At 67.7% G+C, this 225,147-nt stretch carries 205 protein-coding genes, 1 tRNA gene and 8 pseudogenes (1 of these 214 only partly in view); 95 read left to right on the top strand and 119 right to left on the bottom strand.

Features of this window, described 5'->3' with window-relative positions:
* The 9 genes and pseudogenes from B7D75_RS01880 to ftsY all read right to left on the bottom strand — a co-directional run.
* Positions 1-537, bottom strand: partial view of a helix-turn-helix domain-containing protein gene (locus B7D75_RS01880; RefSeq protein WP_107113688.1) — the 5' portion only. Its footprint begins 447 nt before the window's first position; the window shows 537 of its 984 coding nt (coding positions 1-537); the start codon lies at positions 535-537; its stop codon lies beyond the left edge, outside the window.
* A gap of 2 nt (positions 538-539) precedes the next feature.
* Positions 540-1,763 (bottom strand): serine hydrolase domain-containing protein, encoded by a 1,224-nt coding sequence (locus B7D75_RS01875; protein WP_071549151.1) that lies wholly within the window; start codon positions 1,761-1,763, stop codon positions 540-542.
* Between the two features lie 473 nt (positions 1,764-2,236).
* Positions 2,237-2,414: pseudogene (locus B7D75_RS01870) on the bottom strand (nucleoid-associated protein); the annotation flags it as partial.
* 7 nt (positions 2,415-2,421) lie between these two features.
* A pseudogene (locus B7D75_RS01865) lies at positions 2,422-3,581 on the bottom strand (IS3 family transposase).
* An 89-nt stretch (positions 3,582-3,670) separates the two neighbouring features.
* Positions 3,671-4,276 carry a hypothetical protein gene (locus B7D75_RS01860; protein WP_107113687.1) on the bottom strand — a complete coding sequence of 202 codons (606 nt, stop codon included), beginning with the start codon at positions 4,274-4,276 and terminating at the stop codon, positions 3,671-3,673.
* Positions 4,277-4,340: 64 nt separating this feature from the next.
* Positions 4,341-5,195 (bottom strand): RNA polymerase sigma factor RpoH, encoded by an 855-nt coding sequence (gene rpoH / locus B7D75_RS01855; RefSeq protein WP_003084510.1) that lies wholly within the window; start codon positions 5,193-5,195, stop codon positions 4,341-4,343.
* Between the two features lie 110 nt (positions 5,196-5,305).
* Complete coding sequence (ftsX, locus tag B7D75_RS01850; protein WP_043103790.1) at positions 5,306-6,313, bottom strand: permease-like cell division protein FtsX; 1,008 nt, start codon at positions 6,311-6,313, stop codon at positions 5,306-5,308.
* Positions 6,313-6,984: a cell division ATP-binding protein FtsE gene (gene ftsE / locus B7D75_RS01845; protein ID WP_033997950.1), complete on the bottom strand. Its 672-nt coding sequence runs from the start codon at positions 6,982-6,984 to the stop codon at positions 6,313-6,315. Before ftsE ends, ftsX begins: the two co-directional genes overlap by 1 nt.
* Positions 6,981-8,330, bottom strand: coding sequence for a signal recognition particle-docking protein FtsY (gene ftsY / locus B7D75_RS01840; protein ID WP_058136544.1), 1,350 nt, complete (start codon positions 8,328-8,330; stop codon positions 6,981-6,983). The genes ftsE and ftsY overlap by 4 nt, the downstream gene beginning before the upstream one ends.
* A 120-nt stretch (positions 8,331-8,450) precedes the next feature.
* On the opposite strand from ftsY, the gene B7D75_RS01835 reads away from it, so the two are divergent.
* From B7D75_RS01835 to B7D75_RS01810, 6 genes are all read left to right on the top strand, one after another.
* The gene (locus B7D75_RS01835; protein WP_079385082.1) at positions 8,451-9,848 is read left to right on the top strand and encodes a M16 family metallopeptidase; all 1,398 of its coding nucleotides are present in this window, start codon (positions 8,451-8,453) and stop codon (positions 9,846-9,848) included.
* Positions 9,841-11,328, top strand: coding sequence for a M16 family metallopeptidase (locus tag B7D75_RS01830; RefSeq protein WP_012073980.1), 1,488 nt, complete (start codon positions 9,841-9,843; stop codon positions 11,326-11,328). The genes B7D75_RS01835 and B7D75_RS01830 overlap by 8 nt, the downstream gene beginning before the upstream one ends.
* A complete protein-coding gene (rsmD, locus tag B7D75_RS01825; RefSeq protein ID WP_033997953.1) occupies positions 11,328-11,930 on the top strand; it encodes a 16S rRNA (guanine(966)-N(2))-methyltransferase RsmD in 603 nt (200 codons plus the stop codon). Before B7D75_RS01830 ends, rsmD begins: the two co-directional genes overlap by 1 nt.
* Positions 11,927-12,493 carry a hypothetical protein gene (locus tag B7D75_RS01820; protein WP_034079243.1) on the top strand — a complete coding sequence of 189 codons (567 nt, stop codon included), beginning with the start codon at positions 11,927-11,929 and terminating at the stop codon, positions 12,491-12,493. Before rsmD ends, B7D75_RS01820 begins: the two co-directional genes overlap by 4 nt.
* Before the next feature lie 34 nt (positions 12,494-12,527).
* On the top strand, positions 12,528-13,526 hold the full coding sequence (locus B7D75_RS01815; RefSeq protein WP_034079244.1) for a hydrolase: 999 nt from the start codon (positions 12,528-12,530) through the stop codon (positions 13,524-13,526).
* Positions 13,527-13,588: 62 nt separating this feature from the next.
* Positions 13,589-13,999 (top strand): GNAT family N-acetyltransferase, encoded by a 411-nt coding sequence (locus B7D75_RS01810; protein ID WP_053813237.1) that lies wholly within the window; start codon positions 13,589-13,591, stop codon positions 13,997-13,999.
* Here the strand turns inward: B7D75_RS01810 and B7D75_RS01805 are convergent.
* Positions 13,984-14,630, bottom strand: a pseudogene (locus tag B7D75_RS01805) (TetR/AcrR family transcriptional regulator). The gene B7D75_RS01810 and the pseudogene B7D75_RS01805 sit on opposite strands and share 16 nt — an antisense overlap.
* A 288-nt stretch (positions 14,631-14,918) precedes the next feature.
* Here B7D75_RS01805 and B7D75_RS01800 point away from each other — a divergent pair.
* The 6 genes from B7D75_RS01800 to ggt all read left to right on the top strand — a co-directional run bounded on the left by B7D75_RS01800 (position 14,919) and on the right by ggt (position 21,440).
* Positions 14,919-16,349, top strand: coding sequence for a coniferyl aldehyde dehydrogenase (locus B7D75_RS01800; protein ID WP_043103775.1), 1,431 nt, complete (start codon positions 14,919-14,921; stop codon positions 16,347-16,349).
* Positions 16,350-16,403: 54 nt separating this feature from the next.
* On the top strand, positions 16,404-16,952 hold the full coding sequence (locus tag B7D75_RS01795) for a hypothetical protein (protein ID WP_003154456.1): 549 nt from the start codon (positions 16,404-16,406) through the stop codon (positions 16,950-16,952).
* A gap of 54 nt (positions 16,953-17,006) precedes the next feature.
* Positions 17,007-18,599, top strand: coding sequence for a GMC family oxidoreductase (locus B7D75_RS01790; RefSeq protein ID WP_003154458.1), 1,593 nt, complete (start codon positions 17,007-17,009; stop codon positions 18,597-18,599).
* A 129-nt stretch (positions 18,600-18,728) separates the two neighbouring features.
* Complete coding sequence (gene coaD / locus B7D75_RS01785; RefSeq protein WP_003084466.1) at positions 18,729-19,208, top strand: pantetheine-phosphate adenylyltransferase; 480 nt, start codon at positions 18,729-18,731, stop codon at positions 19,206-19,208.
* 119 nt (positions 19,209-19,327) lie between these two features.
* Positions 19,328-19,579: a YfhL family 4Fe-4S dicluster ferredoxin gene (locus B7D75_RS01780; RefSeq protein ID WP_012073972.1), complete on the top strand. Its 252-nt coding sequence runs from the start codon at positions 19,328-19,330 to the stop codon at positions 19,577-19,579.
* Between the two features lie 127 nt (positions 19,580-19,706).
* Entirely contained in the window at positions 19,707-21,440 is a 1,734-nt protein-coding gene (gene ggt / locus B7D75_RS01775) for a gamma-glutamyltransferase (protein ID WP_107113686.1), read from the top strand.
* Between the two features lie 103 nt (positions 21,441-21,543).
* Here ggt and B7D75_RS01770 read toward each other — a convergent pair whose 3' ends face one another.
* The 5 genes from B7D75_RS01770 to B7D75_RS01750 all read right to left on the bottom strand — a co-directional run bounded on the left by B7D75_RS01770 (position 21,544) and on the right by B7D75_RS01750 (position 25,611).
* Positions 21,544-22,533: a tetratricopeptide repeat protein gene (locus tag B7D75_RS01770; RefSeq protein ID WP_107113685.1), complete on the bottom strand. Its 990-nt coding sequence runs from the start codon at positions 22,531-22,533 to the stop codon at positions 21,544-21,546.
* A 299-nt stretch (positions 22,534-22,832) separates the two neighbouring features.
* On the bottom strand, positions 22,833-23,177 hold the full coding sequence (locus B7D75_RS01765; RefSeq protein WP_012073969.1) for a hypothetical protein: 345 nt from the start codon (positions 23,175-23,177) through the stop codon (positions 22,833-22,835).
* Between the two features lie 83 nt (positions 23,178-23,260).
* Positions 23,261-23,839, bottom strand: coding sequence for a lysophospholipid acyltransferase family protein (locus B7D75_RS01760; RefSeq protein WP_012073968.1), 579 nt, complete (start codon positions 23,837-23,839; stop codon positions 23,261-23,263).
* Positions 23,840-23,915: 76 nt separating this feature from the next.
* The gene (gene mutM, locus B7D75_RS01755; protein WP_004368457.1) at positions 23,916-24,728 is read right to left on the bottom strand and encodes a bifunctional DNA-formamidopyrimidine glycosylase/DNA-(apurinic or apyrimidinic site) lyase; all 813 of its coding nucleotides are present in this window, start codon (positions 24,726-24,728) and stop codon (positions 23,916-23,918) included.
* A 58-nt stretch (positions 24,729-24,786) separates the two neighbouring features.
* Positions 24,787-25,611: an HDOD domain-containing protein gene (locus B7D75_RS01750; protein ID WP_074197250.1), complete on the bottom strand. Its 825-nt coding sequence runs from the start codon at positions 25,609-25,611 to the stop codon at positions 24,787-24,789.
* Between the two features lie 216 nt (positions 25,612-25,827).
* On the opposite strand from B7D75_RS01750, the gene pfpI reads away from it, so the two are divergent.
* The 5 genes from pfpI (at position 25,828) to B7D75_RS01725 (ending at position 32,029) form a co-directional block, all read left to right on the top strand.
* Complete coding sequence (gene pfpI / locus B7D75_RS01745; protein WP_033997959.1) at positions 25,828-26,367, top strand: protease PfpI; 540 nt, start codon at positions 25,828-25,830, stop codon at positions 26,365-26,367.
* Positions 26,368-26,439: 72 nt separating this feature from the next.
* Positions 26,440-27,636, top strand: coding sequence for a class I SAM-dependent rRNA methyltransferase (locus B7D75_RS01740; RefSeq protein ID WP_043103766.1), 1,197 nt, complete (start codon positions 26,440-26,442; stop codon positions 27,634-27,636).
* Between the two features lie 327 nt (positions 27,637-27,963).
* The gene (ilvD, locus tag B7D75_RS01735) at positions 27,964-29,802 is read left to right on the top strand and encodes a dihydroxy-acid dehydratase (RefSeq protein ID WP_107113684.1); all 1,839 of its coding nucleotides are present in this window, start codon (positions 27,964-27,966) and stop codon (positions 29,800-29,802) included.
* Between the two features lie 230 nt (positions 29,803-30,032).
* Complete coding sequence (locus B7D75_RS01730) at positions 30,033-31,418, top strand: nucleobase:cation symporter-2 family protein (protein WP_058130044.1); 1,386 nt, start codon at positions 30,033-30,035, stop codon at positions 31,416-31,418.
* A 137-nt stretch (positions 31,419-31,555) separates the two neighbouring features.
* On the top strand, positions 31,556-32,029 hold the full coding sequence (locus B7D75_RS01725; RefSeq protein WP_004368471.1) for a metallophosphoesterase family protein: 474 nt from the start codon (positions 31,556-31,558) through the stop codon (positions 32,027-32,029).
* A gap of 15 nt (positions 32,030-32,044) precedes the next feature.
* Here the strand turns inward: B7D75_RS01725 and B7D75_RS01720 are convergent, their stop codons facing one another.
* From B7D75_RS01720 to B7D75_RS01710, 3 genes are all read right to left on the bottom strand, one after another.
* Positions 32,045-32,551, bottom strand: coding sequence for a dihydrofolate reductase (locus tag B7D75_RS01720; protein ID WP_043103761.1), 507 nt, complete (start codon positions 32,549-32,551; stop codon positions 32,045-32,047).
* Positions 32,552-32,651: 100 nt separating this feature from the next.
* Entirely contained in the window at positions 32,652-33,695 is a 1,044-nt protein-coding gene (locus B7D75_RS01715) for a hypothetical protein (protein ID WP_107113683.1), read from the bottom strand.
* A complete protein-coding gene (locus B7D75_RS01710) occupies positions 33,692-34,786 on the bottom strand; it encodes a hypothetical protein (protein ID WP_107113682.1) in 1,095 nt (364 codons plus the stop codon). Before B7D75_RS01710 ends, B7D75_RS01715 begins: the two co-directional genes overlap by 4 nt.
* Before the next feature lie 210 nt (positions 34,787-34,996).
* On the opposite strand from B7D75_RS01710, the gene B7D75_RS01705 reads away from it, so the two are divergent.
* On the top strand, positions 34,997-36,154 hold the full coding sequence (locus B7D75_RS01705) for a glycerophosphodiester phosphodiesterase (RefSeq protein WP_053806525.1): 1,158 nt from the start codon (positions 34,997-34,999) through the stop codon (positions 36,152-36,154).
* Between the two features lie 36 nt (positions 36,155-36,190).
* Here B7D75_RS01705 and B7D75_RS01700 read toward each other — a convergent pair whose 3' ends face one another.
* The gene (locus tag B7D75_RS01700; RefSeq protein ID WP_053816530.1) at positions 36,191-36,553 is read right to left on the bottom strand and encodes a hypothetical protein; all 363 of its coding nucleotides are present in this window, start codon (positions 36,551-36,553) and stop codon (positions 36,191-36,193) included.
* Between the two features lie 187 nt (positions 36,554-36,740).
* On the opposite strand from B7D75_RS01700, the gene B7D75_RS01695 reads away from it, so the two are divergent.
* Together B7D75_RS01695 and B7D75_RS01690 are read left to right on the top strand one after the other, a co-directional pair.
* Entirely contained in the window at positions 36,741-38,126 is a 1,386-nt protein-coding gene (locus B7D75_RS01695) for a DUF2868 domain-containing protein (RefSeq protein ID WP_058130042.1), read from the top strand.
* Positions 38,119-39,495 (top strand): GTPase/DUF3482 domain-containing protein, encoded by a 1,377-nt coding sequence (locus B7D75_RS01690; RefSeq protein WP_058130041.1) that lies wholly within the window; start codon positions 38,119-38,121, stop codon positions 39,493-39,495. The genes B7D75_RS01695 and B7D75_RS01690 overlap by 8 nt, the downstream gene beginning before the upstream one ends.
* Positions 39,496-39,531: 36 nt before the next feature.
* Here the strand turns inward: B7D75_RS01690 and B7D75_RS01685 are convergent, their stop codons facing one another.
* From B7D75_RS01685 to B7D75_RS01675, 3 genes are all read right to left on the bottom strand, one after another.
* The gene (locus tag B7D75_RS01685; RefSeq protein WP_107113681.1) at positions 39,532-40,326 is read right to left on the bottom strand and encodes a thymidylate synthase; all 795 of its coding nucleotides are present in this window, start codon (positions 40,324-40,326) and stop codon (positions 39,532-39,534) included.
* 208 nt (positions 40,327-40,534) lie between these two features.
* Complete coding sequence (gene lgt, locus B7D75_RS01680) at positions 40,535-41,335, bottom strand: prolipoprotein diacylglyceryl transferase (protein ID WP_107113680.1); 801 nt, start codon at positions 41,333-41,335, stop codon at positions 40,535-40,537.
* A 23-nt stretch (positions 41,336-41,358) separates the two neighbouring features.
* Positions 41,359-42,141, bottom strand: a complete 783-nt coding sequence (locus B7D75_RS01675) for a sulfite exporter TauE/SafE family protein (RefSeq protein WP_107113679.1) — start codon at positions 42,139-42,141, stop codon at positions 41,359-41,361.
* A 121-nt stretch (positions 42,142-42,262) separates the two neighbouring features.
* Here B7D75_RS01675 and B7D75_RS01670 point away from each other — a divergent pair, with 121 nt between their 5' ends.
* A complete protein-coding gene (locus B7D75_RS01670) occupies positions 42,263-43,018 on the top strand; it encodes an NRDE family protein (protein WP_012073952.1) in 756 nt (251 codons plus the stop codon).
* Between the two features lie 4 nt (positions 43,019-43,022).
* Here the strand turns inward: B7D75_RS01670 and B7D75_RS01665 are convergent, their stop codons facing one another.
* The 3 genes from B7D75_RS01665 to B7D75_RS01655 all read right to left on the bottom strand — a co-directional run bounded on the left by B7D75_RS01665 (position 43,023) and on the right by B7D75_RS01655 (position 46,960).
* The gene (locus B7D75_RS01665) at positions 43,023-44,060 is read right to left on the bottom strand and encodes a sensor domain-containing diguanylate cyclase (RefSeq protein WP_012073951.1); all 1,038 of its coding nucleotides are present in this window, start codon (positions 44,058-44,060) and stop codon (positions 43,023-43,025) included.
* 117 nt (positions 44,061-44,177) lie between these two features.
* On the bottom strand, positions 44,178-46,457 hold the full coding sequence (gene ptsP, locus B7D75_RS01660) for a phosphoenolpyruvate--protein phosphotransferase (protein ID WP_012073950.1): 2,280 nt from the start codon (positions 46,455-46,457) through the stop codon (positions 44,178-44,180).
* 23 nt (positions 46,458-46,480) lie between these two features.
* Positions 46,481-46,960 (bottom strand): RNA pyrophosphohydrolase, encoded by a 480-nt coding sequence (locus B7D75_RS01655; protein ID WP_003084400.1) that lies wholly within the window; start codon positions 46,958-46,960, stop codon positions 46,481-46,483.
* Positions 46,961-47,163: 203 nt separating this feature from the next.
* Between B7D75_RS01655 and B7D75_RS01650 the strand changes: the two genes are divergently transcribed.
* A complete protein-coding gene (locus B7D75_RS01650; RefSeq protein ID WP_043103745.1) occupies positions 47,164-47,817 on the top strand; it encodes a histidinol-phosphatase in 654 nt (217 codons plus the stop codon).
* Between the two features lie 49 nt (positions 47,818-47,866).
* Positions 47,867-49,108 carry an MFS transporter gene (locus tag B7D75_RS01645; protein ID WP_107113678.1) on the top strand — a complete coding sequence of 414 codons (1,242 nt, stop codon included), beginning with the start codon at positions 47,867-47,869 and terminating at the stop codon, positions 49,106-49,108.
* Here B7D75_RS01645 and B7D75_RS01640 read toward each other — a convergent pair.
* The 4 genes from B7D75_RS01640 to ilvA form a co-directional block, all read right to left on the bottom strand.
* Complete coding sequence (locus B7D75_RS01640) at positions 49,081-49,548, bottom strand: DUF2269 family protein (protein ID WP_034079264.1); 468 nt, start codon at positions 49,546-49,548, stop codon at positions 49,081-49,083. The genes B7D75_RS01645 and B7D75_RS01640 overlap by 28 nt on opposite strands.
* Positions 49,545-50,816 carry an SDR family oxidoreductase gene (locus tag B7D75_RS01635; protein WP_043103739.1) on the bottom strand — a complete coding sequence of 424 codons (1,272 nt, stop codon included), beginning with the start codon at positions 50,814-50,816 and terminating at the stop codon, positions 49,545-49,547. Before B7D75_RS01635 ends, B7D75_RS01640 begins: the two co-directional genes overlap by 4 nt.
* Before the next feature lie 50 nt (positions 50,817-50,866).
* Positions 50,867-51,334 (bottom strand): DUF2269 domain-containing protein, encoded by a 468-nt coding sequence (locus B7D75_RS01630; protein WP_043103737.1) that lies wholly within the window; start codon positions 51,332-51,334, stop codon positions 50,867-50,869.
* A gap of 117 nt (positions 51,335-51,451) precedes the next feature.
* On the bottom strand, positions 51,452-52,966 hold the full coding sequence (gene ilvA, locus B7D75_RS01625) for a threonine ammonia-lyase, biosynthetic (RefSeq protein WP_234599961.1): 1,515 nt from the start codon (positions 52,964-52,966) through the stop codon (positions 51,452-51,454).
* A 258-nt stretch (positions 52,967-53,224) separates the two neighbouring features.
* Here ilvA and rpiA point away from each other — a divergent pair, with 258 nt between their 5' ends.
* A complete protein-coding gene (rpiA, locus tag B7D75_RS01620) occupies positions 53,225-53,896 on the top strand; it encodes a ribose-5-phosphate isomerase RpiA (protein ID WP_003148607.1) in 672 nt (223 codons plus the stop codon).
* Between the two features lie 123 nt (positions 53,897-54,019).
* Entirely contained in the window at positions 54,020-54,352 is a 333-nt protein-coding gene (locus B7D75_RS01615) for a YegP family protein (RefSeq protein ID WP_012073944.1), read from the top strand.
* 36 nt (positions 54,353-54,388) lie between these two features.
* Here B7D75_RS01615 and B7D75_RS01610 read toward each other — a convergent pair whose 3' ends face one another.
* On the bottom strand, positions 54,389-55,114 hold the full coding sequence (locus B7D75_RS01610) for a CatB-related O-acetyltransferase (protein WP_107113676.1): 726 nt from the start codon (positions 55,112-55,114) through the stop codon (positions 54,389-54,391).
* A gap of 290 nt (positions 55,115-55,404) precedes the next feature.
* On the opposite strand from B7D75_RS01610, the gene B7D75_RS01605 reads away from it, so the two are divergent.
* Positions 55,405-57,348, top strand: a complete 1,944-nt coding sequence (locus tag B7D75_RS01605) for an autotransporter outer membrane beta-barrel domain-containing protein (protein WP_107113675.1) — start codon at positions 55,405-55,407, stop codon at positions 57,346-57,348.
* A 43-nt stretch (positions 57,349-57,391) separates the two neighbouring features.
* Here B7D75_RS01605 and B7D75_RS01600 read toward each other — a convergent pair whose 3' ends face one another.
* Positions 57,392-58,357, bottom strand: a complete 966-nt coding sequence (locus B7D75_RS01600; protein ID WP_012073941.1) for an SdiA-regulated domain-containing protein — start codon at positions 58,355-58,357, stop codon at positions 57,392-57,394.
* Between the two features lie 314 nt (positions 58,358-58,671).
* Between B7D75_RS01600 and B7D75_RS29305 the strand changes: the two genes are divergently transcribed.
* The 3 genes from B7D75_RS29305 to aphB all read left to right on the top strand — a co-directional run bounded on the left by B7D75_RS29305 (position 58,672) and on the right by aphB (position 61,605).
* Positions 58,672-59,079, top strand: coding sequence for a hypothetical protein (locus B7D75_RS29305; protein ID WP_124082771.1), 408 nt, complete (start codon positions 58,672-58,674; stop codon positions 59,077-59,079).
* 81 nt (positions 59,080-59,160) lie between these two features.
* Positions 59,161-60,555: an APC family permease gene (locus tag B7D75_RS01590; protein WP_053813229.1), complete on the top strand. Its 1,395-nt coding sequence runs from the start codon at positions 59,161-59,163 to the stop codon at positions 60,553-60,555.
* Positions 60,556-60,570: 15 nt separating this feature from the next.
* The gene (aphB, locus tag B7D75_RS01585; RefSeq protein WP_033997977.1) at positions 60,571-61,605 is read left to right on the top strand and encodes an acetylpolyamine amidohydrolase AphB; all 1,035 of its coding nucleotides are present in this window, start codon (positions 60,571-60,573) and stop codon (positions 61,603-61,605) included.
* A 67-nt stretch (positions 61,606-61,672) separates the two neighbouring features.
* Here the strand turns inward: aphB and B7D75_RS01580 are convergent, their stop codons facing one another.
* From B7D75_RS01580 to B7D75_RS01565, 4 genes are all read right to left on the bottom strand, one after another.
* A complete protein-coding gene (locus B7D75_RS01580) occupies positions 61,673-62,023 on the bottom strand; it encodes a NirD/YgiW/YdeI family stress tolerance protein (protein ID WP_003148621.1) in 351 nt (116 codons plus the stop codon).
* An 83-nt stretch (positions 62,024-62,106) separates the two neighbouring features.
* Positions 62,107-63,096 (bottom strand): SdiA-regulated domain-containing protein, encoded by a 990-nt coding sequence (locus B7D75_RS01575; RefSeq protein ID WP_079383447.1) that lies wholly within the window; start codon positions 63,094-63,096, stop codon positions 62,107-62,109.
* A 98-nt stretch (positions 63,097-63,194) separates the two neighbouring features.
* Complete coding sequence (locus B7D75_RS01570) at positions 63,195-63,860, bottom strand: fumarylacetoacetate hydrolase family protein (RefSeq protein ID WP_034079277.1); 666 nt, start codon at positions 63,858-63,860, stop codon at positions 63,195-63,197.
* Positions 63,861-63,951: 91 nt separating this feature from the next.
* Positions 63,952-65,346: an FAD-binding oxidoreductase gene (locus B7D75_RS01565; RefSeq protein ID WP_107113674.1), complete on the bottom strand. Its 1,395-nt coding sequence runs from the start codon at positions 65,344-65,346 to the stop codon at positions 63,952-63,954.
* Between the two features lie 203 nt (positions 65,347-65,549).
* On the opposite strand from B7D75_RS01565, the gene serA reads away from it, so the two are divergent.
* Positions 65,550-66,779, top strand: a complete 1,230-nt coding sequence (gene serA / locus B7D75_RS01560) for a phosphoglycerate dehydrogenase (protein WP_003112947.1) — start codon at positions 65,550-65,552, stop codon at positions 66,777-66,779.
* Between the two features lie 57 nt (positions 66,780-66,836).
* On the opposite strand, the gene B7D75_RS01555 is transcribed toward serA, so the two are convergent.
* Positions 66,837-67,274 (bottom strand): DUF4399 domain-containing protein, encoded by a 438-nt coding sequence (locus B7D75_RS01555; protein ID WP_003148627.1) that lies wholly within the window; start codon positions 67,272-67,274, stop codon positions 66,837-66,839.
* A 291-nt stretch (positions 67,275-67,565) separates the two neighbouring features.
* Here B7D75_RS01555 and B7D75_RS01550 point away from each other — a divergent pair, with 291 nt between their 5' ends.
* Together B7D75_RS01550 and B7D75_RS01545 are read left to right on the top strand one after the other, a co-directional pair.
* Positions 67,566-68,336, top strand: coding sequence for a cystine ABC transporter substrate-binding protein (locus B7D75_RS01550; RefSeq protein WP_012073933.1), 771 nt, complete (start codon positions 67,566-67,568; stop codon positions 68,334-68,336).
* A gap of 73 nt (positions 68,337-68,409) precedes the next feature.
* On the top strand, positions 68,410-69,102 hold the full coding sequence (locus tag B7D75_RS01545; protein ID WP_003148631.1) for an amino acid ABC transporter permease: 693 nt from the start codon (positions 68,410-68,412) through the stop codon (positions 69,100-69,102).
* A 4-nt stretch (positions 69,103-69,106) separates the two neighbouring features.
* Here the strand turns inward: B7D75_RS01545 and B7D75_RS01540 are convergent, their stop codons facing one another.
* Positions 69,107-69,601 (bottom strand): DUF523 domain-containing protein, encoded by a 495-nt coding sequence (locus tag B7D75_RS01540; RefSeq protein ID WP_034079279.1) that lies wholly within the window; start codon positions 69,599-69,601, stop codon positions 69,107-69,109.
* Between the two features lie 264 nt (positions 69,602-69,865).
* Here B7D75_RS01540 and B7D75_RS01535 point away from each other — a divergent pair, with 264 nt between their 5' ends.
* Complete coding sequence (locus B7D75_RS01535; protein WP_107113673.1) at positions 69,866-70,420, top strand: DUF6160 family protein; 555 nt, start codon at positions 69,866-69,868, stop codon at positions 70,418-70,420.
* 14 nt (positions 70,421-70,434) lie between these two features.
* Here the strand turns inward: B7D75_RS01535 and B7D75_RS01530 are convergent, their stop codons facing one another.
* Complete coding sequence (locus tag B7D75_RS01530; RefSeq protein WP_074197245.1) at positions 70,435-71,133, bottom strand: 2OG-Fe(II) oxygenase; 699 nt, start codon at positions 71,131-71,133, stop codon at positions 70,435-70,437.
* A 48-nt stretch (positions 71,134-71,181) separates the two neighbouring features.
* Here B7D75_RS01530 and B7D75_RS01525 point away from each other — a divergent pair, with 48 nt between their 5' ends.
* Positions 71,182-71,934, top strand: coding sequence for a hypothetical protein (locus B7D75_RS01525; protein WP_107113672.1), 753 nt, complete (start codon positions 71,182-71,184; stop codon positions 71,932-71,934).
* 19 nt (positions 71,935-71,953) lie between these two features.
* Here B7D75_RS01525 and B7D75_RS01520 read toward each other — a convergent pair whose 3' ends face one another.
* A complete protein-coding gene (locus B7D75_RS01520) occupies positions 71,954-72,895 on the bottom strand; it encodes a phospholipase BipL (protein WP_012073930.1) in 942 nt (313 codons plus the stop codon).
* Positions 72,896-72,971: 76 nt separating this feature from the next.
* Between B7D75_RS01520 and B7D75_RS01515 the strand changes: the two genes are divergently transcribed.
* Together B7D75_RS01515 and B7D75_RS01510 are read left to right on the top strand one after the other, a co-directional pair.
* Positions 72,972-73,583 carry a DUF6436 domain-containing protein gene (locus B7D75_RS01515; protein WP_049791992.1) on the top strand — a complete coding sequence of 204 codons (612 nt, stop codon included), beginning with the start codon at positions 72,972-72,974 and terminating at the stop codon, positions 73,581-73,583.
* 104 nt (positions 73,584-73,687) lie between these two features.
* Positions 73,688-74,194 (top strand): hypothetical protein, encoded by a 507-nt coding sequence (locus B7D75_RS01510; protein WP_012073929.1) that lies wholly within the window; start codon positions 73,688-73,690, stop codon positions 74,192-74,194.
* Here the strand turns inward: B7D75_RS01510 and B7D75_RS01505 are convergent.
* Positions 74,173-75,225, bottom strand: a complete 1,053-nt coding sequence (locus B7D75_RS01505; protein ID WP_107113671.1) for an AraC family transcriptional regulator — start codon at positions 75,223-75,225, stop codon at positions 74,173-74,175. The two genes, B7D75_RS01510 and B7D75_RS01505, sit on opposite strands and share 22 nt — an antisense overlap.
* 110 nt (positions 75,226-75,335) lie before the next feature.
* On the opposite strand from B7D75_RS01505, the gene hacB reads away from it, so the two are divergent.
* A complete protein-coding gene (gene hacB / locus B7D75_RS01495) occupies positions 75,336-77,723 on the top strand; it encodes an N-acylhomoserine lactone acylase HacB (RefSeq protein ID WP_107113670.1) in 2,388 nt (795 codons plus the stop codon).
* Between the two features lie 182 nt (positions 77,724-77,905).
* On the opposite strand, the gene B7D75_RS01490 is transcribed toward hacB, so the two are convergent.
* The 8 genes from B7D75_RS01490 to B7D75_RS01455 all read right to left on the bottom strand — a co-directional run bounded on the left by B7D75_RS01490 (position 77,906) and on the right by B7D75_RS01455 (position 87,386).
* On the bottom strand, positions 77,906-78,775 hold the full coding sequence (locus B7D75_RS01490) for an ABC transporter permease subunit (RefSeq protein WP_003153279.1): 870 nt from the start codon (positions 78,773-78,775) through the stop codon (positions 77,906-77,908).
* 168 nt (positions 78,776-78,943) lie between these two features.
* Positions 78,944-79,825: an ABC transporter permease subunit gene (locus tag B7D75_RS01485; RefSeq protein ID WP_079383449.1), complete on the bottom strand. Its 882-nt coding sequence runs from the start codon at positions 79,823-79,825 to the stop codon at positions 78,944-78,946.
* Positions 79,826-79,851: 26 nt separating this feature from the next.
* The gene (gene potA / locus B7D75_RS01480) at positions 79,852-81,006 is read right to left on the bottom strand and encodes a polyamine ABC transporter ATP-binding protein (protein WP_012073925.1); all 1,155 of its coding nucleotides are present in this window, start codon (positions 81,004-81,006) and stop codon (positions 79,852-79,854) included.
* 56 nt (positions 81,007-81,062) lie between these two features.
* Positions 81,063-82,160, bottom strand: coding sequence for a spermidine-binding protein SpuE (gene spuE / locus B7D75_RS01475; protein ID WP_052151043.1), 1,098 nt, complete (start codon positions 82,158-82,160; stop codon positions 81,063-81,065).
* A gap of 419 nt (positions 82,161-82,579) precedes the next feature.
* The gene (spuD, locus tag B7D75_RS01470; protein WP_012073924.1) at positions 82,580-83,683 is read right to left on the bottom strand and encodes a putrescine-binding protein SpuD; all 1,104 of its coding nucleotides are present in this window, start codon (positions 83,681-83,683) and stop codon (positions 82,580-82,582) included.
* Between the two features lie 115 nt (positions 83,684-83,798).
* Entirely contained in the window at positions 83,799-85,169 is a 1,371-nt protein-coding gene (gene spuC / locus B7D75_RS01465; RefSeq protein ID WP_003084297.1) for a putrescine--pyruvate aminotransferase, read from the bottom strand.
* Between the two features lie 65 nt (positions 85,170-85,234).
* Complete coding sequence (locus B7D75_RS01460; protein WP_107113669.1) at positions 85,235-86,593, bottom strand: glutamine synthetase family protein; 1,359 nt, start codon at positions 86,591-86,593, stop codon at positions 85,235-85,237.
* A gap of 40 nt (positions 86,594-86,633) precedes the next feature.
* Positions 86,634-87,386 (bottom strand): gamma-glutamyl-gamma-aminobutyrate hydrolase family protein, encoded by a 753-nt coding sequence (locus B7D75_RS01455; RefSeq protein WP_034079289.1) that lies wholly within the window; start codon positions 87,384-87,386, stop codon positions 86,634-86,636.
* 279 nt (positions 87,387-87,665) lie between these two features.
* On the opposite strand from B7D75_RS01455, the gene B7D75_RS01450 reads away from it, so the two are divergent.
* The 5 genes from B7D75_RS01450 to aguA all read left to right on the top strand — a co-directional run bounded on the left by B7D75_RS01450 (position 87,666) and on the right by aguA (position 93,294).
* A complete protein-coding gene (locus tag B7D75_RS01450; RefSeq protein WP_012073921.1) occupies positions 87,666-89,042 on the top strand; it encodes a glutamine synthetase family protein in 1,377 nt (458 codons plus the stop codon).
* A gap of 256 nt (positions 89,043-89,298) precedes the next feature.
* A complete protein-coding gene (locus tag B7D75_RS01445; protein WP_003154592.1) occupies positions 89,299-90,360 on the top strand; it encodes a polyamine ABC transporter substrate-binding protein in 1,062 nt (353 codons plus the stop codon).
* Positions 90,361-90,420: 60 nt separating this feature from the next.
* On the top strand, positions 90,421-91,056 hold the full coding sequence (locus B7D75_RS01440) for a TetR/AcrR family transcriptional regulator (RefSeq protein WP_043102615.1): 636 nt from the start codon (positions 90,421-90,423) through the stop codon (positions 91,054-91,056).
* Between the two features lie 191 nt (positions 91,057-91,247).
* On the top strand, positions 91,248-92,126 hold the full coding sequence (gene aguB, locus B7D75_RS01435; RefSeq protein ID WP_003154588.1) for an N-carbamoylputrescine amidase: 879 nt from the start codon (positions 91,248-91,250) through the stop codon (positions 92,124-92,126).
* Positions 92,127-92,187: 61 nt separating this feature from the next.
* Entirely contained in the window at positions 92,188-93,294 is a 1,107-nt protein-coding gene (aguA, locus tag B7D75_RS01430) for an agmatine deiminase (RefSeq protein WP_034079296.1), read from the top strand.
* 91 nt (positions 93,295-93,385) lie between these two features.
* Here the strand turns inward: aguA and B7D75_RS01425 are convergent, their stop codons facing one another.
* The 6 genes from B7D75_RS01425 to desA all read right to left on the bottom strand — a co-directional run bounded on the left by B7D75_RS01425 (position 93,386) and on the right by desA (position 101,287).
* Entirely contained in the window at positions 93,386-94,768 is a 1,383-nt protein-coding gene (locus B7D75_RS01425) for an OprD family porin (protein ID WP_043102612.1), read from the bottom strand.
* 614 nt (positions 94,769-95,382) lie between these two features.
* Positions 95,383-96,354, bottom strand: a complete 972-nt coding sequence (locus tag B7D75_RS01420) for a GGDEF domain-containing protein (RefSeq protein ID WP_034079301.1) — start codon at positions 96,352-96,354, stop codon at positions 95,383-95,385.
* Between the two features lie 112 nt (positions 96,355-96,466).
* On the bottom strand, positions 96,467-97,417 hold the full coding sequence (locus B7D75_RS01415) for a LysR family transcriptional regulator (RefSeq protein ID WP_034079305.1): 951 nt from the start codon (positions 97,415-97,417) through the stop codon (positions 96,467-96,469).
* A gap of 66 nt (positions 97,418-97,483) precedes the next feature.
* Complete coding sequence (gene speB, locus B7D75_RS01410; protein ID WP_043102610.1) at positions 97,484-98,440, bottom strand: agmatinase; 957 nt, start codon at positions 98,438-98,440, stop codon at positions 97,484-97,486.
* A 54-nt stretch (positions 98,441-98,494) separates the two neighbouring features.
* Positions 98,495-99,880 carry a sodium:solute symporter gene (locus B7D75_RS01405; protein WP_107113668.1) on the bottom strand — a complete coding sequence of 462 codons (1,386 nt, stop codon included), beginning with the start codon at positions 99,878-99,880 and terminating at the stop codon, positions 98,495-98,497.
* Between the two features lie 228 nt (positions 99,881-100,108).
* On the bottom strand, positions 100,109-101,287 hold the full coding sequence (gene desA / locus B7D75_RS01400) for a delta-9 fatty acid desaturase DesA (RefSeq protein WP_003151768.1): 1,179 nt from the start codon (positions 101,285-101,287) through the stop codon (positions 100,109-100,111).
* A 169-nt stretch (positions 101,288-101,456) separates the two neighbouring features.
* Here desA and B7D75_RS01395 point away from each other — a divergent pair, with 169 nt between their 5' ends.
* From B7D75_RS01395 to B7D75_RS01370, 6 genes are all read left to right on the top strand, one after another.
* On the top strand, positions 101,457-103,739 hold the full coding sequence (locus B7D75_RS01395) for a putative bifunctional diguanylate cyclase/phosphodiesterase (RefSeq protein WP_034079308.1): 2,283 nt from the start codon (positions 101,457-101,459) through the stop codon (positions 103,737-103,739).
* Positions 103,740-103,895: 156 nt separating this feature from the next.
* On the top strand, positions 103,896-104,078 hold the full coding sequence (gene oscA / locus B7D75_RS01390) for a sulfur starvation response protein OscA (protein WP_034079309.1): 183 nt from the start codon (positions 103,896-103,898) through the stop codon (positions 104,076-104,078).
* 174 nt (positions 104,079-104,252) lie between these two features.
* Positions 104,253-105,251 (top strand): sulfate ABC transporter substrate-binding protein, encoded by a 999-nt coding sequence (locus B7D75_RS01385; protein ID WP_043102604.1) that lies wholly within the window; start codon positions 104,253-104,255, stop codon positions 105,249-105,251.
* Positions 105,252-105,391: 140 nt separating this feature from the next.
* Complete coding sequence (cysT, locus tag B7D75_RS01380; protein ID WP_003151763.1) at positions 105,392-106,210, top strand: sulfate ABC transporter permease subunit CysT; 819 nt, start codon at positions 105,392-105,394, stop codon at positions 106,208-106,210.
* Positions 106,211-106,220: 10 nt separating this feature from the next.
* Positions 106,221-107,087, top strand: a complete 867-nt coding sequence (gene cysW, locus B7D75_RS01375) for a sulfate ABC transporter permease subunit CysW (protein WP_012073915.1) — start codon at positions 106,221-106,223, stop codon at positions 107,085-107,087.
* Between the two features lie 3 nt (positions 107,088-107,090).
* The gene (locus tag B7D75_RS01370; RefSeq protein ID WP_034079311.1) at positions 107,091-108,080 is read left to right on the top strand and encodes a sulfate/molybdate ABC transporter ATP-binding protein; all 990 of its coding nucleotides are present in this window, start codon (positions 107,091-107,093) and stop codon (positions 108,078-108,080) included.
* 13 nt (positions 108,081-108,093) lie between these two features.
* On the opposite strand, the gene B7D75_RS01365 is transcribed toward B7D75_RS01370, so the two are convergent.
* Positions 108,094-108,792 (bottom strand): ArsR/SmtB family transcription factor, encoded by a 699-nt coding sequence (locus tag B7D75_RS01365; protein ID WP_034079313.1) that lies wholly within the window; start codon positions 108,790-108,792, stop codon positions 108,094-108,096.
* A 94-nt stretch (positions 108,793-108,886) separates the two neighbouring features.
* On the opposite strand from B7D75_RS01365, the gene B7D75_RS01360 reads away from it, so the two are divergent.
* Together B7D75_RS01360 and loiP are read left to right on the top strand one after the other, a co-directional pair.
* Positions 108,887-109,639 (top strand): sulfite exporter TauE/SafE family protein, encoded by a 753-nt coding sequence (locus B7D75_RS01360; RefSeq protein WP_034079314.1) that lies wholly within the window; start codon positions 108,887-108,889, stop codon positions 109,637-109,639.
* Positions 109,640-109,799: 160 nt separating this feature from the next.
* A complete protein-coding gene (gene loiP, locus B7D75_RS01355) occupies positions 109,800-110,558 on the top strand; it encodes a metalloprotease LoiP (protein WP_053813217.1) in 759 nt (252 codons plus the stop codon).
* A 39-nt stretch (positions 110,559-110,597) separates the two neighbouring features.
* Here loiP and B7D75_RS01350 read toward each other — a convergent pair whose 3' ends face one another.
* A complete protein-coding gene (locus B7D75_RS01350; protein ID WP_058146384.1) occupies positions 110,598-111,113 on the bottom strand; it encodes an Mpo1 family 2-hydroxy fatty acid dioxygenase in 516 nt (171 codons plus the stop codon).
* Between the two features lie 75 nt (positions 111,114-111,188).
* Between B7D75_RS01350 and B7D75_RS01345 the strand changes: the two genes are divergently transcribed.
* Both B7D75_RS01345 and B7D75_RS01340 read left to right on the top strand, forming a co-directional pair.
* Positions 111,189-111,875, top strand: coding sequence for a Crp/Fnr family transcriptional regulator (locus tag B7D75_RS01345; protein ID WP_107113667.1), 687 nt, complete (start codon positions 111,189-111,191; stop codon positions 111,873-111,875).
* A gap of 110 nt (positions 111,876-111,985) precedes the next feature.
* Positions 111,986-112,756, top strand: a complete 771-nt coding sequence (locus B7D75_RS01340; RefSeq protein ID WP_043100401.1) for a hypothetical protein — start codon at positions 111,986-111,988, stop codon at positions 112,754-112,756.
* Between the two features lie 118 nt (positions 112,757-112,874).
* On the opposite strand, the gene B7D75_RS01335 is transcribed toward B7D75_RS01340, so the two are convergent.
* The 3 genes from B7D75_RS01335 to B7D75_RS01325 are packed head-to-tail and all read right to left on the bottom strand — an operon-like array spanning position 112,875 to position 114,044.
* Positions 112,875-113,159: an antibiotic biosynthesis monooxygenase family protein gene (locus B7D75_RS01335; RefSeq protein ID WP_107113666.1), complete on the bottom strand. Its 285-nt coding sequence runs from the start codon at positions 113,157-113,159 to the stop codon at positions 112,875-112,877.
* A gap of 28 nt (positions 113,160-113,187) precedes the next feature.
* The gene (locus tag B7D75_RS01330; RefSeq protein WP_003154789.1) at positions 113,188-113,595 is read right to left on the bottom strand and encodes a cupin domain-containing protein; all 408 of its coding nucleotides are present in this window, start codon (positions 113,593-113,595) and stop codon (positions 113,188-113,190) included.
* An 11-nt stretch (positions 113,596-113,606) separates the two neighbouring features.
* Positions 113,607-114,044, bottom strand: coding sequence for a carboxymuconolactone decarboxylase family protein (locus B7D75_RS01325; protein ID WP_012073890.1), 438 nt, complete (start codon positions 114,042-114,044; stop codon positions 113,607-113,609).
* Positions 114,045-114,170: 126 nt separating this feature from the next.
* Here B7D75_RS01325 and pdxR point away from each other — a divergent pair, with 126 nt between their 5' ends.
* Positions 114,171-115,601, top strand: a complete 1,431-nt coding sequence (gene pdxR, locus B7D75_RS01320; RefSeq protein ID WP_107113665.1) for a MocR-like pyridoxine biosynthesis transcription factor PdxR — start codon at positions 114,171-114,173, stop codon at positions 115,599-115,601.
* 245 nt (positions 115,602-115,846) lie between these two features.
* Here pdxR and B7D75_RS01315 read toward each other — a convergent pair whose 3' ends face one another.
* The 3 genes from B7D75_RS01315 to gabD form a co-directional block, all read right to left on the bottom strand.
* Positions 115,847-117,046: an HDOD domain-containing protein gene (locus B7D75_RS01315; RefSeq protein WP_034079322.1), complete on the bottom strand. Its 1,200-nt coding sequence runs from the start codon at positions 117,044-117,046 to the stop codon at positions 115,847-115,849.
* Positions 117,047-117,359: 313 nt separating this feature from the next.
* The gene (gene gabT / locus B7D75_RS01310) at positions 117,360-118,640 is read right to left on the bottom strand and encodes a 4-aminobutyrate--2-oxoglutarate transaminase (protein WP_043100395.1); all 1,281 of its coding nucleotides are present in this window, start codon (positions 118,638-118,640) and stop codon (positions 117,360-117,362) included.
* 244 nt (positions 118,641-118,884) lie between these two features.
* Positions 118,885-120,336, bottom strand: coding sequence for an NADP-dependent succinate-semialdehyde dehydrogenase (gene gabD / locus B7D75_RS01300; RefSeq protein WP_012073886.1), 1,452 nt, complete (start codon positions 120,334-120,336; stop codon positions 118,885-118,887).
* A gap of 628 nt (positions 120,337-120,964) precedes the next feature.
* Between gabD and B7D75_RS01290 the strand changes: the two genes are divergently transcribed.
* The 7 genes from B7D75_RS01290 (at position 120,965) to B7D75_RS01260 (ending at position 126,463) form a co-directional block, all read left to right on the top strand.
* A tRNA-Arg gene (locus tag B7D75_RS01290) sits at positions 120,965-121,041 on the top strand.
* 379 nt (positions 121,042-121,420) lie between these two features.
* On the top strand, positions 121,421-122,107 hold the full coding sequence (locus B7D75_RS01285) for a YoaK family protein (protein ID WP_079262224.1): 687 nt from the start codon (positions 121,421-121,423) through the stop codon (positions 122,105-122,107).
* Between the two features lie 131 nt (positions 122,108-122,238).
* Complete coding sequence (locus B7D75_RS01280; RefSeq protein ID WP_107113664.1) at positions 122,239-123,729, top strand: UbiD family decarboxylase; 1,491 nt, start codon at positions 122,239-122,241, stop codon at positions 123,727-123,729.
* Positions 123,730-123,781: 52 nt separating this feature from the next.
* Complete coding sequence (locus B7D75_RS01275; RefSeq protein WP_043100122.1) at positions 123,782-124,231, top strand: MarR family transcriptional regulator; 450 nt, start codon at positions 123,782-123,784, stop codon at positions 124,229-124,231.
* Positions 124,232-124,707: 476 nt separating this feature from the next.
* Complete coding sequence (locus tag B7D75_RS01270) at positions 124,708-125,349, top strand: suppressor of fused domain protein (protein ID WP_003152134.1); 642 nt, start codon at positions 124,708-124,710, stop codon at positions 125,347-125,349.
* A gap of 141 nt (positions 125,350-125,490) precedes the next feature.
* Positions 125,491-125,925 (top strand): CBS domain-containing protein, encoded by a 435-nt coding sequence (locus tag B7D75_RS01265; protein ID WP_003152136.1) that lies wholly within the window; start codon positions 125,491-125,493, stop codon positions 125,923-125,925.
* Positions 125,926-126,016: 91 nt separating this feature from the next.
* On the top strand, positions 126,017-126,463 hold the full coding sequence (locus B7D75_RS01260; protein ID WP_003152138.1) for a GNAT family N-acetyltransferase: 447 nt from the start codon (positions 126,017-126,019) through the stop codon (positions 126,461-126,463).
* Here the strand turns inward: B7D75_RS01260 and B7D75_RS01255 are convergent.
* Complete coding sequence (locus B7D75_RS01255) at positions 126,460-127,326, bottom strand: helix-turn-helix domain-containing protein (RefSeq protein ID WP_012073881.1); 867 nt, start codon at positions 127,324-127,326, stop codon at positions 126,460-126,462. The two genes, B7D75_RS01260 and B7D75_RS01255, sit on opposite strands and share 4 nt — an antisense overlap.
* 177 nt (positions 127,327-127,503) lie before the next feature.
* Here B7D75_RS01255 and pobA point away from each other — a divergent pair, with 177 nt between their 5' ends.
* The 4 genes from pobA to B7D75_RS01235 all read left to right on the top strand — a co-directional run bounded on the left by pobA (position 127,504) and on the right by B7D75_RS01235 (position 131,767).
* On the top strand, positions 127,504-128,688 hold the full coding sequence (gene pobA, locus B7D75_RS01250; RefSeq protein WP_053813213.1) for a 4-hydroxybenzoate 3-monooxygenase: 1,185 nt from the start codon (positions 127,504-127,506) through the stop codon (positions 128,686-128,688).
* A 159-nt stretch (positions 128,689-128,847) separates the two neighbouring features.
* Positions 128,848-130,353, top strand: a complete 1,506-nt coding sequence (locus B7D75_RS01245) for an MDR family MFS transporter (protein WP_034079327.1) — start codon at positions 128,848-128,850, stop codon at positions 130,351-130,353.
* 116 nt (positions 130,354-130,469) lie between these two features.
* Positions 130,470-130,916, top strand: a complete 447-nt coding sequence (gene aroQ / locus B7D75_RS01240) for a type II 3-dehydroquinate dehydratase (protein ID WP_034079328.1) — start codon at positions 130,470-130,472, stop codon at positions 130,914-130,916.
* On the top strand, positions 130,913-131,767 hold the full coding sequence (locus B7D75_RS01235) for a shikimate dehydrogenase (protein WP_034079330.1): 855 nt from the start codon (positions 130,913-130,915) through the stop codon (positions 131,765-131,767). The genes aroQ and B7D75_RS01235 overlap by 4 nt, the downstream gene beginning before the upstream one ends.
* A gap of 65 nt (positions 131,768-131,832) precedes the next feature.
* Here the strand turns inward: B7D75_RS01235 and B7D75_RS01230 are convergent, their stop codons facing one another.
* Both B7D75_RS01230 and quiC read right to left on the bottom strand, forming a co-directional pair.
* A complete protein-coding gene (locus B7D75_RS01230; RefSeq protein WP_003157798.1) occupies positions 131,833-132,501 on the bottom strand; it encodes a TetR/AcrR family transcriptional regulator in 669 nt (222 codons plus the stop codon).
* A 92-nt stretch (positions 132,502-132,593) separates the two neighbouring features.
* Positions 132,594-134,498, bottom strand: a complete 1,905-nt coding sequence (gene quiC, locus B7D75_RS01225) for a 3-dehydroshikimate dehydratase QuiC (RefSeq protein ID WP_034079331.1) — start codon at positions 134,496-134,498, stop codon at positions 132,594-132,596.
* Between the two features lie 527 nt (positions 134,499-135,025).
* Here quiC and B7D75_RS01215 point away from each other — a divergent pair.
* The gene (locus tag B7D75_RS01215) at positions 135,026-136,354 is read left to right on the top strand and encodes an MFS transporter (RefSeq protein ID WP_107113662.1); all 1,329 of its coding nucleotides are present in this window, start codon (positions 135,026-135,028) and stop codon (positions 136,352-136,354) included.
* A 66-nt stretch (positions 136,355-136,420) separates the two neighbouring features.
* Positions 136,421-137,671, top strand: a complete 1,251-nt coding sequence (locus tag B7D75_RS01210; protein WP_058174740.1) for an OprD family porin — start codon at positions 136,421-136,423, stop codon at positions 137,669-137,671.
* Positions 137,672-137,698: 27 nt separating this feature from the next.
* Here the strand turns inward: B7D75_RS01210 and B7D75_RS01205 are convergent, their stop codons facing one another.
* Positions 137,699-138,577 (bottom strand): DMT family transporter, encoded by an 879-nt coding sequence (locus B7D75_RS01205; protein ID WP_043100113.1) that lies wholly within the window; start codon positions 138,575-138,577, stop codon positions 137,699-137,701.
* A gap of 288 nt (positions 138,578-138,865) precedes the next feature.
* Between B7D75_RS01205 and B7D75_RS01200 the strand changes: the two genes are divergently transcribed.
* A complete protein-coding gene (locus B7D75_RS01200) occupies positions 138,866-140,212 on the top strand; it encodes an MFS transporter (protein ID WP_034079335.1) in 1,347 nt (448 codons plus the stop codon).
* A gap of 119 nt (positions 140,213-140,331) precedes the next feature.
* On the opposite strand, the gene B7D75_RS01195 is transcribed toward B7D75_RS01200, so the two are convergent.
* The 10 genes and pseudogenes from B7D75_RS01195 to B7D75_RS01150 all read right to left on the bottom strand — a co-directional run bounded on the left by B7D75_RS01195 (position 140,332) and on the right by B7D75_RS01150 (position 150,089).
* Positions 140,332-141,165, bottom strand: coding sequence for a hypothetical protein (locus B7D75_RS01195; RefSeq protein WP_003151092.1), 834 nt, complete (start codon positions 141,163-141,165; stop codon positions 140,332-140,334).
* Positions 141,166-141,344: 179 nt separating this feature from the next.
* The gene (locus B7D75_RS01190; protein ID WP_003151090.1) at positions 141,345-142,286 is read right to left on the bottom strand and encodes a LysR family transcriptional regulator; all 942 of its coding nucleotides are present in this window, start codon (positions 142,284-142,286) and stop codon (positions 141,345-141,347) included.
* A 129-nt stretch (positions 142,287-142,415) separates the two neighbouring features.
* On the bottom strand, positions 142,416-142,817 hold the full coding sequence (gene pcaC / locus B7D75_RS01185; RefSeq protein WP_003151089.1) for a 4-carboxymuconolactone decarboxylase: 402 nt from the start codon (positions 142,815-142,817) through the stop codon (positions 142,416-142,418).
* Positions 142,818-142,827: 10 nt separating this feature from the next.
* Positions 142,828-143,619 (bottom strand): 3-oxoadipate enol-lactonase, encoded by a 792-nt coding sequence (pcaD, locus tag B7D75_RS01180; RefSeq protein WP_043100109.1) that lies wholly within the window; start codon positions 143,617-143,619, stop codon positions 142,828-142,830.
* Between the two features lie 14 nt (positions 143,620-143,633).
* The gene (locus B7D75_RS01175; RefSeq protein ID WP_053816499.1) at positions 143,634-145,013 is read right to left on the bottom strand and encodes a 3-carboxy-cis,cis-muconate cycloisomerase; all 1,380 of its coding nucleotides are present in this window, start codon (positions 145,011-145,013) and stop codon (positions 143,634-143,636) included.
* Between the two features lie 23 nt (positions 145,014-145,036).
* Positions 145,037-146,337: pseudogene (locus tag B7D75_RS01170) on the bottom strand (MFS family transporter).
* Between the two features lie 152 nt (positions 146,338-146,489).
* Positions 146,490-147,695, bottom strand: a complete 1,206-nt coding sequence (gene pcaF, locus B7D75_RS01165) for a 3-oxoadipyl-CoA thiolase (protein WP_034079341.1) — start codon at positions 147,693-147,695, stop codon at positions 146,490-146,492.
* Positions 147,692-148,474, bottom strand: coding sequence for a CoA-transferase subunit beta (locus tag B7D75_RS01160; protein WP_003156144.1), 783 nt, complete (start codon positions 148,472-148,474; stop codon positions 147,692-147,694). Before B7D75_RS01160 ends, pcaF begins: the two co-directional genes overlap by 4 nt.
* Entirely contained in the window at positions 148,471-149,322 is an 852-nt protein-coding gene (locus B7D75_RS01155) for a CoA transferase subunit A (protein ID WP_003156146.1), read from the bottom strand. The genes B7D75_RS01160 and B7D75_RS01155 overlap by 4 nt, the downstream gene beginning before the upstream one ends.
* Before the next feature lie 227 nt (positions 149,323-149,549).
* Positions 149,550-150,089 (bottom strand): helix-turn-helix domain-containing protein, encoded by a 540-nt coding sequence (locus B7D75_RS01150; RefSeq protein ID WP_003156148.1) that lies wholly within the window; start codon positions 150,087-150,089, stop codon positions 149,550-149,552.
* Positions 150,090-150,242: 153 nt separating this feature from the next.
* Here B7D75_RS01150 and B7D75_RS01145 point away from each other — a divergent pair, with 153 nt between their 5' ends.
* On the top strand, positions 150,243-151,025 hold the full coding sequence (locus B7D75_RS01145; protein WP_012073866.1) for an aldolase: 783 nt from the start codon (positions 150,243-150,245) through the stop codon (positions 151,023-151,025).
* 59 nt (positions 151,026-151,084) lie between these two features.
* Positions 151,085-151,966 carry a dihydrodipicolinate synthase family protein gene (locus B7D75_RS01140; protein ID WP_012073865.1) on the top strand — a complete coding sequence of 294 codons (882 nt, stop codon included), beginning with the start codon at positions 151,085-151,087 and terminating at the stop codon, positions 151,964-151,966.
* A gap of 77 nt (positions 151,967-152,043) precedes the next feature.
* Here the strand turns inward: B7D75_RS01140 and B7D75_RS01135 are convergent, their stop codons facing one another.
* The 4 genes from B7D75_RS01135 to B7D75_RS01120 all read right to left on the bottom strand — a co-directional run bounded on the left by B7D75_RS01135 (position 152,044) and on the right by B7D75_RS01120 (position 157,660).
* The gene (locus B7D75_RS01135; RefSeq protein WP_079976450.1) at positions 152,044-153,102 is read right to left on the bottom strand and encodes an ABC transporter substrate-binding protein; all 1,059 of its coding nucleotides are present in this window, start codon (positions 153,100-153,102) and stop codon (positions 152,044-152,046) included.
* Positions 153,103-153,265: 163 nt separating this feature from the next.
* Positions 153,266-154,648 carry an aspartate aminotransferase family protein gene (locus B7D75_RS01130; protein ID WP_107113661.1) on the bottom strand — a complete coding sequence of 461 codons (1,383 nt, stop codon included), beginning with the start codon at positions 154,646-154,648 and terminating at the stop codon, positions 153,266-153,268.
* 30 nt (positions 154,649-154,678) lie between these two features.
* On the bottom strand, positions 154,679-156,112 hold the full coding sequence (locus tag B7D75_RS01125; protein WP_043100102.1) for an APC family permease: 1,434 nt from the start codon (positions 156,110-156,112) through the stop codon (positions 154,679-154,681).
* A gap of 57 nt (positions 156,113-156,169) precedes the next feature.
* On the bottom strand, positions 156,170-157,660 hold the full coding sequence (locus B7D75_RS01120) for an aldehyde dehydrogenase (RefSeq protein WP_033998542.1): 1,491 nt from the start codon (positions 157,658-157,660) through the stop codon (positions 156,170-156,172).
* Positions 157,661-158,010: 350 nt separating this feature from the next.
* Between B7D75_RS01120 and B7D75_RS01110 the strand changes: the two genes are divergently transcribed.
* From B7D75_RS01110 to B7D75_RS01100, 3 genes are all read left to right on the top strand, one after another.
* A complete protein-coding gene (locus B7D75_RS01110; RefSeq protein ID WP_012073859.1) occupies positions 158,011-158,931 on the top strand; it encodes a LysR substrate-binding domain-containing protein in 921 nt (306 codons plus the stop codon).
* 191 nt (positions 158,932-159,122) lie between these two features.
* Positions 159,123-159,554 carry a hypothetical protein gene (locus B7D75_RS01105; RefSeq protein WP_034079348.1) on the top strand — a complete coding sequence of 144 codons (432 nt, stop codon included), beginning with the start codon at positions 159,123-159,125 and terminating at the stop codon, positions 159,552-159,554.
* 185 nt (positions 159,555-159,739) lie between these two features.
* Entirely contained in the window at positions 159,740-160,669 is a 930-nt protein-coding gene (locus B7D75_RS01100; protein WP_058130021.1) for a LysR family transcriptional regulator, read from the top strand.
* Between the two features lie 110 nt (positions 160,670-160,779).
* Here the strand turns inward: B7D75_RS01100 and madM are convergent, their stop codons facing one another.
* From madM to B7D75_RS01050, 10 genes are all read right to left on the bottom strand, one after another.
* Complete coding sequence (gene madM, locus B7D75_RS01095; protein WP_003156934.1) at positions 160,780-161,544, bottom strand: malonate transporter subunit MadM; 765 nt, start codon at positions 161,542-161,544, stop codon at positions 160,780-160,782.
* 5 nt (positions 161,545-161,549) lie between these two features.
* Positions 161,550-161,954, bottom strand: coding sequence for a malonate transporter subunit MadL (gene madL, locus B7D75_RS01090; protein WP_012073857.1), 405 nt, complete (start codon positions 161,952-161,954; stop codon positions 161,550-161,552).
* 55 nt (positions 161,955-162,009) lie between these two features.
* Positions 162,010-162,942, bottom strand: a complete 933-nt coding sequence (mdcH, locus tag B7D75_RS01085; RefSeq protein WP_107113660.1) for a malonate decarboxylase subunit epsilon — start codon at positions 162,940-162,942, stop codon at positions 162,010-162,012.
* Entirely contained in the window at positions 162,939-163,631 is a 693-nt protein-coding gene (locus B7D75_RS01080) for a malonate decarboxylase holo-ACP synthase (protein WP_079383448.1), read from the bottom strand. Before B7D75_RS01080 ends, mdcH begins: the two co-directional genes overlap by 4 nt.
* 15 nt (positions 163,632-163,646) lie before the next feature.
* Positions 163,647-164,453, bottom strand: coding sequence for a biotin-independent malonate decarboxylase subunit gamma (gene mdcE, locus B7D75_RS01075; protein ID WP_034079356.1), 807 nt, complete (start codon positions 164,451-164,453; stop codon positions 163,647-163,649).
* Positions 164,450-165,313 (bottom strand): biotin-independent malonate decarboxylase subunit beta, encoded by an 864-nt coding sequence (locus B7D75_RS01070; RefSeq protein WP_034079357.1) that lies wholly within the window; start codon positions 165,311-165,313, stop codon positions 164,450-164,452. Before B7D75_RS01070 ends, mdcE begins: the two co-directional genes overlap by 4 nt.
* Positions 165,306-165,605: a malonate decarboxylase subunit delta gene (locus B7D75_RS01065; protein WP_012073852.1), complete on the bottom strand. Its 300-nt coding sequence runs from the start codon at positions 165,603-165,605 to the stop codon at positions 165,306-165,308. Before B7D75_RS01065 ends, B7D75_RS01070 begins: the two co-directional genes overlap by 8 nt.
* 1 nt (position 165,606) lies before the next feature.
* Positions 165,607-166,488, bottom strand: a complete 882-nt coding sequence (locus tag B7D75_RS01060; RefSeq protein ID WP_034079358.1) for a triphosphoribosyl-dephospho-CoA synthase — start codon at positions 166,486-166,488, stop codon at positions 165,607-165,609.
* Positions 166,488-168,152 carry a malonate decarboxylase subunit alpha gene (gene mdcA / locus B7D75_RS01055; protein ID WP_033998532.1) on the bottom strand — a complete coding sequence of 555 codons (1,665 nt, stop codon included), beginning with the start codon at positions 168,150-168,152 and terminating at the stop codon, positions 166,488-166,490. Before mdcA ends, B7D75_RS01060 begins: the two co-directional genes overlap by 1 nt.
* 119 nt (positions 168,153-168,271) lie before the next feature.
* Complete coding sequence (locus B7D75_RS01050) at positions 168,272-169,165, bottom strand: LysR substrate-binding domain-containing protein (protein ID WP_012073849.1); 894 nt, start codon at positions 169,163-169,165, stop codon at positions 168,272-168,274.
* Between the two features lie 229 nt (positions 169,166-169,394).
* Here B7D75_RS01050 and B7D75_RS01045 point away from each other — a divergent pair, with 229 nt between their 5' ends.
* The 5 genes from B7D75_RS01045 to B7D75_RS01025 all read left to right on the top strand — a co-directional run bounded on the left by B7D75_RS01045 (position 169,395) and on the right by B7D75_RS01025 (position 174,838).
* Positions 169,395-170,507: an ABC transporter ATP-binding protein gene (locus B7D75_RS01045; protein WP_034079360.1), complete on the top strand. Its 1,113-nt coding sequence runs from the start codon at positions 169,395-169,397 to the stop codon at positions 170,505-170,507.
* A 24-nt stretch (positions 170,508-170,531) separates the two neighbouring features.
* Positions 170,532-171,452 (top strand): ABC transporter permease, encoded by a 921-nt coding sequence (locus B7D75_RS01040; RefSeq protein WP_003158003.1) that lies wholly within the window; start codon positions 170,532-170,534, stop codon positions 171,450-171,452.
* A complete protein-coding gene (locus B7D75_RS01035) occupies positions 171,449-172,258 on the top strand; it encodes an ABC transporter permease (RefSeq protein WP_003158002.1) in 810 nt (269 codons plus the stop codon). Before B7D75_RS01040 ends, B7D75_RS01035 begins: the two co-directional genes overlap by 4 nt.
* A gap of 21 nt (positions 172,259-172,279) precedes the next feature.
* On the top strand, positions 172,280-173,314 hold the full coding sequence (locus B7D75_RS01030; protein ID WP_107113659.1) for an ABC transporter substrate-binding protein: 1,035 nt from the start codon (positions 172,280-172,282) through the stop codon (positions 173,312-173,314).
* A gap of 66 nt (positions 173,315-173,380) precedes the next feature.
* Positions 173,381-174,838: an amidase gene (locus tag B7D75_RS01025; RefSeq protein ID WP_043100082.1), complete on the top strand. Its 1,458-nt coding sequence runs from the start codon at positions 173,381-173,383 to the stop codon at positions 174,836-174,838.
* A gap of 7 nt (positions 174,839-174,845) precedes the next feature.
* Here B7D75_RS01025 and B7D75_RS01020 read toward each other — a convergent pair whose 3' ends face one another.
* A complete protein-coding gene (locus tag B7D75_RS01020) occupies positions 174,846-175,427 on the bottom strand; it encodes an alpha/beta hydrolase (RefSeq protein ID WP_053816496.1) in 582 nt (193 codons plus the stop codon).
* A 212-nt stretch (positions 175,428-175,639) separates the two neighbouring features.
* Here B7D75_RS01020 and B7D75_RS01015 point away from each other — a divergent pair, with 212 nt between their 5' ends.
* Positions 175,640-175,855, top strand: coding sequence for a DUF3079 domain-containing protein (locus tag B7D75_RS01015; RefSeq protein WP_058130016.1), 216 nt, complete (start codon positions 175,640-175,642; stop codon positions 175,853-175,855).
* Positions 175,856-175,959: 104 nt separating this feature from the next.
* On the opposite strand, the pseudogene B7D75_RS01010 reads toward B7D75_RS01015, so the two are convergent.
* The 6 genes and pseudogenes from B7D75_RS01010 to B7D75_RS00980 form a co-directional block, all read right to left on the bottom strand.
* Positions 175,960-176,120: pseudogene (locus B7D75_RS01010) on the bottom strand (ExbD/TolR family protein); the annotation flags it as partial.
* A gap of 8 nt (positions 176,121-176,128) precedes the next feature.
* Positions 176,129-176,241 (bottom strand): annotated as a pseudogene (locus B7D75_RS01005) (MotA/TolQ/ExbB proton channel family protein); the annotation flags it as partial.
* A gap of 74 nt (positions 176,242-176,315) precedes the next feature.
* Complete coding sequence (locus B7D75_RS01000) at positions 176,316-177,752, bottom strand: NAD(P)(+) transhydrogenase (Re/Si-specific) subunit beta (RefSeq protein WP_012073840.1); 1,437 nt, start codon at positions 177,750-177,752, stop codon at positions 176,316-176,318.
* Between the two features lie 7 nt (positions 177,753-177,759).
* Positions 177,760-178,059, bottom strand: a pseudogene (locus B7D75_RS00995) (NAD(P) transhydrogenase subunit alpha); the annotation flags it as partial.
* A 75-nt stretch (positions 178,060-178,134) separates the two neighbouring features.
* Complete coding sequence (locus B7D75_RS00990; protein WP_034079370.1) at positions 178,135-179,253, bottom strand: Re/Si-specific NAD(P)(+) transhydrogenase subunit alpha; 1,119 nt, start codon at positions 179,251-179,253, stop codon at positions 178,135-178,137.
* Between the two features lie 816 nt (positions 179,254-180,069).
* On the bottom strand, positions 180,070-180,795 hold the full coding sequence (locus B7D75_RS00980) for an acid phosphatase (RefSeq protein WP_034079371.1): 726 nt from the start codon (positions 180,793-180,795) through the stop codon (positions 180,070-180,072).
* 249 nt (positions 180,796-181,044) lie between these two features.
* Between B7D75_RS00980 and B7D75_RS00975 the strand changes: the two genes are divergently transcribed.
* Positions 181,045-182,400, top strand: coding sequence for an OprD family porin (locus tag B7D75_RS00975; protein ID WP_107113658.1), 1,356 nt, complete (start codon positions 181,045-181,047; stop codon positions 182,398-182,400).
* Positions 182,390-182,604, top strand: a pseudogene (locus tag B7D75_RS00970) (arylsulfatase); the annotation flags it as partial. The gene B7D75_RS00975 and the pseudogene B7D75_RS00970, both read left to right, overlap by 11 nt.
* 44 nt (positions 182,605-182,648) lie before the next feature.
* Here the strand turns inward: B7D75_RS00970 and B7D75_RS00965 are convergent.
* Complete coding sequence (locus B7D75_RS00965; RefSeq protein ID WP_034079373.1) at positions 182,649-183,401, bottom strand: 3-oxoacyl-ACP reductase family protein; 753 nt, start codon at positions 183,399-183,401, stop codon at positions 182,649-182,651.
* A 120-nt stretch (positions 183,402-183,521) separates the two neighbouring features.
* Between B7D75_RS00965 and B7D75_RS00960 the strand changes: the two genes are divergently transcribed.
* The 13 genes from B7D75_RS00960 (at position 183,522) to siaD (ending at position 197,481) form a co-directional block, all read left to right on the top strand.
* On the top strand, positions 183,522-184,454 hold the full coding sequence (locus B7D75_RS00960) for a LysR family transcriptional regulator (RefSeq protein ID WP_107113657.1): 933 nt from the start codon (positions 183,522-183,524) through the stop codon (positions 184,452-184,454).
* Between the two features lie 180 nt (positions 184,455-184,634).
* Positions 184,635-185,822, top strand: coding sequence for a methyl-accepting chemotaxis protein (locus B7D75_RS00955; RefSeq protein WP_394435454.1), 1,188 nt, complete (start codon positions 184,635-184,637; stop codon positions 185,820-185,822).
* A gap of 195 nt (positions 185,823-186,017) precedes the next feature.
* On the top strand, positions 186,018-186,383 hold the full coding sequence (locus tag B7D75_RS00950) for a response regulator (protein ID WP_011979214.1): 366 nt from the start codon (positions 186,018-186,020) through the stop codon (positions 186,381-186,383).
* Between the two features lie 27 nt (positions 186,384-186,410).
* The gene (locus B7D75_RS00945; RefSeq protein WP_107113655.1) at positions 186,411-188,288 is read left to right on the top strand and encodes a chemotaxis protein CheA; all 1,878 of its coding nucleotides are present in this window, start codon (positions 186,411-186,413) and stop codon (positions 188,286-188,288) included.
* Positions 188,275-188,760, top strand: coding sequence for a chemotaxis protein CheW (locus tag B7D75_RS00940; RefSeq protein WP_034079379.1), 486 nt, complete (start codon positions 188,275-188,277; stop codon positions 188,758-188,760). Before B7D75_RS00945 ends, B7D75_RS00940 begins: the two co-directional genes overlap by 14 nt.
* A 35-nt stretch (positions 188,761-188,795) precedes the next feature.
* Positions 188,796-190,835: an aerotaxis transducer Aer2 gene (aer2, locus tag B7D75_RS00935; RefSeq protein ID WP_034079380.1), complete on the top strand. Its 2,040-nt coding sequence runs from the start codon at positions 188,796-188,798 to the stop codon at positions 190,833-190,835.
* Between the two features lie 69 nt (positions 190,836-190,904).
* Complete coding sequence (locus B7D75_RS00930) at positions 190,905-191,756, top strand: CheR family methyltransferase (RefSeq protein ID WP_107113654.1); 852 nt, start codon at positions 190,905-190,907, stop codon at positions 191,754-191,756.
* Positions 191,753-192,355 (top strand): chemoreceptor glutamine deamidase CheD, encoded by a 603-nt coding sequence (cheD, locus tag B7D75_RS00925; protein ID WP_011979209.1) that lies wholly within the window; start codon positions 191,753-191,755, stop codon positions 192,353-192,355. The genes B7D75_RS00930 and cheD overlap by 4 nt, the downstream gene beginning before the upstream one ends.
* Before the next feature lie 19 nt (positions 192,356-192,374).
* Positions 192,375-193,424 carry a protein-glutamate methylesterase/protein-glutamine glutaminase gene (locus B7D75_RS00920; RefSeq protein WP_107113653.1) on the top strand — a complete coding sequence of 350 codons (1,050 nt, stop codon included), beginning with the start codon at positions 192,375-192,377 and terminating at the stop codon, positions 193,422-193,424.
* Between the two features lie 273 nt (positions 193,425-193,697).
* Positions 193,698-195,689 carry a biofilm regulation protein phosphatase SiaA gene (gene siaA / locus B7D75_RS00915; RefSeq protein WP_052151045.1) on the top strand — a complete coding sequence of 664 codons (1,992 nt, stop codon included), beginning with the start codon at positions 193,698-193,700 and terminating at the stop codon, positions 195,687-195,689.
* An 8-nt stretch (positions 195,690-195,697) separates the two neighbouring features.
* Entirely contained in the window at positions 195,698-196,240 is a 543-nt protein-coding gene (siaB, locus tag B7D75_RS00910) for a biofilm formation regulator kinase SiaB (protein WP_011979206.1), read from the top strand.
* 26 nt (positions 196,241-196,266) lie between these two features.
* Positions 196,267-196,647 (top strand): biofilm formation regulator SiaD modulator protein SiaC, encoded by a 381-nt coding sequence (gene siaC, locus B7D75_RS00905; RefSeq protein ID WP_003150848.1) that lies wholly within the window; start codon positions 196,267-196,269, stop codon positions 196,645-196,647.
* Between the two features lie 6 nt (positions 196,648-196,653).
* Positions 196,654-197,481: a biofilm formation regulator diguanylate cyclase SiaD gene (siaD, locus tag B7D75_RS00900; protein WP_011979205.1), complete on the top strand. Its 828-nt coding sequence runs from the start codon at positions 196,654-196,656 to the stop codon at positions 197,479-197,481.
* 4 nt (positions 197,482-197,485) lie between these two features.
* Here the strand turns inward: siaD and B7D75_RS00895 are convergent, their stop codons facing one another.
* The 5 genes from B7D75_RS00895 to B7D75_RS00875 form a co-directional block, all read right to left on the bottom strand.
* Entirely contained in the window at positions 197,486-198,076 is a 591-nt protein-coding gene (locus B7D75_RS00895; RefSeq protein WP_011979204.1) for an IMPACT family protein, read from the bottom strand.
* A 4-nt stretch (positions 198,077-198,080) separates the two neighbouring features.
* On the bottom strand, positions 198,081-198,746 hold the full coding sequence (locus B7D75_RS00890) for a TetR/AcrR family transcriptional regulator (protein WP_011979203.1): 666 nt from the start codon (positions 198,744-198,746) through the stop codon (positions 198,081-198,083).
* 92 nt (positions 198,747-198,838) lie between these two features.
* Entirely contained in the window at positions 198,839-200,245 is a 1,407-nt protein-coding gene (locus tag B7D75_RS00885; RefSeq protein WP_011979202.1) for a uracil-xanthine permease family protein, read from the bottom strand.
* Positions 200,246-200,488: 243 nt separating this feature from the next.
* Positions 200,489-201,325 (bottom strand): outer membrane protein OmpK, encoded by an 837-nt coding sequence (locus B7D75_RS00880; protein WP_003102209.1) that lies wholly within the window; start codon positions 201,323-201,325, stop codon positions 200,489-200,491.
* 662 nt (positions 201,326-201,987) lie between these two features.
* On the bottom strand, positions 201,988-203,604 hold the full coding sequence (locus B7D75_RS00875; RefSeq protein ID WP_107113652.1) for a gamma-glutamyltransferase family protein: 1,617 nt from the start codon (positions 203,602-203,604) through the stop codon (positions 201,988-201,990).
* Between the two features lie 77 nt (positions 203,605-203,681).
* On the opposite strand from B7D75_RS00875, the gene B7D75_RS00870 reads away from it, so the two are divergent.
* Complete coding sequence (locus B7D75_RS00870; RefSeq protein WP_003155775.1) at positions 203,682-204,479, top strand: AraC family transcriptional regulator; 798 nt, start codon at positions 203,682-203,684, stop codon at positions 204,477-204,479.
* A 28-nt stretch (positions 204,480-204,507) separates the two neighbouring features.
* Here the strand turns inward: B7D75_RS00870 and B7D75_RS00865 are convergent, their stop codons facing one another.
* The 16 genes from B7D75_RS00865 to B7D75_RS00785 all read right to left on the bottom strand — a co-directional run bounded on the left by B7D75_RS00865 (position 204,508) and on the right by B7D75_RS00785 (position 224,346).
* A complete protein-coding gene (locus B7D75_RS00865) occupies positions 204,508-205,842 on the bottom strand; it encodes an OprD family porin (protein ID WP_107113651.1) in 1,335 nt (444 codons plus the stop codon).
* A gap of 585 nt (positions 205,843-206,427) precedes the next feature.
* On the bottom strand, positions 206,428-206,613 hold the full coding sequence (locus B7D75_RS00860) for a hypothetical protein (protein WP_011979196.1): 186 nt from the start codon (positions 206,611-206,613) through the stop codon (positions 206,428-206,430).
* Positions 206,614-206,728: 115 nt separating this feature from the next.
* The gene (locus B7D75_RS00855; RefSeq protein ID WP_041025268.1) at positions 206,729-207,667 is read right to left on the bottom strand and encodes a LysR family transcriptional regulator; all 939 of its coding nucleotides are present in this window, start codon (positions 207,665-207,667) and stop codon (positions 206,729-206,731) included.
* 198 nt (positions 207,668-207,865) lie between these two features.
* Positions 207,866-210,913 (bottom strand): triclosan efflux RND transporter permease subunit TriC, encoded by a 3,048-nt coding sequence (triC, locus tag B7D75_RS00850; RefSeq protein WP_107113650.1) that lies wholly within the window; start codon positions 210,911-210,913, stop codon positions 207,866-207,868.
* Positions 210,910-211,980 carry a triclosan efflux RND transporter adaptor protein TriB gene (triB, locus tag B7D75_RS00845; protein ID WP_043104195.1) on the bottom strand — a complete coding sequence of 357 codons (1,071 nt, stop codon included), beginning with the start codon at positions 211,978-211,980 and terminating at the stop codon, positions 210,910-210,912. Before triB ends, triC begins: the two co-directional genes overlap by 4 nt.
* Positions 211,977-213,128, bottom strand: coding sequence for an efflux RND transporter periplasmic adaptor subunit (locus B7D75_RS00840; RefSeq protein WP_079262223.1), 1,152 nt, complete (start codon positions 213,126-213,128; stop codon positions 211,977-211,979). The genes triB and B7D75_RS00840 overlap by 4 nt, the downstream gene beginning before the upstream one ends.
* A 152-nt stretch (positions 213,129-213,280) precedes the next feature.
* The gene (locus B7D75_RS00835; protein ID WP_003155598.1) at positions 213,281-214,120 is read right to left on the bottom strand and encodes an IclR family transcriptional regulator domain-containing protein; all 840 of its coding nucleotides are present in this window, start codon (positions 214,118-214,120) and stop codon (positions 213,281-213,283) included.
* A gap of 218 nt (positions 214,121-214,338) precedes the next feature.
* The gene (gene pcaG, locus B7D75_RS00825) at positions 214,339-214,944 is read right to left on the bottom strand and encodes a protocatechuate 3,4-dioxygenase subunit alpha (RefSeq protein WP_058130010.1); all 606 of its coding nucleotides are present in this window, start codon (positions 214,942-214,944) and stop codon (positions 214,339-214,341) included.
* A 10-nt stretch (positions 214,945-214,954) separates the two neighbouring features.
* Positions 214,955-215,674, bottom strand: coding sequence for a protocatechuate 3,4-dioxygenase subunit beta (gene pcaH / locus B7D75_RS00820; RefSeq protein ID WP_003155602.1), 720 nt, complete (start codon positions 215,672-215,674; stop codon positions 214,955-214,957).
* Between the two features lie 134 nt (positions 215,675-215,808).
* Positions 215,809-216,726, bottom strand: coding sequence for a pca operon transcription factor PcaQ (gene pcaQ, locus B7D75_RS00815; protein ID WP_003155604.1), 918 nt, complete (start codon positions 216,724-216,726; stop codon positions 215,809-215,811).
* Between the two features lie 181 nt (positions 216,727-216,907).
* Positions 216,908-219,295: a TonB-dependent siderophore receptor gene (locus tag B7D75_RS00810; protein ID WP_107113649.1), complete on the bottom strand. Its 2,388-nt coding sequence runs from the start codon at positions 219,293-219,295 to the stop codon at positions 216,908-216,910.
* 146 nt (positions 219,296-219,441) lie between these two features.
* Complete coding sequence (locus tag B7D75_RS00805; RefSeq protein WP_107113648.1) at positions 219,442-220,437, bottom strand: FecR family protein; 996 nt, start codon at positions 220,435-220,437, stop codon at positions 219,442-219,444.
* Complete coding sequence (locus B7D75_RS00800) at positions 220,434-220,979, bottom strand: RNA polymerase sigma factor (protein WP_074197231.1); 546 nt, start codon at positions 220,977-220,979, stop codon at positions 220,434-220,436. The genes B7D75_RS00805 and B7D75_RS00800 overlap by 4 nt, the downstream gene beginning before the upstream one ends.
* A 179-nt stretch (positions 220,980-221,158) precedes the next feature.
* Positions 221,159-222,109 carry an adenosine deaminase gene (locus B7D75_RS00795; RefSeq protein WP_107113647.1) on the bottom strand — a complete coding sequence of 317 codons (951 nt, stop codon included), beginning with the start codon at positions 222,107-222,109 and terminating at the stop codon, positions 221,159-221,161.
* A gap of 104 nt (positions 222,110-222,213) precedes the next feature.
* Complete coding sequence (locus B7D75_RS00790) at positions 222,214-223,176, bottom strand: isopenicillin N synthase family dioxygenase (protein WP_053816486.1); 963 nt, start codon at positions 223,174-223,176, stop codon at positions 222,214-222,216.
* A gap of 72 nt (positions 223,177-223,248) precedes the next feature.
* The gene (locus B7D75_RS00785; RefSeq protein ID WP_058130006.1) at positions 223,249-224,346 is read right to left on the bottom strand and encodes a BMP family ABC transporter substrate-binding protein; all 1,098 of its coding nucleotides are present in this window, start codon (positions 224,344-224,346) and stop codon (positions 223,249-223,251) included.
* 237 nt (positions 224,347-224,583) lie between these two features.
* Between B7D75_RS00785 and B7D75_RS00780 the strand changes: the two genes are divergently transcribed.
* The gene (locus tag B7D75_RS00780; protein WP_053816485.1) at positions 224,584-225,102 is read left to right on the top strand and encodes a nucleoside 2-deoxyribosyltransferase; all 519 of its coding nucleotides are present in this window, start codon (positions 224,584-224,586) and stop codon (positions 225,100-225,102) included.
* Positions 225,103-225,147: the final 45 nt, after the last annotated feature.

The raw sequence follows: 225,147 nt of genomic DNA, 5'->3' as shown, positions 1-225,147 counted from the left end.
TTCATGACTTACAGGTAAAGAAAAAAAGTGTTCATAGTTTGTTTTATCTGAGCTGTACACCGGCACTGTCAAAGCGCTGATGGGGAAGTCCGTCCCCAACAAGTCCATCATAAGTTTGTAGGACGCTGAAGCTATAACGTTTACGTGGAATTGACGCGATGCGGCAGTCCACTCGGGTTTAAAGTTAACCAAAATATGGACTTCTACCTCGTAATGCTCTCCAGCATTGACACGAACATCAGCTATATCACGGTTGAACAACTTTACATATGCCCTAATGACCTTCAAAAGATCCACTACATTCTCAGCACACTGCAACGCCAAACCAATAACACCGTAATCAGATATATGATAGTAGGTGCCTAGATTCAGACCTTCCTCGCCTGAATACCCCTTGCTAACTATCCAGTTATAAAGTCTATCACTTCTTAGTTGCTGGCTTGTTTCTATGGGTGGTGCCGGTATACCCCGGTCACGAAGATAATTCTGTAGTGGTCTCCATTCAAAATCGAGTATGTGTTCGGTTGTTAGGTCCATGCTCACTTTACTCCAACAGTCCTAGATATGGCTCGAAATGCAGCAATGGCTTCATGTTCCATGCTTATTCCGTCAACATTATAGTTGCTATAGGCGGAGGTCTTTGCAATGACCACGCCTCTTTTGGGATTGACGTATATGAATTGCCCGTATACTCCGATAGCCAAGAACTCCCCTTCCATTCCTTCGGGAATCCACCATTGGTACCCATAGCCAAGATTTGGCTCGCCGCTTTCTTTGAAACGCCCAGGACGCAAATGATCACTTCGAGGCTTGGTTGATGCTGTTACCCACGCGGAGCTTACGATCTGATTTCCGTTCAAGCTTTTTCCGTTCCGAAGATAAAGTAGACCAATACGTGCAAAGTCCCTTAGGCAAAGATTTACACCGCCGAAAGCCAGCTCTGTCCCTTTATCATCAGTTAACCATTCTCCTTTACACTCAGCCCCCAGTTTAGACCACAGTCTTTTACTCATGAACTTTGATGGCCCCATACCAGTCGAACCTAGCAGAACCATGCCAAGTACCTGAGTATCCGCGCTAACATAGTGGTGTACTCTACCTGGTGCATCTCCTCTTCTCAATGAGCTGACTGTTTCGTTTACTGATCCACCAAGTGCGATGGTCCTCCCCAGTTGGTTAATATCTGAGTCCGGATCTCCGTAGTCCTCATTGAAAGCTATTCCTGAAGACATCTCGAGCACATCTCTCAAAGAAACACCCGCGTATCCGCTAGTGGATAGCTGTGGAGCGTAGAGGTTTACAGGGTCTAGCAAGCTATGTATTGACCCATCATCAACTGCCATTCCTATTAAAAGTGACATTATGGACTTGCTTAATGACCATCCTATAGCAAGACTTTGAGAGCTATTTCCTTGAAAGTATCTCTCATAGGCTATACGGTCGTTACTGAATACTATTATGCCTGTGGTATTGCTACTCTTTATCCAGTCGTCAAATAAAATTTGCCTACCTTGAAAGCTAAATGACACAGGCATATTGGCTAACTCAGTCTGAAATTGGTTTGTCTCGCTGCCCTTTATGACTGGCAAGGATTCGAACATGTCCGGCATGGATCGGAAGTTTTCGTTAATCTTATTCGAGTCAAACAAAGTATGCAGTTTCCAAAACCTCACGCCTTTGCTGCCAATGTAGGTAGCCGTCAGAATTACTAGAGCCGCCGAAAGAACAATGACAATTTTCTTATTTGTATATTTTTTTATCATTCGATTTAGTCCTTTTTTTCTAGGCTTGCTGGTAGCGTGGAGATTTCTAGTACCTGGGTTAAGTTAAATTCTCTGCAGCCTCTCTCCAGGCTAGTAAATCCGAGTGCTATTTTTATCTTTTTCAAGTTTGCCACTGGTTAACAAACTGGTCAGTTAATAAGCTATCTTTGTTTCGATAACACCTAGAGCTTGTTAAATGTTTTGAACTAACTTAAACGATACTTTTTAGTATAAATGTTTATAGAACCAGTATGCCCCTTGCCTGGCTAGAGTACGTTCGGACAAATACAGGATATTTTCGGACATTCTATTCGATTGAGTGCGCTGTCCATTCAATACATACTTGCCTTGGTTTATTTCCTCATAAAATTGATGAACTGACGGCATGTGTGGGATGTAGTTAAATGATTGAACCAACGTAGAAGAGTCGCCCCGTCCTGACATGGACGGGGCATTTTCTAGCTGCGCTCGAGTTAATCACTCAACTGTGTGGGCAGACTGCGAATAGTAAGCGTGCCAGCATTCTCGTCGAAGTCGATCGTGGAGCCCCAGCAGGTGAGCCTCGAAGCTGATCGACAGTTCTTCGGCGCGGCCGGTGATGCGGCGGAACTGGTTGAGGGTGCGTTTATCCGCCGGGATCTCAGGCGATAGTCGGGTTCTACCCCGTTTCCACGGACGGTTTGAAAAGGGGTGAAAACTTCAGATCTTGCCGGACGACTCTACGACGCATTCGTGGGTTATGAAACCGCTCGATGTAATCGAATAGATCCCCCGTGCTTCATCACGGGTCCGATACGATTGATGGGCAACCCGCTCTCGCTTAAGCAGACCGAAGAAGCCTTCACAGGCCGCGTTATCACCGCAATGACCGACTGCACTCATGCTGCAAACCAGCGTGTTGCTATTCAGAAAGCGTTGGTAATCCGCACTGGTGAACTGACTGCCTCTATCGGAATGCAGAATTACCGACCAGTCCCTCGGCGTTGCCAGATCGCCATCTCCACCGCTCGGATCACCATCTGCCGATCCTGGCGATGATGCATCGACCAACCGATCACCAACTTGCTGTACAGGTCGAGCACCACGCACAGGAACAGCTTGCCTTCCAAGGTGGCAATCTCCGTGATGTCCGTGACCCATTTGCGCTCCGGCTCAAGGGCGGTGAAGACTCACTCTAACAAGTTGCTCACGCCGGCTGGAGGCTGGAGGCTGGAGGCTGATCGACCAAAGCACACTTCTTCCGGCGCGGCCAGCCTTGAATGCGCTCTGCTGCCATCAGGCGGGCAACGCGGTTCAGGGCTGACGGTTTCACCTTCGTCGAGCAGATCCTCGTGCATACGTGGCGCTCCGATCATGCCACGGCTGTGCTCGTGGATCTCACGAATACGCTTCACCAGACGCGCATTCGCGCGGGCACGCGGGCTTGGCGCGCGATCCTGCCAAGCGTAATAACCATTGGCGGACACTTTCAGACATCGGCACATCAATCGCACAGGGTACTTCATTGCGGCAGCGCTGGATCACCGTGTGCCGCTCGATGACTCCTTGGCAAAGTACGCTGCCGCGTCTCTTAAAAAATCACGCTCCTTGGCACTCGGGCCAATTCACGCTTGAGACGAGCAAGTTCCTCATCTCGCGGGCTTCCCGTGCCGAGAAAGGCCTTTTCTACACCTGATTGAGCCTCTCGAACCCAGCGCGTGAGCAGGTTCGGAGCAACGCCAATCTCCAGGGCCACCTGTCGGCAGCTCGCCCCTGAACGGCGAACCAGTTCGATGGCTTCCCGCTTGAACTCGGGCTGTATCTCTTGCGCTTGGACATGAACACTCCTTCAGCTCAGCGTGAGCTTACTCGAAAATGTCCGTGGTAACGGGGTAGAACCCTCTTGCGTTTTGGAGGCTGAGCTTCCGTTATCTGAGAGGCTTTTCCAGGGCCTGGCGCGGCACCGCGAGCATCAACCGCAAGTCGTCGTCCGGCAGGTGCGCGGTCAGGCCCAGTTGCGGATAGACCCAGGCCTCGCCCTGGGCCAGTTGCAGGCGCAGGCGCGGCTGGCCGAGGCTGGCCAGCAGTCGCTCGGCGCCGACCCGACCTTCTGGAATCATGCTCAGGGCCACGATCGGCTTGTCGCCCAACTGTCCTTCCAGCCCCGCGCTCAATGGCTGCGGCGCGCTGCCAGGCTTCAACGCGGATGCCCGCTGCAGGCTCAGTTGCTCCTCGGCGCTCAGTCCCAGCTCGCCCTCCACCTGCCAGGGGCCGCCATCGCCCAGCAGGCGGCCGCGGAAGGCCAGGCGCACGCCATCCAGGCGCGGGTCCACCCACAGCTCGCCATCCACCGCGTCATGCAGCTCGCGCAGGGTCAGGGCGTTGTCCGCCAACGGCGCCAGTACCTGCTCCCGCCAGTCGGCCAGCCACGGCAACGGCCGCGCCGGTTCCGGCGTACGGACCAGCCAGGCGCCGACGACGAAGGTCAGGACCGCCAGCGACAGGTAGAACAGCCAGCGGGTATTGCGCGGCATGGGATTCCTCCGGGCAGAAAAAAACCGCACCCTTGCGGGGTGCGGTTTTCGCGAGGCGCGGCGATCAGGCGAGAATCCGCCCTTTCAGCTTGCTCATGGCGTTCTTTTCCAGTTGCCGGATACGCTCGGCGGAAACGTTGTACTTTTCCGCCAGGTCATGCAGCGTGGCCTTCTCCTCGGACAGCCATCGCTGCTGGAGAATGTCGCGGCTGCGCTCGTCGAGGCCTTCCAGCGCCTCGTGCAGGTTGGCGCTGGAGCTGTCGCTCCAGTCGGCGTCTTCCAACTGGCGCGCCGGGTCGTAGCGGTGGTCTTCGAGGTAGTGCGCCGGCGACTGGTAGGCGCTCTCGTCGTCCGCGTCGGCGGCCGGGTCGAACGCCATGTCCTGGCCGGTCAGGCGGCTTTCCATCTCGCGCACTTCGCGGGGCTCGACACCCAGGCTCTCGGCGACGCGATGGACTTCCTCGTTGTTCAACCAGGCCAGGCGCTTCTTCTGGCTGCGCAGGTTGAAGAACAGCTTGCGCTGCGCCTTGGTGGTGGCGACCTTGACGATCCGCCAGTTGCGCAGGATGAACTCGTGGATCTCCGCCTTGATCCAGTGCACGGCGAAAGACACCAGGCGAACGCCCATTTCCGGGTTGAAACGCTTCACGGCCTTCATCAGGCCGACGTTGCCTTCCTGGATCAGGTCGGCCTGGGCCAGGCCGTACCCCGAATAACTCTTGGCGATATGAACAACGAAGCGCAGGTGCGCCAACACCATCTGCCGCGCCGCTTCCAGGTCTTGCTGATAGAAGAGGCGTTCGGCCAGTTCGCGCTCCTGTTCCGGCGACAACAGCGGGATGCTGTTCACCGAATGCACGTAGGCTTCCAGGTTTGCGCCTGGAACCAAGGCATGTACAGGTTGCAGAGAAGTGGTCATGCGAATCCTCCGATTCACGAAACTCGCGCAGTGTAGCACTCGGATATCTGACTGCAAGCGGGTGTATAAGTTCCTTTACAGCGCCTGCTCACGGTCGTCTCCCCACCGCCTCAGCGCGGCGCCAGTTCGCGCAGGTGGCGGGCCACGGCCAGCCAGGCGCCTACCCAGCCGAGCAGCACCGCGCCGACGGTGAGCGACAGGCCGTCATCCAGCGGCACGCCCTGAAGGCCGAAATCGCTGCCGTACAACCCAGAAAGGTTGACCACCGAACCGTTCAGCCAGTTCAGCGAATAGGCCAGCAGCGCCCAGGACAGGATGCCCGCGCCGAGGCCGTACAGCGCGCCCATGTACAGGAATGGCCGGCGCACGTAGCCGTCCGTCCCGCCGACCAGCTTGATCACCTCGATTTCGTTACGGCGATTTTCGATGTGCAGGCGGATGGTATTGCCCACCACCAGCAAGAGGGTCAGCACCAGCAGGATGGTCAGGCCGAAGACGAAGCGTTCGCCGAGCTTGAGGATCGCGCTCAGGCGCTCGACCCATACCAGGTCGAGCTGCGCCTGCTGCACATGAGGCAGCTCCGCGAGTTGCTGGCGCAGCGCCTCCAGGCCGGCCCGGTCGATCTGCTTGGGCGTGACCGAGATCACCGGTGGCAGCGGGTTCTCCGGCAGTTCCTTGAGCGCTTCGCCCAGGCCGGACTGCTCCTGCAGTTCGCTGAGCGCCTGCTCGCGGCTGATCAGCTGGGCCTCGATCACGTCCGGCAGGCGTTCGATCCGCTCGCGCAGGTCCTGGCCCTGGTTTTCGCTGGTCTTCAGGTCGAGGAACAGGGAAATCTGCGCCGCGCGCTGCCAGGAGCCGCCGAGCCGCTCGACATTGTTCAGCAGCAGCGAGAGGCCCATCGGCAGGCTCAGGGTGATACCCATCACCAGGCAGGTGAAGAAGCTGCCGAACGGATGGCCGAACAACCGGCGCAGGCTGTCCACCAGGCTGGCGCGATGGCTTTCCAGGTAGGCGCCGAACGAGCCGCTCCAGTCGGTCTGTTCCTGGCTCGGCTTCTCGCGGGTCTTGCGTTCCGGGGCGCCCTCCTCGGGGCCGCGGGGGAGATCGTTGGCGCTCATCAGGCCTCGTCCTCACGGTCAGCGATGATCCGGCCACGCTGCAGGGTCAGCATGCGATGGCGCATACGGGCGATCAGGGCCAGGTCGTGGCTGGCGATCAGTACGGTGGTGCCCAGGCGGTTGATGTCCTCGAACACGCCCATGATTTCCGAAGCGAGTCGCGGGTCGAGGTTGCCGGTGGGTTCGTCCGCCAGCAGCAGGGCCGGCTGGTGGACGATGGCGCGGGCGATGCCGACCCGCTGCTGCTGGCCGGTGGAAAGGTCGGAAGGCAGCGCCTCGCCCTTTTCCTTCAGGTTCACCCGCTCCAGGGCCGAGGCCACGCGCTTGGCGATTTCCGGCTTGGGCATGCCGAGGATCTGCAGCGGCAGGGCGATGTTCTCCGCCACCGTGCGATCGGTGAGCAACTGGTGGTTCTGGAACACCACGCCGATCTGCCGGCGCAGGAAAGGGATCTGCGCGGTGGTGATGCGCCCCAGGTCCTGGCCGCCGAGCAGCAGCTTGCCGCTGGTCGGTCGCTCCATCGCCAGGATGAGGCGCAGCAGGGTGCTCTTGCCGGCGCCGGAGTGGCCGGTGACGAAGAGGATCTCGCCACGGTGCACGCGGAAGGACACCTCGTGCAGGCCTACGTGGCCGTTGGGATAGCGTTTGCCGACCTGCTCGAAGCGGATCATGCGTTCTCCCGCTCTGCGAAGAGTGCCTGGACGAAGGCATCGGCCTCGAAGGTACGGAGATCGTCGATCCCCTCGCCGACACCGATATAGCGGATCGGCAGGCCGAACTGCTTGGCCAGGGCGAAGATCACCCCGCCCTTGGCGGTGCCGTCCAGTTTGGTCAGGGCCAGGCCGGTCAGCTCCACGGCGAGGTTGAACTGCCTGGCCTGGTTGATGGCGTTCTGCCCGGTGCCGGCGTCGAGCACCAGGAGGACCTCGTGGGGCGCCGTCTCGTCCAGCTTGCCGATCACCCGGCGCACCTTCTTCAGCTCCTCCATCAGGTTGTCCTTGGTATGCAGGCGTCCGGCGGTATCGGCGATCAGCACGTCGATGCCGCGGGCCTTGGCCGCCTGCACCGCGTCGAAGATCACCGAGGCGGAGTCGGCGCCGGTGTGCTGGGCGATCACCGGGATGCGGTTGCGCTCGCCCCAGACCTGCAACTGCTCCACGGCGGCGGCGCGGAAGGTGTCGCCGGCGGCCAGCATGACCTTCTTGCCCTCGAGTTGCAGCTTCTTCGCCAGCTTGCCGATGGTGGTGGTCTTGCCCACGCCGTTCACCCCGACCACCAGGATCACATAGGGCTCGCGCGCGACGTCGACCTGCAACGGCTGCTCCACCGGACGCAGCAGGCTGGCCAGCTCTTCCTGCAATGCCTTGTACAGCGCGCCGCTGTCGGCCAGCTCCTTGCGCGCCACGCGCTTGGTCAGGTTCTGCACGATCAGGGTGGTGGCCTCGACGCCGACGTCGGCGGTCAGCAGGCGGGTCTCGATGTCGTCGAGCAGGTCGTCGTCGATTTCCTTGCGGCCGAGGAACAGGCTGGCCATGCCTTCGCCGATGCTGGCGCTGGTCTTGGACAGGCCCTGGCGGAGGCGGGCGAAGAAGCCCGGCCTGGCAGCCGGCTCGCTGGCGGCCGGGGCGGCGGCCACCGGCGCAGCGGGCTCGGGCTCGGGCTCGGGCTCGGGCTCGGGCTCGGGCTCGGGCTCGGCGGCCAGGATAGGCTCGGGCTGGGCGACGGGCGCCTCGACCGGCGTCGCGGGCTCGCCATGGGCGAGCGGCGCTTCGGCAACCGGCGCCGGCGGCATGGCCGGCACGGCAGCGGGCGGCTCCTGCCGCACTGGCTGTTCTGTCAGGGCCGGCGCCGCGTCGTCGGCAGGCGTGCGCTGCTCGGCGGCCGATGTCTCGGAAACCGGCTCGACAGGCTGATCGGCAGGCTGCTCGCCGGCTTGCGGCTTTTTCCGCCACCAGCCGAACAGGCCTTTCTTTTCCCCGCCCTGCGGGGCCTTCTTGTCGTCGTTGGAACCAAACATGAATGCTTGTATCTCAAGGGAGCGGCACGGGACGTGGCCGCCCGGAAAACGGATGGGTATCCTAGCATCTCCTCGCCCGACGGGGCTAAGGGTCCTGCCCCGCAGTGACCTGAGACCCCGGTGGCGGCACGAAAGGTCCAGATCACCATGAAAACCCCAGCTCGCCGCCGCGTCGGCCTGCTCCTAGCCAGCCTTTGTCTCCCGCTTTTCGCCCAGGCGGCGGAAACCCAGCCCACCCACGAGTTCAGCCTCGACAACGGCCTGAAGGTCATCGTGCGAGAAGACCATCGCGCCCCGGTGGTGGTTTCCCAGCTCTGGTACAGGATCGGCTCCAGCTACGAGACACCCGGGCTCACCGGCCTGTCCCACGCCCTCGAACACATGATGTTCAAGGGCAGCCGCAAGCTCGGCCCGGGCGAAGCCTCGCGGGTGTTGCGCGACCTGGGTGCGGAAGAGAACGCCTTCACCACCGACGACTACACCGCCTACTACCAGGTCCTGGCCCGCGACCGCCTGCCGGTGGCGCTGGAGATGGAGGCCGACCGCATGGCCCACCTGAGCCTGCCGGCCGACCAGTTCAAGAGCGAGATCGAGGTGATCAAGGAGGAACGCCGCCTGCGCACCGACGACAATCCCAACGCCCTCGCCTTCGAGCGTTTCAAGGCCGCCGCCTACCCGGCCAGCGGCTACCACACCCCGACCATCGGCTGGATGGCCGACCTGCAGCGCATGACCATCGACGACCTGCGCCACTGGTACGAATCCTGGTACGCGCCGAACAATGCCACCCTGGTAGTGGTCGGCGACGTCACCGCCGACGAGGTCAAGACCCTCGCCAAGCGCTACTTCGGCGAGATCCCCTGGCGCCAGCTGCCGCCGGCGCGCAAGCCGCTGGAGCTGGCCGAGCCCGGCGAGCGCCGGCTCAAGCTGTACGTACGCACCCAGCTGCCGAACCTGATCATGGGCTTCAACGTGCCCAGCCTGGGCAGCAGCGAGAACCCTCGCGAAGTCAACGCCCTGCGCCTGATCGGCGCGCTGCTCGATGGCGGCTACAGCGCCCGCCTGGCATCGCGCCTGGAGCGCGGCGAGGAACTGGTCGCCGGCGCCTCCACCTACTACGACGCGTTCAACCGCGGCGACAGCCTGTTCGTCCTTTCGGCCACGCCGAACGTGCAGAAGGGCAAGACTCTCGAGCAGGTCGAGGCCGGCCTGTGGAAGCAGCTCGACGACCTCAAGCAGAACCCGCCCAGCACCGCTGAGATCGAGCGCGTGCGCGCACAGATGATCGCCGGGATGGTCTACGAGAAGGACTCCATCGCCGCCCAGGCCAGCAGCATCGGCCAGCTGGAAAGCGTCGGCCTGTCCTGGAAGCTGATCGACCAGGACCTGGAGGCCCTCAAGGCAGTGACTCCGGACGATATCCAGAAAGCCGCCCGCACCTATTTCACCCCGTCGCGCCTGACCCTGGCGCAAGTGCTGCCTGTGAAGGCCGAGGAAAAGGAGGCCCGTCATGAGTGAGCGCACAGGGCTGCGTTATGGCCTGCTCGGCCTGATCGTCATCGCGTTGCTGGCCGCGCTGGCCTATTTCGTCGCGCGTCCCACCCAGACCCCGGCGGCGGCCCATGCCGCGGCGGTCGCGGAAAACCAGTTGCAGTCGCTGAAGGACGTCGCCAAGCAGGCGCCGGTCCATCGCAAGCTGGACATCCAGGAATGGAAGACCGCCGAAGGCGCCAAGGTGCTGTTCGTCGAAGCCCATGAACTGCCGATGTTCGACCTGCGCCTGACCTTCGCCGCCGGCAGCAGCCAGGACGCCGGCAGCCCCGGCCTGTCGATGCTGACCAACGCCATGCTCAACGAAGGCGTGCCGGGCAAGGACACCACCGCCATCGCCGCCGGCTTCGAGGACCTCGGCGCCTCGTTCAGCAACGGTTCCTACCGCGACATGGCGGTGGCCGGCCTGCGCAGCCTGTCCGACGCCGACAAGCGGACCCAGGCGCTGAAGCTGTTCGAACAGGTGATCGGCCAGCCGACCTTCCCGGAGGAGGCCCTGGCGCGGATCAAGAACCAGGTCCTGGCCGGTTTCGAGTACCAGAAGCAGAACCCCGGCAAGCTGGCCGGCCTGGAACTGTTCAAGCGCCTCTATGGCGAACATCCCTACGCGCACTCCAGCGACGGTGACGAGAAATCCATTCCGCCGATCACCCGCGAGCAGTTGCAAGCCTTCCACAAGAAGGCCTACGCCGCCGGCAACGTGGTCATCGCGCTGGTCGGCGACCTGTCGCGACAGGACGCAGAGGCGATCGCCGCGGAAGTCTCCAAGGCCTTGCCCCAGGGCCCGGCGCTGGCCAAGACCGCCCAGCCGGAAGCACCCAAGCCCGGCCTGACGCACATCGAGTTTCCCTCCGAGCAGACCCACCTGATGCTCGCCCAGCTTGGCATCGACCGCCAGGACCCTGACTACGCGGCGCTCTACCTGGGCAACCAGATCCTCGGCGGCGGCGGCTTCGGCACCCGCCTGATGGACCAGGTACGGGAGAAGCGCGGCCTGACCTACGGCATCTATTCCGGCTTCACCGCCATGCAGGCACGCGGTCCGTTCATGATCAACTTCCAGACCCGCGCCGAACTCAGCGAAGGTGCGTTGAAGCTGGTCCAGGACATCGTCCGCGACTACCTGGCCAACGGCCCGACCCAGAAGGAGCTGGACGACGCCAAGCGCGAACTGGCCGGCAGCTTCCCGCTGTCCACTGCGAGCAATGCCGACATCGTCGGCCAGCTCGGCGCCATCGGTTTCTACGGCCTGCCGCTGGACTACCTGGAAAGCTTCCTCAAGCAGGTCGAGGGACTCAGCGTCGAACAGGTCAGGACCGCCATGGCCAGGCACCTGGACGCCGACGCCTTCGTCATCGTCAGCGCCGGCCCGAGCGTGCCGCAGAAACCCCTGCCGCCGCCCACCGCCAAGCCGGCCCAGCAACCCAGCGGCGTTCCGGAGCATTGATGCGCAAACCTACTGCGAAAGTCCCCGGCCGCCATGGCGGCCAGGGCCAGTTGCGGATCATCGGCGGCGAATGGCGCAGCCGGCGCTTCGCCTTTCCCGATGGCCCCGGCCTGCGACCGACCCCGGACCGGGTCCGCGAGACCCTGTTCAACTGGCTCGCGCCCCATATCGAAGGTGCGCGGGTGCTCGATCCGTTCGCCGGCAGCGGCGCGCTGTTCCTCGAGGCGCTGTCGCGCGGCGCCCGCGAGGGCCTGGCCCTGGACACCAACGGCGAGGCGGTGGCGGCCCTGCGCAGCCATCTCGACGTCCTCAAGTGCGGCACCGCGCAACTCATTCTCGGCGACGCCCTGCGCTACCTGGAAAACCAGGTAGCGAGTGCCTTCGACCTGGTGTTCCTCGACCCACCGTTCCACCAGAACCTGTTGCAGGACGCCTGTCGCCTGCTGGAGACGCGCGGCTGGCTGAACGCCGAAGCCTGGGTCTACACCGAGAGCGAAAGCCCGCCCTCTTCCCTCGGCCTGCCCGGCAACTGGCGGCTGCACCGGGAGAAGAAGGCCGGCAACGTGCACTACGCGCTGTGGCAGCGCAGCGACCGGCCATGAACCCGGCCTCGCATGCGATACGCCAGCGCCTGCTGGCGCTCGGCGAGCGCAGCGTCGCGCAACCCGCCAGCGACTGGCAGGGCGACATCGCCCTGCCCGCCGAGCTGGAGCGTTTCTACCGCGAGGTCGGGCCGCTCGACTGCACCCTGGAGACTGCCGGCAATCCATTTTTCCTGCCGTCGCTGGCCCGCCTCTGGCAGCGCCAGGCCGGCTACCGCTGGCACGGCCTCAGCGGCGAGCGGCTGGCGGGCTGGCAGGACGACTGGCTGGTGGTGGCCGACCAGGGCGCCGATCCGTTCATCCTCGAGACCGGTAGCGGGCGCGTGCTGTTCGACCTGCACGGCGGCGGCGGCTGGGACCCCGCGCCATGCTTCGACGACCTGTGGCAGATGGCGGCCAGCCTGGCCTGCTTCGGCCAGGTATGGAGCGACGCCGGCGAGGACATCCTGCTGGAAGATTGCAGCGTGGCGCCATGCTACCGCCATCAACTCATCGACGAGTTGCTGCCGATCCTCGGCTCGCGCCAGCGCGCCGAGGATCTCGCCGACGAATTCGGCTGGTAAGCTGGGTATCCCACCCCCGTTTCGTGACCGCCGCATGTCCGCGCTTCCGACCTTCCAACCCGCCTGGTGGCTGCCCAATCCGCACCTGCAGACCCTCTGGAGCCCGTTCTTCCGCCGCGGCCCGGCGCTGGAGCGACAGCGCGAGCGCCTGTGGCTGGCCGACGGCGATTTCATCGACCTCGACTGGGCCGGCCCGCACGAGGCCGAGACCCCGCTGGTGCTGGCGCTGCACGGTCTTACCGGTTCCTCCTCCTCGCACTACATCCTCGGCCTCCAGCGCGCCCTGCTGGAACGCGGCTGGGCCAGCGTGGCGCTGAACTGGCGCGGTTGCTCGGGAGAGCCGAACCGCCTGCCGCGCGGCTACCATTCCGGGGTCAGCGACGACCTCGCCGAGGTGGTCGCGCACCTGCGCGCCAGGCGCCCACAGGCGCCGCTGTACGCAGTCGGCTACTCGCTGGGCGGCAACGTGCTGCTCAAGTACCTGGGCGAAACCGCTGGGGACTGCCCGCTGCTCGGCGGCGTCGCGGTGTCGGTGCCGTTCCGCCTGGACGAGTGCGCCGACCGCATCGGCCTGGGCTTTTCCCGGGTCTACCAGGCGCACTTCATGAAGGCCATGCTGGCCTACGTGCAGGACAAGCAGCGGCTGTTCGGCGAACAGGGCCAGGCGGAAGGCCTGGCCGCCCTGCAACGCCTCGGTCCGCTGGAGGGCATGCGCACCTTCTGGGACTTCGACGGCCGGGTCACCGCGCCGCTGCACGGCTTCGCCGACGCCAGGGATTACTATCGGCGCGCTTCCAGCCGCTACTACCTGCCGGAAATCCGCACGCCGAGCCTGATCATCCATTCCAGCGACGATCCCTTCGTGTTCGCCCGCAGCCTGCCCGAACGCAGCGAGCTGGCGCCCTGTACCGAACTGGAGCTGCATGCCCGCGGTGGCCATGTCGGCTTCGTCGGCGGCTCGCCGCGGCAGCCCAGCTACTACCTGGAACGGCGCATCCCCGACTGGCTGGAGGCACGCCTGCGGCAGCGCTGAGCTGGCCTGCGCCAGTCGATGGACGGCAGAATGGCCGCTGGCTGGAGGACAACGAGGGGCGAATGGATCTGAAGCTGCGCCACAACCCGGTACTCGACGACGCCGACTGCGAGGCGATCCTGGCGATCCACGCGGCGGTCGGCTGGGACCGGCGCATGCCGGCCGCCGAGCTGCGCACGCTCTACCAGCATTCCAGCTACTACCTGCTGGCCGAACACGACGGCCGCCTGGTCGGCCTGCTGCGTGCCGAGGAAGAAACCCCGATCCGCGTCTGGCTGGCGGAAATCGCCGTGCTGCCCGGCGCACAGAGCAGCGGCGTCGGCGCTGCCCTGCTGCGGCGCTTCGCCGAGGATCACCGCGGCGCCTTCCTGTTCACCGACGCCACCCTCGGCACCGAGGCCTTCTTCCGCCGCCATGGCATCCACATCCAGCAGGTGCTGGAGAAAACCCCGCGCGATCAGAGCGGTACGTAGAGCCGCTCGGAAATCCCGTCCACCGCCTCCTGGGCCTGCGCCTCGATGTGCCCGCTCTCCAGCGCCAGCACCTGGTAGATGCCACGGCGCAGCTGCGCCTCGCTGAGGTCGCCGTCGAGATCGAGGGTGGTGCAGAGGAAGCGCACCCAGGAGGTGAGGATGATCCAGGCGTTGAGGGTCAGGGCCTCCAGCTGGGTCTCGTTCATCCGCAGGATGCCGGCCTCGGTGAAGCCCCGGTAGATCGCCTTGGCGTTGACCAGGCAGCGCTGGGCGAAGGCGCGGTAGCGCGCCGCCAGCTCCGGGTCGCTTTCCAGCAGGTGCTCGAGGTCGCGGTGGAGGAAGCGGTAGCGCCACATCGCGGCCAGTAGCGCTTCCAGATAGAAGGTCTTGTCGTCCACCGTCACCCCCGCCCTTCGGGCAGGCGCAGGAAGCTCTCGACGTGGCTTTCGTACTCGGCGAACAGCTCGGCGATGATCGCCTGCTTGTTCGGGTAGTGGTAGTAGAGGTTCCCAGGCGATATACCCAGGTGGGTGGCGATATGGTTGGTGGTGACGCTGCGCTCGCCCTGGGCGTTGAACAGTTCCAGGCTGGCCTGGGCGATGCGGTCGCGGGTCTTGATGCGTGGGGCCATGGGGACGACGGGCTCGTTCGGGTAACAGTGCGGGGCGCGGCCCGCCGTGACAGCGTAGAAGGTACACAAAGCCGACGGCCCGGGTCAGCCCCCGGGGCGGCAGCCGACGACCGGCCCGCCTTTCGTTGGGTACGCAAGCGCCGGGCCGGCAGGCATGCTGTTTGACACTTTAGAGTATTTACTCTAGAAATCCAGCGACGCAGCGAAATTCATCGGACCGAGCCAGGTCCGCCATAACGACAGACGCGCGGCCACGCAGCCGCCCACGCTTCGCCGAGGAGCCAGCCCATGGTCGCCGATATCGCCTACCTGCAGCAGAGCCAGCAGGAAATCAACCAGCTCGAAGCCCTCTTCGTCCGCCAGCGCGCCGCCTACCTGGCGCAGCCGATGCCTGACGCCACGCAGCGCGTGGAATGGCTGAAGGCCCTGCGCGACCTGCTGTTCAAGGAGCAGAAGGCACTGATCGAAGCCATCGACCGGGACTTCAGCGCGCGCTCCGCCGACGAGACCCTGCTCGCCGAGATCATGCCCAGCCTGCACGGCATCCACTACGCCGCCAAGCGCGTGAAGAAATGGATGAAGCCGGCGCGCCGCGCGGTCGGCCTGCAATTCCAGCCGGCCTCGGCCCAGGTGGTGTACCAGCCGCTGGGCGTGGTCGGGGTGATCGTGCCGTGGAACTATCCGCTGTTCCTCTCCATCGGCCCGCTGACCGGCGCCCTCGCCGCCGGCAATCGGGTGATGATCAAGATGAGCGAATCGACCCCGGCCACCGGGCGCCTGCTCAAGGACCTGCTGGCGCGAATCTTCCCCGAGGACCAGGTCGCCGTGGTGCTCGGCGAGGTGGACGTCGGCGTGGCCTTCTCCAAGCTGCCGTTCGACCACCTGCTGTTCACCGGCGCCACCAGCGTCGGCAAGCACGTGATGCGCGCCGCCGCCGAGAACCTGACCCCGGTGACCCTGGAGCTGGGCGGCAAGTCGCCGGCGATCGTCTCCGACAGCGTGCCGATGAAGGACGCCGCCGAGCGTATCGCCTTCGGCAAGAGCCTCAACGCCGGGCAGACCTGCGTCGCGCCCGACTACGTGCTGGTACCGAGCCGGCGCGTCGAGGAATTCGTCAGCCGGTACAAGGAGGTGGTCCAGGGCTTCTTCCCGCGTCTTTCGGACAACCCCGACTACACCGCGATCATCAACGAGCGCCAGCTCGGCCGTCTCCAGGGCTACCTCGACGACGCCCGCGAGAAGGGCGCGACCCTCGTCCCGCTGTTCGCCGAAGGCCAGCAACGGCGCCTGCCGCAGACGCTGCTGCTGAACGTCAGCGACGACATGAAAGTGATGCAGGAGGAAATCTTCGGCCCGCTGCTGCCGGTGATCCCCTACGAGCGCCTGGAAGACGCCCTGGCCTACGTCAACCAGCGCCCGCGGCCGCTGGCCCTGTACTACTTCGGCTACGACAAGGCACAGCAGCGGCGCGTGCTGCACGAGACCCACTCGGGCGGCGTGTGCCTGAACGACACCCTGCTGCACGTCGCCCAGGACGACATCCCGTTCGGTGGCGTCGGCCCCTCCGGCATGGGCCACTACCATGGCCACGAAGGCTTCCTCACCTTCAGCAAGGCCAAGGGCGTGTTCAGCAAGCCGCGCTTCAACGCCGCGCGGATGATCTACCCCCCCTACGGCAAGTCGATCCAGAAGCTCGTCTACAAGCTGTTCGTGCGCTGAACCGGGGCGCGTGCGGCGCCCCCTCATTCCTACGCTGCAGGTGACATAACAACAATGAGCGACACCACTCTCGAAAGCGCCGGCCTGTCCCGACGCAGCCTGATGAAGGTCGGCCTGATCGGCGGCGCTTTCCTCGCCACCGCGGGCGTCACCGCCAGCCTCACCGGCTGTTCGGCGGAGAAACCGGCGAACGGCCTGGAAAAGGTCCGCGAATCCGACCTGCCGTTCCTCCGTGCGCTGCTGCCGGTGATGCTGCTCGGCGCGGTTTCCGCCGAGCAGATGCCGAAAGCCGTGGAGGGCGCGATCCAGAGCCTCGACCACAACCTGGCGCGACTCTCCCCGGAGATGTTCAAGCTCACCCGGCAACTCTTCGACGTGCTGGCCCTGCCGCTCACCCGCGGCCCGCTGACCGGTATCTGGGGCAGTTGGGAGAGTGCCAGCGGCGACGACGTGCGGGCGTTCCTCTCGCGCTGGGAAAACAGCTTCATCGGCCTGTTGCGAATGGGCCACAGCTCGCTGATGCAACTGGCGATGATGGCCTGGTACGCCCGCCCCGAGGCGTGGGCCCACTGCGGCTATCCCGGACCGCCGAAGATCGCTTGAGCCGCCCCGGAACAATACGAAAAGCCCGAAGCCGCCTAGCCTGAGAGTGCATTCATGCCTGTACCCGATCTGTTCGCCGAGGGCCTCGCCCGCGGCTGGAAAACCTACAACGGTTCGCGCCTGGACCACGACCTGGAACTGGAGGCCGACGTGGTCGTGGTCGGCACCGGCGCCGGCGGCGGCACCACCGCGGAAATCCTCAGCGCCGCCGGCCTGAAGGTGCTGCTGGTGGAAGAGGGCCCGCTGAAGACCAGCAGCGATTTCAGGATGCAGGAGGCCGACGCCTACCCCGAGCTGTACCAGGAAGGCATCGGCCGGATGAGCAAGGACGGCGCCATCACCATCCTCCAGGGGCGCGCCGTGGGCGGCACCACCCTGATCAACTGGACCAGCAGCTTCCGCACCCCGGAACCGACCCTGCAACATTGGGCCCAGGTCTACGGGGTCAAGGGCCACAGCGCGGAGGACATGGCGCCCTGGTTCGAGAAAATGGAGCAGCGCCTGCACGTGGCACCCTGGGCGCTGCCGCCGAATGCCAACAACGACGTGATCCGCCTGGGCTGCGAGAAGCTCGGCTATCACTGGAAGGTCATCCCGCGCAACGTCCTCGGCTGCTGGAACCTCGGCTACTGCGGCATGGGCTGCCCGGTCAACGCCAAGCAGTCGATGCTGGTCACCACCATCCCGGCGACTCTCGACAAGGGCGGCGAGCTGCTCTACCTGGCGCGCGCCAACCGCCTGCTGCTGGAGGGCGACAAGGTGACGGGCCTCGAATGCCTGGGCATGGACGAGCGCTGCGTGGCGCCCAACGGCCGCAAGGTCAAGGTCCGGGCCAGGCACTACGTGCTCTCCGGTGGTGGCATCAACACCCCGGCGATTCTCCTCCGCTCGAAGGCGCCTGACCCGAGCCAACGGGTCGGCAAGCGTACCTTCCTGCACACGGTGAATTTCAGCGCGGCGCTGTTCGACCGGGTGATCAATCCCTTCTACGGCGCACCGCAGTCGATCTACTCCGACCATTTCCAATGGGACGACGGCGTCACCGGACGCATGTCCTACAAACTGGAGGTGCCGCCGCTGCAACCGTCGCTGGCCTCGGTGCTGCTCGGCGGCTTCGGCAGCGACAACGCCCTGCGCATGGAACAGCTACCGCATACCAACATGATGCTCGCCCTGCTCCGCGACGGCTTCCACCCCGACAGCGCGGAGGGCTCGGTAGGCCTGCGCGGCGACGACACCCCGGTGCTCGACTACCGGATGACCGACTACACCTGGGACGGTATCCGCCGTGCCTTCCATACCATGGCGGAGATCCAGTTCGCCGCCGGCGCCCGGGAAGTGCGACCGGTGCACAGCGACGCGCACAACGCGAAGAACCTGCAGGAAGCGCGGGAGATCATCGACGGCCTGCGCCTGGAGATCTACCGCACGCGCCTGGGCAGCGCCCACGTCATGGGCGGCTGCGCCATGGGCGAAGACCCGGCCGTGGCGGTGGCCGACAGCCTCGGCCGCCACCACCACCTGCAGAACCTGTCGATCCACGACGGCTCGCTGTTCCCCACCAGCATCGGCGCCAACCCGCAGCTCTCGGTCTACGGCCTCACCGCGCAACTGGCCAGCGCGCTGGCCGAACGCCTGAAGGCCTGAGCCGGCGGCGCTACCGGCGCGGCGCCATCAGACCTATGGGCTAAAGGCTGATGGCCCGTGCGTCTTGGCCGCACGGGCATCCCTGCGCTACCATCCGATTCCCTTACGAAACCCTGCCAGGACGTAGCGATGAACCGAGTGCTGTACCCAGGCACCTTCGATCCCATCACCAAGGGTCACGGCGATCTGATCGAACGTGCTTCACGGCTTTTCGACCATGTGATCATCGCGGTCGCCGCCAGCCCGAAGAAGAATCCCCTGTTCAGCCTGGAACAGCGGGTGGCGCTGGCCCAGGAGGTCACCAAGCACCTGCCGAACGTCGAGGTGGTGGGCTTCTCCACCCTGCTGGCGCACTTCGTCAAGGAACAGAAGGCGAATGTCTTCCTCCGCGGCCTGCGCGCGGTTTCCGACTTCGAGTACGAGTTCCAGCTGGCCAACATGAACCGCCAGCTGGCCCCCGACGTGGAAAGCATGTTCCTCACCCCGTCGGAGAAGTATTCCTTCATTTCCTCGACCCTGGTCCGGGAAATCGCCGCCCTCGGCGGGGATATCAGCAAGTTCGTGCATCCGGCCGTGGCAGACGCCCTGGCGGAACGCTTCAAGCGCTGATCCGTCCCTCTCGCCGGCCTCCCGTCGGCGCTCCGCGTGCACTGCGGGCGCCGATGCGGCACAATTCCGCCATTCCCGTTACCGATGCCGTGGCTGTCCGTCGCGGTTGGAGTTGTTAGATGTCCCTGAAAATCACTGACGATTGCATCAACTGCGACGTCTGCGAACCCGAATGCCCGAACGGCGCGATCTCGCAGGGCGAAGAAATCTATGTGATCGATCCCAATCTCTGCACCGAGTGCGTCGGCCACTACGACGAGCCGCAGTGCCAGCAGGTCTGTCCGGTGGACTGCATTCCCCTCGACGAGGCCAATGTCGAGAGCAAGGACCAGTTGATGGAGAAGTACCGCAAGATCACCGGCAAGGCCTGATCCCCGCCGGCGCCTGTCCTCCAGGGACGGTTCGCGCCCGGTCCGACGCGCTTTTGGCTATCCTTGGCAATCCAGTCTGAGGCGTTCGCGGTCCCGTCCCGCGAACGCCGCTGAACAGTGAGCCGCCATGTCCTTCCTGAACCTGCCCGTCCGTACCCTGGTCGCCGCCTGCGGCCTGACCCTGCTCAGCCTCGCGGCGCAAGCCGACAGCCTTCGTGGCGACGCCCGGCCGCCACAGCAGGCGGCCGTCGCCACGCCGCACCCGGCCGCCACCGTCGCCGGCCTGGAAACCCTGGCCAATGGCGGCAACGCCTTCGACGCCGCGGTGGCCATCGCCGCCGCTCTGGCGGTGGCCGAGCCCTATGGATCGGGCCTCGGCGGCGGTGGATTCTTCCTCCTGCGCCAGGCCGGCGCGCAGCCGACCTACCGTTTCCTCGACGCCCGCGAGCGCGCGCCGAAGGCCGCCTACGCCGACATGTACCGGCGCAACGGCAAGGTCGACCCCAGGCTGTCCGTCAACGGCCCGCTGGCGGCGGCGATTCCCGGCCTGCCGGCGGCACTGGTCGAGCTGACCGGCCGCTACGGACGCCAGCCACTGGCCGACAACCTGGTACCGGCGATCCGCCTGGCGGTGGACGGCGTGTCCGTCGACCGGATCTACCGCGACCGCGCCAGCATGCGCCTGGAAGCGATGCGCAAGGACCCGGAGACCGCGCGAATCTTCCTCGACAAGGGCGGGATTCCCGACGAATGGAACCTGCTGCGCCAACCGCAGCTGGCACGCACCCTGGAACGCCTCGGGCGCTACGGGCGGATCGGCTTCTACGAAGGCGAGACAGCGGACAAGCTGCTCGCCGGGGTGCGCGCCGGCGGCGGCGTCTGGAGCGCCGCCGACCTCCGCGACTACCGGGTGATCGAACGCCGCCCGCTGGAGGTGAAGCTGGCCAACGGCCGCGAACTGATCAGCGCACCGCCGCCCTCGGCCGGCGGCGTCGCCCTGGCGCAGAGCCTGCAGATGCTTGAACAGCTGCCGTGGCAGAAGGCCGAGCCGGTGCAGCGCGCCCATTACGTGCTGGAAGTGCTGCGGCGCGCCTACCGCGACCGCGGCCTGCTCGGCGACCCGGATTTCGTCGCCAATCCGCTGCCCCGGCTGCTGGCGCCGGACTACCTGAAGCGCCTCGCCGCCGGCATCGACCCGCGCCGCGCCACGCCCAGCGCGGCGCTGCCGGAGGCGCCGGCCTGGCGCGAAGGCGACCACACCACCCACTTCGCGGTGATCGACGCCCAGGGCAACGCGGTGGCCGCCACTCTCTCGGTGAACCTGCCGTTCGGCGCCGCCTTCACCGTTCCCGGCACCGGCGTGGTGCTAAACAACGAGATGGATGACTTCGCCGCCGACACCCAGGGCGCCAACAGCTACGGCCTGGCCGGCAGCCAGGCGAACGCGGTGGCGGCCGGCAAGCGGCCGCTGTCGAGCATGAGCCCGAGCTTCCTGGAAAGCCCCACGGACTTCGCCGCCTTCGGCACGCCGGGCGGCAGCCGCATCCCGAGCATGGTGCTGATCTCGATGCTGCAGTACTTCGACGGCCGCCCGGTCGGGCAGTGGGTCGCCGCGCCGCGCTATCACCACCAGTACAAGCCGGACGTCGTCGAGTACGAACCGCGCGCCTTCAGCGATGCCGAGGCCGCCGAGCTGCGTCGGCGCGGCTATCAGCTCAAGCGTCTGGAGCGCAGCTACGGCAACCAGCAGGTGCTCTATTGGGACAAGCGTAGCGGCCGCGTAGACGCCGCCAGCGACCCACGCGGGATCGGCTACTCGTCTCTGTCCCTGGAGGCGCAAGCGCAGCCTCGGCCGCACTGAACAAACGAGAGACGGCGCTGAAAAATGTTCGACGATCTCACCCAGTTAGGCGCCGCGTAGGGATTTCGCCGACGAGTCCGGCGGGCAATCCAGGCGGCGGGCCTCACTGGCTCGCCGCTTCGGCCGCCTGTATCGCATCCTCCGCACCGATTTCCACCGCCTCCGGCTCGGACGGTGCACTCTCCACCCCACGGCCGGAGTGCCGGCGATCGGCGGCACCGGAGCAGTCGGCGATGCCGGACAGCTCTCCATCCAGCGCAGCGTGAACCCAGTTTTCCAGGCGGGTATACCAGGCAGCCTGGTCGGCGCTCTCCAGCCAGGCGATGGCATCCGCATCCTGCTGCTGCGCGGCCTTTTCCAGCCAGAGCCGCGCTTGCAGCTTGTTCATCCCGGCACCGGAACCGTTCCAGTAGGCCTCGCCCACCTTGAACTGGGCGCGGGCATCCCCTTGGCTCGCTGCCTTGCAGAACCACTGGAAGGCCTTTTCCCGGCTGGCGGCATAGCGGTCCAGCAGGGCGGCTTCCTCGTCGGAGGAAGGGACGGCAGAATCGCTCTGCAAGTCGTCCAGGTAGAACCATCCCAGATTGGTTTCGGCGTCTTCGCTACCGCTGGCCGCCGCACGTTCGAACCAGCTCCCGGCCTTGACCCGGTCCTGGTCGACCCCCTCGCCTCTCCAGTAGAGAACGCCCATTTCATTCTGGGCGCCGGCATCCCCCTGCTCCGCGGCCTTCCGGAACCAGCGTGCCGCCTCGGTCTTGTCCTCGCGACCGCCGTCACCATCGCGATAGAGCATGGCCAGCTGGATCTGCGCGCGGGCCATCCCCGCGCCGGCAGCCTTGCCCCACCATTCGCGCGCGCTGACGTAGTTCTGCTGCTGGTAGAAGTAGGCGCCGAAATCGAACAGGGCCTGCGGCTCGCCCGTCTCGGCGGCCTGGCGGAGGCGGGTGAATTCGGCGAGCGGCTCATCGCCGCGCCGGTCGTCCAGCCCGGCCTCGGACCGCTCGCTAGCGAAGTCGGACGTTGCGTCCTCAGCCCAGGCGAATGAAGGTACGGCAAGAGCGAGGAGGAAGAAGAATACCCACTGGCTGAACATACGCGAAAATCCTTATCGTGGTTGAGTCGGTCGACCAGCCCTGGTCGACCTTGTGACCTTTGCTCTGCAGGACACTGTCACCATCGGAGAGTCCGATCAAGTGCAGGGTATGGTCCAAGCGGAACCCCTGTCATCGCAGATGCGCCGCCATAGCTGCCGCATCAGTACAGGCATGGCCTGCCACCTGCCGTGGTGGAAGAAAAAGCTTGACCCGATCTCCGGGGCGGGTTGGCCCCTGCAATGCATCGAGAAAACAAAAAGCCGGTCGATGACCGGCTTTTTTTCATCCCGCTGAAAACTCAGCTTTCGTCGTGGTTGTAGCCGCTGGTGGTGCAGCCCAGGCAACGGACGAAGGCTTCCTTGCCCGGATCGACCACCAGCGCCTGCCCGGCCTTGCCAACGCTGCCGCTGGCCGCGGTGAACGGCAGGCTGACCACGAAGGCCACGGCGCCGATGGCCGTGGCGGCGATCAGGAACGGACGGGCGATGAGCAGGTCGCCGATCATGGCGTACGCGGGTGGCGCGTCGGCGGTGTACATCGGGTCGCCGCTGGCGTTTTCCTGTACGGCATCCGCCAGCGCGGGCATCGACGACAGCCCGGTGGTCAGCGCCAGCACGAGCGCGGTGGTGCGAAACAGGTTCATGGAGGCGGTCCTTTCTGGTTTTTTGGTTGGGCAGATATCGCCTAACTATAACAGCGCTGCGGGTAGTGCCAGCGTGACCGCCTTCAATCGCCGAGGAATGCGTAGTGCGGCTTTTTCGGGATGAACGGCCGGTAGAAGCCGATCAGGCCGCGCAGGTCGGCGTCCTCGTTGCCGGTCGGCCAGAAGGGTTCGCCGATGACGATCCGCCGGTTCTCGTAGTCCAGAGCCGCCGGCACCACCGGCACGCCGGCGCCGCGGGCGATGTGGTAGAAGCCCATGCGCCAGCGGTCGACCTTCTTGCGCGTGCCTTCCGGGGCGATGATCAGCATGAACTCGCGGTGCTCGCCGAAGGCCTGGATCGCCTGGTCTACGGTATTCAGCTTCAGATGGCGCTGGATCGGGATGCCGCCCCAGCGCCGCATCAGTCCGCCCAGCGGGCCGTTGAACAGGGTGTGCTTGCCGAACCAGCGGGCGTTCAGGCGCAGGACGAACTTGGCGGCGAGGAAGGCCACGAAGTCCCAGTTCGAGGTGTGGTGGGCGCCGATCACCACGAACTTGTCGAGCGCGGGCAATTGGCCCTCGATCTTCCAGCCGGAGAGTTTCAGCATGGCATGGCCGAGCGACTCGACCAGGGTATTGCGAGGCAGGTAGTTGCCGGACATCGTGCACCTTTCTTATGGCAGGCCGCTCACCGTGGCGGCCCTTCTTCTGGCGGTAGAGTACGCGCTGCGCGGCGTTTCAGCGTTGGCAGCGCGGGCAGTACACGCTGGCGCGCTGGCCTAGGCGGATCTCGCGCAGGGTGCTGCCGCAGACCTTGCAGAACTCCCCGCCACGACCGTAGACGAACAATTCCTGCTGGAAGTAACCGGGCTGGCCGTCGCCGCCGACGAAATCGCGCAGGGTGGTGCCGCCGCGCTCGATGGCGATCGCCAGGATCCGCTTGATCTCCTCGGCCAGGCGCAGGTAGCGCGCCTTGGAGATGCTCCCGGCGGGCTTGCGCGGGTCGATGCCGGCGGCGAACAGCGCTTCGCTGGCGTAGATATTGCCGACCCCGACCACCACCGCGTTGTCCATGATGAACGGTTTGACCGCCATGCTCCGCCCACGCGACAGCTCGAACAGACGCTGGCCGGCGAAGGCATCGGTCAAGGGTTCCGGACCGAGGTTGCGCAGCAGTTCGTGCTCCAGCGGAGCCAGGCTCCAGAGCATCGCGCCGAAGCGCCGCGGGTCGGTGTAGCGCAGGGACATCCCGGAGGCCAGCTCGATGTCGACGTGCTCGTGGCGGCTGGCCGGGGTGCCGCTCTCGACCAGCCGCAGGCTGCCGGACATGCCGAGGTGGCTGATCAGGGTGCCGGCCTCGGCGCCCAGCAGCAGGTACTTGGCGCGCCGCTCGACGCTGACGATGCGTTGTCCGGACAGGCGCACGTCCAGGTCTTCGGGGATCGGCCAGCGCAGGCGCCGCTCGCGCACGATGACGCGCTCGACGCGCTGGCCTTCGAGGTAGGGGGCGATGCCCCGGCGGGTGGTTTCGACTTCGGGTAGTTCAGGCATGGCGGCAGCAATCCGGTTGACCGCCGCACCTTAGCAGGAAGCGCCGCGGCGCGACCAGTCAGTAGCTGCCCTGGCCGACGCCCAGCTCGAGGATCGAGCTTTTGAGGTTCTCGAAGTCATAGTCGGTGAGACCGACGTAGTCCAGCACCAGCGCGCCGATGCTGTTCCACTCGTGGTCTTCCGGCTGGTTGCCGAGAATCCGGTGCGAGCCGCAGATGTGCTCGGCCATCTTCAGGATCGCCAGCAGGTTCTTCAGCTGGGTGTCGCGTGCCGACTCGTCGCCGAAGATCGACAACGCGTTGTGGTGGTTGGCGATCGCCTCGCAGACGTGCTCCGGCAGGCGCCAGGAGCGCGCCGTGTAGTAGCCGACCACCGCGTGGTTGGTGTTCAGCACGCGGTTCTCGGTGTCCACCACCCGGCGTTCGTCGCTGGCCGCGGCGTAGGCCTCTTCCAGCACCGCCATGTAGTGCGGGAAGCGCTTGAGCATCAGCGGGATGCCGCAGTTGTGGAACAGGCCGAGGGCGTAGGCCTCGTCCACCGATTCGTAGCCGATCCGCTTGGCCAGGCTCAGGCAGCTCATGGCCACGTCCTGGGCGGTGTCCCAGAAACGGTTGAGGGTGACGATGGTGTCGTCGCTCATCTCGCCCTTGATCGACTGGGCGTTGATCAGGTTGATCACCGAGCGGCTGCCCAGCAGGTTCACCGCGCGCTGGATCGAAGTGATGCGGTTGGCCAGGCCGAAGAACGGCGAGTTCACCAGCTTCAGCAGGGCGCCGGAAAGGCCCGGGTCCTGGCTGATCAGCCTGGCGATGTTCTTCAGGTCCGGATTGGGCATGACCTGCTCCATCTGCAGGTCGACCATGATCTGGGGTTGCGGCGGCACGCTGATGCCTTGCAGGGCCTGGCGGATCTGCTCGGCGGTGAGTTCTTGGACCATGAGGGGCGAAGGCGAAAGTTGACGGTGCGCGCAGTTTACCCGGAGAACCCCGCCATGGGGCGGGCTTCTGCCGGAAAAGCGGCGCCAGGCAACGGACATGGAACTTTTCCCGCAGCCGCCAGGGTCGGAATGAATACCCCTTCTGATATCGGGAGACACGCCATGACCCAATCCCTGCACGGCAAGGTCGTCGCCGCCCTGGTGACCGACGGTTTCGAACAGGTCGAACTGACCGGTCCGAAAAAGGCCCTGGAAGACGCCGGCGCCACGGTAAGGATTCTTTCCGACAAGAGCGGCGAAGTGCGCGGCTGGAACCATCACCAGCCAGCCGACGCCTTCCGCGTCGACGGCACCTTCGAAGACGCCAGCCTGGACGACTACGACGCCCTGCTGCTGCCCGGAGGGGTGGTCAATTCCGACCAGATCCGCAGCCTGGCCAAGGCCCAGGAACTGGTGATCCGCGCCGAGCAGGCGAGCAAGCCGGTGGCGGTGATCTGCCACGGCGCCTGGCTGCTGATCTCCGCCGGCCTGGTGCAGGGCCGTACTCTGACCAGTTGGCCGTCGCTCAAGGACGACATCAACAATGCCGGCGGCCACTGGGTGGACCAGGAAGTCGCGGTGGACGGCAAGCTGGTCAGCAGCCGCAAACCCGACGACATCCCCGCCTTCAGCCGTCGCTTCATCGACATCCTCGCCGGCTGAACGGCTCGCGTTCGCGCAGCGGCGAACCCCGTCGCTGCGCTATAATCGCGCTCTTTTGCCGGAGCCTTTCCCATGACCCTGCCCAGCTTGCGTCTCAAAGCCAACGCCGAGCGCCGCCTGCGCGCCGGTCACCTGTGGGTCTACAGCAACGAGGTGGATGTCGCCGCGACGCCACTGAACGCCTTCGCCGCCGGCGACCAGGCCGTGCTGGAAATGGCCAACGGCAAGCCGCTGGGAATCGTCGCGCTGAGCCCGAACAATCTCATCTGCGGCCGCCTCATTTCCCGCGATACCAAGCACATTCTCGACAAATCGCTGCTGGTTCATCGCATCAACATCGCCCTCAGCCTGCGCGAGCGGCTTTTCGACAAGCCGTTCTACCGGCTGGTCTACGGTGATTCCGACCTGCTGCCCGGCCTGGTGGTCGACCGCTTCGGCGACGTGCTGGTGGTGCAACTGGCTTCCGCCGCCATGGAACTGCGCAAGGACGAGGTGCTCGCCGCCCTGCTGCAGGTGCTCAAGCCTGCCGCCGTGCTCTGGAAGAACGACTCCAGCGCGCGCGACGCCGAGGGCCTGGAGCGCTACGTGGCCAACGCCTACGGCGAGGTGCCGGAGTGGGTCGCCCTGGAAGAGAACGGCGTGAGGTTCGAGGCGCCGGTGCTGGCCGGGCAGAAGACCGGCTGGTTCTACGACCACCGCATGAACCGCGCGCGCCTGGCGCCCTACGTACAGGGCAAGCGGGTCCTCGACCTGTTCAGCTATATCGGTGGCTGGGGCATCCAGGCCGCCGCCTTCGGCGCCAGCGAAGTGATGTGCGTGGACGCGTCCGCCTTCGCCCTCGACGGCGTCGAGCGCAACGCGGCGCTGAACGGCGTGGCGGAGAAGGTCGCCTGCGTCGAGGGCGACGTGTTCGAGGCGCTGCGTGAGCTGAAGGCCGCCGACGAGCGCTTCGACGTGGTGATCGCCGACCCGCCGGCCTTCATCAAGCGCAAGAAGGACCTGAAGAACGGCGAGGCCGCCTACCGCCGTCTCAACGAACAGGCCATGCGCCTGCTGAGCAAGGACGGCATCCTGGTCAGCGCCTCCTGCTCGATGCACCTGCCCGAGAACGACCTGCAGGACATCCTGATCGGCAGCGCCCGCCATCTCGACCGCAACATCCAGCTGCTCGAGCGCGGCGGCCAGGGCCCCGATCACCCGGTGCACCTGGCGATCCCGGAAACCCGCTACATCAAGAGCCTGACCTGCCGCTTGCTGCCCAACGGCTGAACCCGTCCCGGCGGATGAGCGCCTGCGCTCATCCGCCCTACAGCCAGCGCAGCTCATGGCGCGACGGGCGGCGCAAGACGCCAGCCCGGTCGCGACGCGCCGTTCCGCCGACCGCCAGCCTTCCCCATTCGCCCGCTCTGGGCTTAGAATCCGGGCATTCCTCGCCAATCATCCCCCGGCGGGCAGTGAGCCCAGGCCGTCGCCAATGGTGACCCCATTCAGACCCCGGCCAACTCCGTACACTCGGCTATTCCCCGTTTGCATCCGGTTCCCTCGACGCTCACGATACAGTCATAACCCGAACCTGATTAGCCGCAGGAAATCGTCATGCCCGATTACCGTTCGAAAACCTCCACCCACGGCCGCAACATGGCCGGCGCCCGCGCCCTCTGGCGCGCCACCGGGATGAAGGACGAAGACTTCAAGAAGCCGATCATCGCCATCGCCAACTCCTTCACCCAGTTCGTGCCCGGCCACGTGCACCTGAAGGACCTCGGCCAGCTGGTCGCCCGCGAGATCGAGAAGGCCGGCGGCGTGGCCAAGGAATTCAACACCATCGCCGTCGACGACGGCATCGCCATGGGCCACGACGGCATGCTCTATTCGCTGCCGAGCCGGGAGATCATCGCCGACTCCGTGGAATACATGGTCAACGCCCACTGCGCCGACGCCATCGTCTGCATCTCCAACTGCGACAAGATCACCCCCGGCATGCTGATGGCCGCGCTGCGCCTGAACATCCCGGTAGTGTTCGTCTCCGGCGGGCCGATGGAGGCCGGCAAGACCAAGCTGGCCAGCCACGGCCTGGACCTGGTCGACGCCATGGTGGTGGCCGCCGACGACTCCTGCTCCGACGAGAAGGTCGCCGAGTACGAGCGCAGCGCCTGCCCGACCTGCGGCTCCTGCTCCGGCATGTTCACCGCCAACTCGATGAACTGCCTGACCGAGGCCCTCGGCCTGTCGCTGCCGGGCAACGGCTCGACCCTGGCCACCCACGCAGACCGCGAGCAGTTGTTCCTGCGCGCCGGGCGCCTGGCCGTGGAACTCTGCCAGCGCTACTACGGCGAAGGCGACGACAGCGTGCTGCCGCGCAACATCGCCAACTTCAAGGCCTTCGAGAACGCCATGACCCTGGACATCGCCATGGGCGGCTCGACCAATACCATCCTGCACCTGCTGGCCGCCGCCCAGGAGGCCGAGGTGCCGTTCGACCTGCGCGACATCGACCGCCTGTCGCGCAAGGTGCCGCAACTGTGCAAGGTGGCGCCGAACATCCAGAAGTACCACATGGAAGACGTGCATCGCGCCGGCGGCATCTTCTCCATCCTCGGCGAACTGGCCCGTGGCGGACTGCTGCATACCGACGTCGCCACCGTGCACAGCCCGAGCATGGCCGACGCCATCGCCCGGTGGGACATCACCCAGACCCGCGACGAAGCCGTGCACGCCTTCTTCAAGGCCGGTCCGGCGGGCATCCCGACCCAGACCGCGTTCAGCCAGAACACCCGCTGGCCGAGCCTGGACGACGACCGCGCCGAGGGCTGCATCCGCAGCGTCGAGCATGCCTATTCCAAGGAAGGCGGGCTGGCCGTGCTCTACGGCAACATCGCTCTCGACGGCTGCGTGGTGAAGACCGCCGGGGTCGACGAGTCGATCCACGTGTTCGAAGGCAGCGCGAAGATCTTCGAAAGCCAGGACGCCGCGGTGAAAGGCATCCTCGGCGACGAGGTGAAGGCCGGCGACATCGTGATCGTCCGCTACGAAGGGCCGAAGGGCGGGCCGGGCATGCAGGAAATGCTCTATCCGACCAGCTACCTGAAGTCCAAGGGCCTGGGCAAGCAGTGCGCCCTGCTCACCGACGGGCGCTTCTCCGGCGGCACCTCGGGCCTGTCCATCGGCCATGCCTCCCCGGAAGCCGCCGCCGGCGGCGCCATCGGCCTGGTGCAGGACGGCGACAAGGTGCTGATCGACATTCCCAATCGCTCGATCAACCTGCTGGTCAGCGACGAAGAACTCGCCGCCCGCCGCGTCGAACAGGACAAGAAGGGCTGGAAGCCGGCCGCGCCGCGCGCCCGTCGCGTCAGCACCGCGCTCAAGGCCTACGCCCTGCTCGCCACCAGCGCCGACAAGGGCGCGGTACGCAACAAGGCGCTGCTGGACGGCTGAATCGTCCCGCGACGAAAAAAGCCCGGTCCCGCGCCGGGCTTTTTCATTCGCGCGTGCGCACGCCGAATGGCGGATAACCGCAAGCGGTTATTCGCCCTACCGCTCACCCACGTTCCAACCGTAGGGCGCATGACGCCACCGGCGTTATCCACCGACATGCGGCGCAGCCAGGCCTGGGCGAGACCGCGTTCGCCCAGTAAAATCGCGCTCTTTTTCCCCGGACCGCCACCATGAGTTCCCTGCAAAGCCCGTCGGACGCCAGCCCCCGCAACGACCTGGTCTACGGCCTGGACGACCGTCCCAGCGCTCCCATCGCCCTGCTCGCCGCCCTCCAGCATCTGCTGGCGATCATCGTGCCGATCGTCACCCCCGGCCTGCTGATCTGCCAGGCGCTGGGCGTATCGCCGCGCGACACCAACCTGATCGTGTCGATGTCGCTGGTGATCTCCGGCATCGCCACCTTCGTCCAGTGCAAGCGCTTCGGCCCGTTCGGCGCCGGACTGCTGATCGTCCAGGGCACCAGCTTCAACTTCGTCGGCCCGCTGATCGCCGGCGGGGCGCTGATGGTCAAGCAGGGCACGCCGGTGGAAAGCGTGATGGCGGCGATCTTCGGCGTGGTCATCGCCGGCTCCTTCGTCGAGATGGGCATCTCGCGCATACTGCCGTTCGTCAAGCGGTTGATCACCCCGCTGGTGACCGGCATCGTCGTGCTGATGATCGGCCTGACCCTGATCAAGGTCGGCCTGATCAGCATGGGCGGCGGCTTCTCGGCGATGTCCGACGGTACCTTCGCCAACGGCGAGAACCTGCTGCTGTCCGGCGTGGTGCTGGGCATCATCGTGGTGCTCAACCGCATCCCGGTGGTATGGATGCGCAGCTGCGCCATCGTCATCGCCCTGGCCGTCGGCTACGCGCTGGCCGGCTACCTCGGTCGCCTGGACTTCACCGGCATGCACCAGGCCGAGCTGTTCCAGGTACCGACCCCGCTGCACTTCGGCCTGGACTTCTCCTGGCCGCTGTTCATCCCGATGCTGGTGATCTACCTGGTCACCTCCCTGGAAGCCATCGGCGACGTCACCGCCACCAGCAAGGTGTCGAAGCAGCCGGTGGAAGGCCCGCTGTGGATGCAGCGGATCAAGGGCGGCGTGCTGGTGAACGGCGCCAACTCGTTCCTTGCCGGTATCTTCAATACCTTCCCCAGCTCGGTGTTCGCCCAGAACAACGGAGTGATCCAGCTCACCGGCGTGGCCAGCCGCTACGTCGGCCTGTGGATCGCCGCCATGCTGGTCCTGCTCGGCCTGTTCCCGAGCGTCGCCGGGGTCATCCAGGCGGTGCCGGAGCCGGTGCTGGGCGGCGCGGCGATGGTGATGTTCGGCGCGGTGGCCGCTTCGGGCATCAACATCCTCGCCGGCATCCAGCTGGACCGCCGCGCCCTGCTGATCATCGCCGTGTCCCTGGCCCTCGGCCTGGGCGTTTCGCAGGTGCCGGAGTTCCTCGCGCACATGCCCGCGGCGCTGCGCAACGTGCTGGAATCCGGGGTCGCCACCGGCGGCATCTGCGCCCTGCTGCTGAACTGGTTCCTGCCGGAAAGCCCGGCCCAGAAGGCCGCACACTGATACGCGCGGCGCCACCTCCGGGTGGCGTCGCGGTTTTCGCCGACAGGGTTTTCTTACCCGGCCAATGGTTGGGTATGATCGACGGCAGGGCCATGTCCATCGGCCCCTCTTCCGTCCCGCAACCCGGACCCGCGCCCATGCCCCAGTCCCGCCGCCCGTTGCGCATCGGCCTGATCGCCGACACCCATGGCCTGCTCCGGCCCGAGGCGCTGGAACGGCTGCGCGGCTGCGACCAGCTGATCCACGCCGGCGACATCGGCAAGCCGGAAATCCTCGCCGAGCTGGAGCGCCTGGCGCCGCTCTCGGTGGTCCGTGGCAACAACGACACCCAGGACTGGGCGGCGGACATTCCCGAGCGCCTGCTGCTGAAGATCGGCCGGTTGACCCTGTACGTGCTGCACGATCTCAAGCGACTCGACCTCGACCCGGCCGCCGAAGGCATCGACGTGGTGGTCGCCGGCCACTCGCACAAACCGTTGAAGGAAGAGCGCGACGGCGTGCTCTACCTCAACCCGGGCAGCGCCGGGCCGCGGCGCTTCAGCTTGCCGATCGGGATCGGCGTGCTGGAAGTGGCGGGGAAGAAGGTCGAGGCGCAGCTGATCACCCTCTGACCCCGCCTGGCACCGTCAGCGGCGCTCCCACACCTCGAAGGCGTAGGCCGGCGCATCGTCAGCCGCGGCGTGCTCGATGCTCGACGCCAGGCGCCAGCCCGCGTCATCGATCTCGGGGAAAAAGGCGTCGCCTTCCGGCGCCAGGCCCACCCGGGTCAGGTACAGACGCTCGGCGCGCGGCAAGGCCTCGGCATAGAGCTGGGCACCGCCGATCAGCATCAGCTCGTCGGCGTCCTCCGCCTGCGCCCACGCCTCGGCGCGCACCAGCGCGGCGTCCAGGCTGGCGAACACTTCCGCGCCCTCCAGCGCCAGGCCGGCCTGGCGGCTGACCACCAGGTTGAGCCGGCCCGGCAGCGGCCGGCCCAGCGAGTCCCAGGTCTTGCGCCCCATGATCACCGGTTTGCCGAGGGTCATCGCCTTGAAATGCCTGAGGTCGGCCGGCAGGCGCCAGGGCAGGCGGTTGTCGATGCCGATCGCGCGGTTCTCGCCAAGGGCGGCGATCATCGCCAGCGGTCGTGCCATGGGGTTACCTCATCGTGGAAGGACAAAGGCGCGAGGATAAACACTCGCGCCGGCGGACTCCAGACCAACCGCGCGGCGCTCCCCAGCGGCCCGCCATCAGTTACAAGGGATTGGCATAGGGCGGCACCCGCATGAAGAAGGTGCCATCCTCGTTGACCTGGGTGGTGCCGGTCGCCAGGACCTTGCGGTAGTCCCGCAGGTTGAAGGTCAGCACCTGCTCCGGCTTCTCGGTCTTCAGCAGCACCTGGGCGTAGGTGATGAGGATTTCGAAGATCTTCAGGTCGCCGGACTGTAGCCAGAGGAAGGACGGGCCCGCCACGGCCGGCGGGCTGAACACCGGCGACGGCCGGCCGGGCGCCTGGGAGAAACGCAGGTGCAGGCCCTGGTCGTCGAGCCATGCCTCCTGTACGTGGCCGTCGATGCCCAGCAGCGGGAAGACCTTGCGGTAGTCCAGGCGCATGGCGCTGCCGACCAGGCTCGCCCCCGGCCGATCGAGGCTGACCAGCGCCGACATCGGCAGGCCGACCAGGCTCATCGCCCCGTACAGCGGCAGGCCGATCACCTTCAACTGGTCGGGACGATAGACCAGCGCGCCGCTGCCCGCGTCCACCTCCACGCCGCCGCCCAGCCGCAACGGCAGCCACGGCCCTACCCCAAACGGACGCACCCGCCCCTCCACCTCCAGGCGTCCCGCCGCGCTGTTCATGCGAAAGTCCTTCAGCATGGTCCCGTCATAGGCGAGGATGTGCTCGTTGAACAGGTTGGCCAGTTGCCGCGGGCTGAGCAGCACCTCGCCTTCCATCACCTGGAAATGCATGTCCTGCGGGCGGTCGAAGTCCACCGGCTGGCCGGCCCGGTTCGGCACCAGCCAGCCCTTCACCTCGGGCACGTGGAAACCGATGTTGCCGCGCAGGTACATGTCCACGTTGCGCAGCAGTATGCCGACGCCATCCTGGCCGGAATCCGCCGGCCCGGCCGCACGCATGGGCAGCGGCAGCGGCGCCGGCGGGACCTGCCGGTACCAGCCCTCGCGCAGCAGGGCCAGTTCGCGCTGCTGCCTGTCGATGGCGCTTTCGGCCTGGGCCGCGCCGGCCGCCAACAGGCAGCAGCCGAGCAGCGGCACGCCCCACGGACGCCGGCTCACAGCCGTGCCTCCAGCGGCGCCGGCGCCTTCACCGGCGACACGGCGATCTGCACCATGCCGTCCTCGCGCAGGCGGATCACGCCATTCTGCAGTTGCCGCCGGTAGTCGTAGAGGTTGAACAGCAGCGGCCGCTCGGGGCTGAGGCTGGTGAACAGGGCGTAGGCCTTGACCAGCACGGTGCGCGCCATCTTGATGTCGCCGCCCTCGATGAACATGTAGCTGTCCGGCGCCCGCAGCGCCGGCCATTGCAGGCTGTCCAGGGGATCGCCGAGGGCCAGTTGCAGGCCGCCGTCGGCCAGGGCCAGGCGGCTGACGCGGAAGTCCAGGCGCGGCGGCGGGAACAAACCGTCGAGGTCGACGCGGATGCGGTTGCCGACCAGTTCCATGTGCCGGGTCTTCAGCTTCAGCACCTCGGACATCTCGATCGAGGCGGCCGCCAGCGACGAAGTGACCTCGACCCCGTCGACGAAGATCCGCCGCGGTATCAGGGTCACCTCCAGCGGACCGCTCGGCTCGATCTCGGTGAGCATCCGCAACGGCCGCCAGCGGCCCTTGCGCAACAACTCGCCACGCACTTCCTGACCGTCCTTGCGGGTGCTCATCCTGAGGTTGCGCACGGCGGCGCGGGACGCGGCGAGGTCCTGATTGAGCAGGGTCGCCAGGGTGGCGTCGCTGACGAAGATCTCGCCGGCCTGGATCCGCGCCACCATCGCCGTCGGATCGTCGAGCAACAAGGGCGTGCCGGGACGAGACGGTTCCATGCGGATCAGCATGCGCCGGATGAAGAAACCGATGTCGTCGTGCAGGCGGAAGTCGGTATCGGCGATCCACAGCCGCGAACTCGCCGACCCCGAGCCGCGAGCTCCGACGCTCGCCTCCAGCGCGCGCGGCGGCACGCCGCTCATCAGGCTGTCCGGCTGGCGCCCCCAGTCATCGGTAGCGGCCGTCGGCACACGCGCTTCGACGCGGGCCGGCGGCGCCACGGCCTGGCCGCCACCATGGGCATCGAAGGCCAGCCAGGCACCCAGCAACAGGCAGGCCAGTTGCAGCGACAGGCAGGGAAACGCGGAGGCAGGTTGCGGGGAGGCCATGGCCGGTCCTCTCATTGTTATGCGAGCGCCCGTCACCCTATACCCTGCCCCGGCCGGCCGCCCCTTTCGTTGGATTGGCCGGGAAAACGCCGACGTCGACACGCTGGCAGCGATTGTCACGGGAATGTCGCGAAACGGGCAAAGAAGTATCACCTGGCTGCGTCACTCTGCTGGACTGGAACACTCCCGAACCGCCGACGAGGACCCGTCATGCAATCAGCCTTCCTGCGCCGCCAGCTCGGCGCCGCCTGCCTGCTGCTCGCCGCTGGCCTGGCCAGCGCCGCCTCCGCCTCCGCCGACACCGGCAATGTGCAACGCGCCATCGACTGGGCCCAGGGCCAGGCCTCCGCCCGCCACCCGGCCGGCCAGGAGCGCTCGCCGCTGGTCATCGCCCACCGGGGCGCCAGTGGTTACGTACCGGAACACACCCTGGGCGCCTACGCCCTGGCGGTGATGATGGGCGCCGACTACATCGAGCCGGACCTGGTGATGACCCGCGACGGCAAGATGGTCGCGCGCCACGACAACGAGCTGGGCCTGACCACCGATGTCGCCCGGCACCCCGAATTCGCCGACCGCAAGCGCACGCAGAAAGTCGACGGAGTGGAACTCACCGGCTGGTTCAGCGAAGACTTCACCCTCGCCGAACTGAAGACCCTGCGCGCCATCGAGCGCATCCCCACGATCCGCCCGGGCAATGCGCGCCTGGACGGCACCTTCGAGATTCCCACCCTGCAGGAGATCATCGATCTGGTGAAAAGCCTGCAAATCAGCCAGCAGCGCAGCATCGGCCTGTACCCGGAGATCAAGCACGGCACCCACTTCCAGCGCCTCGGCCTGGCCATGGAGCGTCCGCTGGTGAAGACCCTGCACCGCAACGGCTACCTCGGTCCGCGCGCGCCGGTATTCATCCAGTCCTTCGAGGTGAACAACCTGAAGGAACTCAAGCGCCTCACCGGCATCCGCCTGATCCAGCTCTACGGCAGCGGCCAGCCCTATGACCAGCAGGCCACCGGCGGCAGCCTGACCTACGCCGAGATGGCCACCGCCAAGGGCCTGCGCCAAGTGGCGCGCTACGCCTACGGGGTCGGTCCGGACAAGAGCTACGTGATTCCCCGCGATGCCAACGACAACCTCGGCCAGCCGACCCGCTTCGTCGGCGACGCCCACGCCGCCGGGCTGAAGGTGCATCCCTACACCTTCCGCGCGGAAAACAGCTTCCTTCCGGCGGAATTCCGCAGCGCCGACGGCAACCCGCAGTCACGCGGCGACCTGGCCGGCGAGATCAGGGCCTACCTCGACGCCGGCATCGACGGTCTGTTCAGCGACCAGCCGGACGTCGCCGTGCGCCTGCGCGAACAGCGCTGACGGTGTCGCGGACGGCGCCCGGGCACGGCGCCGTCCTCACGGGCAGCCGATATAGCTGTCGAACGGCGGCGCCTTGCCCTTTTCCAACGCTTCCTGCCTGATCCTCCGGCAAAGCCGCCGATCACGCTCATGCATGGCGTCGATGGACGGATTGCCGGTGGGCTCCGCGTCCTGTGGCTCCTTGACGCCAAAGGTCACCAACGGTTGTTCCGGCGCCAGGCGGAAGCGCGCCGGCGCTTCCACCTTCTCCTTGCGCGGCTGCGGCTCCGCCGTCAGCGCCGGCAACTGGTCGGCCGCCACGCCGTAGCGTTGCAGCAACGAACCGTCGGGCAACTCGTCGGCCAGCGTGCCGGTCATTGCCAGCCACAGCGCCAGAGGCCATCGGCGTACCACCTTCATCTCGCGCTCCTCTTGCCCCGGCGCCGAACGCTTTCGCCACGGCGCCAGTCGAAATACCACGCCCATCGCCCGCCGTCGCGAAGGCCGGCATGAGCCGCATGGGTGCTTTTTGCTATGTTTGCGCTGATCAGACGCCTTTGTCCGACCGGGATTCACACCCGGCAGGGAAATCGACACAGGAGGTGACTTGAGTCACACCACGCATCCCGGCCTCGACGCCCTCTGGCTGACCGAGGCCGTTCGCCTGCGCGAGGAGCAGGCCGGCCCGCTGGAAGACAGCGAGGCGGTTCGTCAGGCACTGGCCCAGGGCGGTTCCCTGCCGCGCCGCATTCTCACCCGTGCCCACTGGCTCGGCCGCCGCGAAGGCCTGCTGGAGGCCCAGCGCACCTGGCGCCAAGGATCGAGGCTGGCGCTGGCCCTGCTGCTGGTGCTGGCCCTGGCCAGCGGCGCCGGACTGGCCTTCGCCGCGCTCGGCGACGGCCAGCGTCCGGTCAACGTGTTCTGGGCGCTGGCCAGCCTGCTCGGCCTGCACCTGCTGACCCTGCTCGGCTGGGCCATCGGCCTGCTCGCCGGCGGTGAGGCCGCGGGCGCGCTCGGCCGGCTCTGGCTGTGGCTCAGCGGCAAGCTGGCGCGCGACGCCCGCGCCGCGCACCTGGCGCCGGCGCTACTGGTCCTGCTCGGCCGGCGCCGGCTGGCGCGCTGGGGCCTCGGCGCGCTGGTCCACGGGCTCTGGCTGCTCGGCCTGCTGACCGCGCTGGCCATGCTCCTCGGCCTGCTGGCGACCCGCCGCTACGGTTTCGTCTGGGAAACCACCATTCTCGGCAGCGATACCTTCATCGCCCTCACCCAGGCGCTCGGCGCCCTGCCGGCGTTGCTTGGCTTCCCGTTGCCGGACGCCGAGCTGATCCGCGCCAGCGGCGACGCCGCCCTGGCCAACGAAGCCGCACGGCACGCCTGGGCCGGCTGGCTGGTAGGCGTACTGCTGGTCTATGGGGTCCTGCCGCGCGCGCTGCTCGGTCTGCTCTGCCTGTGGCGCTGGAAACGCGGCCTGGCCCACCTCGACCTGGACCTCGACGACCCAGGCTACAGCCTGCTGCGCGAACGCTTGATGCCGGCCAGCGAACGCCTCGGCGTCAGCGACGCGGCACCGGACTGGCTGCCGGAGCCGCAGGGCGGCCAGTCCGGCCAGGAAGCCGCCGGAGCGGTGCTGGTGGCGGTGGAGCTGGACGATCGCCGGCCCTGGCCGCCGAAGCTCGCCGAAGGCGTCGCCGACGCCGGCATCCTCGACGACGGCCAGCAGCGCCGTCGCCTGCTCGAACAACTGACCCGCTACCCGCCGGCGCGCCTGGCCATCGCCTGCGACCCGCGTCGCTCGCCGGACCGCGGCACCCTGGCGCTGCTCGGCGAACTCGCCCGCTGCGCCGCCAGCACCCGCATCTGGCTGCTCCAGGCTCCGCCCGGCGAAGCGCTCGACAGCGACCGCCTGGGTGACTGGCACACCGCCCTGGAACGCCTGCAACTGCCGCACGGCGAGACCTCGCCGCTGGCCTGGCTGGAGACCGGCCATGACTGAGCCGCTGATCCTGGCCGTGGTCGGCCACACCAATACCGGCAAGACCTCGCTGCTGCGCACCCTGACCCGCGACCGCGGATTCGGCGAAGTCTCCCATCGCCCCAGCACCACCCGCCACGTCGAGGGCGCCAGGCTGTCGGTGGACGGCGAAGCGCTGCTGGAACTCTACGACACGCCCGGCCTGGAAGACGCCATCGCCCTGCTCGACTACCTGGACGCCCTGGAGCGCCCCGGCGAGCGTCTCGATGGCCCGGAACGCATGGCGCGGTTGCTGGACAGCAACGAAGCGCGCGGGCGTTTCGAACAGGAAGCCAAGGTGGTCCGCCAGTTGCTCGCCTCCGACGCCGGGCTCTACGTGATCGACGCCCGCGAACCGGTGCTGGCCAAGTATCGCGACGAACTGGCGGTGCTCGCCGGCTGCGGCCGGCCGCTGCTGCCGGTGCTGAACTTCGTCGCCAGCCCACAGCATCGCGAGGAGGAGTGGCGCGCCGCCCTCGCCCGCCTCGGCCTGCACGCCCTGGTGCGTTTCGACAGCGTGGCCCCGCCGCTGGACGGCGAACGGCGCCTCTACGAGAGCCTGGCGCTGCTGCTGGAGCGCGCCCGGCCGCAGCTCGACCGGCTGATCGCCGACCACGAGGCACAGGCCGCCGCGCGCCTGCGCGCCGGGCAACGGCTGATCGCCGAACTGCTGGTCGACGTCGCCGCCTGCCGGCGCCTGGTGGCCAGCGCCGAAAGCGCGGTGCAGGAAGCCACCCGCGATCTGCACCAGCAGGTGCGCAAGCGCGAACAGGCCTGCGTGGAAGCGTTGCTGCGGCTCTACGCCTTCGCCAGGGACGACGCCCGCGCCGCCGACCTGCCGCTGCTCGACGGCCGCTGGGGCGACGATCTGTTCAATCCGGAGACCCTGCGCCAGCTCGGTATCCGCCTCGGCGGCGGGGTTGCGGCCGGCGCCGCGGCCGGCGCCGGCATCGACCTGCTGGTGGGCGGCGTCACCCTTGGCGCCGCCGCCGCCCTCGGCGCCCTCGCCGGCGGCGCCTGGCAGACCGTCGGCCACTACGGTTCGCGCCTGCTCGGCAAGCTCAAGGGCGCCCGCGAGCTGACCGTCAACGACGCCGTGCTGCGCCTGCTCGCGCTGCGCCAACGGCAACTCCTGGCGGCCCTGCAGACACGCGGCCACGCGGCGCTCGAGGCGATCCGCCTGGAGACCCCGGAAGACAGGCAGTGGCGCGAAGGCAAACTGCCGGAAGCGCTGCGCAAGGCGCGCGCGCATCCGGAGTGGTCGTCGCTCAACGGCAGGCGTGCGGGCGGTGGCGACCGCCAGGAACAGATCGACGCGCTGGCCGAACACCTGGCCGACAGCGGTGAATGAGAGGAACAGGCGGAGCCCGGAGGCTCCGCCGGCCGGTCAGACCGCGACCGGCGCCTTGATGTGCGGATGGGCCTGGTAGCCGACCAGTTCGAAGTCCTCGAAGCGGAAGTCGAACAGATCCTTCACCTCGGGATTCAGCTTCATGCTCGGCAACGGCAGCGGTTCGCGGGTCAGCTGCAGGTCGGCCTGCTCCAGGTGGTTGGCGTACAGGTGGCAATCGCCGCCGGTCCAGATGAACTCGCCCGGCCGCAGGCCGGCGATCTGCGCCACCATCAGGGTCAGCAGGGCGTAGCTGGCGATGTTGAAGGGTACGCCGAGGAAGATATCCGCCGAACGCTGGTAGAGCTGGCAGCTGAGCTTGCCGTCGGCGACGTAGAACTGGAACAGCGCGTGGCACGGCGGCAGGGCCATCTCGTCGATCAGCGCCGGGTTCCAGGCGGAGACGATCAGCCGGCGCGAGTCCGGATTCTTCTTCAGCATCGTCATCAGGTTGGCGATCTGATCGATGTGCCGGCCGTCCGGCGCCGGCCAGGAGCGCCACTGGTAGCCGTACACCGGACCGAGGTCGCCGTTCTCGTCGGCCCACTCGTCCCAGATCGAGACGCCGTGTTCCTTGAGGTAGGCGATATTGGTGGAGCCCTGGAGGAACCACAGCAGCTCGTGGACGATCGACTTGAGGTGGCACTTCTTGGTGGTCACCAGGGGGAAGCCCGCGGCCAGGTCGAAGCGCATCTGGTAGCCGAACACGCTATAGGTGCCGGTGCCGGTGCGGTCGCTCTTGAAGGTGCCGTGCTCGCGCACATGGCGCATCAGGTCGAGGTACTGTTTCATCGGAGGCCCGGATCGATATCGGTGCGGCGCCGGCGTCGCGGCTCCCACCGAGGGATGAAAGAAAGATGGCCAAGTCTACGGTGGCGGCGGCTGCATCGCCAGTTCGCCGCGACCGGCGCAAGCCATGCGCGCCCAGGCGGGGAAGGCCGGCCGCCCGGAGCGGATGACGCCTGCGATGTTATCCGCCCCGACCATCGGAAGCGGCCCCTCAGGCCGCCTTCGGCTGCGCTGCGTCGCGGCGGTAGGCCCAGACCATCAGGGCAATGCCGGCCAGCACCATCGGTACGCAGAGCACCTGCCCCATGGTCAGCCAGCCCCAGGCGAGGTAGCCGAGCTGGGCATCCGGCACGCGGACGAACTCGACGACGAAGCGGAAGATCCCGTAGCACAGCACGAACAGGCCGGAGACCGAGGCGGCCGGCCGTGGCTTGCGGGTGAACAGCCAGAGAATGACGAACAGCGCCACGCCTTCCAGGGCGAACTGGTACAGCTGCGACGGATGCCGCGGCAGCGGGCCGCCGTTGGGGAAGACCATGGCCCAGGGCACGTCGCTGACCTTGCCCCACAGCTCCGAGTTGATGAAGTTGCCGATGCGCCCGGCGCCCAGGCCGATCGGCACCAGCGGGGCGATGAAGTCCATCAGCTGGAAGAAGCTCTTGCCATGGCGCTTGCCGAACCACCAGACCGCCAGCATCACGCCGAGCAGCCCGCCATGGAAGGACATGCCGCCTTTCCAGACCTCGAAGATCAGCGTCGGATTGGCGATGTACTCGTCCAGGTTGTAGAACAGCACGTAGCCCAGGCGACCGCCGAGGATCACGCCGCAGGCGACCCAGAACACCAGGTCGGACAGGCGCTCCTTGGTCCAGCTCGGGTCGAAGCGTTTCATCCGGCGCGACGCCAGCAGCCAGGCGCCGCCGATCCCGATCAGGTACATCAGCCCGTACCAGTGGATCTTCAACGGGCCGATGGCCAGCGCAACCGGATCGATCTGGGGATACGTCAGCATCGATAACTCCTAGGGCAAGAAAGCTAGATCAGGAAACTCACGCCCACGCTGAACAACAGCAGGGCGAACAGGCGCTTGAGCACGCGCGGCGACAGGCGGTGGGCCAGGCGCGCGCCGAAACGGGCGAACAGCATACTGGTGGCGGCGATGCCGACCAACGCCGGCAGATAGACGTAGCCCAGGCTCCACTCCGGCAACTGCGGGTTATGCCAGCCGACCGCGATGAACGACAGCGCGCCGGAGATGGCGATGGGCAGGCCGCAGGCCGAGGAGGTCGCCACCGCCTGCTGCATCGGCACGCCGCGCCAGCTGAGGAAAGGCACGGTCAGCGAACCGCCGCCGATGCCGAAGATCGCCGAGGCCCAGCCGATCACCGCGCCGGCGACGGTCAGCCCGCCCTTGCCGGGCACCTCGTGTCGGCCCCTGGGCTTGAGGTCGAGGGTCATCTGCAGGGCGACCAGGATGGCGAACACACCGATGATCTTCTGCAGCAGCGGTCCCTTGATCTGCGCCGCGGTCAGCGCGCCGAGGGCGCTGCCGATGAGGATGCCGAGGGTCATCCAGGCGAATACCGGCCAGCACACCGCACCGCGCCGGTGATGTTCGAGAATGGAGTTGATCGAGGTGAAGACGATGGTCGCCAGCGAAGTGCCGACCGCCATCTGGGTCAGGACATCGCCGCCGAAACCGTGCGCGGTGAAGCTGAACACCAGCGCCGGGACGATGATCAGGCCGCCGCCGACGCCGAACAGTCCGGCCAGCACGCCGGCGCAGGCGCCCAGCACGATATAGAGGAGAAACTCCATGCACGCCCCCGTTGGAAAGCCGGCATGGTAACGGAATTGCGCGCGGCGCGGCAGGCGTCGTGCTTGAACGGCGATGGCCGATGCCTTTAGCCTGACGGCCTGCCCACTCCAAGGATCGCGCATGTGCCTGATCGTCTTCGCCTGGCAACCGGGACACGCCCTGCCGCTGCTGGTCGCCGCCAACCGTGACGAGTTCTACGCCCGTCCGAGCCTGCCGCTGGCGGCCTGGGAGGACGCCGAGGGGGTATTCGCCGGGCGCGACCTGGAGGCCGGCGGCACCTGGCTGGGGCTCGGCCCGGCCGGCCGCTTCGCCGCCCTGACCAATGTCCGCGATCCGTCACAGCCGCTCGGCAAGCGCTCGCGCGGCGAACTGGTGGCGGACTTCCTGCGCGACGGCGGCAACCCGGCCGACTACCTGGCCCGGGTCGCCGAGCGCGCCGCGGACTATTCCGGCTTCAACCTGCTGGTCGGCGACCGCCACCAGCTCTGGCACTACAACCCCCGCGTCGGCCCGCCACTACTGCTGCCAGCGGGCGTCTACGGGTTGTCCAACGCCGCGCTCGACAGTCCCTGGCCGAAACTCCTCAAGGCCCGCGCGGCGCTTGCCGAACGCCTCGCCGAGCCGCATCCGCACGCCCTGCTGGAGCTGCTGGCCGACCCACAGCCGGCCACCGACGGCCAGTTGCCGGACACCGGCGTCGGCCTGGCCACCGAGCGCCTGCTCTCCAGCGTGTTCATCGCCAGCCCCAGCTACGGCACCCGGGCCAGCACCGCGCTGCGGGTGCACGCCGACGGCTCGCGGGAGATCGTCGAGCGCAGCTTCGGCCCCTCCGGCGCCCGCCTCGGCGAAGTCAGCCTGGTGCTGCCGCCGGACTGAAGACTCAGCAACAGGTCACGCAGTCGCGCCGTTGCTTGGCCCGGTAGAGCGCGTCGTCGACCCGGCAGAGCAGCAGGTCGAGGGTTTCGCCGTCGTCCAGCACGCCGACGCCGAAGCTCGCGGTCAAGCGCCCGCAGACCTCGAACGGCTGGCCACGGACCCGCTGGCGCAGCCGCTCAGCCAGCGCCGCGGCGGCCTCCAAGGCGGTTTCCGGGAGCAGCAGGATGAACTCCTCGCCCCCCCAGCGCGCCAGAACATCGACTTCGCGCAGCTCGCCGGCGATCAGGTGGCCGAAGTCCACCAGCACGCTGTCGCCGATGGAATGGCCGAACAGGTCGTTGATCCGCTTGAAGTGGTCGATATCGATCATCACCAGCGCCGTGGAGCGTCCGTGGCGCTGCCGGCGCATCCACTCCTGGTGCAGGCACTGTTCGAACTTGCGCCGGTTGTACAGCCCGGTGAGCGGGTCGATCTCGCTCAGGCGCTGGGCCTCGGCCATCTTCAGGGCCAACGCCTGGTTGACCCGATGCAGCGCCTCGGTGCGCTCGGCCACCAGTTCCTCGAGGCGCAGGTTCCAGTCGAACAGCTCCTCGTTGCGCTGTTGCAGCTCCAGCTCGACCAGCTTGCGCTGGTGGATCTCATGGTGCGCGCCGATCATCCGCCGCGGCTCGCCACGTTCGTCGAACTCGACGAAGCGTCCGCGATCGCTGATCCACAGGTAGTCGCCGCTGTAGGTCCGGCAGCGGTATTCCTCGCAGTATTCCGGGCTTTCGCCATCGAGATAGGCCTGGAAGCTGGCCATCACCCCAGGGTAGTCCTCGGGATGGATGATGCCCTTCCAGGTGTCCACGCTCTCCGGCAGGCTGTTCGGCGGATAGCCGAGCATCAGGTACCAGCCGGCGCTGCGGCTCACCTGGTTGGTGGCGATATTCCAGTCCCAGATCCCGTCGCTGACGATCTCCAGGGCATAACGCAGGGTCTTCTCAAGGTCTTCGCGTGACAGCGGAAGAAGACCCGGCGGTTTCGACGCCCGTTCATCCATTTGCGGCAATCCCTCGCACGTTCGACTGGCCAGTGGCCTCTACCGAATGGCAGGCAGTCTATACGCTTGCGCGCAAAGCGTAAGCGCCGGACGACGAAGCGACCGGCGCGCGGGGAGTCAGGACTGGACGGTGGCCGCCGGGTTGATCACCCGGCCCAGCCCGAGGTTGCGCAACGCCAGGTGCAACGAGCTGTGGATGACTTGCGGGTTGTCGAAGGTGAGCAACTGGCCGAGCAGGTCGCGGGCCTTGTCCAGGGAGATCTGGCGCAGCAGCCACTTCACCTTGGGCAGGTTGGTGGCGTTCATCGACAGGCTGTCGAAGCCCATCGCCATCAGCAGCACGGCGGCGGCGGGGTCGCCGGCCATCTCGCCGCAGATGCTCACCGGCTTGCCTTCCAGGTGGGCGTCGTCGACCACCTTCTTCAGCGCGTGGAGGACGGCGGGGTGCAGGTAGTCGTAGAGGTCGGCGACACGGGGATTGTTGCGGTCGACGGCGAGCAGGTACTGGGTCAGGTCGTTGGAGCCGACCGAGAGGAAATCGACCTGGCGCGCCAACTCGCGGGTCTGGTACACCGCCGCGGGAATCTCGACCATCATCCCGATCGGCGGCATGGCGATGTCAACGCCCTCGTCGCGGACCTCGCCCCAGGCGCGGTGGATCAGGTGCAGCGCCTCCTCCAGCTCGTGGGTGCCGGAGATCATCGGCAGCAGGATGCGCAGGTTGTCCAGGCCCTCGCTGGCCTTGAGCATGGCGCGCGTCTGGACCAGGAAGATCTCCGGGTGGTCGAGGGTAACGCGGATGCCGCGCCAGCCGAGGAACGGGTTGTCTTCCTTGATCGGGAAGTAGGACAGCGCCTTGTCGCCACCGATGTCCAGGGTGCGCATGGTCACCGGCAACGGGTGGAAGGCGCTGAGCTGCTCGCGGTAGATCGCCAGCTGTTCCTTCTCGCTGGGGAAGCGGTCGTTGATCATGAACGGCACTTCGGTGCGGTACAGGCCGACGCCCTCGGCGCCGCGCTCCTGGGCGCGGGCGACATCGGCGAGCAGGCCGGTGTTGACCCAGAGCGGCATGCGGTGGCCGTCGAGGGTCTCGCAGGGCAGTTCGCGCAGGGCCGCCAGGCCCTTGCTCAGCTCGCGCTCCTCGGCGACCACGTCGCTGTACTGGCGCACCAGTTCGGCGGAGGGGTTGGTGTAGACCTCGCCGTGGTAGCCGTCGACGATCAGGTCGATGCCGTCGACCTTGGAATACGGCAGGTCGACCGCCCCCATCACCGTGGGGATGCCCATGGCGCGGGCGAGGATCGCCACGTGCGAGTTGCCCGAGCCGAGCACCGAGACCAGGCCGACCAGGCGCCCTTCCGGCACCTCGCCGAGCATCGCCGGGGAGAGTTCCTCGCTGACGATGATGGTCTGTTCCGGGTAGGTCAGGTTCTGCTTGCGCTCTTCCTGCAGGTAGGCGAGCAGGCGCCGGCCGATGTCCTTGACGTCGGAGGCGCGCTCGCGGAGGTAGGCGTCATCCATCAGTTCGAAGCGCTGCACGTGTTCCATCACCACCTGGCGCAGGGCGCCCTGGGCCCACTGGCCGGTGCGGATGATGCGCTTGACCTCGTTGCCGATGGAGGCATCGTCGAGCATCATCAGGTAGACGTCGAACAGCGCGCGTTCTTCCTTGCGCAACTGGCTGGCGAGCTTGCTCGACAGCGCGCGCATGTCGGCGCGGACGCCCTCCAGCGCCTGCTTGAACAGGGCGATCTCGGCGTCGATGTCGTCGACCTGCTTGTCCGGCACCACTTCCAGGTCGGCCGGCGGCAATACCACCACCGCCTTGCCCACGCCGACCCCGGGGGCGCCGGGCACGCCAACGAACTTGGCCTCCTGGATGCCCTTGCCGAGCTTGCCCAGGCCACGGATGGAGCCGGTCGCCTCGGCATGCGCGATGACCCCGGCGAGCTGCGCGCTCATGGTGACCAGGAAGGCCTCCTCGCCTTCGTCGAACTGGCGGCGCTCCTTCTGTTGCACCACGAGCACCCCCATCACCCGCCGATGGTGGATGATCGGCGCGCCGAGGAACGACGCGTAGCGCTCCTCGCCGGTCTCGGCGAAATAGCGGTAGCGCGGGTGGGCGGCGGCGTTCTCCAGGTTGAGCGGTTCCTCGCGGGTACCGACCAGGCCGACCAGGCCTTCGCTGGGGGCCATGCTGACCTTGCCGATGGAACGCTTGTTGAGGCCTTCGGTGGCCATCAGGACGAAACGCTGGGTCTCGGTGTCGAGCAGGTAGACCGAGCAGACCTGGGTACCCATGGCCTCCTTGACCCGCTGCACGATGATGCCCAGCGCCGCCTTCAGATCCTTGGCGGAGTTCACTTCCTGGACGATCTTGCGCAGCGTGTTGAGCATGCTCGGGGGCCTTGTCTCCGTGTTCAGTCCCGCGCCAGCAGGCGCGGGGCCAGTTCCTTCAGGGCGCGGCGGTAGACCTCGCGCTTGAAGGTCACCACCTGTCCCAGGGGGTACCAGTAACTCACCCAGCGCCAGCCATCGAACTCGGGCTTGCTGGTGATATCCATGCGCACGCGCGCCTCGTCGGACATCAGCCGCAGCAGGAACCACTTCTGCTTCTGGCCGATGCACAGCGGCTGGCTATGGGTCCGCACCAGGCGCTGCGGCAAGCGGTAGCGCAGCCAGCCACGGGTGCAGGCCAGGATGCGCACGTCGCCGGCCTCCAGGCCGACTTCTTCGTTCAGTTCGCGATACAGCGCCTCTTCCGGCGTTTCGCGATCATTGATGCCTCCCTGCGGGAACTGCCAGGCTTCCTGATTGATACGCCGCGCCCACAGCACCTGCCCCGCCTCGTTGGCGAGAATGATGCCGACATTCGGGCGAAAACCATCGGAATCGATCACGCTGGGACATCCTCGAAATCGCATGTGCCCGCATTGTTCCATAAAGCTTGTGATAGCGGCAACGCGCGGCTTTGCGACTCGCGCGGGGAGGATACAGGGCCGGCAAAAGCCGGTAGGCTAGGGGTTTTCCCAAGGCCCGGCGGGAACCTTCGCAAAAGGCTCTCGCGGCCCCTCCGCCACCCGCCAACCGATGGAGTCACCCCGTGCGTCTGGCCCTTTTCGATCTCGACAACACCCTGCTCGCCGGCGACAGCGACCATAGCTGGGGCGAATGGCTGTGCCAGCGCGGCCTGGTCGACGCCGCCGAATACCAGGCGCGCAACGACGCCTTCTATGCCGACTACGTGGCCGGCAAGCTCGACGTCCTTGCCTACCAGGCCTTCACCCAGGCGATTCTCGGTCGCACCGAGATGGCCCAGCTGGAAACCTGGCACCGCCAGTTCATGCAGGAAGTCATCGAGCCGATCGTGTTGGCCAAGGGCGAGGCGCTGCTCGCCGAGCACCGCGCCGCCGGCGACCGGCTGGTGATCATCACCGCCACCAATCGCTTCGTCACCGGCCCGATCGCCGAACGGCTCGGGGTGGATACCCTGATCGCCACCGAGTGCGAGATGCGCGACGGCCGCTACACCGGGCAGACCTTCGACGTACCCTGCTTCCAGGGCGGCAAGGTGGTACGCCTGCAACGCTGGCTCGACGAGAACGGCCTGGACCTGGAAGGCGCCAGCTTCTACAGCGACTCGCTGAACGACCTGCCATTGCTGGAGAAGGTCAGCCGGCCGGTGGCCGTCGACCCCGATCCTCGCCTGCGCGCCGAGGCGGAAAAACGCGGCTGGCCGATCATTTCCCTGCGTTGACCCACTGACAACCGCGCCGTCCGACGGGCGGCGCCACGGCGGACCCAGGATGCCCCACACCGCCCCCGCTCCCGGCTCGCTGCGGCCGGTCGTGATCGTCGCCCTGGTCACCGCGCTATGCCTGGCCGGCGATTCGATGCTCTACATCGCCCTGCCGATCTACTGGCGCGAGGTCGGCCTGGAGGCGCTCTGGCAGGTCGGCGTGCTGCTGTCGATCAACCGCCTGATCCGCCTGCCCTTCAATCCGCTGATCGGCCGCCTGTACAAGCATCTGGCGCTGAAGACCGGGCTGCTCCTGGCGGTCGTCATCGGCGTGCTGAGCACCGCCGGCTACGGCCTGGCCAGCGGATTCCTGGCCTGGGTACTGCTGCGCGGGCTATGGGGGATCGGCTGGTCGTTCTTCCGCATCGGCGGGCTCTCGGCGGTGGTCTACTGCGCCGCCGACCACCAGCGCGGCCGTGCCATGGGCCTGTACAACGGCCTCTACCGCCTGGGCAGCCTGGTCGGCATGCTGCTCGGCGGACTGCTGGTGCCGGTCCTCGGCCTGCCGGCGCTGGCGCTGTCCTTCGCGATCCTGGCGCTGCTCGGCCTGCCGCTGCTGGCGAAGGGTTTCGTCCTGCCGGAGAATCCCGCCGGACATGCGCGGCCCCCCGCCGCAACGGCATCCACCAGCGTCGCCAGGCTCCCGCCGCCGCGCGGCCTGGTGATCCTCAGCGGCTTCGGTACCGCGCTCCTGATCCAGGGCGTGCTCGCCGCCACCCTGAGCGCGCTGATCGCCCGCAGCTTCGGCACGGAGGTCAGCCTGCTCGGCCTGGCGCTCAGCGCCGCCGGTCTCTCCGGGATCATCCAGGCCCTGCGCTGGTCCTGGGAGCCCTGGCTGGCCGGGCGCTTCGGTGCCTGGTCGGACGGCCCGCGCGGGCGCCAGGGCTACTACGTGGCCGCGCTGCTGGCCGGAGCGCTGGGCTTCGGCCTGCTCTCCACCGCGCTGCCGATCCTCGCCTGGCTGGCCCTCGCGCTGCTGGTGATGCTGGTCGCCACCGCCCTCACCACCCTGACCGACGCCCTGGCCGCCGACGTCGCCCGTGCCGGCGACGTGGTCGACTTCATGACCCGCTACTCCATCGTCCAGGACCTCGGCGCCGCGCTCGGCCCGGCGCTGGCCTTCCTCCTGCTGGAGCGGCCCGGCGGCTTCGCCTGGCTGTACTGGGGCGGCTCGCTGGCGTTCCTGCTGCTGGCGCTGCTCTGGCTGCGTCGAACGAATCCTCAGACCGGCTTGTTGACCATCAGGTAGAAGATCACCATGAAGGCGATGAAGGCCGGCCAGCCGAGGATGAACCAGGCGCGCATGTAGCGATGCGCCAGCGGCTCGATCGGTCGCGCCTCGCGCAGGGCCGACTCGGCCATGTCGCGCACGCGGATCTGCAACCACACCACCGGCAGCCAGCAGAGCCCGGCGAATACGTAGAGGCCCAGACTCCACAGCAACCAGCCCTGGGTCAGCGGCCAGCCGGCGACATGCACCATGGCCAGGCCGCTGAGCGGCTGGAACACGGCGGTGGTGGCGATGAACAGCCAGTCGGCGGTGACCAGGTGGCGGAAGGTCACCGCGATCACCGGCAACTGCCCGCTGCGCCAGGCACGCAGGGCGTAGTAGGCCGAGCCGAGGCCGGTGCCGAAGAGGATGGTCGAGGAAAGGATATGCAGGGTCTTCAGCAGCAGGTAGAGGTTCATCCGCGGGCCTCCTTGGCTCGAGGTTCGCCGCCCAGCAGCCAGAGCGTGGCCACCATCAGCACGAGGTTCTTGCCGACCGCCATGTAGGGGTCGTACCAGTAGTGCGGCAGGATCAGGCTGATCACCAGGCTGTAGCCGAGCATCAGCCAGAACTGCGCCAGCAGCGCGCGCCGGCGCCAGCGACGGAGCAGCAGGCCGACGCCGAGCGCGCCATCGAGCAGGGCCCCGGCGATCACCGCCAGGCTCGCCGGCCAGCCCTGGATACCGGCTTCGCCGAGGATGCGCAGGCCCCAGGCATACCCCGGGCCGAGACAGGCGACCAGGGTGCCCAGCCAGATCAGCACCAGCGCCGCCAGCATCAGAGGTCGCAGCAGGCTCGCCAGGGCGTTCTGCGCCTGCGGCCAGCCGAGCAGGCGGCTGGACAGCGGCGCGCAGCGGTAGCCGCAGGCGGCCTGGAGAATCGCCGGGTCGGCCAGGTTGTCCTGGCGCACCAGCTTCAGCATCGGCGGGCTCAGGACCCGCCAGCCGAGGCGCCGGCCGAGCCCGCCGAGCGCATCCAGCAGCGCCGCGGGCGGCACCAGGTAGCGTCCGCGCGGCCAGCCCTGGGCCCGGCGCAGCCGGTCGAGCAGCTCGCCCTGGGTCAATGCCTGCGGCCCCACCAGCGGAATCACCTGTGCGCGCTCCGGCCAGTCGCGCAACAGCGCCAGCACCGCGCCGACCAGGTCATCGACATGCAGCGGCTGCAGCCGGGCGCGATTATCCAGCAAGGGAATCAGCGGCAGCGGCGACAGGCGCTCCAGCCAGGCGCTGCTGGCGCCGCCCGGTCCCAGCAACAGGGACGGGCGCAGCACCAGCGCCGCAATGCCCAGCCCCAGCAGGTGGCGGTCGGCCGCGGCCTTGCTGGCGAGGAAGGGCACATCCGGGTGCTCGCCGGCACCCAGCGCGGAAATCTGCAGGACCTTGGCCCCATGGCCGGCGGCGAGATCGAAGAGCGCCCGCGTGCCACTATCCTGGACCCGCGCCATGCTCGCCTCGTCCAGGCTCATGGCGCCGGCGGCGTTGACCAGCAGGTCGACCCCGGCGGGCCAGGCGAAGCTGTCCGGGCTCTGCGCAAGCCGCTCCAGGTCGAGGGCCAGCCAGCGACAGCCAGGGGGCGCGGCGTCCGGCGGGCGGCGCGCGGTGAGGATCAGTTCGTGCCCGGCGGCGAGCAGCGCCGGCAGCAGGTGCCGACCGACGAAGCCACTCGCGCCCACCAGCAGAATGCGCATGTGTTCCTACAGAACCGGCGAAAACCGGTGAAGTCCGTTTCGTTGGGGTTTCAGAGCGGCTTGCTGACCATCAGCACCGCCACGGCGACGAAGCTGGCCGTGCCGAGCAGGGCCATGACCAGGCCGATCCTGATATCGCGCACAGTCTGCTCGCCCAGCGTGGCGCCCGCCGTCTCGGCGGCGCCGGCCTGGTGCTGGACCCGCGCCAGGCGGCCGGCGAGGAGCAGCCAGAAGATGCAGCCGAGCAGATAGAGGCAGGCGCCGAACAGCAGCCAGCTCTGGCCCAGCGGCCATCCGGCCAGGTGCGCCAGCCACCAGCCGCTGACCGGCAGGGCCAGCAGGCTGAGACCCAGCAGCGGCCAGCCGATCAGGCGGATCCGCCGGAAGCCGCGGGCGATCCGCGCCGCGTCGGCCGAGCGCCAGCTGCGCCAGGCGTAGAACGCCAGGCCGAGCAGGCCGCCGAACAGCAGCACGGTGGCGACCCCGTGGAGAATCTTGATCTGGAGAAAATGTTCCATCAGCGCATCCTTGTCCGTGTGCCCGGCCTGTTTGAGAGGCCGGGGCGGGCTCAGTTCCCGAAGAGGGAAACACCTGCCGGTGAAGCTTAGCAGCCCGCGTCGGCGAGCCGCCGCGGGTCAGCCGAGGAACAGCTGGTAGGCCGGGTTGTCGGTCTCGTCCCAGTAGGGATAGCCGATCGCTTCGAGGGTCTGCGGGATCAACTGGCGCTCATCCTCCGGCACTTGCAGCCCGGCCACCACCCGGCCGTCGGCAGCGCCGTGGTTGCGGTAGTGGAACATCGAGATGTTCCAGCGCCCACCGAGCTTGGTGAGGAAGTTGAACAGCGCGCCGGGCCGCTCGGGGAATTCGAAGCGGAACACCATCTCGTCGCTGACCTTCACCGCGTGGCCGCCGACCATGTGGCGGATGTGCAGCTTGGCCAGCTCGTTGTCGGTCAGGTCGAGGACCGGGAAACCTTTCTCGCGCAGGTAGGCCACCAGCGCCTCGCGCGGGTCGTTTTCCGGGTGGGTCTGCACGCCGACGAAGATGTGCGCCTCGCTGCCGCTGTGATAGCGGTAGTTGAACTCGGTGATCTGGCGCTTGCCGACCGCCTCGCAGAAGGCCTTGAAGCTGCCCGGCCGCTCGGGAATGGTCACCGCGATGATCGCCTCGCGGCGCTCGCCCAGCTCGGCGCGCTCGGCGACGTGGCGCAGGCGGTCGAAATTGACGTTGGCGCCGGAGTCGATCGCCACCAGGGTCTGGCCCTCGGCGCGCTCGCGCTCGACGTACTTCTTGATCCCGGCCACCGCCAGCGCGCCGGCCGGTTCGGTGATCGAGCGGGTGTCGTCGTAGATGTCCTTGATCGCCGCACAGATCTCGTCGGTACTGACGGTGATCACCTCGTCGACGTGGTCCTTGCAGATGTCGAAGGTGTGCTGGCCGATCTGCGCCACCGCCACCCCGTCGGCGAACAGCCCGACCTGACCCAGCACCACCCGCTCGCCGGCGGCCATGGCCGCCTGCAGGCAGTTCGACTCGTCCGGCTCGACGCCGATCACCTTGATCTCCGGACGCAGGTACTTTACGTAGGCGGCGATGCCGGCGACCAGCCCGCCACCGCCGACCGGGACGAAGATCGCGTCGAGGCGGCCGGGCTGCTGGCGGAGGATCTCCATGGCCACGGTGCCCTGGCCGGCGATGGTGTCCGGATCGTCGTAGGGATGGACGAAGGTGTAGCCCTTTTCATCGACCAGCTTCAACGCGTGGGCCAGCGCCTCGGGGAAGGCGTCGCCGTGCAGCACCGCCTTGGCGCCCTGGGCGCGCACCGCCTGGACCTTGATCTCCGGGGTGGTCTTGGGCATCACGATGACCGCCCTGATCCCCTGGCGCCTGGCCGCCAGGGCCAGCCCCTGGGCGTGGTTGCCGGCCGAGGCGGCGATCACCCCGCGGGCCTTCTCTTCCTCGGTAAGCTGCGCGACCTTGTTGTAGGCGCCACGGATCTTGAAGGAGAACACCGGCTGCAGGTCCTCGCGCTTGAGCAGGACCTGGTTGCCGAGGCGTTCGGACAACTGGCGGGCGGGTTGCAGGGGCGTTTCCACCGCGACGTCGTAGACGCGCGAGGTGAGGATCTTCTTGACGTATTGTTCGAGCATCGGAGGCGGTTCGGCGGACTTCACGGAAGCCCGGAGTCTACTCCAGGCCCGCCGGGCGGACTACCGGCGCGCCGCAGGAAAACGCCGCGACTGCCGGTCATCCGGAGCAAGACCGGAGGCCGCCAGGCCGCTATAATTCGTCCCTTCGTATCGCAGCGGCACAGGACGTGCCGGAAACCCGCCGGGCCGCCCCGGCCGCGCGCACCCTCCGCCTGCGCCGCCGGGACGGCCGGCCAGGCAACCAGACAGGCACCCGGGATGAACCAGGATCAGCTCAAGCAGGCAGTGGCACAGGCCGCCGTCGACCACATTCTTCCGCACCTCGACAGCAAGAGCATCGTCGGCGTCGGCACAGGCTCCACCGCGAACTTCTTCATCGATGCCCTGGCCCGTCACAAGGCCGAGTTCGACGGCGCCGTGGCCAGCTCGGAGGCCACCGCCAAACGCCTGAAGGAGCATGGCATCCCGGTCTACGAACTGAACACCGTCAGCGAGCTGGAGTTCTACGTCGATGGCGCCGACGAGAGCAACGAGCGCCTGGAGCTGATCAAGGGCGGCGGCGCCGCGCTGACCCGCGAGAAGATCGTCGCCGCGGTGGCCAGGACCTTCATCTGCATCGCCGACGCCAGCAAGCTGGTGCCCATCCTCGGCCAGTTCCCGCTGCCGGTGGAAGTCATCCCGATGGCCCGCAGCCACGTCGCCCGCCAACTGGTGAAGCTCGGCGGCGACCCGGTCTACCGCGAAGGCGTGCTGACCGACAACGGCAATATCATCCTCGACGTGCACAACCTGCGCATCGACAGCCCGGTGGAACTGGAAGAGAAGATCAACGCCATCGTCGGCGTGGTCACCAACGGCCTGTTCGCCGCCCGCCCGGCCGACCTGCTGCTGCTCGGCACCGCCGACGGCGTGCAGACCCTCAAGGCCTGAGTCCCTCGTGCCCCGCGCCGATCACCGGCTCGGGGCGACACTGCAACAAAAGCGGCTACGCTGTGTCTCAGCAGACGGCTGGTCCGTTGCGATCCGCCTCATTCCGTGAACAAGGAGCTAGACATGGCAGCCAAATTCCACCTGAAGAAAGCGAAAGACGGCCAGTTCCACTTCAACCTGCATGCCGCCAACGGCGAGATCATCCTCACCAGCGAGCTGTACAAGGCCAAGGACTCGGCGCTCAACGGCATCGACTCGGTGCGCAAGAACGCCCAGCGCGACGGCGCCTTCGAGGTCAAGCCGGCCAGCAACGGCAAGTTCCATTTCGTGCTCAAGGCCACCAACGGCCAGGTCGTCGGCCAGAGCCAGCTGTATGCCAGCCAGGCCAACGCCGAAGCCGGCGTGCAGTCGGTCAAGCGCGCGGCGCCGGAAGCCGGCCTCAGCGACGAGAGCTGATTCTCCGGCCGCCGTCGGCGACGGCGGCGGCTGGCCTCAGTCCAGCCATTCGATGGCGAACGGCTTGTGCCGGATGCGCAGGTGCCGGGTCTCCTGCCGCGCCTTCGGCGGCAGGCGCTCCAGCGCCTCGACGCAGGCCCGCGGATCGTCCAGCGGCAATTCGCCGAGCAGGTCCAGCGGCAATTCCCACCAGCGGCTGGCCAGCAGCCGTTCGATCAGCTCCGGCTCGAATCGATAGCGGATCACCCGCGCCGGCGACCCGGCCACCACCGCGTAGGGTGGCACGTCGCGGTTGACCAGCGATTGCGCGCCGACCACCGCCCCGGTGCCGATCTCCACCCCATCGAGGATCAGCGCATCGCGACCGATCCACACATCGTGCCCGATGCGCGCCGGGGTCGCTTCGCGCTCGGGCTGCAACGGCTTGCGCAACAGCTTCGGGTTGGCGGTGAAGGCATGGGTGCTCAGCCAGTGCATCGGATGCGACCGGCGCGGCTGGCCGATCACCACCCCGGCGGCGATCGAGCAGAAGCGGCCGATGCTGGCCACCTCCATGAATTCGCAGCCGCTGACCACATCGGTGTAGGCGCCGATCTCCAGCGCCGGCGAGTAGATCTTCGCCTTGCCCAGCTTCACGTTCGGCTCCAGCGTCACCAGCGTGCCGTCGCGCAGCGTCTCGACCCCGCTGGCCATGCGGCAGCCGTGCCGGGCCAGGGCCTTTCTCAGGCGGCGGTTGAGCAGGGCTTCGCGGAAAATGTTCATCGGACGGGTTCCAGGGCGGCACGACAGGGCAAGCACTGTAAATCGCCCTCTCGCGGTTACCAAGCCCCGAAACGGGAAGTCACGCCCCATCTCGCACCTCGCGCGGGTAACACTGCAGACGACGCGGAGCGTTGCCGCGCGTCCGATGGGAGGGCTTCTTACAACCTGGCGACACCGCAGGTCGACCAGGCGTCAATTCAGCCATGCGGGACATGAAACGGTCCGCATCCTGCTTTGCGCGGCGCGAGCATCATTCGATGCACCATCGTACCGACACAGAGGAAAGTGCCGTGTTCAAACCATTAGCTGTCGCTGTAAGCCTGGGATGTGCTGCGCTGTCATCGGGCGCCAACGCCTACCAGTACGGGGAGTATGCCGGGGAGACCCTGGAGCGCCTGATCACCGACTATCCCGGCCGCTACCGCGGCACCGCCAGCTTCGCCGGCGCCACCGAGCTGATGCAGTCGCGCCTGGGCTTCGGCTACCAGACCAGCCGCCAGGACTTCACCTGGGCCGGCAACCGCAGTTCGCAGAACGTCATCGCCTCGGCGCCCGGCAGCAGCGGCAAGGTCCTGGTGCTCGGCGCGCACTACGACACCTACTACGGCCGCCCGACCCTGCAGGGCCTGGACGATAACGCCTCGGGCGCCGCGGTGCTCACCGAGATCGCCCGCAACCTCGGCGGCATCGCCCTGGAGAACGGCCTGGAGGTGGTCGGTTTCGGCGCCGAGGAGGAAGGCCTGCGTGGCTCGCGCGCCTACGTCGAGTCCCTCGACGCCAGCCAGCGCGCCAACCTGCTGGGGATGATCAACCTCGACAGCCTGGTCACCGGCGACAGGATGTACGCCCATGCCGGCTCCAACAGCGTGGCCAACCCGGCCCTCGGCGCCTACCGCGAACAGATCCTGCGCATCGCCCGCGAACTGGACATCCCGCTGTCCACCAACCCCGGCCTGAACGCCGAATACCCGGCGGGCACCGGCTGCTGTAGCGACGGAGAAAGCTTCAACGGGATGGACATCCCGGTGCTGTTCATCGAGGCGACCAACTGGGAGCTGGGCGACCTGGACGGCTACGAGCAGACCGACAACCCGGCGATTCCCGGCGGCTCCACCTGGCACGATCCGGCCGAGGACAACAAGGAAGTGCTGACCGGCGCCTTCGGCCAGGAACGCATCGACCAGCGCATGCGCGACTTCTCCCGCCTGCTGACACGCCTGGTGCTGGAGCTGACCAACGCCGACCTGCTCGCCTCCACCGCCTCCGGCGGCGCCCTGGCACGGCAGATGGAAGACCAGCTGCAACGCCAGCACCAGGCGCTGACCCGCCTGCACGACCGGCGCTGGCTGACGCTGCTCGGCAGCAGCCGACCGGTGGGCAGCTTCGACGGCGAAGTGGGCGCGGAGGGCGAGGTCTCGCCGGACAGCGGCTTCGACATGCCCGGCGATCCCGAGTCCAGGCGCGCCGGCGTGCACCTGCTCGGCGACTACCGCTACAGCGAGGCCCTGACCCTCGGCGCCAGCCTGGCCTTCCAGCGCAGCCGCGACAAGCTGGACCATGGCGGGCGCATCGAGGGCGACACCTGGCAGCTCGGCCTGTTCGGCCTGTACCACGACGGCGGTCCGCAATGGCTGGCCGGCGAGCTGAACCTCGGGCATACCCGCTACGACAGCAAGCGCCCGGTCTACCTGCAGGCCGCCGGGGGCCCGGTGCTACTCGACCAGCGCCTCTCCGGCGACACCTCGGCCTGGTCCTGGGGCGCGCGGCTGGAAGGCGGCTATGACTTCAGCTTCGGCGAACTGCGGAACGGGCCGCTGGCCGGCCTCGACTACATGCGCTACCGCATCGACGACTTCCGCGAGGACGAGGCCCTGCGCACCGCGCTCGGCTATGAGAAGCAGGACTACGACTCGCTGGAGGCCAGCCTCGGCTGGCGCCTGCGCGGCGAGCTGGCGCTGGGCGCGAGGATGCGCCTGCAACCCTACGCCAGCCTGCGCTGGATACGCGAGCTGGCCGACGGTCGGCTGGACGATATCGATCTGACCAGCCGCGGCGACGGGCGGATCCGGGTCGCCGACATGGGCGACGTGGACAAGGACTTCGGCCGCGTCCAGCTCGGCGCGCAGCTGGCGGTCACCGAGCAGCTCGGGATCTTCGCCGAAGCCAACAGCCGCTTCGCCCACAGCGAGGGCAACCAGGCGGGCTATTCGCTCGGGGTGAACTGGCAGTTCTGAGCAGGCCGGCGGGACGGTCGCCGGCCGTCCCACGCCGGCCGCCTCAGGGCTGCGCCGGCTCGTCCTTGCTGAACACGTAGAACAGGTTCGGCTCGCTGACCAGGTAGAGCACGCCGCGGTCGTCCATCGCCACGCCCTCGGCCTGCGGCACGCTGCGCTTCAGGCCGTGCATGCCGCGCAGCAGCGACAGGGTGCTGACCGGCTCGCCGTCGGTGTCCAGCTCGACCACCAGACGCGACTCGTCGGACAGCGCCAGCAGGTGCCCGGTGCCCTCGTCGAACTGCAGGCTGGACAGGTCGCGGACGAACAGGCGCCGGTCGCGCCCGGGGTCGTCCACCACGTGTACGGCGAACGGCTTGTCCGCCTGGGTGTGGGGGAAACCGTGGATCTCGTAGATGCGCACCGGGTCGCGTTCCTTGGCGACGAACAGGCGCTTGCCCTCGGCGTCGTAGGCCAGCCCCTCGAAACCCTTGTTGCCGTTGAGGCCGATCCCCAGCGAAAGCTGCTGGGCGTCGGCAGCGTCGATGAAACGGGTGTCGTCCTCCAGGCGTACCTTGACCAGGCGCTGCTCGCGCTCGTCGGTGATCACGTAGACGCCGCGGCTGATGTACTCGATGGCCTCGGCGTCGCCGAAGCCGGTCAGCGGGATGGTCCGCAGCACCTTGCCCTGCAGGGACAGCTCGATGATCTGCGCCGGCTGGTTGGTCACGGTGAACAGGGTGCGCCGGTCGGGATCGAAGGTCAGCGCGGACACGTCGTCGCTCAGGCCCTCGATGGGCTGCGCCTCGACCCGCACGCGGTAGTCCGGCAGCCAGATCGACCGCTCCTTCCAGGCATCGGCGTGACGCCATTCCTGGACGGCGAACCAGGCCCGGTCGAAGACCCGGAAGTTCTGGCCGAGAAGTGCCAGCGCGGCCAGCGCGACCAGCAGGACGGCCAGCAGCAGACGGCGAGGCGTGAAGGCTCGGGACATGGAGAACGGCTCGGGAGTTCGGGCGTGGATATTCATAGCATAGAGCCTGGGGCTGTATGGAAACGGGCTGCGCCCGACCTTTCGTACGCAAACTACGGTTCCAGGCTGAAGCCAAGCTTAAAGTCCGCCAGCCGACCGGATCACTCGGACGGGTCCGAGTTTCCTGTCTGAAAGAGACGATGAGAAAGGCCGCCACCGTCTTCCTCACCGCCAGCAGACTGGCCTGTTCGATTCTTTATTGGCCACTTCCATCGTTCTGCAGCCGCGGCGTCCCGGTCATTATCGAACCGCAGCAGGTGAAGCGGGCCGCAGAAACCGCAAATCCCCGGCAATGACAACTGCCTGACTGCATGGAATCCGCTGCTCCTGGCCAAGGCCTGAAAGCCCTGGCGCTGCGGCAAGGTCTGGACCAGGCTGAAGAGATGCTCGATGCGGCGCTTTCCCGTCAGCGCTGGCCGGCCATCCAGCTTGGCCACTTCGATCCCTTTTTGACCGTCTACAGGGTTCTCACCGGCGAAACCGGATTGCTAGAGTCGAACCGCGTCCTTCCTCGAACGACGCTCGGCGCTGCGGAAATGGTGCCGACAGTGCCCAAGGGAACCTCGCCAGCGCGAGCGATAAATCCAACAAGAACGCTTCCTGAGACCGCCATGAACACGATCACACCCCGAACGGCCGTGCCCATGCACGCCGCGCCCCGGCTCTTCACCACTGCCCTTTCCAGCGACCCGACGGAAACCCCGGCGGTTCTTCCCTAGCGCGTCCCCAACTGGCGCAGGAGCGGCCCGCCCGCGCGGCCGCCTGCGGGATCGATACGGCATTTTCGCGAGGAGCGGAGCATGGCCAGCGAACGCAACAACGGCATCCTCATCGGTGGCAAGCGCCCCGAGTACGTCCACAGCGCCCAGGGCACCGGCCTGCGGCGCATCCTCGGGCTGCCCGCCCTGGTGTTCTTCGGGCTGGTCTACATGGTCCCGCTGACCATGTTCACCACCTATGGAGTGGTCACCGAGATGACCGGCGGGCGCACCGCCGGCGCCTACCTGATCACCCTGGCGGCGATGCTCTTCACCGCCTTTTCCTACAGTTTCATGGTGAGGAAGTACCCCATAGCCGGCTCAGCCTATTCCTATACCAGCCTCAGCTTCGGCCCTTGCGTCGGCTTCCTCGCCGGCTGGTCGCTACTGCTCGACTACCTGTTCCTGCCAATGATCAACTACCTGCTCATCGGCCTGTTCCTCAATATCGCCTTCCCGATGGTGCCGGCCTGGGTCTTCATGCTCGCGGCGATCGCCCTGGTCACCCTGCTCAACGTGATCGGCATCAGCTCGGTGGCCGGGATGAGCAACGTGATCGTCGGCGCCCAGTTCGTCTTCGCACTGGTGTTCATCGCCATGGCGATCAAGCACCTGGCCGGCATTCCCTCGCTGGACTTCTCCCTGCCCTTCGTCGGCGACGGCAGCCAGCCGGGCTTCACCCCGCTGATGGCCGGCGCGGCGGTGCTGTGCCTGTCGTTCCTCGGCTTCGACGCGGTTTCCACCCTGGCCGAGGAGACCCGCGACCCGCAGCGCGACATTCCGCGCGCCATCGTCATCACCACGGTCGGCGCCGGCCTGCTGTTCACCGTGCTGGCCGTCTTCAGCCAAATGGTGTTCCCCGGCAGCGTATTCCAGGACGCCGAATCGGCGGCCAACGAGGTGATGCTGGCGGCCGGCGGCCAGTTCCTCGCCAGCTTCTTCACCGCCGCCTACGTCGCCGGCGCCGCCGGCTCGGCGCTGGCCTCGCAGGCCTCGGTGTCGCGCATCCTCTACAGCATGGGCCGCGACGGCATCCTGCCGCGACGGGTGTTCGGCGGTCTTTCGGAGCGTTTCCAGACACCGGTGATCGCGATCCTGGTGGTTTCGCTGATTTCCCTGCTGGCGGTGGTGATCGACCTCACCACCCTGGCCTCGATGATCAGCTTCGGCGCGCTGGTAGCGTTCTCGGCGGTGAACCTGGCGGTGATCCGCAGCTACCTGCTGCTCGACGGCCGCCGCGCCCCGCGCGACCTGCTGCGCTACGGGCTGGTGCCGGCCATCGGCCTGGGCCTGACCCTGTGGCTGTGGACCAGCCTCTCGGCGCTGACCCTGGTGATCGGCCTGGCCTGGTTCGCCGCCGGCCTCGCCTACCTGGCGTTCCATACCGGCGGCTTCCGCCGCAAGGCGCCGAGCGTGACCTTCTCCGAACAGAACTGAGCCCGGGATCCCGACATGCTGACGATCTACAGCGACGACCATCGCCTGCATCACGGCCGCCACGAACTGATCGGCGGCCAGTTCACCCCCTGCTTCGAAAAGCCCAGCCGCGCCGACATGGTCCTCGACCGGATCAGGGCGGTCGGTCTCGGCGATGTCCGCGCGCCACGCGACTTCGGCCTGGAGCCGATCCGCCGGGTGCACAGCGAAGGTTTCGTGCGCTTCCTGCAGAACGCCTGGCAGGACTGGCTGGCCAGCGGCCGCAGCCACGACATGCTGCCGATCGCCTGGCCGACCCGGCGCCTGCGGCAGACGGAGCCGGACAACATCGACGGTCGCCTCGGCTACTACTCCTTCGACGCCGGCGCGCCGATCACCGCCGGCACCTGGCAGGCGATCACCAGTTCGGCCAACGTCGCCCTCAGCGGCCAGTCCGAACTCGCCGGCGGCGCTCGCTCGGTATTTTCGCTCTGCCGCCCGCCAGGCCATCACGCCGCCGCCGACTACATGGGCGGCTACTGCTTCCTCAACAACGCCGCCATCGCCGCCCAGGCCTTCCTCGACCGGGGCGCCGGGCGGGTGGCGATCCTCGACGTCGACTATCACCACGGCAACGGCACCCAGGACATCTTCTACGACCGCGCCGATGTGCTGTTCACTTCGATCCACGGCGACCCGCGCTTCGAGTACCCCTACTTCCTCGGCTACGCCGACGAGAAGGGCAAGGGTGTCGGCGAGGGCTACAACTGCAACTACCCGCTGGCGTCCGGCAGCGACTGGACGACCTGGAGCCTGGCGTTGCAGGCGGCGATCCGCCAGATCCAGGCGTACGCACCGGACGTGCTGGTGGTTTCCCTGGGGGTGGATACCTTCAAGGAGGACCCGATCTCCCAGTTCAGGCTGGACAGCCCGGACTACCTGCGGATGGGCGAGGCGATCGGCAAGCTCGGCCTGGCCACGCTGTTCGTGATGGAAGGTGGCTACGCGGTGGAAGAGATCGGCATCAACGCGGTGAACGTCCTGCAGGGCTTCGAGAACGTGCATCGCTAGGCATTGCAGGTGAACGCAGAACGGCCCGCCGTTCGCAAGGAAGGGCGGGCCGTTTCGGCTGGGCTGGTTACTTCACCACTTCGACGAACTCGACGTCGATCTCGCGGCCGACCAGGTCGCGGTCGACTTCGCCGGTCAGCTTGACCTGGGTCTTGTCGTTGATTTCCATCGGCGGGAAGTCTTCGTCGTCGATCTCGACCTTCATGCTGCCGGTGGCATCGCGGAACTCGTAGATGTCGCCCTTGATGCGCTTGACGATGGTGCCCTGCAGAACCACCGGGGTGTCGTCGGCGGCTTCCAGCGCGGCTTTCACCGTGGTGGTGGTCGGCGTGGCGCCCGGGCCGGTGTAGCCGGCGGCCAGGGTGACGGTGGAGAACAGGCCGATGGCGGCGATCAGGGGCAAGTGACGAAGTTTCATGGGTAACGCCTCGTGTTTGGTTTCGATGGGTCCAGGCTACGAGGCCTTGCTGAAACCAGGCTTAATCGGCGCTTAAGCGAAGCTTAATCGGCATCGCTGGTGGCCAGGCGCTCGCCGCTCTTCTTGCGGAACACGTAGAACAGGTTCGGCTCGCTGACCATGTAGATGGTGCCCTCGTCGTCGATGGCCACCCCTTCGGCGCGCGGGATCCTGCTGTCCAGGCCGTTGAAGCCGCCAAGCAGGCTGATGAAGCTGACCGGCTCGCCCTTCTCGTCCAACTCCAGCAGCAGGTGCGACTCTGCCGACAGCACCAGGGTGTGCCCGGTGCGCGGGTCGACGCTGAGCGCCGAGACATTGCGCATGTACAGGTCGTCGCTCGGCAGCGCGGTCATCGCCCCGCTCAGGCGCGGGCCACCGTCGCTCTTCCAGCTGAACAGGGTCATCGGATCGCGCTCCTTGCTCAGCAGCAGGCGCTGCTGGCGCCGATCCCAGGCGACGCCCTCGAAGCCCTTGTTCTTCTTGCCGAGGTTGCCCAGCGGGAATTCGGCCAGGCTCTTGGTGCTCAGCTCGGCGGTCTGCGGGTCGACGTGGAAGATGGTCAGGGTATTGCGGCGCTCGTCGGTCACCGCGACGTTGCCGTTCTCCAGCACCGCCACGCCTTCGGGATTGCTCAGGCCGAGCAGCGGGATGGTGCGCAGCACGTCGCCGGTGAGCGACAGTTCCACCAGCAGAGGACGCTTGCCGGTGACGGTGAACAGGGTTCTGGTCGCCGGGTTGTAGGCCAGGTCCGAGGTTTCTTCCTCTTCCAGGCCCTGCAACGGCTTGGCGTCGATCACCACCCGGTAGCCCGGCAACCAGATGCTCTCGTCGCGCTGCTGCTGGCTGGCCTGGCTCTCCTTCCACCACAGGCCGGCGCGATCGTCCCAATGCATGATGACGGTCAGTACCACGCCGACGAGCGCGACGAACGCCAGCAGCAGCCAGCGGAAACGGGGAAGCTTGGAGGCAAGGGACATGGGCGAGGCTCGACTTTTTGGCCAGGTGTTTTCATGAGCGTCGCCATGAAAGGGCATTGGCCCCGCCCTGTCAATCGGAGTCCCGGCCAGCCGACCGACAGTCGCTTCCGATGCCGCCCGGGAACAGCCGGCCGCCCATCGGCGGCCGGTTCGTCTCAGAGCACGCGGGTCTCGAAGCGGCTGGCGCCCGGCAACTCGAGGACCAGTTCGTCGCCGCTGTGCAGCGGCCCGACCCCGGACGGCGTGCCGGTCAGCACCACGTCGCCGGCCTGCAGCGAGAAATGCCCGGCGATATGCTGGATCAGCGGCACGATCGGATTGAGCATGTCGCGGCTGTTGCCGTCCTGGCGCACCTCGCCGTTGATGGTCAGGCGGATGCCGATGTCGGTCGGGTCGGGGAACTGGTCGGCATTGACGAACGGCGCCAGCACGCCAGCCCCATCGAAGCTCTTCGCCAGCTCCCAGGGCAGGCCCTTCTCCTTCAGCTTCGCCTGGACCTCGCGCAGGGTCAGGTCCAGCGCCGGCGCATAGCCGGAGATCGCGTCCAGGACCTCTTCGCGATTCGGCTTGCGCGACAGCGGCTTGCCGATCAGCACGGCGATTTCCGCCTCGTAGTGCACCGAACCACGCTCCTGCGGCAGGCTCAACCCGCCGCCCACCGGCACCACGCAGGAGCCGGGCTTGATGAACAGCAGCGGCTCGCTGGGCACCGGGTTGTTCAGCTCCCTGGCATGTTCGGCGTAGTTGCGCCCGACGCAGACCAGCTTGCCCAGGGAAAAGTGGATGGGGGTACCGTCGATATAGTGATGCTGGTAACTCATGTACCGACTCCTGAACGGATGGGAAGGCGTCCGTGACATCCGCCACAGACGAGAAGGGCCGGATGACCGGCCCTCTGCGTTGCGAAACCTGTTACTCGGCGAAGAGCTTGCCGGGGTTCATGATCCCGTTGGGGTCGAACACCGCCTTGAGCGCCTTCATGTAGGCAATTTCGGTTTCCGAGCGGGTGTAGGTCAAGTAGTCGCGCTTGGTCATGCCCACGCCGTGCTCGGCGGAAATCGAGCCGTTGTACTTCTCGACGGTCTCGAACACCCATTTGTTGACGGTCGCGCACTTGGCGAAGAACTCGTCCTTGCCGAGGTTTTCCGGCTTGAGGATGTTCAGGTGCAGGTTGCCGTCGCCGATGTGGCCGAACCACACCACCTCGAAGTCCGGGTAGTTGGCCTCGACGATGGCGTCGATGTCCTTGAGGAAGGCCGGCACCCGGGAAACCGTGACCGAGATATCGTTCTTGTACGGTGTCCAGTGGGAGATGGTCTCCGAGATGTATTCGCGCAGCTTCCACAGGTTCTGCAACTGCTGCTCGCTCTGGCTCATCACCCCGTCCAGCACCCAGCCCTGCTCGACGCAGTGCTCGAAGGTGGCCAGCGCCTCGTTGGCGACCTCCTCGGTGGCCGCCTCGAACTCCAGCAGGGCGTAGAACGGACAGTCGGTCTCGAACGCGCGCGGTACGTCGCCACGGGCCAGGACCTTGGCCAGGGCCTTGTCGGAGAAGAATTCGAAGGCGGTCAGGTCGAGCTTGCTCTGGAAGGCATGCAGCACCGGCATGATCGAGTCGAAGTCGGGCGCGCCGAGGACCATCGCGGTGAGGTTCTTCGGCGTGCGCTCCAGGCGCATGGTCGCCTCGACCACGAAGCCCAGGGTGCCTTCGGCGCCGATGAACAGCTGGCGCATGTCGTAGCCGGTGGCATTCTTGATCAGGTCCTTGTTCAGCTCCAGCAGGTCGCCCTTGCCGGTCACGACCTTCAGGCCGGCCACCCAGTTGCGGGTCATGCCGTAGCGAATGACCTTGATCCCGCCGGCATTGGTGCCGATATTGCCGCCGATCTGGCTGGAGCCGGAGGAAGCGAAGTCAACCGGGTAGTACAGGCCGTTTTCCTCGGCGAAGGTCTGCAACTGCTTGGTCACCACCCCCGGCTGGCAGACCACGGTGCGGTCGAAGGCGTTGAAGTCGAGGATCCGGTTCATGTAGTCGAAGGCCACCACGACCTCGCCGTTGGCCGCCACCGCCGCGGCGGAGAGCCCGGTACGCCCGCCCGACGGGACCAGACCGACCTTGTGCTGGTTGGCCCAGCGGACGATCGCCTGGACCTGCTCGACGCTCTTGGGGAACACGATGGCCAGCGGCGCCGGGGCGAAATGCTTGGTCCAGTCCTTGCCGTAGGAGTCCAGGGAGGCGGCGTCGTCGAGCAGCTTGCCAGGCTCGACCAGGGGCTTGAGCGATTCGATCAGGGCTTCGCGGGTCATTCGGGAACTCTCAAATGGTTCATGGTCGTCCTGAGAACAACTCAGGTCGCAACCGGGCAAGGAAAAGGGAGAACATGCTAGCATACGCCCCCCGCGCTTAGTGCCTCCGGGCGCCGACTCGCGGGAGCCGGCCAGCGCCGGCCGGACCCGCTTCGCGCAGTTCGCTTTCCAGCCACTTCCTCCGGGACAACAGGTTTACGCAGATGAGCAAGACCTCTCTCGACAAGAGCAAGATCAAGTTCCTTCTTCTCGAAGGTGTCCACCAGAACGCCGTGGACACGCTGAAGGCCGCCGGCTACACCAACATCGAGTACCTCAAGACCGCGCTTTCCGGCGACGAGCTGAAGGAAAGGATCGCCGACGCGCACTTCATCGGCATTCGCTCCCGCACTCAGCTGACCGAAGAGGTCTTCGACTGCGCGAAGAAACTGATCGCGGTCGGCTGCTTCTGCATCGGCACCAACCAGGTCGACCTCAACGCCGCCCGCGAACGCGGCATCGCCGTGTTCAACGCGCCCTACTCGAACACCCGCTCTGTGGCTGAGCTGGTGCTGGCCGAAGCGATCCTGCTGCTGCGCGGCATCCCGGAAAAGAACGCCTCCTGCCATCGCGGCGGCTGGATCAAGAGCGCGGCGAACTCTTTCGAGATTCGCGGCAAGAAGCTCGGTATCGTCGGCTACGGCTCGATCGGCACCCAACTCTCGGTGCTCGCCGAGGCCCTGGGCATGCAGGTGTTCTTCTACGACACGGTGACCAAGCTGCCGCTGGGCAACGCCGTGCAGATCGGCAGCCTGCACGAACTGCTGGGCATGTCCGACATCGTCTCGCTGCACGTCCCCGAGCTGCCTTCCACCCAGTGGATGATCGGCGAGAAGGAAATCCGCGCGATGAAGAAGGGCGGCATCCTGATCAACGCCGCGCGCGGCACCGTGGTCGAGCTGGACCACCTGGCCGCCGCGATCAAGGACGAGCACCTGATCGGCGCCGCCATCGACGTGTTCCCGGTCGAGCCGAAATCCAACGACGAGGAATTCGCCAGCCCGCTGCGCGGCCTGGACCGGGTGATCCTGACCCCGCACATCGGCGGCTCCACCGCCGAGGCACAGGCCAACATCGGCCTGGAAGTGGCGGAGAAGCTGGTCAAGTACAGCGACAACGGCACCTCGGTGTCCTCGGTCAACTTCCCCGAAGTGGCCCTGCCGTCGCACCCGGGCAAGCACCGCCTGCTGCACATCCATGCCAACATCCCCGGCGTGATGAGCGAGATCAACAAGGTCTTCGCCGACAACGGCATCAACGTTTCCGGCCAGTACCTGCAGACCAACGAGAAGGTCGGCTACGTGGTGATCGACGTCGACGCCGAATATTCCGACCTGGCCCTGGAGAAGCTCCAGCAGGTCAACGGCACCATCCGCAGCCGCGTGCTGTTCTGAAGGCAGCGGCAAGCGGAAAGGAAAAAGGAGGCCAGCGGCCTCCTTTTTTCGTTTCCGTCACTTGACGGTAACGGTGATCTTCTCCGACTCCACGGTCGGATCCAGCGGCACGTGGTTCTTGTCGCCCACCAGCAGCTGCAGGGTGTGCTTGCCCGGCGGCAGGGTGATCTCGGTTTCGGTCTGGCCCTTGCCGAAATGACGGATGTTGTCGGTCATCGGCAGCGGCAGGTTCATCGCCGGCTGCTCCTTGAGGTCCACCAGCAGGTGGTGGTGTCCGGTATCCGGCATGTCGACGCCGGCCGGCGCCACGCCCATGCCCTTCAGGCCGAACTTCACGGTGAAGGTCTTGTCGACGGTTGCACCATCGGCCGGCGTGATGAAATACACTTTCGCCCCTTCGGGTGCCTTCGTGCGGGGCAGGTCGGCAGCCATCAGGCTGGCGGATGCGCCGAACATCAGGGCGGCTAGACCGAGGCAAGGCAATGTCACTCTCATGGGAGTCTCCTGTTTTCACTTCCGTTAGCACCGGGAAACGCCACTGGACGGAATTTCCCCGGCACTTTCCGTGCCTTTCGCATCAGGGAAAGGCATCGCTGGCACAGCGATTTTCGTTGCGAAGCCCGTCGTAGAGCGGCGCTTGCGCACATAATCCAGGCCAAAGCCCGCAACCTCTGGAAAGACCGCATGCAACCCAGTAGGTTCGCGATTGTCCAGGACGCGGGCCCGGCTAAGCTGAACGAACAGCATAGGCCCGACCGACGTTCATTCCCACCCGAGGAGTACTACATGCGATTTCTGCCCCGCCTGCTGATGCTGGTTTCCCTGGCCGCTCCGCTGGCCCACGCCGAACTGCTCGACGATGTCCACCAGCGCGGCGCCCTGCGCATCGCCCTGGAAGGCACCTATCCACCGTTCAACTTCAAGCAGGGTGGCAAGCTCACCGGCTTCGAGACCGAACTGGGCGAACTGCTGGCGGCCGAGCTGAAGGTCAGGCCGGAATTCGTCACCACCGAATGGAGCGGCATCCTCGCCGGCCTGCAGAGCGGCAAGTACGACATCGCCCTGAACCAGGTCTCGGTCAACGAGCAGCGGCGCAAGGTCTTCGACTTCAGCGCGCCGTACACCATCTCCAGCGCCCAACTGATCGTGCGCGCCGACGAGACCCGCCAGTTCAAGTCGCTGGAAGACCTCAAGGGCCTCAAGCTCGGCGTCGGCCAGGGCACCAACTACGCTGATCTGGCGAAGTCGGTGGCCGGGGTCAACGTGCGCACCTATCCGGGCGCCCCGGAGTACCTGCAGGACCTGGCCAGCAAGCGCATCGACGCGGCGCTCAACGACCGCCTGCTGATCCCCTTCGCCATCCGCGAGGCCAGGCTGCCGGTCAAGCCCGGCGCGGCGGTGGGACCGGTGGCGAACATGGCGATTCCCTACCGGAAGAACAATCCGAAGTTCGGCGAAGCGCTGGACGCGGCGCTGGAAAAACTCAAGGCCGACGGCCGCTTCGCCAGGCTGTCGGAAAAATGGTTCGGTCTGGACGTCAGCCAGCCGCCGAAGTGAATCCCCGCCCGAACGGGCGGGAAGCGGCCGCGCTTCCGGGGCGCGGTCGTCGTGTTTGTCGATGGAGTGTTGAATGAATTCGCTGCAGAAACTGCTCGAATGGCTGGCCAACCTGGTCGAGCTGCTCGGGATGGCCTGGCCCTTCCTGCTCCAGGGTGCGATGTATACCGTGCTGTTCGCCGCGGTATCGATGGTGCTGGGGCTGGTACTCGGCTTCAGCGTCGCCGTGGTCCGGGTTACCAAGGTACCGCTGGTGTCGCAGATCGCCGCGGTGTACGTCAGCGCCTTCCGCGGTACGCCGCTGCTGGTGCAGATCTTCGTCCTGTACTACGGCCTGCCGAGCGTCGGCATCGAGTTCACCCCGGTCACCGCGGGCATCCTGGCGCTGACCCTGAACGTCGCAGCCTACCTCTCCGAATCCATGCGCGGAGCGATCCTCGGCATCGACAAGGGGCAGTGGGAAGCCGGGCTGTCGGTCGGCCTCACCTGGGGCCAGACCCTGTGGAACATCATCACCCCGCAGGCCCTGCGCCTGGCGGTGCCGAGCCTGTCGAACAGCCTGATCAGCCTGATCAAGGACACCTCGCTGATCTCGGTGATCACGGTGACCGAGCTGATGCTGGCGACCAAGGAGGTCATCGCCGAGACCTTCCAGCCACTGCCGCTGTACCTGGCCGCCGCCGGGATCTACTGGCTGCTCTCGGCACTCTTCGAGCGCGTGCAGAAGGCCCTGGAAAACCGCCTGACCGCGCCGCTGCGGCGCTGAGCGCTCAGCCGCCGGCGTCGAGACCGGCCAGGCAGACCGCCGCGCGATCCAGTTCGTCCTCGTTGAAGACCAGCACGCCCATGCGCTTGAGGGCGGCGGCGGTGACGCCCTCGCCGGCGACCCGGCTGCCGTTGAAGCGGCCGTCGTAGTTCTCCAGGTTGCCGCAGGAAGGGCTGCGCGCCTTGAGCACGGCCATGCGGATGTCGTGACGGCGGACCAGTTGCACGGCGACCTCGGCGCCGAGCAGGAATGCCTCGCTGACATCCTCGCCGTCGACGGTGAGCACCTGGTTCAGCCGGTCCAGCACTTCGCCGCCCTGGCCGCCGGGGATTTCCGCCGGCGGGCGGGGCGTCGGCAGGCCACCGGCGACTTCCGGGCAAAGCGCGACGATCCGCCCCTGCGCCTGCCAGCGCGAGAGCAGGTCGAACGGGCCGTGGCTGCCACCGTCGTAGCGCACCAGGTGGCCCAGCAGGCAACGGCTGACCAGAACCTTCTGCATGAATGCTCCACCCCCTTTGACAGGCACACAGAGTAGCCCGGCGCCCAGCGATGGTCACGCCCGGTAACAGTCCCTGGGAGAACCCGGGGAGACGCTCCCTCGAGCGAACCGGAGCCAGACTCCCGGGTAACGTTCCAGGGCACGGCTGGCGGGGCCTGGCGGTTTTTTGCCGATCCTTAGGATAGAACTGCCGGCGGCCCATGGCGAACCGCCGCGGGCCCGCGCAGACTGGCCTCCCGCGCAACCGCGAAGGATCCGCCGACCATGTTCCCCACCCGCTCGCTCCTGCCGTACCTCCTGGCCTCCGCCCTGCTGGCCAGCGGCGCCAGCCAGGCCGCCATGGAGGCCCTGGACAACCACAGCCTCAGCCAGGTCACCGGCCAGGCCGGGATCAACCTGCGCCTGGACCTGCGCGCCGGCGCGGCCAGGGTCGCCTGGGTGGACGACGGCGGCAGCCTGTCGCTGCGCAACCTGGTGATCGACAACGGCTGCGCGAAAGCCGGCGACTGCCCGGACGGGCGCGGCGGCAACATCCCGCTGGGCGCCGCCCAGCTCGGCCTGAGCCTGCCGATCTTCGGCGTCGAGCAGCCGACCCTGGCACTGGACGTGACCACCGGCAGCGGCGGCAGGCAGCAACTGGCGATCAGCCTGCCGGACCTCGCCACCATCAACGACCAGCTGATCGCCAGCGGCCTGCCGGCACAGCGCATCCGCCTGCGGATAGCCAGCGACCTGTACATCGGCGAGAACTCGATCGGCCGCCTCGAACTGCGCGACATCACCGACCTGCGCGGCACGCTCAAGGTCTGGGGGCACTGAGGCGCCGCCCAGGCTCAGGGCAACAGCAGGGGCGACTCGTCGCGCCGGCGGAACCAGCCGGTCAGGGACAACCGGTCACGGCTGGCCGGCAGGACTTCGTGCTCGGTGCCGGCGGACATGAACACCACCAGGCTACCGCCCGTCGGCTGGATATCCAGCTGCCGCCCCGGCAGGTGCAGGCGTAGCGCGCCGCCATGCTCGGGCAGCCAGGCGTCGTTGAGGTAGAGGACGGCGGAAACGGTGCGCGCGTCATCGTCGCGGAAGCGGTCGACATGTTTCTGGTAGTAGGCGCCCGGCGGGTACAGCGCGAAATGGCACTCGAAGTCCTCGAGGCCGAGGAACAGCGAGGCGTTGAGTGCCTGCCGGAGACTGTCCATCACCCCCAGGTACTCGTCGCAGGCCGCGGATTCACCGGGCTCCAGCCATTGCGTGAGGTCGCCGCGGATACCTTCGCGGATCACCTGGCCGTCGCCGCGGCCGATCGCCGCCGGGGTCAGTTCGCCGGCGCAGGCGCGGCTGCGGCACTCTTCGGCCAGTCTGGTGGTCAGACGCTCAGGCATGAAGACGCTCTGGTGCGACCAGCCCTGGTCGACCAGTTCATCGACGATGCGCTGCAGGAGTGGATGATCGACGTTGATGTGCATCGTCCATTCTAGCGTGCCGCCCGGGTGTCTCGACAAGCGGTCCGCTGCATGTCGACAATAGCGCCCCATGGACGGCACCACCCGAACGACGAGGCTTTCGCCGCCAAAGGAGTATCAATGCGCGCCCTGCTCGCCTTCGCTTTACTGCTGGTTGGTCTGCCCGCCCTGGCCGACCCCTATCAACGCCTGTACCAGGCCGCTGGCTGGCCCGACCAGCGCGCGCATTTCAGCGATGCCCTGGACGCGGCGCAGAAGCGCTACCAGGACAAGCTGCCGCCGGCGCTCTACCAGACCCTGGTGGACAACAGCAATCGTCGCTTCGCCCCGGCCGAGGTCGACCGGCGCGCGCTCAACGGCCTGCGCGAGAACCTGCCGGACAGCGCCAATCCACTGAACTTCTTCGAGTCGCCGCTGGGGCGCAAGGTGGTCGCCGCCGAGGTCCTCGCCACCCGCCGCGACCAGTTGCTACAGCACAGCAACGGCCTGCCGCGGCAGACCGCCAGCGAGCCGCGCCGCGCCCTGGTCAAGCGCCTGGCCCAGGTCCTCCCGGCGCGCGAGGCCGGCGCGGAAGTCAGCCTGGCCCTGGCCGGGGTCGCCGCCGACAGCCTCAGCCAGATGCTTCCGGGGCTGCCCGGCCTGCTTGGCGGCGGACAGACCGGCCAGTTGCTGGAGGGCCAGCGCCAGCGTCTGGTGCAGCAGATCGGCGCGGACCTGGAGAACACCCTGCTGTATGTCTACCGCGGCCTCTCCGACACGGAGCTCACCCAGTACGTGAGCTTCGCCGAATCGCCCGCCGGGCGCAGCTACTACCAGGCGGCCCTGGCCGCGCTGAAAGCCGGCCTGGCGGTGGACCAGTCGGTCGCCCAGTGATCGACGCGGGGCCTGCGGGTCAGGCCCCCAGCGCGTCGCTCAGGAAATCGAAATAGCGCCGCCGCAACCCCTCGCTTTCGTTCGCCAGGTGATGGCGCGCCTCATCCAGCAACAGTATCCGCGGCTCGTCGAATTTCTCCCGCAGCACCTTCAGGCCATGGCGCCAGTCCACCGTCTCGTCGGCCTCGCCCTGCACCACCAGGGGACTCAGGGCGCGCCGAGGCGCCCGCTCGATGCGCGGCACCCAGCGGGTCAGCGCACCGACCCAGGCGGTCGGCAGGGTGCGCGGCTGCAACGGATCGTGCTCGCGGAGGAAGTCGAGGAAGCGCGGGTCGCTGGAGTTCTCCGAGAAGCGCCGCGGGATCGAGTCGACGAACGGGCTCAGCAGGCGGTAGCTGAGCTTCGACCAGCCCCAGGCGCGCGGACGCACCAGCGGCGCCATAAGGATGGTCTCGCCCAGTTCGGGACGCTCGCCGCCATGCAGCAGGTAGTCCAGCAGGATCGCCCCGCCGGTGCTTTGTCCGCACAGGTGCCAGGGCTGCGGCAGGGCGAGTTCGGCGGCCTGGCCCAGGAGGCCCTTGAACACCGCCTGGTATTCGGCGAAGTCGCGGATGCTGGCGCGCTCGCCTTCGGACAGGCCATGCCCAGGCAGGTCGCAGGCGAGCACCGAGAAGCCCATGCCCAGCGCCCAGTCGACCACGTGCCGGTACAGCCCCATGTGGTCGTAATAGCCATGCATCAGCAGCAGGCTACCGCGCGCCTCCGGCAGCAGCCAGGCCTGTACCGCCAGGCGGCGCCCGTCGACCAGCATGCTGCCGAGCCGCGCTCGCAGGTCCGGATGGCGGGCGCGCAGGTCCAGGCCGTAGTAGGCCTGGTAGGCGAGGACAGCGGCATCCGCCTCGGCCGCGGCCAAGGGTCGCAGGTGCTGGCGCAGGTAATCGGGGTTGAAGGCTTCTGACATCGGCGATTCCGGGCTGGGGACTATAGGTGGCCGGGCCACGGGCGAAACCCTGGGATATTCAGCTGCGCGCGAACACATGGCAAGCTTGGCACCCGTTTTCCGTGTGAACGCCATGACTCCCCGCCGCAAGACGCTCCTCGTCAGCCTCGTCGGCCTGCTCTGGGCCGGCGGCCTGCTCACCGCCTACTGGTGGTTCGAGATCCGCTACATCCGCCCGTTCAGCGAGCAGACCACCCTGTTCTCCGGCGACAGCCTGCGCCTGCCTGCCGGGCTGGCCGGGCCGGGCCCGATCCGCCTGGTGCATTTCTGGGACCCGGCCTGTCCCTGCAACGTCGGCAACCAGCAGCATCTCGGCGAGCTGATCGAGCGCTTCGCCGGCCAGGGCGTGGAGTTCCACGTCCTGCAGAAGCCCGGCAGCCAGGGCCGCCTGCCGGACAACCTGGCCGCCCTGCGTCCCCTCGCCGGCCTGCCCGGTTCCGAGCAACTGCCGGCCAGCCCGGCCGTGGCGATCTGGGACCGCGACGGCCGCCTGGCCTACTTCGGCCCCTATAGCGAAGGCGCGGTATGCACCTCCAGCAACAGCTTCATCGAGCCGATCCTCGAGGCGCTGCTGCAAGGCCGCCCGGTGAACGCCACCCATACCCTCGCCGTGGGCTGCTATTGCCCCTGGGCCGGGGAAAAAGACTGACCTGGCTCAAGGCCAGGCTTTCGGCAGAGGGCACGGGCCGGCGCAGCGGCTACACTGCCCGGGTCGGTCCACGAAGGGCCGTTTCCGAACCAAGGAGTCGCTGCATGTCCCTACGCCCCACCCTCGCCCTGCTCGCCGCCCTCGTCAGCCTGCCGCTGATGGCCGCCCAGAACGATCCGCAGCCCAGCAGCAAGGAACTGATGAAGGAACACCAGGCGCAGATCCAGAACGACCTGGCCGACGTCGACTACAAGCGCAAGCGCATCGTCGAAGCCAACATGAACCTCACCGACCAGGAAGGCGAGAAATTCTGGCCGATCTACAACACCTACCGCACCGAGTCGGACAAGCTCAGCAAGGAAACCCTCAAGCTGCTGCTGGACTACGCGCAGGCCTACAACAGCGGCAACGTCACCGACGACCAGGCGAGCAAGCTGATCGACCGCGTCGAGGAGCTCCAGGAAGACCGCCTGGAACTGCGCGACAAGTACGTCAAGCGCATCGCCAAGAACGTCTCGCCCAAGCGCGCCATGCGCTTCCTGCAGATCGAGATCCAGCTCGACGCCATCGCCACCCTGGAGATCGGCCGTCAGGTGCCGCTGGTCGAATAATCCTTCTCCTCCCTCGCCAGCCGCGCCCTGTACTGTTCAGGGGGCGCGGCGTACCAGCGGCGGAAGGCCCGGTAGAACGGCGACAGCTCGGCGAAGCCACAGGCCTTGGCCACTTCGCGGATCGCGCTGCCGGCCCGCAGCATTTCGCCGGCGCGCTGCCGGCGGACCTCCTCGCGCACCTGGCGGAAGCTCGCCCCGCCGGCGGCCAGCGCGCGTTGCAGCGCGCCGGCGCCCAGACCCAGCTCGGCCGCGCACTGGCGCATGCCGTAGCCCTCGCCCAGGCGCAGTTCGACCAGGTAGCGCACGCGATTGAGCAGGCGGTTCTCGCTGAGCTCGCGGCTCTGCTCTTCCGCGTGACGGGTAAGCAGCGCATGCATGTCCGGATTGGCGTTGCGCGACGGTCGCCGGAGCAGCGCGGCGGGGAACAGCAGCGCGTCGTGCTCGCGGGAAAACAGCGGCAACCGGCCGAACAGCCGGCGGTGCTCGCCGAGGCGGGCCGGCGCCGGATGGCGGAACTCGATGCGTTCGGCGACGAACTCGTCGTCGCTGATCAGCGCCAGCAGCTTGAGGAACAGCAGCATCAGGCATTCGATCTGCTGGCGCAGCGAGGCATGGCCCAGGTAGTTGATGTCGAGGATCAGCCTGGCCGAATCCCCTAAGACCTCGAGGCGCGCGGCGAAACCACCGGAGAGTATGTGCTGGAAACGCACGAAGCTGCGCAGAGCCTCCTCCAGATCGCGCGCGGACAGCAGCAGGTAGCCGACCACATCGAGCAGGCGCGGCTTCATCGCCTCGCCCAGGTGCAGGCCGATGTCGGCATCGCCGGTCACCGCCGCCAGTTCGGTCCAGAACAACGGGGCGTTGTCGTGCACCAGGCGGCCACCCAGGACCGGTGGCGGCAGCGGCGTGCGCCGGTAGACGCTGCGATAGACCCGGGTCGGGTCCAGGCCGAGGGCGTCGAAGGCTTCGTACAACAGGCGCCGCAACGTGGCGGAATGGGTCAGGGGACTGGTGGACGGGTCGTCCTGCATGGCGGCTCCTCGTGATTGACCAAAGACTTCCAGGCTCCGAGCATTCGGTCAATGCCGCGCGTCGATGGCATCCGCAGAATGCTCGCCACTACAACAAGGAGAAAGGTCCGATGAAACGCACCCTGACCGTGATCGCCGTGGCGGTAGCCGCCGCGGCCGCCGGCGCCGCCTGGTATCTCCATGCCAAGCAGCCGGTGCGCAGCGGCTCGCTGGCCCTGGCCCACCTGCAGGCGCCGGTCGACGTGCGCTACGACGAGCGCGGCGTGCCGCACCTGTACGCGCAGAACCAGACCGACCTCTACCGCGCCCTCGGCTACGTGCACGCCCAGGACCGCCTGTTCCAGATGGAAATGCTGCGGCGCCTGTCGCGCGGCGAACTGGCCGAGGTACTCGGCCCCAGGCTGGTGGACACCGACCGGCTGTTCCGCACCTTGCGCATCCGCGACCACGCCGCCGCGTACAGCGCGCGCCAGGACAAGCAGTCGCAGCCGTGGAAGGTGCTGGAGGCCTACCTCGACGGGGTCAACCAGTTCCAGGAAAACAACCCCGCTCCGCTCGAATTCGACCTGCTGGGCATACCCAGGCGTCCCTTCACCCCCGAGGACACCCTGAGCATCGCCGGCTACATGGCCTACAGCTTCGCCGCCGCGTTCCGCACCGAGCCGGCGCTGACCTATGTGCGCGACGAACTGGGCGGTGACTACCTGCGCATCTTCGACCTCGACTGGCATCCGCAGGGCGTGCTGACGCCCTCCAGCGCACTGGGCGCCGGCGACTGGCAGGACCTCGGCGCCCTCGCCCGTCTCAGCCAGCAGGCCCTGGAGGACGCCGGCCTGCCGCAGTTCGAAGGCAGCAACGCCTGGGTCGTCGCCGGCAGCCGCAGCGCCAGCGGCAAGCCGTTGCTGGCCGGCGACCCGCACATCCGCTTCGCCGCGCCAGCGGTGTGGTACGAGGCCCAGCTGAGCGCGCCCGGCTTCGAGCTCTACGGCCATCACCAGGCGCTCAACCCCTTCGCCTCGCTGGGCCACAACCGCGCGTTCGGCTGGAGCCTGACCATGTTCCAGAACGACGACCTCGACCTGATCGCCGAGAAGGTCAACCCGGACAACCCCAACCAGGTCTGGTACCAGGGCAAGTGGGTCGACCTGCAGAGCGAGGAGCAGGAAATCGCGGTCAAGGGCGCCGCGCCGGTGAAGCTCACCCTGCGCCGCTCGCCCCACGGTCCGATCGTCAACGACGCGCTCGGCGCCAGCTCCGGCAAGACCCCGATCGCCATGTGGTGGGCCTTCCTCGAGAGCGAGAACCCGGTGCTCGACGCCTTCTACGAGCTGAACCGCGCCGACACCCTGGCCAAGGCCCGCGCGGCGGCCTCGAAGATCCATTCGCCGGGGCTCAACCTGGTCTGGGCCAACGCCGCCGGCGACATCGGCTGGTGGGCCTCGGCGGCACTGCCGAAGCGGCCGGAGGGAGTGAATCCGAGTTTCATCCTCGATGGCAGCCAGGGCGAGGCGGACAAATCCGGCTTCTATCCCTTCGCCGACAATCCACAGGAAGAAAACCCGGCGCGCGGCTACATCGTCTCCGCCAACTTCCAGCCGGTGCCGGCCAACGGCCGGCCGATCCCCGGCTACTACAACCTGGCCGACCGCGGCCAGTGGCTGGATGCGCAACTGGCCGATCGCAGCGTGAAGTGGAACCTGGACAACAGCCGCGCGTTGCAGCTCGGCAACCGCACCGGCTACGCGCCGCGCCTGCTCGCACCGTTGCTGCCGGTGCTGCGCGAGGCGGTCGACGACGCCGAAGGCAAGCGTCTGGTCGAGCAACTGGCGGCCTGGAAGGGCGACTACCCGGTCGACTCGACCGCCGCCACGCTGTTCAACCAGTTGCTGTTCCAGATCGCCGAGGGCGCCTTGCACGACGAATTGGGCGATGCCTTCTTCGACAACCTGATCGCCACCCGCGCCATCGACAGCGCGCTGCCACGACTGGCCGCCGACGCCGACTCCCCCTGGTGGGACGACCGCCGCACAGAGCGCCGGGAAAGCCGCGCGGATATCGTCAAGGCCGCCTGGGCCGCCTCCCTCGCGCACCTGCGCGGCACCCTCGGCAACGACCCGTCCGGCTGGCTGTGGGGCAAGGCGCACACCCTGACCCACGAGCACGCGCTGGGCCAGCAGCCGCTGCTCAGGCGCCTCCTCAACGTCGGCCCGTTCGCCGCCCCCGGCACCCACGAAGTGCCGAACAACCTGTCGGCGAAGATCGGTCCGGCCCCCTGGCCGGTCACCTACGGCCCCTCGACCCGGCGCCTGATGGACTTCGCCGACCCGGCCCACAGCCTCGGCATCAACCCGGTCGGGCAGAGCGGCGTGCCCTTCGATGGCCACTACGACGACCAGGCCGAAGCCTACATCGAGGGCCACTACCTGCCGCAGCACTATGAGGAAAACGAGGTGAAGGCGAACAGCAAGGGCGTGCTGGTGCTGGAGCCGAAGCGCTGAGCCGGCCGGCGTGGAGTAGGGCGAGTAACCGCATGGTGGTTGTCCGCCGGATACAACGGGGTATCGGCGGATAACGCCTCGGGCGTTATTCGCCCTACGGAGCGTAGCCAGGCATTTCCCGCCACCGACGCCACAATGAAAAAGGCCACCCGAAGGTGGCCTTTTCTTTTCCGGCGGCAGGCTCAGGCCGGGGTCGGCGAGCCTTTCTGCCAGTCGCTGGCGGTCTCTTCCATCGCCTGCTGGATCGCCCGGCGACGCCGCTCCTCGGCCTGGCGGGTGAAGTACCAGGCAAGGAAGGTGAACAACGAGACGCTCAGCAGGATCAGGCTGGCCACCGCGTTGATCTCCGGCTTCACGCCCAGGCGCACGGCGGAGAAGACTTCCATCGGCAGGGTGGTCGAGCCGGGGCCGGAGACGAAGCTGGCCAGCACCAGGTCGTCCAGCGACAGGGCGAAGGACATCATGCCGCCGGCCGCCAGCGAGGGCGCGATCATCGGGATGGTGATCAGCAGGAACACCTTCCACGGCTTGGCGCCCAGGTCCATCGCCGCCTCCTCGATCGACAGGTCGAGTTCACGCAGGCGCGCCGACACCACCACCGCCACGTAGGACGAGCAGAAGCTGGTGTGGGCGATCCAGATGGTGACGATACCCCGCTCCTGCGGCCAGCCAATCAGTTGCGCCATGGCCACGAACAGCAGCAGCAACGACAGGCCGGTGATCACTTCCGGCATCACCAGCGGTGCGGTGACCATGCCACCGAACAGCGTGCGGCCGCGGAAGCGCGGGATGCGGGTGAGGACGAAGGCCGCCAGGGTCCCGAGGATCACCGAGGAGAACGCCGTGTAGAAGGCGATCTCCAGGGAGCGGCCGACCGAACTGACCAGCTGGGTGTTGTCCAGCAGACCGACGTACCACTTCACCGACCAGCCGCCCCACACCGTCACCAGCTTGGAGGCGTTGAACGAGTAGATCACCAGGATCAGCATCGGCAGGTAGATGAAGAGCAGGCCGACGATCAGCATGACGTTGGAGAAATTCCAGCGCTTCATACCTTGCCCTCCAGTTCTTTAGCCACGCTTCTGGATGGAGAGCCTGTTGAACGGGATACGGAGCGGGATACGCTGTACTGGCTCATACCTTGCCCTCCAGTTCTTTAGCCATGCTTCTGGATGGAGAGCCTGTTGAACAGGATGAAGAGCAGAATACGTGGTGCTGGCTCATACCTTGCCCTCCAGTTCTTTAGCCTGGTTCTTGTTGAACAGGATGATCGGGATGATCAGGATCGCCAGCATCACCACCGCCAGGGCGGACGCTACCGGCCAGTCGCGGTTGTTGAAGAACTCCTGCCAGAGCACCTTGCCGATCATCAGGGTCTCGGGGCCGCCGAGCAGTTCCGGGATGACGAACTCGCCCACCGCGGGGATGAACACCAGCATGCAGCCGGCGATGATGCCGTTCTTCGACAGCGGCACGGTGATCTTCCAGAAGCTGGTGAAGTTGCGCGCGCCCAGGTCGGATGCGGCTTCCAGCAGGCTCGGGTCGTGCTTCACCAGGTTGGCGTAGAGCGGCAGGATCATGAACGGCAGATAGGAATAGACGATGCCGATGTACACCGCGACGTTGGTGTTGAGGATGGTCAGCGGCTCGCTGATGATCCCCAGCCCCATCAGCACGCTGTTGAGCAGGCCGTTGTTGGAAAGGATGCCCATCCAGGCATAGACCCGGATCAGGATCGCCGTCCAGGTCGGCATCATGATCAACAGCAGCAGGACCGTCTGCGTCGACTGGCTGGAGCGGGCGATGGCGTAGGCCATCGGGTAGCCCACCAGCAGGCAGATCAGGGTGCTGATGAAGGCCATCTTCAGCGAGCCGAGGTAGGCGTCGATGTAGAGCGGGTCGTCGGTCAGCATCAGGTAGTTGCCGAGGTTCAGCAGCACCTGCAGCTGCTGGTCGGCGTAGGCGAAGATCTCGGTGTAGGGCGGGATGGCCACGTCCGCTTCCGCCAGGCTGATCTTCAGCACGATGGCGAAGGGCAGCAGGAAGAACAGGAAGAGCCACAGGAACGGCACCCCGATGACCGCATGCCGCCCACCGGGCATGCGCTTTTTCAGGCTGTTGGCGAATTTCATGACTGCAGTACCACGCCGCTGTCGTCGTACCAGCTGATGTACACCGACTGGTCCCAGGTCGGCCGTGCGACGTGGCGCTCGGCGTTGGCCATGAAGGCCTGGACGATCATCCCCGAAGCCAGCTTGATGTAGTACACCGAGTGGCCGCCGAGGTAGGCGATGTCATAGACGGTGCCCTGCGCCCAGTTGTGCCCGGGGTGTTCCAGGTTGTCCGGCTTCTGCGCGCTGATCATCACTTTCTCCGGCCGCAGCGCGTAGGTGATGCGCTTGTCCTCGGCGCGGGTGCTGATGCCGTGGCCGATGTAGATCGGGTTCTCCAGTTGCGGGCAGGCGATCACCGCATGGTCCTGCACGTCCTCCACCAGCACGCCGTCGAACAGGTTGACGTTGCCGATGAACTCGCAGACCAGGCGGCTCGCCGGGGTTTCGTAGATGTCCATCGGGCTGCCGATCTGCTCGATGCAGCCCAGGTGCATGATGGCGATGCGCTGGGCCATGGTCATGGCCTCTTCCTGGTCGTGGGTCACCATCACGCAGGTCACGCCGACGCGCTCGATGATCTCCACCAGTTCCAGTTGCATCTGCGAGCGCAGCTTCTTGTCCAGCGCGCCCATCGGCTCGTCGAGCAGCAGCAGCTTCGGCCGCTTGGCCAGCGAGCGCGCCAGGGCCACCCGCTGGCGCTGGCCGCCGGAGAGCTGGTGCGGCTTGCGCTTGGCGTACTGGGTCATGTGCACCAGCTTGAGCATCTCCGCCACGCGCTCGTCGATCTCGGCCTTCGGCAGGCCGTCCTGCTTGAGGCCGAAGGCGATGTTCTGCGCCACGCTCATGTGCGGGAACAGCGCATAGGACTGGAACATCATGTTGATCGGCCGCTCGTAGGGCGGCAGGTCGGTGATGTCCTGGCCATCGAGGAAGATCCGCCCCTCGGTGGGTCGCTCGAAGCCGGCGAGCATGCGCAACAGGGTGGATTTACCCGAGCCGGAGCCGCCGAGCAGGGCGAAGATCTCGCCCTTGTTGATGGTCAGGGACACGGTGTCCACCGCCAGCGTCTCGTCGAACTGCTTGGTTACCCGGTCGATCTTTACCAGCACCTCTTTCGGCTGCTGGCTGCCCTCTAGGGCTTTCTTGTAGGCACCGGAGGCTATCGCCATTACCACAACTCCCAAGTCGTTGATGCCCGGTTCACGCTACCGGGCGGAATTTGAACTTATTTGCCGGTCTTGATCCGGGTCCAGGTGCGGGTCTGCAGGCGCAGCACCTTGGCCGGCAGCACAGCGGAAACGTAGGCCTTGTCGAGCACGGCCTGCGGCGGATACACCTCCTCGTTGTCGCTGACGCTCTTGTCCATCAGCGGGCGAGCCCCCGGTACCGCGTTGGCGTAGCCGACGTAGTCGCTGACCTTGGCGATCACTTCCGGACGCAGCAGGTAGTCGATGAACGCATAGGCGTTGTCGGCGGCCTTGGCGTCGGCGGGAATCGCCATCAGGTCGAACCACAGGTTGGCGCCTTCCTTGGGAATCACGTACTGGATGTCGATGCCCTTGCCGGCCTCCTCGGCGCGGGCGGCCGCCTGGAAGACGTCCCCGGAATAGCCGAAGGCGACGCAGATGTTGCCGTTGGCCAGGTCGGAAATGTACTTGGAGGAGTGGAAGTAGCTGACGTAGGGACGCACCTTCGTCAGTACCTCCTCGGCCTTCTTGTACTCCTTCGGGTCGTGCGTGTTGGGATCCAGCCCCAGGTAGTTGAGGGCGGCGGGCAGCATCTCGTCGCCGCTGTCCATGAAGGCCACGCCGCACTTGGCGAGCTTCTTCATGTTCTCCGGCTCGAAGAGGATCGCCCAGGAGTCGATCGGCTGGTCGCCGAGCACTTCCTTGACCTTGGCCACGTTGTAGCCGATGCCGTTGGTGCCCCACAGGTAGGGCACCGCGTACTGGTTGCCCGGATCGCTGACTTCCAGCTGCTTGAGCAGCGCCGGGTCGAGGTTCTTCCAGTTCGGCAGCTTGCTCTTGTCCAGCTTCTGGAAGGCGCCGGCCTGGATCTGCTTGCCGAGGAAGTTGTTCGATGGCACCACGATGTCGTAGCCGGAATGCCCGGATACCAGCTTGCCCTCCAGGGTCTCGTTGGAGTCGAAGACGTCGTAGCTGACGTCGATCCCGCTCTCCTTGGTGAAGTCCTTGAGGGTGGTCGGAGCGATGTAATCGGTCCAGTTGTAGATGTGCAGGCTCTTCTTCTCCGCCTGTACGGGGCCCGCGATCGCCGCGGCCAGCGTGGCCACCAGCAGTGTCTTTCCAATGGAATGTTGCATGTCCGACTCCTGTTCCGGGCCTTTTCACGGCAGCACCCTGCCTGTTCGACCCGTGTTCTTCAAGTGCCGATGTAAGCCCAGATCACTCGGGTTTCATGACAACCCGGCGATTGCGCCGGGAAACATGAGTGAGCTGGGTTCCCCACCGACGTGTTGGTTTCAGGTTTTCCGGGCCCCGGGGCCCCGTGCGAACGGCGTGAACGGCCCCGGCGCGGCAGATTGGCGCAGCGCCCATGGCAGCGTCTTCGTCGTCGATACTGCGTCCGGTCGTCGGGCCCCCAGGAGGAAGCGTCTGGACGAACGGGCAAAAGAGTCGAACCTCTTCGCAGGGGGAGCGCAACCGGAGGAAACCCGGCCGCGTTCCGGTTCACTCGTGGCGGAGCGCCGGCGGGCTCAGGCGCCGCCGGCGTCCACGCGGATCACTTGCCGGACTTGATCTTGGTCCAGCTGCGGGTCATCGCCCGCTGGGTCTTGGCCGGCAGGTCGGGGAAGGTGTACAGCTTCTTCATGACCTCTTCGCTCGGGTAGATGCCCGGGTCGTTACGGATCGCCTCGGACACCAGCGGGGTGGCCGCCGCGTTGCCGTTGGGGAACTGCACCACGTCGGTGATCTCGGCCATGATTTCCGGCTTCATCAGGAAGTTGACGAACGCCAGGGCGCCTTCGGTGTTCTCGGCGTCCTTGGGGATGGCGACCATGTCGAAGAAGCTGCCGGCGCCTTCCTTGGGAATGTTGTACTTGACGGTGACCTTGTTCTTCGCCTCTTCGGCGCGCGACTTGGCCTGGTAGATATCACCGGAGTAGCCGATGGCGACGCAGATGTTGCCGTTGGCCAGGTCGGAAATGTACTTCGACGAGTGGAAGTAGGTGACGTAGGGACGGATCTTCAGGAACAGCTCCTCGGCCGCCTTGAGTTCCTTGGGATTGTCGGTGTCCGGCTTGTAGCCGAGATAGTGCAGGGCCGCCGGAAGGATCTCGGTCGGCGAGTCGAGGAAGCTCACGCCGCACTGCTTCAGCTTCTGGATGTTCTCCGGCTTGAACACCAGGTCCCAGGAATCCACCGGCGCGTTGTCGCCGAAAGCCGCCTTGACCTTGTCCGGGTTGTAGCCGATGCCGATGGTGCCCCACATGTAGGGAATCGCGTGCTCGTTGCCCGGGTCGCTGACTTCCAGGGTGTGCATCAGGTCCTTGTTCAGGTTCTTCCAGTTCGGCAGCTTGGACTTGTCGAGCTTCTGGTAGACCCCGGCCTTGATCTGCTTGGCGAGGAAGGAGTTGGAAGGCACCACCACGTCGTACCCGGACTTGCCCGCCAGCAACTTGGCTTCCAGCACCTCGTTGCTGTCGTAGACGTCGTAGACGACCTTGATCCCGGTTTCCTTGGTGAACTTCTCCAGGGTGTCCGGCGCGATGTAGTCGGACCAGTTGTAGACGTGCAGCACCTTGTTGTCCGCAGCCTGCGCCATACCGGCCACAGTGCCCGCCAAGGTCAGGGCGAGCAGGGTCTTACCGAAACGTTTCATCATGCGGGGTAGCTCCATTTTTGTTGAAGTATCCGGGCGGTGGCGCAACCGATCGCGTCACCACCCGGTGAGCCTGGCCAACGCACTGGCGCAGTCTGGCAAAAGTCCGCTCAGGGACTCAAGCCAGGACGGCGGCGGCGGTCTGATCGAGGCACTTGCGCGCCAGGGTGATCAACTCATCGATCTGCGACGGATCGATCACCAGCGGCGGCGAGATAATCATAGTGTCGCCCACCGCGCGCATGATCAAACCGTTGCGGAAACAATGCTCCCGGCACAGCATCCCGACACCCTTGTCGGTGAAACGCTCGCGGGTCTTCTTGTTCTTGACCAGTTCCAGGGCGGCGACCATGCCGACCCCACGCGCTTCGCCCACCAACGGGTGGTCGGCCAGCTCCTGCCAGCGTTTCTGCAAATACGGTGCCGTTTCCGCCTTCACCTTCTCGATGATTTTCTCCTCGCGTAGGATGCGGATGTTCTCCAGGGCCACGGCGGCCGCCACCGGGTGACCGGAATAGGTGAAGCCGTGGTAGAACTCGCCGCCCTGGTTGAGCACTTCGACGATCTCGTCGCGCACCACCACGCCGCCCATGGGGATGTAGCCGGAGGTGAGGCCCTTGGCGATCGGCATCAGGTCCGGGGCGTTGCCGTAGTACTGGCTGCCGAACCATTCGCCGGTACGGCCGAAGCCGCAGATCACTTCGTCGGCGATGAACAGGATGTCGTACTTGGCGAGGATCTCGCGGATCTTCGGCCAGTAGGTGTCCGGCGGGACGATCACGCCGCCGGCGCCCTGGATCGGCTCGGCGATGAAGGCGGCGACGTTTTCCTCGCCCACTTCGAGAATCTTCTTCTCCAGCTGCTCGGCGGCCCAGACGCCGAACTCGTCCGGCGACATATCGCCGCCCTCGCCGTACCAGTAGGGCTGGGCGATGTGGACGATGCCCGGGATGGGGAAATCGCCCTGTTCATGCAGCGCCTTCATGCCGCCCAGGCTGACGCCGGCGACGGTGGAGCCGTGGTAGCCGTTCCAGCGGCCGATCACCACTTTCTTCTGCGGCTGGCCCTTGGTCGCCCAATAGTGGCGGACCATGCGCAGCACGGTGTCGTTGGCCTCGGAGCCGGAGCCGGTGAAGAACACATGGTTCATGCCTTCCGGGGCGACGTCGGCGATCGCCTTGGCCAGCTCGACCACCGGCGGGTGGGCGGTCTGGAAGAACAGGTTGTAGAACGGCAGCTCGCGCATCTGCCGGGTAGCGGCCTGGACCAGCTCCTCGCGGCCGTAGCCGACGTTGACGCACCAGAGGCCGGCCATCGCATCGAGGATCTTGTTGCCCTCGCTGTCCCAGATGTAGACGCCTTCGGCCTTGGTGATGATCCGCGCGCCCTTCTCGTTCAACTGCTTGTAGTCGGTGAACGGCGGCAGATGGTGGTCGCGGCTCAACGCCTGCCACTCACGGGTCTTGGCGTTGGTGATTTGGCTGTTCATGTCACACCTCTTCTATTCAAGACTGTCCGGGAGCGGCGGTCCACGCCGGCCGCCCCCGGCCAGGATCAAACGGAAAGCAGGAGGAATTCCCGCTCCCAGGAGCTGATTACCCGCTTGAAATTCTCGTGCTCCGCACGTTTCACCGCGACGTAGCCGCTGATGAACTTGCTGCCGAGATACTGCTCGAGGGGCTTGCAGTTCTCCATGCGCTCCAGCGCCGCTTCGATCGTCAGCGGCAGGCGCAGGTTGCGGCGCTCATAGCCGCGACCTTTGACCTGGGCGCTCGGCTTGATGCCTTCGACCATGCCGATGTAGCCGCACAGCAGGCTGGCAGCCAGCGCCAGGTAAGGGTTGGCGTCGGCGCCGGCGAGGCGGTTCTCGACCCGGCGGTTCTCCGGGCTGGAATCCGGCACGCGCAGGCCGACGGTACGGTTCTCTTCGCCCCACTCGACGTTCACCGGCGCCGAGGTATCGGGCAGGAAGCGGCGGAACGAGTTCACGTTGGGCGCGAACAGCGGCAGCACTTCCGGGATGAACTTCTGCAGGCCGCCGATATGGTGCAGGAACAGGTCGCTCATGGTGCCGTCGGCATTGGAGAAGATGTTCCTGCCGGTCTTCACGTCGACGATGCTCTGGTGCAGGTGCATCGCGCTGCCCGGCTCGCCGGTCATCGGCTTGGCCATGAAGGTGGCGGCGACGTTGTGCTTGAGCGCGGCCTCGCGCATGGTGCGCTTGAACACCAGGATCTGGTCGGCCAGGTCGAGGGCGTCGCCGTGACGGAAGTTGATCTCCATCTGCGCGGTGCCCTCCTCGTGGATCAGCGTATCCAGGTCAAGGCCCTGGGCCTCGCACCAGTCGTACATGTCCTCGAACAGCGGGTCGAACTCGTTGGCGGCGTCGATGGAGAACGACTGGCGCCCGGTTTCCTGGCGGCCGGAGCGACCCACCGGGGCCTGCAACGGGTAGTCGGGGTCATCGCTGCGCTTGGTCAGGTAGAACTCCATCTCCGGCGCCACGATCGGCCGCCAGCCCTTGTCGGCGTACATCTTCAGCACGCGCTTGAGGATGTTGCGCGGCGACAGTTCGATGGGGTTGCCGAGCTTGTCGAAGGTATCGTGGATCACCATCGCGGTGGGCTCGATGGCCCAGGGGACGAGGAACACGGCATTCTCGTCCGGGCGGCAGACCATATCGATGTCGGCCGGGTCGAGCAGGTCGTAGTAAATGTCGTCTTCCACGTAGTCGCCGGTGACGGTCTGCAGCAGAACGCTCTCCGGCAGGCGCATGCCCTTTTCCGCGATGAACTTGTTGGTCGGCGAGATCTTGCCGCGGGCGATGCCTGTCAGGTCGGAAATCAGGCATTCCACTTCGGTGATCTTGCGTTCCTTCAGCCAGCTGGTCAGCTGGTCTAACTTGGTAGTCATAAAGACCTCAGGGTTGAGAGTCCGGCCCCAACAGCCGGACTCAACGTTGCCCCGCCCTCTTGCCGCAGGCCTTACCGAAAGCCTGGAAGATAGCGAGATAGTTGGGGTTCGTCAGAACCTGCCACTCCGGGTGCCATTGCACACCAAGAGCGAAGGCTTTTGCACCTTCTACGGAGATGGCTTCGACCAACCCGTCAGGCGCCAGTGCTTCTACTCGAAGGCCCGGCGCCAGACGATCAACGCCCTGGCCATGGATGGAATTGACCTGGAACTCGCTCGGCAAGCCGATGCCGGCGAGCACTCCGCCCGACTGCACATGCATGGCATGGCGCGGCGCGTACTGAACCTCGAGCGGCTGGTCGGCCGGCTCGCGGTGGTCCATGAAGGTTCCGACCTCGTGCACCTTCTGGTGCAGGCTGCCGCCGAAAGCCACGTTCATTTCCTGGAAACCACGGCAGATGCCGAGGACCGGAATGCCGGCGTCGATGGCGGCGCGGACCAGCGGCAGCGTGGTGGCGTCGCGGTCGGGATCGTGAAGAGTGCCAGGCTCGCTCGCCGCCCCACTATAATGACGGGGCTCGACGTTCGACGGCGAGCCGGTGAAGAGCAAGCCGTCGATGCTGTCCAGCAGGGTTGCCTGGTCGAGCAGTTCGCCCAGCGCAGGAATGATCAGCGGGAGGCCGCCAGCGCCGTTGACCACGGCACGCAGGTATTTGTCGCCGGCAATGTGGTAGGGATGAAGACCGATCTGCTTGGTGCAGGCGGTGACGCCGATTAACGGCAGGCGAGACATGAGACACCCGTTGTTTGTAGATGTTATGGGGTTTGGCCGAGCTTAGCGTTGTTCATTTTTTTACACAATAGGCCTGTAAAAAATTGAACACGCGTTCCTGAACACCCTTCGACGCGAGGTTTTTTTTTGGCTTTTCGCCTGGCGAAAATGCCCTGAAAACGGCCTCAACGCCCCACAAGAGGGCGTTTTTGGCGGCTATTGACATCCCACAGGCTTTCGGATTGACTCATAGCCTACCCCCCGCATGATTGAAATTTTTAACAAAAAAGGTGTTGCATCATGTCGGTACCCCAGCGTGCCGTTCAGCTCACTGAACCGAGCGAGTTCCTCAAGGAACATCCCGAGGTCCAGTTCGTCGACCTTCTTATTGCAGACATGAATGGCGTGGTTCGCGGCAAGCGGATCGAACGCAACAGTCTGAACAAAGTCTTCGAGAAAGGTATCAATCTCCCCGCTTCCCTGTTCGCCCTCGACATCACCGGCTCCACCGTGGAGAGCACCGGCCTGGGTCTCGACATCGGCGACGCCGACCGGATCTGCTATCCGATCCCCGGCACCCTCTCCATGGAGCCCTGGCAGAAGCGCCCCACCGCGCAACTGCTGATGACCATGCATGAGCTGGAAGGCGAGCCCTTCTTCGCCGACCCCCGCGAAGTCCTGCGCCAGGTGGTGGAGAAATTCACCGAGATGGAACTGACCATCGTCGCCGCCTTCGAACTGGAGTTCTACCTGATCGACCAGGAGAACGTGAACGGCCGGCCGCAGCCGCCGCGCTCGCCGATCTCCGGCAAGCGCCCGCAGTCGGTTCAGGTGTATTCCATCGATGACCTCGACGAATACGTCGAGTGCCTCCAGGACATCATCGACGGCGCCCGCGCCCAGGGCATCCCGGCCGACGCCATCGTCGCCGAATCCGCTCCGGCGCAGTTCGAGGTCAACCTCAACCACGTCAACGATGCCCTCAAGGCCTGCGACCACGCGGTGCTGCTCAAGCGCCTGGTCAAGAACATCGCCTACGACCACGAGATGGACACCACCTTCATGGCCAAGCCCTATCCGGGCCAGGCCGGGAACGGACTGCACGTGCACATCTCGCTGCTCGACAAGCACGGCAACAACATCTTCACCAGCGAGGATCCCGAGCAGAACGCCGCATTGCGCCATGCGATCGGCGGTGTGCTCGAGACCCTGCCGGCCTCCATGGCCTTCCTCTGCCCCAACGTCAACTCCTACCGCCGCTTCGGTTCGCAGTTCTACGTGCCGAACGCGCCGAGCTGGGGCCTGGACAACCGCACCGTGGCCCTGCGCGTGCCCACCGGCAGCCCGGATGCGGTGCGCCTGGAGCACCGCGTGGCCGGCGCCGACGCCAACCCCTACCTGCTACTGGCAGCGGTGCTGGCCGGGGTCCACCACGGGCTGAGCAACAAGGTCGAGCCGGGCGCGCCGATCGAAGGCAACTCCTACGAGCAGATGGAGCCGAGCCTGCCGAACAACCTGCGCGACGCCCTGCGCGAGCTGGACGAAAGCGAGATCATGGCGAAGTACATCGACCCGAAGTACATCGACATCTTCGTCGCCTGCAAGGAAAGCGAGCTGGAGGAGTTCGAGCACTCGATCTCCGACCTCGAGTACAACTGGTACCTGCATACCGTCTGAGGTAGCGGTATCGGCGCGCCGGCCCCCGGGCCGGCGCCGTACGCAGCGAAATCCGGGGCGGTTTCGCAGACACTCAACGCGGGGGCGTCTGTGTCTGGGAAACCGCCCCGGTCCTTTTCTCGCAACCGGGAAATGTGCGCCACGGCACAGCCTGCCGCCACGCCTCCCGCCAGACTCGAGGCTGGCCTGCATCAATGCCGCGACCTTCCGGCTGCGGCACCATCGTCCGCTCCGTTCCGTCCAGCGAGAAGACCCCATGCCCCGCCTTTCCGTCCTGCTGTTCCTCGCTTTCGCGCCCTGGCTGGCCCAGGCCGAGGAAACCCTGCGCGTCTACAACTGGAACGACTACATCGACCCGCAGGTGCTCGAGGCCTTCCAGAAGGACACCGGCATCCGCGTCGAGTACCACACCTTCGCCACCGCCGAGGAACTGGACAGGGCGTTGCGCAGCGGCGAGCCGATCGACGTCGCCGTGCCCTCCCACGACACCCTGCCGGCCCTGCTGAAGGACAACCTGCTGCGACCGCTGGACTTCGCCCGGCTGCCCAACCGCAGCCACCTCGACCGCCAGTTGCTGAGCAAGCTGGCCGCGGTCGACCCCGACAACCGCCACGCCATCCCCTATCTATGGGGTGCCGTCGGCCTGGCGATCAATACCCCGCAGGCCGAAGCCGCCTATGGCGGGCCGCTGCCCGACAGCTGGAGCCTGCTGTTCGACGCCAGCCAGAGCCAGCGCCTGAAGAGCTGCGGCATCAGCCTGCTGGACGCCCCGGACGAAACCCTGGCGATCCTCCTCAACTACCAGGGGCGCAACCTCGGTCGCACCGCGCCGAGCCAGGTACGCCGCGCCGCCGATGCGCTGCACGGGCTGCGGCCGAACCTGCGCTACGTCGACAGCGAACGCTACATCGCCGATCTCGAGGGCGGCAGGCTCTGCGTGGCGATGGCCTGGGTCGGCGATGCCCTGCGCGCGGCCAAGGCCGGTCAGCCGGTGAGCTTCACGGTGCCGCAGGAGGGCTCGGTGCTGTTCATCGACAACCTGGTGATCCCCGCCAGCGCCCAGCATCCGCAGCAGGCGCTGCGCTTCATCGACTACCTGATGCAGCCGCAGGTCGCCGCGCAGATCACCGCCGCCACCCTCTATCCCAGCGGCAACGCCGACGCCGCCGGCTTCCTCGATCCCGCCCTGCGCCAGCAACCGGGCCTGTACCCGGACCGCGACACCAGCCGCCGCCTGTTCGCCCTGGAAACGCCGCCGGAGAAGCTCCAGCCGGTGCTCGGAGAAATCTGGCAGGCATTCCGCGACGCCGCCCACTGAGCGGCTTGCCCCGGCCGCGTGAGCTGGCGTCCAATAGCCGCTCACGCCCGGAGACCCGCCATGCAGCCCACCTCGCCCACCCGCAAGCCCCGCGCCAGCAGCCAGGCCCGGATCGCCGCGATCCTCGACGCCGCCCGCGGCCTGCTCGCCGACGAAGGCATCGGCGGCCTGTCCATCTACAGCGTGGCCGAACGCGCGGAAATGCCACCATCGTCGGTCTACCACTTCTTCCCCAGCGTGCCGGCCCTGCTCCAGGGGCTGACCGGCGAGGTCCACGCCGCCTTCCGCGCCTGCCTCGAACGGCCGGTGGATCACGCCGGCCTGCGCTGCTGGCGCGACCTGTCGCGGATCGTCGAGGAGCGCATGCTGGCGGTCTATGCCCACGACGCGGCGGCCCGCCAGCTGATTCTCGCCAGCCACGGCCTGGCCGAAGTCACCCAGGCCGATCGCCAGCACGACGTGCAACTCGGCCAGGCCATGCGCGCCCTGTTCGAACGGCATTTCCTGCTGCCACCGCTGCCGACCGATATCGAGATCTTCAGCCTGGCCATGGAACTCGGCGATCGCGTCTATGCGTTGTCGGTACAGCGTCACGGGACCATCGACGCGCGCCTGGCGGAAGAAGGCATGCGGGTTTTCGACGCCTACCTGGGCCTGTACCTGCCGCCTTTCCTGGAAAAACGCAGTGAACCTTAAACAGATTTTTATCCGATTAAAATCGATATATAACCTTATTTATTTGAAAAAACCGCTTCACTAGCCGATTTTTATCGGATATAAATCCGCCCGTTCCTCGAACGGGCGCGACACCTCGTTGCCGCCCGCCCGACCCGCAACCGGCCGCCACCAAGCCCGGCAGCCAACCGAGCCAGCACACGAGGTGTTCCATGTCCCGCAACGTCACCGTCGCCGCCACCCAGATGGCCTGCTCCTGGGATCGCCCGGCGAACATCGCCCGCGCCGAGAAACTGGTGCGCCAGGCCGCCGCCAGGGGTGCGCAGATCATCCTGATCCAGGAACTGTTCGAAACCCCGTACTTCTGCCAGAAGCCGAACCCGGACTACCTGCAGTTGGCCACCACCGTCGAGGAGAATGCCGCCATCGCCCACTTCCAGGCCCTCGCCCGGGAATTGCAGGTAGTGCTGCCGATCAGCTTCTTCGAACGCGCCGGGCGCGCCCGCTTCAACAGCATCGCGATCATCGACGCCGATGGCAGCAACCTGGGAATCTACCGCAAGAGCCACATCCCGGACGGCCCGGGCTACCACGAGAAGTACTACTTCAATCCGGGCGACACCGGCTTCAAGGTCTGGCAGACCCGCTACGCCCGGATCGGCGTCGGTATCTGCTGGGACCAGTGGTTCCCCGAATCGGCGCGCAGCATGGCGCTGCTCGGCGCGGAACTCCTGTTCTACCCGACCGCCATCGGTAGCGAGCCGCACGACGCCAGCATCAGCTCGCGCGATCACTGGCAGCGCGTGCAGCAGGGCCATGCCGGGGCCAACCTGATGCCGCTGGTGGCTTCCAACCGCATCGGCCGCGAGGAGCAGGACGGCTACGACATCACCTTCTATGGTTCTTCGTTCATCGCCGACCCGTTCGGCGAGAAAGTCGAGGAGCTGAACCGCACCGAGGAAGGTATCCTTGTCCATACCTTCGACCTCGATGCGCTGGAGCGCACCCGCAGTGCCTGGGGCGTGTTCCGCGACCGCCGGCCGAACCTCTACGGTCCGTTGAAGACCCTGGACGGTTCGCTGGAGTCCTGAGGACTCGGAAAACGATCCGCGCCGGCGTCCGCCGCGCATAGCAACGATTTCAGGAGCAGCGATGAGCAATCCGACCAGCACCCCACGCGCCGACGGCTTCCGCATGCCCGCCGAATGGGAACCCCACGAGCAGACCTGGATGGTCTGGCCGGAGCGCCCGGACAACTGGCGCAACGGCGGCAAGCCGGCGCAGGCGGCCTTCACCGCGGTGGCCAAGGCCATCGCCCGCTTCGAACCGGTCACCGTCTGCGCCAGCGCCGCGCAATACGAGAATGCCCGCGCGCGCCTCGACGACGCCAACATCCGCGTGGTGGAGATCAGCACCGACGACGCCTGGGTCCGCGATACCGGACCGACCTTCGTCATCGACGACCAGGGCGATGTACGCGGCGTCGACTGGGGCTTCAACGCCTGGGGCGGCTTCGAAGGCGGCCTGTATTTCCCCTGGCAGCGCGACGACCAGGTGGCGCGCAAGATTCTCGAGATCGAGCGGCGGGCCCGCTACCGCACCGACGACTTCGTCCTCGAGGGCGGCTCGATCCATGTCGACGGCGAAGGCACCCTGATCACCACCGAGGAATGCCTGCTCAACCACAACCGCAACCCGCACCTGAGCCAGGCGGAGATCGAAGGGATCCTTCGCGACCACCTCGCGGTGGACAGCATCATCTGGCTGCCCAACGGTCTGTACAACGACGAGACCGACGGCCACGTCGACAATTTCTGCTGCTACGTGCGCCCCGGCGAGGTACTGCTGGCCTGGACCGACGACCAGGACGACCCGAACTACCTGCGCTGCCAGGCCGCACTCCGTATCCTGGAGGAAAGCCGCGACGCCAAGGGCCGCAAGCTGGTGGTGCACAAGATGCCGATTCCCGGCCCGCTGTACGCGACCCAGGAAGAGTGCGACGGGGTGGACATCGTCGAGGGCAGCCAGCCGCGCGATCCGTCGATCCGCCTGGCCGGTTCCTACGTGAACTTCCTCATCGTCAACGGCGGCATCGTCGCGCCGAGCTTCGACGATCCGAAGGACGCCGAGGCCAGGGCAATCCTCCAGCGCGTGTTCCCCGAGCACGAGGTGGTGATGGTGCCGGGCCGCGAGATTCTCCTCGGCGGCGGCAACATCCATTGCATCACCCAGCAGCAGCCGGCGCCACGCAAGGCCTGACGGGCCGGCCCGCAACGCCGGGTGGTGTCCCGAATGAAAAAAGCCCGCGTCCTCCCGGGAGGACGCGGGCTTTTTCGTGCCCGGCCGGCGCTTACAGCAGCGGCAGGGTGTAGCTGACGATCAGGCGGTTCTCGTCCTGGTCGCGCTGGTTGTTGCTCGAACCGGCGGCCGGCAGGCCGCTGCGGAACGAAGCGTTCTTCCAGGTGAAGCCCAGGCCCTTGAAGGTACCGTCCGGGATCACGTAGGCCAGCGAGATGTCGCGTTCCCACTCGCTCTGGTCGCCGCGCGCGGTCTTGATCTTGTCACCGCTCAGGTAAATGGTGTTGAAGGTCAGGCCCGGCACGCCGACGGTGGCGAAGTCGTAGCCGTAGCGGACCTGCCAGGTGCGCTCGCCGGCGCGCTGGAACTTGCCGATCTGCACGTCGGTGATCAGGTATGCGGTGGCACCTTCGCCATCGCCACGGTTGAGGAACGGAAAGTCGCTGTCGCCGTTGAGCACCTGGTAGCCGGCGCCGATGCTGTGGCCGCTGACGGTGTAGGTGAAGAGGCCGCTGAAGGCGCGGTTGTCGACTTCGCCCTTGGTCACGCCGCTACCGTAGTAACCGCTGCTGACGTAGCCGTCGGCACGGCCGGAGCGGCTGCCGTTCTTGCCGTCGGAGCTGCTGTCGAAGGCGCGCAGGTCGGTCTTCAGGACGCCCGGGCCGATCTGCCAGTTGTGGATCAGGCCGAGGAAGTGCTGCTTGTAGAAGTCGTCCAGGTTGCCGTAGTAGTACTGCAGGGTCAGGTCCTTGTTGACCTTGTAGTCGCCACCGGCATAGTAGAACTTGTTGCTGTCGCGCGAGCTGGCGCTGCTGCCGTTGGCGCCGGCGATGCTCAGGCTGCGATTGTCGGTGGAGTTGCGGCCCTTGGAATGCTCCAGCTGGCCGGCGACCAGGGTGAAGTCCTTGAGGTCGGTCGAGGTGACCTGGCCGCCCTCGAAGGTGACCGGCAGCATGCGGCCATCGTTGTAGGTCACCACCGGCAGCTTCGGCTGCAGGGTGCCATAGCGGAACTCGGTGTTGGAGACCTTGGCCTTGGCGGTCAGGCCCAGGCTGGCGAAGTCGTGTACCGGCTCGCCGTCGCTTTCCAGCGGGAACACGGTACCCGGCTGGCGATCGAGGTCGCTCTTGCCGGCACGGCCACCGCCGTCCAGGCGCACGCCGAGCATACCCAGCGCATCGACGCCGAAGCCCACGGTGCCCTGGGTGAAGCCCGACTGGTAATTCAGGATGAAGCCCTGGCCCCATTCTTCCTGCTTGTTCGGCGAGGCGCTGCCATTGCGGTTGTCGGTATTGATGTAGAAGTTGCGCAGGGTCAGCGATGCCTTGCTGTCCTCGATGAAGCCGGCGGCGACGGCCTGCTGCGCCAGGGCGCCGAGGGTGCCTGCGGTGATGGCCAGGGCCAGTCGTGATTTATTGATCTTGCGACTCTTCATTGGTCTTTTCCCCATTGGTATTGCTAATTGTCTTCCGGTCGGGGGATGCCTCGCGTGGGCCCGACCGGTCTTGAAAACACCGAGCGCCGGACCGCTTCAGGAAGCGGCGCGGATGGAACTCGGCATTCGATGGATCAGAACGCAGCGCAGCCCGCGACGTAGCGACGGCGGGACAGGCAAGCAGGCAGGAAGGCAGCGGAAGGAAGCGTGTGCATGGGCGTACTCGTGTCTTGTTATTGTGCGGCGGGTGGCTAGCCCCGCCGCCAGTGAAGGCAATTTGTAAGCCAATCTTTCCAGCCGGCTTCGGCTGCGCGTTCGCTACGGCTTCCCGGCCTTTCCGCGGTTGGCGGCCCTTGATCGGTTCGGCAGAAAACCGCCGATTTCCTGTTCATTTCCGGCGAATTACCGCCACGTTACCAATCAAGCGTTATCACCCTGAATTTATAACGTTTATGTAATAAACAGTAAAACACCCGCATAATCCTAAAAAGAATTAATTTTTTATATTTAATATCTTTAAGGAATATATTCTACCGCAGCGCCGACCTCCCGGTCGCCTCCCCAAAGAGGTATTCCGTGGTCCTGTCGACAAAAAGGAAACGTTTGCCCGCTGCTCAGCCCACCACGATGCAGTCCTTGCCCTGGCGCTTGGCCGAGTACATCGCGGCGTCGGCCCGACTGTAGAGGGCGCCGAGCCCCTCGTCATCGGCCTGGAGGACCGTCAGGCCCTGGCTGACGGTGATCCCGAAGCTTTGCTCGCCTTCCTGGAAGCGCAGGCGTTGCACCTCGCGCTGCAGGCGTTCGCCGATCTGTCGCGCGGTCTGCTCGTCGCAGCCGGGCAGCAGCACGGCGAACTCCTCGCCGCCGATCCGCCCGAACAGGTCGCCACGGCGCAGCGCGGCGCTGCCGCTCTGGGCGATACGCTGGAGGACCTGGTCGCCGACCTGGTGGCCGAAGCGGTCGTTGATCTTCTTGAAGTCATCGACGTCCAGCAGCAGGAACGCCAACGGTATCCCCTCCCGCCGGCACTCCTTGAAGGCCGCCTCGGCACTGTCGAAGAAGTAGCGACGGTTGCTGCTCTGGGTCAGCACGTCGGTGGTGGCCAGCCGTTGCAGCTCGCTCTCCATGCGCTTCTTGTCGGTGATGTCCTCGGCGATGCCGACCACCATAAGCGGCAGTCCCGCCTCGCCCTGGCGGCTGACGAAGCACTTGTCGTTGAGCCAGCGGACCTCGCCGTCGCCGCGCACGATGCGGTATTCGCGCTGCTCCACGGCGCCGCGCTCGAGCACCTGGCGCAGGCTGCTGTCGGCATAGTCGAGGTCGTCCGGGTAGATGCTGTTGCGCCATTCCTCGTAGTCCGCCAGCAGCAGCGCCGCGGAACGGCCAAAGATTTTCTCGTAGGCGGGGCTGACGTAGACCATCCGCCGGTTCTGCCAGTCGTAGGCCCAGAGTACCGAATTGACGCTGGCCAGCAGCGCGCTGAAGAGTTGCTCGCGCTCCTTCAGTCGGGCCACTTCGGCGCGGCTGTGCAACAGGGCCAGCGCGGCCTCCTGGGGGTCTTCGGGAATGCTGGGTAGATCGTCCATGGATCGTCGCTCTGCTTGCGGAACCGCTTCGACCGCCAACTTAGCGCAGGGGTCGCGGCAATACGGAAATGCCCGCCGAACGGCAGGAAAAGCCCTCAGCAAGTGCGCCCGGTCACAGTTGTCGAGCGATGCCGCTCATATTCGCCGGTGCCTGCGCGCCCAACTGTTCCTGCGCCTCGAACAGCGAGCTCAGGAACAGGCTCAGGGTCGGCCGTTCGTCGTGGCCCTGGCGGGTGACGCAGTGGAACTCCGAATCGTAGGCCAGCTGGCTGGGACGGATCGCCCGCATGCGGCCCTCGGCGACCCAGTTGGCGGCGTAGTGGGTCGGCAGGTAGCCGATGTAGGTGCCGCTGAAGACCAGGGTGGCGATGGCCTCCATGGTGTAGGCGTTGATTCCGTGGCGAAAACGCAGGTCGTGCGGACGCTGGTTCTCCGCCATGTAGCCGCGCCCGACGTAGTCGGCGGCACAGATCTCGTCGAGCGTCGGCTCGTCGTCCGCGCGGGCGAAGAAGGGATGCGCGCGGCCGCAATAGAGGTTCTGCTCCTCGCGGAACAGCGGCTGGTAGCAGAGCCCGGACAGCCGATGATGGAAGGCTCCCACCGCCAGTTGCAGGCGTTCCTCCAGCACCGCGTGCTCGAGCTCGTCGGGACGCCGCGTGTGCAGGTTGAGCAGGACCTCCGGAGCGCGCTGGCGGAACAACCGGATGGCCAGCGGCAGGGGCAGGCAGTGCTGGCCGATGACCCCGTCGACGCAGCCCAGGTGCAGCGCCTCGCGGTCGCGCCCGCCGAGGCCGCGAACCTGTTCGCGGAAACGGGCGATATCGCTGAACAGGCCGAGCGCGGCGTCGTACAGCTCCTGGCCTTCCTCGGTCAGCTGGAACCCGCCGTTGCCGCGCCGGCACAGGGAATAGCCCAGGCGCACCTCCAGGTCGCGGACCAGCACGCTAAGGCGCGACAGGCTGGTGTTCAGGCGCGCCTGGGCGGCAGTGAAACCGCCGGCCTCGACGATGGCGCAGAAGGTGCGCAGCAGGCGCAGGTCGATGTCGTTGAGATTGCCCAGCATTCCCCGCTCCCGTGGCGTCCAGGACCCTCTCCGTTATAGCGCCAAAGCCGACCCCGCGGAACGCCGTCAGGCGCTTCGCGCGGCCGACTCGGCGAGCAGGCAGAGCAGCTCGAACATCATGGTCGCGCCGACCAGCGCGGTGGCGCCGCCGACATCGAACGGCGGCGAGACCTCGACCACGTCGGCGCCGACCAGGTCCAGCCCACGCAGGCCTCGGACCAGTTGCTGGGCCTGGAGGCTGGTCATGCCGCCGATCTCCGGGGTGCCGGTGCCAGGGGCGAAGGCCGGGTCGAGCACGTCGACGTCGAAACTCACGTAGGTCGGCCCGTCGCCCACTACCCGTCGCGCTTCGGCCAGGGTCGCCTCGACGCCCAGCTCGACGAACTCCTCCATGTGGATCACCCGGATCCCGCATTCGCGGGCGAAAGCGTCGTCGTCCGGCGAATACACCGAGCCGCGGATGCCGATCTGCACCGTGCGCCGCGGATCGAGCAGGCCTTCCTCGATGGCCCGGCGGAACGGCGTGCCGTGGGTATAGGGGTTGTCGCCGAAGTAGCGGTCGTTGGTATCGGAATGCGCATCGAAATGCACCATGCCCAGCGGCCGCTCGCGACCCAGGGCGCGAAAGATCGGCAGGGTCACCAGATGGTCGCCGCCGATCGACAGCGGCAGGGTGCCGGCGGCATGTACCTGGCGATAGAAACCTTCGATACGGCGCAGCGAATCGAGCAGGTCGATGGGATTCACCGGCGCGTCGCCGAGGTCGCCGACCCGCACCAGGTCGTAGGGCGCGATGCGGCTGACGTGATGCACCTTGCGCATCAGGCTGGACAGGTTACGCACCTCGCGCGGGCCATGGCGGGCTCCGGCGCGGTTGGTGGTGCCGCCGTCCCAGGGCACGCCGATCAGGCCGACCCGCACCGCGGTCGGGTCGGTGAAGGCCGGCAGGCGCATGAAGGTCGGGATACCGGCGAAGCGGGGAATCTCGGCGGCGTCGAGGGGCTGCGGATTGTCGTTGGACATGAAGGAATCTCCGTGTGGCGGGAAGAAGGCGCCGGACGCCCGGCGCCGCATGGATCATTCCGGCTGGGCGCGCAGGCCGGCGGCGGGGCGCGTGGCCAGGCTGACCACGACGAAGGTCGCCAGGCTGGCCAGCAGGCCGTAGACGATCGGCGAGTTGGCGAGCAGGCCGTCGCGAGCCATGCAGGCGACCACCGTCAGGCAGCCGACGACGATGCTGGCGATCGCCCCCTGCGGGCTGGCGCGGCGCCACAGCAACGCGCCGACGATGGGTACCAGCAGGCCGCCGACCAGCAGGTTGTAGGCGATGCTCAGGGCGGCTATGACATCGTTGACCAGGCACGCCAGGGCCAGCATCGCCACGCCCATCAGCAGGGTGATGCAACGGCTCAGGCGGATGTCGCTGGTAGTTCCGGGGCGCAGGAAACGCGCGTAGATGTCTTCCTGCAGCACGGTGGCCGCCGCCAGCAGGCAGCCGCTGGCGGTGGACATGATCGCCGACAGCGCGGCCGCCACCACCAGGCCGCGCAGGCCCGGTGCGAGCACCTCGCGGGTGATCTCGGCGTAGGCGTTCTCCGGCACCGCCAGGTCCGGCAGGAGGACCCGCGCCGCCGCGCCGATCAACGCGCAGGCGGCGCCGTAGAGCATGCAGTAGACACCGGCGCCAAGCCCGGCGTAGCGCACCACCGTCTCGCTGCGCGCGGTGAATACCCGCTGCCAGATGTCCTGGCCGATCAGCGCGCCGAAGAAATACAGCAGGAAGTAGGTGAGGATCGTGTCCAGGCCGATCTGGCCGAGGTCGAAGAAGCCCGCCGGCAGCATCTCCTGCATGCGCGCCAGGCCGCCGGCACCGTCGATCGACAGTGGCAGCAGGGCGAGGAAGATACCGATGGTCTTGATCACGAACTGGATGATGTCGGTGAGGGTCAGCGACCACATGCCGCCGATCACCGAATAGACGATGACGATCCCGCCTCCGCAGAGGATCGCCGGGATCCGCGGGATACCGAAGACCACCTCGGTGACCGAGCCGATGGCGATGGTCGCGGTGACCGCCACCATCAGGTCGTAGGCGACCATCACCACCCCGCCGATCAGCCGCGAGGAGGCCTGGTAGCGCTGTTCCAGCACCTGGGTCACGGTGAATACCCGCAGGCGCGCGATCTGCCGCGAGAACACCAGGCTGAGGACGATGATCCCAAGGCCGAGCATGAACACCAGCCACAAGCCGGACAGGCCGAACTGGTAGCCGAGCTTGACCGTGCCGATGGTCGAGGCGCCGCCGAGCACCACCGCCGCCATGGTGCCCAGGTAGAGACCGGGGCCGAGACGGCGTCCGGCGACGAGGAAGTCGCTCTGGCTCCTCGCCTTGCGCATTCCGTACCAGCCCAGGCCCAGCATGGCCAGGGCGTAGACCAGCATGATCAGATAATCCAGCAACATCGCCCGCGCTCCTCTTCTTGTTGTTCTGCGTGAGGCCCGGCGCAACGCCGGGGCACGCCGAAGATAGGCCGGGCGCCGCCCGGGCTGAATCCCGGATCAGGCAAGCCGACTTGCGGAGGAAGAGAAGTAACGGCGGGGCGTCGCCCTGGCGACGCCGAAACGCAACGCGCCGGCAGGAGCCGGCGCGTTGCAGAGGCGGCTGACGCACCCGCGAGGGTGCGCCAGGCGTCAGGCGGGACGCAGCGAGTAGGTCTTCAGTTGCGCGGCGAACTCCTTCAGCGACTGGATGCCACTGGCTTCCGCCTCGTGCACCCAGTCCTTCATCGCAGCCAGCATGTCGTGGCCGTTGGCGCTGGTCTTGGCCCAGATCTGCTGCAACGCCAGGCGCTTCTCGTAGATCACCTTCAGCGCCTGGCTGTGGGCCAGCATCGAGTCGATGCGCACGTGGTGGCGGTCCTGCAGCAGGCTGGTCTCGCGCGACAGCAGGCGCTTGGCGCGGCGGAACAGATGGCGCACCGACTCGTCGGCCTTGGCCACTTCCTGCTTGACCAGCGGCGCGATCACCAGCTTGCGGTACTGCGCCATGATCTGGAAGCGGTTGTTGAGGATCGCCATGGCGGTGTCCATGTCCAGGCTGTGCTTGCCTTCGACCCGGTGGGCGATCGGCGCGACCCGGGCGACCCTGGCCAGGCGCAGGAAGCTGAACAGCTTGATCCAGGCCCAGCCCAGGTCGAACTCCCACTTCTTCACCGACAGCTTGGCCGAGTTCGGATAGGTGTGGTGGTTGTTGTGCAGCTCTTCGCCGCCGATGAGGATGCCCCAGGGCACCAGGTTGGTGGCGGCGTCGCGGCATTCGAAGTTGCGGTAGCCGACCGCGTGGCCGAGGCCGTTGACCACGCCGGCGGCCCAGAATGGAATCCATGCCATCTGCACCGCCCAGACGGTCAGGCCGAGGGCACCGAACAGGGCCAGGTCGATGAGCGCCATCAGCACCACGCCGCCGATCGGGAAGCGCGAGTAGAGGTTGCGTTCGATCCAGTCGTCCGGGCAGTTCTTGCCGTAGATGCGCAGGGTGTCCTGGTTCTTCGCCTCGGCCTTGTACAGTTCCGCGCCGGCGCGCAGGACGGTGAACAGGCCCTTGTGCACCGGGCTGTGCGGATCCTCGACGGTCTCGCACTTGGCATGGTGCTTACGGTGGATCGCGGTCCATTCGCGAGTGTTCATCCCTGTGGTCAACCACAACCAGAAACGGAAGAAGTGCTGCAGCGCGGGGTGCAGGTCGAGTGCACGGTGAGCGGAATAGCGATGCAGGTAGACGGTCACGCTGACGATGGTGATATGCGTCAGCACCAGGGTAACTGCCACCAGTTGCCACGGCGACAGGTCGAGAAAACCGTTGAACCACATAGGCGGTACTGAACCTCGGGGTATGGGAGTGATGAGGGGCCTTGTCTGACAAAACCTGGGGGCATTATCACCAAGCGGCGGGGGATTACCATCCGTTCTTTTAGATATGAACAGGCCCGGATGGCCATCATTTATACTGCCCGGCCAATAATTGCCCACTGAACATCCCATGAGCCCCCGCCTGAGTGCCTTTCGCCTGAGCCTGGCCTACCTGGCAGTCGCCATCGCCTGGGCCTTCCTGAGCGATCATTTGTTACAAAACCAGGTACAGGACCACGAACAGCTGGTCTTCTGGATGACCGCCAAGCGACTGTTCTTCTTCGCCGCCACCGGCCTGCTCCTGTACCTCTACCTGGTACGCCAGTTCCGCCGCAAGGCCCAGGCCTACGATGAGTTGCATGGCAGCGAACAGCGTCTGAACCGGGCCCTGGAGGCGGTGCGCGACGGGCTCTGGGACTGGGACCTGGTGACCGGCAGGATGTTCATCTCGCCCGGCTACGCGGCCCTGGTGGGGCTGACGCCGGAGGAGCTCGGCGATCCCATCGAGACCTGGAAGAAGCACCTGCATCCGGAGGAGTTCGCCACCGTGCTGGAGGCCCACCGCAACCACTTGCAGGGCCTGACCGACAACCTCGACCACATCTACCGCCTGCGTCACAAGGACGGCGACTACCGCTGGATCCACTCGCGCGGCCGGGTCCTGCGCGACGCCCTGGGCAAGCCGCTGCACTACACCGGGGTGGCTCGCGACATCACCCTGCAGCGGCTCAAGGAAGACCACCTGCGCCAGGCCGCGGCGGTATTCGACAGCACCCGCGAGGGCGTGCTGGTCACCGACGCCCAGGCGATGATCGTCCACGTCAATCCTTCCTTCGAGCGCATCACCGGCTACCGCTCCGAGGACGTGCTCGGCAAGACCCCGGCGATCCTCCGTTCCGGCCGCCAGGACCAGGCGTTCTACCAGCGCCTGTGGCTGGCCCTGCGCGAACAGGACGTGTGGAGCGGGGAAATCTGGAACCGTCGCAAGAGCGGCGAGATCTACCCGCAGTGGCTGCACATCCGCGCGGTGCGCAACGACCAGGGCCAGTTGACCCACTACGTCGGGGTGTTCTCCGACCTGAGCAGCATCAAGCGCTCGGAGAACGAGCTGGACTTCCTCGCCCACCACGACTCGCTGACCGGGCTGCCCAACCGCGTGCTGTTGCGCCAGCGCATCGAGCAGGCGCTGGAGGACGGCAAGGACCGGGCGGTGGCCGGCGCCCTGCTGCTGATCGACCTCGACCATTTCAAGCACATCAACGACAGCCTCGGCCACACCACCGGCGACATGCTGCTCAAGGAAGTCAGCAAGCGCCTGCAGCACCAGCTCGGCGAACGCTGCCTGCTGTCGCGCCTGGGCGGCGACGAGTTCGCCATTCTCGTCGAGAACGACGACCCGGAAGCCGTCGCGCGCCTCTCGCAACGCCTGCTCGATGCCTTCAACGCGCCCTTCGACATCCATTGCCAGCCGATCTACATCAGCGCCAGCCTCGGGGTCAGCCTCTATCCGGAGGACGCCAGCGACGTCGACCACCTGATGCAGCACGCCGACGCCGCGCTGTTCCAGGCCAAGGACAGCGGGCGCAACGCCTACGCCTTCTATACCCGCGTACTGACCGCCCGGGCTCGCGCCCACGTCCAGGTGGAATCGGCGCTGCGCCACGCGCTGGACCACGACGAGCTGCGCGTCCACTACCAGCCGGTGCACGACCTGGCCAGCGGGCGGATCGTCGGCGTCGAGTCGCTGGTGCGCTGGCAGCATCCGGAGCGCGGCCTGGTGCCGCCGGGCGAGTTCGTCCCGGTGGCGGAGGAATGCGGGCTGATCGCCGCGCTGGACAACTGGGTGCTCAAGCGCGCCTGCCGGCAGATGCGCGAGTGGCAGGACCGAGGTGTCGGACTGGATTTCATCGCGGTCAACGTCTCCAGCCGGCTGTTCAACCGCGGCGGCCTGGAGGAGCGGATCGCCAATGCCCTGGAGGAGTCCGGCCTGGAACCTCGCTATCTGGAGCTGGAAGTTACCGAGAGCGCGGTGATGGAGGACTTCGAGCAGTCCCTCAACCTGCTCTGCCGCCTGCGCATCCTCGGCGTGAACCTGGCCATCGACGACTTCGGCACCGGCTATTCCTCGCTGATGCGCCTCAAGCGCCTGCCGGTGCACAAGCTGAAGATCGACCAGGGCTTCGTCGCCGGCCTGCCCGGCGCGGTGGATGACGCCGCGATCGCCCGCGCGATCATCGCCCTGGCCCAGAGCATGGGCCTGCGGGTGGTGGCCGAAGGCATCGAGCACCAGCACCAGGCGCTGTTCCTCCGCGAGCATGGCTGCGACTTCGGCCAGGGCTACTGGTACGGGCGCCCGCAGCCACCGGAAACGCTGCGCTTCGACGCGCCGCCGGTGGCGCTGCCGGAAGACTGAGAGCGGGCGGCCGGTCGCCGCGCCGCCTTATAACCAGTTTACCTATAAAGATTCTCAAACAATATTTTTAAGAATATTGCGAACTGCTTACCATACGCTCACGCCGCCCCCCCTTCGTCGAGCGATGCGGCACCTAGAGCCACAGGAGCAGAGACCATGAGCGCAACCCTCAGAAGCCTGGATGGCCCGGACGAAGCCACCATCCTGCGTGAAATCCAGAGCGCCTTGCGCGGCCTGCGCTTCGGCGCCGTCGAGATCACCGTGCACAACGGCCAGGTGGTGCAGATCGAGCGCAAGGAAAAATTCCGCCTGCAGCAACCGAGCGTCAAGCAGGCCTGAAGCCCGCGATCCGACTGGACCACCGGAGGCGTCCCGCGATGAACATCCGTTCGATTCCCCATCCGCACCGGTCTTGCAGCCGTCGGCCGCGAATGCGCGCCTGACGCCCCGGGTTCCCGTCGTTTCGCCAACACACCAACCAGAACCATCGAATCAGCACATCAGGAGCTGCACATGTCCCTTCGTCGTTTCGCCCTGGCCGCACTCGCCAGCGTCCTGATAGCCGGCCCGGCGGCCGCCGCCACGCCACTGCTGAACGTATCCTACGACCCGACCCGCGAGCTGTACCAGGCCTACAACGCCGCCTTCATAGAGCACTGGAAGGCCCAGGGTGGCGAGGACCTGACCGTCCAGCAGTCCCATGGCGGCTCCGGCAAACAGGCCCGCGCGGTGATCGACGGGCTCAAGGCCGACGTGGTGACCCTGGCCCTGGCCGGCGACATCGACGAACTGAACAGGCTCGGCAAGCTGCTCCCGGCCGACTGGCAGGCGCGCCTGCCGGACAACAGCACCCCCTATACCTCGACCATCGTGTTCCTGGTGCGCAAGGGCAACCCCAAGGGCATCGAGGACTGGGGCGACCTGACCAAGGACGGCGTGGAAGTCATCACACCGAACCCGAAGACCTCCGGCGGCGCGCGCTGGAACTTCCTCGCCGCCTGGGCCTGGGCGAAGAAGCAGTACGGCAGCGACGAGAAGGCCAGGGACTACGTGCAGGCGCTGTACAAGCACGTACCGGTGCTCGACACCGGCGCCCGCGGCTCGACCATCACCTTCGTCAACAACCGGATCGGCGACGTGCTGCTGGCCTGGGAGAACGAGGCGTTCCTGGCGAAGAAGGAACAGGGCGGCGAAAACTTCGAGATCGTCGTACCCTCCCTCTCGATCCTTGCCGAACCGCCGGTCGCGGTGGTCGACAAGGTGGTCGAGAAGAAGGGCACGCGCAAGGTCGCCGAGGCCTACCTGCAATACCTGTACAGCGAGGAAGGCCAGCGCATCGCCGCGCAGAATTTCTACCGGCCGCGCAACCAGAAGGTCGCCGCCGAGTTCGCCGCGCAGTTCCCGAAACTCGACCTGGTGACCGTCGACGCCGACTTCGGCGGCTGGAAGTCGGCACAGCCGAAGTTCTTCAACGACGGAGGCATCTTCGACCAGATCTACCAGGCGCAATGACCGCGACGGCAGGTCCGTCGCCAGTACCTCGGCCCTTCTCCCACACGCTCCCGGACGGCCGGTCCCATACCGGGCCGCGACCGGAAGGATCCGGCACCGGGAGAGCCACCAAGCGTTCCAACGCAGAGTAAGGACAGAACATGTCACGACGCATTTCCCCGGTCATACCCGGCTTCGGGCTGACCCTGGGATACACCCTGGTGTACCTCAGCCTGCTGGTCCTGATCCCGCTGGGGGCCATGTTCCTCAAGACCACCCAGCTCAGCTGGGAGCAATTCTGGGCCATCGTCAGCGCGCCGCGGGTGCTCGCCGCGCTCAAGCTGAGCTTCGGCACCGCGCTCGCCGCCGCCGTGCTCAACGGCCTGATCGGCACGCTGCTGGCCTGGGTCCTGGTGCGCTACGAATTCCCCGGACGGAAGATCATCGACGCCATGATCGACCTGCCGTTCGCCCTGCCCACCGCCGTCGCCGGCATCGCCCTCACCGCGCTCTACGCGCCGGCCGGCCTGGTCGGCCAGTTCGCCAGCGACCTCGGTTTCAAGATCGCCTATACCCCGCTGGGGATCACCCTGGCGCTGACCTTCGTGACCCTGCCGTTCGTGGTCCGCACGGTGCAGCCGGTGCTCGCCGACATTCCCAAGGAAGTCGAGGAAGCCGCCGCCTGCCTGGGCGCCCGGCCGCTGCAGGTGTTCCGCCACATCCTCGTGCCGGCGCTGCTGCCGGCCTGGCTGACCGGCTTCGCCCTGGCCTTCGCCCGTGGCGTCGGCGAGTACGGCTCGGTGATCTTCATCGCCGGCAACATGCCGATGAAGACCGAGATCCTGCCGCTGCTGATCATGGTCAAGCTGGACCAGTACGACTACACCGGCGCCACCGCCATCGGCGTGCTGATGCTGGTGGTTTCCTTCATCCTGCTGCTGCTGATCAACCTGCTGCAGCGCCGCATCGAAACCCCGTAAGGAGGGCGCCATGTCCAGTGCAAGCATTTCCGCTGCGACCGCCAGCGCCCGCCGGGGCCACGCCGGCGGCCGCCTCACCCTGATCGTCCTGGCCTGGCTGGTGTTCGCCCTGTTCCTCCTGCTGCCGCTCTACGTGGTGCTGAGCGAGGCGCTGAAGCAGGGCTTCGGCACCTTCTTCGAGGCGATCCTCGAACCCGACGCGCTGGCCGCGCTGAAGCTGACCCTGCTCGCCGTGGCCATCTCGGTACCGCTGAACCTGCTGTTCGGCGTCGCCGCCGCCTGGTGCGTGAGCAAGTTCGAGTTCCGCGGCAAGAGCATCCTGGTGACCCTGATCGACCTGCCGTTCTCGGTCTCGCCGGTGATCGCCGGCCTGATCTACGTGCTGCTGTTCGGCGCCCAGGGCTACTTCGGCGAATGGCTGAGCGAGCACGACATCCAGATCGTCTTCGCGGTGCCCGGCATCGTCCTGGCGACCCTTTTCGTCACCGTGCCCTTCGTCGCCCGCGAGCTGATCCCGCTGATGCAGGAACAGGGTACCCAGGAAGAGGAGGCCGCGCGCCTGCTCGGCGCCAACGGCTGGCAGATGTTCTGGCACGTGACCCTGCCGAACATCAAGTGGGGCCTGATCTACGGCGTGGTGCTCTGCACCGCGCGGGCGATGGGCGAGTTCGGCGCGGTGTCGGTGGTCTCCGGGCACATCCGCGGCGTCACCAACACCCTGCCGCTGCACGTCGAGATCCTCTACAACGAATACAACCACGTCGCCGCCTTCAGCGTCGCCAGCCTGTTGCTGCTGATGGCGCTGGTCATCCTTCTGCTCAAGCAGTGGAGCGAATCCCGCATGTCCCGACTGAAAAGCAATGCTGACGAGGAATGAAGCATGAGCATCGAAATCCGTAACGTCAGCAAGAACTTCAATGCCTTCAAGGCCCTGGACGCCATCAACCTGGACATCCAGAGCGGCGAGCTGGTCGCCCTGCTCGGCCCCTCCGGCTGCGGCAAGACCACCCTGCTGCGGATCATCGCCGGGCTGGAAACCCCGGACGCCGGCAACATCGTGTTCCACGGCGAGGACGTCTCGCAGCACGACGTGCGCGACCGCAACGTCGGCTTCGTCTTCCAGCACTACGCGCTGTTCCGCCACATGACGGTGTTCGACAACGTCGCCTTCGGCCTGCGCATGAAACCCAAGGGCGAGCGGCCGGGCGAGTCGGCGATCAAGGCCAAGGTCCACGAGCTGCTCAGCATGGTGCAGCTCGACTGGCTCGCCGACCGCTACCCCGAGCAGCTCTCCGGCGGCCAGCGGCAGCGTATCGCCCTGGCCCGCGCGCTGGCGGTGGAGCCGAAGATCCTGCTCCTCGACGAACCCTTCGGCGCCCTCGACGCCAAGGTCCGCAAGGAGCTGCGCCGCTGGCTGGCGCGCCTGCACGAGGAGATCAACCTGACCTCGGTGTTCGTCACCCATGACCAGGAAGAAGCGATGGAAGTCGCCGATCGCATCGTGGTGATGAACAAGGGCGTGATCGAGCAGATCGGCTCGCCCGGCGAGGTCTACGAGAATCCGGCCAGTGACTTCGTCTACCACTTCCTCGGCGACTCCAACCGCCTGCAACTGGGAGACGACCAGCACCTGCTGTTCCGCCCGCACGAAGTCTCGCTGTCGCGTTCCGCGGTGGCCGAGCACCGCGCCGCCGAGGTCCGCGACATCCGTCCGCTGGGCGCCATCACCCGGGTGACGCTGAAAGTCGAGGGCCAGGACGAGCTGATCGAGGCCGAAGTGGTGAAGGACCACGACAGCCTGGCCGGCCTCGCCCGCGGCGAGACCCTCTACTTCAAGCCGAAGGCCTTCCAGCCGGTGGCCAACCTCTGAACCGGCGGCGGGCTCAGCCCGCCGTGCGTTCCGCCAGGCCGCGCAACCCCGCGCGGCCCTTCGGCGACACGCGCAGCGCCCGCGAGCCGTCCTGAGGTCGCAACCAGCCCTGGCGCAGACAGGCCTCCAGCAACGCAGCCCCCAGCGCGCCGCCGAGGTGCGGCTTGCGCTCGCTCCAGTCGGGGCAGGCGCAGGCGAACTGCCGACGGCGGCGGCGGACCTCCACCAGGTCGATACCCAACCCGGCCAGCCCGGCCTCGCCGGTCGCGCTCAGGCGCACCGTCCTGCCCTCCTGCTCGATCCAGCCGGCATCCAGCATCCGTGCGAACACACCGACCGAGAGTTCGCCGGCCAGGTGGTCGTAGCAGGTCCGCGCCTCGCGCAACGCCGACGGCGTGCCGTGGCTCGGCGGCAGGCTGCGCCGCTGCGGCTGCAGGGCCAGGGAGGCGCTGGCCAGCGCTTCCACCGCCTGTCCCACTTCCGGCCCGGCCAGGCGATAGAAGCGATTGCGCCCGCGCGCCTCCAGGCTCAGCACGCCGCCCTCGACCAGCCGTCCCAGGTGGCCGCTGGCGGAGGACGGCGAGACGCCTGCCAGCAGCGCCAGCTCGCTGGCCGGGCGGGCGCTGCCATCCATCAGAGCCCAGATCATCTGCGCGCGGCCGGGATCGGCGAGCAGCGCCGCCAGCGAACTGAAACCGGGATTGAATTGCATGCTTCACCTCCGGATGAAACATTCCCTCTCGACGTCGGGAGATACTGGCCGCCATCGCCCGCTCGCGCCAGCCCCGAGACAAGGAAAAGCCCGCATGTCCGTCGACCTCCACGCCCTGATCCCGCTGATCGCCCTGACCTTCCTCCTCGCCGGCTTCGTCAAGGGCGTGGTCGGGCTCGGCCTGCCGACGGTCTCGGTGGGCCTGCTCGGCCTGGCCATGCCGCCGATGCAGGCGGCGGCGTTGCTGATCGTGCCGTCGATGGTGACCAACCTCTGGCAACTCGCCTGCGGCCCGAGCTTCCTCGGCCTGATGAAGCGCCTGGCCGGCATGCTCCTCGGGGTGGTCGTGGGCACCCTGCTGGTCGGCGCCTGGCTCGGCGGCGACGCGCCACGGCAGGCCACCGGCGTGCTCGGCCTGGCCCTGGTGGTCTACGCGCTGCTCGGCCTGGCGGCGATCGCCCTGCATCTGCCGGCGCGCCACGAGCGCTGGGTCGGCCCGCTGGTGGGCCTGGCGACCGGAGCGCTGACGGCGGTCACCGGGGTCTTCGTGATTCCCGCGGTGCCCTATCTCGGCGCCCTGGGACTGCAGCGCGACGAACTGGTCCAGGCCCTCGGCCTGTCGTTCAGCGCCTCGACCCTGGCCCTGGCGGTCACCCTCGGCGTGCACGGCGACCTGCTCGAACCGCAGATGCTCGGCGCCTCCCTGCTGACCCTGGTCCCGGCGCTGGGCGGGATGCTCCTCGGCCAGTGGCTGCGCCAGCGGATCAGCGCGACGCTGTTCAGGCGCTGCTTCTTCGTCGGCCTCCTGCTGCTGGGCGCCGACCTGGCCTGGCGCGGCTTCCACTGAGCCAGCTTCGCGCCGGAACGCTCCTGCGACCCTCCAGGCACTTCCGACGAACGGCGCGAACCGCTATCATCCGCCGCCGCGCGGGGCCCTGACGGGCACGCGGCAGCGGGCGGAACACGCCCGTCCGGCACGGAACGCCACTTCAAGCAAGGAGCACACGATGAACACCCGCCTTTCCCTTTCCGCCCTGGCCCTCGCCTGCGCCGCCCTGGCCGGCTGCCAGAACCTGTCCCAGCAGGATCTGATGCAGCACGGCATGATGGCGATGAAGGCCGCCACCCTGAGCGACGCCGAGGTCCGCCAGGTCGCCGACCAGGCCTGCGCCGAGTCCGACCAGCAGAACCGCATCGCCCCGGCCAACAGCAAGTATGGCCAGCGCCTGGACAAGATCGCCAAGGCCCTGGGCGACCAGATCGACGGCGTGCCGGTGAACTACAAGGTCTACCTCACCGAGGACGTCAACGCCTGGGCCATGGCCAACGGCTGCATCCGCGTCTACAGCGGGCTGATGGAGCTGATGAGCGACAACGAGATCGAAGGCGTGCTCGGCCACGAAATGGGCCACGTCGCCCTCGGCCACACCCGCAAGGCCGCCCAGGCCGCCTATGCGGCAGCCGCGGTGCGCGGCGCCGCCGGCGCCTCGAAGAGCGGCACGCTGGCCGCCCTGTCCGGCTCGCAGCTGGGCGAGCTCACCGAGTCGCTGATCAACGCGCAGTTCTCCCAGTCGCAGGAATCCGACGCCGACGATTTCTCCTACGAACTGCTGAAGAAGCGCGGGGTGAATCCCCAGGGCCTGGTCACCGCTTTCGAGAAGCTGGCCAGGCTGGGCGGCGGCGACAGCAGCATGTTCGATTCGCACCCGGGCTCCCAGGCGCGCGCCGATCATATCCGCCAGCGCATCGCCGCGGATCGCAAGTAACGCTCCGGACCCGGTCTCCCGCGCTCGCGGGAGACCACCTCACGCCGCCCGCTTGCGCTCGCGGATGCAGGTCGGCCCGGCGCGCTCCTCGACCTCGCGCTGCACCTCGCCGCGCAGGCCCAGCAGAAAGGCCAGTTCCGCCAGCACGAAGAGCGGGCCGATGATCAGCCCGCTCAGGTCGTCGACGAAGGCCGGCTTGCGTCCCTCGTAGTAGTGGCCGACGAACTGGATGATCCAGCCGACCACGAACAGACCGATGCCCCAGCCCAGCCAGGCCGCGGTGCTGCCCGCCGCCAGCTGCGCGCCGCTCCATACCGTCAGCGCCAGCAGCGCAGCCATGGTCGCGCCGAAGCGCAGGTCCAGGCGCAGGTAGAACAGCACCGCGGCGAGCGCCAGCAGGGATGCCGGCGACAGGCCGAAGCCCGGCGACGGTCGCGCCAGCAACACGGCGATGGAGAGGACGATCATCGGAATGCCGATGAAGTGGCTGAGGATATTGCGCCGGTCGCGGTGGTAGGCAGCGTATTGCGCAAGGTGATCGACTAGGGTTTTCATTGTTGTGGTCTCACGCCAGGGTCTTCGCATCATCGCGCCTGCCCGCTTCCTCACTCTGTCAGCTAGACGACAAACATGAACGCGCATACCGACTACCGCTCGCAGCTCCAGGCCGGCCGCTGGTTCCAGGGCTTGCCGGAAGCCCTGCAGACGCACCTGCTGGCGCTCGCCCAGCCGCGCCAGCTGCCGCCCGGGCAACGCCTGTTCGCGCGCGGCGACGCCCCCTGCGGACTGTACTGCGTGGTCGAGGGGGCGATCCGCATCAGCGCGGTCAGCGAGAACGGCAAGGAGGCGCTGCTGATCCTGGTGGAGCCGCCGCACTGGTTCGGCGAGATCGCCCTGTTCGACGGCCAGGCGCGCACCCACGACGCCTACGCCGAAGGTCCCACCGAACTGCTGCAGGTGCCGCAGGCGGCATTGCTCGAGCTGCTCCGGCGCGAGCCGCGCTACTGGCGCGACATGGCCCTGCTGATGAGCCACAAGCTGCGCCTGGCGTTCATCGCCCTCGAGGAAATGGCCCTGCTGCCGGCCGCGCAACGCCTGGCCCGACGCCTGCTGATGCTTGCCGAGGGCTACGACAACAGCCGCAGCCGGCAGATCCTGCACCTGCCACAGGAACAACTGGCGCTGATGCTGTCGCTGTCGCGGCAGACCACCAACCAGATCCTCAAGGATCTCGAGGCCCAGGGCATCCTCCAGCTCAGCTATGGCGGCATCGAGATCCTCGATCTCGCCGGCCTGCGCGCCGCCAGCCACGGCTGAGCGCGCGAATCACACTTTCGAACGCTTGCAGGCGCGCCGTGACCGGCTACCGTGTGCAGGACACCTGCCCCCGGTGCGGATATCCATAACGACAACAACAGGATCTCCCCATGCCCCGCCTCGCGCTGTCCGCTTTGCTCTGCCTCTGCTGCCTGCTGTCGACACTGCCGGCGCGCGCCGCCCTCGACGACCAGCAACGCGCCCTGCAACAACTGCAGGTCCAGGCCTGTCGCGTGGTGGGCAGCCTGTTGCTGCTGCGCGGCGAAGGTTTCCAGGAACAGCACGCGGCGCAACTGGAGAAGGACCTCGCCAGCCTCGACCGGGCGCTCGCCGCCGCCCCCGAGGGAGTGCTCCTGCGGCAGGGCGAAAAGGCCCTGGTGGCGCGTATCCGAGAAGGCGCGGCCTACGGTCCCCGCGAAGAGGACCTGCCCTGGCGCTACCCGCAGCAACTGAGTCGCGCCCTGCGTGACTTCCTCAACCTGGTGGAGCGCCAGGTGCCGCCGACTCCGCCTGGGCAGCCCCTGCCGCTCTGGCAGTTGCCGGCGCGGGTCGAGTACCTGTCCCTGCAATACCTCGCGCGCGCCTACCTGGGCGGGCTGGAGATCGCCCGCGAGCAGCCCCGGGACTATCTCGGCCAGGACGAGAGCGTGCTGGTCCCGCTGATCGACCGGCGCATCGCCCTGCTGGTGGCGAACAGCGCCAACCCGGCGGGGCTGAAGAAACTGGAGAACCGCTGGGAGTACCTGAGCCAGGCCCTGCGCGACCTGAACAGCAAGAGCAGCGCGCTGGTCAGCGCTTCCGGCAGGCCCTGGGCCCCGATCATCGTCGACCGCCACGCGCGGGCCCTGAGCGACAGCCTGATGCGCTTGAGCGCGGAGTGAGAGGGTCTGCCGCGCTGGGCGGATAACCTCGCCGCTCGCCACACGGCGCCGACCAGGACCCGGCGAACCTCTGGCTGCGCGAACAGATACTCATCTGTCTGCGCCGAGCAGGTTTGCTCTAGCCTTCCTCGTCGCGGACTTCCAGGCTCGCCGCCAGCGAGCGCCAGAGCACCTCGGCGAACACCTGCTGGATCTCGCCGCAGAGGTAGTCGAGCATCTGCTGCGGCTCCCGCCACTGGCTGCGGATCAGCCAGACGTCCGCTTCGAGCGCATCCCTGCGCACCTGGAAGTCCAGACATCCCGGCGCCTCCCGCCCCGGTCCGGACAATTGCCGCAGGCGCAGGCCGAGACGGTCGGACTGGCCCTTGCGCGCACGGATGCGAAACACCTGGCTGGCGCTCATGTCGGCATTTCCTCCGGGGTGCGGCGCCTCAGTGGGCGCCGGGCGACAGGGGCTTCAGGACCGGCTCGCCGTCCTTGAGCAGTTCCCAGACCAGCAGCTTGGCCGGCTTCATCGGGTCGGGGTTGCGCGCCAGCACGTGCGCCACGTTGGCCGGTTCGTACCAGCTCTGGCCGACCGTATAGGTCTCCACCGGACCACCTTCCAGCTGCGTCTGAACGGTGCCTTCGAGGACGTAGACGAACACCGGGCCGGGGTGCACGTGCGGCGCCGACACCTGGCCGGGCTTGAACGACACGGTCAGCATCAATCCGCGATAGCCGGGCGGCTCCGCCAGCGGCTGGTCGCGCAGGGTCACGACCTTTTCCGCATCATGGGCCGCGGCCAGGGCCGGCAGCGCCGCGCACAGCAGGCAGGCGAACGTTCGGGACAGTCTCATCGCGGTTCACCTCACTCCGGTTGCATGCCCATGCCCACGCCGAAGCGGTTCCAGGCGTTGATGGCCGAGACCGCCAGGGTCAGCTCGGCGATTTCCCTGTCGTCGAAGTGCTCGCGCAGTTCGTCGAGCAGGGCATGCGGCAGCGGGCCCTGGCTGAGGCGGGCGAGTTGCTCGGTCCAGGCCAGGGCGGCGCGCTCGCGTGGGGTGAAGTACGGGGTTTCCTGCCAGACGCAGAGCGCCTGCAGGCGCTGCTCGGTCTCGCCGGCCTTGCGCGCGTCGTTGGCGTGCATGTTCACGCAGTAGGCGCAGCCGTTGATCTGCGAGGTGCGCAGGTAGACCAGTTCGATCAGCGGACGCTCCAGGCTGGCCTTGGCCAGGGCCTTCTCCAGGCCGAGCATGGCGGTGTAGGCGTCGGGCGCGGCCTTGGCCCATTCGAGGCGGGTGGTCATGGCGAATCTCCTTGGTTGAAAGGGCGCCGCGGCAGTGGAAAGCGGCGCGGCATGGGGTAACACTAAGCCTGCCTTTGGCTCCCACGAAGAGCCAATCACCAGAAATACCAGGTAGCCAATCCCGCCATGGAACTGCAACTGACCCTCGACGGCCGCCACGACCTGGTCGGCCAGCTCTACCGCCAGCTGCGCGACGCCATCCTGCGCGGGCGCCTGGCCACCGGCGACCGCCTGCCGCCGACGCGCTACCTCGCCGAGCGCCTGGAGGTGTCGCGCAAGACCGTCAGCGAAGCCTACGAGCGACTGGCCAGCGAGGGTTTCCTCGAAGGCCGGGTAGGCAATGGCACCTTCGTCGCCCGCGGCCTCGCCCAGCAGCAGCCGCCCGCCGGCGCCGAGGGTCCGCTGCGACCGGCCGCGCGCTGGGCGCGGATCGAGCCGCAATCCGGGCTGATGGACCAGCGTCCGGCGCTGCGCTACAGCTTCGCCGGCGGCACCACCGACAAGCGCCGCTTCCCCTTCGACGCCTGGCGCACCTGCGTGCTCCAGGCGCTGCGCCTGCAACAGCGGACCCCGGCGTTCTACAAGGACACCGAGGGCGATCCCGAGCTGCGCCTGGCCACCTCCCGCTACCTGGCGATCAGCCGCGCCGTGCAGTGCGACTGGAACGCCCTGATGATCACCCAGGGCGCCCAGCAGGGCCTCGACCTGCTGGCCCGGGTGATGCTCGAGCCCGGCGACCTGGCGGTGGTCGAGGAGCCCGGCTACCCGCCGGCCCGCGCCAGCCTGCTGGCCACCGGCGCCGAAGTGCGCGGAGTGTCGGTGGACGCCGAGGGGCTGCGGGTCGACCTGCTGCCGGACAACGCCAAGCTGGTCTATGTCACCCCCTCGCACCAGTTCCCGCTGGGCATGCCGATGAGCCTGGAGCGCCGCCTGCAACTGCTGGATTGGGCACAGCGCCAACGCGCGCTGATCATCGAGGACGACTACGACAGCGAGTACCGCTTCGACGGGCGCTCGCTGGAGTCGCTGCGCAGCCTCGACCGCCACGGCCAGGTGGCCTACCTCGGGACGTTCTCCAAGACCCTGTTCCCCGAGCTGCGCCTGGGCTACCTGCTGCCGCCGGCGAGCCTGCGCGAAGCCGTGCTGGCGGCGCGCAAGCTGGTCGACCGGCACAGCGAGACCCTCCAGCAGCGCGCCCTCGCGCTGTTCATCCAGCGTGGCGACTTCGCCCGCCACACCCGGCGTTTGCAGCGCGAATACGCGCAACGCCGCGACCGCCTGCTGGAACGCCTGCGGGGTGACCTGGAGCCCTGGCTCGAGGCCCTGCCGGCAGTGGCCGGGATCCACCTCGCGGCGCGCTGCCGCGAGCCGCTGGATGTCGACCGCATCGCCCGCCACCTGCGCCAGCAGGGCCTGGAGGTCGGCACCCTGCCACCCTTCTACGCGGAAACCCCGCCACAGGCCGGATTCCTGTTCGGCTTCGGCTGCATCGAATGCGACGACATCGACCCGGCGCTGGACCTGCTGCGCGCCGAACTGCAACGCAGCGGCGGATAGAGCGCAGGCGCTCCCGCATGCCTGCGGCCACCCGCTCGGCGGCGCGCACGCCGGGACCGCGGACATGCTCCCGGAGCGGCGAGAACGCCGGAGTCTCTCGGCCCGCGCCGATGGCGCAGCTCGTGGTTGGCTGCCAGTGGGGGACCAGGCCCGATGAGCGGAACGATGCATCGCGTGGCGATGCGCGATGCGCGATGCGCGATGCGGGTAGCAGGATGACCGCCGACCAGGCCGGCAGGAAGGACTCAGGGCTGCAACAGCTTCACCAGCCGTTCGCCATCCAGCCCGAGCATGCGCGCGGCCTTGCTGTCGGCCAGTTGTCCGGTTTCCGCTTCGGGCAGGCTGGCGGCCTGGGTCGCCAGGCTGAGGATCAGCTCCTCGCGCGACAGCACGCCACCGAACTGGTACGCCGCGGCGATCAGCCGGCGCAGCTCCAGCGGCAGGCGCCAGCGCGCCCGCAGGGCCGAACCGAAGCTGGCGCCGAAGCGCCCCAGCGCTTCGTCCAGTCGCGCCTCGTCCAGCGCACCGCCGCCATCGCACCAGTCCTGCAGGGTGCGCAACAACGCGAGGTCACCGAGCCGATGCAGCAGGCCCGCGGTATAGCAGCGCTCGACATCGGCCCCCAGGGCGTCGGCCAGTTCCCAGGCGATATCCGCGCAACGCTGGGACAGTTCCCAGAACTGCAGCGCACGCGCCGCCAGCAGCGGCTCGTCGAGCTGGATGGCGCGCTGCAGGCTGAAGCCGAGCACCAGGTTCAGGCTGTGTCCGAGGCCCAGCCGCCTCAGGGCCTGGCCCAGGGTCTGGCAGGGCGGTCCGACATGCCGCGCGGCACTGTTGGCAGCGGCGATCAGCCCGGCGGTGATCTGCGGATCGCGCCCGAACTCGTCCTCCAGCACCCGCAGCGGCTGCTCCTCGGCGCCCAGGCAGCGGTCACTGGCCGCGCGGACATCGGCCAGCAGCGGCGCGCCCTCGGTGGCATCCCGGGCATGCTCGAGGAAGGCGAGCAGATCCTCTTCCGGTGTCACTTCGGGCAGCGGACAGGCAATCACTTCGTCGTCCTTGAGCAACAGACCGCGCAGGCGTTGCAGAAGGTTCCCGGCCTGGAACGGCTTGACCAGGTAGGCGGTCGGCGCCAGCGCCACGGCGGCACGCACGCTGGCCTGGTCGGCACGGTCGCTGATGAGAATGAACGGCTGCTCGGCGACTGGCCGCCGCAGGCGCGCCTCGCGCAGCAGCTCGAAGCCGTCGACCTGCGGCAGGTTCGATTCGGCCAGGACCAGCGCGAAGCTCCGGCGCCGACAGTGCTCCAGCGCCTCGCCGCCGTCGCCACAGAGGACCAGGCGGGCATCGCAGCGCACGCTGAGGACCAGTTGGCCGAGCAGGTCGCGACTCCAGGGGTCCGGGTCGGCGATCAGGATGACGGGGGCCTTCTTCGCGGCGCTCATGGCTTTCCTCTTCGATCCTGGTGGGCCGGCCGGGCCTCGCCAGGCGTGACGGGGCGGGCGACGACACCCGCGGGCGCATAACGGTATGACGGACGAGCGCGGGCCGACTCTAGGACCCGTCCTAAATAGCTCGGACGGCACGCTCGCGAAGGCAGAGGCGCCAGACGCGCAAGAGTAGCAGGAGGGAACCGTCCGTCGGGTATTTCGCGAAGAAACCCTGGCAGAAAAAAGAGGCTTCCGTTTCCGTGAAGCCTCTGAAAGAAAGGCCCGCGCGGACGCGCGGGCCTCGGGGGTATCGCTTTGCCGGTGAAGCTTAAGCGAGTTCGTCGAAGCACTCGGCCAGGATGGCCAGGCCCTTCTCCAGTTGCGCGTCGGGGATGGTGACGGGCATCAGGAAGCGGATGACGTTGTAGTAGGTGCCGCAGGAGAGCAGGATCAGACCCTTCTCACGCGCGCGCACGACGATCTTGCTGACCAGCTCGGCGGCCGGCTTGTGGGTGTCGCCGCCCTCGAAGAGCTCGATGGCCACCATCGAACCCAGGCCACGGACATCGCCGATCACCTTGTGCTTGGCCTGGATTTCGCGCAGGCCGACCTTCAGGCGCTCGCCGACGGCTTGCGAACGTTCCAGCAGCTTCTCTTCCTCGAACACCTTCAGCACGGCCAGAGCCGCGGCGCAGGCGATCGGGCTGCCGGCATAGGTGCCGCCCAGGCCGCCGGGAGCGATGGCGTCCATGATCTCGGCCTTGCCGGCCACGCCGGAGATCGGGAAGCCGCCGCCGACCGACTTGGCGAAGGTGGTCAGGTCAGGAACGATGCCCAGTTGCTCGGTAGCGAAGAAGGTGCCGGTACGGCCGGCGCCGGTCTGCACTTCGTCGGCGATCAGCAGGATCCCGTGCTGGTCGCACAGGGCGCGCAGGCGCTGCATGAAGGACTTGGAGTTGACGTAGAAGCCACCCTCGCCCTGCACCGGCTCGATGATGATCGCGGCGATGTCCTGGGGCTGGGCATCGTTCTTGAAGATGCGCTCGATGCTGGCGATGGAGTCGTCCTCGCTCACGCCGTGCAGCTCACAGGGCGCCAGGGCGCGGAAGATGCCGCCCGGCATCAGGCCCATGCCGGCGGAGTACGGGACCACCTTGCCGGTCAGGCCCAGGGTCATCATGGTGCGGCCGTGGTAGGCGCCGGTGAAGGCGATCACGCCAGCGCGACCGGTGGCGGCGCGGGCGATCTTGACGGCGTTCTCGACGGCCTCGGAGCCGGAAGTCACCAGCAGGGTCTTCTTCGGGAAGTCGCCCGGCACGCGCTTGGCGATTTCCTCGGCCAGCTCGATGTAGGGCTCGTAGGCCAGCACCTGGAAGCAGGTGTGGGACAGCTTGCCCAGCTGTTCCTGGACCGCGGCGATCACCTTCGGATGCAGGTGGCCGGTGTTCAGTACGGCGATGCCGCCGGCGAAGTCGATGTACTCGCGGCCTTCCACGTCCCAGACGGTGGAGTTCTCGGCGCGCTCGGCGACGACCGGGTGGATCTGGCCCACGCCGCGGGGTACCGCGGCCTGGCGACGCTTCAGCAGGGATTCGTTGGTCTTGCTCATGGCTTCCTCAGTGGCCGCTCATCGGGTCGGCCGGGTCAAAGGATGAAGGCGGGAAGGAAGCTCCCCAAGGCAGCATACGATGATCGACTGCCTCGGGACTTGCAGGCCCGCCAGGGCTCGGAGCCGCTTCGCGATCGGCGACCGCGGCTCCCGGTTCGTCCGGTGCCACCACCGGCAACGTCGACACCGGACGGCGCAGCTCTTGCCTGCCGTCCGGCCCCTCCGGATAGGTGCCTCGCCGGGCTCAGATACCGCCCAGGCAGAGGTACTTGATCTCGAGGTAGTCCTCGATCCCGTACTTGGAACCTTCGCGGCCCAGGCCCGAGGCCTTGATGCCGCCGAACGGCGCCACTTCGTTGGAGATCAGGCCGGTGTTGATGCCGACCATGCCGTATTCCAGCTGCTCGGCGACGCGGAACACGCGGGCCAGGTCGCGGGCGTAGAAGTAGGAAGCCAGGCCGAACTCGGTGTCGTTGGACATGGCGATGACCTCGGCCTCGTCCTTGAAGCGGAACACCGGCGCCAGCGGGCCGAAGGTCTCGTCCCTGGACACCAGGGCGTCCTTCGGCACGTCGACCAGGATGGTCGGCTCGAAGAAGGTGCCGCCGAGGGCGTGCGGCTTGCCGCCGGACACCACCTTGGCGCCCTTGGAGACCGCGTCGGCGATGTGTTCCTCGACCTTGGTCACGGCCTTGGCGTCGATCAGCGGACCGGTGGTCACGCCGGCCTCCAGGCCGTTGCCGATGTTCAGCTTGGCCACGGCGGCCTTCAGCTTGTCGACGAAGGCGTCGTACACGCCGTCCTGCACGTACAGGCGGTTGGCGCAGACGCAGGTCTGGCCGTTGTTGCGGTACTTGGAAATCAGCGCGCCCTCGACGGCGGCGTCCAGGTCGGCATCGTCGAACACGATGAACGGCGCGTTGCCGCCCAGCTCCAGGGACACCTTCTTGATGTCCTGGGCGCACTCGGCCATCAACTGGCGGCCGATCTCGGTGGAACCGGTGAAGGTGAGCTTGCGCACGATCGGGTTGCTGGTCAGCTCGCCGCCGACTTCGCCGGCGCTGCCGGTGACCACGCTGAACACACCCTTCGGAATGCCGGCGCGCTCGGCCAGCTCGGCCAGGGCCAGGGCGGAGTACGGGGTCTGCGAGGCGGGCTTGAGCACCATGGTGCAGCCGGCGGCCAGGGCCGGGCCGGCCTTGCGGGTGATCATCGCCGAGGGGAAGTTCCACGGGGTGATGGCCGCGGTGACACCGATCGGCTGCTTGATCACGATGATGCGCTTGTCCGGCTGGTGGCCGGGGATGGTGTCGCCGTAGATGCGCTTGGCTTCCTCGCCGAACCACTCGAGGAAGGACGCGGCGTAGGCGATCTCGCCCTTGGCCTCGGCCAGCGGCTTGCCCTGCTCGATGGTCATCAGGCGGGCCAGGTCGTCCTGGTTCTCGATCATCAGGTCGAACCAGCGGCGCAGCTTGTTGGCGCGCTCCTTGGCGGTCAGCGCGCGCCAGGCCGGCAGCGCCTTGTCGGCGGCCTCGATGGCGCGGCGGGTCTCGGCGGCCCCCATCTTCGGCACGCTGCCGACGATCTCGCCGGTGGCCGGGTTGTTCACCTTGATGGTCTGGCCGCTGTCGGCATCCACCCAGGCGCCATCGATGTACGCTTGTTGACGGAACAGCTTGGCATCTTTGAGTTGCATGACCTGTCTCCTTCGAGGAATGCCGTGAGCAGCGGGTCTACCTCGACTACCCCGCGTGCCTGGTTGTCTGGTTCGGTTGTAACCGGAAAGTGTTGCCTGCTGGTTATTCGAGAGGGCCAGCGCCCCGGTGTTCCATTTCCTTCGCCCTGTGCCAGCGGCGCCGCCGCTACCGGCCGGCCACCGCGCGCAACGGGCGGGCAGGAGCGAAGCCGGCCGCCGACTGACGTCGGGGAGGATACGAAAGATTCACGCGGGAAAGGGATTGCGAAGCAAACGCCACGCCGGCGCCACGGTGGCCCGACAGCATGGAAGGCTGGACGAGCGACGGGCAGGTCAGAAAGAGGTCATTCCAGGGGCACGCGGCCGGCTGAACTGAAGCCAATTCCCCGGTCTCCTATTGTTGTGGCTTTGGGGGCGTTTGAAATCTCAAACGAATCCTAGGGCCCCCACTGACAAAGGGCAATACCCCGTTCGATAAAATCAACGAAAGTCGGAAAATTCCACTGCTTTGCTGAGCACATCGCGGACGGATGGTCGTTTCCGTTCGAAATCACGAACGTGAACACATGGATGGACGCACGCGGACGAGATGCGTATGATTGCGCCCTGCCGCGCGAGCCGCGGCGCTGCATCCGTAGCTCAGCTGGATAGAGTACTGCCCTCCGAAGGCAGGGGTCGTGGGTTCGAATCCCGCCGGATGCGCCATCTCCCTCCTCGATTCGCCCTGCGAACCGAGCACCCGCAAAGCCCGCCAGACCGAGCGGGCTTTTTTGTGCCTGTCGCTCCGTCCCGACCAGTGCCCGCGGAAGACGGCGGAAACGAAAAGGCCGCGCATGAGTGAGGCGCGGCCTTTGCCTGGGCTGCTGTCTTCCCAGCCCGGCGGAAAAAATCTAGCAGAGCCCTTTCGCCAGGAAAAGAGTCGGCTCGCGGCAGGCCGGCGGGGGACGGAACGGCGTGGCGCGCGCCGAGGGCGCAATCCGCCGCCCTGGCCTTTTCCCCAGGCGCCGCCTTAAGATCGGGAGTCCGCATTGGGGCGGGCCTTCTCTAATTCTGCGGGTGGTTTCTCCGGATGCTTCCAGACAGCGTGGTAGGTAGCAGCGCGCGGCGCCTTCGTCTGCGCCGGGTGCGCGGGCGTGTCGGGCTTGGCCTGGTGGCCGGGCTCTCGGTGCTGGCTGGCATGACCGACGCCATCGGTTTCCTCGCCACCGGCGATTTCGTGTCCTTCATGAGTGGCAATACCACCCGTCTGGCGGTATCCCTGGGCGAGGGCGACCTGGGCGGCATGGCGCGCCTGGCCATCGCCCTGGCCAGCTTCGTCGCCGGCAACGCCCTGGGGGTGATCCTGGCCCGCTTCAGCGGACGCCGGGCGGCGCCGATCCTGGTCTGCTGCGCGATGCTGCTGGCGCTGTCGGCGGTCTGGCCGTTCGACTGGAACGTGCCGGCGCTGGTCGCGGCGATCATCGCGATGGGCATGCTCAACGCGGTGGTCGAGCAGGTCAACGGCCTGCCCATCGGCCTGACCTACGTCACCGGCGCCCTCTCCCGCTTCGGCCGCGGCCTCGGCCGCTGGCTGCTGGGCGAGCGGCGCAACGGCTGGCGGGTACAACTGGTGCCCTGGAGCGGCATGTGCATCGGCGCGGTACTCGGCGCCCTGCTGGAACAGCGACTGGGACTCGCCGCGATGGCGGCGAGCGCGGCGCTGGCGGCGCTCCTCGCGCTGGCGGCGCTGGTGATCCCGCGACCGTGGCAGATGGACTATATGGCGCGCTGAGCCGCCAAGCCTGCCCTGCGCCCCGCCGCCGGAGAAGGAAGGCCCGGCGGGGAGGGTGGCGACGTTTCTTGACCTCGTCCGGAATCGCTCAATAAGATGCGTGCACATGCACTTGAATGAGTGGCGAACCGATGAACCGCAGTGCTCTCGACTTCCGTCATTTCATCGACCACCTGCGCCACCAGGGCGACCTGGTGGACATCCATGCCGAAGTCGACGCCGACCTGGAGATCGGCGCCATCACCCGCCGGGTCTACGAAAGGGGCGCGCCCGCGCCGCTGTTCCACACCATCCGCGGCAGCCTTCCCGGCGCGCGGATCCTCGGCGCGCCGGCCGGCCTGCGGGCCGACAAGGCGCGCGCCCATGGACGCCTGGCGCTGCATTTCGGCCTGCCGGACCACAGCGGCCCCCGGGAGATCGTCGCCGCGCTACGGGCGGCGATGCGCGCGGCGCCGATCGCGCCGCGGCGCGTCGAACGCGGGCCGGTGCAGGAGAACGTCTGGATCGGCGAACGGGTGGACCTGACCCGCTTCCCGGTTCCCCTGCTCCATGCCCAGGACGGCGGGCGCTACTTCGGCACCTACGGCTTCCACATCGTGCAGACGCCCGACCGCCGCTGGGACAGCTGGTCGGTGGGCCGGCTGATGCTGGTGGACCGCAATACCCTGGCGGGCCCGACCATTCCCACCCAGCACATCGGCATCATCCGCGAGCAGTGGCGCCGGCAGGGCAGGCCGACACCCTGGGCGATGGCCCTCGGCGCGCCGCCGGCGGCGCTGGCGGCGGCCGGCATGCCGCTGCCGGAGGGGGTCAGCGAGGCCGGTTATGTCGGCGCCCTGGTCGGCGAACCGGTGGAGGTGGTGCGGGCCCGGACCAACGGCCTGTGGGTGCCGGCCAACGCCGAGATCGTTCTGGAGGGTGAGATCAGCCTGGACGAAACCGCGCTGGAGGGCCCGATGGGCGAATACCACGGCTATTGCTTCCCCACCGGCAAGCCGCAACCGCTGTTCCATGTCCATGCGGTGACCTTCCGCGACCAGCCGATCCTGCCGATCTGCGTCGCCGGCACGCCACCGGAGGAGAACCACACCATCTGGGGCACGATGATTTCCGCACAGTTGCTCGACGTGCTGCAGGACGCCGGGCTGCCGGTGGACATGGCCTGGTGCTCCTACGAGGCGGCGACCTGCTGGGCCGTGCTGTCGATCGACGTGCAACAACTGGCGGCGCTGCGCACCGACGCCGCCGCCTTCGCCACGCGGATCGCCGAGGTGGCGTTCGGCTCGCACCCCGGGCACCTGGTACCGAAGCTGATCCTGGTCGGCAACGACATCGACGTCAGCGAGATCGACCAGGTGGTCTGGGCCCTGGCGAGCCGTGCGCACCCGCTGCACGATCACTTCGTCTTCCCGGCCATCCGCGACTTCCCGATGGTGCCCTACCTCGATGCCGAGGACAGGGCCCGCGGCAGCGGCGGCCGGCTGGTGATCAACTGCCTGTATCCGGAGCAGTTCGCCGGGCGGATGCGCGCCAGCACGGCGTCGTTCCGCCACTCCTATCCGCCGGCGCTGCGCCAGCGGGTGGAGGAGCGCTGGCGCGAATACGGATTCGCCGACGACTGAGCGCTACAATCCCGCCCTGGCGGAAAAGGCTCGACCAAGGGGGCGAAGGCCGATGAACGAGACCAACGCACTGGGGCTGCCGCGCGGCCCGCTGAACCTGATGACCGAGATCGTGCGCCAGCGCGAGCGGCAGCTGACCGCCCTGCTCGCCCCGCTCGGCCTTGGCCTGCACGAATGGCGCGCGTTGCGGATCATCCATGCGTTCGACGGCGACGTACCGATGAGCCTGCTCATCGAACATTCGCAGACCGACCGGACCGCGCTGGGCCGCACCATCGAACGGCTGGTGCAGCGTGGCTGGGCCAGCCGTCTGCCGGATCCGGAGGACGGTCGTGCCGTGCTGGTGCGCCGCAGCCGCGCGGCACAGGCGGTGTTCGAACAGGCCCTGGAACGGGTCGCGCGCCTCGACGAGGCGCTGCTGGCAAGCCTGGAGGCGGGCGAGGACGGCACGCTGGCCGTCGCCCTGGGAAAACTCCTGCGCGCCTTGGACGGGCGTTCCTGAGTGATGCAACCCTCTTCCGCCGCAGACGCGCGGTTTGCGAAGCAGCTCCCAACCCGGGGATAGACTGAGCGGACGGTCACCAGACTGCTGGCCGGTTGATAGCATGGAGCCTTGGCAAGCTCGCCTGGTCACGCCATGCCGGACACCAACGCGCCGAGTTTCGCCGCACCGCCCATACGGCTGCGCGGCCAGCACGCCCCTGGCTATCGCCCCCTTGGCAACGCCCCTTCCTTGCCCGTTCCCGACGGGCTTTTTTCCTGCCCTTCCGGCGACCCTGGATTTTTCCCACACACCAAGGAGGAAAACCTCTCACCCCTCTCGGAACGAGCCGATTTCTCGGCCGATGCCGTTCGCATTCCATTGGTCACCCAACGGCAACGAGGACCAGCCATGACCGGGCGGCCCTCGCATGGAACACGGACGCGCCTCGCACCCGCCCATGTCCGGCCCTTATCCGCCCAACCCGAGGACCGAGGATGAACGACTACATCGCCCGCCTGCGCGCCCGCTACGATGAGCATTTCGGCTGCGCGCCCGCCATGACGCTGGACTGCCGCGGCTTCTGGAAACACTGCGCGGCAGTGCCGGACATGGCCGTCTTCGCCTATCGCCTGGAGAACAGCCGGCGGGCGCACCACGTGGCGATCACCGCCGGGATGAGCCAGCGCCCCATGCACTTCGCGCCGTACATGGGCAAGGCGCGCTGGTCGACCGAACTGATCTGCTACCTGGATCACCTGGGCGGCGAGGACCTCCGCCATCTGCAGTGGCTGGCCGGGATGCCGTTCCACGACCAGTTGGCGCTCGGTCGCGGGCACAGCGTGGCGTTCGGCTTCCCGCTCTACGAATACAGCCTGCTGCGACACTTCCTCCTGCTCGGCACCCCCGACCGCGAGGACGCCGGCCTGTTCGACGGCTTCGCCGACTCCGCCTACCCGGTCGATCTGCTCTGGGTGGTGCCGCTGACCGAGCCTGAATACCAGGTCAAGGTGAAGAGGAACCTGGAAGGCATCGGCGCGCTGCTAAGCCAGTCCGCCCATCCGCTGAGCCTCGACCGCCACCGTCATTGCTACGTGACCGGCGAGCGCCCGGAGGGCCTCGGCCGGGTCCTGCACTGAGCCCTGCCGATGCCCCCGACCTTCGTCGGGCAATCCACCGATGACGTTTTTCAATCGGTTCGATGCCGTTTTCCCCGCTTGCCGATCCGTCCGCCGTCTACGATTCTTGCTGGACGTGAGGACGGCTCCGGAGGAGCGCGCATGAAAACCGTGGCACAACTGTTGAACGCCAAGCAGAACCAGCAGGTGTACACCATCGGACCGGACGAGATGGTGCTCGACGCCCTGCGGCTGATGGCGGAAAAGAACATCGGCGCGCTGCTGGTATTGAACCATGGCGAGGTAGTCGGGGTGGTCAGCGAACGCGACTACGCGCGCAAGATGGTCCTCAAGGGTCGTTCGTCCATTGGCACGCCGATCAGCGCGATCATGAGCGCGCCGGTGGTCAGCGTGGACTCGAAGCAGAGCGTCGACACCTGCATGAACCTGATGACCGACCGCCACCTGCGCCACCTGCCGGTGGTGGAGGAGGGCCGGTTGCTCGGCCTGCTGTCCATCGGCGACCTGGTCAAGGCGGCGATCGCCGAGCAGGCCGAACTGATCCAGCAGCTGGAACAATACATCCGCGGCGACTGAACCGGTCGGGCCGGCCCGATATGGCGGCCCCTGCCCTTTTCCCTCCAGGTTTGGCGATAATCCCGGCTGGTCCCACTCCGAGCCCGCCGCCATGTCATCCCCGCTGCAGTTCCGCCGCTACACTCCCGCCGACCGCGACGCCACCCTGGCCATCTGGCTGGAGGCCTCGCGGATCGGCCACGGCTTCCTCGGCGAAGCCGAACTGCAGAAGCAGAAGGCGCTGGTGCGCGATCACTACCTGGACGCTTCGGAAACCTGGCTGGCGCTGGACGGCGAAACGCCACTGGGCTTCATCGGCCTGCTCGACGCCTTCATCGGCGGCCTGTTCGTCGCACCGGCGGCCCACGGCCGCGGCATCGGCCGGCAGTTGCTGGAACATGCCGCGGCCCTGAAGGGCGCGCTGGAAGTCGAGGTCTACGCCGCCAACCGCGAGGCACTGGGGTTCTATGGGCATTGCGGTTTCGTCGAAACCGGCCGGCGCAAGGAGGACGACGAGGGACGGCCGCTGGAAATCGTCCACCTGCGTCGCGGCGATTAGCCCCCCTTGCGGAAAACGCTCGGCGCCACGCCACTCAGGCGCTTGAAGAAGCGGGTGAAGTAGGCCGGCTCGCTGAAGCCGAGGCGGTCGGCGATCTCGTTCACCGTCATCGCCGTGTAGACCAGGTCGCGCTTGGCCTCCAGCAGCAGGCGCTGGTGCACGATGCCCAGCGCGGTCTGCCCGCTGAGGCGGCGCGCCACGCCGTTAAGGTGCGCCGGAGTGATGCCCAGGCGACGCGCGTACTCGTCGATCCCCAGGTGCTCGCGGAAATGCCGCTCGACCAGTTGCGAGAAGCCCGACAGATACTCCTGCCCACGCCCAGGCCGCGCCTCCGCCCGCCGGACCATCACTTGCCGCCCCAGCCACACCGCCAGCACGCCGATCAGCGACTGCAGCAGCAGTTCGCGCGCCGGCGCAGTGCCGGCGTACTCGCCGTCGATGGCGTCGAACAGCGTGTCGATGTAGCGCCGGTCCGCACCCACCGGATACAGCCCCGGCGCCTCCAGCGCCTGGCGCTGCGCGCCGAGGTGCGCCTGCAAGCGGGCCAGCAGCGGCGCGGCGAGGGTCAGCACGTAGCCGTCGATACGCTCGGAGAACTGGAAGCCATGGATGCACAAGGGCGGCACGAACTGGATGGCGGGCCGCTCGACGCGGGTCAGTTCGCCTTCCACCTGCAACTGCGCCCAGCCCCTGCGCACGTACAGCAACTGGCCGAGATCGGCATGCCGGTGCGGCTTGATCTCCCAGTCATGCAGGCGGCTGCGGGCGGGGATCGACTCGCAGTGCAGGAGGTCCGGGGTCGGCCACTCGAGGGGCTCGCCATAGAGCTTGAACACCGGAACAGCGCCTGTGGGAAGCGTCATCGCCACCTCCTGCCGAAATGGCCGATTGCCGAACAGAGTTTGGAAAAGTCCAGGAATAGAAAGCCAATTTGCCTTCTCCAGGCATCCAGGGCAAACAAAAATACAGCCACCTCCAGACAAGATCCGCGCCGGCGCCACCCATGCCGGCCAGCCATAACAGCGAGAGGGCTATCCGCAATGAAGACTCAAGTCGCCATCATCGGCGCCGGTCCGTCCGGCCTCCTGCTCGGCCAGTTGCTGCACAAGGCCGGCATCGACAACGTGATCCTCGAACGCCAGGCGCCTGACTACGTGCTCGGCCGCATCCGCGCCGGGGTGCTGGAACAGGGGATGGTCGACCTGCTCCGCGAAGCGGGCGTCGACCAGCGCATGGCGCGCGACGGGCTGGTCCACGAGGGCGTCGAGATCGCCTTCGCCGGACAGCGCCGGCGCATCGACCTGAAACGCCTGAGCGGCGGCCGGACGGTGACCGTCTACGGCCAGACCGAAGTCACCCGCGATCTCATGGAGGCCCGCGCCGCCTGCGGCGCCACCACCATCTACCAGGCCGCCGAGGTGCGCCTGCACGACCTCGAGGGCGAGCACCCCCACGTGACCTTCGAGCGCGACGGCGAGCGGGTTCGCCTGGACTGCGACTACATCGCCGGCTGCGACGGCTTCCACGGCGTCTCGCGACAGTCGATCCCGGCGGAGCGGCTGAAGGTCTTCGAGCGGGTCTATCCGTTCGGCTGGCTCGGCCTGCTCGCCGACACCCCGCCGGTCAGTCACGAACTGATCTACGCCAGCCACCCGCGCGGCTTCGCCCTGTGCAGCCAGCGCTCGGCGACGCGCAGCCGCTACTACGTGCAGGTGCCGCTGACGGAGAAGGTCGAGGACTGGTCGGACGAGCGCTTCTGGACGGAACTCAAGGCGCGCCTGCCGACGGAAGTCGCGCAACGGCTGGTGACCGGCCCAGCGCTGGAGAAAAGCATCGCGCCGCTGCGCAGCTTCGTGGTCGAGCCGATGCAGCATGGCCGGCTGTTCCTCGCCGGCGACGCCGCGCACATCGTTCCGCCGACCGGCGCCAAGGGCCTGAACCTGGCGGCCAGCGATGTCGCCACGCTGTACCGCCTGCTGCTGAAAGCCTACCGCGAAGACCGCGCCGACCTGCTGGAACGCTACTCGGCGATCTGCCTGCGGCGAATCTGGAAGGCCGAACGCTTTTCCTGGTGGATGACCTCGGTGCTGCATCGCTTCCCCGACACCGACGCGTTCAGCCAGCGCATCCAGCAGACCGAGCTGGAGTACTACCTCGGCTCCGAGGCGGGGCTGGCGACCATCGCCGAGAACTACGTGGGACTGCCCTACGAGGCCGTCGAATGACCCGCGACGCCGCTTAGCGGCAGCGCGGGACGCGCTCCAGGCGTCTCTGCATGGCGACTCCGCGACGCCAAGGGATCGAACATTCTCCGGCACCCGTCCAACCCCAGGCGCAGTATCATGCCCGCTGCCCTTCGCGTCGCGTCCGTCCCAGGTGCCGTCTTGCCAGAGCTCGCCCACAACCCGCCCGCCGTCCGTACCGTCCTCGTCGGCCTGATGCTGTCGATCTTCCTCAGCGCCCTCGACCAGACCATCGTCGCCGTCTCCCTGCCGGCGATCTCCGCCGACTTCGCCGACCTCGACCTGCTGGCCTGGGTGATCTCCGGCTACATGGTGGCGATGACCGTGTCGATGCCGATCTATGGCAAGCTCGGCGATCTCTACGGGCGGCGCCGACTGATGCTCTTCGCCATCGCCGTGTTCAGCGCCGCCTCGCTGCTCTGCGGGCTGGCGCAGAGCATGGGCCAGCTGGTGCTGGGGCGGGTGCTGCAGGGGATCGGCGCGGGCGGGTTGATGGCGGTCAGCCAGGCGATCGTCGGCGACATCGTCCCGCCGCGCGAACGCGGGCGCTACCAGGGCTACTTCAGCAGCATGTACGCCATCGCCAGCGTCGCCGGACCGGTGCTCGGCGGTCTGCTCACCGAATACCTGTCGTGGCGCTGGGTATTCTGGATCAACCTGCCGATCGGCCTGCTCGCGCTGGCCATCTCGCGGCGAACCCTGGTCGGCCTGCCGGTGCCGCGCCGGCAGCCGCTGATCGACTACCCGGGCATCGCGCTGATGGTGGTCGGTCTCACCGCCCTGCTGCTGGGCATCACCCAGATCGGCCAGGGTGTGGCCTGGAACGACCCGGCGCTGCTCGGCCTGTTCGCCCTGGCGGCGGTCGTCCTGCTGCTGTTCATTCTCCAGGAGCGGCGTTTCCGCGAGCCGCTGGTGCCGATGCAGCTGTTTTGCATCCGCGCCGCCACCCTCAGCTGGCTGGTGGCGTTCTTCGCCAGTTTCCAGGCCATCTCGCTGACCGTGCTGGTGCCGCTGCGCTACCAGAGCGTCACCGGCGCCGGCGCCGACAGCGCCGCGCTGCACCTGCTGCCGCTGGTCATGGGCCTGCCGCTGGGCGCCTACTGCTGCGGCCGGCTGACCGCCAGCCTGGGGCGCTACAAGCCATTGATCCTGGGCGGCGCCCTGCTCCTGCCGTGCAGCATCGCCGGCCTGGCCCTGACCCCGGCCACGCACCCCTGGCTGTCGGGGCTCTTCATGTTGCTCACCGGGATCGCCGTCGGCACCCAGTTCCCCACCAGCCTGGTGGCTGCGCAGAATGCCGTGGAACAGCGCCATATCGGTGTGGCCACCAGCAACGCGACGCTGTTCCGCTCCCTCGGCGGCGCGGTCGGGGTGGCGCTGATGTCGGCGATCCTGCTGGCCCTGCTCAAGCATCTGCGGATCGGCGGCGGCATCGATCAGGGGTTCTCCGAAAGCGCCCTGCTGAGCAGCCTGAACGCCGCCAGCGGACCGGCGCAGATCATCTTCCAGCACGTCCTCGCGGATGCCTTCAAGGTGCTCTTCCTGGTCAACGCGGCGGTGGCCCTGCTTGGCCTGGTGGTGGCCGCGGCGCTGCCCGACATGCCCTTGCGCGGTCGCCCGGTGGCGGAGCCGTCGGCCGGGGAGTGAGCGCGCGCCGATAATCGAACGCATTCGTCCTGGTAGCGGCCGTGTCCGATTTACAAAAGTAACCGTTCGGTACATTTTCCCGGCATCGACAATGTCACTGCTGTGGAGGCTGCGCCATGACGCGCACGGTACTGGTCCTGAACGGTCCCAACCTGAATCTGCTCGGCACCCGCGAGCCACGCACCTACGGTCGGCAGACCCTTGCCGAGATCGCCGCGCAATGCGCGGCCTTCGCCGAATCACGCGGCTTCGCCGTGGAGTTCCGGCAGACCAACCATGAGGGCGAGCTGCTCGACTGGATCCACCAGGCGCGCGGCCGGATCGCCGGCATCGTCATCAACCCAGCCGCCTGGACCCACACCTCGGTGGCCCTGCGCGACGCGCTGGCGGCGGTGGAGCTGCCGGTACTCGAGGTGCACCTGTCCAACGTGCACCAGCGCGAGCCGTTCCGCCACCACTCCCACGTCTCGCCGCTGGCGACCGGGGTGATCTGCGGCCTCGGCGGCCTTGGCTATCGCCTGGCCCTGGAATACTTCGCCAGCCAGTTCGAGGCCGCCGCATGAGCCGCCCACGCTCGGTGCTCGCCGGCCTGGTCGGCGCCGGCATCCAGGCCTCGCGCACTCCCGCCCTGCACGAACACGAGGGCGACGCCCAGGGCATCCGCTATCTCTATCGGCTGATCGATCTCGACCTGCTGGGCAAGTCGGCGGACGACCTGGAATCCCTGCTCGCCGCCGCCAGCGACCTCGGCTTCACCGGGCTGAACGTCACTTTTCCCTGCAAGCAGGCGATCATCCCGTTGCTCGACGAGCTTTCCGCCGAGGCGCGTGGTATCGGCGCGGTGAATACCGTGGTGCTGCGCGACGGCCGGCGCATCGGCCACAACACCGATTGCCTGGGCTTCGCCGAAGGTTTCCGGCGCGGCCTGGCGGACGCGCCGCGCCAGCGGGTGGTGCAACTGGGCGCTGGCGGCGCCGGCGCGGCGGTGGCCCATGCGCTGCTCGCCGAGGGCGTCGAGCGGCTGATCCTGTTCGATGTCGAGACGGCACGCGCGCAAGCCCTGGCGGACAATCTCAACGCGCACTTCGGCGCGGCGCGAACGCTCGCCGGCAACGACCTGGCCAGCGCCCTCGGCGCCGCCCAGGGACTGGTCAACACCACCCCAGTGGGCATGGCCAAGCTGCCCGGCATGCCGCTGCCGGCGGAACTGCTGCGCAGCGAGCTATGGGTCGCCGAGGTTATCTACTTTCCGCTGGAAACCGAGCTCCTGCGCCAGGCCCGCGCCCTCGGCTGCCGGACCCTGGACGGCGGCAGCATGGCGGTGTTCCAGGCGGTGAAGGCGTTCGAGCTGTTCAGCGGGGTGAAGGCCGACGCGGCGCGGATGCAGGCGCATTTCGCCAGTCTCGGCGACTGAAGCGGACCGCGGCCCCTCCGACCGGGAACGCGAGAGGGGCCGGGCTGGCGGGCAGGCGTCGGTGCTCAGGCGCGGAGATAGCGCAGCACCGCCTCGCAGATCATCTCCAGGTGCCGTTGCCGGACCCCGGCGTCGTGCAGGTCGGTGCGGAAGATCCGCGACACGGTGTAGCGGTTGGAGACCCGGTAGAAGCAGAACGAGCTGATCAGCAGATGCACGTCGAGCGCCACCAGCCCGGGGCGGAACACCCCTTCCGCTTCGCCGCGACGGAGGATTTCGGCGATACCCTGGACGATCGAGCCGTTGACGCTCTGCACCAGTTCGCTGCTGGCGATGTGCTCGCCCTTGTGGATGTTCTCGATGCTGATGATGCGGACGAAATCCACGTGGCGGTCGTGGTAGTCGAAGCTGAACTCCACCAGCTTGCGCATCGCCTTCACCGGCGGCAGCTCGCCCAGCTGGAGGCTGTTCTCGATACCGCGGATATCGCTGTAGAGCTTCTCCAGCACCGCCTGGTAGAGCTGTTCCTTGCTGCCGAAGTAGTAGTAGATCATCCGCTTGGAGGTATGGGTGCGCTCGGCGATGGCGTCCACCCGCGCGCCGGACAGCCCCTGGGCGACGAACTCGTCGGCCGCGGCGCGAAGGATGTCCTGGCGGGTCTTCTCGGGATTGTTCTTGCGCCCCTTGCCCCGTGGTGCGGGCGCTTCCACGGCGGCGGGATCGGGATTGGACATCGGTGGCTCACTCGTGGCCGGCGGAAACTGCGGCCGATTATGCGGGCCGCGGCCGACTGTAGGAAGAGCACCTGCCGGAGCACCGATAATTCTCACAATTTGACCCGGCGCACACCGCGCCGGGCCTGGGCCATCGCCGCCAGGCGCACCGCCACGTTGGCGGCGCCATAGCCGGCGTAGCCATGGCGGCGCTGGAGGATCTCGAAGAAGAAGCGTTCCTCGAACGGCTCGGTGAACACATGGAACAGCTCGCCGCCCTGGGCGTCGCGGTCATAGAGCACGTTGTAGTAGGCCAGCTCGCTGAGGAACTCCTCGGTGAAGTCGAAGCGCGCAGCGAGGTCGTCATAATAGTTCAGCGGGATTTCCAACAGCGTCAGGCCGGCCTCCTTGGCCTGGGCCACGGCGGCGAAGATGTCCGCGCAGTCGAAGGCGATGTGGTGCACGCCGGAGCCGCGATAGCTGGACAGCGCACGGGCGATGGCGGTGTTGCGGTCCTCGGAAATGTTCAGCGGCAGGCGCACCTGGCCGCAGCGGCTGCGCACCGCGCGGCTGGTGACCAGGCCGTAGGGATCGGGCAGGACCACCTCGTCGTCGGCGCTGAAGTCGAACAGGCTCTTGTAGAACAGCACCCAGCTGTCCAGGCCCTCGGCGGGCAACGCCATGGCCACATGGTCGATGCGCCGCAGGCCGAGGCCGGGCGTCGCCTCGCCGGTCATCTCGAAGTCGGTCTGGTAGATGTCGCGCCCCCCGCCCTCCTGCTCGACCAGGTACAGGAGGCTGCCGTCGAGGGCACGCACCGCCGGGATTTCCCGTTCGTTGGGGCCGACCAGCCCGCGATAGGGCTGGCCGCCGTAGCGGCGCGCGCGCTCCAGCGCCTGGCCGGCGTCGCGCACGCGCAGGGCGGTGGCGCACAGCGAAGGCCCATGGGCCTCGAAGAAGCCGTGGGCGAAGGAATAGGGCTCGGCGTTCAGCACCAGGTTGATCCCGCCCTGGCGCAACAGGCTGACATTCTTCGAACGATGCTGCCCGACCCTGGCGAAGCCCAGTTGGCGCAGCCACTGGCCCAGGCGCGCGCGCAACGCTTCGTCGACGGCGAACTCGAGGAACTCGATGCCGTCGCAGACGCTCGCCGGCGGCGGCGCGAAAAGCCCGTCCACGGCCACCTGCGGTGCCTCGCGGCGCAGGCGCTCGCGGGTCTTTTCCTCCAGGTAGAGCAGCGCGCGCAGGCCGTCGGCGGCGTTGGCGCGGGTCGGCGCGGCGCGGAAGCCGTCGTTGAAGACCTCCAGCGACAGCGGCCCACGGTAGCCGCTGGCGACGATCGGCGCGAGGAAGCCCGCCAGGTCGAAGCCGCCCTGCCCCGGGAAGCAGCGGAAATGCCGGCTCCACTCCAGCACGTCCATGGCCAGCAACGGCGCATCGGCCATCTGTACGAAAAAGATCTTCTCCGCGGGTAGCCCGGCGATGCCACGAGCATCGCCGTTCAACGAGAGGGTGTGGAAACTGTCGAGGATCAGACCGAGGTTCGGCCGGTCGGCCCGCCGCACCAATTCCCAGGCCTGCTCCCAGGTGCTGACCTGGCGGCCCCAGGCCAATGCCTCGTAGCCGATACGCAGGCCCCGGGCGGCAGCGCGTTCGGCCAGCAGGCGAAGATCGTCGACCAGCAATGCCGGCTCGCCGAGGGCGTCCGCGGCGACGTTGCTACAGACCAGCACCAGGTCGGTGCCCAGCTCCTGCATCAGGTCGAACTTGCGCTCGGCGCGCTCCAGGTTGCGCGCCAGGCGCTCCCGGCGGCAGCCCTCGAAGTCGCGGAACGGCTGGAACAACAGGATCTCGAGTCCCAGGTCGGCGCACAGCCGGCGCACATCGCGAGGGCTGCCGTCGTAATGGAGCAGGTCGTTCTCGAAGACTTCCACTCCATCGAATCCGGCGGCGGCAATGGCTTCGAGCTTCTCCGGCAGGGTACCGCTCAGCGATACGGTGGCGATCGAACGCTGCATGCTTCGACTCCTCAACTCAAAACGCCCCACGGCGCCTGGCATCGCGCGGGTGACGAGGTGGAACCAGGGAGGCGCGGGAAACCGCGCGGATATGCCGGGGAGCCGCCGCGCAGGAACGCGCGCGCTCGGCTGGCAGCCCGATTATTGGTTTGCGGCGCGAACCGGGCAATGCAAAATGTACGAACTGGTTAGTATTCTGTTCGAATATCGAACATAAGCGCGATTATCGAATTGACGATTTTTCGACCAATCGCTCACCATCGCTGCCACCGGTGCAGGCCATCCCGCTCTGCCGGAAGCGCTCGCCGCTTCCCTCCGGGAACCTGCGCAACCCAAGCGACATAACAATTTCAATAATCGGGTACCTGCCATGTCCCTCACCGACTTCGCCCTTGCTCCGCCGCTCCACCCCCCGGCCGCCCGCCCGGACCGAGCGCTCCTGCCACGCTGACGCCCGCGTGCGAAACCAGAACGACAAATCCAGGCCGGGCGCTCGCGCACCGGCCGTCGAAAGGATGGCCCCACCGATGATCCACTCCTCCAGTTCCCGGCTGCCCGCCGCCGACACCGCCGCGCGCGCTACCCGCGGCGGCAGGTTGCGCAGCGCCCTCGCCGTCGGCCATACCCGCTGGGGCATGCTCGCCCTGGTGTTCTTCGCCACCACCCTGAACTACATCGATCGCGCCGCCCTCGGCGTGATGCAACCGATCCTCGCCGAGAAGATGAGCTGGACGGCGATGGACTACGCCAACATCAATTTCTGGTTCCAGGTCGGCTACGCCATCGGCTTCATCCTCCAGGGCCGCTTCATCGACCGGGTCGGGGTCAAGCGCGCCTTCTTCCTCGCCGTGCTGCTCTGGAGCCTGACCACCGGCCTCCACGGCCTGGCGACCTCGGCGGCGGGCTTCATGCTCTGCCGCTTCGTCCTCGGCCTGACCGAGGCGGCCAACTACCCGGCCTGCGTGAAGACCACCCGCCTCTGGTTCCCCGCCGGCGAGCGCGCGGTGGCCACCGGCATCTTCAACGCCGGCACCAACGTCGGCGCGATGGTCACCCCGGCGCTCCTGCCGCTGGTCCTCAGCGTCTGGGGCTGGCAGGCGGCATTCCTCTGCATGTCGGCGCTGGGCCTGGTCTGGCTGGCGTTCTGGTGGCGCAACTACCACAACCCCGAAGAACATCCCCGGGTACGACGGAGCGAACTGGACTACATCCAGCAGCAGGAAGAGCCTCCCGTCACCCGCGTGCCCTTCTCGCGGATCCTCCGCCGCCGCGGCACCTGGGCCTTCGCCCTGGCCTACTCGATCACCGCCCCGGTGTTCTGGTTCTACCTCTACTGGCTGCCGCCGTTCCTCAACCAGCAGTACGGCCTGGGCATCAGCGTGACGCAGATGGGCATTCCGCTGATCCTGATCTGGCTGACCGCCGACTTCGGCAGCATCGGCGGTGGCATCCTTTCCTCCTGGCTGGTCGGCAGGGGCATGCCGGCGGTCCGCGCGCGCCTGCTGTCGATGCTGCTGTTCGCCTGCACCATCGTCGGCGTGGTGTTCGCCGCCAATGCCGATGGCCTGTGGATCGCGGTACTGGCCATCGCCCTTGCGGTCGGTGCGCACCAGGCGTGGACGGCGAACATCTGGAGCCTGGTGATGGACTACACGCCCAGGCACCTGATGAGCACGGTGTTCGGCTTCGGCGGCATGTGCGCGGCGCTGGGCGGGATGTTCATGACGCAGCTCGTCGGCGGCGTGCTGACCGCGACGAACAACAACTACGCGGTGCTCTTCTGCATGATCCCGGCGATGTACTTCATCGCCCTGGCCTGGCTGTACTTCATGGCGCCGCGTCGGATCGAAGCCTGAGTCCCGGCGCCCGGCGCTCGCCGGGCGCTTCCCTGCCCCGAGAACAAGAAACGAAGGGACATTCCCATGTCGCACCCGAGCCTCGTCCGCGCGCTCTGCGCGTCCCTCTGCCTCGGCGCCGGCCTGCCGGTCCACGCCGAGCGAGGTTTCCTCGAAGACGCCAAGGTCAGCCTCACCGCGCGCAACTTCTACCTGAACCGCGACTTCGTCGGCCACGCCGGCCAGGACAAGGCCGAGGAATGGACGCAGAGCTTCATCCTCGACGCCCGCTCCGGCTTCACCGAGGGCAGCGTCGGCTTCGGCCTCGATGTCCTCGGCCTGTACAGCCTGAAGCTGGATGGCGGCAAGGGATCGGCCGGCACCCAGTTGCTGCCGACCCACGACGACGGCCGCCCGGCCGACGACTTCGGACGCCTGGCGGTGGCCGGCAGGCTGCGCGTGTCGAATACCGAACTGAAGCTCGGCGAATGGATGCCGGTGCTGCCGATCCTCCGTTCCGACGATGGCCGCTCGCTGCCGCAGACCTTCCGCGGCGGCCAGCTCAGCGCCAGCGAGATCGCCGGCCTGACCCTCCACGCCGGCCAATTGCGCGGCAACAGCCCGCGCAACGACGCAAGCATGCAGGACATGTCGCTATTCGGCCGGCCGGCCGCCACTTCCGACCGTTTCGATTTCGTCGGTGGCGAATATCGCTTCAACGGTGAACGCACCCTGCTCGGCCTGTGGCACGCCGAGCTGAAGGACATCTACCGCCAGCAGTACCTGCAACTGCAACACAGCCAGCCACTCGGCGACTGGCTGCTGGGCGCCAACCTCGGCTGGTTCCGTGGCCGCGACGATGGCAGCGCGCGCGCCGGCGAACTCGACAACCGCACCGTTTCCGCGCTGTTCTCCGCGCGCCACGGCCTGCATGCCCTCTACCTCGGCCTGCAGAAGGTCGGCGGCGACGACGGCTGGATGCGGGTCAACGGCACCAGCGGCGGCACCCTGGCCAACGACAGCTACAACGCCAGCTACGACAACCCCGGCGAACGTTCCTGGCAGCTGCGCTACGACTTCGACTTCGTCGGCCTCGGCCTGCCCGGCCTGACCTTCATGACCCGCTACCTGCATGGCGGCCATGTGCGTCTGGCCGGAGTCACCGACGATGGTAGCGAATGGGGACGCGAGAGCGAGCTGGGCTACACGGTGCAGGGCGGCGCCTTCAAGCGCCTCAACCTGCGCTGGCGTAATTCCAGCCAGCGCCGCGACTGGGGCAGCAATACCCGTTTCGACGAGAACCGGCTGATCGTCAGCTATCCGCTGGGCCTGTTCTGAATCCCGCGCGCCACTGCGCCGACGCCTTCAGCGACCGCGACGCCAGGCCACCAGCAGGCCGCTGGCGCAGATGACGAGGATGCCGAGCAACGCCCAGGCATCCGGCGCGTGGCCGAAGACCAGCAGGCCGAGCAGCCCGGCGAAGATGATCTGGCCGTAGCTGAACGGCGCCAGGGTCGCTGGCGGCGCGTGACGGAAGGCCTGGGTCAGCAGCAGGTGGCCGCCCATGCCGCAGCCGCCCAGGGCGATCATCATCAGGCCGTGGAGAAGACTTGGGGTCTGCCAGAAGAACGGCACCAGCAGGCTCATGATCAGGGTGTTGAAGATGCCGGCGAGGAAGTTGCTGGTGGTCGGGCTGTCGCTGTTGGCGAGCATCCGCGTGAGCAGCTGGTAGAGCCCGAAGCACAACGCCGAGCCGAGCGGGAACAGCGCCGCCGGGGTGAACAGCGCGCCGCCGGGACGGACGATGAACAGCACCCCGACGAAGCCGGTGAGTACCGCCAGCCATTGCCCCGGGCTGACCTTCTCCTTCAGCAGCGGCACCGACAGCGCGGTCACCAGCAAGGGCGCGAGGAAGTTCACCGCGGTCGCCTCGGCCAGCGGCAGGTAGCGCAGGCCTGTGGTGAAGAACAGGCTGGTGCCGATCAGGCACAGCGCCCGTGCCAATTGCATGAGCGGCCGCCGGGTACGGATCACCGCCAGGCCGTTGCGCGGCACGAACACCACGACCATCAGCAGGGTGTGCACCAGGTAGCGGGCCCAGACCACCATGACGATCGGGTAGAAACCGGAAAGGAACTTGGACAGCCCGTCATGGCTGGCGAACAGGAACACCGCGGCGCAGATCAGGAAGATCCCGCGCAACGGCTGGTCGTTGCCGGGTAGCGCGGAGGAGGTCGCGTTCATTGGGCGGTACCGGGATGAATGAATGGCGCGGGTATCCGAGCATGCCAGACGCCGCGGGGAAATGGCCACAGACGGAAGCGTTCGATCAACGCACCATCAATCGATTACCGGATTGCGGGCTCCCCCCTCTCTCCCTAATGTGTTCCTCGCCCTGGCAGCCTGGCTGCCCATACAAGAACAACAGGGGAATTCCGACATGCCGCTGCACACCCCACGCTCCACCGCCGGTACCTGAGTCCGCGTGCGACTGCGTCCCACGCCCCTCCCTCTCGCCGCGGAAGCCGCCTCATGAACAGTTCCAGCCTGCCCGCCGTCGAGCGTCTCGACGTGCAAGCCTTCATCAATGCCCAGCCTCTTTCCCCCTATCAGTGGCGGATCGTCCTGCTGTGCTTCCTGATCGTCTTCCTCGATGGCCTCGACACCGCCGCGATGGGCTTCATCGCCCCGGCGCTGACCCAGGACTGGGGCATCGACCGCGCCAGCCTCGGCCCGGTGATGAGCGCCGCGCTGATCGGCATGGTCTTCGGCGCCCTCGGCTCCGGGCCGCTGGCCGACCGCTACGGGCGCAAGCTGGTATTGGTGGCGGCGGTGTTCCTGTTCGGCCTGTTCAGCCTGGCCTCTGCCTACAGCACCAACGTCGAGCAACTGCTGGCGCTGCGCTTCCTCACCGGCCTCGGCCTCGGCGCAGCGATGCCCAACGCCACCACCCTGCTTTCCGAATACACCCCCGAGCGCCTCAAGTCGCTGCTGGTGACCAGCATGTTCTGCGGCTTCAACCTGGGCATGGCCTGCGGCGGATTCGTCTCGGCCAAGCTGATCCCGCTGTTCGGCTGGCACAGCCTGCTGCTGCTCGGCGGCCTGCTGCCGCTGCTCCTGGCGGTAGTCCTGCTGTTCCGCCTGCCGGAATCGGCGCGCTACCTGGTGGTGCGCAACCGCGGCAGCGAGCGGGTACGCCGGGCGCTGGCCCCCATCGCCCCGGCGCAGGTGGCGCTGGCACAGGGTTTCCACGTCCCCGAGCAGCAGACGGTGCAGGCTCGCAACGTGTTCGCGGTGATCTTTTCCGGCACCTACAGCGCCGGCACCCTGCTGCTCTGGCTGACCTACTTCATGGGCCTGGTGATCGTCTACCTGCTGACCAGCTGGCTGCCGACCCTGATGCGCGATAGCGGCGCGAGCCTGGAGCAGGCGGCGTTCATCGGCGCGTTGTTCCAGTTCGGCGGTGTGCTCAGCGCGGTGGCGGTGGGCTGGGCGATGGACCGCTTCAACCCGCACAAGGTGATCGGCCTGTTCTACCTGCTGGCCGGGGTGTTCGCCTGGTGCGTCGGCCAGAGCCTCGGCCAGGTCACCCTGCTGGCGACCCTGGTGCTGCTGGCCGGCATGTGCATCAACGGCGCGCAGTCGGCGATGCCGTCGCTGGCAGCACGCTTCTATCCGACCCAGGGACGTGCCACAGGGGTCTCCTGGATGCTCGGCATCGGCCGTTTCGGCGCTATCCTCGGCGCCTGGATCGGCGCCACCCTGCTGGGCCTGGGCTGGAACTTCGAACAGGTGCTGACCGCCCTGGTGCTGCCGGCCGCGCTGGCGACCGCCGCGGTGCTGCTGAAGGGGCTGGTCAGTCACGCGGATGCGGGGTGAGACGGCGGATAACGCCGTCGGCGTTATTCGCCCTACCCCAGGGCCGCGACAGCGCGCAGGGCGCATGACCGCTCGCGGTCATCCGCCCTCGGACGCCGGTGTATCGGCGGCGCATCGCCTCAGAAGGTGAACTCCATGTTCAATGTCGGCGTCGAGGTACGGCTGCCGGTGCCGCCGTCGACGCCGAACTTGTTGTGCCAATACTCGTAGCCGACGCCGAGCCACAGGTTCGGCTGGCGCTTGTCGCCTGGCAGGGCGGCGACCATCAGGGCGGCGCGGACCAGGGTTTCCGCCGCGGTGTCCTTGTCGTTGTAGTCCTCGCCCTTCTCCCCCACGTAGTTGACGAAACCCTGGAACTTCGCCGCATGGTTGCCGACCTTGAACGGCCGCATCCAGGTCAGGTTGAGCATGTAGGTGGTGTCGAAGGTGTGGTCGGGATGGCGCGCGCCGGGCACGCCGAAGTGGTTCTTCTCGCGGTAGTAGAGCAGGCTCAGGTCGAGCACGCCGGGACCGTTGAACTTGAGGGTCGGGCCGAACACCAGGGCGCGCTTCTTGGCCGAAGCCAGGTTGTTGTTGCGGCTGGCGTCGAAGCCCAGGGTGAAGGCGTAGTCCTTGACCAGGCCGGTGCCCAGCGGCCGGTCGAACACCCGCGAGGCGTAGAGCTGGTGGCGGTAGACCGCATAGACCTCGCTGCCACCGTGGTCGGTGCCCTTGCGCGGGTCGCGGCTGTCGGAAAGGAACACATCGAGATTGAAGAAATTGCTGCCGTAGCGATAGCCGTCGGCGTGGGTGAAGCTGTATATGCGCTTGGCGAACTTGTCCGGGTTGTTCGGGTTGGTGAACTGCTGGCCGTAGCGGAAACCGACACTGTTGCTCATCCACTCCAGCGCCATGCTCTCCCCGGCGCCGACGAGCGCGACCAGGGCGGCGGCGCCCCGCATCATCTTCTTCATGCTGTGTGTCCTGCTGGTTGCTTGTTGTTCTTGTGGCGACTCAGCCCCCGGTTTCGCGCCGGGGTCGCGGGGCAGTATCGGCATATCGCCGCGCTGACCAAAGCACAGAATATCGATCACACCGATGCCGAAACGGCATCAGCGATGCCACCACCGGACCCGCCCCGTCCGGCATGGGCTCAAGCGTCGTTCAGGCGGGCTTCCTCACGCTCGCGCAGGCGCACTTCCTCGGCGATCTGCCGGGCCAGGGCATCCACCGCCACCGGCAGGTAGCGCCCGGTACGCACGTAGAGGCCGAGATCGCTGTGGATACCGCCGTTGTCCTGCAACGGCAGGAAGCGCAGTTCGCCGCTGGCGATGTCCGCCTCGATCCCCAGGCGGGTCTGGAACGCCACGCCGAGACCGCGCCGCGCCAGTTGCCGCGACAGCTCCAGGGAACTGCTTTCCAGCGCCGCCCGGCAAGGCTCGCGCAGGCGGCGCTGGAGCGGCGCCAGCAGGTGATGAATGGACAGTTCGCTCTTGGCCATGATCAGGCCATGTCCGGCGCAGTCGGCGAAGGTGATGGCGTCGCGCCGCGCCAGCGGGTGCTGCGGAGCGACGATGGCGCCGAGGCGGAAATGGCCGACGCTGATCTGCTGCAGATCGGCACTGCGCGGCAGGGCGAAGGCCAGGCCGAGGTCGACCGCGCCGCTGGCCACCGCATCGGGGATCGCCTGTGAGCCGAGCAGGGTGACACCGACGGTGACATCCGGATAGCGCTCGCGCATGGCCTTGAGCACGCAGGGCAGCAGGTCGCTGGTCACTGCCTCGATGGTGGCGATTTCCACATGCCCGGTGCGCAGGCCCTGCAACGCGTCCAGTTCGGAGCGCACCCGCTCCATGTCCTGCAGGACCACGGTGACGTGGCGCGCGAAGATCTCCCCGGCGCCGGTCAGGCGCAGGCCGCCGGGCAGGCGGTCGAACAGCGGCGCGCCGATCTCGTCCTCCAGCTTGAGGATCTGCCGGTTCACCGCCGACGAGGCGACGTTCAGGCGCCGCGCGGCTTCGCGGATCGAATCGCAACGGCGGACCATGTCGAAGTAATGGATGGCGGGCGCGTGGATGTGCAGCTTGCGGCTCATGGCGGACCAGAGGGGTGACGGAGCTGTCGACCTTCCGGGAAACGCCGGCGAATGGCAAGGGGAAGCACCGCCTCGCCGGCCCTCGCGCAGCGCGGACAAGCACTTGCGGCTATCCGTAACGCCACCGGCCTAGCGGGTCTCCTGCTGCGACTCCACGCCCAGTTCGTCCCACACCGACTCGGCCAGGTGGAAGGTCGCGTTGGCCGCCGGAATGCCGCAGTAGATGGCGCTCTGCATGATCACTTCCTTGATCTCGTCGCGACTCACGCCGTTGTTCTTCGCCGCGCGCAGGTGCAGCTTGAGTTCCTCGTTGCGGTTCATGCCGATCAGCATGGCGATGGTGACCAGGCTACGGGTGTGCCGCGGCAGCCCCGGGCGGGTCCAGATGTCGCCCCAGGCGTGGCGGGTGATCATCTCCTGGAACTCTTCGTTGAACGGCGTCAGGCTGGCCAGGCTGCGGTCGACATGGGCGTCGCCGAGCACCGCGCGGCGCACCTGCATGCCGGCCTCGTAGCGTTGTTTCTCGTCCATCGGCGGCTCCTCAGGCGGACAGCAGGAAATCGACCAGGCGGCGGCTGAAGGCGTCGCCGGCCTCGACATTGGACAGGTGCGCGGCGGCGAACACGGCCAGCTGCGCGTCGGCGATGCGCGCCTGCATGAAGCGGGCGTCGTCTGGAGTGGTCACGGCATCGTGGCTGCCGGCGACGACCAGCGTCGGCGCCTGGACCAGCCCGAGCTGCTCGCGGAAATCGGCGTCGCGCACCGCCGCGCAGTTGGCCGCATAGCCCTGCGGCGAGGTGGCCGCGAGCATCGCCACGATGCGCTCGGCCTGAGCCGGCTCGCGCTCGGCGAAACCCGCGGTGAACCAGCGCGCCAGCGAGGCGTCGCGGAGGTCGCGCATGGCCTGCTCGCCGCCTTTCAGGACGGTGTCGATGCGGGTGTTCCAGACCTCGTCGCTGGCGATCTTCGCCGCGGTATTGCACAGCACCAGCCGGCCGATCCGCGCGCCGGCATGGATGCCCAGCCACTGGCCGATCAGGCCGCCCATGGACAGCCCGCAGAAATGCACGCGCGGCAGGTCGAGGGCATCGAGCAGGGCAACCACGTCGGCGCCGAGCTGGCCGATGGAGTACGGTCCGGGGGTGACCAGCGAGGCGCCGTGGCCGCGGGTGTCGTAGCGCAGCACGCGGAAGTGGGCGGTGAGTGCGGGGATCTGCGTGTCCCACATGCCCAGGTCGGTGCCCAGCGAGTTTGACAACAGCAGCACCGGCGCGCCGGCCGGTCCTTCCAGGGAGTAGTTCAGGTCGCCGTCGGCGAGGCGTACGGTTGGCACGAAGGGATCTCCAGTCAGGCGGGATGGGGTTCGAAGCCCAGGGCATGGTGTTCGGCGAGCGCGCGCTCGACCCAGGCGCGGGCCTGGCCGAGGTAATGGGCGGGATCGAGCAGGCGGTCCAGTTCGTCGCCGGACAGCTCGGCGCTCACTCGCGCCTCTTCGCCGAGCACCACGCGCAACGCGCGGCGCTGCTCGACGGCGCGGCGGCAGCATTGCTCCACCAGGTGATGGGCGGCTTCGCGGCCAAGGCGACGGGCCAGGGCGATGCTCACCGCCTCGGCGAGCACCAGGCCGTGGGTCAGGCCGAGGTTGCGGCGCATCCGTCCGGCATCCACTTCCAGGCCTTCGAGCAAGCCGATCGCCTGTCGCAGCGCGCCGGAAACCAGGCAACAGAGTTCCGGCAGGGTTTCCCACTCGGCGTGCCAGAGGCCGAGGCTGCGCTCGTGCTCCTGCGGCATCGCCGCGAACAGGGTCGAGACCAGCCCCGGCGCACGGGTGGCGGCGGCGATCAGCACCGCGCTGCCCACCGGGTTGCGCTTGTGCGGCATGGTCGAGGAACCGCCACGCCCGGCGCCGGCCGGCTCGAAGACCTCGCCGGCCTCGGTCTGCATCAGCAGGCTGACATCACGACCGAGCTTGCCGAGGCTGCCGGCCACCAGGCCGAGCACGCTGGCGAATTCCACCAGGCGGTCGCGCTGGGTGTGCCAGGGCTGTTCGGGCAAAGCCAGGCCCAGTTCCTCGGCCAGCGCCGCGGCCACCGGCAGGGCCTGCTCGCCGAGCGCGGCGAGAGTCCCCGAGGCGCCGCCGAACTGCAACACCAGCAGGCGCGGGCGCAACTCGCGCAGGCGCTGGCGGTGCCGGGTCAAGGCACCGAGCAGGCCGGCGAGCTTCATGCCCAGGGTCACCGGGGTGGCGTGCTGCAACCAGGTGCGTCCGGCCAGGGGTGTGTCGGCATGCCGTGCGGCCTGGTCCGCCAGGGCCACGGCAAGACGCTGCAGATCCTCCTCGAGCAAGGTCAGCGCGCGACGCAGTTGCAGCACCAGGCCGCTGTCCATGGCGTCCTGGCTGGTGGCGCCGAGGTGAATGTAGCGTTCGGCCTCGGCGTCGCCAGCCGCCACCTGGCGGCCCAGCGCCTTGACCAGGGGGATCGCCGAGTTGCCGGCATTGGCGACCGCCTCGGCCAGTGCCAGCGGGTCGTACAGCTCGGCGCGGCAGGCCGCCTCGATCGGCGCCACCGCCGTCGCGGGAACCACCCCGACCCGCGCCTCGGCGCGAGCCAGGGCGGCCTCGAAATCGAGCATGCCCTGCAGGCGGCCCCGGTCGGAGAACACCGCGCGCATCGGCGCCGCCGTGAAGTAGGCGTCGAACAACTGGTTGGCGGGTACGTCGCTCATGGGTTTTCCTTTTTCCCGGCCCGTCAGGGCTCGTCGTTCAGGTAGCTGACCTTGCGCAGGTCCGGCAGGCTCACGCAGACCAGCAGCGCCAGCAGGCACATGGCTGAAACATACCAGTAGAAGACGTTCTCCATCCCCACCGACTTCAACCCCAGGGCGACGTACTCGGCCGAGCCGCCGAAGATCGCGTTGCCCACCGCGTAGGACACCCCGACCCGAGCGCGCGCACCTCCGGCGGGAACATCTCGGCCTTGATCAGGCCGCTGATGGAGGTGTACAGGCTGACGATGGCCAGCGCCAGGATGATCAGGAAGAAGGCCATGTAGGGACTGCTCACGGTCTTCAGCGCGAGCAGGATCGGCAGGGTGCAGAGGGTGCCCAGGGCGCCGAACCAGAGCATCGAGGTCTTGCGCCCGATACGGTCGGAGAGCATGCCGAACAGCGGTTGCATCAGCATGTACGCCAGCAGGGCGAAGGTCATCACCGCGCTGGCGGTCTTCGCGCTCATGCCGGCGGTGTTGACCAGGTACTTCTGCATGTAGGTGGTGAAGGTATAGAAGATCAGCGAGCCGCCGGCGGTGAAGCCGAGCACGGTGAAGAAGGCCCGCTTGTGCTTGCCGAACAGCTCGGCGAAGGTGCCGGACTCCTTGCGCTCGAGGGTCGACTTCGAAGCGGTCTCGTTCAGCGAGCGGCGCAGCCAGAGGGCGATCACCGCGGTGATCGCGCCGATCACGAAGGGAATCCGCCAGCCCCAGGCGCGCAGTTCGTCTTCGCTCAGCAACTGCTGCAGGATCACCACCACCAGCACCGCCAGCAACTGTCCGCCGATCAGGGTGACGTACTGGAACGAGGCGAAGAAGCCGCGCTGGCCCTTGAGCGCCACTTCGCTCATGTAGGTGGCGCTGGTGCCGTATTCGCCGCCCACCGACAGGCCCTGGAACATCCGCGCCAGCAACAGCAGGGTCGGCGCCAGGGTGCCGATGCTGGCGTAGGTGGGCATGCAGGCGATCGCCAGGGAGCCGGCACACATCATCACCACCGAGATCAGCATGGCGGTCTTGCGCCCGTGCTTGTCGGCGATGCGGCCGAACATCCAGCCGCCGATGGGTCGCATGAGGAAGCCGGCGGCGAACACCCCCGCGGTGTTCAGCAGCTGCACCGTGGGGTTATCGGAGGGGAAGAAGGCCGGGGCGAAGTAGATCGCGCAGAAGGCGTAGACGTAGAAGTCGAACCACTCCACGAGGTTGCCGGAAGAGGCGCCGACGATGGCGAAGATGCGCTTGCGGCGCTCTTCGTGGCTGTACTGGTGAACAGGGGCAGTCATGCTGTTGTTCTCTCGACAGGGTCCGTTTCATCCTGACCGTGTGACGGAGCGTCCTGTTCCGCTGCACGCACGCGGCGCCATCCACGAGTCCCGGATGGCGCCGCGCGACGCGCGTCTCATTGATACGGGGCGAGCGACCCGCTCCTGCCCGGTCAGACCCGCTCGATGGCCAGCGCCAGGCCCTGGCCGACGCCCACGCACATGGTCGCCAGGCCGCGCCGGCCGCCGCTCTTCTCCAGTTGGTGGAGCGCGGTGAGGACCAGCCGCGCGCCGCTCATCCCCAGCGGGTGACCGAGGGCGATGGCGCCGCCGTTCGGGTTGACCTTCTCGCTGTCGTCGGCCACGCCCAGTTCGCGCAGGCAGGCCAGGCCCTGGCTGGCGAAGGCTTCGTTGAGTTCGATCACGTCGAAGGCGTCGATCGCCAGGTCCAGGCGCCGCAACAGCTTGCGCACCGCCGGCACCGGGCCGATGCCCATGATCCGCGGGGCCACGCCGGCGCTGGCCATGCCCAGCACCCGCGCGCGCGGAGTCAGGCGATGCCTCTCCACCGCTTCGGCGGAGGCCAGGATCAGCGCGGCGGCGCCATCGTTGACCCCGGACGCGTTGCCGGCGGTGACGGTCCTGTCCGCGCCGTTGACCGGCTTGAGCCGGGCCAGCGCCTCCAGGCTGGTGTCCGGACGCGGGTGCTCGTCCTGCTCGACCAGGGTATCGCCCTTGCGTCCGCGAATCGTCACCGGGACGATTTCCTCGGCGAAGAAGCCGGCCGCCTGGGCCCGCCCGGCGCGCTGCTGGCTGCGCAGGGCGAAGGCGTCCTGGTCGGCGCGCGACACGCGGTAGTCGTCGGCGACGTTGTCGGCGGTCTGCGGCATCGGGTCGATGCCGTACTGCTCTTTCATCAGCGGGTTGACGAAGCGCCAACCGATGGTGGTGTCCTCGATCTTCTGCCCGCGGCCGAAGGCGCTATCGGCCTTGCCCATCACGTAGGGCGCGCGCGACATCGACTCGACGCCGCCGGCGATGGCCAGCTCCATCTCGCCGCTGGCGATGGCGCGGAACGCCGTGCCGATGGCGTCCATTCCCGAAGCGCAGAGGCGGTTGAGAGTGACCCCGGGCACGCTTTCCGGCAGCCCGGCCAGCAACAGCGCCATGCGCGCCACGTTGCGGTTGTCCTCGCCGGCCTGGTTGGCGCAGCCGAGGAACACCTCGTCCAGCGCCGACCAGTCGACACCCGGGTTGCGCTCGACCAGGGCCTTCAGCGGCACCGCCGCGAGGTCGTCGGCGCGCACCGCGGCGAGACTGCCGCCGAAGCGGCCGATAGGCGTGCGCACGGCATCGCAGATGAATACCTCGCGGCTCATTCGTCGCTCCCCTTCTGACCGTGGGCGGCCGCGGTGCGCGCTTCGAGATCGCGCAGGGCGGTCAGTTCGACCTCGTTCGGCGCCGGCGTCTCGGCGACCCGCTCGGCGAAGCGGATCGCCCAGCCGGTGGCCTCGACCACCTGCTCGCGGGTCACGCCCGGATGCAGGGAGGTGACCACGAATTCGTTGCTGCCGGCTTCCGGCTCCATGATGCACAGGTCGGTGATGATCGCCACCGGGCCCTTGCCCGGCAGGCCCAGGCGCTGGCGCGAGTCGCCGCCCTCGCCATGGCCGACCGAGGTGACGAAGGCCAGCTTGTCGACGAAGGTGCGGTGCGACTGCTTGAGGATGATCAGCACTTCCCTGGCGCTGCCGGCGATTTCCGGCGCGCCGCCGGCGCCCGGCAGGCGTACCTTGGGCTGGCGGTAGTCGCCGATCACGGTGGTGTTGATGTTGCCGAAGCGGTCGACCTGGGCCGCGCCGAGGAAGCCGACGTCGATCCGCCCGCCCTGCAGCCAGTAGCGGAAGATCTCGCCGGTGGGGACCACGGTGTCGGCGGTCTCGGCCAGCTCGCCGTCACCGATGGACAGCGGCAGGACGCTGGGCTTGGCGCCGATCGGGCCGGACTCGTAGATCAGCACGACGTCCGGCGAGGACGTCAGGCGCGCCAGGTTGGCGGCCTTCGACGGCAGGCCGATGCCGACGAAGCACACCGCGCCGTTGTGCAGGCGGCGGGCGGCGGCCACGGTCATCATCTCGTTGGTGCTGTAGCTGCTCATCGCTTGCCCTCCGCGAGCTTGGCCTGGAAGGCACCGAAGTCCTCGGTGCCGCGGATGTAGTCGTCGATCCACGCGGTGAAGGCGTCGCGGTCGCGGGCGATCGGGTCCCAGTCCTGGTAGAAGCGATTGTCGCGTTCGTAGTAGCCATGGGCGTAGGACGGATGCGCGCCGCCGGGTACCAGGCACACGGCGCTGAGCGCCCAGCTCGGCAGGACGCAGGCGTTCATCGGGGCGTCCAGCTCGTCGACGATTTCCTCGACGGTGACGATGCAGCGCCGCGCCGCCAGGGCCGCTTCCTTCTGCACGCCGAGGATGCCCCAGAGCAGCACGTTGCCCTTGCGGTCGGCCTTCTGCGCGTGGATCACGCTGACGTCCGGGCGCACCGAGGGCACCGCCGCCAGCACTTCGCCGGTGAACGGGCAGGTGACGCTGCGGATCAGCGGGTTGACCTTCGGCAGGTCGGAGCCGGCGTAGGCGCGCAGCACCGCGAAGGGCAGCCCGGAGGCGCCGGCGACATAGGCGTTGGCGAGGTCGGCGTGGCTGTGTTCCTCGATCTCCAGCGGTTGCGGCCAGCCCTTCTCCACCGCGTCGCGCAGGCGATGCAGCGAGCCGACGCCGGGGTTGCCGCCCCAGGAGAACACCAGCTTCCTCGCGCAGCCGGCGCCGATCAGCAGGTCGTAGACCAGGTCGGGGGTCATGCGGATCAGCGTCAGGTCCTTCTTGCCCTGGCGGATCAGCTCGTGGCCGGCGGCGGTCGGAATGAGGTGAGTGAAGCCTTCGAGGGCGACGCTGTCGCCATCGTGGACGAAGCGTTGCACCGCTTCGCGCAGGGAGAGGATTTCAGCCATCGGTCGGGTCTCGTCTTGTTGTGCGCTGCCTGGACGGCACGTGACGAAGACCTTACGCCGGGGTCCGAGGGCTCACAATCCGATAATCGATTAACAGTTCGATAATCGAACATAACGTTAGCAAGCAACCGACCCCTCGCGCGCCCATCCGGGCTCCGGGCTGCCCGCTACGCTGCAATGGGCCTGTCCTGCGCCGGAGAGCCTCGGGCAGGCGACGAGCCCACGCCTCATTCCTCGCTGTGGATCACCACCAGCAGCTCCGCCTGGGTCTCCCCCAGCGAGCGGATGCGGTGCGGCTTCTGCGCGTTGAAATGCAGGGCGTCGCCGCGCTCGAGGATGATCCGCTGGTTCATGAAGTCGACCTCCACCTGCCCTTCGTGGACGAAGATGAACTCCTCGCCCAGATGTTCCTTGAACGTCGAGTGGCTGAAGTCGCGCGGAGGGTGGACGATGAACGGCAGCAGCGCGCGGGCGCCGATCTGTTGCGCCAGGGAGGCATAGGCCGGGCCGTCGTCGCCGCTGGAAAGCGACTTGCGCTGGTCGCGGCGGACGATGCTGTAGCCGTCGAGGCCGTCGTTTTCCTCGCAGAACAGCTCTTCCACCTGGACGTTCAGCGCTTTCGCCAGCTTCAGCGCGGCGGCGATGGACGGCGTGTTCAGGCCGCGCTCGACCTTGGACAGGTAGCTCTTGGTCAGGCCGGTCTTCTCGGCCAGGGTCTCCAGCGTCACCCCGAGTTTTTTTCTCAGCAATTTCAAGCGCATGGACATTGCGGACAGCCTTCTCCCGATGGCAGTAAAACTTTTTCTTGCTAATGACACTTTGTGTCATATAACTTGATCCGTGTCATTTACAGCCGGGCCGTTGCGTGGCGCGCAACCGCCCGGCGTTTCCTCCGACCCGCTCCGTCAAAGGAACCTCGCATGGCTACGACACTGGAACTTCCCAAGGATCAACTGATCCAGCACGCGCTGAAGCAGATGAAATCCAGCCTCGGCGATAATACGTGGACTGACCGGCAAAAGCTGGCCCTGACCTGCCGGATTCTCTTCGAGGCCGGCCACGACTCGGGGCTCGCCGGGCAGATCACCTCGCGTGGCCCGGAGACGGGCACCTACTATACCCAGCAGCTGGGCCTGGGCTTCGACGAGATCAGCGCCGGCAACCTGCTGCTGGTGGACGAAGACCTCAACGTATTGCACGGCCACGGCATGGCCAACCCGGCCAACCGCTTCCACAGCTGGGTCTACCGCGCCCGCCCGGACGTCAACTGCATCATCCACACCCATCCGCTGCACATCGCCGCGCTGTCGACCCTGGAAGTGCCGCTGCAGGTCTCGCACATGGACCTCTGCCCGCTGTACGACGACTGCGCCTTCCTCAAGGACTGGCCGGGCGTGCCGGTAGGCAACGAAGAAGGCGAGATCATCTCCGCCGCCCTCGGCGACAAACGCGCCATCCTGCTCTCCCACCACGGCCTGCTGGCCACCGGTGCGAGCATCGAGGAAGCCTGCGTGATCGCGGTGCTGCTCGAACGCGCGGCAAAGATGCAACTGCTGGCGATGGCCGCCGGAGAGATCAAGCCGATCCCGCCGACCCTGGCGCGCGAGGCCCACGACTGGATCTCCACCCCGAAGCGCCACGGCGCCGCGTTCAACTACTACGCCCGGCGCTGCCTGCCGCGCAACAGCGACTGCCTGAGCTGAACGACCTTTCCCACCAGGTCCGACCTGGCATTTCCCACTCAATGTCACGGGTACAACCAATGTCCGCACCGATCCACGGCATCATCGGCTACACCATCACCCCCTTCGCCGCCGACGGCGCTCTCGACCTGCCGGCGCTCGGCCGCTCCATCGAGCGCCTGATCAATGGCGGCGTGCATGCCATCGCCCCGCTCGGCAGTACCGGCGAAGGCGCCTACCTGAGCGACCCGGAATGGGACGAGGTGGTCGACTTCACCCTGAAGACCGTCGCCCACCGCGTGCCGACCATCGTCAGCGTCTCCGACCTGACCACCGCCAAGACCGTGCGCCGCGCGCAGTTCGCCGAGTCCCTCGGCGCCGAGGCGGTGATGGTCCTGCCGATTTCCTACTGGAAGCTCAACGAGGCCGAGGTGTTCCAGCACTATCGCGCGGTGGGCGAGGCCATCGGCGTGCCGGTGATGCTCTACAACAACCCGGGCACCAGCGGCATCGACATGTCGGTGGAGCTGATCCTGCGCATCGTCCGCGAAGTGGACAACGTGACCATGGTCAAGGAGAGCACCGGCGACATCCAGCGCATGCACAAGCTGCGCCTGCTCGGCGAAGGCCGGGTGCCCTTCTACAACGGTTGCAACCCGCTGGCGCTGGAGGCCTTCGTGGCCGGTGCGAAAGGCTGGTGCACCGCCGCGCCGAACCTGATCCCGACGCTCAACGGCCAGCTCTACCAGGCGGTCCTGGATGGCGACCTGGAACGGGCCCGGGCGTTGTTCTACCGGCAGCTACCGCTGCTCGACTTCATTCTCCGCCGGGGCCTGCCGACCACCATCAAGGCCGGCCTGGCTCTCTCCGGCCTGGAGGTGGGGGCGCCGCGCCTTCCGGTGCAGGCGCTGGATACCGAGGGCTGTCGGTATCTGCAGGGGTTGTTGGAAGAGCTGCGCTGATCACCCCGTCAGCGCTTTGACCGACGGGCCCGGACGACTTGGGGCCCGTCGTTTTTTTTGCGCCATCCCCACCCGGTTCAGCGCGCCGCCCAGGCGTTGAAGCGCTGTTCCAGTTCCTCGCCGTGATCCACCCAGAACCCGGCGTCCACCGCCCGCGCGCCTTCGAGGTTGGCCGGCGCGGTCGGCAGCGCTTCCTGCACCGTCTCCGGCAGCAACGCCAGGGTGCCCTTGTGTACCGGCCCGTAGGGGATCTGCTCGGAGAACACCTTCTGCGTCTGCGGCTGGCTGGCGAAGGCGATGAATTTCTCCGCCAGCGCCTTGTTCGGCGTGCCCTTCACCACCGCCCAGTACTCCGGATCGTAGAGACTGCCGGGCCAGACGATGGCCAGTTTCACCCCCTCCTTCTGCGCAGCGGCGATGCGCCCGTTGTAGGCCGCGCTCATCACCACGTCGCCGGCCGCCAGCCATTGCGGCGGCTGGGCGCCGGCCTCCCACCACTGGATGTTCGGCTTGAGCTGGTCGAGCTTGGCGAAGGCGCGGCTGACCCCCTCCGGGGTGGCGAGTACCTTGTAGAGGTCCTCCGCCTTCACCCCGTCGGCCAGCAACGCCACTTCCAGGGTGTACTTGGCGCCCTTGCGCAGGCCACGCTTGCCGGGGAACTCGCGGACGTTCCAGAAATCCGCCCAGGACTGCGGCGCGCGGGCCAGCTTCGTCGAGTCGTAGGCCAGCACCATCGACCAGACGTAGGTGGCCACCCCGCACTCGCTGAAAGTGCCGGGGACGAACTGCGCGGGATCGCCGAAGCGCGCCGGGTCGAGGCGTTCGAAAAGCCCCTCGTCGCAGCCGCGGAGCAGTTCGGGACTCTCCACCTCGACCACGTCCCAGCTGACCTTGCCGACGTCGACCATGGCCTTCACCTTGGCCATCTCGCCGTTGTATTCGCCGGCCACCACCCGCCCGCCGCCGCTTCGCTCGAAGGGTTTGAAATAGGCCTGCTCCTGGGCGGCCTTGGTCGCGCCGCCGAAGGAGATCACCGTCAGGCTCTGGCCCTGCGCCTGGGCCGCCGCGGCGAACGCCAGGCCGAACAGGGACAACCGGGAAAACACGTGTGCGCACTGGTGCAAGGACTTGTACATGGAACACTCCCACAGCCGATTGGCATTGTTGTGATGTTGCTGAGGCAGTTGCCGGCCAGAGGCCGAAACGGTTCCGCGCGCGGGCGCCAGGCGCCGCGTCGTCGTTATGGGGGGACGCTCCGTGTCGCAGGCGACCCGGCCGAGGCCGGGCCGCCGGGGCGCGTCAAAGCACGCCGATCTCGCGCGCGGTGCGATCCACCGCGATACGGGTCTTGTCGATCAGTTCGTCGATCTCGGCACGCCCGGCCACCAGCGCCGGGGCCATGATCATGCGGCCGAGGGTGGAGCGGATGATCACGCCCTCCTCGAAGCCGATGGTGCGGCAGCGCCAGGCCAGCTCGTTCTCGTTGGCGAAGCGCCTGCGGGTCGCCTTGTCCTCGGCGAACTGCAGCGCGGCGACGAAGCCGGCGCCCTGGACCTCGCCGACCAGCGGATGCGCGCCGAACACCTCGCGCAGGCAGCCCTGCAGGTAGGGCCCGGTCTCGTCCCGGACCCGCGTGACCACGCCCTCGTCGCGCAGCGCCTTGAGGTTGGCGATGGCCACCGCGGCCGCCACCGGGTGGCCGGAGTAGGTCAGGCCATGGGCGAACACCCCGCCCTGCTCCACCAGCACCTCGGCGATGCGCTTGCCGAGCACCAGGCCGCCCATGGGGATGTAACCGGAGGTCAGGCCCTTGGCGATGGACAGGGTATCCGGCTGGAAGCCGAAGTGTTCGTGGGCGAACCATTCGCCGGTGCGGCCGAAGCCGCCGATCACCTCGTCGGCGCACAGCAGCACGTCGTACTGCCGGCAGATGCGCTGGATCTCCGGCCAGTAGCTCTCCGGCGGGAAGATCATGCCGCCGGCGCCCTGGAAGGGTTCGGCGACGAAGGCGGCGACGTTCTCCGCGCCCAGTTCGAGGATCTTCTCCTCCAGTTGCAGCGCCGCGCGGCGGCCGAACTCGGCCGGGCTCAGCTCGCCGCCGTTGGCGTACCAGTAGGGTTCGTCGATGTGGGCGAAGTCCGGCAGCATGCCACCCATCTCGTGCATGAACTTCATCCCGCCGAGCGCGGTGCTGCCCAGGGTCGAGCCGTGGTAGCCGTTCCAGCGGCCGATCATGATCTTCTTCTGCGGCTTGCCGAGGATCTGCCAGTAGCGCCGCACGGTACGGATCAGCACCTCGTTGGCCTCGGAGCCGGAGTTGGTGTAGATCGCGTGGCTGTAGTGGTCCGGCAGCAGGCTGAAGAGCAGCTCGGAAAGCTCCACCACCGCCGGGTGGGTGGTGTGGAAGAACATGTTGTAGTAGGGCAATTGTTCCAGCTGGCGGCTGGCGGCGGCGGCGAGGTCCTGGCGGCCGTAGCCGAGGTTGGTGCACCAGAGGCCGGACATGCCGTCCAGGTAGCGCTTGCCATCGTTGTCCCAGAGCTGCAGGCCGTCGCCGCGGACCATCACCCGCGGGCCTTCGCGGTTCAGCGCCTTCTGGTCGAGGAAGGCGTGGATGTGGTGCGCGGCGTCCAGTTGCTGGTAGTCGCGGGTGTCGCGCTGCGGGTTGAGCTGAGCGGTCATCGTCTGTGTTCTCCTTGTTCCCTTGGCGCGTCAGGCCGAAGGGGATTGCAGGGGATCGAGGGCGACGGACTTGCCCTGGGCAGTCTCACCGGCCGTCTCGAGCGGTTCGGGTACGAAGAGGGGCTTGCGCATCACGCCCTTGATCCACACCACCGCCACCAGCGAGACCACGCCCAGCACCACGCCGGCGCTGGCGAAGATCCGTCCGGTCATTTCCGGGGTCGGCGAGACGTGGACCACCGCGTAGATCATCCCGGCGATGCCGAACAACTGCGGCAGCGGGTAGAACGGCGTGCGGAACGGACGGGCGATGTGCGGGTAGCGCCGGCGCAGGGCCAGCACGTCGACGTGGGCGATGATGTAGGCCAGCAGCCAGGCCAGCGCGGCGGCGAGCAGCAGCAGGTTGATCGAGTCCGGGTCCTGGCCGAGGATCAGGATCGGCAGGCCGGTGATCGCGGCGACGAACAGCACCGCCACCCACGGCGTGCGCGCCCGCCGGCTGAGCTGCCTGAACTGCGGGAAGGCCTGGCCGTTCTGCGCCATCCCGTAGAGCATCCGCGGGATCGCCGCCAGCGACGAGTTCAGGGTACTGCAAGTGGCGGTGATCGCGGCGATCACCAGGAACAGCTGGCCGTACTCGCCGAACACGCGGTTGGCGAAGAGGAAGTGCGGCAGCGGGTCGCCGGCCAGTTCCGCCTGCGGGATGCACAGCAGCGCGCCGAAGCAGTAGAGGGCGATGGTCAGGAAGATGATGCTCAGGCCGAGGATCATCGAGCGCGGGATGTTGCGCTCCGGGCGCCGCGTCTCCTCCACCAGCGGGCAGACGAACTCGGCGCCGACGAAGCCCCACACGGCCATCGCGGTGAGCGCCAGGGCGCTGACCCCGAGCGGGTTCCAGCCGCTCGCCAGGGCGGTCTGCGCGGAGGCGTGGTCGCTGCTCACCGCACCCAGGCCGAGCACCAGCAGGACGATCATCATCAGCAGCGCCAGGGCGCTCTGCAGGCGCGCGAAGATGTCGATGCCGAGCAGGTTGAGCAGGGTGAACAGGCCGAGCACGCCGTAGGCCACCAGCATCGGCGGCAACGCGCCGGGGTAGACCTTGCCGATGATCAGGTCGAGCAGCAGCAGTTCCGCCGAGAGGGCGAACATCGCCACCACCACGTAACCGGAAAAGGTCGCCAGGATCGCCGGGAAATGCCCGATGGCCACCTCGGTGTAGCTGCTCAGGCCACCGGCGCGGGGAATCATCAGGGCCAGTTCGGAAAAGGAAAAGGCGTAGCTCAGCGCCAGCAGGTAGGCCACTCCCAGCGGCACGATGAAGCCCGGCCCGGCCGTCCCGGCGCCTTGCAGCATCAGCACCATCACGCCCTGGGAAACCACCAGGCCGATGGCCACCGCCAGCAGCGGCCCCAGCCCGAGCACGCGGCGCAGGGCCGGTTCACGCACGTTCGGCGTGTCGTTCATTCGATCGTCCTCTTGTTGTCGTTATCGGCATCGAGTCGTGTCGTGTCCGTCGCGTCTTCAGCGCAACTGGAACCAGGTCGTCTTCAACTGGGTGTACTTGTCGAAGGAATGCAGCGACAGGTCGCGACCGAAGCCGGACTGCTTGCCGCCACCGAAAGGCACCGCAACGTCCAGCGCGTCCACGGTATTCACCGACACCGTTCCGGCATTCAAGCGCCGCGCCACCCGGTGCGCACGGTGCAGGTCGTCGCTCCACAGCGAGGCGGCGAGGCCGTAGCGGCTGTCGTTGGCCAGGCGTATGGCCTCGTCCTCGGAATCGAAGGCGCTGATCGCCAGCACCGGACCGAAGATTTCCTCGCGGGCCAGCTGCATATCCGGGCGTACGCCGCCGAACAGGGTCGGTTCGATGAAGTTGTCCGAACCGTTGATCGTCAATCGGCGGCCGCCGCCGAGCAGGGTCGCGCCCTCGCCTTGCGCCCGCTCGATGGCGGCGAGGATCCCGGCGGTCTGCCGGCGGTCGACGATGGCGCCGGCGCGGCTGGCCGGGTCCAGCGGATCGCCCGGCTGCCAGTCGCGGGCCTTGGCCAGCAGGCGCTCGACGAACTCGTCGTGGATCGAACGCTCCACCAGCAACCGCGAGTTCGCCGAACAGACCTCGCCCTGGTTGAAGAAGATGCCGAAGGCGGCCTTCTCCGCCGCCAGGTCGAGATCGCGGCAATCGGCGAACACCAGGTTCGGACTCTTGCCGCCGCACTCCAGCCAGACCTGCTTGAGGTTGGATTGCGCGGAATACTGCATGAAGTACTTGCCGACCTCGGTGGAGCCGGTGAACACCAGAGCGTCCACCTCCGGGTGCAGGCCGAGGGCCTTGCCGGCCTGCTCGCCGAGGCCCGGCACCACGTTCAGCACGCCTTCCGGCACCCCCGCCTCCAGGGCCAGCTCGGCCAGGCGCAGGGCGGAGAACGGCGACTGCTCGGCCGGCTTGAGCACCACCGAGTTGCCGGCGGCCAGGGCCGGGGCGAGCTTCCAGGCGGCCATGTCGAGCGGGAAGTTCCACGGCACCACCGCGCCGATCACCCCCAGCGGCACGCGGGTAATGGTGGCCAGGGCCTCCCGGGCGGTCGGCGCGACCTGGTCGTAGAGCTTGTCGAGGCTTTCCGCATACCAGGCGAAGACGTGTGCGGCGCCTGGCACATCGATGTTCCAGGCGTCCATCACCGGCTTGCCCATGTTCAGCGAATCGAGCAGCGCCAGCTCTTCGCGATGGGCCAGCATCAGCTCGGCCAGGCGCAGCAGCACGCGCTTGCGCTCGACCGGGGCGAGACGCGCCCAGGGGCCTTCGTCGAAGGCGCGGCGGGCGGCGGCCACTGCCGCATCGACGTCGGTCGCGTCGCAGGCCGCGACCCGCGCCAGCAGGCGATTGCTCGCCGGATCGATGGCGTCGAAGGTAGCGCCGCTGGCGGCCGGACGCTGGCGGCCGCCGATCACGGCCTGGTCGATGAAGCGCTGTGTCGCGGCGCGCCGTTGCCAATCGCTGAGTTCGAACACCCCACCTTCTCCTTGTCATCTCGCCGGTCTGCGCCGGTCGTTGTTGTGCACGCATGGCCCGGACCGCCGGGTGGCGGACCGCTGTCCATGGGGTCGATGGGGAAGGATGGTCGCGCAAGCCGCTGCGAAGGAAAATTATTAAAAATGTCCTCGGGACATAAGAAAAAGCTGGCCAGGCGTGCCCCGGCAAAGTGCGTCGTGCTGGGTTATCGTGCAGGCGGGCAATCGTCTTCGCGGCCAGCGCCGCGACGCTCGGCAGCGGCCTGCAACTTGCTTGCAGCGCGGCGAACACAACAATCGAGGCGCGCACGCCCGGCCCGGGGAGGATGATGCGCCGATGAGGTCTTGCAGTGGCGTCCTATACCTTGCGGCAACTCAAGTATTTCGTGACCACCGTGGAATGCGGCAGCGTGGCCGAGGCCTCGCGCAAGCTGTACATCGCCCAGCCGTCGATCTCCACGGCGGTGAAGGGGCTGGAGGAAAGCTTCGGCGTGCAGCTGTTCATCCGCCACCACGCCCAGGGCGTGTCGCTGACCCCCGCCGGCGCGCGCTTCTACCGCAAGGCCCAGGAACTGCTGCGGATGGCCCACGAGTTCGAGCAGAACGCCCTGGCCGACAACGACGTGATCGCCGGGCAGATCGACATCGGCTGCTTCGAGACGGTCGCCCCGCTCTACCTGCCGGGCCTGATCGCCGGCTTTCGCCAGGCCTATCCGGGGGTGGAGATCCGCATCCGCGACGGCGAGCAGCAGGAGCTGGTGCAGGGCCTCACTTCGGGGCGCTTCGACCTGGCCTTTCTCTACGAGCACGACCTCGACTCGACCATCGAGACCGAGCCGCTGATGCCGCCGCAACGACCCCACGCGCTGCTCCCCGAAGGCCACCGCTTCGCCGGCCAGGCGCAGGTATCGCTGCGCGACCTGTGCCTGGAGCCGATGATCCTGCTCGACGTGCAGCCCAGCCGCACCTACTTCGTCAGTCTGTTCGAGGAGCTCGGCCTGACCCCGAACATCGCCTTCAGCTCGCCGTCGATCGAGATGGTCCGCGGCATGGTCGGCCAGGGCTTCGGCTTCTCCCTGCTGGTCACCCGCCCGCATTCGGAATGCACCTACGATGGCAAGAAGGTAGTCATGGTCGACCTCGCCGAACCGGTGTCCACCTCCGGGCTCGCCGCCGCCTGGCTGAAACGCGCGCAACTGACCAAGCCGGCACGATTGTTCGTCGACTACTGCCGGGAGCAGCTGGGCAAGCTCGCCGTGCGCCGGTACTGACCCTCAGCTTTCCGACATTCCAAGAGGAATTTTCTTCCTGACAAAGACGAATCCGATGACTGTGGCAAAAAGCCTCCGTTGCTAGGGTGGCCGACGCTCCGGACCACCCCGGTTCGGCAGTCCGGCAGCGCCCAGGGATCGATGGATATTCGGGCCTGCCGCCTCATCGATGAATCATCATGGAGAGTCAGATGAAGAAGTACCTGTTGCCCGCCTTCCTGTTCGCCGCCGCCTCGCTCACCGGCTGCACCAGCTACAACATCAGCCAGCCGTCCGCACCGGTGGACGGCCTGGTGAAGACCGACCTGAAGGCCGACGTGGCCGTCGGCGCCCCGATCAGCGGCCAGTCCTCGGTCAACATCCTGTTCGGTTTCATCAAGTTCGGCGGCGACAGCCAGTTCGCCGACGGCGTGACCTACGGTGGCGGCGAATCGGGCCTCGGCCTGGGCTTCGACCCGATCTCCTCGGCCAAGGCCGCCGCCGCCTTCAAGGCGGTGAAGAGCGCCGATGCCGACCTGATCGTGGCACCGCGCTACGAGGTCTCGGTGAACGACTACTTCGTGTTCAAGAAGGTCGACGTCAAGGTCACCGGCAGCAAGGGCACCATCCAGTCGATCCGCTGACACCCCTTCCGCCTGGCGGGCCTCCGCCCGCCAGCATCCGTTTCATCCCGTTAGTGCAAGTCCGCCCATCCGTGGCGTTTTCCGGCCGTCATGCTCCGCCACGCTCTAGGACATGACGGTCCTTTTTACCGCTCCCGCACCACCTCAGGCACAATCCCCCGACGCCACCGGCCAGGGGAACGCGGATGCTGATCGACGAAGAAATCACCCTCAAGAAGCTGGAGACCTTCCTCGCCTTCATGCGCACCGGCAACCTGGCGCGCGCGGCGGCGGAACTGGGCACCAGCAACGTCAGCGTGCACCGTGCCATCCACTCGCTGGAAAGCGCCCTGCGCTGCCCGCTGTTCAAGCACGAGGGACGCAACCTGACTCCGCTGGAAAGCGCCTACGTGCTCGAGGAACGCGCGCAGAAGCTGGTCCAGGAAGTGCTCGACACGGTGCGTCTGACCCGCGAGGCGGCCGGCTTCTCCGCCGAGCGCTTCAAGCTCGGCGCGCTCTATTCGCTGACGGTGAAGACCGTGCCGCAGTTGATCATGGGCCTCAAGCTGCGGCGCAGCGCACTGAACATCGACCTGATCCTCGGCTCCAACGTCGACCTGTTCTACCAACTGAAGAACATGGAACTGGACGCCATCCTGGTATCGCTCAACGACAGCGTCAGCGACCCCGACTGCGAATGCCTGCCGCTGTTCTCCGATGACATCTACCTCGCCGTGCCCGTCGACTCACCCTACGCCGGGCTCGCCGAGATCGACCTCAGCAGCCTGCGCGACGCGCCCTTCGTCACCCTCACCCAGGGCTTCGCCACCCACCAGGACGGCACCCGGGTGTTCCGCCAGGCCGGCTTCGAACCGCAGATCGCGATGCAGGTGAACGATATCTTCACCCTGCTCAGCATGGTCAGCTCCGGGGTCGGCTACGCGCTGCTGCCCAAGCGCATCGAGGCGGTCTACGAGAACCGTGTGCGGCTGATCCCGCTGCAGCCGCGCTATCGCCTGCAACAGCACATCGGCGTGGTGTTCCTCAAGGCCAAGGAGCGCGACCCGAACCTGCTGGCGCTGCTCGCGGAATGCCGGATGCATAGCCTGCGGCTGGAACAGGAGGCGACGGGCTGAGGAGACGCAACGCAGCCGCCGACGATGCACCGCGGGGCGAATGGAGGTCCATGCCAGACCGTCTTGGCGCTGGCCGTTGCCCTCTCCCCGAAGGGAGAGGGCGAGGGTCCTCATCCCACCAGTCCGCGCACGCTGAAATACAGCAGCGACGGTCCCAGCAGGCAGCCGATGGCGGTATAGAACGCCGCCGTCAGGCAGCCGTAGGGCACCAGCTTCGGATCGGTGGCGGCGAGGCCGCCGGCGACGCCGCTGGAAGTACCCATGAGACCGCCGAAGATCACCGCCGTGCGCGGGTTGTTCAGGCCGATATAGGGGGCGATGAAGGGAGTCAGGACCATCACCAGGATCGCCTTCACCAGCCCGGCGGCGATGCTCAGGGCCATCACCTCGGAGCTGGCGCCCAGCGCCGCGCCGGTCACCGGACCGACGATGTAGGTGACCGCGCCAGCGCCGATGGTGGTCAGGCTGACCGCATCGGTGTAGCCGAAAGCCATGGCTACGCCGACCCCGGCGACGAACGACGAGCCGACCCCGAGGAACAGCGAGGCCACCCCGGAAACCCCGGCCCGGCGCAGCTCCTCGACATTCACGCCGAAGGCCGTGGCGACGATGGCGAAGTCGCGCAGCATGGCGCCGCCCAGCAGGCCGATGCCGGACATCAGCGGTACGTCCACCAGTCCTTTCTGGCCTCCCGTGGCGAGGCCGCCAACGTAGGACAGCAGCAGGCCGAGGAAGATCGCGATGGCCGAGCCGTGCAGGCGCCCCCGGGTGAGCCGCGCCGACAGCCAGTAGGACAACGCCATGGTCACGCCGATGATGGCGAAGCCGCTGATCAGGCCGTAGCCGTTGATGACTTTGTTCAGGGACTCGATCATGGCGCTCACCCCTGCGCACTGGTGTGCGGCTTCAGGGGAGGGACGCCTTCAGGCTTTCCCCGGCCGACGCGATCGAGCAGTGGCACCAGGGCAAAGGCCACGGCCACCGCGGCGATCCCGGCGAGAATCGCCGCCGGCCCGCCACTCAGCGCACCGATCACGTTCTGCTGGGCGGCCATGGCGACCACGATGGGAATGTAGATGGCGCTCCAGAACTCCACGCCCTGCTCGGTCTTCGCCGACAGCAGGCCGCGCTTGCCCAGGTAGCTGCCGACGAAGATCAGCAGGAGCATGGCGATGCCGACGCCACCGACGTTCGCCGGCACGCCGAGCAGCACGCCAAGGACCTCGCCGATGAACAGCCCGGCGAGGGTACACAGGGACAGCAGTGCGACACCGTAGATAATCATTGTTGTTGTCCTCCGGTTGCGTATCGATATTGTTGTTTTTCTGCCTCGCACGAGCCTATCGGGTTCGCCTCTCCTCCTCGCGCAACAGCGCGTCCAGGGTATCCGGGTGGGTGCCATCGAAGGCCGGCGTGGCGCAACCGAACAGCGGCCGCGCCAGCCCGCTGAGGACCCGTCCCGGCGGCAGTTCCAGATGCAGGCGGGCGCCGCGTTCGTAGGCGCTGCGCAGCGTCGCCAGCCACTCGACGCGACGCGCCATGTTGCCGGCGAGGTCATCGGCCAGCGCAGCCGGATCGCCGACCAGGCGCGCCCGGCTGCCGCTCAGGTAGGGTACGCGCGGGCGGCGCAGGCGGATGCCGGCGAAAGCTTCGGCCAGGCGCGCGGCCGGTTCGTCGAGCAGCGGGCAGTGCGACGGCACGCTTACCGCCAGGCGCTTCGCCGCGCTGGCGCCGGCGTCGCGGGCGCGTTCGGCGAGGGCGGCCAGCGCCGCGTCGCTGCCGGCCACCACCAGTTGCCGCTCGCCGTTGACGTTGGCCAGGTAGAGCGACGGATGCGCGCGGCGCACGGCCTGGATCAGCGCTTCCAGTTGCGCCTGGTCGAGGCCGAGGATGGCGCTCATCCCGTAGCCCTGCGGCCAGGCCGCCTGCATCAGCTCGCCGCGCAGGGCGACCAGCCGCAGCGCGTCGTCGAAATCCAGCGCGCCGGCCGCCACTGCCGCCGCATAGGCGCCGATGGACAGGCCGGCGACCAGGCCCGGTCGATGGCCACGCTGTTCCAGCAGGCGGCTGGCGGCGACCCCGGCGATCAGCAGGCACAGCTGCACCGCGCGGGTGCCGCGCAGGGCCTCGGCGCTGTCCAGTTCGGCGGGCGCCTGGCCGAGGCAATCCGCCGCCTGCGCCAGGCAGTCGCGCACGGCCGGTTCGTCGGGCAGCGCCGCAAGCATGCCGGGACGCTGCGCACCCTGACCGGGATAGGCGAACAGCGTGCTCATGCCCCGATCTCCGCGACCCGCCAGGGATCTTCCAGCAACACTGGCGCCTCGACGCCTTTCGCCAGCACCCGGGGCCGTCCCTCGGCCCATTCGCGCAGGGCCACGCCGCCCGCCGGAGTCTGCAATTGCAGGTCGATCCGGCAGGGACAATGCTCGAAGCATCGCAGCAGGCGCAGCGCGTCATCGCGCGGGAACGGGCGCGGGGTGCGCAGCAGCAGGTCGAGGTCGCTGTCCGGATGCAGCACGGCGACCCCGCTGGCCAGCTCGAAACCGGCGCCGCCGATCACGCCCCAGGCCAGCCCCAGCGCGTTCAGCGGCGCGCGCAACTGGCGCAGGGCGCTCCAGGCCGGCAGGTCGCGCGACAACGGCGGTTCGCGCTGGCACAGCGCTTCCGGACGCAGGCGCCGGGTGATCGCCGCCAACGGCATCCAGCCGGCCCAGCGCTGCTCCCGCGCCGGGCCGCGCACGCCGATGGCCACCGTCGCCGGATCTCCCGGCGCGCGCCGCACCACCACCGGCCAGCCGGCCGCCAGGACCTCGCGGGCCCAGGGCGGTGCGTCGTCGGCCAGGTGCTCCGGGGCCATGCCCAGGAGCAGGTCGTGGGGCTCCGGCGCAGACGCCTCGCGCATAGGGACAGGAGCGAGCCGTCGCCGGCTGGAGCCCCGCTGTGAGCTGTTCGCGATGACCACGGCTCGCTCCTGAACTCACCACTGCTCGCGCAGCAACCGGCGCACCCGCGCCGACGCCTCGCGATTGGCCGCGCCGAGGCGGCCATCCAGGTCGCGCGGGCCGGCGAGGATGTCGAGCAGCGCCGCGCCCAGGCATTCGCGTACCCGCGCCAGATCGTTCGCCGTAGGCGCTTCGATGGCCTCTACCTCCAGGGTCTTCCAGAGCAGCCCGAGCGAGGCGTAGCTGTCGATGTCGTAGGCCATCGGCGGCACCTGCGCCGCCAGCGCCTCCAGTTCCTCGACGCTGCGCAGGGTGATCCGCGCGGCGGCGGCCTTGCCCATGGCGTGGACCATCACCCCCGGATCGCGCAGTGCGATCAGGCGATTGGCCTGGTAGCCATGGGCGAGGAACGCGCCGGACATCGCCTTGCCCACCAGCAGGCCGATCAGCGGATGCCCGGCGAGCCGGGCGCGGGCGTAGGCGTCCACCGCCCCGGCCAGCGCCTGGTGGATACCCAGGGCCTCCTCGCGGCGGCCGTAGGCCTGGCTCGGCACGTCGACGATGGCCAGCAGCGCGCGCTTGCGCGGCGCCTCGCGGTCGGCCTCCAGCGCCTGGTCGACGGCGGCGGCCAGGCCCCAGCCCTCGAGCAGCCCGACCTCGCCCTGGCGGGCGCGCGGGAAGGGGTTGCCGGCGTCCGGCACGACTGCCAGGATCCTCACCGGGTAGCCGTCCAGCTCGAGGTCGGCGACGCGCAGCGAGGCGGGATCGCCGGCGCGCGGCGGGAGGTTTCCGGCCAGCGCCTGGAACCAGGCCTGACCACGGGATGCGGAAGGCTGGCTCATGCGACGTCTCCTTGGCTCAGTCCACGGTAGAGCCGGCGCACATCGGCGGCGTCCGGCTGTCCGGCGGTGTCGAGGTCGTCCAGCCGCCGCAGGTAGTCCCCGGCGCGGCGGCAACGCGGCCGGGCCGGCAGGCCCTTGGCGAAGTGCGCGAGCACCGAGGCGCGTATCTCGTCGAGGTCGTCGGCCAGGTAGGCGTCGGCGAGACCGCTGGCGAAACGCTGCTCGCCGCCGGTCAGGCTCCAGATGAACGGGCGGTCGCGCGAGTCGTACTCGCCGATGCCGGCCTCCTGTTCGATCACCTGCGGACCGTTCAGCCCCAGGCGTGCCTCGCGGGTCACCAGCACATGGCTGCACAGCCCGGCGGCGATGGACATCCCACCGAAGCAGCCGACCGGCCCGGCGATCACCGCCACCACCGGCTGGTAGCGCTGCAGGTCGACGATGGCCGCCTGGATCTCGGCGATCGCCGCCAGGCCGAGGTTGGCTTCCTGCAGGCGCACGCCGCCGGTTTCCAGCAACAACAGGGCGCGGGTCGGCACGCCGTTGCGGTTGTCCTCGGCGGCCAGTTCCAGCGCGCCGGCGATCTTCGCCCCGCTGACCTCGCCAAGGCTGCCGCCCTGGAAGGCGCCCTCGATGGCGGCCAGCACCGCCGGCTGGCCGTCGAGCAGGCCGCGGGCGATCACCACGCCGTCGTCGGCCTGGGGCACGATGCCCTGGCGTTCCAGCCAGGGCGATTGCACACCGGCGAAGGGATCGAGCAACTCGCGGAAGCTGCCCGCGTCGAGCAGGGCGCGGGCGCGCTGGCGGGCGCCCAGCTCGGTGAAGCTGCGCAGCGCCAGCAGGCGGGCGACGTCAGTCATGGCCGGCCTCCTCCAGCGCCTGCTCCAGGCGCAGACGGACCACCCCGGGGGTGGCGCCGAAATCGTGGATGCGGATCGCCGCGGCCGGCGCCGTGGCCGCCGCGAAGACCCGCGCGAAGAGTTGCTGCCAGCGCGGACCGCTGCCGTTCACCGAGGTCACCACCTCGATGCTCAGCGCGCCGCCGGCGGCCGGTTCGAGCAGCACTTCCAGGTCGCCGGAACCGACGCAGCCGGCCAGGGCGCGGCCACGCGCCGGAGCGCCGGCGGGAAATTCGAAGGTCAGGGTTTCCATCTCAGAGACTCCCAGCCCACCCGCCGAGCGCGGCGGGCAGGCGATCGAGGAAAAGACAGGCGGCGAGCAGGTCGGCGGCGCCGCCGGGCGAGGCGTTCAAGGCCAGCAGGCGGCGGTCCAGCTCGCGCAGGCGGCGACGCCCGGCGAGGCTGGCGCTGCCGCCGGCGGCGAGCACCGCGCGGGCGCCCTCCTGCATCGCGGCGAGGCCGACGCGGCCGGCGCGGTGCAGCACGCAGGTGTCGTCGAGCACGCTCATGATCGCCAGCAGCGCATCGAGCCTGGCGTTCTGCTCGCCAGCACCGCCCTCGCGGCTGCGCCATAGCTGCGGCAGACCGTGGCGCACCGCGCGGGGGAAACCGAGGCGGGCTTCCTCGCGGGCGCCGCCGACGCCGTAGCGCCGGCGGACGCGCTCGCCGTGACTGTCGCCGCCGGCGGCCGCCGGGTCGTCGAGCAGGGCGATGCGTCCTGCGCGCGCGGCCACTTCGCCGGCCTGCGTGCGGCGCGGTGCGAGGGCGGCGGCGGCGACCAGCAGGCCGAGCGCCCAGATCGCTCCGCGATGGCTGTTCACGCCTTCGGTGGTACGCAACATCGCCACCTCGCCCTCGCGCCCCAGTTGGCCAAGGACGCCGCGCAGGTGCGCATCGATGCGCGCATGCCGCTGGGCAGCATCGGCCATTTCCTTGAAGCACGGCCACAGGCTCAGCGCCGAGGCCTGCATCAGGCCCAGGTGCAGGTCGGCATGCGCGCCACTGCCGCGACGGTCCACCAGGGCCGGCTTGGGCGACAGTTCGGCTTCGTCGATGAGGGCGTCCACCGCCAGGTCGGCCAGGCATTCGCCGAGGTCGGCGCGCGGCGTCGCCGCGAGGTTCGCGATGGCGTTCATCACCAACTCCTGAAACGCGCCGGCGGCTGGTACAGCCCGCCGGACCATTCGACCAGCTCGGCGATGCTCTTCGCCGCCAGCAGCTCGCGCGAGGCGTCCGTGCGACGGATGCCGAGGTCCTCGGGCAGCGCGATCAGCCCCTCGCGGCGCATGCGCTGGGTCTCGCGCGGGTCGTGGCGCAGGCCGATCGGGCTGATCCCGGCCACCGCCGCGATCATCGCCCGGCGCTCCTCCAGCGAGCGCGCCTTGTACAGGTAGGCGATGCCTTCCTCGGTAAGCACATGGGTGACGTCGTCGCCATAGATCATCACCGGCGCCAGCGGCATGCCGGTCTGGCGCGCCACCTCCACCGCGTCGAGCCGCTCGACGAAGGTCGGCTTGCCGCCGTCCTGGAAGGTCTCGACCATCTGCACCACCAGCTTCCTGCCGCGCTCAAGCAGCGCCTCGGGTTCAGGCCGCATGTCCAGCCAGGCTGGCGTCGAGTGGCGCCGCCCGCGCGGGTCGTGGCCCATGTTCGGCGCACCGCCGAAGCCGGCCAGGCGACCGCGGGTGACGGTGGAGGAATGGCCGTCGCCATCGACCTGCAGGGTCGCGCCGATGAACAGGTCGACGGCGTATTGCCCGGCCAGCTGGCAGAACATCCGGTTGGAACGCAGCGAGCCGTCGCGGCCGGTGAAGAACACGTCGGGACGCTGGGCGATGTAGCCCTCCATCCCCAGTTCGGTGCCGAAGCAGTGCACGCTCTCGACCCAGCCGCTCTCGATGGCGGGGATCAGGGTCGGGTGCGGGTTGAGGGTCCAGTGCCGGCAGATCTTGCCCTTGAGACCGAGTGATTCGCCGTAGGTCGGCAGGATCAGCTCGATCGCCGCGGTGTTGAAGCCGATGCCGTGGTTCAGCGACTGCACGTTGTGCCGCTGGTAGATGCCGCGGATCGCCATCATCGCCATCAGTACGTGGACCGGCTTGATGTGGCGCGGGTCGCGGGTGAACAGCGGCTCGATGTAGAACGGCTGGTCGGCCTCGACCACGAAGTCCACCCAGGACGCCGGGATGTCCACTCGCGGCAGGTCGCGCGGGTCGTCGACGATACGGTTGACCTGGACGATGACGATGCCGTCGCTGAACGCGGTGGGCTCGACCAGCGCCGGGGTGTCCTCGGTGCTCGGCCCGGTATAGACATTGCCCTCGCGATCGGCCATGAAGCCGGCGACCAGCGCTACGTTGGGGATCAGGTCGACCAGCAGCCGCGCATACAGCTCGATGTAGGTGTGGATCGCGCCGATCTCCAGCAGGCCATCCTCGAGCAACTGGCCGATGCGCAGGCTCTGCGGGCCGGAGAAGGAGAAGTCGAGCTTGCGCGCGATGCCCAGCTCGAACAGGTCGAGGTGCTCCGGGCGGCCGACGCTGGGCATGATCATGTGCAGGTCGTGCAGCCTGCCGGGGTCGACCCGCGCCAGCGAGCGGGAGAGAAAGTCCGCCTGCTTCTGGTTGTTGCCTTCCAGCACTACCCGGTCGCCCGGCGCGATCAGCGCTTCCAGCGCGGCGACGATCCGATCGCGCGGCAGCACCACGCCGTCGGCCAGGCTGCGCGCGCGTTCCAGGCGCCGCTGCTTTTCCTGGCGGCGCCGCGACCACTGCGGCGGAGGGGAGAGGGTTGTCGTCATGTCGGCTCCGGGGTTCACGCTGTCGTGGGAGCCAACTTAGGCAGGCCGGCGATGGCCTTCAATCAAGCAGCCGGTGTGATCGTTACGCTGGGGTTAACGATGTAGCGCAAGCGCCGCCCTCAGCAGGTCACGGCGTCCGGGAAGGCCTCGCGCAGTGCCTCGCCGAGCCAGTCGATGAACCACTCGACGTCCGCCGATGGCACGCCCGGCGGGGTCAGCACCTGGTAGCTCTCCAGCGCCGCCTCGGCGGCCAGCGGGCGCACCAGCGCGCCGCTGCGCAGCTCCTGGCGGACCAGCACCTCGTTGGCCAGGGCGATGCCGAGGCCTTCCTCGGCGCGCGCCAGGGCGTGGTCGTTGCTCAGGTAGAGCACCGCCGGACTGACCCGAACGTCGACGCCGACGGCGGAGAACCAGAGATTCCACCATTCGCCGTCGTCGACATGGATCAGCTTGTGCTCCACCAGTCGCTCGACCGTCTCCAGCGGCCCGGCCGCGGCCAGGTAGGCCGGCGAGCAGACCGGGAAGACCTTGGGCCGGATCAGCAGTGCGCGCGGGTTCGCGTACTGGCCCGGCAGGCCATAGACGATGCCGAGGTCGGCGCTGCGCTCTTCCACGTGGTCGAAGGTGGGATTGGGTTCGAGGGCGATCTTCAGCCCCGGCCGCTGCGCGCAAAGGGTTTCCAGGCGCGGCGTCAGCCAGCGCCGGGCGAACGCCGGCACCGCCATGATCCGCAACCAGCGCGCGCCGCCGAGCTGGCCGCCGGCCTCGGCGATCTGCTGCAGCGCGGCGGACACCGCCGCGTAGTATTGCCGCCCCGCCGGGGTCAGCCGCACGCCGCGCGAGGTGCGCTCGAACAGGCGCGCACCGAGCCAGTCCTCGAGCAGCCGGACGTGCCGGCCGACCGCCGGCTGGGTCACGTGCAGGGCCTTCGACGCCGCCACGTAGCTGCCCAGGCGGGCGGCCGCCTCGAAGGCGCGCACCGCGTTGAGCGGCGGGAGACGGGGGATGGACATGGATGTCGAGGACCTCGCTCGGTGTTAGTTTTTTTAACACCTTATATAAGAAAATTGAGCTTTCGACAGCCGCCCCTTTTTCGCATCATCCGCCCCAGCAGCCGGTGGCGACAGCCGGCGCCGCTCTTCCGCCGCCTCGCGGAAGCCTACTTTCCAGCCCTGCCAGAACAACAACAACCATCGTCGCGCCGCGCTGCGGCACGCACGAAGGGGAATCGGAGGTAAGTCCATGAATGCCCTGCATTCGCTGCGCACCCATGCAGTGTCCATCCGCGCGGTACGCAAGGTCTACGGCGATCCCGGGAGCGGCCCGGTGGCGCTGAAGCGCATCGACCTGGATATCCGCGACAACGAATTCTTCACCCTCCTCGGCCCGTCCGGCTGCGGCAAGACCACCCTGCTGCGGATGATCGCCGGCTTCGAGTTTCCCACCGAGGGCGAGATCCTCCTCTACGGCGAGAACATCGCCGCGCGGCCGCCCTTCGAGCGCCCGGTGAACACCGTGTTCCAGCACTACGCGCTGTTCCCGCACATGAGCATCGCCGAGAACCTCGCCTTCGGCCTCGAATCGCGTCCGCCGGGACGCAGCCTGGACAAGGCGGGGATCGCCGAACGGGTCCGCGAGATGCTCGCCCTGGTCCAGATGGAGCGCTTCGCCGAGCGCCGCCCCGCCCAGCTCTCCGGCGGGCAGCAGCAACGCGTGGCGCTGGCCCGCGCCCTGGCGCCGCAGCCCCGGGTGCTGCTGCTCGACGAACCGCTCTCGGCCCTCGACCTCAAGCTGCGCCAGGCGATGCGCGAAGAGCTCAAGGCGATCCAGGCGAAGACCGGGATCACCTTCATCTTCGTCACCCACGACCAGGAGGAGGCGCTGACCATGTCCGACCGCATCGCCGTGCTCTCCGAAGGACAGGTGCAACAGGTCGGCCCGCCGGAGGAAATCTACGAGCGTCCCGGCAACCGCTTCGTCGCCGACTTCATCGGCGAGACCAACTTCATCGAGGCCGAACTGCTCCGTCGCGACGGCTCGCTGGCGCTGTACCGCGGCCCCGGCGGCGAGTCGTTCGAAGCCGCCGCGCGCGACGACCTGGCGCCGGGCGCGCGGGTCAGCCTGTCGATCCGCCCGGAACGCCTGGGCCTGCGGGACGCCGGCACGGGCGACGGCCTGCCCTGCACGGTGCAAAGCCAGGTCTACCTCGGCACCGACCTGCAGTACCGCGTGCGCCTGGCCGACGGCAGCCTGCTGACGGTGCGCGCGCCGAACGCCACCGGCCGGCGCTTCGCCGCCGGCGAGGCGGCGCGCCTGGCCGTGGCCAGGGACAGCGCCAGCGTCCTGCTGGATTGAGCCCCTCGGCAACGGACCACGACCATGCATCCGACCTCCTCCCCCGGCGCCGCCCTGCAGCGTCGCCAAGCTCTGCGCAGCTTCCTCGGCGTGACCCCGGCACTGGTCGCCATCGGCCTGTTCCTGGTACTGCCGATCCTCATCGTCGGCGCCTATTCGCTGATGGAGGCCAACCCCTACGGCGGGGTCAACCGGACCTTCAGCGGCGAGTCGTACGTCGCCCTGCTCTTCGAGCGGCAGATGGACGACAGCCTGGCCTTCGCCGACTCCTACCTGGTGATCGCCCTGCGCTCGCTCGGCATCGCCGCGCTGACCACCCTCGTCACCCTGCTGATCGGCTTCCCGGTGGCGGTCTGGCTGGTCATGCAGCCGCCACGCCGGCGCGGCCTGCTGATCTTCCTGATCACCGTGCCGTTCTGGGCCAACCTGCTGGTCCGCACCTACGCCTGGATCCTCCTGCTGCGCGGCAGCGGGGTGATCAACAACGGCCTGCTCGGCCTCGGCCTGATCGACCAACCGCTGCCGCTGCTCTACAGCGACGGCGCGGTGCTGCTCGGCCTGGTCTACACCTACGCGCCCTTCGTGGTGCTGCCGATCTACGCGACCCTGGAGAAGATGGACATGCGCCTGCTCGAAGCCGCCCAGGACCTCTACGCCGGCCGCCTGCGCACGCTGCGCAAGGTGGTCCTGCCGCTCGCCCGGCCGGGCATCCTGGCCGGCGCCATGCTGACCTTCGTGCCCTGCCTGGGCGCGATGATCGCCCCCGAGCTGCTCGGCGGCGGAACCCGCATGATGCTCGGCAACCTGATCTTCCGGCAGTTCGCCGACGCCCGGAACTGGCCGCTCGGCGCCGCCCTGTCGCTGCTGCTGATGGCCGCGGTGATGCTGGTCCTGAGCCTCTATGCCTGGCGTGCCGGGCGTCTCGCGCGGGGGGCCGGCCGATGAACGCGCGCCTGTGGCGAGGCGGACGTCGAAGCGTCCAGGACTTCCCCGGCTTCGGCGCCTTCAGCCTGCTGTTCTACCTGTACCTGTACGCGCCGATCCTGGTGCTGGTGGTGTATTCCTTCAACGCCAACCAGTCGGCCACCGTCTGGACCGGCTTCAGTCTCGACTGGTACCGCGCCGCCTTCGCCAACCAGGCGCTGCGCCAGGCCGCCGGCAACAGCCTGCTGATCGCCGTGTGCGCCAGCGCAGCGGCCACCGCGATCGCCACCCTGGCCGCCCTGGGCACCTCGCGCGGTGCGCGATTCAAGGGCCTGCGCCTGTCGATGGGGACGATCATGCTGCCGCTGGTGCTGCCGGAGATCGTGGTCGGGGTCGCCACCCTGGCGCTGTTCTCCACCCTCGGCCTGTCGCTGGGCTACGGCAACCTGATCATCGCCCACACGGTGTTCTGCATCCCGTTCGCCTACCTGCCGGTGCGCGCCCGCCTCGACGACATGGACCTGTCCCTGGAGCAGGCCGCCGCCGACCTCTACGCCGGTCCCTGGCGGACCCTGCGCAAGGTGACCCTGCCGCTGCTGGCGCCGGGCATCTTCTCCGGCCTGATGCTCGCCTTCATCGTCTCGCTGGACAACTTCGTGATCTCGATGATGGTCGCGCAGGCCGGCACCACCACCCTGCCGATCTTCATCTTCGGCCTGCTGCGGATGGGCGTCACGCCCGACGTCAACGCCGTGTCGACGCTGATCCTCGGCGTCTCCGTGATCTTCGTCAGCCTGTCCTACCTGCTCGGCAAGCCGCGCGCCTGAGCCCCACGCCGGAGAACTCCCATGTACCAACGCATCGCACGCATCGGCCTCGGCCTCAGTATCGTCCTCGGCGGCAGCGCCCAGGCCGCCGGGCAACTCAACGTGGTCAGCTGGAGCGGCTATTTTTCGCCGCAGTTGCTGGAGAAATTCGAGAAGGAGAGCGGCATCCGCGTCACCGTGGACTCCTATGACTCCAACGAGACGCTGCTGGCCAAGCTCAAGCAGGGCGGCGCCGGCTACGACGTGGCGATCCCCTCGCAACAGTTCGTCCCGATCCTGGTCGAGGAGCGGTTGCTGGAGCGCTTCGACCCGGCCGCCGAAGCCTACTACGCCAACCTGGTCGACAACCTGAAGAAACCCGCCTGGGACCCGGAGGGCGCCTACAGCGTGCCCTTCATCTGGGGCACCACCAGCGTGGTGCTGGACGGCGCGCGCTACGCCGGGCCGGCCGACAGCTACGCGGTGCTCTACCAGCCGCCGGAGGAACTGCGCGGGCGGATCAACATGTTCGACTCGGTGAGCGAGGTGGTGGACATGGCCAGCCTGTACCTGGGCATCCCGCTCTGCAGCGAGGACCCGAAGCAGATGCAGCGCGTCCTCGACCTGCTCAAGGCGCAGAAGCCCTTCGTCAAGACCTACAGCTCCAAGGCCGGCTCGATCCGCGAGAACCTCGCCGCGGGCGAGGTGGACATGTCGATGTTCTGGGGCGGCTCGTCGCTGCGCGCGCGCGAACTCAAGTCGAGCCTGAAGTACCTGTATCCGAAGGAAGGCGTGCTGGCCTGGGTCGACAACCTGGTGATCCCGCGCGGCAGCCGCAATCCGGACAACGCGCGGCGCTTCATCGCCTTCCTCGCCCAGCCGGAGAACGCCGCGCTGACGCAGAACTTCCTCAAGCACCAGAGTCCGGTGAAGGGCGTCGAGCCCTACCTCGAACCCGGCCTCAAGGACGCCCCGGAGTTGCATGTCCCCGAAGGCACCCGCGTGGTGTTCAGCCAGACCTGCGGCGAAGCCGCGATCCGCCTGGCCGACCGCCTGTGGACCAACCTGATGCGCTGAGCGCGCCACCGTTTCGCGCCCCGATCACGGGGCGCTCTTTCCCGACTGCCAGGGTTCCGACCGCCGATGAACCGCTATCCCCCGATCAACGAACTGGTGCTGCTCCAGGCCCACCAGCTCGCCGAACGCATCCGCCTGCGCCAGGTGTCCTGCCGCGAGGTGATGCAGGCCTACCTGGCGCACATCGAGCGCTTCAACCCACGGGTCAACGCCCTGGTCAGCCTGCTGCCGGCGGAACACCTGCTGGCCGAGGCCGCCACCCGCGACGACGAACTCGCCCGTGGCCAGTACCGTGGCTGGATGCACGGCCTGCCGCACGCGATCAAGGACCTGTCGCTGACCCGCGGCATCCGCACCACCCTGGGCTCACCGCTGTACCGCGACTATGTTCCCGAGCGCGACGGAATAATGGTCGAGCGGATCAGGGCCGCCGGCGCGATCCTCATCGGCAAGACCAATACGCCGGAATTCGGCCTCGGCTCGCAGACCTACAACCCGCTGTTCGGCGCCACCGCCTGCGCCTACGACGAGCGCCTCAGCGCCGGCGGCAGCAGCGGCGGCGCGGCCGCCGCGCTGGCCCTGCACCTGGTGCCGGTGGCCGACGGCAGCGACATGATGGGCTCGCTGCGCAATCCGGCGGCGTTCAACAATGTCATCGGCTTCCGCCCTTCCCAGGGACGCGTGCCGTTCGACGACAGCGCCGACCTGTTCTTCGACCAGCTCGGCTATGAGGGCCCGATGGGGCGCAGCGTGCGCGATACCGCCCTGCTGCTCTCGGTGCAGGCCGGCGCCGACCGCCGCGCGCCGCTGTCCATCGCCGAACCCGGCGCGTCGTTCGCCGCGCCGCTGGAGCGCGATTTCGCCGGCACCCGGCTGGGCTGGCTGGGCGACCTCGATGGCTACCTGCCGATGCAGGACGGCATCCTGCAACTCTGCCAGCGCGCGCTCGGTGACTTCCGCAGCCTCGGCTGCGAGGTCGAGGAGGCGGCCCTCGGCTTCGCTCCGGAACGCCTCTGGGAGTCCTGGCGCACCCTGCGTCACTGGCTGGTGGCCGGCTCGCTCGGGGCACTCCACGCCGATCCGGCGAAGCGCGCCCAGCTCAAGCCCGAAGCGCTCTGGGAAGTGGAGAACGGCCTGCGCCTGGGCGCCGACGCGGTGTACCGCGCCTCGGTCATCCGCAGCGACTGGTACCGCGCCATTGGCCGGCTGTTCGAACGCTATGACTACCTGCTGCTGCCCAGCGTCCAGGTGTTTCCCTTCGCCAAGGAGATTCCCTGGCCGCGCAGCATCGAAGGCGTGGCGATGGACACCTACCACCGCTGGATGGAAGTGGTAGTTCCCGGCAGCCTGTCCGGCTGCCCGGTGGCCAACGTACAGGCGGGCTTCAACGCCGCCGGGCTGCCGATGGGCCTGCAAATCATCGGTCCGCACCAGGCCGACTTCGCCGTGCTGCAACTGGCCCATGCCTACGAGCAGGCCAGCCGCTGGTTCGAACGGCAGCCGTCGCCGCTGCTGGCGGGCTGAAGCGGGCTCAGGCGCGGCGACGGGCCTGGCTGTCGATCAGGTACTGCAGGCGGAACAGGTGGCGGTAGCCGGCTTCCCAGGCGCCATGGCCGGACTTCACGTTGATATGCCCGGCCTCGGGCAGGATCACCGTCTCCGCGCCCCAGGCGCGGGCCAGGTGCATGGCGCGCTGCGGGCTGCAGGCTGGGTCGTTGTCCGAACCCACCAGCACGGCGGGGAACGGCAGCGGCTCGCGGCTGATCGGCGCGAAGTTGCGCAACGCCTCGGCGCAGCTTTCGCGCTCGACGTCGGCCGGCGCCACCAGCAGGGCGCCGCGCACCCGGTCGCGCACCCGGCGCTCGGCCTGGGCGGCCCATAGCGCCACGGTCACGCAACCGAGGCTGTGCGCGATCAGCACCACCGGCCCGGGCTGGCGACGTATCTCCGCGTCCAGCCCGGCGATCCAGTCGGCGCGCAACGGGGCGATCCAGTCCTTCTGCTCGACCCGCGAGGCATTGGGCAGCGTACGCTGCCAGTGGCTTTGCCAATGGGCGTCTTCCGAGCCGTACCAGCCGGGCACCAACACATAACGGACACGTTCGCTGTGCATGGAGATCCCTCCAGAAATCATCACCGGGAAAGTGTAAGGGAGTCTGCTTTATTCTCTAAGGAATAAAAAGCAATTTTATTATTCTATATATTTCTATAGGCCGATTCCGTTGATCCAGCGCAAGCCGACGGCAGTTTTCCGCGGATCTGCCTGGGCTCCCACGCATATCGGCGGTATACCTGAGCGCAGGCATCAGGTATCGGGACAGGGCCATGGCCAAGAAATTTCCCCTCCACCCCAGCCACCCGGAGCGCATCTGCTGGGGTTGCGACCGCTATTGCTCGGCGCAATCGATGGGCTGCGGCAACGGCGCCAGCCGCACCCAGCATCCCAGCGAACTGTTCGGCGAGGACTGGGCCGGCGAATGGGAGGTCGAAGGAACGGAGGACGCCAGAGAGCAGGAGGCGCCACCGCCGGGACAGCCCTGAGACGTGCCCAGGCACAGGGCGGGCAAGCGGCGGGAACGATGCGCGCGCATTCGCGGGCCCGCCATCGGCGGATAACGCCGACGAATCGTCCATCTGCAAAAAAACCGCTCCGGCGGGGCGATCGACTCGGTCTTCGGCAGGTTGATCGGGATCGAGCTGATCAGCAGCGGCGCGGTGACGATGAACACCAGCAGCAGCGCGTCGCCAGCGGGGTGACATTGCTCTGGGAAAGGACTTCGTCGCGGTCGCGGGTCGATAAGGCCATGCCAGAAACGCCTCCTTCACGTTGCGCGAGGCGTTGCCGGACTGACGCGCGACGGAGGATGGACGATGACGCGGAACGCGCTCTTCTGCGCCAGGCTGCAGAAGTCGTGGGCGAATTCGTCGGGGCCGCGAGCCCCAACACCTGAAAACGAAAACCCCGGCTTGGCCCGGGGTTTTTCGTGGTCTCAGCGGAACATCACTCCACCGCCTTGACCATGTCCTCGATGACCTTCTTGGCGTCGCCGAACACCATCATGGTCTTGTCCAGGTAGAACAGCTCGTTGTCCAGCCCGGCATAGCCGCTGGCCATGGAGCGCTTGTTGACGATCACGGTCTTGGCCTTGTAGGCCTCGAGGATCGGCATGCCGGCGATGGGCGACTTCGGATCGTTCTTCGCCGCCGGGTTGACCACGTCGTTGGCGCCGAGCACCAGGACCACGTCGGTCTGGCCGAACTCGGAGTTGATGTCCTCCATCTCGAACACCTGCTCGTAGGGCACCTCGGCCTCGGCCAGCAGCACGTTCATGTGCCCCGGCATGCGCCCGGCGACCGGGTGGATGGCGAACTTCACGGTGACCCCGCGGTGGGTCAGCTTCTCCGCCAGCTCCATCAGCGCGTGCTGGGCGCGGGCCACCGCCAGGCCATAGCCGGGGACGATGATCACGCTGTCGGCGTTGGTCAGCAGGAACGAGGCATCGTCGGCCGAACCGGACTTCACCGGGCGCTGCTCCTTGGAACCCGCCGGGCCGCCGGCGTCGGCTTCGGCGCCGAAGCCGCCGAGGATGACGTTGAAGAACGAGCGGTTCATCGCCTTGCACATGATGTAGGAGAGGATCGCGCCCGAGGAACCGACCAGCGAGCCGGCGATGATCAGCATCGAGTTGTTCAGCGAGAAACCGATCCCCGCCGCGGCCCAGCCGGAATAGGAGTTGAGCATCGACACCACCACCGGCATGTCGGCGCCGCCGATCGGGATGATGATCAGCACGCCGAGGACGAAGGCCAGCGCCAGCATCACGGCGAAGGCGGTGAGGTTGCCGGTGAACATGAACACCAGGCCCAGGCCGAGGGTCGCCAGGCCAAGCACCAGGTTCAGCAGGTGCTGCCCGGAGAACTGCACCGGGGTGCCCTGGAACAGGCGGAACTTGTACTTGCCGGAGAGCTTGCCGAAGGCGATCACCGAACCGGAGAAGGTGATGGCGCCGATGGCCGCGCCGAGGAACAGCTCCAGGCGGTTGCCGGTGGGAATGGTGTCGCCCAGCTGCGCGACGATCCCCAGCGACTGCGGCTCGACCACCGCGGCGATGGCGATGAACACCGCGGCCAGGCCGATCATGCTGTGCATGAAGGCGACCAGCTCGGGCATCTTGGTCATCTCGACGCGCTTGGCCATGATCGAGCCGGCGCTGCCGCCGACCAGCAGGCCGACGAGGATGTAGCCGACGCCGGTGGTGGCGATCTCCGCGCCCAGCTTGAACACCAGGCCGACGGTGGTAGCCACGGCGATGGCCATGCCGACCATGCCGAAGAGGTTGCCGCGGCGCGAGGTAGTCGGGTGCGACAGGCCTTTCAGGGCCTGGATGAAGCAGACCGAGGCGATGAGGTACAGGAGGGTGACCAGGTTCATGCTCATCAGTGGCCCCCGCCTTCGGCGCTTTCTTCTTGAACATTTCCAGCATGCGCCGGGTGACCAGGAAGCCACCGAACACATTGACCGCGGCCAGGGCCACGGCGAGGGTGCCCATGGCCTTGCCCAGCGGGGTCACGGTCAGGGCGGCGGCGAGCATGGCACCGACGATGACGATCGCGGAAATCGCGTTGGTCACCGCCATCAGCGGGGTGTGCAAGGCAGGAGTGACGTTCCATACCACGTGGTAGCCGACGTACACGGCCAGCACGAAGATGATCAGGTTGTAGATCCCGTCAGAAATGATATCCATCGTTTTCACCGGTCTTCAGGGCGCAGGCGCGAGGCGTGCGCATTTATCGTTATCGAAGCTTCCCGACGCAGCGGCTCAGCCGTTCTTGCGCACCACCTGGCCGTCGCGGCACATCAGGCAGGCGGCGACGATGTCGTCCTCGAGGTTCACGCTGAAGCCTTCGGCGCTCAGGGTGAGCTTGAGGAAGTCGAGGATGTTGCGCGCGTACAACGCCGAGGCGTCCGCCGGAACCAGCGCGGCCAGGTTGCTGTGGCCGACGATGGTCACGCCGTGCCGGACCACGACCTGGTCGGCCTCGGTCAGCGGGCAGTTGCCGCCCTGGGCGGCGGCCAGGTCGATGACCACCGAGCCCGGCTTCATCTCCGCCACGGTCGCCTCGTGCAGCAGCGTCGGCGCCTTGCGGCCGGGGATCAGCGCGGTGGTGATGACGATGTCCGACTGCCTGGCGCGCTCGTGCACGGCTCTGGCCTGGCGCTCCATCCACGAGGCCGGCATCGGCCGCGCGTAGCCGCCGACGCCTTCGGCGCACTCGCGCTCTTCGTCGGTCTCGTAGGGCACGTCGACGAACTTGGCGCCGAGCGACTCGATCTGCTCCTTCACCGCCGGACGCACGTCGGAAGCCTCGATCACCGCGCCCAGGCGCTTGGCCGTGGCGATCGCCTGCAGGCCGGCGACGCCGGCGCCGAGGATCAGCACGCGGGCGGCCTTCACGGTGCCGGCGGCGGTCATCAGCATCGGCATGAAGCGCGGGTAGTGGTTGGCGGCGAGCATCACCGCCTTGTAGCCGGCGATGTTGGCCTGCGAGGAGAGCACGTCCAGGCTCTGCGCCCGCGAGGTGCGCGGCGCGGCCTCGAGGGCGAAGGCGGTGATGCCGCGCTCGGCCATGCGGGCGATGTTCTCGTTGTCGAAGGGGTTGAGCATGCCGACCAGCACGGCGCCGCTTTTCATCTGGGCCAGCTCGGCGGCGCTGGGCGCGACCACCTTCAGCACCAGGTCGGCGCCGAAGGCCTCGGCGGCGCTGCCGATCGTCGCGCCGGCGGCTTCATAGGCGCTGTCCGGCTGGCTGGCGTTGACGCCGGCGCCGCTCTGGACGATCACCTGGTGGCCTTGGCCGATCAGCTTCTTGACGGTTTCCGGGGTGGCGGAAACCCGCGTTTCACCGGCATGGGTCTCGAGGGGGACACCGATCTGCACTCACGAATCTCCTGCGTGATTGTCGAGTAGTCCGGCGCACTGCGGATGGCGCACCGGCTGCGGAGGTCTAGCTCACATACCGCGGTTCGCGAACGAACCCTGGCGCGGCATTGTGCAATCGAGCCGAAAAGCCTTCAACAAGTTCTGAAGGCATACGACATGAAAACTACAAGTCATAAAAAGACCCGCCATTCCCAGACATCGGCGCCAGGCGCGTCCTGACTGGCGTGCAGCCTAGCCGGAGAGAGCGGCGCGAGAATATGACATCCCTGCCGTGAATGACCGGCTATCAGGTCAAGCCGCTACCGGCTTCGACGGGAAAATATCCTGCCAGCGCCGCGGAATACCGGGGTAATTAATGTTTTTAATACGCTGTATCAGCAATCCCTGATGCCTGGCCAAAGTAGCAAAGCAAATCTTTGACTACAAAGTCAGGATCGCCTTCCCATGGGCGCTTCAGGCTGATTTCCTAGACTAAAGGTGGATTGCCATGAGGGCAGGATAGACGCTGAAAAATGGCGAAACTGCGACAGCGTGTCGCATCTCCGCTACCAACATCCGCTGCCGGAACATGCACGGACTGATGCGCATCGTCCGCAACGAAACCCTGGGCCCCTACCTGCAGCGCGGCGAACTGCGGCCGCGCACGGGCGCAACCTGCCGCAGAACCTGGAGAACCTCGGCGCCCGCTGCGGCAGCACCAGCCGCAGCGGCCACCGGTTGTCGGCGGCGACCAGAGCGAGGATCGAACCGCTGGTGGAAGCGGGCCAGGCGCAGCACGCGACGGCTGAGCCGCCGCGCGGTTCCCCCTTCCGACTACTGGAGCTTCGGCAACCCCAGCGCGCCGCGCACCTCCTCGCGCACCGCGGCGAAGTCGGCGGCCACCGCTGGCTCGGCCAGCAGGCTCGCCACCAGCGCCGCGGCGGCGGTCCGCCCACCTTCCAGGTCGCTGGGGAAGTGCACGCCGGCGAGCACCCGGCTCTGCGCATGCTCCTCGGCGCGGGCGAAGAACGCGTCGTGGCGCTCCGGCACCAGCATGCTCAGCAGCGAGGCCTTGAGGTAACCGTCCATGGTATGGCCGCTGGGATAGGACTCGCCCTCCGGCGGCGGCAACACCGGGTTGACCAGCGGTGTCACCTCATAGGGACGCGGACGGGCGAAATGCTTCTTCGCCGGCATCAGGACCTCGACCAGGTTTTCCTGGGCGCGATTGAAGAAGCTGCGGGCCAGCGGCAGGCGTTCCTTGCTGAAGGACGCGCCCAGCAGGTCGCCGGCGAAGGGAAAGACGTTGTCCTCCCACTGGTCATGGGCGCGCACCCGGCGCACCTGCTCGGGTGTGCGCAGGCGCTGCGCCTCCAGCACCGCGCCGAGGTCGGCGACCGCCGCCGCCGAGTCCGCCGACGGCGGGGGCGGCAGGTAGTCGGCCAGGCGCGGCGGCTGGGCCAGCGGATAGGGCACGGCGGTTTCCCCGAGGCAGGCCAGCGGCGCGAGCAGCGCCAGGCAGAGCAGCAGCGAGGAGCGTAGGGTCTGGTTGTGGGTCATGGGGCGTATTCCCTGAGGCAAGGTTGCATCGGGAGCCGGAGGCTCCCTCCCGCGGCCGCTGCGGATGACGGCCGGCCACCTCACTCTCCGTCGGCGCGTTCCGAAGTGCTTGACCCGGCCTGCCGCCGCGCATGCCCGCGCGTGCCAATGGCAGGGGCAGGCAATTGGCGGGGCAGGGAAACACAAGCGCCCCATGGGACGACTTCCGAGACTGCGCCCACCTGGCATTCAGGTGGGAGAAAACAACAAATGCACGATCTCAGACACGCTGTATTCGCCGGCCTGCTTGCCGGCACGCTTTGCGAGGGGGCGGCCGCCACGGCCGGGGCCGGCGGGTTCATCGAGGACAGCGAACTGCAGTTCCTCGCCCGCACCTACTACTTCAACCGCGACTACCGCGACGGACCGAACAACGCCGGGCGCAACCGCTTCAAGCCACGCAGCGAACGCAACGGCTACCGCGAGGAAACCACCCAGGGCCTGCGCCTGCTGTTCGGCTCAGGCTACACGCCGGGCAACCTCGGCTTCGGCCTCGACGCCCATGCCATGCTCGGCCTGCAGTTGGACAGCGGCGGCGGCCGCACGGGCACCGGCAACCTGCCGGTGGGCGCCGACGGCCATCCCGAGCATCGCTACGGCAAGCTCGGCGGCGCGCTCAAGCTGCGCCACGGCGAGACCCGCCTGAAATACGGCCAGACCAGCACCAGCGCGCCGGTGTTCGCTGCCAGCAGCAACCGCACGCTGACCGGCATGGCCTACGGCCTGCTGCTGGAGGACCGCACCTTCGACGGCCTGCTGCTCGAAGGCGGACGCTTCAGCGCCGCCTCCGGCCCCGGCGAATCCAAGGTGCACGGCGAGATCAGCACCGTCTACGGCCGCCTCGGCGCCTACCCGGTGCGGCTCGACACGGTGAACTTCCTCGGTGGCCAGTGGCAGGCCGGGGAGCGCCTGCAACTGTCGCTCTATGCCGCGCGCTTCGACGACGTCTGGCAGCAAGCCTACCTCGGCGCCCGCCATCATCAGCCGCTCGGCGAGCGACGCGCGCTGCTGCTCGACTTCAACGCCTACCGCACGCGCGACAGCGGGCAGAGCCGCTTCGGCCGCATCGACACCCTGGCCAGCTCGCTGGCGCTGGGCTACGAGCAGGGCCCGCAGCGCCTGACCCTGGCCTACCAGCACGTCCGCGGCGAGCAGCCGTTCGACTACATGGCCTTCGGCGACGGCCGTTCCAGCGCCTCGATGGTGCTGGCCAACTCGCTGGGCTATTCCGACTTCAACGGGCCGGGCGAACGCTCCTGGCAACTGCGCTACGACCTCGAGCTCGGCGCCCTCGGCCTGCCCGGGCTCAGCCTGCACGCCCTGCATGCGCGCGGACGCGCCGGGGCCAGCGCCGCCAGCGCCACCGAGAGCATCTACGCCGGCCTCTACGGACGCGACGGCCGACACCGGGAAACCGACTTCGGCCTCGCCTACCGGGTCGAGGCGGGGCCTCTCGCCGGCCTCGCGCTGCGCGCCTCGCAGGCCTGGCACCGGGGCAACCCGACCTACCTCGACGGCGACGTCGACGAGACCCGGTTGATCCTCGACTACCCCTGGACCTGGTAAGACGATCTACCTACCGGCGCCGGTGGCCCCGGACACCTGGCAGCTCTACGAGTTGGCTCGCGATCCGGGCGAGCACCACGATCTCGCCGCAGCCAGCCGGGCAAGCTGGCGGAGCTGATCGAGCGCTGGAAACAGCACGTCAGCGAGACCGCGGTGGTGGAGGGGCTTCGCCCGTTCCTGCGGCGGGCGCGGCCTCTCCCCTGAAGGGTGAGGGGCCACTTCGCCGGAAGGAACGAGGCGACCCGGGTTCAGGCCGAGAACCCACCGTCGATGCTCAGGCTGGCCCCGGTGATGTAGGCCGCCTCCGGCCCCGCCAGGTAGGCGACGAAGCTGGCGATCTCCTCGCTGCGGGCGTAGCGCGGCAGCGCCATCAGGCCCTTGAGGGTCTCGGCGAAGTCGCCGTCGTCCGGGTTCATGTCGGTGTCCACCGGACCTGGCTGCACGTTGTTCACCGTGATCCCGCGCGGGCCGAGATCGCGGGCCAGGCCCTTGGTCAGGCCGACCAGCGCCGACTTGCTCATGGCGTAGGTGGCGCCGCCGGCGAACGGCATGCGCTCGGCATTGGTGCTGCCGATGCTGATCACCCGGCCGCCGTCGCCCATGTGCCTGATCGCCGCCTGGGTAGCGACGAACACGCTGCGCACGTTGATCGCCAGGGTCCGGTCGAAGTCGGCCAGCGGCAGCTCTTCCACCGAGCCGAAGGCGAGGATGGCAGCGTTGTTGACCAGGATGTCGATGCGGCCGAAGCGAGCCGCGGCTGCGTCGACGGCGGCGACGAGCGCGGCCGCGTCGGCGCTGTCGGCATGCAGGGCGAGGACGCTGGAGCCGGCGGCCTCGAGTTCGGCCGCCAGGGCCCTGGACTTGTCCGCCGAGCTGACGTAGGTGAAGGCGACGCTGGCGCCTTCGGCGGCCAGCCGGCGGACGATGGCGGCGCCGATGCCACGGGAACCGCCCTGGACGAAGGCGACCTTGCCGGCGAGGGGTGCAGAGGATACGGACATGGGAAATCTCCAGCGGAAAAGGAAGACAGGCCCTGAGTTTCCGCCGTCCATTGCAGACCTGCTAGCGGGTAATGGCTATATTCAGTCGATACCAATGGTTTATGCGGATCCCTTCTCCCCATGGAAACCCTCAGCAACATCCAGTGCTTCGTCCGCAGTGCCGAGGCCGGCAGTTTCGCCGAAGCCGCCAGGCGCCTGGGCCTGACCCCGGCCGGGGTGGGCAAGAACGTCGCGCGCCTGGAGAGCAACCTCGGTGTGCGCCTGTTCCAGCGCAGTACCCGGCGCCTGGCCCTGACCGAGGCCGGGGAGCGTTTCCTGCAGGAGGTCGGCGGCAGCCTCGCCGGCATCCAGACCGCCCTCGCCAATGTCTCCAACGTCGGCAACCAGCCCAGCGGCACGCTGAAGGTCAGCATGGGGCTGGCCTTCGGTCGCGACTACATCCTGCCGTTGCTCGGCGAGTTCCTCGAACGCTATCCCGGCATCGTTCCCGACTGGCATTTCGACAACCGCCAGGTCGACCTCATCGGCGAGGGCTTCGACGCCGCCATCGGCGGCGGTTTCGAGCTGCCTCCCGGGGTGGTCGCGCGCCACCTGACGCCGGGCCACCTGATCCTCCTCGCCTCGCCCGCCTACCTGCGCGACAAGCCGCCGATCCGCCAACCCGGCGACCTGTGTGACTTCGACGGCATCCGCATCCGCTCGCCGCAGACCGGCCGCGTGCGTCCCTGGCCGCTGCGCCGGCGCGACGGCGAGCAGGCGCCGATCGAGCTGCGCGAACGCATGACCATGAGCGACCCGGAAGCCACCTGCGAGGTCGCCGCCATGGGCCTGGGCATCACCCTGGTCTGCATGCAGCACGCCTATGCCTACCTGGAGTCCGGCACCCTGGTGCGGGTCCTGCCGGACTGGTACGTCGATGCCGGCAACACCAGCCTCTACTACGCGGCGAACAGGCTGCTACCGGCCAAGACCCGGGTCTTCGTCGACTTCGTCGTCGATTACTTCCGCCGCCAGGACCTGGCCCGGCGCTTCTGCGCCTACCCGCCCGGCTAGCGCCAGCCGCCCGTCGCCTCGGCAGCGAGGGAAAGGCCCTGGCACCGGCCTCGCCAGAAAAATGGCAGTTTGACATTACCGATTGGGACTCTAGTTTTAGAAAGCGCCGCCGACGAGCTTGGAAAGGCGCCTTCCGCACGGTCCCGGGGACCGCCAGGAAGTCCAGCTCCGATCCGGCACATGGAGTGCAGCATGCGCGAGTCCCTCGGTGTTTCGGTTCCATCCCGCTCCCTGGCCTTGACCCTGGGCCTGTTGTCCCTGCCCTGGGCGCTGTGTGCCGGGCTCTACGCCATGGGCCTCGGCGCCTGGCTGGCGTTGTCGCTCGGCTGGCTGGCCAGCCTGGCGGCCGCCCTGCCGCTGCGGCGCGCCGGCCGCCAGTCGGCCACGACGGACAGCGGCAGCGAAGCGGACGCCGCGCTGCCGGCCTGGGACGAGGCGCAGCGCGCGCTCGGCGAGGAAACCGCGCAGCTCGACGGCCATGCCCGGCAGGTCGACGAACTGCTGCATTCGGCGATCCGCCAGTTGAGCGACAGCTTCCATGGCCTCGCCGAGCGCATCGACACCCAGCGCGGCCTGTCGCACTCGCTGATCGAGCGCTACGACGGCCATGGCCAGGTCGACGAGGGAATCAACTTCCAGGACTTCATCCGCACCACCCAGCAAACCCTCAGCCTGTTCGTCGAGGCCACCCTGGAGACCAGCCGCACCTCGCAGCAACTGGTGGAGCGCATGGACCACGTGCGGCAGAAAATCGCCGAGATCCTGCAATCGACCCAGGACATGGATGCCATCGCCAAGCAGACCAACCTGCTCGCCCTCAACGCCGCCATCGAGGCCGCCCGCGCCGGCGAGAGCGGCCGTGGCTTCGCCGTGGTAGCCGACGAGGTGCGCGCGCTGTCGACCCGCTCCACCGAGTTCTCCGCCGCCATCCGCAAGCACGTCGATGTGGTCTACCACGAGATCCAGGACGCCGAGGGCGCCATCTCGCAGCTGGCCGACAAGGACATGTCTTTCGCCCTCGACTCCAAGCAGAAGATCCAGGGCATGCTCGACGACCTGGAGGCGATGAACCGCCACACCCTGAAAGTCATCCACGAGCTGGACCGGCTGTCCCTGGAGGTCGGCCAGGGGGTCAACGCGGCGGTCACCGCCCTGCAGTTCCAGGACATGAGCAGCCAACTGCTCGGCCAGATGCGCAAGCACCACGCGCGCCTCGGCGCCTTCGCCCTCGGTCTCGGCGCGCTGCGGACGCGGCCACGCCAGGAGTGGCCGGCGCGGGTCGCGCAGGAGGTCGCCGAACTGCGCCGGCCGCTGCCCAGCCCGGTGAACCAGAACAGCGTCGAGGTGGGCGAAGTGGAATTGTTCTGAAGCGCATCGATAGCCAATCCGTCTAACCGGATAACTATCCGACGAGAAACCGGCGCCAATAATTGAAATCCAGCGTACAGCGTCTTTACTGGAGCTAGCAAAGGGCCATCAGAGCCCTCCGCCACAGCCAACGAGCACACCACCTTCGCCGCCGAACCTGGCGCTGCGGTAGGGACACCGTGAGGAAGCAAGACCATGGGCAAACCGATTCTGATCGTCGACGACTCGGCGTCGATCCGCCAGATGCTGAGCTTCACCCTGAAGTCCGCCGGCTACGAGGTGGACGAGGCCGCGGACGGCAAGGAAGGCCTGGGCAAGGCCCAGAGCAGGAACTACAGCCTGGTGTTCACCGACCAGAACATGCCGAACATGGACGGCCTGTCGCTGATCCGCAGCCTGCGCAACCTGGCCGGCTACCGCAGCGTGCCGATCCTGATGCTGACCACCGAATCCAGCGATGCGATGAAGCAGCAGGGGCGCAGCGCCGGCGCCACCGGCTGGCTGGTGAAACCGTTCGACCCGCCGAAGCTGCTCGAAGTGACGCGCAAGGTCCTGCCCTGATTCCCGTTCCCCCGCGGGGGAGGTCCCATGCCCCAGGATATGAGCCAGTTTCTCCAGGTGTTCTTCGAGGAAACCGAGGAACACCTGGCCACCCTCGAACTCCTCCTGATCGCTCTCGACCTGGACCGGCCGGACAGCGAGACGCTGCATGGCATCTTCCGCGCCGCGCATTCGATCAAGGGTTCCAGCGGCATGTTCGGTTTCGACGACATCAGCGCCGTCACCCACGAACTGGAGACCCTGCTCGACCGCATCCGCTGCGGGCAGATGCGCCTGCGGCCGGACATGATCAGCGCCTTCCTCGAAGCCCGCGACGTGCTGCAGCGCCTGCTCGACGCCCACCGCAGCGGCCACGCCGACCCCGACGTGCCGCTGGACGAGACCGTTGAGCGCCTGCGCGGCTGGCTGCGGGCGCCGGAGGAACAGCCCGAGGACGGTTTCGGCTTCTTCGACGGCGCCCCGGGCAGCCCCGCCGAGGACGCCGCGCTCGACGATGCCTTCGGTTTCTTCGACGATGCCCCGGGCGCGCCGGGGGAAGCGTCCGGGACCGAGGCGTTCGGCCTCTTCGATGATGCGCCGGGCACGCCGTTGCCGCAGGAGCGCGCCTTCGGCCTGTTCGACGGCGCCCCCGGCAGCCCCGCCGCGCCCGGCGCGCCAGCGCAAGCCATCGCCGCGACGGCCAGGGGCGCAGCCGCGCCCGCGCGTGGCGATGGCGAGTCCGGCTCGATCCGGGTCAGCGTGGAAAAGATCGACAGCCTGATCAACCTGGTCGGCGAACTGGTGATCACCCAGGCCATGCTCGGCCAGCTCGGCGAGCAGCTCGAGCCGAGCCGCCACGAGCGCCTGCAGCACGCCCTCGCCCAGCTCGAACACAACACCCGCGACCTGCAGGAGTCGGTGATGTCGATCCGCATGCTGCCGATCAACTTCATCTTCAGCCGCTTCCCCCGGCTGGTGCGCGACACCGCCACGCGCCTGGGCAAGCAGGTCGAGTTGCACCTGCACGGCGAGCACACCGAACTGGACAAGAGCGTGATCGAGAAACTCAGCGATCCGCTCACCCACATCGTCCGCAACAGCATCGACCACGGCATCGAGACGCCCGCCGAACGCCTCGCCGCCGGCAAGCCGGCGAGCGGCACGGTGAAGCTCGCCGCCAGCCACCAGGGCGGCAGCGTGGTGGTCGAGGTTTCCGACGACGGGCGCGGCCTGTCGCGCCCGCGCATCCTCGCCAAGGCCCGCGAGCGCAACCTGCCGGTGCATGACGGGATGAGCGACGCCGAGGTCTGGCAACTGGTGTTCATGCCCGGCTTCTCCACCGCCGAGACGGTCACCGAGCTGTCCGGGCGCGGCGTCGGCATGGACGTGGTGAAGCGCAACATCGGCGCCATGGGCGGGCGCATCGACATCGACTCGGCGCCCGGCATGGGCACCCGCATCGGCATCCGCCTGCCGCTGACCCTGGCGATCCTCGACGGTCTGATCGTCGCCGTGGCGGCGGTCAACTACGTGATCCCGCTGACCTACATCGTCGAGTCGCTGCAGGCGCGCAGCGAGGACGTGCGCGGTCTCGGCGGCGAGGACAACGCGATGATCCGGGTACGCGGCGAGTACCTGCCGCTGTTCAGCCTGCACGAACTGCTGCGCATCGGCGGCGAGGCGCCGGCGCCGGAACGGGGCATCGTGGTGATCCTCGAGTCCGAGGGGCGCAGCTTCGCCCTGCAGGTGGACGAACTGGTCGGCCAGCAGCAGGTGGTGATCAAGAGCCTGGAACAGAATTTCCGCCGCGTGGAAGGTATCGCCGGCGCCACCATCATGGGCGACGGCAGCGTCGCCCTGATTCTCGACGTCGATGCGCTGCCACGCCTGGCGGCGCGGGAGGACACCGCCGATGAACGGCACTGAGGCAAGCCAGGCGCACGGCCCGGCGCAGGAATACCTGACCTTCACCCTGGGCCGCGAGGAGTACGCCATCGACATCCTCCGCGTGCAGGAGATCCGCGGCTACGACCAGGTCACCGCGATCGCCAACGCGCCGCCCTTCATCAAGGGCGTGATCAACCTGCGCGGGGCGATCGTGCCGATCGTCGACCTGCGCATCAAGTTCCACCTCGCCGAGGTCACCTACGACCCGTTCACCGTGGTGATCATCCTCAACATCGGCCGGCGCATCGTCGGCGTGGTGGTGGACTCGGTCTCCGACGTGATCGCCCTGGGCGGCGAGGCGATCAGGCCGCCGCCGGAGTTCGGCGCCAGCTTCGACACCGAATACCTGCTCGGCCTGGCCACCGCGGGCGAGCGCATGTTGATCCTGGTGGACATCGAGAGACTGATGACCAGCCGCGAAATGGCGCTGGTCGACGAAGCCGCGGCCTGAGCGGCGCCAACGAGGGATAGGCAGGGGATATCGAAATGGGTCTGTTCAATGCACATGCGGTGGCGCAGCAACGCGCCGACCGGATCGCCACGCTCCTCCAGTCGTTCGCCGACGGCCAGCTCGACACCGCCGTCGGCGAAGCCCCGGCGCCCGGCTACGAGCGCCTTTATGACAGCCTGCGGGCGCTGCAGCGGCAACTGCGCGAACAACGCGCCGAACTCCAGCAGGTGGAAAGCCTGGAGGCGGGGCTGGCGGAGATGAGCCGCCAGCACGAAGCCGGCTGGATCGACCGGACGATTCCCGACGAGCGCCTGGAGGGCCGCGCGGCGCGCATCGGCAAGGGCATCAACGAACTGGTCGCCGCGCACATCGCGGTGAAGATGAAGGTGGTCAGCGTGGTCACCGCCTACGGCCAGGGCGACTTCGAGCCGCTGATGGACCGCCTGCCAGGCAAGAAGGCGCAGATCACCGAGGCCATCGACGGCGTTCGCGAGCGCCTGCGCGGCGCCGCCGAGGCGACCGCGGCGCAACTGGCCACGGCGGCCTACAACGCGCGGATCAAGAGCGCGCTGGACAACGTCTCGGCCAACGTGATGATCGCCGACAACGACCTCAACATCATCTACATGAACCGTACCGTCAGCGAGATGCTCAGCCGCGCCGAAGCGGACATCCGCAAGCAGTTGCCGAACTTCGATGCCGGCCGCCTGATGGGCGCCAACATCGACGTGTTCCACAAGAACCCGGCGCACCAGCGGCACCTGCTGGCCAACCTCACCGGGGTGCACAAGGCCGAGCTGAACCTCGGCGGCCGGCGCTTCGCCCTCGACGTGGTGCCGGTGTTCAACGACGCCAACGAGCGGCTCGGCTCCGCCGTGCAGTGGACCGACCGCACCGAGGAGCATCGCGCCGAGCAGGAAGTCTCGCAGCTGGTCCAGGCGGCGGCCGCCGGCGATTTCAGCAAGCGCGTCGAGGAGAGCGGCAAGGAAGGCTTCTTCCTCAGGCTGGCGAAGGATCTGAACAGCCTGGTGGACACCGCCGACCGCGGCCTGCGCGATGTCTCGCGGATGCTCGGGGCGCTGGCCCAGGGCGACCTCACCCAGCGCATCGAGGCCGACTACCAGGGCACCTTCGGCCAGCTCAAGGACTTCTCCAACGAGACCGCGCAGAGCCTGTCGCGCATGCTCGGGCAGATCCGCGATGCCGCCGACACCATCAATACCGCCGCCGGCGAGATCGCCAGCGGCAACGCCGAGCTGTCGGCGCGCACCGAGCAGCAGGCGTCGAGCCTGGAGGAAACCGCATCGAGCATGGAGGAGCTGACCAGCACGGTGAAGCTCAATGCGGAGAACGCCCGCCAGGCCAACTCTCTGGCGGCCAATGCCTCGGAAGTGGCGACCCAGGGCGGCACCGTGGTGCAGAAGGTGGTCAGCACCATGTCCTCGATCAACGAATCGGCGCGCAAGATCGCCGACATCATCGGCGTGATCGACGGCATCGCCTTCCAGACCAACATCCTCGCCCTCAATGCCGCGGTCGAGGCGGCCCGCGCCGGCGAGCAGGGGCGCGGCTTCGCGGTGGTCGCCGGCGAGGTGCGCACCCTCGCCCAGCGCTCCGCCGCCGCGGCCAAGGAGATCAAGACGCTGATCTCCGACTCGGTGGACAAGGTGGAGAACGGCAATACCCTGGTGGCCCAGGCCGGGCAGACCATGAGCGACATCGTGGTGGCGATCCGCCGGGTCACCGACATCATGTCGGAGATCGCCGCCGCCTCCGCCGAGCAGAGCACCGGCATCGAGGAGGTGAACAGCGCGGTATCGCAGATGGACGACATGACCCAGCAGAACGCCGCCCTGGTGGAGGAAGCGGCGGCCGCCGCCGAGGCGATGCAGGAGCAGGCCGGCCTGCTCAACCAGTCGGTGGCGGTGTTCAGGCTGGACAACGCGCCGAGCGTGGTCCAGCTCGCCAGCGCGCGTCCTCCCGCGCCGCGTCCCGCTGCGCCGGCGCCGCTCGCCCGCGGCGGCATGGCGCGGGCCAGCAAGGCGCGCAAGGAAGACGGCTGGGAAGAGTTCTGAGACCACGCCGCCCCTCCCCCGGCGGAGGGGCGGCAAGCCCCTCGGGCAGACCAGGGAAACCCGACGCCAATGTCCATCTCCACGCCCTCGCCGGTGTTCGGCAACCACGAGTTCCACTACACCCGCGAGGACTTCCAGCAAGTACGCGAGCGGCTTTACCGGCTGACCGGCATCAGCCTGGCCGAGAGCAAGGTGCAGATGGTCTACAGCCGCCTCTCGCGGCGCCTGCGCCTGCTGCGGCTGGCCAGCTTCGCCGAGTACTTCGCCCACCTCGACCGCGAGCCGGGCGAGCGGCAACTGTTCGTCAACGCGCTGACCACCAACCTCACGGCGTTCTTCCGCGAGCGCCACCATTTCCCTCTGCTCGCCGACCTCGCCCGCCGCCAGTTGCAGCGGCACCGCCCGCTGCGCGTCTGGTCGGCGGCGGCCAGCACCGGCGAGGAGCCCTATTCGATCGCCATTACCCTGGTGGAGGCGCTGGGCCGCTTCGACCCACCGGTGAAGATCATCGCCTCGGACATCGACACCGGGGTGCTCGACTGCGCCCGCCAGGGCGTCTACCCGCTGGACCGCCTGGAGCAGTTGCCGGCGCCGCTGAAGAAACGCTTCTTCCTCCGCGGCACCGGCCCCAACGCCGGCAAGGCCCGCGTGGTCGAGGAGCTGCGCCAGCTGGTGGAATTCCGCCAGATCAACCTGCTGGAAGCGGACTGGCCGATCGCCGGGGAACTCGACGCGATCTTCTGCCGCAACGTGATGATCTACTTCGACAAGCCGACCCAGACCCGCCTGCTGGAACGCATGGTGGCCCTGCTGCGGCCGGAGGGCCTGTTCTTCGCCGGCCACTCGGAGAACTTCGTGCATGCCAGCCACCTGGTGCGCTCCGTCGGCCAGACCGTCTATCGCCCGGCCTGTTCGCGATGAATCTCCAGGCCCGGGAAGGCGCGCCGCTGAACCGCTACTACGATCCGTACTTCGCTTGCGATGCGGTGAAACTGTTGCCCGGCGAGTACTTCGCCAGCGACGAAGACCTGCTGATCGTCACCGTGCTCGGCTCCTGCGTCTCGGTGTGCCTGCGCGACCCGGTCAACGGCATCGGCGGGATGAACCATTTCATGCTTCCCGAGCGCGGCGCCGGCAGCGACCCGGCCTCGCCTTCGGCGCGCTACGGCGGCCACGCCATGGAACTGCTGATCAACCGCATGCTGGCCCTCGGCGCCCGCCGCGAGCGCCTGCAGGCCAAGGTCTTCGGCGGCGGTTCGGTACTGCGCCAGATCAGCGCCGCCATCGGCCAGCGCAACGTCGAGTTCACCCTTGGCTACCTGGCCACCGAGCGCATCCCGCTACTCGCCAGCGACGTGCTGGAGGCCTTCCCGCGCAAGATCTACTTCTTCCCGCGCAATGGCCGGGTCCTGGTGAAGTCCCTGGTGGAGCTGAAGAACGACACCGTGCTACAGCGTGAACGCGACTACCGCCGCCGTATCGACCGCAACCCGGACGGTGGCCCCATCGACCTGTTCTGACTCGCCGGGAGATCCCGCCATGCCCATCAGCGTCCTGGTCGTCGACGATTCCGCCCTGATCCGCAGCCTGCTCAAGGAGATCATCCAGGCCGACCCGGAGCTGCGCCTGGTCGGCTGCGCGCCGGACGCCTTCGTCGCCCGCGACCTGATCAGGCAGCACGCGCCGGACGTGATCAGCCTCGACGTGGAAATGCCGCGGATGGACGGCCTGACCTTCCTCGACAAGCTGATGAAGGCGCGACCGACCCCGGTGCTGATGATCTCCTCGCTCACCGAGCGCGGTTCCGAAGCCACCCTGCGCGCGCTGGAACTGGGCGCGGTGGACTTCATCGCCAAGCCGCGACTGGGCATTGCCGAAGGCATGCAGGCCTACGCCGAGGAAATCCGCGCCAAGCTCAAGACCGTCGCCCGCGCCCGCCTGCGGCGCCGCGCGGCGGACGCGCCGGCGCCGCCGGAGAGCGCGGCGCCGCTGCTCAGCACCGAGAAGATCATCGCCCTCGGCGCTTCCACCGGCGGCACCGAGGCGCTCAAGGAAGTCCTCCTCGGCCTGCCTGCCAACAGCCCCGGGGTAGTCATCACCCAGCACATGCCGCCCGGCTTCACCCGCAGTTTCGCCGAGCGCCTGGACCGCCTGACCCGCCTCGCCGTCAGCGAGGCGCGCGACGGCGACCGCATCCTTCCCGGGCATGCGTTGATCGCGCCGGGCGACTATCACATGCAGGTGCAACGCTCCGGGGCCGACTACATGGTCCGCCTGAACCGCCAGCCGCAGGTCAACGGCCACCGTCCGGCGGTCGACGTGATGTTCGAGTCGCTGGCCCGCTGCGCCGGGCGCAACCTGCTCGCCGGCCTGCTCACCGGGATGGGCAGGGACGGCGCACGCGGGCTGCTGGCGATCCGCCAGGCCGGCGGCTACACCCTGGCTCAGGACGAGGCTACCTGCGTGGTCTACGGCATGCCCCGCGAAGCGGTGGAACTGGGCGCCGCGGAAGACGTGCTGCCGCTCGAGCGGATCGCCCAGGCGCTGCTCCAGCAGGCTGGCCAACGCGGCGGCGGCAACCGCCTCTGAGGCACGCGGCGAAGGATATTTGCGCCACCGCGCACGCTTTTTCAGAAGCCACCGCAACCCGCCCCCGCTATCCGCCCGTCATGACAGGCCCGGTTCATGGGCGCCCAGGACGTCGCCATCATTGTGACGTCAAATTAATGGCGAAATAAAACCAATTTACGTTGCCTGAAATAATGCACAACTGCACAATTGGCCCTTTCGCCAAAAGTTCGACACACGCTTTCGATCCATGATTTCGGCCGCGGGCCGGGCGAGAAACTGATAGGGATAGCCATGGCGGCGAACTGGGGGTTGCGCGGCAAATCGGTGGTGGCGCTGTTGCTGGCCTGTGCCCTGGCACTGGTTCCGGCGGTGCTGCTGGGTTGGCGCGCGATGGACGACATCCGTACGCACTTCGGCCTGGCCTACGCGAAGAACTTCACCCTGCTGCATCGGCAGCAGATCCTCGCCCCGGTCTCCCGCGAACTGGCGTTGTCACGCCGTTTCGCCGAATCGGTGGTGACCCGCGACTGGCTGCTGAAGGAAGACGACCCGGCGCGCCGCGCCCTGTTCTTCCGCGAGGCCGAAGGCTACCGCGGCGATTTCCGCGACCACGCCTACTTCATCATCGCCAGCGGTTCCGGCCACTACTATTTCAACGACGGCCGCCAGGCCCACAGCGACGCGCCGCGCTACACCCTGGAAGCCGACGACCCGGAAGACGCCTGGTACTTCAATACCCTGCGCAACAGCGCCGCCTACAACATCAACGTGAATGTCGACAGCAAGCTGAACCTGACCAAGGTCTGGTTCAACCTGGTGATCCGCGACCAGGGCCGCCCCATCGGCCTGGCCGGCAGCGGCCTGGACCTGAGCGGCTTCCTCGACGACTTCATCATCGCCCGCGAGCCGGGCGTGACGCCGATGATCGTCGGCGACGACGGCGCCATCCAGGCCCACCCGGACCGCCGCCTGATCGCCTACAGCTCGGCCGCCGGCGGCGCCAGCGAACGCCACCGGGTGTTCGACCTGCTCGACCGGCCGGAACAGCGCGACGCCCTGCGCGAGGCCATGCGCCTGGCCCGTGCCAAGGCCGGCTCGGTGCACTGCCTGTGGGCCGGTCTCGACGGCCGCCAGCAGCTGTTCGCCGTGGCCTACATCCCGCAGCTGCGCTGGTACGTGCTCACCGCTGTCGACCTGCATGCCGCCCAGGTCCTCGACAACCGCTGGCTATGGCCGCTGGCGGGGACCTTCCTGCTGTTGCTGGTGGCCCTGCTGCTGGGCTTCGCCTATGCCGTCGAGCGCCTGCTGCTGCGTCCCCTGCGCAGCCTCAAGCGTTCGGCCAAGGCGATCGCCGCCGGACGCTACGACACGCCGCTGCCGCTGGCCCGGCAGGACGAGATCGGCTCGCTGTCGAAGGCTTTCGCCAGCATGGCCGACCAGGTCCGCCGGCACACCGCCGAGCTGGAAGACAAGGTCCAGGAACGCACCCAGGCGCTGGAGGAAGCCAACCGCGAGATGGCCGCCGCGCAGAAGAAGATCGGCGACAGCCTCGACTACGCCAGCCTGATCCAGCGCGCCATCCTCCCCGACCGCCAGCTCAGCGCCACCCTCGGCGAGCACCACTTCATCCTGTGGAAACCGCGCGACGTGGTCGGCGGCGATTTCTACGTGTATCGCGAACAGGCCGACGGCTACCTGATCGGCGTGGTCGACTGCGCCGGGCATGGCGTGCCCGGCGCGCTGATGACCATGCTCGCGCGCGCCGCCATCGACCACGCCATCGAGGCGGTCGGCAGCCGCGACCCGGCGGCGATCCTCGACGAGACCGACCAGGCGATGCGCAGCATGCTCAGCCAGGAGCAGATCCCCCAGGCACTGGCCACCAACATGGACGCCGGGCTGGTCTGGGTAGACCGTCGGCGCGGCCAGCTGGCCTTCGCCGGGGCGAAGATCTCGCTCTACGCCAGCGACGGCGAGGAGGTCCAGGAACTCAAGGGCGCGCGCCGGGCGATCGGCGACAAGCGCCGCGGCGACTACCACAACATCGAGGTACCGCTGGCGCCGGGCTGGACCTTCTACCTGAGCACCGACGGTTTCCTCGACCAGGCCGGCGGCGAACACGGCTTCGGCTTCGGCAGCCGGCGCTTCGCCGACATGCTCCGCGACCACGCGCGGCAGCCGCTCCCCGAGCAGGCCGAGGCCTTCGTGGCGACCCTCGCCGAGTACCAGGGCGAGCACCCGCAACGCGACGACATCACCATCCTGTCCTTCCGATTCGACTAGGGGCACCCATGGAAACGCTAGACCTGCTGGCCATGCGTGAAAGCTACACCCGCCAACGCATCCTGCTCTGCTTCAACGGACCGATCTCGCGCAGCCTGATCGAGGAGATCGGCCACGCCTTGCGCAACTACCTGCACGCCGAGCAGGCCAAGCCGAGCGAGGCGATGGACGTGTTCGCGGTGTACATCGAGATGACCCAGAACATCCGCCACTACGCCAACCTCAAGGGCTACGGCGAACACGAGGCGGCGGCCACCGTAGCCATCGCCCGCAACGAGGACGGCCACTACGTGGTCTCCGCCGGCAACCTGGTGGAACGCGACGACGGCCAGCGCCTGGTGCAGAGCATCCAGGCCATCGCCAACCTCGACAAGGCCGCCCTCAAGGCCGCCTACAAGGAGCAGCTGCGCCGCCCGCGCGACAGCGGCAGCGCCAGCGGTGCCGGTCTCGGCCTGCTGGACATCGCCCGCAAGTCCAGCGAACCACTGGCCGCATCGCTGAAGGAGCAGCCCGACGGGCGCGCCTTCTTCAGCCTGCGCGCCGTGATCTGACCCCGTGTTTTAGGAAGAACACCATCATGAGTGACCTGCACATACCCGGCACCCAGTCCACGCCCGCCATCCAGGGCGACTGGCAGGCCGGACGCCTGTCCATGCAAGGCGACTCCTACCCGGAAAACTCCTACGAACTATTCGGCCAGGTGATCGACTGGGTCGAGCGCTTCCTCGCCGAGGAGCGCCGTCCGCTGGAACTGGACCTGCGCCTGCTGTACCTGAACACCAGTTCGATCAAGGCCATGATGGACATCTTCGACCTGCTCGAGGAAGCCCATCAGGGCGGCCGCGCCATCGACCTGCGCTGGCACTACGACCGGCGCAACGAACGGGTCGCCGAGCTGGCCGAGGAGTTCCGCGAGGACTGCAGCTTCCCCTTCGCCATCCAGGCCCACGACGAGTAGCCGACGATGAGCCGCGAACGCGAACTGGACGCCTGGATCGACGGCCTGCTGGCCGACCCGCGCTTCCATGGGCATCCGCTGCACGAGGCGCTGGGCCGCCTGCGCCAGCAGTCGCTGGAACAACTGGTGCGGCTGGAACGCATCGCGCGGATCTCCGACGGTTTCCAGTCGATGGCGCGGGAGCAGAACCTGACGCTGTCCGAGCGCTACCACAAGCAACTGCGGCGCCTGGAGAAGGTGGCGCGGATTTCCGACCGCTACCAGCAGATGATGCGCGACCTCAACCTGGCGCTGAAGGAAGCCTCGATCCGCGACCCGCTCACCGGCCTGCCGAACCGGCGCATGTTGCTCGAGCGCCTGCGGGAAGAGAACGAGCGTTCCCAGCGCCACGGCCAGAGCTACGTGCTGGCGATGCTCGACGTGGACTTCTTCAAGCAGGTCAACGACACCTGGGGCCACGACAGCGGCGACCGGGTGCTGGTGGAGATCGCCCGGGCGATGGAGTCAGAGCTGCGCGAATACGACCTGTGCGGGCGCTGGGGCGGCGAGGAATTCCTCCTGCTGCTGCCGCAGACCCGCCTGCAGGACGCCGGCCCGGTGCTCGAACGCGTGCGCGACAGCGTGCGGACCCTGGCGGTGCGGGTCGGCACCGAGGCGCTGAGCGTCACCGCCAGCGTCGGCGTCACCGAGCATCGCATCGGCGAAACCTACTCGCAGACCGTCAACCGCGCCGACGCCGCGCTGCTCGACGCCAAGCGCAGCGGCCGCGACAAATGCGTGTTCGCCGCCGTCCCGGCGACCCCGGCCAGCCCGCGCCCGGCTCCGGCGCGCTGAGCGCTCAGGCCTCCAGCCGCTGTGGCCGCACCTGGCCGCGGCTGAGGTCCACCAGCAACGCCTGCAACTCGTCGAAGCGCGCCGCGGGCAATTCCAGGACCAGGCCGACGCCATCGGCGCGGTACTCTTCCTCCTCCACCCGCGCACCCAGCGCCAGGCTGCGCGCCTTGAGCAGCGCGTGCTCGGCGAAGGCACAGGCGAAGCGCACCCGGCAACGCTCGACCAGTTCGCGGCGCGGTGCCTGCTGCAGGCACTTGGCCGCGCCGCCGCCATAGGCGCGGGCAAGGCCGCCGGTACCGAGCTTGATGCCGCCGAACCAGCGGCTGACCAGCACCGCCACGCAGTCCATGTCCTGGCCCTCGATGGCCGCCAGGATCGGCCGTCCGGCGCTGCCGCCGGGTTCGCCGTCGTCGCTGAAGCGGTACTGCGCGCCGCACTTCCAGGCCCAGCAGTTATGCCCGGCGGAGGCATCGCGGTGGGCGGCGATGAACGCCTGCGCCGCGCCTTCGTCGGCGACCGGCGCGGCAATGGTGTGGAAACGGCTCTTGCGGATCTCCTCGCGGAACTCGGCGAGGCCTTGCAGGGTGCTCGGCATCGGTTCAGGCCGCCGGCGGGGTCAGGCCGCAGCCCTTGAGGATGATCCGCACCAGGTTCTCGGTCGCGGCGGCGAAGTCCTGCTTCGACAGGCGCTTGCGTCCGGTGACCAGGCCGATCTGGGTGGCGAAGTCGGCGTAGTGCTGGGTGCTGCCCCAGAGCAGGAAGATCAGGTGCACGGGATCCACCGGGTCCATCCGCCCGGCGGCGATCCAGGCCTCGAAGACCGCCGCACGGCCGCGGAACCAGCTGCGGTAGTCCTGGTTGAAGTGCGCGGTGAGGCACTCACCGCCGCTGATGATCTCCATGGCGAAGATCCGCGAGGCCAGCGGGTAGCGGCGGGAGAATTCCATCTTGGCGCGGATGTAGCCGGCCAGCGCCTCGGCCGGATCGTCTCCGGGGCCGAGGGTGTTGAAGGTGCCGTCCCAGAGTTCGAGGATGTTGCTCAGCACCGCCGTGTAGAGGCCCAGCTTGTTGCCGAAGTAGTAGTGCAGGTTGGCCTTGGGCAGGCCGACGTTCTGCGCGATGGTGTTCATGCTGGTGCCCTTGAAGCCGTGGCGGGCGAACTCCTCCTCGGCCGCGGCGAGGATCGCTTCCTCGTTCTTCTGGCGAATGCGCCCGGCTGGCTTGTCGCGGGCGTCCGGGGCGTGGGCGGGCACTGTCAGGGTCATGCGGCGGCTTCCATCGACGAGGTCCCCGCGTTGATACCCCAGCGCGGCCGGGACACACAAGCCGCGGGTGGAAAAATTTGCAAACGCGCGTATCAACCCAGCGGCTTGCGCCAGCGCGCCAGGGCGCCGCCCTCCGGGCTGCCCAGCGGCGCTTGGGCAACACGCTCCTCGGGCAGCAGCAGGTTGAGCAGGATGGCGGTGACGCCGCCGCTGGTGATCGCCGAATCGAACAGGGTCTTCACCACCGCCGGCATCTGGTCGAGCAGGGTCGGCTGGGCGGCGACGCCGAGGCCGACGCCGAACGAGGCGGCGATGATCAGCACGCTGCGGCGATCCATGGCGGTCTGGCCGAGGATGCGGATGCCGGCGGCGGCGACGCTGCCGAACATCACCAGGGTGGCGCCGCCGAGCACCGGCTTGGGGATCTGCTGGAGGATCGCGCCGATCCAGGGGAACAGGCCGAGCGCCAGCAACACGCCGCCGATGTAGATGCCGACGTGCCGGCTGGCCACCCCGGTGAGCTGGATGACCCCGTTGTTCTGCGCGAAGGTGGTGTTCGGGAAGGCGCTGAAGGTGGCTGCCAGCAGGCAGCTGACGCCGTCGCCGAGCACCCCGCCGCGCAACCGTTCGAGGTATTTCGGCCCGTCCAGCGGCTGGCGCGAGAGCATGCAGTTGGCGGTCAGGTCGCCGACCGTCTCGATGCTGCTGATCAGGTAGATCAGCGCCACCGGCAGGAACGCCATCCAGTCGAAGGCGAAGCCGAAACGGAACGGCTGCGGCAGGCTGAGCAGCGGCAGCTCGGGCAGCGGCCGCGGCACGAACACACCGGTCGCCCAGGCCGCCAGGGTGCCCAGCGCCAGGCCGCCGACGATCGCCGCCAGGCGCAGCCAGGGCAGGCGCGAGCGGTTCAGCAGGACGATGCTCAGCAGCACCAGCGCGCCCAGCGCCAGGTTGGCCGGCGCGCCGAAGTCGGCGGCCCCGGCGCCGCCGCCGAGGTCGGTGATGCCGACCTTGATCAGGCTGACGCCGATCAGGGTGATGACGATACCGGTCACCAGCGGCGTGATCACCCGCCGCAGGTGACCGAGGAAACGACTGAGGACGATCTGCACGAAGGCGCCGAAGAAACACACGCCGAAGATCATCGCGAGAATATCCTCGGGACCGCCGCCGCGCTGCTTCACCAGCATGCCGGCGGCCAGCACCGCGCCGAGGAAGGCGAAGCTGGTGCCCTGCAGGCAGATCATCCCGGCGCCGATGCCGAACGGCCGGCGCGCCTGGATCAGGGTCCCGACGCCGGAAACCGTCAGCGCCATGCTGATCAGGTACGGCAGGTGCTCGCCGAGGCCGAGCAGCGAGCCGATCACCAGCGGCGGAGTGACGATGCCGACGAAGCTGGCCAGCACGTGCTGTAGCGCGGCAAGGAAGGCGGGAAGCGGGCGCGGCCGGTCGTCGAGGCCGTAGATGAGGTCGTGGGGGCGTTGTTCTTCGCTGTGCATCGGGGCCGTCTCAGGGTGGCGCTCCTCGGGCGGCGAGGAGGATGCACGGCTTCTGCAAGAAGCTGTCCAGGTGATCAGCTTATTCCTGCCGCTCAGGCTGCAAGGCACGCCCGGCGCGGGTCGAGCAGGCAACGATAGACAAACGCAAGGGCGACGGAGGTGACCGCCGCGCACCGTGCCGAAGCACGGCGCGCAATGTCGGGGCGCGCTGGCGGGGCGGGGCCGGAGCCCCGCGCCACGAACTCAGAAGTGGTACTTGACCAGGAAGCTGGCGGTGTTCTGGTCGGTGGTGAAGTACTGCGAGTCCTTCACACCGTACTTGTCGGACCAGTAGTCGTACTCCAGGCCCACGTACAGGTGCTTCGGCTCGTAGCCGAGGGCCTTGCCCAGGTCGTACTTGACCTGTGGGTTGAAGTGCAGGTTGGCGTGGTAGTCGCTCTGGTTGCGGCGGCTGGTGCTGGCGCTCTTGTTGTTGATCACCCAGTCCATGTAGCCGTCGATGAGGATGTCGGAGTTGCCTACCGGGATGGTGTAGGACCACACTGGGGTGATCTGCCAGGCGCCGGCGCGCACGCGGTTGCCGTCGGGCTTGCGGTAGTAGAAGTTGAGCTGGAAGTAGTCGAAGCCGGGAATCGCCAGGTCGAAGCCCGGGCCGAGCAGGTAGGCCTCGGTGTCGCCCTCGCCGAACTCGTAGGTGCCGGCCAGCAGCACGTCCTTCACCGGGCCGAAGGACAGGTCCGCGCCGGTCAGCTTGCCGAAGCTCAGGCGCGGAGTGATCTCGCCATAGTAGGTGTTCTTGCCGTTGCTGGCGTCTTCCTTGCCGTTGTAGTTGATCTGGTCGAAGAAGATGAACAGGTCGCCCCAGGTCCAGCCGCTGGCGTGTTCCAGGGTGAAGGTCTGCTGGATCGGCGGGTTGATCTTGAAGTTCTTGCCGTAGAGGTAGGTCAGGCTCTCGTTGTGCCAGAGCAGCGGCCCCGAGTCGGTCTCGTGGGTCGGCGTCATGTCATGGTCTTCGGCGACGGCCTGGCCTGCGGCCAGCAGCCCCCCGGCTAGCATCACGGTGGCGAGTGTGCGGCTCATTGAAACGCTCCTGGAGTGGATAGCTTTTTTTCTAGTGGGCGAACCTGTCCGAGCGGTCAGGCCTCGCCATGGATAGCAAGAACGAAGCCAAGACGGCGCGGACGCTTCGCCGGGTTTCCTGCGGCGAAGGGAACGCCTGTTTTTTCAGTGTTTTGGACAAAGGCGGCGAAGTGCCTCCAACCTCTCTACGACGGCAAAAACCTGACCCCAAGGACAGCTTTTGCCTTGCGCTGGTGCGTGGCCGGGAGGGGCGTGCTCGACTCGGGTGGGCAGCGCGAAGAAAACTGGATACACAAAAACGATTTGTGACAAAAAGAATCAGCAGACTTTTGTACACAAAAAAGTGCGTGGTGTTTCTACACATCGCCGCCCCGGCAGACGGGCGAGAAGCGGCGCGGATGATGCCAGAGACGGCGGGCGGAATTCATCCCCGAATGGGGCTTTTCGTCGGGTTTCGGGACGCCCGGGGATAGATTCGCCAGGGCCGGCAAGGCTCCGGTGTCATGACACCCTCGATGTTGCGTAGCGGAGCGCGCGTGAGCACCGCGTAGCCTGGCTGCTTCTCATGCCCACCGGGACTTCCTGTTTCGCCATCCGCAGAGCGGATGCGCCTCGGGCGTTATCCGCCGGACGGGTCTGCCCGCCTCACCCACATGAGTCCCTCACCACACCGCAATCTGCGAGTCGGTGCGCGGCTCGGTGCCGCCACAGAGCACGCCGCTGACCGGGTCACGCAGGACGATCTGGCCGCGCCCGTAGCTGGTCGAGTCGTAGGCGATCTCCACCTGGTGCCCACGCTGCGCCAGCTCCGTCGCCAGCGCGCGCGGCGCGGCGTGCTCGATGCCGACGCGCAGCCCGCCCAGCCACTGCCAGCGCGGCGCGTCGAGGGCGGCCTGGGGGTTGAGGCCGAAGTCCACCAGGTTCATCACCATCTGCACGTGGCCCTGCGGCTGCATGTAGGCGCCCATCACGCCGAACGGGCCGAGCGGTATGCCGTCCTTGCTGAGGAAACCGGGGATGATGGTGTGGAAGGTCTGCTTGCCCGGCTCCAGGCAATTCACGTGGTCCGGGTCGAGGCTGAACTCGGCGCCGCGGTTCTGCAAGGCGATGCCGGTGCCGGGCACCACCACGCCGGAGCCGAAGCCGTGGTAGTTGCTCTGGATGAACGAGACCAGGTTGCCCTCCTCGTCGCCGCAGGCCAGATACACCGTGCCGCCCGGCTTCGGCTGGCCGGGCGTGGGGTCGAGCGCGTGCGCGCCGATCAGCGCGCGGCGGCTGGCGGCGTAGTCCTCGTGCAGCAGTTCCTCGACCGAGACCCGCATCGACCGCGGCTGGCTGATGTAGTGCAAGCCATCGACATAGGCCAGCTTCATCGCCTCCAGCTGGCGGTGCCAGGTCTGCGCGCAATCGCGCTCGCCGAACTCGAAGCCCTTGAGGATGTTCAGGGTCATGAGGGCGATCAGGCCCTGGCCGCTCGGCGGGATCTCCCAGACGTCGTAGCCACGGTAATTCAGCGCGATCGGTTCGACCCACTGCGCCCGGTAGCCAGCCAGGTCGTCCAGGCGCAGGTAGCCGCCGCTGCGCTCGGCGTGGCCGGCGATGGTCCTGGCCAGTTCGCCGCGGTAGAAGCTTTCGCACTGGCTGCGCGCCAGCTCGTCCAGGGTGTCGGCCTGCCCCGGCTGGCGAAACACCTCGCCGGCGCGCGGCGCCCGGCCGTCGATGAGGAACTCGTCGAACCAGGCCCGCAGCTCGGGCCGTTGCGGCAGCGCCGTGCGGAACTTGTCCAGGCCGCCCTGCCACAGGCGGGCGATCACCGGCGAGACCGGGAAACCGTCGCGGGCCAGCTCGATCGCCGGTTGCAGCAACTGCCCGAACGGCAATTTGCCGAAGCGCCGCGACAGTTCGGCCCAGGCCGCCGGGCAGCCCGGCACGGTGACCGGGGTCCAGCCGTACAGCGGCATCCTGTCATGACCGGCAGCGCGCACCCGCTCGCGGTCGAGCAGGCCCGGCGCGCGCCCGCTGGCGTCCAGGCCGTGCAGGCGGCCGCGGGTCCAGACCAGGGCGAAGGCATCGCCGCCGATGCCGCAGCCGGTCGGCTCGACCACCGTCAGCGCGGCGGCGGTGGCGATCGCCGCGTCGATGGCGTTGCCACCATGGCGCAATATCTCCAGCCCGACCTGCGCCGCCTGCGGCTGCGAGGTGGCGACCATGCCACGGCGGGCATGGACCGGCGAACGTTGCGAGGCGTAGGGAAGCGCGTGGGCGGAGAAGTCGAGCATCGGCGTGGGCTCCGGGAAACTTGAGGCGGCAGGTTAGCCCTGCCAGACTCTGCCGACTAGCGACACGACGCCAAGTCATGACGATGAACGGACAGCCCGCGGAACTCCACCGCCCCATTCCCCGCCTCGCACGCCTGCCACGACCAGTCTATGCGCGCGCGGAAAGCCTGCGCGCCGGTTCCTGGACCTCGCGCCATCACCACGCCTGGGTGCAACTTTCCTACGCCATCAGCGGCGTGCTCGGCGTGCATACCGCCGAGGGCAGCTTCTTCGCCCCGCCGCAACGGGCGATCTGGATTCCGGCGCAACTGGAACACGAGGTGGTCACCTCCACCCGCGCCGAGATGCGCAGCCTGTACATCCGTGGCGACGCCTGCGCCTGGGCGCCCACGCGCTGCCGGGTGCTGGAGGTGACGCCGCTGGCGCGCGAGCTGATCAAGTCTTTCTGCGAACTGCCGGTGGACTACCCGGAGGGCGACAGCGCCGAGTCGCGGCTGGTGCAGGTGCTGCTGGACCAGCTGCGGCTGCTGCCGGAGGTCGCCTTCTCCCTGCCGATGCCGCGCGAGCCGCGCCTGCTGCGGCTGTGCCAGGCACTGATCGACGAACCGACCCAGAGCCTGACCATGGGCGACTGGGCGCAGCGCCTGGGCACCTCGGAAAAGACCCTGTCGCGCCTGTTCCAGCGCGAGACCGGGATGAACTACCGGCTCTGGCGCCAGCGCCAGCGCCTGCTCGCCTCGCTCAACGCGCTGGAGGCCGGCGACAGCGTCACCGGCGCCGCCCTGGACAGCGGCTACGACTCGACCTCGGCCTACATCGCCGCCTTCAAGGGACTCTTCGGCTTCACGCCCGGCGAGCTGTTCAGGCAGCGCTGAGCCCGGCGAGAGGCCCGGCGCGCCGGGCTCAGAACACGTCGACGGGGTAGTCGACGATCACCCGGTACTCGTCGATGCCGTTGTCCACCGCGCTGTAGCCGCCGGTGCCACGATGGGTCGCCCAGCGCAGGCGTAGCGAGAGGTCCTTGGCCGGACCGCCCTGGACCACGTACTGCAGGTCGAGGTCACGTTCCCAGTGCTTGGCGTTGTTGCCCTCGGCGCTGTACCAGCCGCCGTAGCCGGGACTGTCCGGGTCGACCCGGGTCAGGTCCAGCTTGCCGCGCGAGTAGGAAGCCGAAGCGGTCAGGCCGGGCATGCCGAGGGCGACGAAATCGTAGTCGTATTGCAGCTTCCAGGACTTCTCGTTGGGGCCGTTGAAGTCGGAATACTGCTGCGAGTTGTCGAGGAAGATGCTGTCGCCCTGGTTGATGTAGTCGAACGGCGTGTTGCCGTTGACCTTCTGCAGCACCGCGGTGACGGTGTGCTGCCTGTAGCCGACCGCGAAATGCAGGCTGTAGGTGTTGTTGTCGATCCGGCCGAGCAGCGAGTCGCCGCTGTCTACGGTCTTGTAGTAATGCGCGCCGGGATTCAGCGACCAGTCCTCGTCGATCTCGTAGGTGTAGTCGACGTCGGCGTAGTACTGCTTCCAGACGTTCTGCAGTTCGGCGGCGTACAGGCTGCTGGTGAAGCCCTCGATGCCGCCCCAGGTGCCGCCCAGCCAGCTGAGGTGGTGGCTGTCGCGGTTCTCCGGCAGCTCGCCGTAGTACGAGCCGAGGCGGCGGTGGCCGCTCTGGTTGTAGTACTTGGTGAAGCTGACCTGGCCGGCCGTGAGGGTCAGGTCCTCGAAGCTGTTGTTGGTCAGGCTCACGCCACGGAAGGTCTGCGGCAGCATGCGCGACTCGCCGCCGGCGACCACCGGGTTGCCGAGGAACTGGTCGCCCAGCTTCAGCTCGGTGTCGAAGGCGCGGATCTTCAGCGCCGCGCCGCCGCTGGAGAATTCGTCGGGTGCCTTGCCGGACTCGTAGCCTTCCTTGCTCGGCGCGGTGATCGGCAGGATGCTGGTGCCGCCGGTACCGCCGCCGCCGTCGAGCTTCAGCCCGAGCATGCCGTAGGCATCGACGCCGAAACCGACCACGCCGGGCGTATAGCCGGACTGGAAGGTGGCGATGAAGCCTTGCGCCCATTCCTTGCTGTCGTGCCCGGAAGCGTGCCGGCGGTCATGGTTGAAGTAGTAGTTGCGGGTCAGCAATTGGAGGCTGGAGCCTTCGATGAAGCCTTCTTCGGCTTCCCCCTCATCGGCCCAGGCGACAGGCGCGCTGAACAGCGCCAGCGCCAATGGCGTCAAGGCGAACAGATTCCTCATTGCGGTTGCTCCTTTTACAGCGTGTTGAAATCCGGCAGGGCCGGAAAGGTGTTGTGGTGTTTCCGGCGGCGCTTCTGGCGGCGTCGCGCGGGCGATCGCTCCCACGGGGCGCCCAGGCGGGCGCAACCCGAAAAAAAAGGCCGCTGGTAGCAGCGGCCTTGAGAAGACGTCGAATAGGAGCAATCAAGGTTCGGCGTCGGGAAGTCTTTCCAGTGTATGTACCGGACACTGGAAACCGGTTGGAACGCAGTCGGACTCTTCTATGGAAAGTCTCTTCGACTCATCGGGCATTATGTTTTTCACGTCCCGCTCTTCGGTTGGCGAGATCGAGGCAAACAGAACGGATAATCGTCTACAGCCGGCGATAATTATCCATTGAGCTGGCCCGATTATATTTTTCCGCCATTATTGGAAAAACCCCGCTATCAAACGAAAGTCCTTTACATATTTTGCAAGAATTATCCGGGCGCTCGGAAAGGCAAAAAAAACGCCGCATATCGTATGCGGCGCAAGGACAGGGTACCCAGGCTCACGCTTCCCGAGTACCCGGGGGAAGCCATGGCGCGCCCGGCGCCATGCACTGGATCAGGAGTCGCGGCGGGTCTCGGCCGGCGCGGCGGAGGCGGACAGTTCCTGCTGGTGCTCGATGGCCTGCTGGTTGGCGTCGACCATGCGGTTGGTCATCAGCGAGGACTCTTCGGCGAAACCGACCTGGGAAAATGCGAGGGAAAACAGACTGAGTACGGCGGCAGCAAGGATCTGGCGATTCATGGCGGGTCTCCGATGACACCCTTTTCACTTGGGACGGGAGCCATATTAGTTAACCGCCATGGTCGGAAAAATAGCCAAACAGACGAGAGAGTATTACCTCAATAACAATAATCCCTCATTGCGCCCAGTAACTTGAACTTTGCATGGTGGTTTCGTCGCGAGCGAATGCCTGGGGCAATTCCTGTTGCAACAGGTCGACCCAGGTACGGATCTTTGCGTCTAGGTAGCGCCGCGACGGATACAGCGCATAGATGGTCCGTTCATGCATGGTGTGGCCGGGCATCACCCGCCGCAGCTCGCCGTTGCGCAGCGCCGGGGCGGCCACGTAGCTGGGCAGCAGGGCGATGCCCAGACCGGCCCTGGCCGCCTGGGCCATGACCTCGGCGACATTGACCATGAAGGTGTTCTGCGGGCTGACGGTGCGCTCGCCCTGCTCGTCGACGAAGAGCCAGCCCTCCGGATAGGCCGGGTCCTGCAGGCGCAGGCAGACATGCTGCTCCAGTTCGTCCACCGAACGCGGCACTCCGCGTTGCTGCAGGTAGCCGGGGCTGGCGCAGAGCACACTGTGGATACTGCCCAGGCGCTGGGCGACGAACTCCGAGTCGGGCAACTGGCGCTCGCCGGTGATCAGCACGTCCTGGCCTTCCTCGAGCATGTCCGGGTTGCGCTGGGACAGGGTCAGCTCGATCACCACGTCGGGGAACAGCGCGCCGTAGCGGGCGATCATCGGCACCAGGTGGTGCTGCCCCAGGCCCATCAGCGACTGCACGCGCAGGCGTCCGCAGGGGCGGATGTGCGCACCGCTGGCCTCGGCCTCGGCGACCTCGATGTCCGCGAGGATCGCCCGGCAGCGCTCCAGGTAGCGTTCGCCGGCCTCGGTCAGGGCCAGGCGCCGGGTGGTGCGGTGCAGCAGGCGCGTCTGCAGGTGCGCCTCCAGGTCGGAGATCAGCCGCGACACCTGCGCGGTGGACAGGTCCAGGGCCTGGGCGGCGGAGGTGAAGCTGCCGCTGTCGACCACCCTGGCGAACACGCGCATGCCTTGCAATGTGTCCACTGTTACCTCGGTTGCAAAACAGATTCGTAAATTGGTCGGATTTTCCGCGGCGCCGGGCTGCCTATACTGGCCGTCGTCGCCGTAGCAACGCCGGGCATACCCTGCCCGGCGTCGGGGCGGATGGCCCACCCGCCGCCCGCCTTCCTTCCCCCCGCACAGACTCTGCTACGGCGACGCCCCTTTCCCTTTCCGCCGCGCTCAGCGTCCCGGCTCCGGAATCCGGTACCAGGCGACGTACAGCGCCGGCAGGAAGATCAGCGTGAGCAGCGTGGCGGCGACGATGCCGCCGATCATCGCATAGGCCATCGGTCCCCAGAACACCTCGCGGGCGATGGGGATCATCCCCAGGCTGGCCGCCGCCGCGGTCAGCAGGATCGGCCGGGTGCGGTGGTGGGTGGCTTCCAGTACCGCTTCCCAGGGCGTCTTGCCGTCCTTCTCGAAGGCATCGATCTGGGTCACCAGGATCACCGAGTTGCGGATGATGATGCCGATCAGCGCGAGGATCCCGAGGATCGCCACGAAGCCCATCGGCGTGCCGGTCGGCAGCAACGCCGCGACCACCCCGATCAGCCCCAGCGGCGCGACGCTGGCCACCAGGAACAGCTTCTGCACGCTCTGCAGCTGGATCATCAGGAAGGTCGCCATGAGGAACAGCATCAGCGGCACCACCTTGGCGATCGGGCCCTCGGCCTTGCCGCTCTCCTCCACCGTGCCGCCCACCTCGATCCGGTAGTTGGCCGGCAGGCCGTCGGCGAAGCGCCTGACCTCCGGGGCCAGGCGGGCGACCAGGTCGGTGGGCTGGATCTCGCCACGCAAGGACGCCTTCACGGTGATCGTCGGCTTGCGGTCGCGGCGCCACACCAGCGGCTGCTCCAGCTCGTAGCTGACCTTGGCGAACGCCTTGAGCGGGATCGAGGTGCCGCTGGGAGTGACGATCTGCAGGCTCTCCAGGGTCTCCAGCGAGCCACGCTCGCTGTCCTCGGCGCGGCCGATGACGTTGACCAGGTAGATGTCGTCGCGCACCTGGGTCACCGCGCTACCGGTCACCACGCTGTTCATGATCTGCGCCACGTCCTCTGAGGACAACCCGAGCTGGCGCGCCTTGTCCTGGGCGATGTCGATCTTGAGCATCTTCCCGGGCTCGTTCCAGTCGTAGACGATATCGCCGATGTTCGGGTTGCCGTCGAGCACCCCGGCCAGGCCCATGGCGTATTCGCGGACCTTGTCGATCTGCGGCCCGCTGACCCGGTACTGGATCGGCCGACCCACCGGCGGCCCCATCTCCAGCGGCTGCACGTAGGTGCTGATACCGACGTAGTCCTTGCGCAGCCGTTCGCGCAGGCGGGTGGCGACGCGCTCGCGGGCTTCCAGGTCCTTGGTGACGATCACCAGCTGGCCATAGAAGTTGTTCTGCAACTGCTGGTCCAGCGGCAGGTAGAAGCGGATCGCGCCCTCGCCGACGTAGGCGCTCCAGTGATCGATGTCCTCGTCGTCCTTCAGCGTCGCTTCCAGGCGGTCCATCACCGCCCGGGTCTCGTGGATGCTGCTGTTCTGCGGCAGGTTGAGGTCGACCAGCAGTTCCGGCCGGTCGGAAGACGGGAAGAACTGGTGCTGGACGAACTTCATCAGGAACAGCGACACGCCGAACAGCAGCGCGGTGAGGAAGATGGTCGTCCAGCGCCGGCGCATCGCCAGGTGCAGCAGGCTGTCGAAACGCTCGGCGATGCGGCTCTTCTTCTGCTCCGACTTGTGCTTGAGGGTCTTGGGCAGGATGTGCACGGCGATCACCGGGGCGAACAGCACCGCGACGATCCAAGACAGCAGCAGGGCCACGGCGATCACCGCGAACAGGGTGAAGGTGTATTCGCCGGCGGAGCTGGCGTTGAGCCCGATGGGCACGAAGCCGGCCACCGTCACCAGGGTCCCGGTGAGCATCGGGAAGGCCGTCGAGGTGTAGGCGTAGGTCGCCGAGTCGTGCAGCGAGTCGCCCAGCTCTAAGCGGGTGATCATCATCTCCACGGTGATCATGGCGTCGTCCACCAGCAGGCCGAGGGCGATGATCAGCGCGCCGAGGGAAACCCGCTGCATGGTGATGCCGGTGTACTCCATGAACACGAAGACCATCGCCAGCACCAGCGGAATCGAGCAGGCCACCACCAGCCCGGCGCGCAGGCCGAGACTGACGAAGCTGACGATGAGGACGATCACCACCGCCTCGAACAGCGCCTGGGTGAAGCCGCCGACGGCCTTCTTCACCACCTGCGCCTGGTTCGACACCTGGTGCACGCCGACCCCCACCGGCAGCTCGCCGGTGATCTCCTGCATGCGCGCGTTCAGCGCCTCGCCGAACTCGAGGATGTTGCCGCCCTCCTTCATCGCCACCGCCAGGCCGATGGCCGGCTCGCCCTTGTAGCGGAACAGCGAGGTCGGCGGATCGACGAAGTCGCGGCTGATGCTGGCCAGGTCGGACAGCCGGTAGAAGCGCTCGTTGACCCGCAGGTTGATGGCCTGCAGGTCCTTTTCCGAACGGAAGTTGCCGGAAGTACGCACCGAGATGCGCTCGGGGCCGGCCTCGACCACCCCCGAGGGGGTCACCGCGTTCTGCGCCTGCAGGCTCTGCACCACCTGGCGCTGGTCGAGACCGAGGGCGGCCAGCTTGCGGGTGGAGAAATTGAGGTAGATGACTTCGTCCTGTGCGCCGATCATCTGCACCTTGCCCAGGTCCTTCACCGAGCGGATGTCCAGGCGCACCTTCTCCACGTAGTCGCGCAGCTGGCGGAAGTCCAGGCCGTCGGCGGTGAAGGCGTAGACGCTGCCGAAGACGTCGCCGAACTCGTCGTTGAAACCCGGCCCCTGGATGCCCTGGGGGAATTCGCCCTGGATATCGGAGATCTTCTTGCGTACCTGGTACCAGATGTCCGGGATGTCGCCGGCCTTGGTGGTGTCCTTGAGGTAGACGAAGACCGTCGATTCGCCGGGCCGCGTGTAGCTCTTCACGTAGTCCAGCGAGTCCAGTTCCTCGAGCTTCTTCTCGATGCGGTCGGTGACCTGCTCCAGGGTGTCGTCCACCGTGGCGCCCGGCCAGCGGGTCTGGATGACCATGGTCTTGATGGCGAACGAGGGGTCTTCCTCGCGGCCCAGGTTGAGGTAGGAGAACACGCCCATCACCAGCGATACCGCCATCAGGTACCAGACCAGCGACTGGTGGCGCAGGGCCCAGTCCGACAGGTTGAAACCGCCCTTCATCGCGCATCCTCGTCGAGTTTGATCTTCTGCCCGGGCTCGAGGCTGTTGACCCCGGCTCTGACCACCCGGTCTCCATCGACCAGGCCGCCGCCGATCACCACCTGGCGTTCGTCGCGGCTGAGCACCTGTACCTCGCGCAGGGCCACGCTGGACTGCTTCGCATCGATCACCCAGACCTGGGTCTTGCCGTCGCGCTCCAGCAGCACGCTGGCCGGCAGTACGCTGCGCACGCTACCGGCGCTGCTCAGCTGGACCTGGATGGTCGAACCGAGGCGGAACGCCTCCGGCGTCTGCGCCAGGCTCAGGCGCACGCGGCGGGTGCGGGTCGAGGCGTCGGCCTGCGGACCCAGCTCGCGGATGCTGCCGGTGGTCCTGGCCTGCGGGTCGAGCTGGGCGCTGACCAGGAAGCGCGCGTCGGCCGGAAGGCTCTCGGCGACCTCGGTGGGCAGGTCGAAGACCGCCTCGCGCACCTCGGGCCGGGCCAGGGTGACCACCGCCTGGCCGGCGCTGACCACTTGCCCGGCCTCGGCATGCCAGGTGGTGATGACACCGTCGAAGTCGGTCACCAGGCGTGTGTAGGAAAGCTGGTCCCTGGCCTGCTGCAGCGCCGCTTTGGCCTGGTCGAAGCTGGCCTGGCTGGTCTTCAGGCGGGTCCGCGCGTCGTCCAGACGCGCCTGGGCGGTGACGCTGCGGGCGAACAGTTCTTCCTGGCGCCGGGCATTGGCCTGGGCGTCGATCAGCTGCGCCTCGGCGCTGGCCAGGTCGCCCTGGCTGGCGCGCAGCTGGTTCTGCTGGTCGGTGGGGTCGAGGGTCGCCAGCAGCGCGCCCTTGCCGACGAAGTCACCGACGTCGAACAGGCGCGAGGCGATCCGTCCATTGGTGCGAAAGCCGAGCACGCTCTCGTAGCGCGCCTGGATGCTTCCGGCGAAGCGGCCGAGGTCATCGTTCTTCAGGGTCTTCACGGTCACCGAGAGCACCGGTCGCGGCGGCGCCGAGGGTTGCTCGTCGCCGCAGGCGGAGAGCAACAGGGCGCAGCCGAACAGGCTGGCGAGGACAACCGGCTTCATGGCTGGCCTCCGCCGAGGGCGTCACGGCTGGCGGTGGTCTGGGTCGGCTGCGGCGGCTGCGCGACCTCGACCACCTGCCCCGGGTGCAGCAGCTGGCCGCCGACGGTGACCACCGTCTGGCCGGCCTCCAGGCCGCTGGCGATGACCACCTTCTCGCTGGCGTAGCGCGCCACCCGTACCGGTTGCAGGCGCGCCTTGCGCTCCTGGTCGAGCAGCCACACCGCCGGCTGGGAGCCGAGCTTGGACAGCGCCGACCAGGGCAGTACCACGCTGTGCTGCGCCGGCGCGGCGACGCTGGCATTGACCACACTGCCGAGGGTCATTTCCGCCGGCACCGCGTCGAGGCCGACCTTGACCTTCAGCGTGCCGCTGCGCTCGTCCACCGTCGGGGTGATCTCGCGGACCTTGCCGCTGGCGGTGACCTCCGGCCTGCCGAGCAGGCTGACGCTGATCCGCTGGCCCTCGACGTCGTGGCTGAACAGCGATTCGTAGACGTTGAACACCGCGTCGCGCTCGCCGTCGCGGGCCAGGGTGAAGATCGGCACGGTGGCCTGCACCACCTGGCCGACCTCGGCCTGGCGGGCGGTGATCACCCCGGCGTCGGAGGCCCGCAGCTCGGTGTAGGAAAGCAGGTCGCGGGCGTTGGCCAACTGCGCCTGGGCGGCCTTCAGCGAACTCTGCGCGCTGCGCACCGAGGCCAGCGCCTGGTCGTACTCGCTCTGGCTGGTGTAGCCCTTGGGCAGCAGCGCCTTCTGCCGCCGATAGTTGAGGTCGGCGAGCTTCGATTGCGCCTGCTGCGCGGCGACCGCCGCCTGGGCGTTCTCCACGTTGCTGCGCTGGTCCTGTGGGTCGAGCCGTGCCAGCACCTGGCCAGCCGCAACGTGGTCACCGACATCGACCAGGCGCTCGACGATCTTGCCGCCGACGCGGAACGACTGGTCGGCCTGCACCCGCGCCTGGATGTCGCCGGTGATCGAGGTGGCCGAGGCGAACTCGGCCAGCTTCACCGTCTGCGCCAGCACGCGGGTGCGTTCCTCGGTGGGCGGCTCGGCGCCGCAGCCGGCCAGCAGGCTGGCGCACAGGATGGCCGGCAGCGCCATCCGTGGCCAGTGACGTTTGCAATGAAAAGCGCCTCTGGCGTCTGACATGCCTTCCCCTTCGCGAACCATACAGATACCGGCCGAACCGGCCGGAAACTCCCAGAATTGGCAGGGATTCTAGCCGCGTCCCCAAGGATTGCGACTATCAGATGGAAGCGGGGGTTCCTTTTCCAAACTTGTGGAGGGGTTCGCTACAGGCGTCAGCTGAACAGGCGCGCGCTCAACTCGCGGCTGGCCTCCAGCAACAACGGCAGGAAGCGGTTTTCCAGCTCGGCGCGGGAAACCCGGCCGGCATGGGTGCCGACGTTCAGCGCGGCGAGTACGTGGCCGGCGGAATCGCGCACCGGCACCGCCAGCGAGCGCAGGCCGACCTCCAGCTCCTGGTCGACGATGCACCAACCCTGGCGACGGATATCCATCAGGCACGGCAACAGGGTATCCGGGGTATAGAGGGTGCGGCTGGTCTTGGCCTGCATCTCCACCTCGCCGAGGTAGCCGTGCAGCGCGTCGTCGTCCAGCGCGGCGAGGAGGATGCGCCCCATCGAGGTGCAGTAGGCGGGCAGCCGGCTGCCGACGTTGAGGTCCACCGAGATCAGCCGCTGCGGCGTCGCCGAGCGAGCGATGTAGAGCACGTCGTCGCCTTCCAGGGTGGCCATCGAGCAGGCTTCGTGGAGCTGCTCGCTGAGGCGGTCGAGGATCGGCTGCGCGGTGATCGCCAGCGGCGTCGAGGACAGGTAGGCGTGCCCCAGGGTGAGCACCTTCGGCAACAGCGAGTAGGTGCGCCCGTCGGTGGTCGCGTAGCCGAGCTGCATCAGCGTATGCAGGCAGCGGCGCACGGCGGCGCGAGGAATCTCGGTGCGGTGGCTGATCTGGGCGATGGTCAGGTGCCGCTTGCGCTCCTGGAACGCATGGATCACCGCCAGGCCGCGGGCCAGCGAGGTCATGAAGTTGGGATCGCCGGTGAAGGCCGCGATGCGCCTGGCCGGCGAGAGGACGCTCGGCGGCGCCAGGGTGGCGGGATGTTCCGGGTGTTCGCTCATGGAGATTTGCGCTCGCTTCACGGGTAAACGAGCCGATTATCGAACAGTGGTGCGGTAATCGCAATTGACCCTGGTGGCTCCGACTGTAGTACTGTCGGGCTACCCATCGCCCTCCGGGAGTAATGTCAGGTACCCATCGGCGGGTTCTGGGTAACGCCCTTGCCGCTCCGGCAAGGGCGCCTCTCCTCCCCCGCGCGTCCTGCGCGCGACCGGTACCGCTAGAAGTCGAAGAACACCGTCTCGTTATCGCCCTGGATATGGATGTCGAAGCGGTAGGCGAGCTGCCCGTTCACCTCGCAGCGCCGCGCCACCAGGGTGTCCCGCCGCGGCGCCTGCTCGATCAGGTTGAGCACCGGGCAGGCGGCGTTGGCCTCGGCCTCGTCGTCGAAGTACAGGCGGGTGTGCAGGTGGATGTTGATGCCGCGGGCGAACAGCGCCACGTTGATGTGCGGCGCCATCGGTACGCCCTGGGCATTGCGCACCACCCCCGGCTTGACCGTGTGCAGCGTCCACTCGCCGGCGTCGAAGGTGGTGGCGGTGCGGCCGAAGCTGTTGAAGGGCTGTTCCGGGTCGTAGCGTTCCTGGTAGCGGCCCTCGCTGTCGGCCTGCCAGAACTCCAGGAAGGAATCGCGGACCAGGTGGCCGTTGCCGTCGTAGACGTGGCCGAGCAGGAGGATGTGCTGGCCCGGCGCGTCCTCGCGGGCCATGCGGTTCCAGATCTCCAGGTCGCGGGTCGGGTTGCCGGCGGCGGCCAGCGCCAGGCCGATGTGGACGTAGGGGCCGGCGGTCTGGGAAGGGGTTTCCCGCAGCAGTTCGTGGCTCATGGTCGGCTCCTCAGGCGTTCTCGAAGAAGGTCCTGCGCTGCCCGCGCAGGACGATGTCGAAGCGGTAGGCCAGGCAATCCATCGGATTGGCCATGCTCATGTCGAGCCGGCCGATCAGGCTCTGCGCCGCCTCCGGGTCGGCAAGGGTACGGATGATCGGGCACCTGGGGATCAGCGGGTCGCCCTCGAAGTACATCTGGGTGATCAGCCGCGTGGCGATCGCCGGGCCGCTCACGGACACGTGGATGTGCGCCGGACGCCAGTCGTTGGGGCCGTTGCGCCAGGGATAGGGACCGGGCTTGATGGTGCGGAAGTAGTAGTTGCCCTCGCTGTCGGTGAGGGTCCGGCCGACACCGCCGAAGTTCGGATCGAGCGGCGCCAGGTAGCGGTCGTTCTTGTGCCGGTAGCGTCCGCCGGCGTTGGCCTGCCACATCTCCACCAGGGTATGCGGGACCGGCTTGCCGTACTGGTCGAAGACCCGGCCGAACATGATGATCCGCTCGCCCTGGGGCAGGCCGCCGTGGTCGAAGTTGAGCAGCAGGTCGTTGTCGTGTCGGCCCAGCTTGAGATGGGAGAAGTCCGGCCCGCTGGTTTCCGAGAGCGATTGCGGAATGCTCACCAGCGCCTGGCTCGGCGAGCGCGGCACGGAGGTCTTGTAGTCGGGGGTCAGCGCTTTGGGGTGCCAGTTTCGGTCACGGATGACGAAACGACGATTCTCGGCGTCGTGCATGTCAGGCTCCTGTTATTCGCATTGTCGGTCGCCAGGCTTGTGGATTCAGGCATGGAGAGGGAAGTCTTGCGCAGGAAGCGGGACGGGGACAGTGAATTATCCGGCCAGACACATAACCGTTTGGTTATGCGAAATCAGTGCAGCTCGGCGGCCACCTCGCGCAGCACCACGCTGAACCACTGCGCCCCCAGCGGCAATGGCAGGGCCGCGTTGTGACACAGCCCGACCGAACCGCCCGGCTCGCGGATGCCCAGGTCCAGTTCGACCAGCTCGCCGTTGCCGACGTCCAGGCGCACCGCGTCGCGCGGCGCCACCCAGATCGCCTCGCTGCGCAGCACGTAGCTGCGGCTGAGGGTCGGCGAGAGTGTCTCCAGGCGCTGCCCGGCGAGCGGGATGCCACACTGCACGAACAGGCTGTCGGCATGGCGGCGGATGGTGGTGCCGGCCAGCGGCAGCACCAGCGGGAAGTCGGCCAGCCGCTGCGGGTCGCGGAGCGGTGCGGCGAGCAACGGATGGCCGGGGCGCACCACCAGCATCATCGACTCGCTGTACAGGTGCTCGAAGGTCAGGCCCTGGATTTCCGGGCTGTCGGTCATCCGCCCGACCACCAGGTCCAGCTCGCCGACCTTCAGCTGCGCCAGCAGGTAGGCGCTGGGCCCGGTGGCGACGCTGACCACCAGCGCGCGGTGGCGCCGGTGCAGGCGGCGGAGCACCTCGGGCACCACCAGGCTTTCCACCGTCGAGAGCACGCCGACGCGCACCGTCTCCACCTGCGCCTCGTGGCCCCGCAGGGTGTTCACCCCATCGCGCAGGGCCTGCACGCAGGGGCCGGCATAGCGCAGGAAGGTCACGCCCGCCTCGGTCAGCTCGACGCCGGCCTTGCTCCGCTCGAACAGACGCGCGCCGAGGATTTCCTCCAGTTCCTTGAGGGTCTTGGAGATCGCCGGCTGCGACACCGCCACGGCGTCCGCCGCCTTGGCGAAGCTGCGCTGGCGGGCGACTTCGAGGAAGCAGGCGAGGTGGCGGAACTTGATGCGGTTGTCGAGGTTCATGGGGCGGCCGTGGCGGCGAGTGGTGCGGGCATGGTACCCAACGGGCAGGCTGGGGACGAGGTGGCGTTTGGCGAGGTAGTGCCCGGGGGCCGTCCGCATCCCTCTCCCTAGCCAGGGCGTGGGGGGAGGGCGGCGGGCCTGCCTCCCGTCGTCCAGGAGCCCCCCTGGAGGGATCCCCGACTCAGAACTCCACCGTCGTCGACACCTGGAACTGCCGCGGCTCGCCCATCGCCACGTACAGACGGTTGGCGCTGGAGGGATAGTAGGTGCGGTCGAACAGGTTCTTCACGTTGAGCTGGAACTTCACCCCGTGGCCGCCGAAGCGGGTGTCGTAGCTGGCGAAGGCATCGGCCACGGTATAGGACGGCAGGTCGAAGGAATTGCCCGGGTCGCCCGGGCGTTCGCCGACGTAGCGCGCGCCGCCGCCCAGGCGCAGGCGGTCGCCGCCGAGGACCTCGCCGAGTTCGTAGACCGCCGACAGCGACGCGGTGTTGCGCGCCACGTTCTGCAGGCGCTTGCCCTCCAGGGTCGGGTCCTCGGTGACTTCCGCGTCGAGCCAGGCGTAGCTGCCGATCAGGCTCCAGCGTTCGCTGAGCTGGCCGGTGAGGTCCAGTTCCAGGCCGCGCGAGCGGACCCGGCCGGCGGCGCGCACGCTGCTGTTGCCGGCGCCGTCGAGTTCGTTGACCAGCACGTTCTTCTTGCGGATGTCGAACAGCGCCAGGGTGCCGCTGAGACGCCCCGGCACATCCAGCTTGGCGCCCAGCTCCCAGGAGGTCGCCTCCTCCGGCAGGATCGCCGAATCGATGGTCTCGCCGGTGCTCAGCGGGGCGATGGTCGAGTTCGGCTTGAACGAGCGCGTGTAGCTGCCGTACAGCGAGACCTCGTCGCTCAGGCGATAGACCAGGCCGCCGCGCGGCACCCACTTCTGCCCATTGATGTCGGTGTTGGCGTTGAACGGCCGGCCGCGCCCGGCGAGCTGGTCGTAGATCTGGTAGCGCGCGCCGCCGACTAGGATCCAGCGGTCGTCCAGGTGGATCGAATCCTGGAGGTACAACGAGTCGCTGCGCAGCTTGTCGGTCTGGTCGCTGTCGCCGGCGACCACCCGGGTCGACGGCACCACCTGGCCGTAGACCGGGTCGAGGTAGTCGAAGCGGCTGGTCCTGCTGTCGCGCAGCAGGTCGGCGCGGAAGATCTTGCGCTTCTCGTGGTCCATGCCGAACTGCAGGTCGTGCCGCATCCCGGCCAGTTGCAGCGCGCCGCTCAGGCCGAGGGTGGCGAAGCTGTCGCTGCTGACCGCGCCGTGGGTGCCGTCCATGCGCCGGGTCAGGGTGCCGTCGGCGTTCACGGCCATCACCCGGGCCTGGTTGTCGTCGTAGGTCTCGCGACTGTAGCCGTAGCCGAAGTGGGCCTTCCAGCTGTCGTCGAGCTGGCGTTCGAGGTCCAGGCGGGTCAGGTCGGAGCGGCCCTCGGTGATGTTGAAGGGCTCGTCCAGGCGCCGGCTGCGCGGGATGTCCAGCGGGCGGTTGGTGCGCGGGTCGATGGCCGTGCCGCGGTCGAACGGCGTGGTGAACTCGCGGTGCTCGTAGCTCAGGTTGACCGTCGTGTCCTCGCCGTACCAGGCCAGCGAGGGCGCCACCAGCGTCTCGCGGCTCTTGCCGAAGTCGCGCCAGTAATCCTCGTCCTCATGATCGAGGATCATCCGGTAGGCCAGTCCGCTGTCGCCCAGCGGGCCGGTGGAGTCCAGCTGGCCGCCGCCGCCGTTGCGCCCGTGGGCGTAGGCCGAGCCGCGCAGGGTCAGGGCGTTGGCTTGCTGCAACTGCGGCTTCCTGCTGACCACGTTGACCACCCCGCCCGGGTCCTGGATGCCATAGAGCAGGGATGCCGGCCCCTTCAGCACCTCGACGTGGTCGGCGGTGGCGGTGAAGTTGCGGCCCTGCACCGAGGGCATGCCGTCGCGCATGATCGAGCCGTCGCGGTTGTCGCCGAAGCCGCGCTTCATCACCGCGTCCTGGGTACCGCCGAGGGTGTTGGCCTGGGTGATGCCACTGATGTTGCCCAGCGCGTCGTCAAGGTTGCGCGGACGCTGGTCCTGCAGCACCTGTGCCGGAACCACGCTGATCGCCTGGGGGATTTCCAGCACCGGCGCATCGCCGCGGCTGATCGAGGCGCTGGCCGCCGGCCGGTAGCCCTGCGCCGGAGCGGCGGCGGACACCGTGGTGGCATCGAGGTCGAGCGCGCCGCTGGCGGGGATCGGCTCCAGGGTCAGGGTCCGCTCGTCGACCCGCCGCGCGCGCAGGCCGCTGCCCTGCAGCAGGCGTTGCAGCGCCTCCTCCGCGCCCAGCGAGCCGTGCAACGCCGGCGCGGTCGCCTGCGGCGGCAGTTCGGCGGTGTAGAGCAGCGTCTGCCCGCTGGCCCGGCTGAACGCGTCGAGCGCCCGGGCCAGCGGTGCGGCGGCCTGGCTGAAGCGGTAGCGCACCGTCTCGGCGGCCTGAGATGTGGTGGCCAGACAGCCGAGGCTGAGGAACAGGGCGGGGAGGGTACGTAGGGCGAAGCGCGGGAACGGGGTCATGGGTTGCTCGTGTCGGTCGCTTTTCCAATGCGAATCAATCGCGGTCATGAGCACTACACGAAGCGGCGATGGTTTTACCTCACCCCGCGGCGCAAAAAATTCGTCGCCGGGAAAAATTCCGGCACCCGAACGGACCGGGGCCGTCGTCAGCGGATCACCGCCAGGCGTCCGAACAGGATCTGCTGGCGATAGCCGAGTACCGCCTGCAGCGACTTCAGCGCGGCTTCGGGATCGTCGCTGCGGAAGCTGCCGCTGACCGGCTGGCGGCCGAGCGCGTCGTCGAGCAGGAGAATGCGGCCGGGGTAGTAGCGAGCGAGTTCGTCGAGCACTTCCGCCAGCGGCTGCCGGTAGAAGCTCAGCCAGCCCTGGCGCCAGGCCAGCGCGGCGGCGGCGTCGACGGCCACGGGCCGGCCCAGCTCGCCGTCGGCGAAGCCGACCTGCTGGCCGGCGCCCAGCACTTCCTCGGCGGCGCCCGCGCCCGTGCCGGCGCTCACCGCGACCCGCCCTTGCAGCACGGTGACGCGGGTCGCCCCGGCGCCGCGACGGACTTCGAACTCGGTGCCCAGCACCCGCGCCCTGCCCTCGCCGGCCTCGACCACGAATGGCAGCGCGTCGCGCTTCACTCGCAACGCCACGGCGCCACGCAGCAGTTCGACCCGCCGCTGGCCACCGTCGATACGCACGCGCACCGCGCTGCCGGCGTCAAGGCTCAGGTAGGAACCATCGGCCAGCTTCCATTCGGCGACCTGCCCCGGCGCCGCGACATAGTCGGCGCGCCAGTCCTGCAGCCAGTCGCCGGGCTGCCACCAGCCGCCCAGCCAGAGCATCGCCAGCAGGCAGGCCACGCTGGCCAGCGGGTAAGCCCAGCGCCGTGGGTTGCGCGGCGCCCGCCGCGGCCGCAGGTAGATCTCCAGGGCGTCGGCCTCTTCCAGGGCCAGCCGGGTCGCCGGCATCTCGGTCAGGCGCCAGAGCGTCTCGGCGCGGGCGTAGGCCTGGGCATGCTCGGGGCGCTGCGCCAGCCAATCCTCGAAAGCCCGCCGGATGGCCACGTCGGATGTGCCGCGCAGGCGCACCAGCCAGGCCTGGGCGGTCTGCTCCAGGGCCGGATCGCAGGGCGTGGCGTCGCTGTCGGTTCGGGTCATGGCTGGGCGCTCCGGGTCTGCTCGCCGGCCGGGCCGGCCAGGCTCGCCTTGCAGGCGTCGAGGGCGCGCATCATATGTTTTTCCACGGCGCTTTGGGACAACTGCATGGCCCGGGCGATCTCCGCGTAGGTGCGACCATGGATGCGGTTGAGCAGGAAGATCCGCCGGGTCCGCTCGGGCAGGTCGCGCAGAGCGGCTTCGACCCGCCGCCACTGGTCGCCGGCCTCGAGCGCCTGCTCGGGACCGACCGGCTCGCCCTGGCGTTGCTCCGGCAGCCAGTCGTCCAGCTGCCGCTGCCGCGAGCCCTCGCCACGCAAGTGGTCGATGGCCAGGTTGCGCGCGCTGCGCAGCAGATAGCTGCCAAGCTCCTCCACCGGGGCGGCCGGGCGCCGCCAGAAGCGCAGGAACAGCTCCTGGACCAGGTCGGCGGCGGTCGCCCGGCAGCCGACCCGGCGCCTGACCAGGCTTTCCATGCGCTGGCGCTGGGCCAGGAAGGCCTTGAGCAGATCCGCGCGGCGCGCCGCCTCGCCGTCTGCCGGCAAGGCATCCGGGCGCGGGCCGGAGGGTAGGTCGCGGTCGGACATCGGTGAGGGACGGCTGCACGAAAGCCGGCGCCGGAACGGCGCCATGGGGATGCTGAGCAGACCCTCAAATGATAATGCTTATCATCAATGCCGAGAAGCCGGTGACGACGAAACGCCCGGTGGAACCCCGCCGGCCCTCACTTCACCAGGCGCGCATCCAGGCTGTTCTGCGCCAGGCGCCTGGCCTGTTCCTCGGTCATTCCCAGGCTCTGCTGCAAGGCGTGGAAGTTCTCGGTGACATAGCCGCCGAAGTAGGCCGGGTCGTCGGAATTCACCGTCACCTTCACGCCACGCTTGAGCATGTCGAGGATGGTGTGCTGGCTCATGTCGTCGAACACGCAGAGCTTGGTGTTGGACAGCGGGCAAACGGTCAGCGGGATCTGCTCGTCGATCAGCCGCCGCATCAGCCGTTCGTCCTCGAAGGCGCGCACGCCGTGGTCGATGCGCTCGACCTTGAGCAGGTCGAGGGCTTCCCAGATGTACTCGGGCGGCCCCTCCTCGCCGGCGTGGGCGACGGTGAGGAAGCCTTCGCTGCGGGCGCGGTCGAAGACGCGCTGGAACTTGCGCGGCGGATGCCCGACTTCCGAGCTGTCGAGGCCTACGGCGACGAAGGCGTCGCGGAACGGCAGGGCCTGGTCGAGGGTTTTCTGTGCCTCTTCCTCGCTGAGGTGGCGGAGGAAGCTGAGGATCAGCCCGTGGCGGATGCCCAGCTGCTTCTCGCCGTCACGCAGCGCGGCACGGATGCCGGCGAGCACCACCTCGAAGGGAATGCCGCGGTCGGTGTGGGTCTGCGGGTCGAAGAACGGCTCGACGTGGACCACGTTCTGCGCCTTGCACTTCTGCAGGTAGGCCCAGGTCAGGTCGTAGAAGTCCTGCTCGCTGCGCAGCACGTCGGCGCCAGCGTAGTAGAGGTCGAGGAATTCCTGCAGGTTGTTGAAGGCGTAGGCCTTACGCAGGGTCTCGACGTCGTTCCAGGGCAGGGCGATGTGGTTGCGCTCGGCGAGGGCGAACAGCAGTTCCGGCTCCAGGGTACCTTCCAGGTGCAGGTGCAGTTCGGCCTTGGGCAAGGCGTTGAGCCATTCGTACATGGGGTGGGTTCTCGATCAGGCTGGTCTTGGCCGGCAAGTTTAACCTGTCCCGGGAGTCAGGCCCGCGGCAAACCCGCGAGCCGCTCCCGCGCGCGACGGGCGGCTCAGGCCGTTTCGCCGCGCCGATAGGCATAGGTCTGGGCGAAGCGCGAGGTCAGCCACTCGCCGCAGGTGGTCGGCGGGTACCTCGGCGGATTGTCCGCGTCGAAACAGCCCGGCAGGCAGCGGATCTCGGTGTCCCTGTGCGGCTCGGCGAAGAACGGCATGGAATAACGGTCCACTCCGCGCGGGCTGAGCACCCGGTGCGGGGTCGAGCGATAACGGTCGTTGCTCCAGCGCGCCATCATGTCGCCGATGTTAACCACGAAGGTGCCGTCGATCGGCGGCGCGTCGATCCATTCGCCCTGGCGGTTCTGCACTTGCAGGCCGCCGGCGGCGTCCTGGTAGAGCAGGGTCACGCAGCCGTAGTCGGTGTGCGCGCCGGCGCCGGGCTGGTCGGCGCTCTGCCGGTCGGCGGCCGGCGGATAGTGGATCAGGCGGAACACGCTGACCGGCTGCTCGAAGCGGCGGTCGAAGAAGTCCTCCTCGATCCCCAGGGCGATGGCCAGGGCGCGCAGCACGGTACGGGCCAGCGCCAGCATGTCGGCGTAATGCCCCTCCAGCAGCGCCTCCCAGCCGGGCAGGTCGGGGTGCCGGTTGGGCCCGTAGAAGGACGTGCCGGCGCCCACGTCCGGATGCTCCGCCGGCAGGTGCAGGGCCATGTCGAAGGTTTCCTTGAAGTCGCTGGGCAACGCCGGGTCGAGCTGCTCGGTGGCGATCGCGCCGTAGCCGCGATGGTTGCGGCTGCGGGTGATATCGATCTTCAGCTTCTCTTCGACGGGCAGCGCGAAGAACTCCCGCGCCGCCGCCAGCAGGGCTTCGAAGCGCGCGGCCGGCAACGGGTGTCCGGCGATATAGAAGAAGCCCCACTCGCGGCAGGCCTGGTCGATCCGCCGCGCCACGTCGTTCCAGGCGCCGCGGTCGGCGCCGTAGAGCGGGGCGATGTCGATGATGGGTAGACGGTCCAATCGCGCTCTCCTCGATGGGCCCTGTACGGAAAGTGCCTGCGCTCGGCGACTTGTCTCATACGAGGCCAGGGTTCACTTCGGCAGGTCGGCCTTGATGCCTTCCACGTAATAGTTCATCGACGCCAGATCGGCATTGGTCGCGCTGACGCCGGCGGCGAAACGCTCCTTGCCGGACTGGTCGCGGATCGGCCCGGTGAAGGGATGGAAGGCGCCGCTGCGGATCGACTCGATCAGCCTGCCCGCCTCTTCCCGCACCGGCGCCGGCAGCACCTCCTGGTTCAGCGGCAGGACCACCGTGCTCTCGGCCAGGCCGCCCCAGAAGTCCTCGGATTTCCAGGTGCCGTCCATCACCGCCTGGGCCGAGCGGATATAGTGCGGGCCCCAGTCGTTGACGATCGAGGTGAGCACGGTCTTCGGCCCGAAGTGCTGCATGTCCGAGGCGTAGCCCACGGCGTATACCCCGCGACGCTCGGCGGCCTGGATCGGCGCCGGGCTATCGGTGTGCTGGAACACCACGTCGACGCCCTGGTCGATCAGCGCGTTGGCCGCGTCGGCCTCCTTGCCCGGATCGAACCAGGTGTTCACCCACATCACCTTGAGCTCGGCCTGCGGGTCGTATTTGTCCAGCGCCAGCCGGATCGCGTTGATGTCGCGGATCACCTCGGGAATCGGAAACGAGGCGATGTAGCCGATCTTGTGGCTGCGGGTCATCTTCGCCGCGAGGAAGCCGCCGACGTAGCGGCCCTCGTAGGAGCGCGACAGGTAGGTGCCGAGGTTCCTGTCGCGCTTGTAGCCGGTGGCGTGCTCGAAGGTCACCCTGGGAAACTGCCGGGCCACCTTGGCGGTGGGGTTCATGTAGCCGAAGGAGGTGGTGAAGACCAGGCCGTAGCCGTCTTTCGCCAGGTTGCGGATGACCCGCTCGGCGTCGGCGCCCTCGGCGACGTTCTCGACGAAGCTGGTCTTCACCTTGTCGCCGAAGTGCTCCACCAGTTCGCGGCGGCCCAGTTCGTGCTGGTAGGTCCAGCCGTGGTCGCCGACCGGGCCGACATAGACGAAGCCGACCTTCAGTGGTTCGGCGGCCTCGGCGGCGAGAGCGCAGGCGCCGAGGCCGAGGACGGCGGCAAGGCGGCGCAGGACGGACATGCGGGATTGCGTGCGACGGTGTTTCATGGATGGGTGTGCTCCGGTGAGTGCAGGGTTGGCCATCGGGCGTGGCTTCGCGTTCAGCCCGCCCGCCGATGCAATTACCTGACCACCCGGACAACTCCGCTCAAGCCCGCGCTTCTGCGTGCCGCGCCATGCCGGCGCGGCTGCAGGACGGTGCAGCGCGCCATCGCCTGGTGCATGCCGGCGCCGCCACGATGGCCTACCATGGGCGCTGGCTTTCCGTAACAAGGCACGCACGCGATGACCGCGATCTACCTGGCCGGGCCGGACGTCTTCCGCCCCGACGCCGAGGCCCACGGCGAAACCCTCAAGGCGCTCTGCGCCGAGTTCGGCTTCGTCGGCCTCTACCCGCTCGACCACGCCCTGCCCACCGACATCCGCGAGCCGGCCGCCCAGGCCGCCTGGATCTACCGCGCCAATGTCGGCCTGATCGAGCGCGCCGACTGCGTGCTGGCCAACCTCGACCCGTTCCGCGGCAGCGAGCCGGACAGCGGCACCGCCTTCGAGGTCGGCTACGCCCTGGCCCTGGGCAAGCCGGTCTACGCCTATCTCGACGATGCCGGCGCCTACGCCGAGCGTCTCGCCCGGCTGGCCCCGGAATGGCTCGGCGAGCGCCCCGGCGTGGACCGCGACGGCTGGCAACTGGAGGGTTTCGGCCTGCCATTGAACCTGATGCTGGCGGTGCCTTCGCGGCTGGTCGCGGGCGGCCCGCGCGAGGCCCTGCTGCGTCTCGCCGAGGATCTCGGCCGGAACACCTGAAGCGCGGCGGGAAAACCGTCGCCTAGCTGCTGGCAGATAGACGCC

The organism is Pseudomonas paraeruginosa (assembly GCF_003025345.2).
GTDB classification, from domain to species: domain Bacteria; phylum Pseudomonadota; class Gammaproteobacteria; order Pseudomonadales; family Pseudomonadaceae; genus Pseudomonas; species Pseudomonas paraeruginosa.
The sequence above is the reverse complement of the archived record's forward strand: the minus strand, read 5'-3'. Positions and strand labels throughout refer to the sequence as shown.

Bases quoted from the DNA above. Each gene is read 5' to 3' on its own strand.
- B7D75_RS01510 (WP_012073929.1), top strand. From the start codon at position 73,688: ATGTCCCTACGCCCCACCCTCGCCCTGCTCGCCGCCCTCGTCAGCCTG.
- B7D75_RS00810 (WP_107113649.1), bottom strand. From the start codon at position 219,295: ATGACCCCGTTCCCGCGCTTCGCCCTACGTACCCTCCCCGCCCTGTTC.
- B7D75_RS01345 (WP_107113667.1), top strand. From the start codon at position 111,189: ATGAACGCGCATACCGACTACCGCTCGCAGCTCCAGGCCGGCCGCTGG.
- B7D75_RS01530 (WP_074197245.1), bottom strand. From the start codon at position 71,133: ATGGGGCGCTATTGTCGACATGCAGCGGACCGCTTGTCGAGACACCCG.
- B7D75_RS01730 (WP_058130044.1), top strand. From the start codon at position 30,033: ATGAGTTCCCTGCAAAGCCCGTCGGACGCCAGCCCCCGCAACGACCTG.
- B7D75_RS01485 (WP_079383449.1), bottom strand. From the start codon at position 79,825: ATGCCCGGTGGGCGGCATGCGGTCATCGGGGTGCCGTTCCTGTGGCTC.
- B7D75_RS01265 (WP_003152136.1), top strand. From the start codon at position 125,491: ATGAAAACCGTGGCACAACTGTTGAACGCCAAGCAGAACCAGCAGGTG.
- B7D75_RS01705 (WP_053806525.1), top strand. From the start codon at position 34,997: ATGCAATCAGCCTTCCTGCGCCGCCAGCTCGGCGCCGCCTGCCTGCTG.
- ftsE (WP_033997950.1), bottom strand. From the start codon at position 6,984: ATGATCCGCTTCGAGCAGGTCGGCAAACGCTATCCCAACGGCCACGTA.
- B7D75_RS01830 (WP_012073980.1), top strand. From the start codon at position 9,841: ATGAGTGAGCGCACAGGGCTGCGTTATGGCCTGCTCGGCCTGATCGTC.
- B7D75_RS01020 (WP_053816496.1), bottom strand. From the start codon at position 175,427: ATGCACAGCGAACGTGTCCGTTATGTGTTGGTGCCCGGCTGGTACGGC.
- cheD (WP_011979209.1), top strand. From the start codon at position 191,753: ATGAATCTCCAGGCCCGGGAAGGCGCGCCGCTGAACCGCTACTACGAT.
- B7D75_RS01765 (WP_012073969.1), bottom strand. From the start codon at position 23,177: ATGAACCTGTTTCGCACCACCGCGCTCGTGCTGGCGCTGACCACCGGG.
- B7D75_RS00975 (WP_107113658.1), top strand. From the start codon at position 181,045: ATGCACGATCTCAGACACGCTGTATTCGCCGGCCTGCTTGCCGGCACG.
- B7D75_RS01420 (WP_034079301.1), bottom strand. From the start codon at position 96,354: ATGGACGATCTACCCAGCATTCCCGAAGACCCCCAGGAGGCCGCGCTG.
- spuC (WP_003084297.1), bottom strand. From the start codon at position 85,169: ATGAACAGCCAAATCACCAACGCCAAGACCCGTGAGTGGCAGGCGTTG.
- B7D75_RS01440 (WP_043102615.1), top strand. From the start codon at position 90,421: ATGCAGCCCACCTCGCCCACCCGCAAGCCCCGCGCCAGCAGCCAGGCC.
- B7D75_RS00835 (WP_003155598.1), bottom strand. From the start codon at position 214,120: ATGAGCGAACACCCGGAACATCCCGCCACCCTGGCGCCGCCGAGCGTC.
- B7D75_RS00860 (WP_011979196.1), bottom strand. From the start codon at position 206,613: ATGAATCGCCAGATCCTTGCTGCCGCCGTACTCAGTCTGTTTTCCCTC.
- B7D75_RS01035 (WP_003158002.1), top strand. From the start codon at position 171,449: ATGAACGCGCGCCTGTGGCGAGGCGGACGTCGAAGCGTCCAGGACTTC.
- B7D75_RS01230 (WP_003157798.1), bottom strand. From the start codon at position 132,501: ATGTCCAATCCCGATCCCGCCGCCGTGGAAGCGCCCGCACCACGGGGC.
- B7D75_RS01520 (WP_012073930.1), bottom strand. From the start codon at position 72,895: ATGTCAGAAGCCTTCAACCCCGATTACCTGCGCCAGCACCTGCGACCC.
- B7D75_RS01205 (WP_043100113.1), bottom strand. From the start codon at position 138,577: ATGAACGCGACCTCCTCCGCGCTACCCGGCAACGACCAGCCGTTGCGC.
- B7D75_RS01505 (WP_107113671.1), bottom strand. From the start codon at position 75,225: ATGCAGGACGACCCGTCCACCAGTCCCCTGACCCATTCCGCCACGTTG.
- B7D75_RS00865 (WP_107113651.1), bottom strand. From the start codon at position 205,842: ATGAGGAATCTGTTCGCCTTGACGCCATTGGCGCTGGCGCTGTTCAGC.
- pcaC (WP_003151089.1), bottom strand. From the start codon at position 142,817: ATGGACGAGAAACAACGCTACGAGGCCGGCATGCAGGTGCGCCGCGCG.
- desA (WP_003151768.1), bottom strand. From the start codon at position 101,287: ATGTGGTTCAACGGTTTTCTCGACCTGTCGCCGTGGCAACTGGTGGCA.
- B7D75_RS01040 (WP_003158003.1), top strand. From the start codon at position 170,532: ATGCATCCGACCTCCTCCCCCGGCGCCGCCCTGCAGCGTCGCCAAGCT.
- B7D75_RS01535 (WP_107113673.1), top strand. From the start codon at position 69,866: ATGTTCCCCACCCGCTCGCTCCTGCCGTACCTCCTGGCCTCCGCCCTG.
- B7D75_RS01340 (WP_043100401.1), top strand. From the start codon at position 111,986: ATGCCCCGCCTCGCGCTGTCCGCTTTGCTCTGCCTCTGCTGCCTGCTG.
- B7D75_RS01640 (WP_034079264.1), bottom strand. From the start codon at position 49,548: ATGAACCTCTACCTGCTGCTGAAGACCCTGCATATCCTTTCCTCGACC.
- triB (WP_043104195.1), bottom strand. From the start codon at position 211,980: ATGAAGCCGGTTGTCCTCGCCAGCCTGTTCGGCTGCGCCCTGTTGCTC.
- B7D75_RS00840 (WP_079262223.1), bottom strand. From the start codon at position 213,128: ATGTCAGACGCCAGAGGCGCTTTTCATTGCAAACGTCACTGGCCACGG.
- B7D75_RS01415 (WP_034079305.1), bottom strand. From the start codon at position 97,417: ATGCTGGGCAATCTCAACGACATCGACCTGCGCCTGCTGCGCACCTTC.
- ftsY (WP_058136544.1), bottom strand. From the start codon at position 8,330: ATGTTTGGTTCCAACGACGACAAGAAGGCCCCGCAGGGCGGGGAAAAG.
- B7D75_RS01515 (WP_049791992.1), top strand. From the start codon at position 72,972: ATGGCAAGCTTGGCACCCGTTTTCCGTGTGAACGCCATGACTCCCCGC.
- B7D75_RS01140 (WP_012073865.1), top strand. From the start codon at position 151,085: ATGTCCGCACCGATCCACGGCATCATCGGCTACACCATCACCCCCTTC.
- mdcE (WP_034079356.1), bottom strand. From the start codon at position 164,453: ATGAGCCAGCCTTCCGCATCCCGTGGTCAGGCCTGGTTCCAGGCGCTG.
- pcaH (WP_003155602.1), bottom strand. From the start codon at position 215,674: ATGCACGACGCCGAGAATCGTCGTTTCGTCATCCGTGACCGAAACTGG.
- B7D75_RS01270 (WP_003152134.1), top strand. From the start codon at position 124,708: ATGAACGACTACATCGCCCGCCTGCGCGCCCGCTACGATGAGCATTTC.
- pobA (WP_053813213.1), top strand. From the start codon at position 127,504: ATGAAGACTCAAGTCGCCATCATCGGCGCCGGTCCGTCCGGCCTCCTG.
- B7D75_RS00940 (WP_034079379.1), top strand. From the start codon at position 188,275: ATGAACGGCACTGAGGCAAGCCAGGCGCACGGCCCGGCGCAGGAATAC.
- B7D75_RS01790 (WP_003154458.1), top strand. From the start codon at position 17,007: ATGCCTGTACCCGATCTGTTCGCCGAGGGCCTCGCCCGCGGCTGGAAA.
- ftsX (WP_043103790.1), bottom strand. From the start codon at position 6,313: ATGAGCGCCAACGATCTCCCCCGCGGCCCCGAGGAGGGCGCCCCGGAA.
- B7D75_RS01015 (WP_058130016.1), top strand. From the start codon at position 175,640: ATGGCCAAGAAATTTCCCCTCCACCCCAGCCACCCGGAGCGCATCTGC.
- potA (WP_012073925.1), bottom strand. From the start codon at position 81,006: ATGGCGATAGCCTCCGGTGCCTACAAGAAAGCCCTAGAGGGCAGCCAG.
- B7D75_RS01565 (WP_107113674.1), bottom strand. From the start codon at position 65,346: ATGACCCGCGAAGCCCTGATCGAATCGCTCAAGCCCCTGGTCGAGCCT.
- B7D75_RS01580 (WP_003148621.1), bottom strand. From the start codon at position 62,023: ATGAAACTTCGTCACTTGCCCCTGATCGCCGCCATCGGCCTGTTCTCC.
- B7D75_RS01190 (WP_003151090.1), bottom strand. From the start codon at position 142,286: ATGAGCCGCAAGCTGCACATCCACGCGCCCGCCATCCATTACTTCGAC.
- B7D75_RS01545 (WP_003148631.1), top strand. From the start codon at position 68,410: ATGAATTCGCTGCAGAAACTGCTCGAATGGCTGGCCAACCTGGTCGAG.
- B7D75_RS29305 (WP_124082771.1), top strand. From the start codon at position 58,672: ATGGAATCCGCTGCTCCTGGCCAAGGCCTGAAAGCCCTGGCGCTGCGG.
- B7D75_RS01100 (WP_058130021.1), top strand. From the start codon at position 159,740: ATGCTGATCGACGAAGAAATCACCCTCAAGAAGCTGGAGACCTTCCTC.
- B7D75_RS01065 (WP_012073852.1), bottom strand. From the start codon at position 165,605: ATGGAAACCCTGACCTTCGAATTTCCCGCCGGCGCTCCGGCGCGTGGC.
- B7D75_RS01740 (WP_043103766.1), top strand. From the start codon at position 26,440: ATGACCCTGCCCAGCTTGCGTCTCAAAGCCAACGCCGAGCGCCGCCTG.
- B7D75_RS01150 (WP_003156148.1), bottom strand. From the start codon at position 150,089: ATGTCCATGCGCTTGAAATTGCTGAGAAAAAAACTCGGGGTGACGCTG.
- pdxR (WP_107113665.1), top strand. From the start codon at position 114,171: ATGGAACTGCAACTGACCCTCGACGGCCGCCACGACCTGGTCGGCCAG.
- B7D75_RS01405 (WP_107113668.1), bottom strand. From the start codon at position 99,880: ATGTTGCTGGATTATCTGATCATGCTGGTCTACGCCCTGGCCATGCTG.
- aer2 (WP_034079380.1), top strand. From the start codon at position 188,796: ATGGGTCTGTTCAATGCACATGCGGTGGCGCAGCAACGCGCCGACCGG.
- B7D75_RS01280 (WP_107113664.1), top strand. From the start codon at position 122,239: ATGAACCGCAGTGCTCTCGACTTCCGTCATTTCATCGACCACCTGCGC.
- B7D75_RS01000 (WP_012073840.1), bottom strand. From the start codon at position 177,752: ATGAGCATGAACCTGGTCACCCTCCTGTACCTCATCGCCTCGGTCTGC.
- B7D75_RS01215 (WP_107113662.1), top strand. From the start codon at position 135,026: ATGATCCACTCCTCCAGTTCCCGGCTGCCCGCCGCCGACACCGCCGCG.
- B7D75_RS01385 (WP_043102604.1), top strand. From the start codon at position 104,253: ATGTCCCTTCGTCGTTTCGCCCTGGCCGCACTCGCCAGCGTCCTGATA.
- B7D75_RS00895 (WP_011979204.1), bottom strand. From the start codon at position 198,076: ATGCCGAGCACCCTGCAAGGCCTCGCCGAGTTCCGCGAGGAGATCCGC.
- loiP (WP_053813217.1), top strand. From the start codon at position 109,800: ATGAACACCCGCCTTTCCCTTTCCGCCCTGGCCCTCGCCTGCGCCGCC.
- speB (WP_043102610.1), bottom strand. From the start codon at position 98,440: ATGTCCAACGACAATCCGCAGCCCCTCGACGCCGCCGAGATTCCCCGC.
- B7D75_RS00965 (WP_034079373.1), bottom strand. From the start codon at position 183,401: ATGTCCGTATCCTCTGCACCCCTCGCCGGCAAGGTCGCCTTCGTCCAG.
- siaA (WP_052151045.1), top strand. From the start codon at position 193,698: ATGGCGGCGAACTGGGGGTTGCGCGGCAAATCGGTGGTGGCGCTGTTG.
- B7D75_RS01275 (WP_043100122.1), top strand. From the start codon at position 123,782: ATGAACGAGACCAACGCACTGGGGCTGCCGCGCGGCCCGCTGAACCTG.
- pcaG (WP_058130010.1), bottom strand. From the start codon at position 214,944: ATGAGCCACGAACTGCTGCGGGAAACCCCTTCCCAGACCGCCGGCCCC.
- quiC (WP_034079331.1), bottom strand. From the start codon at position 134,498: ATGCAGCGTTCGATCGCCACCGTATCGCTGAGCGGTACCCTGCCGGAG.
- mdcH (WP_107113660.1), bottom strand. From the start codon at position 162,942: ATGAGCACGCTGTTCGCCTATCCCGGTCAGGGTGCGCAGCGTCCCGGC.
- B7D75_RS01670 (WP_012073952.1), top strand. From the start codon at position 42,263: ATGTGCCTGATCGTCTTCGCCTGGCAACCGGGACACGCCCTGCCGCTG.
- spuD (WP_012073924.1), bottom strand. From the start codon at position 83,683: ATGATGAAACGTTTCGGTAAGACCCTGCTCGCCCTGACCTTGGCGGGC.
- mdcA (WP_033998532.1), bottom strand. From the start codon at position 168,152: ATGACGACAACCCTCTCCCCTCCGCCGCAGTGGTCGCGGCGCCGCCAG.
- B7D75_RS01450 (WP_012073921.1), top strand. From the start codon at position 87,666: ATGTCGGTACCCCAGCGTGCCGTTCAGCTCACTGAACCGAGCGAGTTC.
- aroQ (WP_034079328.1), top strand. From the start codon at position 130,470: ATGACGCGCACGGTACTGGTCCTGAACGGTCCCAACCTGAATCTGCTC.
- gabD (WP_012073886.1), bottom strand. From the start codon at position 120,336: ATGCAACTCAAAGATGCCAAGCTGTTCCGTCAACAAGCGTACATCGAT.
- cysT (WP_003151763.1), top strand. From the start codon at position 105,392: ATGTCACGACGCATTTCCCCGGTCATACCCGGCTTCGGGCTGACCCTG.
- B7D75_RS01550 (WP_012073933.1), top strand. From the start codon at position 67,566: ATGCGATTTCTGCCCCGCCTGCTGATGCTGGTTTCCCTGGCCGCTCCG.
- B7D75_RS01710 (WP_107113682.1), bottom strand. From the start codon at position 34,786: ATGGCCTCCCCGCAACCTGCCTCCGCGTTTCCCTGCCTGTCGCTGCAA.
- B7D75_RS01685 (WP_107113681.1), bottom strand. From the start codon at position 40,326: ATGAAACAGTACCTCGACCTGATGCGCCATGTGCGCGAGCACGGCACC.
- B7D75_RS01125 (WP_043100102.1), bottom strand. From the start codon at position 156,112: ATGAACGACACGCCGAACGTGCGTGAACCGGCCCTGCGCCGCGTGCTC.
- B7D75_RS01070 (WP_034079357.1), bottom strand. From the start codon at position 165,313: ATGACTGACGTCGCCCGCCTGCTGGCGCTGCGCAGCTTCACCGAGCTG.
- B7D75_RS00795 (WP_107113647.1), bottom strand. From the start codon at position 222,109: ATGTACGAATGGCTCAACGCCTTGCCCAAGGCCGAACTGCACCTGCAC.
- B7D75_RS01615 (WP_012073944.1), top strand. From the start codon at position 54,020: ATGGCAGCCAAATTCCACCTGAAGAAAGCGAAAGACGGCCAGTTCCAC.
- B7D75_RS01725 (WP_004368471.1), top strand. From the start codon at position 31,556: ATGCCCCAGTCCCGCCGCCCGTTGCGCATCGGCCTGATCGCCGACACC.
- B7D75_RS01200 (WP_034079335.1), top strand. From the start codon at position 138,866: ATGAACAGTTCCAGCCTGCCCGCCGTCGAGCGTCTCGACGTGCAAGCC.
- siaB (WP_011979206.1), top strand. From the start codon at position 195,698: ATGGAAACGCTAGACCTGCTGGCCATGCGTGAAAGCTACACCCGCCAA.
- B7D75_RS00870 (WP_003155775.1), top strand. From the start codon at position 203,682: ATGACGATGAACGGACAGCCCGCGGAACTCCACCGCCCCATTCCCCGC.
- B7D75_RS01365 (WP_034079313.1), bottom strand. From the start codon at position 108,792: ATGCAATTCAATCCCGGTTTCAGTTCGCTGGCGGCGCTGCTCGCCGAT.
- B7D75_RS01760 (WP_012073968.1), bottom strand. From the start codon at position 23,839: ATGTCCGGCAACTACCTGCCTCGCAATACCCTGGTCGAGTCGCTCGGC.
- hacB (WP_107113670.1), top strand. From the start codon at position 75,336: ATGAAACGCACCCTGACCGTGATCGCCGTGGCGGTAGCCGCCGCGGCC.
- B7D75_RS01445 (WP_003154592.1), top strand. From the start codon at position 89,299: ATGCCCCGCCTTTCCGTCCTGCTGTTCCTCGCTTTCGCGCCCTGGCTG.
- B7D75_RS01570 (WP_034079277.1), bottom strand. From the start codon at position 63,860: ATGAGTTACCAGCATCACTATATCGACGGTACCCCCATCCACTTTTCC.
- gabT (WP_043100395.1), bottom strand. From the start codon at position 118,640: ATGAGCAAGACCAACGAATCCCTGCTGAAGCGTCGCCAGGCCGCGGTA.
- B7D75_RS00890 (WP_011979203.1), bottom strand. From the start codon at position 198,746: ATGACCCTGACAGTGCCCGCCCACGCCCCGGACGCCCGCGACAAGCCA.
- pcaQ (WP_003155604.1), bottom strand. From the start codon at position 216,726: ATGAACCTCGACAACCGCATCAAGTTCCGCCACCTCGCCTGCTTCCTC.
- B7D75_RS00880 (WP_003102209.1), bottom strand. From the start codon at position 201,325: ATGAGCCGCACACTCGCCACCGTGATGCTAGCCGGGGGGCTGCTGGCC.
- B7D75_RS01325 (WP_012073890.1), bottom strand. From the start codon at position 114,044: ATGACCACCCGCCTCGAATGGGCCAAGGCCGCGCCCGACGCCTACACC.
- B7D75_RS00960 (WP_107113657.1), top strand. From the start codon at position 183,522: ATGGAAACCCTCAGCAACATCCAGTGCTTCGTCCGCAGTGCCGAGGCC.
- ilvD (WP_107113684.1), top strand. From the start codon at position 27,964: ATGCCCGATTACCGTTCGAAAACCTCCACCCACGGCCGCAACATGGCC.
- B7D75_RS01105 (WP_034079348.1), top strand. From the start codon at position 159,123: ATGAAGAAGTACCTGTTGCCCGCCTTCCTGTTCGCCGCCGCCTCGCTC.
- B7D75_RS01045 (WP_034079360.1), top strand. From the start codon at position 169,395: ATGAATGCCCTGCATTCGCTGCGCACCCATGCAGTGTCCATCCGCGCG.
- lgt (WP_107113680.1), bottom strand. From the start codon at position 41,335: ATGCTGACGTATCCCCAGATCGATCCGGTTGCGCTGGCCATCGGCCCG.
- B7D75_RS01795 (WP_003154456.1), top strand. From the start codon at position 16,404: ATGAGCGACACCACTCTCGAAAGCGCCGGCCTGTCCCGACGCAGCCTG.
- oscA (WP_034079309.1), top strand. From the start codon at position 103,896: ATGAGCGCAACCCTCAGAAGCCTGGATGGCCCGGACGAAGCCACCATC.
- pcaF (WP_034079341.1), bottom strand. From the start codon at position 147,695: ATGAGCCGCGAGGTATTCATCTGCGATGCCGTGCGCACGCCTATCGGC.
- B7D75_RS00950 (WP_011979214.1), top strand. From the start codon at position 186,018: ATGGGCAAACCGATTCTGATCGTCGACGACTCGGCGTCGATCCGCCAG.
- rpiA (WP_003148607.1), top strand. From the start codon at position 53,225: ATGAACCAGGATCAGCTCAAGCAGGCAGTGGCACAGGCCGCCGTCGAC.
- B7D75_RS01610 (WP_107113676.1), bottom strand. From the start codon at position 55,114: ATGAACATTTTCCGCGAAGCCCTGCTCAACCGCCGCCTGAGAAAGGCC.
- B7D75_RS01575 (WP_079383447.1), bottom strand. From the start codon at position 63,096: ATGCCCTTTCATGGCGACGCTCATGAAAACACCTGGCCAAAAAGTCGA.
- B7D75_RS01395 (WP_034079308.1), top strand. From the start codon at position 101,457: ATGAGCCCCCGCCTGAGTGCCTTTCGCCTGAGCCTGGCCTACCTGGCA.
- B7D75_RS01360 (WP_034079314.1), top strand. From the start codon at position 108,887: ATGTCCGTCGACCTCCACGCCCTGATCCCGCTGATCGCCCTGACCTTC.
- B7D75_RS01820 (WP_034079243.1), top strand. From the start codon at position 11,927: ATGAACCCGGCCTCGCATGCGATACGCCAGCGCCTGCTGGCGCTCGGC.
- B7D75_RS01675 (WP_107113679.1), bottom strand. From the start codon at position 42,141: ATGGAGTTTCTCCTCTATATCGTGCTGGGCGCCTGCGCCGGCGTGCTG.
- aphB (WP_033997977.1), top strand. From the start codon at position 60,571: ATGCTGACGATCTACAGCGACGACCATCGCCTGCATCACGGCCGCCAC.
- rsmD (WP_033997953.1), top strand. From the start codon at position 11,328: ATGCGCAAACCTACTGCGAAAGTCCCCGGCCGCCATGGCGGCCAGGGC.
- B7D75_RS01025 (WP_043100082.1), top strand. From the start codon at position 173,381: ATGAACCGCTATCCCCCGATCAACGAACTGGTGCTGCTCCAGGCCCAC.
- B7D75_RS00785 (WP_058130006.1), bottom strand. From the start codon at position 224,346: ATGAAACACCGTCGCACGCAATCCCGCATGTCCGTCCTGCGCCGCCTT.
- B7D75_RS01050 (WP_012073849.1), bottom strand. From the start codon at position 169,165: ATGTCCATCCCCCGTCTCCCGCCGCTCAACGCGGTGCGCGCCTTCGAG.
- B7D75_RS01815 (WP_034079244.1), top strand. From the start codon at position 12,528: ATGTCCGCGCTTCCGACCTTCCAACCCGCCTGGTGGCTGCCCAATCCG.
- B7D75_RS00805 (WP_107113648.1), bottom strand. From the start codon at position 220,437: ATGACCCGAACCGACAGCGACGCCACGCCCTGCGATCCGGCCCTGGAG.
- B7D75_RS00885 (WP_011979202.1), bottom strand. From the start codon at position 200,245: ATGCACAGCGAAGAACAACGCCCCCACGACCTCATCTACGGCCTCGAC.
- madM (WP_003156934.1), bottom strand. From the start codon at position 161,544: ATGATCGAGTCCCTGAACAAAGTCATCAACGGCTACGGCCTGATCAGC.
- ggt (WP_107113686.1), top strand. From the start codon at position 19,707: ATGTCCTTCCTGAACCTGCCCGTCCGTACCCTGGTCGCCGCCTGCGGC.
- B7D75_RS00955 (WP_394435454.1), top strand. From the start codon at position 184,635: ATGGAGTGCAGCATGCGCGAGTCCCTCGGTGTTTCGGTTCCATCCCGC.
- B7D75_RS01425 (WP_043102612.1), bottom strand. From the start codon at position 94,768: ATGAAGAGTCGCAAGATCAATAAATCACGACTGGCCCTGGCCATCACC.
- B7D75_RS01690 (WP_058130041.1), top strand. From the start codon at position 38,119: ATGACTGAGCCGCTGATCCTGGCCGTGGTCGGCCACACCAATACCGGC.
- B7D75_RS01130 (WP_107113661.1), bottom strand. From the start codon at position 154,648: ATGACCGCTCAGCTCAACCCGCAGCGCGACACCCGCGACTACCAGCAA.
- B7D75_RS01525 (WP_107113672.1), top strand. From the start codon at position 71,182: ATGCGCGCCCTGCTCGCCTTCGCTTTACTGCTGGTTGGTCTGCCCGCC.
- B7D75_RS00780 (WP_053816485.1), top strand. From the start codon at position 224,584: ATGACCGCGATCTACCTGGCCGGGCCGGACGTCTTCCGCCCCGACGCC.
- B7D75_RS01770 (WP_107113685.1), bottom strand. From the start codon at position 22,533: ATGTTCAGCCAGTGGGTATTCTTCTTCCTCCTCGCTCTTGCCGTACCT.
- ptsP (WP_012073950.1), bottom strand. From the start codon at position 46,457: ATGCTCAACACGCTGCGCAAGATCGTCCAGGAAGTGAACTCCGCCAAG.
- B7D75_RS01490 (WP_003153279.1), bottom strand. From the start codon at position 78,775: ATGAAGCGCTGGAATTTCTCCAACGTCATGCTGATCGTCGGCCTGCTC.
- B7D75_RS01540 (WP_034079279.1), bottom strand. From the start codon at position 69,601: ATGCAGAAGGTTCTGGTCAGCCGTTGCCTGCTGGGCCACCTGGTGCGC.
- B7D75_RS01590 (WP_053813229.1), top strand. From the start codon at position 59,161: ATGGCCAGCGAACGCAACAACGGCATCCTCATCGGTGGCAAGCGCCCC.
- B7D75_RS01665 (WP_012073951.1), bottom strand. From the start codon at position 44,060: ATGGATGAACGGGCGTCGAAACCGCCGGGTCTTCTTCCGCTGTCACGC.
- B7D75_RS01800 (WP_043103775.1), top strand. From the start codon at position 14,919: ATGGTCGCCGATATCGCCTACCTGCAGCAGAGCCAGCAGGAAATCAAC.
- B7D75_RS01060 (WP_034079358.1), bottom strand. From the start codon at position 166,488: ATGAACGCCATCGCGAACCTCGCGGCGACGCCGCGCGCCGACCTCGGC.
- B7D75_RS00930 (WP_107113654.1), top strand. From the start codon at position 190,905: ATGTCCATCTCCACGCCCTCGCCGGTGTTCGGCAACCACGAGTTCCAC.
- rpoH (WP_003084510.1), bottom strand. From the start codon at position 5,195: ATGACCACTTCTCTGCAACCTGTACATGCCTTGGTTCCAGGCGCAAAC.
- B7D75_RS01210 (WP_058174740.1), top strand. From the start codon at position 136,421: ATGTCGCACCCGAGCCTCGTCCGCGCGCTCTGCGCGTCCCTCTGCCTC.
- B7D75_RS00875 (WP_107113652.1), bottom strand. From the start codon at position 203,604: ATGCTCGACTTCTCCGCCCACGCGCTTCCCTACGCCTCGCAACGTTCG.
- B7D75_RS01455 (WP_034079289.1), bottom strand. From the start codon at position 87,386: ATGTCTCGCCTGCCGTTAATCGGCGTCACCGCCTGCACCAAGCAGATC.
- B7D75_RS01175 (WP_053816499.1), bottom strand. From the start codon at position 145,013: ATGAGCGACGTACCCGCCAACCAGTTGTTCGACGCCTACTTCACGGCG.
- serA (WP_003112947.1), top strand. From the start codon at position 65,550: ATGAGCAAGACCTCTCTCGACAAGAGCAAGATCAAGTTCCTTCTTCTC.
- B7D75_RS01330 (WP_003154789.1), bottom strand. From the start codon at position 113,595: ATGAGACTGTCCCGAACGTTCGCCTGCCTGCTGTGCGCGGCGCTGCCG.
- B7D75_RS00980 (WP_034079371.1), bottom strand. From the start codon at position 180,795: ATGACCCACAACCAGACCCTACGCTCCTCGCTGCTGCTCTGCCTGGCG.
- ilvA (WP_234599961.1), bottom strand. From the start codon at position 52,966: ATGCTCGAACAATACGTCAAGAAGATCCTCACCTCGCGCGTCTACGAC.
- siaD (WP_011979205.1), top strand. From the start codon at position 196,654: ATGAGCCGCGAACGCGAACTGGACGCCTGGATCGACGGCCTGCTGGCC.
- B7D75_RS01700 (WP_053816530.1), bottom strand. From the start codon at position 36,553: ATGAAGGTGGTACGCCGATGGCCTCTGGCGCTGTGGCTGGCAATGACC.
- aguB (WP_003154588.1), top strand. From the start codon at position 91,248: ATGTCCCGCAACGTCACCGTCGCCGCCACCCAGATGGCCTGCTCCTGG.
- B7D75_RS01315 (WP_034079322.1), bottom strand. From the start codon at position 117,046: ATGAGCGCCGCGAAGAAGGCCCCCGTCATCCTGATCGCCGACCCGGAC.
- spuE (WP_052151043.1), bottom strand. From the start codon at position 82,160: ATGCAACATTCCATTGGAAAGACACTGCTGGTGGCCACGCTGGCCGCG.
- B7D75_RS01630 (WP_043103737.1), bottom strand. From the start codon at position 51,334: ATGGAACATTTTCTCCAGATCAAGATTCTCCACGGGGTCGCCACCGTG.
- B7D75_RS01460 (WP_107113669.1), bottom strand. From the start codon at position 86,593: ATGACTACCAAGTTAGACCAGCTGACCAGCTGGCTGAAGGAACGCAAG.
- B7D75_RS01335 (WP_107113666.1), bottom strand. From the start codon at position 113,159: ATGAGCGCCAGCCAGGTGTTTCGCATCCGTGCGCGCAAGGGCCAGTCC.
- B7D75_RS01260 (WP_003152138.1), top strand. From the start codon at position 126,017: ATGTCATCCCCGCTGCAGTTCCGCCGCTACACTCCCGCCGACCGCGAC.
- coaD (WP_003084466.1), top strand. From the start codon at position 18,729: ATGAACCGAGTGCTGTACCCAGGCACCTTCGATCCCATCACCAAGGGT.
- B7D75_RS01810 (WP_053813237.1), top strand. From the start codon at position 13,589: ATGGATCTGAAGCTGCGCCACAACCCGGTACTCGACGACGCCGACTGC.
- B7D75_RS01160 (WP_003156144.1), bottom strand. From the start codon at position 148,474: ATGAGCAGCTACAGCACCAACGAGATGATGACCGTGGCCGCCGCCCGC.
- B7D75_RS01145 (WP_012073866.1), top strand. From the start codon at position 150,243: ATGGCTACGACACTGGAACTTCCCAAGGATCAACTGATCCAGCACGCG.
- siaC (WP_003150848.1), top strand. From the start codon at position 196,267: ATGAGTGACCTGCACATACCCGGCACCCAGTCCACGCCCGCCATCCAG.
- B7D75_RS01135 (WP_079976450.1), bottom strand. From the start codon at position 153,102: ATGTACAAGTCCTTGCACCAGTGCGCACACGTGTTTTCCCGGTTGTCC.
- B7D75_RS01875 (WP_071549151.1), bottom strand. From the start codon at position 1,763: ATGATAAAAAAATATACAAATAAGAAAATTGTCATTGTTCTTTCGGCG.
- B7D75_RS01155 (WP_003156146.1), bottom strand. From the start codon at position 149,322: ATGGCTGAAATCCTCTCCCTGCGCGAAGCGGTGCAACGCTTCGTCCAC.
- B7D75_RS00920 (WP_107113653.1), top strand. From the start codon at position 192,375: ATGCCCATCAGCGTCCTGGTCGTCGACGATTCCGCCCTGATCCGCAGC.
- B7D75_RS01600 (WP_012073941.1), bottom strand. From the start codon at position 58,357: ATGAATATCCACGCCCGAACTCCCGAGCCGTTCTCCATGTCCCGAGCC.
- B7D75_RS01645 (WP_107113678.1), top strand. From the start codon at position 47,867: ATGCCCCACACCGCCCCCGCTCCCGGCTCGCTGCGGCCGGTCGTGATC.
- B7D75_RS01720 (WP_043103761.1), bottom strand. From the start codon at position 32,551: ATGGCACGACCGCTGGCGATGATCGCCGCCCTTGGCGAGAACCGCGCG.
- B7D75_RS00945 (WP_107113655.1), top strand. From the start codon at position 186,411: ATGCCCCAGGATATGAGCCAGTTTCTCCAGGTGTTCTTCGAGGAAACC.
- B7D75_RS01780 (WP_012073972.1), top strand. From the start codon at position 19,328: ATGTCCCTGAAAATCACTGACGATTGCATCAACTGCGACGTCTGCGAA.
- aguA (WP_034079296.1), top strand. From the start codon at position 92,188: ATGAGCAATCCGACCAGCACCCCACGCGCCGACGGCTTCCGCATGCCC.
- B7D75_RS01235 (WP_034079330.1), top strand. From the start codon at position 130,913: ATGAGCCGCCCACGCTCGGTGCTCGCCGGCCTGGTCGGCGCCGGCATC.
- pfpI (WP_033997959.1), top strand. From the start codon at position 25,828: ATGACCCAATCCCTGCACGGCAAGGTCGTCGCCGCCCTGGTGACCGAC.
- B7D75_RS01370 (WP_034079311.1), top strand. From the start codon at position 107,091: ATGAGCATCGAAATCCGTAACGTCAGCAAGAACTTCAATGCCTTCAAG.
- B7D75_RS01350 (WP_058146384.1), bottom strand. From the start codon at position 111,113: ATGAAAACCCTAGTCGATCACCTTGCGCAATACGCTGCCTACCACCGC.
- B7D75_RS01555 (WP_003148627.1), bottom strand. From the start codon at position 67,274: ATGAGAGTGACATTGCCTTGCCTCGGTCTAGCCGCCCTGATGTTCGGC.
- B7D75_RS01860 (WP_107113687.1), bottom strand. From the start codon at position 4,276: ATGCCGCGCAATACCCGCTGGCTGTTCTACCTGTCGCTGGCGGTCCTG.
- cysW (WP_012073915.1), top strand. From the start codon at position 106,221: ATGTCCAGTGCAAGCATTTCCGCTGCGACCGCCAGCGCCCGCCGGGGC.
- B7D75_RS01195 (WP_003151092.1), bottom strand. From the start codon at position 141,165: ATGAAGAAGATGATGCGGGGCGCCGCCGCCCTGGTCGCGCTCGTCGGC.
- triC (WP_107113650.1), bottom strand. From the start codon at position 210,913: ATGAAGGGCGGTTTCAACCTGTCGGACTGGGCCCTGCGCCACCAGTCG.
- madL (WP_012073857.1), bottom strand. From the start codon at position 161,954: ATGATTATCTACGGTGTCGCACTGCTGTCCCTGTGTACCCTCGCCGGG.
- B7D75_RS01030 (WP_107113659.1), top strand. From the start codon at position 172,280: ATGTACCAACGCATCGCACGCATCGGCCTCGGCCTCAGTATCGTCCTC.
- B7D75_RS01255 (WP_012073881.1), bottom strand. From the start codon at position 127,326: ATGACGCTTCCCACAGGCGCTGTTCCGGTGTTCAAGCTCTATGGCGAG.
- mutM (WP_004368457.1), bottom strand. From the start codon at position 24,728: ATGCCTGAACTACCCGAAGTCGAAACCACCCGCCGGGGCATCGCCCCC.
- B7D75_RS01635 (WP_043103739.1), bottom strand. From the start codon at position 50,816: ATGCGCATTCTGCTGGTGGGCGCGAGTGGCTTCGTCGGTCGGCACCTG.